A 218,013-nucleotide genomic window follows, 5' to 3' on the forward strand; every position below is an offset into this window, starting at 1 on the left:
CCCGCAGTGCGAGAATCGCTTAGCGGTTGCAGCGACCCTCGGGGGAATTGGGCTCAGGGAACAATGCTCTTGGAACGAATCAGCTTCCGCCACGGCAGGGTGAAGGACAGGCCCGCCACAACCAGAAGCCAGAACAGAAGGTCGCCAAGTCGTCCATAAATCGTCGCGGCGGCGGGTTCCGGCAGGCGCGCGTCGATGACGCCGCTTTCGCCCGCATCCAGCCGCTGACCGTCGATCACCCGGCCCCAGGGATCGATCATGGCCGAGGTCCCCGTCGGCGTGGCGCGCACGACCGGCAGGCCGGTCTCGATGGCGCGATAGCTGGCCAGGTTGAGATGCTGCAGCGGCCCCGAGGTGCGGCCGAACCAGGCGTCATTGGAGATGTTGGCGATCCAGCCGGGCCGCCCTTCGGCGCCGGGGGTGAAGCCTGGATAAAGGCTCTCGTAGCAGATCAGCGGCTGGGCGCGCGGCGCGCCGCGGATGTCGATCGGCGCCGGGCGCGGACCGGGGCTGAAGTCCAGCGGCATATGGGTCAGGGCGCGGATGCCCAGCGCCCCCATCAGGCCGCCCGCCGGCAGGAATTCGCCGAACGGCACCAGCCGGTATTTGTCGTAGGTCGCCGAGACCCGCAGGCCATCACCGCCCTCGTCGGTGAGGACGAACAGGCTGTTGAAATAGCGGCCACCCTCCGGCGTCGAAGGATCGGCCACGCCGCGACCGAGGCCGAGGATCAGGCTCTGGCCCGGCTGGACAGCGCGGGCGATGGCGGCGGCGTCGGGCGAACCGGGCGCGAAGACGTCATTGGCCGAGGCCGGCAGGGCGCCCTCGGGCCACAGGATCAGGTCGGGCGTCACCGCGCCGGGCCGGTCGGTCAGGTTCACATAGCGGTCGACGATCCCCCGATAGGCCTCCGGTGTCCATTTGGACTCCTGGGCGACGTCGGCCTGGACGATGCGGACGACCGTCGGGGTCAGCTCCAGCCGGGCCGAGGACAGGCGCGCGGCGCCGGAGATCAGCAGGACGGCGAAGGCGACAACACCGAGCGCGGCGGTGACGACCCGCGTCTTGCGCGTCCCCGGCCCCAGCAGCGGACCGAAGGCGGCGGCGGCGGCCACGGTGATGAAGCTCAGGCCATAGACCCCGCCGATGGAGGCGAACTGGGAGGCGGCCGACCCGGCCTTCCAACTGGCGCCGGCGGGGTTCCACGGGAAGCCGGTCAGCACATGGCCGCGCAGCCATTCCAGCAGGCAGAACAGGGCGGCGAAGACCAGCACCCGCACCATCCCCGTCGGCGCGAAGCGGCGGTACAGGGCGGTCGCCGTGCCCCAGAACAGGGCCAGACCGATGGGCAGGGCGGAGGCGGCGAAGGGCGCCATCCAGGCCTGGGCCGGATTGACCAGGAAGGCCTCGGCCACCCACCAGCAACTGATGAAGAAGTAGGCGAAGCCCGCCAGCCAGCCCATCCAGAAGGCCCCGCGCGTCTTCGTGGAGCGCTCGGACAGGATCATCAGCACGGCGTAGCCGAGCAGGCCGGGCAGGATGCCGAACGGCGGATGGGCCAGGGCCGCGGCGGCACCCGCCGCCAGCGCCAGACCGATGCGGCCGAACCGCAGGATCAGCCGCCCGCGGGGGCTGTCCGTATCAAGCGTCGCCAGAAGACTGTTCATCCAGCGTGTATGGGTCGGCGACGCCCAGACTGGCAAGGATGGATCGCTCCTCGGCCTCCATCTCCTCGGCCTCGGCGTCGTCCTCATGGTCCCGGCCCAGCAGATGCAGGACGCCATGGACGGTCAGATGCGACAGGTGATCGGCCAGGGTCTTGCCCTGCTCGACCGCCTCACGCGCGCAGACGCCATAGGCCAGGGTCAGGTCGCCCAGATGCGGGAAGGCGCTCTCGGCCGCCGGGAAGGACAGGACGTTGGTCGGCCGGTCCCGGTCGCGGAAGCGGGCGTTGATCTCGCGCACGCTCTCGTCATCGGTCAGCAGGATGACGACGTCGCCCTGAATGGTCCCCAGCGCCGCCTTCGCCGCGCGATCCACCACCGCCTCGACCTCCGGCAGGGCGGCGGTCCAGGCCTCGTCCTCGACCTCGATCTCGATCACCGGCGGGGCTCTTCCAGATCCGGCGACGGCGCGGCCGCGTCGGCGTCATAGGCGCGCACGATCCGCTCGACCATGGCGTGACGCACCACGTCCTGGGCCTCGAACTTCAGCACGCCGACGCCCTTCACCTCCTCGAGGATGCGCAGGGCGTGGGGCAGGCCGGAATCGCGGCGATTCAGCAGGTCGATCTGTGACGGGTCGCCGGTGACCACCATCCGCGCGCCCTCGCCCAGACGGGTCAGGACCATCTTCATCTGCAGCCGCGTCAGATTCTGCGCCTCATCGACGATGATGAAGGCGTGGCTGAGCGTGCGACCGCGCATGAAGGCGATGGGGGCGGCTTCGATCTCTCCCTTGTCGCGGCGACGGCGGACGTCGTCGGGACCGAGGATGTCGTTCAGCGCCTCCCAGATCGGCGCCAGATAGGGATCGACCTTCTCGTTCAGATCGCCGGGCAGGAAGCCCAGCTTCTCCCCCGCCTCGACCGCCGGGCGCGTGATGACCAGCCGGTCCACCTGTCCGCGCCGCAGCAGGGAGGCGCCGTAGGCGGCGGCGAGGAAGGTCTTGCCGGTCCCCGCCGGGCCGACGCCGAAGGTCAGTTCGCAGCGGGACAGCAGCTCCAGATACCGGGCCTGCGCCGCCGTCTTGGGCGCGATGGCGCCGCGACGGCCGACCGGCAGGGCCACGGCGTCGGGCGCGACCGAACCCTGACCCGCGCGCGGCTGGGCCACGGCGGCGCCCAGGGCGGTGCGAACGTCGGCCTCGGTGATCTCCACGCCCTGATCGGCGCGATCGGCGAGGATTTCGATGACCCGCTTGGCCTGCGCCCGATCCCGCGCGGAGCCGTTGATCGAGACCCCGCCTCCCGGCGTCTCGACCAGCACCTTGAAGCGGTCCTCGATCAGGGCGATGTGCCGGCTGTTCGGCCCGATGACCGCCCGCAGGGCCTCATCGCCCAAGGCCAGAAACTCACTCTCTCGCGCCATCAGGCGACTTTCCTTGGGTCGTTACCGCTCGGCTCGCGGAGCCTCGCTGCTTGAGCGAAGGGTTGATCCGTCAGACGACCGCTGAGCGACTTCAGGCCGCCGCTCTCGATCTTCACCGGAACGATCTGGCCGATCAGTTGATCCGCGACGCCGTCGACATAGACCGGCTGCAGCCAGGGCGAGCGGCCGGTGACGTGACCGTCGAACTTGCCGGGGCGCTCGAACAGGACCGGGATGGTCATGCCCGCGCGGGACTCGTTGAAGGCGGTCTGCTGTTCGAACAGCAGGGCCTGCAGCGCCTGCAGCCGCTCGCGCGACACCTCGGCGGGCACCTGCGCCCCCATGGTCGAGGCGGGCGTGCCGGGGCGCGGCGAATACATGAAGGAGAAGGCCGAGGCGTAGGTCACGCGCCGGACCAGATCCATGGTGTCCTCGAAATCCCGGTCGCTCTCGCCCGGGAAGCCGACGATGAAATCGCCGGACATGGCCATGTCGGGCCGGGCCTCGCGGATGCGCTCGATCAGGTCGAAATACTTCTGGCGACCATGCTTGCGGTTCATCAGGCGCAGGATGCGGTCCGAGCCAGACTGCACCGGCAGGTGCAGCCAGGGCATCAGCACGTCCAGATCGCGGTGCGCCTGGATCAGGTCGTCCGACATGTCGTTCGGATGGCTGGTCGTATAGCGGATGCGGTCCAGACCGGGGATCTCGGCCAGCAGATAGGCCAGACGGGCCAGGGTCGACGGCTTTCCATCCAGACCCTCGCCGTCATAGGCGTTGACGTTCTGGCCCAGCAGGGTGACCTCGCGCACGCCCTTGGCGGCCAGCTCACGGGCCTCCTTCAGGATGGCGGCGACCGGGCGCGACCACTCGGCGCCGCGGGTGTAGGGCACCACGCAGAAGGTGCAGAATTTGTCGCAGCCCTCCTGCACGGTCAGGAAGGCGGTGAAGCCGTCCACGCCCCGTTCGGCGGGCAGGGCGTCGAACTTTTCGTCCGGGGCGAAGTCGGCGCCGATCCGCTCGCCGCGCGCGCGGGCGGTGCGGGTCAGCAGTTCGGGCAGCTGGTGATAGGCCTGCGGGCCGACGACCAGATCGACCGCCGGCTGGCGCTTCATGATCTCCTCGCCCTCGGCCTGGGCGACGCAGCCGGCCACGGCGATGGTCATGGCCCCGCCCTTGGCGTCCTTCAGCTCGCGCATCTTGCCGAGCTCGGAATAGACCTTCTCGGCCGCCTTCTCGCGGATGTGGCAGGTGTTCAGGATGACGAAGTCGGCGGTCTCGGCGGTGTCCGTCTGGGCATAGCCCAGCGGGCGCAGCACATCGGCCATGCGCTCCGAGTCATAGACATTCATCTGGCAGCCGTAGGTCTTGATGAACAGGCGCTTGGGCGCGGCCTGTCCCTCCGACGGCGGGGCGAGGGTATCGGTCATGGGGCGGCTATTTAATGCCCCGGGGCCTTTCGCGCCAGTTAGCCGATATCCGCCGGATCGACCCGGGCGGCGTGGCGGGTGAAGATCAGGCCTTCGCGGCCCGACGGCTCGGCGCCCTCGATGGGGGTGCCGTACAGTTCGAGCTTGTGGCCGATCAGCTTGAAGCCGAGGCGTTCGGCGATTTCGGTCTTCAGCCGCTCGATCTCGGCGTCGAAGAATTCGATGACCTCACCCGACTTGGTGTCGATCAGGTGATCGTGGTGATCGTCGCCCGCCTCTTCATAGCGGCTGCGGCCGTCGCCGAAGTCGTGCTTCTCGACCACGCCGGCTTCCTCGAACAGGCGCACGGTGCGGTAGACGGTGGCGATGGAGATATGCGGGTCGATGGCCGAGGCGCGGCGGTACAGCTCCTCGACATCCGGGTGGTCCGCGGCGGCGGAGAGCACCCGCGCGATCACGCGACGTTGCTCGGTCATGCGCATGCCGCGCTCGGCGCAGAGTTTTTCGATCCGGTCCATGGCGCAGGAGAATAGGCGGCGTCGGCGCTCTAGGGAAGCCGCCCCGGCAAGTTCAGCGCGAGAAGAAGGGCGTCCACGCGCGAACCGTCCGGACGCGAATAATAGCGGGGTCGACGACCGGCCTCGGTGAAGCCCGTGCGGACGTAGAGGGCGCGGGCGGCGGCGTTGTCGTCGGCGACCTCAAGGAAGACCCGGTCGGCCCCGGCCAGACTGGCGGCGGCCACGCCGTCGGCGACGAGGGCCGTTCCCTCCCCGCTCCGGCGCGCGTCCGGCCGGACCGCCAGGGTCAGGATCTCGGCCTCGTCGGCGACCGCGCGCATGAGGATGAAGCCGGCCTCGCGCTCGACCGCGAAGACGCCGGGCTGATCCAGCAGGAGGGCGAAGGCCGCTGCGTCCCAAGGCACGTCAAAGGCGGTGGCGTGGAGCTCCGCCAGTCGCTCGGCCTGACCGGGGAGAGCGCCGGTCACGCCGGGGTCGCCGCGCGGGGCTGGCCCGGCAGACGGGTCGGCGGGGTGGCGTCGGGCGCCCGCAGGTAAAGGGGCGAGGGCGGCGCCGCGGCCGGGTCAAGAGATGCGGCCAGTCGGGCGAGGGCCTCGGGCGCGGCGCCGGGCCGGTCGTCGATCACCAGACCGGGCGCGGTCCCGGCCAAAAGGGGCGCGCCGGTTCCGACAAGGGTCGCGCCGGCGCCGAGGGCCGTGACTTGCGCCGCCGCCTGTTCCAGCGAGAGGGCCTCGGGCGGGCCAGCGGCGACGCCGTCGCGCCAGAAGCGGGCGTAGACCTGGCCCCGGCGGGCGTCGATCAGCGCGGCGACGCTCGTCGCCTCCACCGACGCCGCCAGGGCGTCGAGCGTGGAGACTCCGATCACGGGCAGTCCGAGCGCCGCGCCCAGACCCTGGGCGAAGGACAGGCCGACACGCAGGCCGGTGAAGGAGCCCGGCCCCACGGTGACGGCGATCCGGTCAAGGGCGTCGAAGCCGCCGGCTTCCGCCACGGCGTCGCGGGCCAGACCCCCCAGACGCTCGGAATGGCCCTTGGTCATGGCTTCGGAGCGCAGGCCCAGCGGGCGAACGCTTCCGTTCTGCACCTCGAACATCCCGGCGGTGCACAGGCCCAGCGCCGTATCGATGACCAGAACCCTCATGCGGGGCGTCCTTCCGGGGCGTTCAGAGCGCAGTCTTTCAGGGGATGGGCGCCAGCGCGGTCACGATGCGCGCCAGCGCCTGTCGCAACTGTCGGTCCGGGATGCGTGGAAAGGCCATGGCCACCGCGCGTCCGTCGGCGGTGAGACCCAGCGCCCGCAGGCTTTCGGCCTCGCCCGACGCCGGCCCCTCCATCGGCGGAAAGAAGCTTTCCACCGATGTCCCCAACACCACGGCGGCGCGGTGCAGGCGCGAGGCCGAGATGCGGTTCTGGCCCGTCTCGTACTTCTGCACCTGCTGGAAGCTGACCCCGATGCGCTGGGCCAGCGCCGCCTGCGAGAGGCCCAGCGCCGACCGCCTCAGACTGAGGCGCGCGCCGACATAGGCGTCGATGTGATCCGGGGCTGCGGCGCGGGCCATGGCGGTGCTCCTGTTCGGTACGGAACAGTTTCACAGACAGCCCAAGGTTGCAACAAAACAGTTTCATCAGAGGTCCAGCCGCGCGATGACCGCGGCGACCGCGCGGGTGCGGGCGCGCGGGATGCGCTCCTCGGCGGACAGGCCGCCGGGGCCGCCGCGCACCACCAGATCGTCGCCCTCGGCCCGTTCATACAGGCGAACCCGGCGCTCGCCGTCGTCCATGTCGATGATGCAGCCCTGATCCCGGCGGGGCCAGCGGCCGGGCGCATACTCCAGCGTCACCCCCGACGCGGCCCAGGGCGCGAGGTCGTCGTTGACCAGTTGCAGGCGGTGCAGGGCGGCGGCCGGAGCCGGTTCAAAGGCGCGGGCACGGCCTTCGACCCCACTCGCTGGAGCCGGAGTTGGAACCGGAGATGGGGCGGCGGCGCCCTCGGGCAGGTTCAGGGTCAGCGCCTCGGGGGTGGCGTCGACGGCGGCGGTCAGTCGGCGCTGGACGTCGGGGCGGAACAGGCCGGGCCGCTTGCCCACCTCATACAGACCCCAGCCCTGGCTGGTCATCCCGGCCCGGGCGCCCGCCTCGGCCTGGCTCAGTCCCTGCGCGCGACGCAGGGCGGCGAGCGCCTCGCCGAGACGCCGGGCGTCGCTGTCGCTTTCAAACCGGGGCATGGGAGTCTTATGGCGCGCGCCTGACGCCAGCGCGAACGAAATCGTTTCAGGCTCTGTCCGCGCTCAAGCAGCAAGCGACCGCGTCGCGAGCGGTAGCGCCCTTAAATGACCTGCTCGACCGCGGTCACTTCGGGGACGTAGTGCTTCATCATCTGCTCTACGCCCGACTTGAGGGTGGCCGAGGACGAGGGGCAGCCGGCGCAGGCGCCGCGCATGCGCAGGGACAGGACGCCGGTCTCCTCGTTGAAGGCGTCGAACAGGATGTCGCCGCCGTCCTGGGCCACGGCCGGGCGGATGCGGCTGTCGAGCAACTGCTTGATCTCGGCGACGATCTCGCTGTCCTCGCCGTCCGGGTCGGCGCTGTTGAAGACGCCGCCGCGCATCAGGGGCGCGCCCGAGACGAAATGGTCCATGATGGCCGCTAGGATGGGGGCCTTCATCTGGTTCCACTCCAGACCCTGGGCCTCGCGGGTCACCGACACATAGTCGTAGCCGAAGAAGACCGAGGTCACGCCATCCAGCGCGAACAGGGCCTCGGCGAGCGGCGAGGCGGCGGCCTCTTCCGCATTGACGAAGTCCCGCGGGTCCTCGGACACATCCCGTCCCGGCAGGAATTTCAGGACGTTCGGGTTCGGCGTGGGTTCGGTCTGGATGAACATGGGGCGTAAGTGCGCCCTCGAAGGCCGGGGTTCAAGGGTGGGGAGCCAAAGCCGGACGGCGCTCAAGCAGCGAGCGACCGCGTCGCGAGCGTTAGCGCCCCCTCCGGGTCATGCCAGATCCTCGATGTCCTGCTCGGTCAGTTCGCCGGGGACGATGGTGACCGGCAGCTTGCGGCCGGTGAAGGCGGCGCCCTGCTTGACGACGGCGGCGACCAGCGGGCCGGGGCCGCGCCCGCCCTCTCCGGCCGCCAGGACCAGGATCTTGATGTCGGGATCCTCGCCGACGACCTTGCGGATGCTGGCTTGGGCCTCGCCGCGCTCGATCAGCAGGATGGGCGTCGAGCCGGACCGTTCGGCGGCCTCGGCGGCCCAGGTGTTGACCTCGGCCTCGGCCTCGGCGCGGGTCTGGCGCTCGATCTCCTCGCGTACGCCGGCCCAGTGGGCGTCGGAGGCGGCGGGCGGAATCACCCGCAGCAGGACCACATGGCCCCCGGTCGATCGGGCCCGGCGCGACGCATAGCGCAGCGCGGCCTGGAACTCGGGACTGTCGTCGACGACGACGAGAAACTTTCTGGGCATCAGCCGCTCCCTTGGAAGACGACGCTAACAGATCAGCGGGCCGAGCGCGAAGCCCCGAAAACGGTCCGGAGAGTCCGGTGAGTCCGGTGCGGACTCTTCAACCTGTTGAAATTATTCAACCGAACTCAACTGAATGCCGGACTTACCGGACTCCCGGCCCTCCTTCCGCACCTCGCCTGCTGGGCGAGGAACAGGATCATGGCACGCCGGTACGTCAAATCTGGACGTACCGGCGAAGCCTGTGGGCGAAATACGCCTAGCGGGCCGACGAGGCGATCTCGCGGATCGAGGCGTTGGCGATGGTCAGCTTGGCGAAGGTCCAGCCGGAGCCGGAGGCCTCGATCTCGTCCACCGAGGCGCGGACCGCCTCGACCGTGGCCAGACGCGAGCCGATCCAGTCGTCGACGGCCTTCTCGGCCGCCGCCTCGCTGGCGCCGACAGCCACGCTGGAGGCCTTGGCCACCGCGCGGGTCAGGGTCATCTGCTCGAACATTAGATCCTCGATCAGGCGGCGGACCGCCAGACGATCGAAGTGATCCGCCGACGGGACATTGCCGGCGGCCGCGCGCAGGCGGTCGAAGTCGAAGGCCGCGCCGACCTGGTGGTAGAGCATGGCCATGGCCGGTTCCGGCCAGCCCGCCTCGCGCGCCAGATCGCCGATGTCGGCGGTGGCGACCAGCGGACGCAGCATGGCGAAGCCGCGCGCCATGTCCTCGGAGGCGCCCAGGCCCACGAAGCTCTGCACCCGGGCCTCCAGACGGGCCTCCTCGAAGCGGCTGAGCACCGCGCCGCCGGCGGCGCGCAGGGCGTCGGCGGCGGGACGATAGGCGGCGATCAGGCTGTCCACGGTGGCGCCGTCACGCGAGGCGCGCTTGGCCAGCCAGACGGTCTGGCGACGCAGCACGGTCGAGATTTCCGTGTAGAGCGCGGTCTGGGCCTCGGCCGTGATCTTGCCGTCGAGGGCGGAGACCGCATCCCACGCCTCGTCCAGGCGGAAGATCTGGCGGGCCGCCTCGAACGCGATGACCATGGCCCCGGTGTCGCACTGGGCCGACAGACGGAGGCGTTCCGGGAAGGTCGCGCCGCACATGTTGACGATCTCGTTCGACAGGATGGTCGAGATGATCTCGCGCTTCAGGCGGTGGCGCTGCATGTCCGCCTCGAACTTCGCCAGCGGGCCGGGGAAGTAGCGGACGAGGGTCTGTTTGAAGAAGGCGTCATCGGGCGCGCCCGAGGCGACGATCTCGTCAAACAGCTCCAGCTTGGAGTAGGCGGTCAGGACGGCCAGCTCCGGACGGGTCAGGGGCGTGCCCGAAGCCTTCATTTCGGACAGGCGCAGATCGTCCGGCAGACCCTCGACCTTGCGGTCCAGTTTCCCCTTCGACCCCAGCCACTGCATGAACCGCTGCTGGGAATCGAGGGCCTTGGCGCCCTCCGCCTGCTGCAGGGTCAGGGCCAGGGTCTGGTCGTAGTTGTGGACCAGCACCTTCAGGCCGACTTCCTCGGTCATCGAGGCCAGCAGGGCGTTGCGATCCTCCTGTTTCAGCGCGCCCGAGGCGATGGCCGCCCCGGTCAGGATCTTGATGTTGACCTCGTGGTCGGAGCTGTCGACGCCGGCCGAGTTGTCGATGGCGTCGGTGTTGATCCGCCCCCCGTTGCGGGCGAAGGCGATGCGGCCCGCCTGGGTCAGGCCCAGGTTGGCGCCTTCGCCGATGACCTTGGCCCGGACCTCGGCGCCGTCGATGCGGATGGCGTCATTGGCCTTGTCCCCGACCTGGGCGTCGGTCTCGTTCGGCGCCTTGATGTAGGTGCCGATGCCGCCGAAGTAGAGCAGCTCGGCCGGGGCCTTGAGGATGGCCTTCATCAGGCTTGCCGGGTCCAGGACGTCCTCCTGGATGTCCAGAACGGCCTTGATCTCGGGGCTGAGCTGGATCGACTTGGCCGACCGCGAGAAGACGCCGCCGCCCGCCGAAATCTTCGAGACGTCATAGTCCTGCCAGGACGAGCGCGGCAGTTTGAACATCCGGTCGCGCTCGACCCACGACGAGGCGGGATCGGGGGTCGGGTCGATGAAGATGTCGCGGTGGTCGAAGGCGGCCACCAGCCTGATGGCCTTGGACAGCAGCATGCCGTTGCCGAAGACGTCGCCGGACATGTCGCCGACGCCGACGACGGTGAAGGGCTCGGACTGGATGTCCTTGCCTTCCTCGCGGAAGTGCCGCTTCACGGCCTCCCAGGCGCCGCGGGCGGTGATGCCCATGACCTTGTGGTCGTAGCCGACCGAACCGCCCGAGGCGAAGGCGTCATCCAGCCAGAAGCCGTAGGAGGCCGAGACGCCGTTGGCGATGTCGGAGAAGGTCGCCGTGCCCTTGTCGGCGGCCACGACCAGATAGGGATCGTCGCCTTCCCAGCGGGTGACGGCGGCCGGCGGAACCACCGAGCCGTCCTTGGCGATGTTGTCGGTCACGTCGAGCAGGCCGGACAGGAAGGTCTTGTAGGCGCGGATGGCCTCGGCCTGCTGGGCGTCGCGGTCGCCGCCGGCGCGGACGATGTCGGCCAGCTTCTTCGGGAAGAAGCCGCCCTTGGAGCCGACCGGCACGATGACGGCGTTCTTGACCTGCTGGGCCTTCACCAGACCCAGCACCTCGGTGCGGAAGTCGTCACGGCGATCCGACCAGCGCAGGCCGCCGCGGGCGACCGGGCCGAAGCGCAGGTGCACGCCCTCGATGTACGGCGCCCAGACGAAGATCTCGCGGAAGGGCTTGGGCAGGGGCAGGTCGTCCAGTTCGCGCGAGGCGATCTTGATCGAGATGTAAGGCTTGGACTGACCGTCCGCGCCGACCTGATAGTAGTTGGTCCGCTTGATCGCCTGAACCAGCAGCGACAGGCGACGCAGGGCCTTGTCGTGGTCGAGGCTCTTCACGTCCTGCAGCAGGTCGTTGATGTGGGTCGCCAGGTCGGTGACCGTGGCCTCGCGCGCGGCGGCGTCGCCACCGGCGGCCGGGCTGAATTTGGCGTCGAACAGGGCCAGGATGGCGCGGGCCACCGCCGGATAGTCGCGCAGGGCTTCTTCCTGCACCGCCTGCGACGGATCGAGGCCGGTCTGCTGGCGGTAGCGGGCGAGGGTGCGGATCAGGGCGGCTTCACGCCAGTCGACGCCCAGCTCGATCACCAGACGGTTGAAGCCGTCGCTTTCGGTGCGGCCGTTCCAGACGGCGGCGAAGGCGGCTTCGAACGGATCGCGGACGGTGGCGAAGTCCAGATCGCCGCCGCGCGGGTCTTCCATCAGGAATTCGTGGACGTGGATTTCGGCGTCGCCGACCGGCTTCAGGGCGTAGCCCCACTCTTCCAGCGTCTTCAGCCCCATGTCCGCCAGGATCGGCAGGACGTCGGACAGCGGCACGGCTGAGCCGCGACGGTACAGCTTGAAGCGGAAGTTCAGCGACCCGTCGCGGGCGGTGCGGAAGGCGCGGACCGCCACCGGCTCGCCGTGGCCGACCTCGCCCGAGGCGTTCAGGGTGTCGATGGCCTGATAGTCGAGCACCGCCTCGGCGGCGTCGTAACGGTCGCGATAACCGGCGCCGAAGGCGTCGGCCCAGCGGGCGCTGACCGGTCCGACCGAGACTTCCTCGACATCGGCGGCGCGCAGGGCGCTTTCGAAGCGATCGACCCAGCTGCGTCCGGCCTCGGCCACCTCGGCGTCGAGCGCGGCCTGGTCCGGGCACGGATGATCGCCCGGGGTCACGCCGATGATGTAGTGGATGCGCACCAGCGGCTGATCCGACAGCTGCGGATACCAGGCCGAGATGCGGCCGCCCCAGGCGCGGGCCAGGATGGCGCCGATCCGCTCACGGACCGAGGCGTCGAAACGCTCGCGCGGGATGAAGGCCAGGATCGAGACGAAGCGGTCGAACGGATCCTTGCGGGTGAAGGTCTTGATCCGCGGGCGGTCGTGCAGGTGCAGGATGCCCAGCGAGATATCGAGCAGCTCATCCTCGGTGATCTGGAAGAGCTCGTCGCGCGGATAGTTGTCGAGGATGTTCTTCAGCCGCTTGTAGCTGTGCGTCCCCTCCAGCTTGCCGGCGCGCTGCAGGGCGTTGGCGACCTTGCGGCGGATCAGCGGCACCTCGGACGCGGCCTTGTCATAGGCCTCGGCGGTGAACAGGCCGACGAAGCGGGTCTCGCCGGACGGGCGACCGTCGGCGCCGTAACGCTTCACCCCGATGTAATCCATGTAGGACCGGCGATGGACGCGCGAGCGGGCGTTGGCCTTGGCCACGGTGACCGGCTCGGACAGGTCCAGCTGGCGCTTCATCTGCCGGGTCAGGACCGCCGGTTCCGAGGCCCGGCGCAGCACGGTGCGCTCCGGATCGACCAGAACGCCCAGCCCTTCGCCCGATTGGGACAGGGGCGCCTCGGCCTCGTAGCCGCCGTCGCTGGCGCGCGGATAGTCGTAGTCGCGGGCGCCGAGGAAGACGAAATGGTTCGCCGCCAGCCAGCGCAGGAAGGCCAGGTTTTCAGCCAGGATTTCGGGATCGACGCCCGGAGGCGAGCTTTCCAGATGGGCGATCGACTGGCCGATCAGTTCATTCATTGCGCCGTGGGCGGTCACCGCCGCGCGCACATCGGCCAGGGTCTGGGCCAGCGCTTCGCCCAGGGCGTCGCGACGCTCCTGCGGCAGGGCGTCGAGCACCACCAGAATGACCGAGGTCCGGCCCTGCGGGCCTTCGACGATGGGGTGGTACATCGAGCGGACGGTGACCCCGGCCTCGGCCAGTTCGCCCATCACGCTGTCGACGAGGAAGGGTTTGTCGTTCTGGACGATGGTCAGGACGTCATAGCCGGTGCCGACGCCGCGCGCGCCGGTGTGGGGGCCGACGCTGATGCGGGCCGGATCGGCGGGGTCACGCTCGAGCACCGTCTTCCAGACGGCGGCCAGCAGGGCGCCGAGGTCCGCGCCATCCAGCTCCGGCGTCTCGTCGGCGGCGTAATCTTCCAGAACCTGGGCCAGATAGGCCTTCTCCGCCGCGCCGGGCGGATGATCGGCCGCGACGGCATAGTTCGCCTCCAGCGCCTCCAGGGTGATCGCCTGAGGGACGGTGGGGGCGGGGGCGCCGGTCATGGACAGGTCTCGTGTGGCGCGGCTGTGAGGAGCCGCCGGTTTCAGAAGGCAGACTAGACGGCCTGTGCGCTCGGGCAAGGGTCCAGCCTGTCCGGGTCCACTAGGCCAGCCCGATGGCGGCGGGAACCCCCTAAAACGATGACGCCGGCCCCTTTGCAGGAACCGGCGTCGATTATCAGTGATCAGTCAGGAGCCGATCAGAAGCGAACGTTCATACCGATGCGGAAGGCGTGCAGCTCCATCTCGTCACTGCTGCGCGCGATGTCCGTGCCCGCGGTGTTCGGCGCCAGGATGAAGGGGTTGGTCGCCGGGGTCGTGCCGTTGTTGCCGGCCCGGACGACGTAATCGCCGGTGTTGAGCGAGGTGTAGAGGTACTCGCCCGTCACCGACAGGTTCCGCGCCAGGCGCCATTCCAGACCGGCGCCGGCCTGCCAGCCATCGGCGTCGTCTTCATCCGTCATGGTGGTGAAGCTGTTGGCGGTGTTGGTGGTCGAGAAGCTGTTCTTGACGCCGGCATAGGCGGCGCCGCCGGTCGCATAGACCAGGGCCGGCCCCATGGCGTAGCCGACCCGGGCGCGGATGGCGGCCATGTCGTTCACTTCGCGATTGAAGACGTAGTTGGCCGGGGTGCTGCTGAAGCCGGTCGCGGTGTCCGAGAGATTGACCCCGCTCCACTCGGCGACGACGCCGGCCACGATCGAGCCGAACTGCCAGTCATAGCCGCCGCGAATGGAGCCCTCGACGCCGGTGTCATCGCCCAGACAGCCGGTCACGGCCTCATTGCTCTGGGCGCGACCGCCGCAGAAGCCGGGCGCGAAGGCGTCGGCGCCGCCCGAGGTGGTGACCGTCTCGCCGAAGGTTCCGTCCAGGTTCCGGTCGAAGACGAGGGTTTCGCCGTCGTTTTCCTTGTTGTCGACCGCGCCGCCGTAGATGCCGATGTACGGGCCGCTCCAGTCGGGCGCGGACTGGGCGAGGGCGGGGGCGGCGACGCCTGCGGTCAGGAGCGACAGGGCGGCTGCGGGAAGAAGATAATTCATGGGGGCTTTCCGGAATGAGAAGCAGTTTCGGCCCCCGCCGCGCAGACCAAACGGCGGAGCTAGCGTCCTGTTCCAGTGAAGGTTTGCGACGTTTTGGCGCCTGTGGCCAAAAAGGCGCGGTTCTGATCCAGGCCCTGAAACGAACAAGGCCGCCGAACTTGCGTTCGGCGGCCTGCTTCGGATCGGCGCCCAGGAGGGGGGAGGGTTGGCGCCGATCTCTTCAACCGCGGGCTTGGGGGGAGGGGAGGGCCCGCGGCGACAGGGGGGAGATAGGCGCCGGTTGTGGCCAATCAAGGGCGCGGATAAGGCTCAATCCGCCTTTGTCTGCGGCGGGTTGACGCGTCTGCGTTTCGGCTTGGGTGTCAGTTCGGCTTTTTCGTCCTGGGCGTAGGGCTCGCCGTCGCCGGACAGCAGGATCGCCATCCAGCGGGAGCCCTTGAATTCGGCCAGGATCGCCATTGCCATCACCGCCAGCGGGGTGGACAGGAACATGCCCACCACGCCCCAGACCTTGCCCCAGAAGGCCAGGGCCAGCAGCACCACCACCGGATCGATATTCTGGTTGTCGCCCTGCATGCGCGGCTGGATGAAGTTGCCGCTGATGAACAGGATGGCCTGCAGGCCGCCCAACAGGATGGCGGCGGGCCAGTAGCTCTCGAACTGGACGAGGGCGAACAGGGGCGGGGCCAGACCCGCGATGGCGCCGCCCAGCACCGGAATGAACCCGACGATGAAGATGACGAAGGTCCAGAACTCGGCGTTCTGGAGCCCGACGATGCGCATCAGGATCCAGGCCGCGGCGCAGATCATCACCCCGGTGACGGTCTGGACCCACAGATAGCCCTCGACCCCGCCGCGCACGCGCTGGAAGACCTCCAGCGCCTCGGCCCGGGCGGTGCGGTCCGGGAACATATTGACCAGCTTGCGCCGGAAGCCGTTCTGCGAGGCCAGCAGGAAGCCGAGGTAGATCATCACGAAGATGGCGCCGGTGACCACGCCCTGGGCCTGGCCGGCGATGGTCATCAGATAGCCGCGCACGTCGATCTGGTTGATGAGGTCAGTGGTGGTCGGCGGATTGGTCACCCCCACCAGGGCCGAGCCGTCGCGCAGAATCTGGTCCAGACGCGGGCCGATATTGGCCGACACGCCCGAGGCGTCGGTGAAGAAGCCGTAGGCCCCGTTCACGATGAAGGCGATCGAGGCGATGAAGCCCAAGACGACCAGAAGCAGGGCGGCGATGCCCGCCAGGTGGCCGGGCAGGTTGGTGCGGTGCTCGATGGTCCGCTTCACCCCGTCGATCATGATCAGCAGGAAGATCGCCATCGCCAGCGGAGTCAGGATGTCGGCCATCCAGTAGACGGCGGCGCCCACCCCCACGACGGCGAGCGCCACCAGCGCATTGCGGGCCACGGCGGAGGTCGGAACGGCGATCGGCGGTTTCATCGGCATATGGTCAAGGTCTCTCCGAACGGCGTCAATCGCATGGCCGTGAAATCGCGCCCTTGAACGGCGGCGCTGACCGGTGGAGCATGAGCGCGCCCCCCACTGCGGAGTTCCCATGTCCGACACCGGCGTCTTCCTCGGCCAATCGCCCGACAAGCCTGAAGTCCTGCTCTACGGCCGCGCCAACCGGCACGGCGTCGTCGCCGGCGCGACCGGCACCGGCAAGACGGTGACCCTGCAGATCATGGCGCAGGGCTTTTCCGACGCGGGCGTCCCCGTCTTCTGCGCCGACGTAAAGGGCGACCTGTCGGGCATCGCTGTGCCCGGATCGCCGAACGAGAAGCTGCTGGCCCGCGCCCAGTCGATGGGGCTGACGCTCGATCCCAGGGCCGCGCCGGTCGTCTTCTGGGACCTGTACGGCCAGAAGGGCCACCCGATCCGCACCACCGTCAGCGAGATCGGGCCGCTGCTGCTGGCCCGGATGCTGAACCTGAACGACGTGCAGGAAGGCGTGCTGTCGGTGGTCTTCCACGTCGCCGACAAGGAGGGCCTGCTGCTGCTCGACCTCGACGACCTGCGCGCGATGCTGGTCTATGTGGGCGAGAACGCCGAGCGGATCGGGCGCGAGGTGGGCAATGTGGCCCCGGCCAGCATCGCCGCCATCCAGCGCTCGCTGCTGCAGCTGGAGCAACAGGGCGGCGACGCCTTCTTCGGCGAACCGGCCCTGCGGCTGGAGGACATGCTGCGCACCGGTCTGGACGGCCGGGGGCAGGTCAATGTGCTGGACGCGACCAAGCTGATGAACAGCCCGCGCCTGTACGCCGCCTTCCTGCTGTGGCTGCTGTCCGAGCTGTTCGAGCAACTGCCCGAGGTCGGCGATCCCGAGAAGCCGCGACTGGTCTTCTTCTTCGATGAGGCCCACCTGCTGTTCAACGACACCCCGCCCGCCCTGCGCGAGAAGGTGGAGCAGGTGGTGCGTCTGATCCGCTCCAAGGGCGTCGGCGTCTATTTCGTCACCCAGAACCCGGCCGACATTCCCGACAGCGTGCTGGCCCAGCTGGGCAACCGCATCCAGCACGCCCTGCGCGCCTATACGCCGTCGGAACAGAAGGGTCTGAAGGCCGCCTCGCAGAGCTTCCGGCCCAATCCGGCGTTCGATACGGCCGAGTGCATCCAGGGACTGGGCGTGGGCGAGGCCCTGGTCTCGACCCTGGACGAGAAGGGCGCGCCCAATATCGTTGGCCGCACCGCCATCCGCCCGCCCGCCTCGCGACTGGGTCCGGCGACGGACGCCGAGCGGGCGCAGATCATGGCCGCCAGCCCGGTGCGCGGGCTCTACGATACGGTGGTTGATCGGGAGTCCGCCGAGGAGATCCTCGCCGCCCGCCGGGGCGAGGCCGATCAGGCCGCCGCTGACGCCAAGCTTGCGGAGGCCCGGGCCAAGGCGGACGCCGCCGCTGCGAAGGAGGCCGAAAAGGCCGCAGCCGCCCATGCCAAGGAACAGGCGCGCCAGCAGGCCCAGTATGAACGCGAGGCCGCCCGCTCACGGACCCCGGCGCGCGCTCCGGCTCGCCGTTCGACCCGCGAGACGCCGGTGGAGGCCATGACCAAATCCGTGCTGAGGACCGCCGGGTCGACGCTGACGCGCGAACTCCTGCGCGGCCTGCTGGGCGGGCTGAAGCGGCGGTAGACGCCGGATCAGTCCGCTTCGTCCTCGATGTGATGGATCTGGTCGTCGTCGAGGCCGAAGTGGTGGCCGATCTCGTGGATCAGGACGTGGGCGATGATCTCGCTCAGGCCCACGTCGCCGCGCTCGCACCATTCATCGAGGATCGGGCGGCGGTACAGGAAGATGCGCGACGGCTCGGCGGCCGGGCCCATGCTGTCACGCAGGCCGATATCGAGGCCGTGATACAGGCCGGTCAGCTCGAACGGGTCTTCCATGCCGAAGCCCGCGAGCACCTCCTCGCTGGCGAAATCATCAACGCGGATCACCACATCACCCGCCAGCCCCTTGAAGGGCTCGGGCAGGTCGTCGAACGCGGCCTTGGCCAGCCGGGCGAAGTCCTCGAGGGACGGGGCGAGTTGGTCGGACCAGATGGAGGACATGGCCGATTAAGTGAGCAGGCAGCAGGCAGCAGGCAACAGGAAAGGCGATTGTCGCTTTCGTCCAGAGCGTCGCACCCTGCTGCCTGCTGCCTGCTGCCTGCTGCCTGCTGCCTTACGCCCTAGCTCCTCGCCCGCCATGCGTTATGGTTACCGAATCAAGGCGGGAGCTGATCGAACACCATGGCCGAGGCGGATATCGCCTATGTCGCGACCGCGGGCGCCGCGGGTCTCGCCCTGGCGCTCAGCGCCTGGGCCGCGCGGCTGCGCGGGCGTCTGGCCGAGCGCAACACCGCGCTGGAGGCCGCCATGCAGCGGGCCCATGCCGACCTGTCGGCCCGTGACGGCGCGCTTGCGGCCTTCGAGGATGTTCGTGTCGCCCTGACGCCGGGCGGCGGGGCCGATCGGCTGGGCTCGCCGGCGACCTGGGATCTGATTGTCCGTGACCTCACCAAGAGCGCCGAGGGCCTGGCCGACGATCCGGCCTATGTCGTGCTGGACGCCGTTCGCGCCGCCGCCGGACCGCGGCTGGACGGGCTGATCGAACGGGGCGAGGCGTTCGACGCCGTGCTGGAAGGTGAATCCGGCGCCTGGGCCGTCGAGGGCCGCAGTTCTGCCGGGGCCGCCTGGCTGCGGCTGTCGCGGCTCGGCCTGATCGGCACCGCGGCCGAAAGCGGGCTCGGACTGCTGGCGGACTATTACCCCGCCCCGACCTGGGTGGTCGATGCGGGCGGGCGGCTGGCCTGGACCAACCGCGCCTGGCTGGCGGAGATGAAGGTCGAAACGGTCGAGGCCGCGCGCGACAAGGGGCTGACCTTTGACCGGGGCGCCGACGCCATCGTCGCCGAGGCCGGTCGCCTGCATCAGCGTCAGGAAGGCTTCCGCTGGACCACGGGCGGCGGTCGTCGCCGCGCCTGGCGGATCGTGGCCGAGCCGGCGCCCGGCGGCGGCGTGCTGGCCTTCGCCCTGGACATGACCGAGGCCGAGGAGACGCGCGACACCCTGCGTCGTCACGTCGAGGCCCATGACGAGACCCTGAACCACATCGCCGACGCGGTCGCGATCTTCGGCCCGTCCAAGCGGTTGGCCTTCCACAACACTGCCTTCCAGCAGATGTTCAGCGTCGATCCCGGCTATCTGGACGAACGCCCGACCCACGCCGAGCTGCTGGATCGCCTGCGTCAGCGCCGCCTGCTGCCCGAAGTGATCGACTATGCGGGCTGGAAGGCGCGCGAACTGGACTTCTACGGCGCCGCCGCCGCCGCGCCGGATGACAGCTGGTCGCTTCCGGACGGGCGCACCCTGCGCGTCGTGCGCCAGCCGCACCCGCTGGGCGGCGTCCTGCTGCTGTTCTCGGACATCACCGACGAGCTGAAGCTGCGCAGCCGTTTCAACGCCCAGCTCCAGGTCCAGACGGCCACTCTCGACAAGCTGAACGACGCTGTGGCCGTGTTCGGCTCGGACGGCCGCATCCGCCTGCACAACGAGGCGTTCGAGAGCTTCTGGAGCGTGACCGGCGAACAGCTGCGCGCGGCCGGCGATTTCGACGCCGTCGCCGCCCTCTGCCAGAAGACCATGCCGGACCAGAGCCTGTGGCTGGGCCTCAAGGCGCGCGTCGCCGATCCGGACCCGGAAAGCCGTGTGCCGATCTCGGGCGAGGGCCGCACCGCCGACGGCCGCGTCGCCGCCTGGCAGACCCGCCCCCTGCCGGACGGCGCCACCCTGGTCGCCTTCTCGGATGTGACCGCCCGTCGCGAGCTGGAGCAGGCCCTGGCCGCCAAGGCCCAGGCGCTGGAGGAAGCCACGGCCCTGAAGCGGGAATTCGTCGGCAGCGTCTCCTATGAGCTGCGCACCCCGCTGACGACCATCGTCGGCTACTCGGAGCTTCTGGAGCTGCAGGGCGAACTGCCCGAGCGCAGCCGCCAGCACGCCGGCGCCATCCGCGTCGCCGCCAGCCAGCTGGCGACCTCCATCGATGATGTTCTGGACATGGCCCAGATCGACGCCGGGGAGATGGAGCTGACCCTCGGCGATGTTCGCGTCTGCGATCTGCTGGATGCCGCCGCCGACAAGGTGCGCGCCCGGATCGAGGGGCGTGGCGCGACCCTGAGCGTCGCCTGTCCCGCCGGCCTGCGCCCGATCCGCGCCGACGCCCAGCGGGTCGGTCAGGCGCTGGAGCATCTGCTGGACAACGCCGCCCGCGCGGTGGGCGAGGGCGGGTCGGTCAGTCTGGTCGCCGAAGGTTCGCCGTCCGAGGTCCGCATCCGCGTCGAGGACAGCGGTCGGGGCATCCCCTATCACCTGCAGGCCCACGTCTTTGACCGGTTCGTCCGGCGCGAGCGGGGCGGTCCGGGCGTCGGTCTGGCGCTGGTCAAGGCGCTGGTCGAGCTGCACGGCGGCTGGGCCGAGGTGGAAAGCGAGCCCGGCAAGGGCGCCGCCTTCATTCTGCACCTTCCGCTGGAGGCCGCCGGCGCCGCGGTCGCCCCGGAGCTGCATCTGGGGGCCGGCTTCTAGGGATCAGGTTTCAGGGGAGGCTTTGACAGGGGGGCCGCGTTTACCTACGCCCCTAGAACCTGAATCCCCAAAGCCTAGAACCTCCCATGGCCAAGCTGCTCAAGACCGCCCTCATCTATGACTTCGACGGCACCCTCGCCCGGGGGAATATGCAGGAGGTCAGCTTCATCCCGTCGGTGGGCATGGGCATTGGCGACTTCTGGGGGGAGGCCGAGGCCCTGACCCGCGAGGCCGATGGCGACGGCATTCTGATGTACATGCAGCTGATGCTGCAGCACGCCCGTCAGAACGGCGCGCCGATCACCCGCGAGGGGCTGCGCGAGCACGGTCAGGACGTGAAGCTGTTCGACGGCCTGAAGAGCGATCTGACCGGCAAGGGCTGGTTCGAGCGCATCAACGAGAAGGGCCGGGAGTACGGCCTGGATATCGAGCACTACATCGTCTCGGCCGGGCTGGAAGAGATGATCGACGGCTGCCCGATCCGCGACGAGTTCCACCACGTGTTCGCGTCCAAGTTCGTCTACGACAAGGACGGCGTGGCCATCTGGCCGGCGGTGGGCGTCAACTACACGACCAAGACCCAGTATCTGTTCCGCATCAACAAGGGCGTGCTGAACCACTGGGAGCACGACAAGATCAACAAATTCATGCCGGACGACGCCCGTCCGATTCCGTTCGAGCGGATGATCTTCCTGGGCGACGGGGACACCGACGTCCCGACCATGAAGATGATGCACACCAAGGGCGGCTTCTCGATCGCGGTCTATGACCCGCGCAATTCCGAGAAGGACCAGAAGAAGATCTACTCCCTGATCTCCGAGGACCGCGTGAATTTCGTCGCCGCGGCCGACTATCGCGAGGGCTCGCCGCTGGACCTGATCGTGAAGGGTCTGATCGGACGGATCGCCATCAACGCCGGGACCATGCCCGAGGGCGTCTGAACGCCGCATCCAATTCGGTGATCGGTGACGACTACCCTCATGAAGGCGGATGAGCCGCCGGGGGAGACGTCCATGCTGAACCGACTGACCGCCCTGCTGACCCTGATCGCCGCGCTCCTGTTCGCAGGCGCGGTCGCGGCGCAGGAGGTGACCCAACGGCCTGTCGCGGGCTTCCCGCATGCGGTCCTCTACACCGTGGGCGACCAGCCGAAGCCGGTGGTGGTCATCCTTCACGGCGCCGACGGCAATGACGAGGCCGGCGCCCGCTTCGGCCCGATCCTCGCGCGGATGGGCTACGCCGCTGTCGGCCTGCCCTACTATTCGCCGAACTGGGGCGACTACGGTCCGCCGCCGAAATTCCCGGACCTGCCGGGCAGCTTCATCGACATTCGCGTCGACCAGCTCGCCGATCTGCGCGAGGCCCTGCGGGGCATGCCGGGCGCGGATGTCGAGCGCTTCGGCCTGTTCGGCGCCTCCAAGGGGGCCGAGTTCGCCCTGATCGCCGGCAGTCGCTATCCGTGGATCGACAGCATTGTCGCCTATGCGCCGACCGATTTGGTCTGGGAGGGCTGGGGTCTTGAGATGGTCGAGGCCGAGGGCACGCGTTCATCCTTCTCGTTCGATGGCCAGCCCCTGCCCTTCACGCCCTATCGCGGCTTTGTCGAGGGCCTGCTGGCCGGGCCGGCGGCGGACCTGCGCGCCATCCATGAAAACGGCCGGGCCGATCACCCGGAGAAGGCTGCGGCGGCGCGCATCCCCGTCGAAAACTATCCCGGCGCCCTGCTGTTGATCGCCGGTGGTCGCGACGCCCAGTGGAACGCCGCTGACGCCGCGGCGGCGATCGAGGCCCGCCGGTCAGAGGCCGGTCTGCAGACCACGGCCCTGATCTACTTGGAAGCGGGTCACGATCTGGTCGGGGACGGCGGGGTGCGTCAGGTGGAGCGCAGCGGCGGCTCGCCGGAAGCGGATGCGGCGGCGCGTCAGGACGCCTGGCCGAAGGTCGTCGCCTTCATGGCCGAGACGCTGGCGAACTAGCGTCCGCCGGCCCGCAGGTACGCCGCCCGGGCTGCGGCGAGGCGCGAGGGGGTCAGGCCGCGCAGGCTGGCCTGACCCGTCCGCCTGAAGCCGGCTTCCTGTCCCTTCGCCCAGGCGACCTCGGCCTCTATGGCCACGCCCTGGGCGATGTCGACGATCTGCACCTGTTTCGGCAGGGCCAGATTGCGGTCCAGCCGCACCTTCAGCCCCGCGCCCGACACATCCGTGATCAGGCAGGGCATCTCCAGACCGGGCGCAACCACGACACCCCGCGCGTTGGCGGGCGAACGCGGTTCAAAGCGGCGATCCTGAAAACTCATGGGATGATAGTGACCGGCGGACGGTTTCGATCCGGGTGAACGCTGAAGCTGTACCGTTTTGTTCCCGGCGGGAAGGCCTCAGTGCTGGCTTTCCGGCAGGCGGACGATCAGGCCGTCCAGATCGTCGGTCACCCGGATCTGGCAGGACAGCCGGCTGTTCGGCTGGACGTTCTCGGCGAAGTCCAGCATCGACTCCTCCATGGCCGACGGACGACCCGTCTCGGCCGCGAAGGCTTCGTCGACATAGACGTGGCAGGTGGCGCAGGCGCAGGCGCCGCCGCAGTCGGCGTCGATGCCCGGGACATTGTTCCGGATCGCGCCTTCCATGACGCTGAGGCCGTTCTTGACCTCGACCGCATGCTCGCGGCCGTCGTGTTCGATGTAGGTGATCTTCGCCATGGGTGGGCTGCTATCAGACTATGACCGGGCGACATAGACCCAGGCGTCCTGCCCGGATTCCAGCGTCACGCGGATGCGGTGGTAGTCATCGACCTCGTAGTCGTCGGCGGCGCGAAGCTCGGCGTCGGTGATGCGGAAGACCGTGCCGTCGATCCGGCCCGAGCCGTCCGCGGTCGGGCGGACGATCGGGTGGTGGGTCAGGCCGCTTTCGGCCAGCACCTCCGGATCGGTGATCTCGACCAGGGTCTGGGCATAGCCCGGCAGGGCGTCCGCCGAACCCTCCAGCCGACGCCCGAAGTTCGCCTCCTGCACCCGCGGATCCTGGAGGGTGCCGTAGGAGAAGAGGAGAACTTCGGTCATCCGGTTCAGGCCGAGGCCTTTTCCTTCTTGCGGCTCGGCGAGACCATCAGCTTCTTGGTCTCGGCGATCGCCTTGGCCGGGTTCAGCCCCTTCGGGCAGACCTGGGCGCAGTTCATGATCGTGTGGCAGCGATAGAGCTTGAACGGATCCTCGAGGTCGTCGAGGCGCTTGTCCGTCGCGTCATCGCGGCTGTCGGCGATCCAGCGGTACGACTGCAGCAGGGCGGCCGGGCCGATGTACTCTTCCTGGTTCCACCAGTAGCTGGGGCACGAGGTCGAGCAGCAGGCGCACAGGATGCATTCGTACAGGCCGTCCAGTTTGGCGCGGTCTTCCGGCGACTGCAGGCGCTCCGTGGTCGGATCGGGTTCGTCCGACTGCAGATAGGGCTGGATCGAGTCGTACTGGGCGTAGAACAGGCTCAGGTCGGTCACCAGATCCTTGACCACCGGCTGGTGCGGCAGCGGCCCGATCGAGATGGTGTCCGAGGCGCACTCGTCCATGCCCTTGGTGCAGGCTAGGGTGTTGCGCCCGTCGATGGTCATCGAGCAGGAGCCGCAGATGCCCTCTCGGCACGACCGGCGGAAGGCCAGGGTCGGGTCGATCTCGTTCTTGATGTGGATCAGGGCGTCCAGCAGCATCGGGCCGTGTTCGTCGGCCGAGACCTCGAAGGTGTCCCAGCGCGGATCGGCGTCGACCTCGGGGTCGTACCGATAGACCTTGTAGGTCTTGACGTTCTTGGCCCCGGCCGGGGCCTTGTGGACCTTGCCGGTGGTGGGCTTGGAGCCACGGGGGAGAGCAAGCTGGACCATTAGTACACCCGCGCCTTGGGTTCGATGTACGAGACCTCTTCGGACATCGTGTAATTATGCACCGGACGGTAGTCGATCTTCACCGCGTCGCCGGGGGTCTTCCAGGCGAGGGTGTGCTTCATCCAGTTCGTGTCGTCGCGATCCGGATAGTCCTCGCGGGCGTGGGCGCCGCGCGATTCCGTCCGGTTCAGGGCGCCCTCGATGGTGACCAGCGCCTGGTCGATCAGGTTGTCGTACTCGAGGGTCTCGACCAGATCGGTGTTCCAGATCAGGCCGCGATCGGTGGTCTTGATGTCGTCGCCGGCGGCGTGGATGGCGCGCAGCTTCTGGACGCCTTCCTCCAGCGTCTTGCCGGTGCGGAACACCGCGGCGTCCGACTGCATGGCGCGTTGCATCTCGATGCGCAGCTTGGCGGTCGGGGTCGAGCCGTTGGCGAAGCGGAAGCGGTCCAGACGGGCCAGGTGGGCGTCGGTGGTCGAGGCCGGGGCGTCCGGCACCTTCGAGGCCTTGTCGACGACTTCGCCGGTGCGCAGGCCGGCGGCGCGACCGAACACGACCAGGTCGGTCAGCGAGTTTGAGCCCAGACGGTTGGCGCCGTGCACCGAAACGCAGGCGGCCTCGCCCACGGCCATCAGGCCCGGAACCACGCTGTCGGGGTTGCCGTCGCGCAGGGTCAGGACCTCGCCGTGATAGTTCGTCGGGATACCGCCCATGTTGTAGTGGACGGTCGGCAGGACCGGGATCGGCGCCTTGGTGACATCGACGCCGGCGAAGATCTTGGCCGATTCCGAAATGCCCGGCAGGCGCTGGTGCAGGATCGCCGGATCGAGGTGATCCAGGTGCAGGAAGATGTGGTCCTTGTTCGGGCCCACGCCGCGACCTTCGCGGATCTCGATGGTCATGGAGCGGCTGACCATGTCGCGCGGTGCCAGATCCTTCACGGTCGGCGCATAGCGCTCCATGAAGCGCTCGCCTTCCGAGTTGGTCAGATAGCCGCCTTCACCGCGGGCGCCTTCGGTGATCAGGCAGCCGGCGCCGTAGATGCCGGTCGGGTGGAACTGCACGAACTCCATGTCCTGACAGGGCAGGCCGGCGCGCAGCACCATGGCGTTGCCGTCGCCGGTGCAGGTGTGGGCCGAGGTGGCCGAGAAGTAGGCGCGGCCGTAACCGCCGGTGGCCAGGATGACCATCTTGGCGCGGAAGCGGTGCAGGGTGCCGTCGTCCAGCTTCAGCGCCGTCAGGCCGGTGCAGACGCCGTCCTGCATGATCAGGTCCAGGCCGAAATACTCGACGAAGAACTCGACTTCGCGACGGACCGACTGACCATAGAGGGTGTGCAGGATGGCGTGGCCGGTGCGGTCGGCGGCGGCGCAGGTGCGCTGCACCGGGCCTTCGCCGTAGTTGCGGGTCATGCCGCCGAAGGCGCGCTGGTAGATCTTGCCTTCCTCGGTGCGCGAGAAGGGCACGCCCCAGTGTTCCAGCTCGTAGACCGCCTTGGGGGCCTCGCGGACCAGATATTCGATGGCGTCCTGGTCGCCCAGCCAGTCCGACCCCTTCACGGTGTCGTACATGTGCCATTTCCACGAGTCCTCGCCCATGTTGCCGAGCGAGGCGGAGATGCCGCCCTGCGCCGCGACGGTGTGCGAGCGGGTCGGGAAGACCTTGGTCACGCAGGCGACCTTCAGGCCCTGCTGGGCGGCGCCCAAGGCGGCGCGGAGGCCCGAGCCGCCGGCGCCGAGAACGACCACGTCATATTCGTGATCGACGAATTCGTAAGCAGCCACCGATCAGGCTCCGATACCGGCCGGGAGCGGGGCCGAACCCAGCGCCAGACGCACGATGAAGAAGACGCTGGCCGCGGCCAGAGCGAAGAAGACGAGGTTGACCAGCACCAGCGACAGGGTCTTGGCCCCGGCGGTGTGGACGTAGTCCTCGACGATCACCTTCCAGGCCAGGGCGGCGAAGGTGCAGAAGATCACCACGGTGGCGATCAGCAGGCCCGCGTTCAGCGGGTTGGTGAACCAGCCGGCGACGGCGGCGTAGTCGGCGCCGGCCAGGCTGAAGCCGGTCGCGACGACCCACAGGCCCAGCGGCATCAGCAGCAGAAGGCAGACGCGCTCCAGCGCCCACTCGCCCGCGCCGTGACGCTCGGAAATCTTGACGTTGTTCTTGAACTTGGCCGCACCGCTCACAGCGAAACCCTCCCGGTCGCGAACAGGACCACCCAGAACAGCACCGCCAGCGGGATCGGGCCCCACACCGCGATGTTCGACAGCAGGTTGGCCGACTTCAGCGTCAGGCCGTTGCCGGTGTCGTTGATCAGGTGGCGACCGCCGTTGAGGACGAAGGAGAACAGGACCACCGTCAGGCCGAAGCCGATGAACAGGCCGAAGGGCGAGCCGGCGCAGGCCGCGACCTTGGCGTAGGTCTCGGGCCCGGAGGCCACGGCGGCCAGCCAGCCCAGGGCGAACAGGGCGCCGAAGCTGGCCGCGCCGATGGTGACGCGGAACAGGATCGAGGCCGTCATGGTGACGTGCCAGCGCCAGGTCTGCAGGTGGGGCGAGAGCGGCCGGACACGGCCATTGGGCTGACGCACGAACCGGCCGGTGCGGTCGGTCGTCTGGTCGCCCGTCGTTGGGGAGCTCGACATTGCGAATGGTTCTCAAAAAACCTGAGCGAAAACAGTCGCTCGAAGATTGGTGCACAGGCTTTAGTCAGCGCGGGCGGGAGGGTCAACGCGGCCAAGGTCGACAACTGCACTGTGTGGCGCCGTTGCGTCCCCTTCCGGGTCATCACGATTTCGAGCGCGGGCAATCTGTAGTAGCTTTGGAAACCTTCTCACGGCAGCCTTGGGCACATGACAGGCCTCATCGTCTTCGCATTCGCGGGCGCGCTCCTGCCGCAGTCCGCCCCGCATCCCTCGTCGCAGGTTCTCTATTCCGCGCCTGCGATCCGTCCGTTCGAGCCGAATGCGAGCTTCCAGCGCGAGAACGCGCAGGGGGACGGCGAAGACAGCCGGCGTCACGCTCTGGAGATTCCGGTGTCGGTGGACGCCTATGCGCGGTCCTATGAGTTCGTGCCGACCTCGGTCGAACTGGCCTATAATCGCGGCGTCAACAGCGCCGAGCAACGCGTCGATCAGAACGCCGGTCCCCTGGACGGCAGCTGGCAGGTGTCGGATGACCGCGGCCATGTCCTGTTCGGCCTGGTCCTGAGCGATCCGCGCGGCGGCGCCACCGAAGGCGGCTGGCGCAACAGGGAAGGATTCGGCGTGGCGACCGCCAATGGCCGCACCATCACGCTTGAGGACATGGGCGTCCTGACCCTGGACCGTCAGGGCAACGGCTGGCGCGGAACCCTGGCGTCGAACGGCCGCTCCCGCGCGGTGACCGTCACCCGGCCCTGATCCGGCTTACTGTTCCAGCCTGAGGCGCGACACCGCCGCCTGCAGCCCCGACGCGCCATAGGGCGTGGCCGGGCCGCGTCCCCAGACCGGGTCGGGCCACAGCAAATCGTCGTGGCGGCGACCGACGACGTGGACGTGAAGCTGGGCCGTCACATTCCCGATGGCGCCGACGTTCAGCTTCTGGATCGGTCGCCCGGCGGCCTCGCCCAGCATCCGCACCGCGTCGCCGGCCCGCAGGATTTCGTCCATCAGGGTCGCGCGATCGCCGGGCGCCAGATCTTCCAGCTCATGCAGGCCGGTCCGGCGAGGGATGAGGATCAGCCACGGAAAGCGGCTGTCGTCCTGCAATCTCACCTGACAGAGCGGCCAGTCGAGGGCGATGACGGACCCGGCGTCGAAGGCGGGGTCGGCTTTGAAGTCAGCGGACATGACGCCTCGGTCGCGCGGACGGGCCGAGGCGTCAAGCCGTGTCGTCAGTTCAGGGCATAGACCACGCACGCGCGGTCCGTCAGTTCACGCAGCGGCGGCTGCAGCGCCAGTCGGGCGGCCTCGATCTCCACCTCGGTCGGACCGATCACGTCCGGACGCGGCGGAGCGGGTGGCGCAGGGGCGGGCGCGCCTCGCGCCGTCACCCGGCTCCCCGTCACCACGACATCGCTGCTGTCCACCGTGGTCGCGATCTCGCCGCCGCCATAGGACGGCCAGCCGGCCAGCACATCCGTCTCGCAGGCACGGCCGCTAGGGTCGATCACCTGCACCCGGCCCAGGCTGGTCCCGGCGTTGGAGGCGGCCTCGCGGGCCCGTCGGGCGGCATCCTTGATCGCCTCGCCATGCAACCAGGTCTTCAGGGCGTTGTCGGGGTCCAGGTTATAGCGCACGGAACTGACCGAGGTCGGGCTGCTGGCGGTGACGGTGGCGTAGACCCGTTCCAGCACCGAGATGTCCCGGATCATCAGCGACACGGTGGCGTCCGCCTGATAGCGGGCGATCCGGTCTGCGCGGGTGTTGTCGCGCATCACCCCGTTCTCGTCGCGATACTGGTCGTAGATCGGACGGGTCATGATTGTGGTCTCGACGCGCACCACCTCCGGCCCGTAGGCGCCGAGAGTCTGGCTGAGCGCGCGGATCTGGTCGGCGGCCTTTCTCGCGGCCTCGGCGGCGCTGCGGTCGATGGCCTGGAAGCTGGCGGTGAAGGCGGCGCGGTTGGCGGGCACTTCGGTGCGGACCTGCCCGACGGATGCAATGACCGGATCACGCATCCACCAGGGTGCGGGCACATAGCGGTCGCCGATCGAGGCGGGCGGGACCTGGGCGTGGGCGAGGGTCGGCGCGGCGAGGGGCGAAAGGGTCGCCATGGCGACGAGGGCGGCGGTCAGTCGATGCATTCCGGAACTCCCTGTTACCGGCCCAGCCTGTCCGACGACGGGCGCGGGGTAAAGCGAAAGGCCAGCGCCATCAGGTCTCGTCAGGCCTATGAGTGGAATAAGAAAAATCTATAGAAAATGAGTACATCAAACGATTGACTTTGTGCAGCGCAACGGCCATTTCGCGTCTGCGGCGCCGCTCCTCCGGCGCTCCGGATTTCCAAACTTCAAGCTCTATCCAGGAGAACAGCGATGCTGGGCGTCGGTCAAAAACTGCCGGAATTCAAGATCATTGGCGTGAAGCCGGGCTTCAACAGCCACGAAGAAGGCGGCGTCTCGGCCTTCGAGCCGATCAACAACGAGAGCTTTGAAGGCAAGTGGAAGGTCATCTTCTTCTATCCGAAGGACTTCACCTTCGTCTGCCCGACCGAAATCGCCGAATTCGCCAAGCTCGGTAAGGACTTCGAGGACCGCGACACCGTCGTCCTCGGCGGCTCGACCGACAACGAGTTCGTCAAGCTGGCCTGGCGCCGTGACCACGCCGACCTGAACGCCCTGCCGATCTGGCAGTTCGCCGACAACGGCGGCAAGTTCGCCCGCGAACTGGGCGTCCTGAACGAGGAAGAGGGCGTCGCTCTGCGCGCCACCTTCGTGGTCGACCCGCACAACGTCGTCCAGCACGTCTACGTCACCAACCTGAACGTGGGTCGCGCCCCGGCCGACACCCTGCGTGTCGTCGACGCCCTGCAGACCGACGAACTGTGCGCCTGCAACCGCCCGGTGGGCGGCGACACGCTCGCTGCGTAAAGGCGGCGTACCGAGAGGTGGGAGGCGGTGGCGTTTGTATCGCCGCCTTTCCACCGCTCGCTTCTTTTTGGGCGCTATGCTCGGCTCGCGGAGCCTCGCGACTTGAGCGCGGACGCGCCCGGCGATTTCCACAATCCAGACGGTTCAAGCAGCGAGCGACCGCGTCGCGAGCGGTAGCCGTTTCCCGAAGGGAACCTGAACAATGTCCATCGACGCCCTGCGTGACCTGATCCCGGCCTACGCCAAGGACATTTCCCTGAACCTGTCGTCGCTGGCCGGCGAGACCGTTCTGAACGACCAGCAGAAGTGGGGCTGCTTCCTGGCCTCGGCCCACGCCATCGGCGTCGGCCCGGTGGTCAAGGCCATCGAGGCCCAGGCCGCGACCATCCTGTCGCCGGAAGCCCTGAACGCCGCCAAGTCGGCGGCCGCCATCATGGGCATGAACAACATCTACTACCGCGCCCTGCACCTGATGAAGAACCAGGAGTACACGACGCTCCCGGCCAAGCTGCGCATGAACGTCATCGCCAATCCGGGCGTCGACAAGATGGACTTCGAGCTGTGGTCGACCGCCGTCTCGGCCATCAACGGCTGCGGCGCCTGCATGGACGCCCACGAGAGCGAACTGCGCAAGCACGGCGTGCCGAACACCCAGGTCCAGGCCGCCCTGCGCATCGGCGCGGTCGTCCACGCCGCCAGCCGCATCATCGCCTCGGAAACGGCGCTGGCGAACTAACCTTCTGCAAGACTGACGGGGGCGGCCCAGTCCGTCCCCTTCAGGGCGGCGGCGTAGGTGCGGCTGACCGGGGCGACGGCGCCGTCCGACAGGACCAGCTCGCCCCGTCCGGCTTTCCAGCGGGCGGTCTCGACCGCGCCGCGGGCCACCCACCATGAGCGATGGGTCTGGAAGCCGTCGCAATCGACCAGCGCATCCAGCGCATCGCCGAAGCGCATCAGCACCAGATCGGAGCCGGCCTCTGTGCGGACGCGCAGATAGTGGTCCTCGGCCTCGACAGCGATCAGTCGGGAGCGGGCGAGGCGGGGCGGCAATTTCGCCCGGATGGCCTGCGGAGGGGCGACGTCGGGCGTGAGCTTCGCAGGGCGGCGGAAAGCCGTCCGAATGATCCAGGCCAATCCGATCACAGCGATATTGACGGTGATGACGCTGGGCAGGGTCCAGTACAGCCGCTCGACGCGGAAGGGATCGGCCCACAGACACATCGGCAGAATGGCGATCCAGAGCGTGATCGGCGGTGTCATGGCGACCAGCTGCGCCAGGACGAAGAGGCGAGGCCGTCCGGCCGACAGCCGGGCCACCAAGGGCTCGATCAGGGCGGCGATGACGCCCCCGCCGACGAGCGCGGCGATCCAGTAGGCGTAGCGCGGAAGCGCCGGAATTTCTTCGGAGTCGAAGGCCGAGGTGGCGGCCAGAAACAGCCCCAGCAGCAACAGGCCGATCAGTTCGAGCCACCCGGATCGACCGATCCGCAGTCGCTCCCGCCACCGTTCTGCGCGCTTGCCCGTCACGTCCCGCTCCGTTCGCGAAGCAGATCAGGCCGTTCGCGAAACGGAAGCTGCACGGGCCGCGCAGCCGGTTCAAGCGGAGGCTTCCCATTCCCGGAGAAGCCCCTATGGCGCGCATCGCGACGACGACCCTCTTCAGCCTTCTGGCCCTGCTGTGCCTTGCGGTCGCCCTGTTCAGCGCCCGTTTCTTCCTGCCGACACCCTTTATGGCCGAGGGCATGGCGGGGCATCTTCAGGCGCGACCTGCTGTTCTTCTGGCTCACATCGGCGGAGGCGTTGCCGCGCTGGCGCTGGGGACGTTCCAACTGGTGACTTGGCGGGGGCCGCGCCGGACCTGGCATCGGCTCGCGGGCCGGATCTATGTGGCGGCCTGCCTGATCGGCGCGGTCGCGGGTCTGGGGCTGGCGCTGACCAGCCCGGCAGGGCCCGTGGCGAGCATCGCCTTCGCCCTCCTGGCCGTCTGCTGGTTCACGACCACCCTGATGGGCTGGCGCAAGGCGGTGACGGGTGACTTCGCCCAGCATCGTCGCTGGATGCTGCGCAGCCTCTCCCTGACCTTTGCGGCCGTGACCCTGCGGATCATGATTCCGCTGGCGGAGATCTGGCGTCTGGACTTCGCGGTCGCCTATCCGGCCATCGCTGTCCTGTGCTGGGTTCCCAACCTGCTGCTGATGGAGCTCTGGCTCAGGGTGTGGGGCTGGGAGGCGCGTCTGCCGGCGCCTCTCCGTAATGCAGGAAATGGGTGAACCGGCCGTACTGGCCGCGCATGACCCCGTCCACGCCGTCGGCCCAGGCGCCGACGCCCTCGCCGCGCACGACATAGGTGATGACCAGACGCCAACCGCCGCCTCCCGGCGCTCCGGTCCAGCCGATGCTCCAGCGGGCCAGGGTCGTCTTACCCTTCAGCGGTCCCAACGGCGCGTCCAGCAGGACGCCCGTCTCCGGATCGGCCTCCACGACCCGGCCATGCTCGAAGGCGGTCCCGTCGGCCAGCCGCTCGCAGAAGCAGCCGCCGGGCGTGAGCGACAGCGTCATGTTGGACGCGTCGCCGCTGTAGGTGTGGGCGCTGTTCCACCACTGGCCGATCTCGCCCAGCGCGGTCCACATGTCCTCGGGCGGGGATTCCAGATCGATCTCGTAGCGCAGGACGAAATGATCGGCGTCGCGCTCAATCACTTGCGCCGTCGCGGGCAGGGCGATGAGTGAGGCCGCGAAGGCGCAGGCCGCCAGCAGTGATTTCAGCATGAACCTTCCTCCCGACCGCAGTGGCCGCCGATCAGGCGGCCGCGTCAAGTCAGGCGGACTGGAAGCTGAGGGGCGCGCCCCAGAACTGGCTGACGCGGTCCGACTGCGGCCCGGGGGCGCCGGTGGTCAGGAAGTCGCGACGACCCGAACCGCCCAGCGCATACTCCGGGTGACGCTCGAAATAGCGCTCCAGCGCATCCGCCACGGCGGCGGGCTGATGGATGATGGCGGTCTCCGGCGGCAGGGCCGCGGCGAAGATGTCGGCCACGATCTCATAGTGGGTGCAGCCCAGGATGGCCTTGTCGGGATGGCGGCCGATCCGACGGCGCAGGGCGTCGACGTGATCGCGGACGACGACTTCCAGCTCTTCCTGCGGGGCGCCCAGTTCGATCAGGCCCGCCAGACCGGGGCAGGGCTCGGAGAAGACGGCCAGATCCTCGCGACGCTTGTCGATCTCGATCTCATAGACCCGGCTCATGGCCGTGGCGGCGGTGCAGAAGACGCCGTTGACCGCGATGGCCTCGACCTTCTCGCCCTCGTTCCGCTCGGCCTCATAGGTCCAGGGCAGGCCGGTCGCCGCCTCGATGGTCGGGACGATGATGCCCAGCACATTGACCGGACGACCGTGGCGCGCCCGCGCCTCGGGCACCCAGGTCTGCTGCAGGCGACGCAGGGCGATGGCGCTGGCGGTGTTGCAGGCCAGGACGATGACATTGGCTCCGGCCTCGAACAGGCGTTCGCAGCCCGCGCGGGTCAGCTCGACGATCTCCTCGCCGCCGCGCCCGCCGTAGGGGGCGTTGGCCTGATCAGCCAGATAGACGAAATCCCGCTCGGGGAAGCGTCGGGTCAGTTCACGGTGGACGGTCAGCCCGCCCACGCCGGAGTCAAAAACGCCAATGGCCATGGGGCGATTTAGCCGCGCCGCTTCTCGCCGTCCATGGCTGGAGGTTACACGGCGTTCATGTGACAGTCCGCCCGCCCCGGGCCTAGGGTCCGGGGAAACGAAGCGACGCTACGGAGTTCCCATGCACAGACGCCAACTTCTCATCGCCGGAGGCAGCCTCATGGCCCTCACCGCCACTGCAGGCTGCGCCACGACCGGCGGCGCCGGCTCTGCCGGAAGCATGGCGCAAGACGCCCGCATCGCCCGCGCCGTTCTGCCCGTCCAGACCCCTCGCGCCGAGTTGCTGCAGGTCTGGACCGGCCCCTATGAAGGCGTGCCCCCGTGGGACAAGGTCACCGCGCCCAAGCTGCGCGAGGCCATCCTGGAAGGCATCGAACTGCGCCGCGCCGAGATCAATGCGATCGCGAACAACCCCGACGCCCCGACCTTCGCCAACACCTCGGTCGCCATGCAGATGGCGGGTGAGCCGCTGGGTCGCGCCATGGCCCTGTTCGGCGTGATGACCTCCAACATCGGCTCGGCCGACTATCAGGCGCTGGACCGCGAGGTTTCGCCACTGCTGTCGGCCGCCGGTGACGAGATCACCTTCAATGAGACCCTGTTCAACCGCATCAAGACGGTCGCGGACAATGCCGGCGCCGCCGGCCTGACCGCCGAACAGACCCGCATCGTGACCCGCAGCCGCGACGCCTACATCCGAGGCGGCGCCGCGCTGGACGCCACGAAGAAGGCCGAGCTGGGTCGCATCAACACCGCCCTGTCGAACGCCTTCACCAGCTTCGGCCAGAAGGTCGTGGCCGACGAGAACACCTGGACCGTCATCCCGACCGAGGCCGGGGTCGCCGGCCTTCCGGACTCGAACAAGGCCGCCGCCGCCGCCGCCGCGCGCAGCCGCAATGTTCAGGGCTGGGCCATCGTCAACACCCGCTCGAGCGTCGATCCCTTCCTGACCTTCGGCGACGACCGCGCCCAGCGCGAGATCGTCTGGCGGAAGTTCGTGAACCGCGGCGACAACGGCGACGCCAACGATACCAATGCGACCATCGCCGAGATCGTCCGTCTGCGCGATCAGCGCGCCAAGCTGCTGGGCTATCGCAACCACGCTGAACTGCGCATGCAGGACACCATGGCCAAGACCCCGGCGGCGGCCAGCGATCTGATGAACCGCGTCTGGGCTCCGGCCAAGGCCCGGGTGGCCGAGGAAGTGGCGGACATGCGCGCCATCGCCGGCCACGACATCGAGCCGTGGGACTATCTGTACTACGCCGAGAAGGTGAAGAAGCAGAAGTACGACCTCGATCAGAACGAGCTGAAGCCCTACTTCGAACTCGGCGCGGTCAAGCGCGGCGCCTTCTACATGGCCGAGCGTCTGTACGGTCTGGAGTTCAAGGCTCTGCCCAAGGGCACGGTTCCGGGCTTTACCCCGGACGTCGAGGTGTTCGAGGTCACCGACAAGGCGAGCGGCCGCAACGTTGGCCTGTTCTACTCGGACGACTTCGCCCGCGCGGGCAAGCGTTCGGGCGCCTGGGCGACCAGCTACCGCTCGCACTCGACCTACGACGGCCGCAAGAACGTCCTGTCGTCGAACAACAACAACTTCACCAAGCCGGGTGAAGGCGAGCCGCTGCTGATCTCGCTGGACGACGCCGAGACCCTGTTCCACGAGTTCGGCCACGCCCTGCACTCGCTGAACTCGACCGTGAACTACCCGGCGCTGGGCGGCACGCCGCGCGACTTCGTGGAATATCCGTCGCAGGTGCACGAGCACTGGGTGCTGTCGCGCCCGATCCTCGACGGCTTCATGAAGCACTACCAGACCGGCGAGCCCATGCCGCAGGCGCTGGTGGACAAGGTCGAGCGCGCCTCCACCTTCAATCAGGGCTATGCGACGGTCAGCTACCTGTCCTCGGCCCTGGTCGACATGGACCTGCACACGCAAGCCACACCGCCGACCGACATCGACGCCTTCGAGCGCGACAGCCTGGCGCGCTACGGCATGCCGAAGGAGATCGTGATGCGGCACCGCCTGCCGCAGTTCAATCACCTGTTCACGTCCGACGCCTACTCGGCCGGCTACTACAGCTATCTGTGGTCGGAAGTGATGGACGCCGACACCTGGGCCTACTTCGAGGAGTCGGGGGACGTCTTCAATCCGGAGATCGGCCGTCGCTACAAGGAGATCATCCTGGCGCCGGGCAACACCACGGATCGCGCCGACGCCTATCGCGCCTTCCGCGGTCGCGATCCGGACGTCAGCGCCCTGCTGAAGGTCCGGGGCTTCCCGACCAACTGAGGCGCCTGAACGACAAGGCCCCGCGGAGCAATCCGCGGGGCCTTTTTGTTTCCGATCGAGACCTAGTAGGCGACCGCGCCGCGGCTGGCCGCGTAGTCGACCTGGAGGGCGGCGGGCAGCTGGCGGACGGCTTCACGGCGGACAGCGGCTTCGCAGACGGTGCGGTCGCTGATGTTGCTGCCCGGGCGACGGGCGCCCCGGCACAGGCCGCGGGCGGCGCTGTCGACGCGCTGGTCGAAGGCGGCGGCGCCGGTCGAGGTGGCGAGGTTGAGGTCGCCGAAGGCGATGCGCGCTTCCTGGGCGGAGGCGGCGCCGGCGGTGGCGAGAACGAGAATGGCGGTCAGGGAAGCGAGGGTCTTCATGGCGGTCTCCTGAGGAGCGCTGCATCGCTCGGGGGCGGCGACCGTGACCGTATCGTCCCCGGCTGTTTCAGCCGCGTGAGACTTCGGCGGCGAAATCGCGACGCCGCATTAATTCGCCGAAACCTGATCGCCGATCAGCCGCTGTTGCGCAGCCCCGCCGCCACGCCGTTCAGCGCCAGCAGGATGCCCTCGCGGACGCGGGGATCGTCATCCCCCGCCCGACGCCGCCGGATCAGCTCGATCTGCACATGGTTCAGCGGCTCGACATAGGGCATGCGCAGGCGGATCAGCCGGTCCAGTTCGGGCTGGCCCCCCAGCAGGGCGGATTGCCCGGTGATGGCCAGCACAGCCGCCTCCGTCCGGTCCCACTCGGCCCGGATCGCCGAGAAGACCCGATCCGCCAGGGCGGCGTCGGGCACCAGGGTGGCGTAGCGGCGGGCGATGGTCATGTCGGCCTTGGCCATGACCATCTCCATGTTCTGGATCAGGGTGCGGAAGAAGGGCCAGTCGCGATGCATGGCCTGAAGCTCCTCGACCGACACCCCCTCGATGGCCGAACCGAAACCGAACCAGCCCGGCAGCATGACCCGGCTCTGACTCCAGCTGAACACCCAGGGAATGGCGCGCAGATCCTCGATGGCGGTCGAGGTGGTGCGCGAGGCCGGGCGCGAGCCGATCTTCAGATCGGCGATCTCGGCGATCGGGGTGGCGGCGCGGAAATAATCGACGAAGCCCTCCGTCTCATAGACCAGCGCCCGGTAGGCGTTCATCGAGGCCTGCGAGAGTCTGGACAGGGTCGCGCCGTGCTTCGCGGTCAGCGCGGCGTCCGGCGGCGGCGCCAGCGAGGCCAGCAGCACGCCGCAGGTCAGGGCGTCGAGGTTGCGGCGCGCCACCTCGGGCTCGCCGTACTTGTTGGCGATGACCTCGCCCTGCTCCGTCACGCGGATGCGGCCCGCGACCGTGCCCTGCGGCTGGCCCAGCACGGCGGAGAAGCTGGAGCCGCCGCCCCGGCCCACGGCGCCGCCCCGGCCGTGGAACAGCTGCAGACGCAGCCCGGCCTTGTCCGTGACCTCCAGCAGGGCGCGCGACGCCTCGTGCAACTCCCAGGTCGAGGTCAGGTAGGAGCCGTCCTTGTTGGAGTCCGAATAGCCGATCATCACCTCCTGCACCCCGCGCGCCCTGGCGACGGCGAGGGCCGAAGGCTCCCTCAGCAGGCGCTCCAGCGTCGGCTTCGCGGCGCGCAGGTCGCCGATGGTCTCGAACAGGGGCGCGGCCTGAATCGGGCAGGTCTCGGGCGCTTCGGGCCGGAACAGTCCGACTTCCTTGAGCAGCAGATAGACCTCCAGCAGGTCCGAGGCCGCGTCGGTCTTGGAGACGATGTGGGTGCGGATCGCCTGCGGTCCGAACAGGCGCAGGGCCTCGGCCGCCGCCTGCAGGATGCCGCGCTCCTTCAGCGTCTCCTCGGCATAGGTCTCATAGGGGTTGAACAGCAGACGGCCTGACGCCAGCTCGCCGGCCAGAACCGTCAGCCGGGCCTCCTCGTCCAGCGCCGAATAGTCTTCCGCGACCCCGGCGACCTTCAGCAGGTCGGCCACGACCCGCTCATGCACATCGGAGTTCTGACGCAGGTCCAGCGTCGCCATGTGGAAGCCGAAGACGTCGGCGGCGGTGATCAGTCGGGCCAGCCGGTCGTCGGCGAAAACCGCGCCGTGGTTGGCGATGAGACTGTCCTGCAGGACGGCGAGGTCGGCGCGGAAGGCGTCGGGGCCATCATAGGGCTCAGCCTCGAAGGCGGCGGCGCGGGGTGCGGGCTGACCGGTCAGAACCGGATGGGTCGCCGCCAGCCGGGCGTAGATCTGGCTCAGCACCCGGCGATACGGTTCGTCGGCCCGGTGCTGGGAGTGGTCTCCGGACACTCCCGCCAGTTCCGCGAGTTCCGGCGAGATGACGCTCATCGAGCCGGACAGGCTCAGCTCGGCGCCGAGGGCGTTCACCTCCTCCAGATAGAAGCGCAGCACCGCGCGGGCCTGCGTCCGGAAGGCGGCGGTCAGCACCTCGCCGTTGACGTTGGGATTGCCGTCCCGGTCGCCGCCGACCCAGGTGCCGATGCGGATGAAGGGCTCCAGATCGGGCGCGTCCAGCCGCTTGCGCCAGTCGGCCAACTGGGCCGGGGCGACGTGCAGGAAGATGCGTTCGAGGAAGGAGACGACGGTGTCGATCTCGTCCTGCACCACCAGCCCGGCCTGCCGCACCAGTCGCGTGGCCCACAGGATGGTGGTCTGGCGGCGCAGGCCCGCATCGCGCGCTTCGAGATCGCAGGCCGGGCCGTTCTGGTCGCAGGCGTCCAGCAGGTCCGAGACGGCGGCGATGCGGTCGATCACGCTCTTTCGCCGGACCTCCGATGGGTGGGCGGTCAGAACCGGCGAGATCAGGGCCGTCTTCAGCAGCGCCCGCGCGTCTCCGGCGGACTGGCCGGCGGCCTTCAGACGTTCCAGCGCCCCCTCCGGCGTGTCGGGCCGCGCGCCCTCGGCGGTCTGTTCCCGCGCCCGCCGTTTGCCCGCCCGGTCCTCAGCGACATTGGCCAGCAGGGAGAAGACCGCGAAGCCGTGGGCCAGCCCGACCGCCTGATCCAGCGACAGCTCGCCCAGCAGGCTTTCCAGCAGCTGGGCGTCCTTCTCCCCGGCGTCCCGGTGCCAGGCGACCGAGGCCTGACGCACCGTCTCGATGCGGTCGTAGAGTTCGCGCCCGCCCTCGGCGAGGATCACCTCGCCCAGCAGCCCTCCCAGCAGGCGGACTTCATCGCGCAACCGGTCGTCGGCGGCCTGGATCATGGATGTCTCTTTCAGCGGGGAGGCCGCGAGCGTCACCGTATCAGGGGTTTTGGAACTGGCCATGCCAGACCCCAACGCCGAAACCGAAAGTGTGTTCGGCGCGCCGTTTGCACCATCTCCTCGCAAGTCGCGGCCTTACAGCCGCCTCCACAGAGGAAATGTCATGTCCATTTCGTTGGTTAGCGGCTTTCTTGGCAACATCGCCGGCCTGACGGGTACGGATTCGACCCGGCAGAAATCGCCTGTCGAACAGCTTTCGGCCATCGACACGGCCCGTTCCGACTTTGATGCGATCCGCGAGAAGGGCCTCAGCGAATGGGCCCGCGAGCAGAAGATGGAGGCGCTGAAGGCGAAGCTGCGCGACGAGGTTCTGTCCAGCAAGGGCCTGACCGAGGACGGCGTCGCCGCCCTGCCGGAGCAGCAGCGCAACTCCGTCGAGGACGAGATCGCCCGGCTGATCCAGCAGAAGATGGAAGAGACGATGCAGCGCCAGATGCAGGACGCCGTCCGCACCGGAAAGACCGAGGCGGTCCTTCTGGACATCATGGTCTGAGGCCGGTCTCGCCTCCCGAGTCGACAAACGCTCGACTTTCCGCCATAAGCCGCCGCTTCCGACGCAAGTGAACCTCGCGTCTCCACCTGCACGACCCCATCTCCGGATGGACGAGGCAGGCGAGAACCCTCTGCCGACGTGATCGTCGCCAGAGGCCGTTTTCGTATGGAGCCGCGTCACACGTCGCCATGAGGTAGTTGATGTTCGAGGCTCTGAACGAGCGGCTTACAGGCGTATTCGACCGGATCACCGGTCGCGGCGCCCTGTCCGAAAAGGACGTGCAGGAGGCGATGCGCGAAGTGCGCGTGGCCCTGCTCGAGGCCGACGTCGCCCTGCCCGTCGTCAAGGAATTCATCGCCTTCGCCACCGAACGCGCGACGGGCGAAGAGGTCATCCGGTCGGTCAAGCCGGCCGATCAGGTGGTCAAGATCGTCTATGACGGCCTGGTCGAGATGCTGGGCGGCGAAGAGCCGGTTCCGCTGAACCTGAACGCCACCCCGCCCGCCGTCTTCCTGATGGCCGGCCTGCAGGGCTCCGGCAAGACGACGACCTCGGCCAAGCTGGCGCTGCGTCTGACGAAGTTCGACCGCAAGAAGGTCATGATGGCCTCGCTGGACACGCGTCGTCCGGCGGCCATGGAGCAGCTCGAAACCCTCGGCAAGCAGATCGAGGTCGCCACTCTTCCGATCGTGAAGGGCGAGAGCGCGGTTCAGATCACGAAGCGGGCGATGACGTCCGCCAAGCTGCAGGGCTTCGATGTCCTGATCCTCGACACCGCCGGCCGCATCACGCTGGACGAGGCCCTGATGGCCGAGGTGGCGGAAGTCGCCTCCATCGCCAAGCCGGTCGAGACCCTGCTGGTCGCCGACAGCCTGACCGGTCAGGACGCGGTCCGCACCGCCAAGGCCTTCCACGAGCGCCTGCCGCTGACGGGCCTGATCCTGACCCGCGCCGACGGCGACGGTCGCGGCGGCGCCATGCTGTCGATGCGGGCCGTCACCGGCCTGCCGATCAAATATCTGGGCGCCGGCGAAAAGGTCGACCAGCTGGACGCCTTCGACGCCCGCCGCGTCGCCGGCCGCATCCTGGGCCAGGGCGACATTGTCGCCCTCGTCGAGAAGGCGTCGCAGGAACTGGACGCCTCCAAGGCCGAGGCCATGGCCCGCAAGCTGGCCAAGGGGCAGTTCGACCTGAACGACCTCGCCGCCCAGCTGCAGCAGATGAAGAAGATGGGCGGTCTTCAGGGCATCATGGGCATGCTGCCCGGTGTCGCGAAGATGAAGGCCCAGATGGCCGACGCCAACGTCGATGACCGCATGATCGCCCGTCAGGAAGCGATCATCTCATCGATGACCAAGGCCGAGCGCAAGAAGCCGGACCTGCTGAACGCCAGCCGCAAGAAGCGCGTGGCCGCCGGCGCCGGCGTCGAGGTTCAGGACATCAACCGCCTGCTCAAGCAGCACCGGCAGATGGCCGACATGGTCAAGTCGCTGTCGCGCGGCGGGCCGAAGAAGATGCAGCAGATGGCCGCCATGCTGGGCGGCCTCGGCGGTGGCGGCGGACCGGACATGGCCCGCCTCAAGGCGATGGGCGGGGGCAAGATGCCCGAGCCGAGCGCCGACGAACTGAAAGCCATCCAGGACCGCCTCGCGGGCCTGGGCGGCGGACAACTTCCGGGGGGCCTTCCGGGCCTGCCGGGCTTCCCTCCCAAGAAATAGAACGACCCCTGAAAGAGACCTGAAATGCTGAAGATCCGTCTGGCCCGTGGTGGCGCCAAGAAGCGCCCGTACTACTACATCGTCGTCGCTGACTCGCACTCGCCGCGCGACGGCAAGTTCATCGAGCGCGTCGGTTCCTACAACCCGATGCTGCCGCGCGATGGCGAACAGCCCCGCGTCGTCCTGAAGGCCGACCGTATCGCTGAGTGGCTCGGCAAGGGCGCCCAGCCGACCGACCGTGTCGCCCGCTTCCTGTCGCAGAACGAGGAACTGGCCGGCAAGGTGAAGTGGTCGCAGGGCAACAACCCGAACAAGGCCCAGCCGGGCAAGAAGGCGCAGGAACGCGCCGCTGAACGCGCCCAGCGCGAAGCTGACCGCGCCGAAGCCGAAGCTGCCGCCAAGGTGGAAGCTGCTGAAGCCGCCGAGCGCGCCAAGCAGGAAGCCGCTGACGCCGCTGCCGCCGCCGCCGCTGCTCCGGCCGTTGAAGAAGCTCCGGCTGAAGAAGCCCCGGCCGCCGAAGCCGCTGCTGAAGAGGCTCCGGCCGCTGAAGAAGCGACCGAAGAGAAGTCGGAAGGCTGATTTCTTCCGGTTCGCCGGATGGAATTTCGGAGGGGCGGCGTCCGCTGGGCGCCGCCCCTTCTTCTTTTTGGAAGGCGCCTGCCGCGCTTCGCGCTACTTGAGGCGGGAAGAGGCGATGGCCGCAGTGAGGTGAAGATGGCGCAGGACAAGCTCATTCAGGTCGGTCAGGTGTCCGGCGGTTTCGGCGTCCGGGGCGAGGTGCGGGTGACGGCCTATACGGCGGACCCGATGGCCCTTCTGGCCTATCGCGACCTGCTGCGGGCGGACGGATCGCCGGGCCTGACCCTGACCTCGGCGCGTCCGGACAAGGTCGGCATCGTGGGCCGCGCGAAGGAGATCGCCACCAAGGAGGAGGCGGACGCCCTGCGCGGGCTCAAGCTGTTCATCCCGCGCGACCGCCTCCCCGAGCCGGACGAGGACGAGTTCTATCTGACCGATCTGGTCGGGGTTCAGGCGCGTGAGCCTGACGGGACCGTGCTGGGCACGATCAAGTCGGTGCAGAATTTCGGCGCCGACGACATGCTGGAGATCGCCCCGGCCGCCGGTGGCCCGACCTGGTATCTGCCCTTCTCGAAGGACGCCGTGCCGGAACTGCACCTGGCCGACGGCTGGCTGCTGGTGGTGCGGCCCAACGAGGTCGGCGAACGCGAGCCCGACTAGGTATTGTCCTCGGTCGGGGCGTCAGGCCCGTTCTTCTTGATCGAGTCGATGGCGTTCTGGGCCGAGGCCTTGGACGCATAGCCCTCGGTCGAGAAGATCGTTTCCGAGTTGTACTTGAAGCGGACCCGGAACTCTCCGGCCTTGTCCTTGTAGATCTCGAACTTGTGGGCCATGGCGGTCCTCCCTGTGAGATGACGCCACGGTGGGCCTGAACATGGACGGGCGTCAATCGCGTGGGTGTCGGCGACCGGACACAGGCTCGTGAGGTCAGCGCCGCCAGCGCAGGGCGGCGAGGGCGACAAATCCCGCCAGCAGGCCCCAGAAGGCTGAACCGATCCCGAACAGGGCGACGCCCGAGGCCGTGGCCGCGAAGGCGATGACGGCAGCCTCGCGGTGGTCCGGCTGGGCCATGGCGCCCTGCAGGGCTCCGGTCAGGGGGCCGATGAGGGCCAAGCCCGTCAGGACGGCGAGGGCGGCGGGCGGCATGGCGATGAACAGGCCGGCCAGCGGCGCCGCGAACAGGGCCACGACCAGATAGAGGCCGCCGTAAATCACGCCGACGATCCAGCGGCGCTGCGGGTCCGGATGGGCGTCCGGACCGGTGCAGATGGCCGCGACGATGGCCGCCAGATTGACCCCGTAGGCGCCGAAGGGGGCGAGGACGAGTGTGGCGAGACCGGTGGAGAGCAGCAGCGGTCCCGGCGGCGGCTCATACCCTGCGGCCTTCAGCACCACGAGGCCGGGCAGGTTCTGGGACACGAGGGTGACGAGGAACAGCGGCAGGGCCAGGCTGACGGCGGCCTTGAGGTCGAAGGCGGGGACGACCGGCGAGAGCTGACCGAACAGGCCGGTCCCGGGCGGCAGGGTCACCTGACCGCGCAGGGCCAGCACCGCGAAGGCGCCGAGGAGGACGGCGGGCAGGGCCCAGGTCGGGGCCAGCCGCCGCATGATCAGGAAGACCGCGAACAGGCCCGCCGCCAGCGCCAGATCGGTCGGGAAGACGAGGAAGAGCTTGAGGCAGAAGGGCAGGAGGACGCCGGCCAGCATGGCCGAGGCGATGCCGCCGGGGATCTTCGCCGCCAGTCGTCCCAGCGCGGGGACGAGGCCGGTGATGACCATCAGGCCGCCGGCGATGACGAAGGCGCCGACGGCGGTGGGCCAGCCGAGGCCGAGGGTCGAGGCCGCCAGCAGGGCCGCGCCGGGGGTGGACCAGGCCAGGATGACCGGGACCTTCATCCGCCAGCTGAGCAGCAGGCCCGGCAGGCCGATGCCGAGACAGAGCGCCGTCACCATCGACACGATCTGGTCGGGCGAGGCGCCGAGCACATGGCCCGCCTGCACCACCAGCGCGACGGTGCCGCCGAAGCCGATCACGGTTCCGACGGCGGCCGCCGAGAAGGCGGAGACGGGCAGGCGCGAGGCGGTCACCGCCGACGTCCGGGCTTAGCCCTCGATGTCTTCCGGCAGGCCGACGGCGTGGAAGCCGGCGTCGACGTGGACGACTTCACCGGTGGTGGAGCGGCCGAGATCCGAGCAGAGCCACAGGGCGGCGCCGGCGACGCCTTCCATCGAGGTCTCTTCCTTGATCAGCGAGAACTGGGCCGACTTGGAGTGCAGGCCGCGACCGCCCGAGATGCCGGCCAGCGACAGGGTGCGCATGGCGCCCGCCGAGATGGCATTGACGCGGATGTTCTTCGGACCCAGGTCGCGGGCGATGTAGCGGGTCGCGGCTTCCAGAGCGGCCTTGGCCACGCCCATGGTGTTGTAGTTCGGAATGACCCGCTCCGACCCGAGGTAGGTCAGGGTGATCATCGAGCCGCCGTTCGGCATCAGCCGGGCCGAACGCTTGGCCACATCGACGAAGCTGAAGGCCGAGATGTTCATGGCCAGCAGGAAGCTGTCGCGGGTGGTGTTGTCGACGAAGGAGCCCTTCAGCTCGTCCTTGTTGGCGAAGGCCACCGAGTGGACGACGAAGTCGATCGTGCCGAACTCTTTCTCGAGCTCCTCGAAGGCCTTGTCCATCGAGGCGTCGTCGGTGACGTCGGCCTGGATGAGCAGCTTGGCGCCGACGCTTTCGGCCAGCGGGCGCACGCGGCGCTCAAGGCTTTCGCCGAGGTAGGTGAAGGCCAGTTCGGCGCCCTGGGCGGCCAGCTGGGAGGCGATGCCCCAGGCGATGGAGCTGGAGTTCGCGACCCCCATGATCAGGCCCTTCTTGCCCTTCATGAGATCGCCCTTGGGCATGTCCCAGGTGGATTCGGTGGCCATGGGGAAGTCTCTCCTTAGTGGCCTATCGCTCGCGACGCGGTCGCTCGCTGCTTGAGGCCGAATTTTTGTGTCTTAAGCGTCGATCTTGCTGAGGATCAGCGTGCCGTTGGTGCCGCCAAAGCCAAACGAGTTGGACATGACGTGCTTCAGCGGGCCGTCGTGGCGCTGGCGCAGGATCGGCATGCCCTCGAACTCGGGGTCGAGGTTCTCGATGTGGGCGCTTTCGGCGGCGAAATCGTTGTCCATCATCAGCAGGCAGTAGATGGCCTCCTGCACGCCCGCGGCGCCGAGCGAGTGGCCCGTCAGCGACTTGGTCGAGGAGATCATCGGCAGGCTGTCGCCGAAGACGTTGCGAACGGCGCCCATTTCCTTGCTGTCGCCGACCGGCGTCGAGGTGCCGTGCGGGTTCAGGTAGTCGATCTTCGGATTGCCGGCCATTTCGAGCGCGATCTTCATGCAGCGCTCGGCGCCCTCGCCCGACGGGGCGACCATGTCGTAGCCGTCCGAGTTGGCGCCGTAGCCGGTGACTTCGGCGTAGATCCTGGCGCCGCGCGCCACGGCGCGTTCGTACTCTTCCAGCACCACGATGCCCGCGCCGCCGGCGATGACGAAGCCGTCGCGGTCCTTGTCATAGGCGCGGCTGGCCTTGGACGGGGTGTCGTTGAAGTTGGAGGACATGGCGCCCATGGCGTCGAACATGTTCGACATGGACCAGTCGATGTCCTCGCAGCCGCCGGCGAAGACGACGTCCTGCTTGCCCCAGGCGATCTGTTCGGCGGCCGCGCCGATGCAGTGGGCGCTGGTCGCGCAGGCCGAGGAGATCGAATAGTTGATCCCTTTCAGCTCGAACCAGGTGGCCAGAACGGCCGACGGGCCCGAGGCCATGGCTTTCGGCACGGCGAACGGCCCGATGCGCTTGGGCGAGCCCTTTTCGATGGTGGTCTGGGCGGCCTGCAGGATGACCTGGGTCGAGGGGCCGCCTTCACCGACGATCAGGCCGATCCGCGGGTCCTTGATCTCTTCCGGGTCGAGGCCGGAATCCTTCAGCGCCTGTTCGAAGGCGATGTGGCCCCAGGCGGTGCCGTTGGCCAGGAAGCGGGCGGCGCGACGGTCGACGTGCGGGGCCCAGTCCTCGGCGGTGTGGCCTAGCGACGGCGGGGCCCAGACCTGCGAGCGGAAGCCGTGCGCGGCGTGGTCGGCGGCGTGCTGGACGCCCGACTTCGCGTCGCGCAGCGATGCGGTGACTTCATCGGCTCCGGTGCCGATGGAGGAGACGATGCCCAGCCCGGTGACGACAACACGCCGCATGGTGGATTCCTTCCAAGTCTTTTCAGGCGCCGCGTAGGCCGCGGTCTGGAGAATATAGGGGGCTTAGCCGGCCGATGCTTCAGTCGTGGCGCCGAACAGGCCCACGCGCATGTCGTTGCAGGTGTAGATCACCTCGCCATCAGCCTCGAGCACGCCATCGGCGATGCCCATGACCAGCTTGCGATTGATCACCCGCTTCAGGTCGATCTTGTAGACGACCTTCTTGACGGTCGGCAGGACCTGGCCGGTGAACTTCACCTCGCCGACGCCGAGCGCGCGACCCTTGCCCGGGCCGCCGATCCAGCCGAGGTAGAAGCCGACCAGCTGCCACATGGCGTCCAGGCCCAGGCAGCCCGGCATGACCGGATCGCCGATGAAGTGGCACTGGAAGAACCAGAGGTCGGGGTGGATATCCAGCTCGGCCTCGACATAGCCCTTGCCGTGGGCGCCGCCGTCCGCGTTGATCGTGACGATCCGGTCGAACATCAGCATCGGCGGGGCCGGCAGCTGGGCGTTGCCCGGTCCGAACAGTTCGCCCCGGCCGGAGGCCAGCAGGGCCTCGTAATCGAACGACGACGGATATTTCAGCTCGGACAAGGACGTTCTCGTGGTGATGGGCGCAAGGCGCGCCCGGATGTTGCCGTGGGGTTACACGAGCCCGCTTCCGGGCTCAACTTTTTAACGGGGGGCGGTGGCGCCCCTCTCCCTTGGGACAGGGGGAGGGTGTGGGGATGGGGCGGTGGGGTAGGTCTGATGGGTTTGTGATGCGGCAGGCCGTGCTGGTTCACACCAAGGACACCAAGGAGGACACGAAGAACACCAAGGGTGTGGGGGTCTTTCGGACGGCTGCGCCCTTCGCCCTAGCGGATCAAAATTGATCGCGAAGCGATCCTTCAGCTTCGCCGCCCGCCCGCCGACCCTCACCCTTGAGCGCAAGAACGACGGCTGCGCCGCCGTGCGCTCAAGCCCTCTCCCCACGGGAGAGGGGATTACTGGCCGTTCCGCCCCGTGCCCGCCGGGCGGTTGGCGTTGCACAGGGGGCGGTCCTGGGCGCCGAAGACGGCGGTCTGGGGCACCCAGCCGCGCAGGCGGCGGGCGCGGATCTCGCACCACTGGTCAACGCATTCGTCCAGCGAGACCAGGGCGCGGGCGGACAGGCGGGCGCGGACCGGCGAGGTGGAGGAGCGGCCCGCGTGGACGGGGATTTCCTCGCGCGACAGATTGATCACGCTGCGCCGGCTGGAGACGACGCTGCGATGGACCCAGGCGACGGCACCTTCGGCGTCGCAGATCTTGCGCCAGTCGGAGGTCTCGGCGATGACCTGAACCGGCAGGCCGGAGACCTGGTAACTCCACAGGATTCGGTAATCGAGGCCCGGTCCCTGACGGGCGTGGACGCGGTCGGATTTCAGCGACAGCCAGCGCGGCACCGGCTGGCCGCTGGGGGTCGGACGACCGTCCGGCATGGTCTGGGCCGCGCCGGCCAGCAGGCCGCAGCCCAGCACGCCGCCGATCAGGGCGAGGCGCCTGAGCGCGGGCGCCCTGGCGAACGCTTTGCCAGATGTTTTGCCAGACACCGGGAGGACCATTAAAGCCGGGGGTGAAGAACGCGAAGGCTCCGAATGTCCGCTCCCAGGCTTAAGGTCGTATTAACCAGGCGCCTGCCCGACGCCGTGGAAACACGGATGCGGGAGCTGTTCGACGCCGAGCTGAACCTGACCGACAGGCCGATGACGCGGGCCGAGCTCGAAGCGGCGGTCCAGCGGGCCGACGTCCTGTCGCCGACCATCACCGACGTGATCGACGCGGACCTGATTTCGAAGGCCGGGCCGCAGTTGAAGATGATCGCCAATTTCGGCGCGGGCGTGGACCATATCGACATCGACGCGGCGGTCGGGCGCGGCCTGATCGTGACCAACACTCCGGGCGTCCTGACCGAGGACACGGCCGATCTGGCCATGACCCTGATCCTGGCGGCCAGCCGCCGGATCGTCGAAGGCGCGCAGGTGATGCAGGAGGGCCGGTTCGAGGGCTGGACCCCGACCTGGATGACGGGACGCAAGCTGTGGGGCAAGCGGCTGGGCATCGTCGGCATGGGCCGGATCGGTCAGGCGCTGGCTCGCCGGGCGAAGGCCTTCGGGATGCAGGTCCACTACCATAACCGCAAGCCGGTCTCGCCGATGATCGCCGAGGAGCTGGGGGCCACCTACTGGGACGACCTGGACCAGATGCTGGCGCGGATGGACCTGATCTCGCTGAACTGCCCGGCGACGAAGGAGACCCATCACCTGCTGTCGGCGGAGCGGCTGGCGAAGCTGCGGCCCGAGGCGATCCTGGTGAACACCGCGCGCGGCGAACTGATCGACGAGACTGCGCTGGCCGAGGCTGTGGCCCAGCGTCGCATCGCCGGGGTCGGGCTGGATGTGTTCGAGCAGGAGCCGAAGGTGCATCCGGGCCTGCTGGGCCATCCGAACGTGGTGCTGCTGCCGCATCTGGGCTCGGCCACCATTGAGGCGCGGCAGGATATGGGCGACCGGGTGATCGCCAACATCCAGACCTTCGCCAACGGCCATCGCCCGCCGGACCGCGTCATTCCTGCGATGTTCTGATATTCGCGGTTGACGACGCGCCCGCGTTTGGGTTGCTTGCCCCCCGCAAGTATCGGGGGATCATTGTGAAATCGGGATTGAGCAAGGCGGCGCGCGCAGCGTTGTCGCGGCGCGGCGTACTGGTCGGCGCAGGCGCACTGGGAGTCATGACGGCCGTGCCGGCCTTGCCGGCGAGGGCGACGCAGGCCGCGACCGGGCCCTATGGCCTGGAGACCTTCTTCACGCCGAGCCGCACCCGGTCGGCGACCTTGTCGCCCTCGGGGCAGCGCATTGCGGTGCTGGAGCAGCTGGGGACAGAGGACGAGCCGCTCGGCGTCATCGACATCATCGACGCCAACAACCCCGAGGGGCCGCGTCGGCGGATTTCGCTGGGTCAGCTTGAGGTCGAGGCCCTTGAATGGGGAAGCGATGAGCGCCTGCTGGTGCGTGTGGCCATCACGGTCGTCACGGCGTCGCGCGGAAGGACCGGCTCGAACATGCGTCGGCCGGGCGTCGAACTGACCTCGCGGCGGGTGGTCTCGGTCGGGGCGACGGGCGGCGATGTCGTCGTGATGTTCCAGGACCAGCGGCAGCGCATGCGCGCCTCTCTCAACATGGGAACGGTGGTCGACATGCTGCCCGGCGACCCGGACCATGTGCTGATGACCGCCTGGGAGCGGGACGGCGTGCTGGGTCTGCATCGGGTCAACATCAATACCGGGTCGGCCGAGCGGATCGAGCGCGGCGGCTCGGGCACCTTCGCCTGGCAGACCCAGGGCGGCGTCGCCGTCATGCGGCACGACATCAACATGCGCGGCACAGTGGAGACGGTCTATGCCCGGGCTCCGGGCGAGCGGGACTGGAAGCTGGTCCGCCGGACCCGCACCATCGACGCGCCCGACTTCTCCTGGGTCGGCGAGACGGAGCGGCCCGGCGTGGTTCTGGTCTCGGCGCGGAGCGAGGGCGAGGACGTGGAAAGCATCCGCGAGATGAACCTGCACAGTCTGGAGCTCGGCGCGCCGATAAACGGGCGTCAGAACCGGGACGTCCTGTACGGCCTGAAGGATTCCGCCGGGAAATACATGGGTGCGGCCTACTACGGCGAGCGGCTGGAATATGAGTTCCAGGAGCCCGTGATGGCGGTGCACCATCGCGGCCTGAACCGGTTCTTCGAGAACGAGTGCGATGTCCATCTGACGGACGTGGACGTCGCCCGCAATCGCTTCATCGCCTATGTCACCGGGCCGCGAGAGCCGGGCGCCTGGTTCTTCTACGACCGGGACGCACGGGCCATCGTGAACATCGGCGCGCGGGCGACGCTCGACATCGCGCGGCTGGCCCCGTCGGAGCGTCTGATGGTGACGACGCGGGACGGAGCGCAGATCGAGGCCTATCTGACGGCGCCGCCGGGCGGGGCGCCGGGGCCTCTGGTGGTCATGCCGCACGGCGGGCCGAGCTGCGGGACACCCAGGGCTGGGACCGCGAGGTCCAGGCGCTCGCGGCGCAGGGATGGTGGGTTCTGCGTCCCAATTTCCGCGGCTCCGGCGGCTATGGCCTCGGCTTCGCCAGCCAGGGCTGGACCCGCTGGGGTGACCGGATGCAGGAGGACGTCGAGGACGCGGTGGCCCTGGCCATCGAAAGCAAGGGCCTGGACGCGACCCGGGTCGCGATCATCGGCTCCAGCTACGGCGGCTATGCGGCGCTGATGGGCGCGGTGCGTCGCCCGGACCTCTACAAGGCGGCGATCGGCATCTGCGGCGTCTATGACCTGCCGGACATGCTGGCCTGGGAAGAGCGTGAGGACGACCAGCCGGGCAAGCCGGTCTACGACTTCTGGGTCCGGCGGATCGGCGACCCGCGCACCGTGGGACCGGCGCTGCAGGCGGCGTCGCCACGCCGTCGGGTCGCCGAGGTGTCCTGTCCGGTGCTGCTGGTGCACGGCGTTGACGACAAGGTCGTGCCGATCGTCCAGTCGCGCCGCATGAACGACGCCCTGCGCGCCGCCGGCAAGTCGGTGGAGCTGGTGGAGGTCGCTGACGCCGGGCACGCCGACTGGACGGCCAGCGAGGGCGAAGTCCTGATGCGGCGCTACGTGGCCTTGCTGCGGACCGCCTTCGCCTGACCGCAGACCGGGCAGTCCGGATCGGGGGCGACGCGGACGGTCCGCGCCGTCCCCGCCAGTCCGTCGTACAGGAGCAGGCGGCCTGACAGCGGCTCGCCCGCGTCGGCGATCAGCTTGATCGCCTCCAGCGCCGCCATGGCCCCGACGACGCCAGCCAGGGCGCCGATGACGCCGACGCGACTGCAGGTCTCGGCGTCCGGCGGGCTGTCAGGCACCATGCAGCGATAGCAGGGGCGACCTCGGAAGACGCCGACCTGTCCGCTCCAGCGGCCCAGGGCGCCGGAGACCAGCGGGACGCCGTGGGCCACGCAGGCGGCGTTGACGCAAAAGCGGGTTTCAAAATCGTCGGTGCCGTCGATGACGACATCACAGCCCTCGACCAAGGCCGCGGCGTTCTCGGCCGTCAGGTGCTCGGGGCGCAGTTCCAGCGCGACATGGGGATTGAGGGCGGCCAGGGCCTCGGCGCCGGCGACGACCTTGGCGCGGCCGATGTCGGCGCTGTCGAAGACGATCTGGCGCTGGAGATTGGACAGGGCGACCGTGTCGTCGTCGATCAGGCGCAGGGCGCCGATGCCGGCGGCCGCCAGATAGAGGGCCGCGGGGGCGCCGACGCCGCCCAGGCCGATCAGGCCGACGCGCGCGGCCTTGAGCCGCTGCTGGCCGGGACCGCCCACCTCGGACAGCACCAGATGACGGGCGTAGCGTTCGATTTCGTCTTCGGAAAAGGTCACAGGCCTCAGTTAGGCGCTGGCGACGGGAAGGTCACGCCTCTTCAGGCGGCGGCCTTGAAGTCCACGATGGCCTCGGCCTCGTTCGCCGTCAGGCGCGAGATCTCGGCGGCGCCCACGCGCTGGAGCATGGTCGCGGGATCGGGGCAGACGCTGATCGGCTCATGCAGAACGCGGGCGCTGATCGGGGTGTCGACCAGGATGCGCAGGCCGGTGTGGCGGCGGTCGTTCAGCAGGCGACGCATCAACCGGTCGATATCAACCCGGGCGCCTTCGATGACCTGAAGGATCTGGCCATGGTGGAACATGATCGACGCGGTGATGTCGTCGCGACGGTTGTTGGCCTCCGACGCGCCGAGGATGTGGGCGAGCGAAATGGTCGAGACGCCCGTTACTCCGGTCGCTTCACTGGCGTAAATCACTCGATGCAGCACGATCCAACCCCAAATTGGCCGCCCGACGGGCTCAGTTTGTTAATGTAACGGGTTACATTGGTGATATTGTGGCGCTTGCGTATCGTTGAAATCCCACAGGATTCCCTTGCCTCGCCGCATTTCGGTCTCCATCTCAACGGGATGACGAACATCGCATCTTCTTTTCCGGACTGGCACGGCACAACGATCCTTGCCGTGCGTAAGGATGGCCGCACGGTCATCGCCGGCGACGGCCAGGTCTCGATGGGACCGACCATCGTCAAGGGCGCGGCGCGCAAGGTCCGCACCCTGGCGGGCGGCAAGGTGCTGGCGGGTTTCGCCGGCGCGACGGCCGACGCCTTCACCCTGATCGAACGGCTGGAAGCCAAGCTGGAGCAGTATCCGGACCAGCTGGCCCGCGCCTGCGTGGATCTGGCCAAGGACTGGCGCACGGATCGCTACCTGCGACGGCTTGAGGCCATGTTGCTGGTGGCGGACAAGGATTCGATCTTCACCGTGACCGGCGTCGGCGACGTGCTGGAGCCGGAACATGGCGTGGCGGCGGTCGGTTCGGGCGGCAACTACGCCCTGTCGGCGGCCCGCGCCCTGATCGAGAACACCGAGCTGGACGCCGAGACGATCGCGCGCCGATCGATGGCCATCGCGGCGGAGATCTGCGTGTACACCAACGGGAACCTGACGGTGGAGGCGCTGGAGTAGGGGTGCGTCTTATGGTTGTGTTGATGTGGTGAGTTTCCGGGGTTCATCACAACGGGCGCAACGGATGCACAACGAACACGACGGGCGCGAGCCTGTCCCCGAAGCGATAGATCGCATGGGGCGGCGTGTGCTGAACGCCGCATTCGCGGTTCACACGGCGCTCGGGCCAGGATTGTTGGAGAGCGTCTACGAGGCCTGCCTTGCGGAGGAGCTTCGGTTGGCTGGGCTCAGGGTCGAACGGCAAGTCGTGGTTCCTGTCCAGTATGCGATATTCGGCTGGAAACCGGCTACCGGTTGGATTTGCTGGTTGAGGGCTGCGTGGTGGTCGAGGTCAAATCGATCGACGCCCTTGCGTCGATCCATGCGGCCCAGGTGCTGACCTATCTGAGGTTTTCCGGCGTTCGGCTCGGTTACCTGATCAATTTCAACACCGTCATGCTGAAGACAGGCCTTCGTCGGCTCGTTGTGTGAGCCGAGGCTGGTTGTTTCACACCAAGGACACCAAGGAAGACACGAAGAACACCAAGGGATCGTGCTCGGAGCGAGGCGTGAGCGCCTCCGTTGTTCGCGAGGGATGATTGACGCGTTCCGCGTCCTTTGCGGTCGCTCAGGTCTCTTGGTGTCCTTGGTGTCTTCCTTGGTGTCCTTGGTGTGAAACCTGCTGCGGTTGGGCTGAAGCGCGGGCTTTCCGTCGCGCCCCCTCCCGCAGGCGGCGGAAGCGTCCTATCTGCGCTGTATGACCGACCTCTCTCCCCGCGAAATCGTTTCCGAACTCGACCGCTTCATCGTCGGTCAACATGACGCCAAGCGCGCCGTGGCCGTGGCCCTGCGCAATCGCTGGCGGCGCAAGCGTGTGCCGGATGATCTGCGCGACGAGGTGACGCCGAAGAATATCCTGATGATCGGGCCGACGGGCGTCGGGAAGACCGAGATCGCGCGGCGGCTGGCGAAGCTGGCCGGGTCGCCCTTCCTGAAGGTCGAGGCGACGAAGTTCACCGAGGTCGGCTATGTCGGGCGCGACGTGGACCAGATCATGCGCGATCTGGTCGAGGCGGCGCTGGTCATGGTGCGCGACAAGCGCCGGGCGGGCGTGAAGGCCAAGGCCGAGGGCGCCGCCGAGGAACGGATCCTCGACGCCCTGGTCGGGCCGGGCTCGCAGCCGGCGACGCGCGACAGCTTCCGCAAGAAGCTGCGCGCCGGTGAACTGGACGACAAGGAGATCGAGCTGGAGCTGGCTGACACCGCCTCGCCGATGCAGGGCATGGACCTGCCGGGCGGCGGCAATGTCGGGATGATCAACCTGTCGGAGATGCTGGGCAAGCTGGGCGGGGCGCGGACCAAGAAGGTCAAGCTGACGGTCAGGGACGCCGTCGCGCCGCTCACCACCGAGGAAAGCGACAAACTGCTGGATCAGGAGAGCCTGACCGCCGAAGCCCTGTCGCTGGCCGAGAACGAGGGCATCGTCTTCATCGACGAGATCGACAAGGTGGCCGTGCGGTCGGAAGGCCGCGGCGCGGATGTCAGCCGCGAGGGCGTGCAGCGCGACCTGCTGCCGCTGATCGAGGGCACGACCGTCTCGACCAAATACGGGCCGGTGAAGTCCGACCATGTGCTGTTCATCGCCTCGGGCGCCTTCCACGTGGCCAAGCCGTCGGATCTGCTGCCCGAGCTGCAGGGGCGTCTGCCGATCCGGGTGGAGCTGAAGGCGCTGACCCGCGATGACTTCAAGCGGATCCTGACAGAGCCGGAAGCCAATCTGATCCGTCAGAACCAGGCCCTGCTGGCGACGGAAGAGGTGACCCTGGTCTTCACCGACGACGCGGTGGAGGCGCTGGCCGATGCGGCGGTGGCCGCCAATTCGGCGGTCGAGAACATCGGCGCCCGTCGTCTGCAGACGGTGCTGGAGCGGGTGCTGGAGGAGACCAGCTTCAAGGCGTCGGACCTGACCGGCCAGACGATCACCTTCGACGGCGCGCAGGTGCGCGAGCGGATCGGCGAACTGGCGAAGAATGCCGACCTGAGCCGCTACATTCTCTGACGGATTGAAGCAGGTCAGGTCGGGGCGCGTGTCGCCGCGGCCTCGGCCTCCTGACGGGCGCGCTGGTCGGCGGCGTTGGATTTCAGCACCATCGCCCCGATCAGGACGATGACGACCAACGCCAGTCCCGCCAGCACCCACAGTCCCGTGGCGCTGCTCCGATTGCGGCGTGCGACCCGATCCTCGGCCATCGTGTCTCTCCGGAAAGGCCCCCGGAACAGATGGTACTCCATATTGGGCACGATCGACATCCGCTGTCTGGCGGATGCATCCGATCGCGGGTCCGGCGCGTAGACAGACGTCGGGATCAAAGGAGTGCTGCGCCATGATCGCCCGCCTGTCTGTCCTCACCTTCGTCGTCGGCGGGGCCCTGATCGCCACGCCCGCGCTTGCCCAGAGCGTGGATATGGACCGTTTCGACGGTCGCTGGTTCGAGGTCGTGCGCAGCCCCAATGACCTGCAGAAGGACTGCCGACGCGCCCAGATCGACTTCACCCCGCAGAGCCGGGCCGACCGCTACGGGATCGTCGTCACCTGCACCCGCCGTGCGGATGGCGTGGTGGAGACCCTGCGCGCCAATGCGCGGGTGACGGATCCGGGGACCAACCGGAATTTCCGCTTCAGCCTGACCGGGCTGCTGAGCTTCGGCGGGCTGGCGGGCCAGAACTATCGGGTGCAGGCCCACGCCGACGACTACAGCTGGGCCATCCTGTCGTTGCCGAACCGGTCGGACTGGTGGATCTGGCATCGCAGCCAGAGCCCGTCGGCGGCGGTGCGCGCGGATCTGGTCCGACGGGCGGCGGCGCTGGGCCTGCCGACGGCGCAGGTCGTGCAGACCGGGCAGTAACCCCGCACTTGAAACCGGAACGAAGGCGGAACATAACGGGGGCATGGCCGCCGCCGCGCTTCAGATCGACCTTGTCTTCAGCCGACCCGAGACCACCCAGGCGGTGACGCGGGGCGCGGCGCGTCTGATGCTGGACCTCGGCTATGCGCCGCTGCTGGAGGTGTGTCTTCCCAATGGACGGCGGGCCGATGTCATGGCGCTGGGGCCGAGGGGCGACATCGTCATCGTCGAGGTGAAGTCCGGCGTCGAGGACTATCGCGTCGATCGCAAATGGCACGAGTACGGACCGTTCTGCGACGCCTTCTATTTCGCCGTGGCGCCCGAGTTTCCGCAAGGCGTGCTGCCCGACGAGCCGGGGCTGATCGTGGCCGACGGCTTCGGCGGGGCGGTGGTGCGTGACGCCCCCTCCAGCCCCCTGGCGCCCGCGCGGCGCAAGGCCCTGACCATCGCCTTCGGGCGGCTTGGGGCCATGCGGACGCTCAGGGACGCCTGACGGCGGTCAGGAGACGGGGCCGCTTTCGCCCGCGCTCTGGATCGCCGCGGTGGTGGCGGCGCAGCCCATCAGGCTTTCGTCCCCGACCTTGACCATGGCGGTCAGCGGATAGGTGCGGTCGCTCATGCCGTCGCTGCATTCGGTGGCGGTCAGGGTGAGGTCGAAGACAGTGCCCGTCGCCGAGCGGGTCTGCAGGGTGGCCACCGTGCCTTGGACGGTCAGGGCGGGCTGGGGCGCGCGTTGCTCGGGCCGGTCGACGCCCGAATAGACCAGCTCCTGACCGGTCAGCCGGATGCCCCAGAAGGGCTCGGTGCCGACCAGGCTGAGCGGCTGGGTCAGATCTACGCCGGCCAGCACGGCGGCCGGGGCGGGCGGTTCGGCCGGCGCCTCGACGGTCTCTCCACCCTGCGAACAGGCGGCGAGGATGAGGGCTAGGGCGGACGCGGCGGCGAGGACGGTCAGGCGCATGGGGGGAACTCCACCAACGGGGCGGGCAGGAAGACCCGGAAGGCTGTCCGGGGTCAAGTTACAGCCAGCCCTTCCGCTTGAACCACAGCAGGGGAAGGATGGCGGAAATGACCATGGCCACGACGGCCAGCGGATAGCCGGCCATCCAGTGCAGTTCGGGCATGTGGTCGAAATTCATGCCGTAGATCGAGGCGATCAGGGTCGGCGGCAGGAAGGCGACGGCGGCGACCGAGAAGATCTTGATGATCGACGACTGCTCGATGTTGATCAGGCCCAGCGCCGCCGACAGCTGGAAATTGATCGAGGCGGCGACGGACTGGTTGTGGGCGCTCAGGCTTTCGACGTCGCGGCTGAGCGAGCGCAGGTGGGCGCGGGCGTCGCCGCTGTCGATCCGCTCGTCGGCGGTGACGAAGGCGAAGACGCGGGTCAGGCCGGCCAGGCTCTGCTCGATGCGGGCGTTGGCGATCTGGGCGCGGCCCAGCTTGGTGATCAGCTTCTCGAACCCGACCGTCTTGCCGCCCGAGAAGACGTGATTGGCGATGCCCTCCACCCGCACCACGGTCTTGGACAGGATGTCCGACGCGCGGTCGACCACCACCTCCATCAGGTTCAGGAACAGGTCCGCGCCAGAGCCGCACAGGCCCGGCTCGCGCTCCAGCTTCTCCAGCAGCAGGGCGAAGGGCTTGGGCTCGGCGTAGCGGATGGTGATCAGCGGGCCGGCGGTCAGGACGAAGGTGACCGGCTCGATGCCGGGGATTTCCTCGTCGCCCCGGGTGATGATGTCGGCGGTCAGATAGGTGGCCCCGTTCTCGCGATAGACGCGGCTGGAGGCCTCCAGCTCCTTCATCTCCTCGCGGGTGGGCACGGAGACGCCCAGCGCGGCCTCGACCGCGGCGTCCTCGTCGCGTGTGGGATTGAGCATGTCGATCCACAGCACGTCGGGATGCAGCGACAGCTTGCCCGCCTCGATCACGGCGTCCTCGCAGGCGGCGCCTGTCGAGCGATACATGCGGATCACTGGAAGGCCTCCCGAACGGAGGCCCTCAGGTCAGTTCTGGCCGGCGGCCGAGGGAACCGACGCCATCTCGACGCCAGCGGCGACGGGCGCCTGCTGGTAGATGAAGCCGTTGGTCGGATAGACGGTCGTGCCGAGGTCATTGATCGGGTTGTACCAGACCTTCACGGCGGTCCAATCGTTGTCGCCCGAAACATCAACGACGGTGACGTTTTCCTCGACCTTGCCGCGGCTGCCGCCCCAGTTGGCGTGGGTGATGCGGATCACGCGGGGGGTCAGGACTTCGGAGACGACGGCGACGTGCCCGCGGCTCATGCGGCCGCTCGCCTCGAACGAGAGGACCGATCCGGTGCGGGGGGTGTTGCCGGTCTGGAAGCGCCCCTGCGCCTGACGCCACCAGGTCAGGGCGTCGCCGAAGATCTGGATGCCCGAGAACATGCGGGCGAAGGTCACGCACTGCCAGTACGGCTCTCCGGCGTTCGCTGCGGGGGCGGTGGCGCCCAGCACAAACATTCCGAGGGTCGCCGCAACTGCGGCGGCTTTGAGCCGTTTGAACATGCTGAGGCTTTTCCCGACTGCCGTTGAAACAAGCCGTAACCGATAGTGGGCGAGGGTTGAAGACCCCTTTACGCCGTCGGTGTGCGCGCTTCGGTCGCGGCTTGACCTGAGCCGTTGGGCTTGGCGAATCGCCGCAAAGCGGTGCGGGCAGGGCGTTCGACGAGGTGATAGGTCGCCATGGCCGCCACCGGAATGGCCGCGACGACGGCCAACCACACAATCATGTGAAAACGCTTGTCGTCGGCCCCGGTCAGGCGCGCGGCGACATTGGTCATGACCAGCAGGACCGGCGCGCAGACCATGTAGATAGAGTAGGAAATCTCGCCCAGATAGACGCCGAAGGGCGAGGCGAAGAGGCTGGCCTTCTCATTGGCCAGCGAGCCCAGCGACAGGATCAGCCCGCCCGCGAACAGGACGGTGACCGGATCCCACAGGCCCAGCGACGCGCTGATGATGACGCCCGCGCCGCTCAGCAGGGCGACCAGTCCCGCATGGGGGATCGGGGCGCGGCGATAGATAAGATACAGGGCGCAGCCCAGCAGGAAGCAGGGGACGATGCGCAGCGCGCCCCAGCGGAAGGTGGCCTCGGTCAGGGAGAAGCCGGCCAGCGGCTGGAAGGCGGCGTAGATGCCCAGCGCCACGATGGCCGCCAGAACGGTGGCCACGACCGGTCGATCCTTCAGTCGCCAGGCGACGAAGGCGAAGGCCGGGAAGGTCAGATAGGCGAACCATTCCGCCGAGATCGACCAGGACGGATGGTTGAAGGCCGACGACGGCGCCAGACCCCAGGCGTGGGTCATGGTCAGGTGGGCGGGCAGGGCGCGCCAGTCGGTCAGGCTCTCACTGACGGACAGGCCCGCGAACACCGCGCCGATCCCCAGCACGGCCATGCCGGCCAGCGTCACCAGATGCAGCGGATAGACCCGGGCGATCCGCGCCCACAGGAAGCCCTTGTGGGAATAGCGCTTCTCGCCGACCGCCTCGAGATAGACGTGGCTGAGGATGAAGCCGGACAGGACGAAGAAGACCTCGACGCCCAGATAGCCCTTGGTCACCAGCGTGGGCGTGAAGCCGACGTTCAGGTGCGGCCAGGCCGTGTAGAGCACCACCCAGGCGGCCGCGAGGAAGCGCAGCGTCGTCAGGGCGCGAAGATCGGGGGGTGTGGCCACGGGCGTCATGCCCGCGACCGTAACCGACCTGGAGTCTGGAAACCGTTAAGCGGCGCACTCCACCGGCTTGGTCTCGCCCGGTCCATACATGGCGCAGGAGCGGTCGATCTCGTCCTGGATCATCTGGCAGGGATTTGCCGGATTGCAGGGCGGGTGGCTGGCCGGGCTGACGCGGGTGCAGCGGCTGGCCAGGGCGACGGCGGCGGCCTCGCCCTGTTCGGCGGTGCAGGAGGCGGCCTCGGCCGGCGCCTCTTCCTGCGGCGGCGCATCGGCGGGCATGACCGGTTCCGGCGTCGCCGCCGTGGTCGCGGGCGCGGCGGGCTCCGCGCCCGGAGACGCGGGTTGCTGGTCGCAGGCGGCCACCATCAGCAGGGCGGCGGTCAACAGGATCGGCAGGCGCATCGTCATCTCCCCATGACGTGGAGAAACGACGATGCCGCGTTTTGGTTACCGATAAAAGCCCGTAACGCTGTCAGGCGAAATCAGCGACCCAGGGCCGCGCGCTGCAGGGCGAACAGCTCGCCGCAGCCGATCTCGGCCAGTTCGAACAGGCGGTTGAACTCGGCGCGCGAGAAGCCGCGCTTCTCGCCCGTGGCCTGGATCTCGACGATGGTCCCCGAGCCGGTCAGGACGAAATTGCTGTCGGCCTCGGCGGAGGAGTCCTCTTCGTAGTCGAGGTCCAGCACCGGCTGGTCGTTGCAGACGCCGCAAGAGACGGCGGCGACCTGGTCGAGGATCGGATCGGTCTTCATCACGCCCTCGGCGCGCAGGTAGTCGAAGGCCGAGGCCATGGCGACCCAGGCGCCGGTGATGGCGGCGGTGCGGGTGCCGCCATCGGCCTGGATGACGTCGCAGTCCAGGACCACCTGACGCTCGCCCAGCGCCTTCAGGTCCACGACGGCGCGCAAGCTACGGCCGATCAGGCGCTGGATTTCCTGCGTCCGGCCGGTCTGCTTGCCCGCCGCGGCCTCACGACGACCGCGGGTGTGGGTGGCGCGGGGCAGCATGCCGTATTCGGCCGTCACCCAGCCCTGACCCTTGCCGCGCATCCAGCCGGGGACGTTCTCTTCCACCGACGCGGTGACCAGAACCTTCGTATTGCCGAAGGTGACCAGGCAGGAGCCCTCGGCGTAGCGGTTCACGCCGGTTTCCAGCGTCACCTTGCGGAGCTGTTCGGGGGTGCGGTCGGAAGGGCGGGGCGTGGTCATGATCGGGGGTCCGTGGAAGCCGTCTTGGAAGAGGACGGGGCGCTGCTTATCCTGAAACCATGAGCCTGTCCCCCTCCACGCCCGGTCTGGTGCGCCTGCGTCCCGCGACGCCGGCGGATGTGCCCGTGCTGCAGGCCTGGGACCGGGAGCCGCATGTGATCGCCTGCTCCAGCGACCGGCCTGATCTGGAGGTCGCCTTTGACGGCATCGACTGGCCGGAGGAACTGGCCGCGGCCTCGCCTGTGAGTTTCCACCTGATCGCCGAGGCGGACGGTCGGCCCATCGGCGCCATGCAGGTGTGCGACCCGCATCTGGAGCCCAGCCATTACTGGGGCGAGATCGAGCCGGGCCTGCGGGCCATGGACATCTGGATCGGCCCGGCGGATGCGCTCAATCGCGGCTACGGCACGCAAATGATGACGCTGGCGATCGAGGCCGCCTTCGCCGATCCGACGGTGAAGGCGGTCATCATCGACCCCCTGAACACCAATACGGACGCCCATCGCTTCTACCGCCGGCTGGGGTTCGAAGAGGTCGGACGACAGGTCTTCAATGACGAGGATGATTGTCTGGTGATGAGGCTGGATCGGGCGGCGTGGGCGGCGAGAGGCGCGGCATGACCTTTCTGAACCCCTCCCCGACCCTGCCGGCGCTGGACCAGCGCGCGCGCGACATCTTCCGGCGCATCGTCGAAAGCTATCTCCAGACCGGCGAGCCGGTGGGGTCGCGGACGCTGGCGATGAGCGGGGTCAGCCTGTCGCCGGCCTCGATCCGCAACACCATGCAGGACCTGACGCTGGCGGGGCTGCTGGCCTCGCCGCACACCTCGGCGGGGCGGATCCCGACCCATGCGGGCCTGCGGCTGTTCGTCGACGGCCTGCTGGAGATCGGCGACATCTCCACGGAGGAGCGGCGCGAGATTGACGGGCGGCTGGCGGGGCGCGGCCGCAGCTTCGATGAGGCGCTGAACGAGGCCTCGTCCCTGCTGTCGGGTCTGGCGGGCGGCGCCAGCATCGTGGCCAGTCCGGTGCGCGACGCCGGGGTCAAGCATGTGGAGTTCGTGGCGCTGGGCCATGATCAGGCGCTGGCGGTGCTGGTCGGCGACGACGGCTCGGTCGAGAACCGGCTGATGCCGCTGAAGGCCGGGGTGACGCCCTCGACCCTGCAGGAGGCGTCGAACTTCCTGAATGCCCGTCTGCGTGGTCGCCCCCTGCATGAGGCGCGCACCGAGATGCGGACCGAGCTGGATCTGGCGCGGCGCGAGCTGGACGCGACGGCGGCGCGACTGGTCGAGGATGGGCTGGCCGCCTGGTCAGGCGGGGCGGAGCGAGAACGCGCGCTGATCGTGCGGGGCCGGGCCAATCTGCTGCAGGACGCCGGGGCGATGGAGGATCTGGAGAAGGTCCGCGTCCTGTTCGACGATCTGGAGCAGAAGGAACAGCTGATCGGCCTGCTGGACGGGGTGTCCTCGGCCCAGGGCGTCCGCATCTTTATCGGCGCGGAAACGCGCCTGTTCTCACTTTCGGGTTCCGCCGTGATCGCGGCGCCCTATATGAGCGGCCGACAACGGGTTCTGGGCGCCATAGGCGTGATCGGGCCCGCGAGACTGAACTACGCCCGTGTCATCCCGTTGGTGGACTATACCGCCCGGGTGCTGGGCCGGATGCTGGACGGACAAGAGACGTGAACGATACCCCCGACTACGATCCCGAAACCGAACTGGACGCCGACATCGGCGAGGCCGAAGGCTTTGGCGGCGAGGACGACCTGGCCCCGCTGGACGCCGTGATCGCCGAGCGCGACCAGTGGAAGGATCGCGCCCTGCGCGCCGTGGCCGAGGCCGAGAACACCAAGCGCCGGGCCGAAACCCAGAACAATGACGCCCGCGCCTACGCCATCCAGAAGTTCGCGCGCGACCTTCTGGTCGTGGCCGACAATCTGGAGCGCGCCATCCAGGCCGCGCCGAAGGAGGCCGACGGCGCCGCCGCAGGCCTGACCGAAGGGCTGGAGCTGACCCAGAAGGCCCTGTTCTCGGCCTTCGAGGCCAACAATCTGAAGCGCGTCGCGCCGGAGCCGGGCGAGGTCTTCGACCCGCACCTGCATCAGGCGATGATGGAGCAGCCGTCCGACACCGTTCAGGGCGGTCAGGTGATCCAGACCCTGCAGGCCGGCTACGCCCTGTTCGGCCGCACCGTGCGTCCGGCCATGGTGGTGGTCGCCGCCAAGGGCTCCGGCGCCGCGGCGGGCAATGCGGCCTATGCCGCCGCCCAGGCCACCGGCGGGAATTTCGACAGCAAGGCTTAACCCCTTCTCCCCTCCGGGGGAGAAGGTGGCATGCGGAGCATGACGGATGAGGGGGATGCTGGAAGCGGCGTCCCCCTCTCCAATTGCGGTGCGGATAGAGTCCCCCTCATCCCTCCCTTCGGGACACCTTCTCCCCCGAGGGGAGAAGGATTCAGCGCTTCAGCCGCGCCTCGAAGAAGGCCAGCAGCTTCGCCCAGCCGTCTGCGGCGTCGGCCGCGCGGTAGCTGTCGCGGTAGTCGGCGTGGAAGCCGTGCGGGGCGCCCGGATAGACGACGATGTCGCTGGCGGTCTGGCCGGCGCGGGCCAGGGCGCGGCGCATGGCCTCGACGCTGGGGAGGGGGATGCCGGTGTCGTTCTCGCCATAAAGGCCCAGCACCGGGGATTTGAGGTCATCGGCCAGATCGACCGGCCAGGGCTGGCCGCTGGAGATCTGTTCGGGGGTGGCGTTGGCGGCGGGGGCCAGACGGCCGTACCAGGCGACGCCGCCGTCGATGACGGCGAAGCGGGCGCAGGCCTGCCAGGTGACCTTGCCGCCCCAGCACCAGCCGGTGATGCCGACCTTGTCGCCGTCGGCCCAGAGCTGCTGGCTGACCCAGTCCAGCGTGGCCGACACATCGCCCATCACCTGCTCATAACCGGCCGCCGAGACGATCTGCATGATGCGGGTCATGTCGGTCAGGGGCGCCGGATCCTCGACCCGGTTGAAGAAGGCCGGAGCGACCGCCGCATAACCGGCCTTGGCCAGGCGGCGGCAGATGTCGCGGATGTACTCGTGCACACCGAAGATCTCGGACACCACGATCACCACCGGGAAGGGGCCGTCTCCCGCCGGGCGGGCGACATAGGCGGGCAGGTCGAAGCCGTCTGGCGCCGGATAGGTGACATCCGCGGTGACCAGACCCGCGCTGTCCGTGGTCACCGGAGCGGCCTGCGCCGCCAGGGCGGCGGGGGCGTAGCCGGCGAAGAACAGGCCTCCGACCGCGCCGGCGCCCAGCGTGCGGCGGTTCAGGATCATGTCTTCGGCCTGCGGACCTTCGGGGCGGATCAGCGTCATGGGCGGGCTCCGGTTTTTGAGGTGGCCGGACAGTGGGGGCGGCCCCTCGCGCCGTCGAGTCACGATTACCGTGAAGTCTGACGTTCGGCGGGACCGGCGCGGCGCAGGGTCAGGTTGATGCGCCCGCCACCCTCCAGCAACTGTGATGAGCCGGGCAGCAGCCTGTCGATCCCGTGCCGCGCCAGCCGCGCTGGGCCGGTCAGGGCGCAGACATCGCCCGACGCCAGACGGACGGAGCGGGTGGGCCCGCCGCCGGCCGGGCCGATGCGGAAGACGGCGGTGTCACCCAGCGAGACGGACAGCACCGGCGCGGTCAGGTCGGCCTCGTCCTGATCCTGATGCAGGCCCATCTTCGCCTCGTCGCGATACAGATTGACCAGACAGGCGTCCGGCGGCTCGGGCCAGCCGGTCAGGTCGCGCCAGAGGTCCAGCAGGACGGACGGGATCGGCGGCCAGGGCTGTCCGGTGACCGGATGGACCGGCTGATAGCGATAGCCGTCGCGATCTGACACCCAGCCCAGCGGCCCGAGGTTGGTCATCCGCACAGAAAAGGGGCGGCCGCCCGGGGTGACGGGGCGGTAGAAGGGGCTGGCCGCGACCGCCGCGCGGATTTCGGTCAGCAGCGCGGTCTGCTGCCCGGCATTGAGCGCGCCCGGCCACAGGCGGAAGCCTTCCAGTCCGGTGTCGATTTCGCGCGGCGTGGTCATGCGCGCCTGTTCTAGGAAGTCGGGAGGGCGGGCGGAAGGCGGAGGATGACGCGGTCCGGTCCTCCGGCTAAGCCTTGCGGATGATCCGCGCCCTGCTGTCCGCCGTCCTCGTCCTGACCCTGACCGCCTGCGGTTCGGGCGAGCCCGCGGGCGCCGCCGCGCCGCAACCGACGACGCTGGTCGTGCTGGACGCCGGCCAGGAGACCGCCGCCCTGGCGCCGAACAGCTCGATGCGTCTGGTGTCGAAGGGGGATGGCGAAGTCCTGCTGAGCGCGGGCTTCTTCAATCGCAATGAGATGGCGCGGGTCGGTCTGCCGGCGCGCGCGGCCTGGGCGGCGGATTCGCGACGCCTGTTCATCAACGACCCCGGCAATGCGGCGCTGGGCGTGGTGCGGGTGTTCGACGTCGCCTCCAACGGGCTGGGGACCGAGCGGACGGAAGCGCATCGCACCGCCGTGGCCGAACTGGTGCGGATGAACGGCTGCGCCTCCGCGCCCGAGGGCGATGTGGCCACCGCGGGCCTGGCCTGGGCCGGGGACGGGGCGCAGCTGTATGTCCTGGCGGAGGTGCGGCGCCGCACGGGCGACTGCCTGTGGGACAAGGTCTCCAGCATCATTGTCGTGACCGATATCGAGAGCGGGCGCCTTCTGGAGGCCCGCCCGCCGATGAGGCGCGGCGGCGTCATCCCGGGCTTGCGGGGATGTAACGCGGTTTTAAAGCGGCGCGTGCCAGAAGGCGCGCATGGAACGTCGCGCCCTTCTCGGTCTGGCAGCCGTCGCTGCCGCCACCGCCGCCTCTCCCGCCGCCGCCTCGGACGGGGGCGGCGGTTCGTCGGGGAACAGCTATCTCGGCCTGCCGACGGTGACGGGCAATGTCCGTCGCCCCGGCGGCGCGCTGGGCGTGATGACGGTCGAGGTCGGGGTGGATACGCCGGACGCCGCCCTGCGGACGCGGGTGGCCCAGTCGGCTCCGCGTCTGCGCGCCGCCTATGCCCAGGTGGTCCAGCAACATGCCGGAGCCCTGCTGCCGGGCGCGCCGCCGGACATCGAGCGTCTTGTCTCGGCCCTGCAGACCGCCACCAACACCGTCATGGGCCGCGCCGGGGCGCGCCTGCTGATCGGGACGGTGATGGTCGTCTAGGTTTCAGGCCCTAGGTTCCAGGTTCTGGGGGACTGGGCGCCAGACACGCCCTGAAACCTGAAACCTCGCGCCTAAAACCTAGTCCTTCGTCGGACTGACCTGCGACGCGTCGCCGTAGGTGAGGGCCAGGAAGACGTCTTCCAGATCCGGGTCCTCGGTCGAGATGTCGGCGATGGTGACGCCGGCGGCGCGGACGGCGGCGAGGACGTGCTCGACCGACGACTGGCCCTTCTTGTAGCTGATGGCGAAGGCGCCGTTCGGGCGGGGCACCACGTCAAAGCCCGGCACGGTCGGCAGGCCGTCCAGTTCGCCCTCGGGGGTCACCACCACATTGCGGGTGTCCAGACGGCGCAGCAGCTGCGGCGTCGGTTCGCAGGCGACCACCTGCCCGCGGTTCATGATGGCGATGGTGTCGCAGAGCTCCTGCGCTTCCTCGAGGTAGTGGGTGGTCAGCAGGATGGTCACGCCCTCGGCGTTGATCTTGCGGACGTACTCCCAGAGCTGACGGCGCAGCTCGACATCGACCCCGGCGGTCGGCTCGTCGAGGATCAGGATGGGCGGATTGTGGACCAGGGCCTTGGCCACCATCAGGCGGCGCTTCATGCCGCCGGACAGGGCGCGGACGTAGGCGTTGGCCTTGTCCGACAGGCCGAGCGCGGCCAGCAGTTCGTCGGAGCGGCGCTCACTGGCGGGCACGCCGTAGAAGCCCGCCTGCACCTCCAGCGCCTCGCGCGGGGTGAAGAAGACGTCGGCGACGATCTCCTGCGGCACCACGCCCAGCGCGGCGGCGGCGTCGCGCGGGGCCTTGTCGATGTCGCGGCCCCAGATCGAGACCGTGCCGCCGGTCTTGTTGACGATGCCCGAGATGATGTTGATCAGGGTCGACTTGCCCGCCCCGTTCGGGCCCAGAAGGCCGAACATCGAGCCGCGCGGAATGACCAGATCGACGCCGCGCAGGGCGGTCTTGGGCGGGGCCTTCTTGGTCCCGGCATAGGTCTTTTCCAGCCCCCGAACCTCGATGGCGTTGACGGGCAGGGCTTCGGTCTCGGTCATGCAGGCGCTTTCGGGTGTTTCAGGCGTCTCCGTTTGACGGTAAGGAGCGCGCGCGCATACCTATGTGCGCCTGCCCCAATCGCCAAGTCAGAGCCTGCCGAATGTCGTCGCGCCCCACCTCCGTGATCATCCCCCCGCCGGAAGAGATCGTGGTGACGACCAAGCGCGTCGCCTGCGACGGCGGCGGCGGCGCTCTCGGCCACCCGCTGGTCTATATGGACATGGGCGAGGACGACCACGTCGAGTGCGGCTACTGCGACCGCAAATTCGTGCTGGCCACCGCGAAGAAGGCCGGCGGCGACTATCACAGCCCCGCCGCCCGTCCGCCCGAGGCGCACTGACCGCTCGCTATGAGGCGGGCGCGCCGCCGCCCGCGGCGATCCAGGCGTCGACCTGATCGCTCAGCACATCCAGCGGCACCGACCCTGAGCCCAGCACCACCGCGTGGAAGTCGCGGATGTCGAAGCGGTCGCCCAGCACCGTCTGCGCGCGCTGGCGCAGCTCCATGATCCTCAACTCGCCGATCTTGTAGCTGGTCGCCTGACCGGGGCTGGTGATGTAGCGCTCGACCTCCTTCTGGATGTCGCGCTCGGACAGCAGCGAGTTCTGGCGGAAATAGTCCATGGCCTGTTCGCGGGTCCAGCGCTTGGCGTGCAGGCCGGTGTCGGTGACCAGACGCACCGCGCGCCACAGCTCGGTCGAGAGACGGCCGAAGTCCGAATAGGGATCCTGATAGAAGCCCATCTCCTTGCCCAGACGCTCGGCGTACAGGCCCCAGCCCTCGGCATAGGCGCCGTAGCCGCCAAAGCGGCGGAAGGACGGCAGGCCCTGCATCTCCTGGGCGTAGGCGATCTGGAAGTGATGGCCCGGCGCGCCCTCGTGATAGCTGATGCCCTCGATCTGGGGCTTCAGCACCTGGGTCATGTCCGACAGGTTCACATAGTAGATGCCCGGGCGTGAGCCGTCCGGGGCGGGCGAGTTGTAAAAGGCGATGCTGGCGGTGGCCTCGCGCCAGGCCTCGACCGCCCGGACCTCCAGCGCCGCCTCCGGCAGGTCGCTGAACCAGCGCGGCGCGGCCTCCATCACCTGGGCGATGAAGGCGCGGGCGTCGGTCAGATATTGCTCCTTGCCCTCCGGGGTGTTCGGATACTGGAAGCGCGGATCGGTCTTCAGCAGGGTGAACATCTCGGGCAGGGAGCCGGTGAAGCCGACCTGATCCATGATGACCTGCATCTCGCCCTGCAGGCGCGCGACCTCCCGAAGCCCGATCTCGTGGATCTGGTCGGCGGTCAGGTCGGTGGTGGTCGAGAGCTGGAGGCGGGCGTTGTAATAGGCCTCGCCGTCCGGAAGCCGCCACACGCCGCCGTCGCGGTCGGGCATCACGGCCGCCTGCTGCTGCACCTCGGCCAGCGCCGCCAGCACGCCTTCATAGCCGCGCTTCCATTCGCCGGTCAGGGCCGCGCGACCCTCCGCCAGCAGACGGTCCTTCGTCGCCTGATCGGTTTCCAGCGCGCCGATCTTGCGCTGGAAGTCTGCCCAGACCGGGTTGTCGGCGGCGTCATCGAACGGGGCGCCGGTGATGATGTTGCGCGTGTTGGCGATCGAGGGCTCGAACACGAAATTCGGGGAGATGACGCCCTTGGAGGCGCGGTCGCGCAGCTCGGCGGCGATCTCGCCCATCACCCGCTCGGAGGCGCGCAGGCGCGAGACATAGGCCTCGGCGTCCGACACGCTGGAGACGCGGTGGTTGTTGATCAGGAAGACGGGCAGGCTGGTGGTCGGATTGCCGTTGGCGGCGAACTGATAGCCCCAGTCGCGCCATTGGTTCGACAGCCGGGCCTGCTCCACCCCGTACTCGAACAGCCGCATCGACATCCGGCTGTCGGCGCTGAGCGTCGCCGGATCGAATTGCGCCTTCATCTGCGCCAGCTGGCTTTCGGCCAGGGCCAGCGAACGCTCGGCGGCGGCGTCGGTCGTGTCGTCCAGCTTGTCGTAGTCGGTCTTCAGGCCGAGCGAGGTCATCGTCTGCGGCGACAGGGCGATCCGCGCCTGCCAGGCCTGTTCGAAGAAGGCCGCCAGCCGGGCGTCCTCGGTCTGGATCGAGGCGTCGGCTGAAGCCGGAGCGGTGGTCTGGGCCGATGCCGCGACGGGCGCGCCCGCCAGAACGGCGACGGCGCAGACGGTGGAGACGAGCAGACGACGCATGGAAACCCTCCCGGAAACTGAGGGCGCGACCTTCAACGCTCGGGCGGGCCGGCGCAAGCCGTGGAGGATCAGTCCTTGCGGCCCCGGGCGAGCTCGGCGCTCTCGGCCTTCAGCGGCTTGGAGACCGGGCAGACCTCCTGGGCATAGCTGTGCAGCGTATTGGCCAGATGGTCCGGGACCAGGCTGTAGTGGACGTACTGGCCCTTCTTCTCGCTGGTCACCAGGCCGGCGTTCTCCAGCACGGTCAGGTGCTGACTGACTGCGGGCTTGGAGATTTCGAACCGCGCCGCGATCTCGCCCGCCGTCAGGTCGGTATGGGCGAGGTAGGCCAGGATCTTGCGACGGATCTGGGAGGAGAGGGCTTCGAACACACGCTGCATGGCTGCGACATTTAAGCGATTTGCGAACCACTTGCCAGCTTCGGATTTAAGAGATTAAGTGATGTCTTAAATATCTAACCGGTGACGGAGGGCGGCGATGAGGCGAGTGTGGAGCGGCATACGGGTCTTGCTGATCCTGATGGCGACCGGACTGGCGGCTGCGACCGGCTTCCTGCTGTTCATGCTCATCGGCGGGTTCTGGGGGCTGATGATCGGCCTTCTCGCCTTCCCGATCTGGATGCTGGGCGCGATGCTGGCGGCCGCGCCGGTCTGGCGGTTCATGCATGTGCGGGGCGTTCGGAGCCGGCAGGACTTTGTCCTGTCCGGCGGACTGGTCTCCGGGGTCGTCGCTCCGCTTGCGATGTACCTGCCGCTGGCCATGGCGTCGGGGACGTCGATCCATCTGTCGGCCATCTGGAGCCCGGCGACGTTCGTGATCGCGGCGGGGCCGGGGCTTCTGGCCGGCTACGTCCTGTGGAAGCTGGCCTACGGAAACCGCGTCCGGGGAGGGCTCCATGTCGCACACGCATGATGACCCCTGCGCGGTGAACAGCCTCGTCGAGACGCCCGGTTGTTCGCCCGTCGAGGGCCGGGTCGTCTGGGATCCGCTGCACTCGCTCTGGAACGGCGGGATGCTGGTCGGGGTGCTGGTGCTGGGGCCGCTGACGGTCAGTCCTGGCGCGGTGGCGGTGTTCGCCGTGACGACAGGCGGCGCCCTGCTGCTGGGTCATTCGGTCGGGTTTCACCGGCGGCTGATCCACGGCAGCTTCAAATGTCCGCTGTGGCTGGAGCATATGCTGGTCTGGATCGGGACCGCCGTCGGCATGAGCGGGCCGTTCTGGATGATCCGCACCCATGACCTGCGCGACTGGGCCCAGCGTCAGTCGGACTGCCACGACTATCTGGCCCACCGGCGGCCCATGCTGATCGACGCGATCTGGCAGATGCATTGCCGGCTGGAGCTGGCGTATCCGCCCGCGTTCGATCTGGGCAAAATCGGGCGGGACCGCTTCTATCGCTTCCTTGAGCGCACATGGATGCTGCAGCAGGTTCCCATCGCGGGCGGCCTCTATCTGATGGGCGGCTGGGGCTTTGTGGTCTGGGGCGTTTGCGCGCGGGTCTCGGCCTCGGTGGTCGGCCACTGGTTCGTCGGCCATCTGGCGCATCGGCGCGGGCCGCAGAGCTGGCTGGTCGAGGGCGCGGGGGTGCAGGCGCACGACGTGCCCTGGGCGGCGATCCCGACCATGGGCGAGGCCTGGCACAACAACCACCACGCCTTCCCCGGCTCGGCCCGCATCGGCCTGTACCCGGGCCAGAGCGACTGGGGCTACCGCTTCATCCAGTTGCTGGAGAAGGCCGGGCTGGCATGGGACGTGCGCACCCCCGAGACGATGGGCGCGCGCAAGGTGCTGGTGGCGGCGGAGACGGGGCGATGAAACCCGAGTGGAGATCCATCGTCGCTGCGTTTCTCGCCGCTGCTGTCTCGGGGGCCTTTGTGTTCTCGCTCGAGACCGCGGCGTTGGTGGCGTTGGGCGAGTTGAGGCCGGGCGTGTTGGGCGCAGTGAGGGGGCTTGCCCAACTCCTGTTCTCGACCGTAACGGGCGTGCTGCTCGCATCACCGGTCTTTCTGATCGGACTGGTGGTCGTGGGTGGACCAGCTTGGCTGATCGTCAATGCCACATGGGTCCGGTCACGAATTGTGGCGACAATTCTGGGCGCCGGTCTGGCCGGAAGCGTGGCGACAATCATCCTGGCCTTGCTTGGGCTGGTCGCTGGCGGGGCGGCCGCCATCGGCGGAGCGGCGCTGATCCTGCCCGGCGCCGCCGCCGGATGGACCCTCCACCGCGTCGCCTACGGCCGGAACCCCAAGCCCTAGAACTGCCGCCAGCTGTCGCCAGGGTCGCGCTCGCCGGGATCGACGGTCTGCTGGCCCCAGGAGACGATCATCAGCACCTTGTGGCTGCGGATGCGGAAGTCGCCCGTCATCGGCAGGACCGCGCCCAGCGGGGCGCCGGTGCGCGGCTCGTAGAGGAAGCCCGAGAACTCGGCCACGCCGATCCGGTCACGCCGGCTGTAGATCGACAGCTCGGGGATGGAGACGACGTTCAGGCTCTCGTTGATCGGCACCCGCATCTCGGGCAGGCCGACGACGCGGCGCATCTGCTCCAGCGACAGGGCGCCGGCGCGCACCTCCATCACCGCGTCGGCCTCGGCCTTGTTCGGGGCGATGGCGTAACCGGCCTCGGACAGGGCGCCGCGGATGGCGCTGAGGGCGTAGGGCGCGCTCTCGGCCTTGAAATAGGTCTCGTCCACGAAGACCCGCGACCCGGCCGGGATCGGCAGGATCAGACCCTCCACCGCCCGGTCCGCCGCGCGCGAGAGCAGCAGTTGCTCGGTCGCGGTCCGGGACGGATTGGTCTCGGTGGTGGAGGCGCAGGCCGCCAGTCCCAGCAGGGCCAGCGGCAGGACGGAAAGGGCTTTCAAGATCACCAGCTCCCGGTGTTGGGCATCGAGGCCCAGGGTTCGGCGGGCGCCAGCGGCTCGCCTTCCTGCAGCAGCTCGATCGAGATGCCGTCCGGCGACCGTACAAAGGCCATGTGACCATCGCGGGGCGGGCGGCTGATCAGCACGCCGCCGTCGGCCAGACGCTGGCAGGCGGCGTAGATGTCATCGACCTTGTAGGCCAGATGGCCGAAATTCCGGCCGCCGGTATAGGTTTCCGGATCCCAGTTGTACGTCAGCTCGACCTCGGGTGACCGCTCGGCCTCGGACCGCGACAGGTCCTTGGGCGCGGCGAGGAAGACCAGGGTGAAGCGGCCCTTCTCGTTCTCCATCCGGCGCATCTCCTGCAGACCCAGCAGGTCGCACCAGAAGCGCAGGGAGGCGTCGAGGTCGGTCACGCGGACCATGGTGTGCAGGTAGCGCATGGCTTTCCGATCCGGCGGGAGTTGAGCGGAGGCGCGCCTTATAGCGGCGGATCGCCGCGACGGCGACTCAACTGGCGTTTCGGCGGATGCGCGGGGCCTCGGGATCGGCTAGACGCATGGTTTCGGCCTGTCGCCGGAGGACTGATGCTTCGCAAGCTTTATGACTGGGTCTTTTCGCTGGCCCGCAGCAAGCACGCCACCAAGTCGTTGGCGGTCGTGTCCTTCGCCGAGAGCTCCTTCTTCCCCATTCCGCCGGATGTCATGCTGGCCCCGATGGTGCTGGCGCGTCCGGAGCGGGCCTATTTCTACGCCACGGTCTGCACCATCGCCTCGGTTCTGGGCGGCGTCCTAGGCTATGCGATCGGCTACTATCTCGAGCCTGTGGGTCTGGCGATCCTGGCCTTCCTCGGCAAGGCCGACACCTTCGAACAGTCCAAGGCCCTGTTCCAGCAGCACGGCGCCTGGGTGATCCTGGTGAAGGGGCTGACCCCTATCCCGTTCAAGCTGGTGACCATCGCCTCCGGCATCTTCCAATTCAATCTGGCCCTGTTCATCGCCCTGTGCGTCCTCACGCGCGGCGGCCGTTTCTTCCTGGTCGCCTTCGTGCTGAAGAAATGGGGCCCGGCGGTGCTGGCGATGGTCGAGAAGCGGCTGGCGCTGTGGACCGTGATCGGCCTTGTGGTGCTGGTCGGCGCCTTCGCGGCGGTGAAGCTGCTCTGAGCCAATCGACGGACGGCTCCGGCCCCGCTATGAACGTCGTCCGATGAGAGGTTTTTACAGACTTGTGACGCGGTGGTGGACCGCCTTCGCCCTGGTGGCCTCGCTGGCCCTGCTGGGCTTCGCGCATCTGTCCGAAGTGATCTGGGATCTCACCCCCTGCAATCTCTGCCTCAAGGCGCGTGAGGTCTACTGGGGCGCCGCCGCCGTGGCCTTGGTCGCCACCCTCTGGCACCTGCTCAGCCGCGGCAGCCGCGGCACGCCGCGTATCGCCGCCTTCCTGCTGGCCGTGATCTTCGCCACCGGCGCCGTCACCTCCGTCTTCCACATGGGCGGCGAGCTGAAATGGTGGGATCTGCCCGCCACCTGCATGGCCGGCGGCACGGTCGATCTGGCCAGCATGGCCTCGCTGGCCATGGGCACCGGCCCGATCAAGCCGGTCGCCATGTGCGACGCGGTGACGTGGCGCTTCCTGGGGGTCAGCATGGCAGGATGGAACGCCCTGATCGCGGCGGCGCTTGCCGTAATCAGCCTGCTCGCCGCCAAGAGGCCCAAGGATGCCCGCGCCCCACGCTCCTGAACCCGCGACCGACACGGTCCACGACGCCCGCCGCATTCCCCTGCCCCGTCCGGGTCGGGGCGCCAGCCAGCGCCGTCGCGCGGAAATCCTGCGGGTCGATCACGCCGGCGAGTACGCCGCCGTCCACATCTACCGCGCCCAGCAGGCCGTCTTCGCGGGCCGCAAGGGCAAGGAAGCCATCACCGCCGATATGGAGGAGATGGGCCTTCAGGAGCAGGTGCATCTGGCGCGCTTCAACGCCCTGCTGAACGCCGAGGGCGTGCGGCCCACGGTGATGACGCCGATCTGGCGGCTGGCCGCCCTGACGCTGGGCGCCGGCACGGCCCTGATCAGCGAGAAGGCCGCCCACGCCTGCACCGAGGCCGTCGAGGCGGTGATCGAGGAGCACTATGCGGACCAGATCGCCGAGATTCAGGAACAGGATCCGGCGCTGGCCGCCGAACTGACCGTCTTCCGCGAGGAAGAACTGGCCCACCACGACCATGCCGTCGACCACGGCAGCCGCGACGCCCCCGCCTATGAACTGCTCAGCGCGGTGATCAAGGCGGGCTGCAAGGTGGCGATCAAGGTGTCTGAAAGGGTCTGACCTTAAGGAATTAGGGAGTAGGAATTAGGGGTTAGGGAAGGCCGTCCGGGCGCGATCCCACTAATTCCTAAGCCCTAATTCGTACTCCCTGTCCCTGACATCAAACGCCAGCAGCAGCGTCCGCTGGGCCGGGTTCGCGTTGTCGTCGGACAGGATGTAGAGGCGCGTGCCGCCCGCGTGGGCCACGGCGGCGATGCCTTCGAAATTGTCGGTCGTTCCGGGCAGCTTCAGTTCCGCCAGCACCGGGCCGAGCGCTCCGGCGGCGTCCATGCGGCGCACCTGGGCGCGGACGTCCAGCGGCGGGCGATAGGTGCGTTGCACGACGAAATAGCCGCCGCCCGTTGGAGCGCGATCCATGCCGGTGATGCGATAGTCGCTGTCGGCGAGCGGGGTCGTCGGCGGCGCGACAACGGTCCGGCAGGCGGCGGAGACGCAGTCCCAGACCCCGCCGTTCTCGCCGGTCACCCGCCAGCCGCCGTCGTGGGTGTCCGAAATGCCTTCCATGCCGTCATTCAGCGGGAACGCATGGTCCGGATGGCGCACGACCGTCGGCCGGGCATGGGGCGCGTTGACCGGGCCGTAATTCCAGATCCGGTGGTTGCGCTCGAAGCTGATGAACAGGTCGCCGCCGTCCGTGACCAGCAGGCCCTCGGCGTCGCCGTCGAACTTCTCGGTGATCGGCTGGCCGTCGGTCAGGGTCAGGCGGCGATACTGCAGGCCGGACACGCCGGTCAGGCGGCCCTGACTGTTCAGCGTCAGCCGGCCGCGCACCAGATCGCCCGCGTCGGTCACGCTGACGAAGCCGTGCGCGTCATCGACCAGCTTGAAGTCCGACAGGCTGTGCAGGGGCGAGTCTGTCGGCAGCACGATCTCGACCCCGCCCGCGAAGCGGACGCCGTCGGCCAGCCGCGCGCCGCCGGGCAGGCCGAGGCCGACCGTGCGGGTTGTCGCCGCCCCGGCGGTCCAGCCGGCCATCGGGACCGGCGCCGGCGCGACCATGGAGGTGGTGGCGCAGGCGGACACGGCCAGCAGGACAAGGGCGACAAGCCCGCGGCGGATCGGAGTCATGCGGCCCTCTTGCGGCGTCCGGGGGCGGCCTCGGCCTTGGCGTCGAACAGTTCGGCCAGTTTCTCGATCATGGCGCCGCCCAGCTGCTCCACATCCACGATGGTCAGGGCGCGGCGATACCAGCGGGTCACGTCATGGCCGATGCCGATGGCCAGCAGTTCGACGGACGACTTGGTCTCCAGCTGCTCGATCACCTGTCTCAGGTGTTTGTCCAGATAGAGGGCCGCATTGGCCGACTGGGTCGAGTCATCGACGGGCGAGCCGTCCGAGATCACCATCAGGATGCGGCGCTGCTCGGGGCGGGCCATCAGGCGGTCGTGGGCCCACAGCAGGGCCTCGCCGTCGATGTTCTCCTTCAGAAGCCCCTCGCGCATCATCAGGCCGAGGTTCTTCTTGGCCCGGCGCCAGGGCGCATCAGCGGCCTTGTAGATGATGTGGCGCAGGTCGTTCAGACGGCCCGGATTGGCGGGCTTGCCGGCGGTGATCCAGGCTTCGCGCGACAGGCCGCCCTTCCATGCCCGGGTGGTGAAGCCCAGGATCTCGACCTTGACCCCGCAGCGCTCCAGCGTCCGCGCCAGAATGTCGGCGCAGACGGCGGCGACCATGATCGGGCGCCCGCGCATGGAGCCGGAGTTGTCCAGCAGCAGGGTCACGACCGTGTCCCGGAACGGGCTTTCGCTCTCGGCCTTGAAGCTGAGCGGGCTGGTCGGGTCGGTGACGATCCGGGTCAGGCGGGCGGTGTCCAGCACGCCTTCCTCCAAATCGAAATGCCAGCTGCGGTTCTGCTGGGCCATCAGCCGGCGCTGCAGCTTGTTGGCCAGGCGGGCGACGACCGAGGACAGCGCCGTAAGCTGCTGGTCCAGCAGGCCGCGCAGCCGTTCCAGCTCATTGGGGTCGCACAGCTCCGCCGCATCGACGATCTCGTCATAGGCGGTGGTGAAGACGCGATAGGCGTCGACGGCGCGACCGTCGTCCGCCGTCTGCTGACGATTGGGCTGGGCGCCCTCGTTCAGCTCGGGGCCGTCCTCGGTCGCCTCGCCGTTCGGATCGGCGGGCGAGCCGTCGGGGCGGGCGTCGCGCTCGTCGCTGGCGGTCTGGTCGTCTGTGGCGCCGTCCATCGACTGGCCCTCGCCGCCGCCGGCGTCCTCCTCGTCTTCCTGATCTTCCTCGTCGGCGGCGTCCGGATCCTGCGGATCGGGCTCCTCCTCGCCGGGGTCCTCGGAGGTGTCGTCGCCGCGCCCATCGCCGGGATCCATGTCCAGCGCCTTCAGCACCTCCTTCAGCCGCTCGCCGAAGGCCGCCTGATCACCCGCCACCTCGGACAGGGCGTCCAGCGTGCGGCCCGCCTTGTTCTCGAGCTCGGCCCGCACGAGGTCCAGCATGGCGCCCGCCCCATCGGGCGCGCGCTGGCCGGTCAGGCGCTCGCGCACCAGCAGGGCGACGGCCTCGGCCACCGGCACCCGCTCGGCGTCAGTGATGCGGATGGCGCCCGACTTTTCCAGCCGGGTCAGCAGGGCCGAGTTCATATTGGCCCGCACGCCGGCCAGCGCCTGCGAGCCGACCGCCTCAATCCGCGCCTGTTCGACCGCGTCGAACACCTCGGCCGCCTTGCTGTCGAGGGGGCGCTGGCGGGCGCTGACGGCGTCGTCGTGATTGGCAAGCCGCAGGGCCAGCCGGTCCGCCTGTCCGCGCAGGCTGGCGCTTTCGGGCGCGCCCGGACCGCGCGGCGGATGCGGCAGGGTCAGGACGCCGTTCGAGAGCTTCGGCCCGTCCGAGCCGAACACCACTTCCAGCTCCGACTGTTCCGCCAGCGCGCGGGCGGCATGCGCCAGGGCGCGTTTGAACAGCTCTGCGGGGGTCTCGGCGGCGGCCATGAGGGACATCTAGCGGACGGGGCGCTGAGGGGAAGGGGCGTTATGATCCCGGCAACCCTGTCGGGCGGAAAATGAGCGCTGATTCCGCCGGAGCGCCGCCATGAAGTCCACGGTCCTGAAGGGCGCGTTCCTGATCTTCACCATGGTCGGCTGCGAGGCCGAGGCGCCGGCGATCACCCGCGAGGCGCGCGAGGACCTGAAGCGTGTGGCGACGCGGGCCGAACGGGCGATCGAAGAATCGGGCGACGCGGCCGAGGCGCCGGTCTGCCGCCGGGCCGAGCGGGTCATCTATGCCTGCGATTTCGGCGAACGGCGGGTGGCGGTCTGCGCGGCGGAGGATCGGCTCAGCTACCGCTTCGGCACGGACCGGCGCACGGATCTGGAGATCGATTCCCGTCCCGGCCGTCTCAGCGCCCACTCCGGCGGCGTGGTCGGCGGGGGCGGCGGCCGTCAGGAGCACATCCGCTTCAGCAACAACGGCTACCAGTACATCGTGCACAGCATGGTGGCGGGGAACCTGACGGACGTCCCGGGCAAGCGCATCTCCGGCGTCACCGTCGTGCACGGCGAGACCGGCGCTTCGCCCCTCGTGCGGACCCTGAACTGCCCGCAGGCGGGGGTCCATCAGTCCACGGACGCCTTCAACACCCTGCCCGCCAGGACCTTCACGCCTGAAACGGACGAGACCTGGCAGGCCTGGTGGTGAGGCCCGGAAACGCAAAAGGCCCGGACGTTTCCGCCGGGGCCTTCGCAATTCTGTCCTGACGGATCAGGCCGCGTTGGCGGCCTTGGCCTTCAGCTTGTCCTGATGGGCCTTGATGCCCACGGCGATCAGCTCGGCGGCCTCGCCGGCGTCGCCCCAGCCCTTGACCGTGACCGACTTGCCCTTCTCCAGATCCTTGTAGCGGGTGAAGAAGTGCTCGATCTGCTCGACCAGGATGGCGGGCAGCTGACGGTAGCTGGCGATGTCCGTGTAGTACGGGTTCAGCTTGTCGACCGGCACGGCCAGGATCTTTTCGTCGCCGCCGGCTTCGTCGACCATCTTCAGCACGCCGATCGGGCGGCAGCGGATGACGCAGCCCGGCACGACCGGGGTCGGGTTCAGCACGATCACGTCGCAGGGATCGCCGTCGTCCGACAGGGTGTGCGGCACGAAGCCGTAGTTGCCCGGATAGTACATGGCGGTGTGCAGGAAGCGGTCGACGAACAGGGCGCCGGAGGCCTTGTCCATTTCGTACTTCACCGGAAGACCGCCTTGCGGGATCTCGATGACGACGTTGATGTCCCAGGGCGGGTTCGGGCCGACGGGGATGGCGTCGAGGTTCATGACGGACTCGTCTATGTTGCAACTGCGAACGGAGAGGCCCGGGGTGATAAGCCTCCACGGCGCCCGAAGCAAGGCGGCGGCGTCGTTAAGGGCGTCTGTTTTCATGCGCGTGGCTTGAGCCGGACGACGATGCGGGCGACCATGGCGCTTCGGCCTGAGGAGCGAGAATGACCCCCCTGGACTATGTGGCGCTCGGCCTCTTCTTCGTCTGCTGGCTGGGCTACGACCCGCTGCTGAAGCTGCTGGCCCACCGGTCCGGTACGCTGAATGACGACATGGGCGTCGTGCGCCGCGTGTGGATGACGGCCATGACCCATCGCGAGATGCGGCTGGTCGACAGCCAGCTGATGGGTCATTCGATCAACTCCGCCAGCTTCTTCGCCTCCACCAACCTGCTGCTGATCGCGGCGGTGGGCGGCATCCTGTTCGGCGGGCAGGCGGCGCTGGAGGGCTTCGCCTCGGTCGGCGCCGAGGCTGTGTCGATCCGGGTGCTGGAGGCCAAGCTGGCCCTGATCCTGATCTGTCTGGTGCGGGGGCTGCTCGATTTCATCTGGGCCCTGCGCCAGATGAACTACACCTTGGCCCTGATCGGCGCGGCGCCCGAGGCCCATTCGGAATCGGACCGTGTCGCCCTCGGCGAGGCGGCGACCTGCCTGCTCAATCCGGCCCTGGGCGCCTTCAGCCAGGGCGTGCGCGGCTACTACTTCGCCCTGGCAGCGGCGGCCTGGCTGTTCGGGTCTGTCTGGCTCGCCGTCGGCGTGGCCGCGGCCTTCTGTCTGCTGGTCTGGCGCCAGTCCGGTTCGCCCGCCGCCCGGGCCATCCGCAGCGCCCGGCGCCTGCTGGAACCCTGAATCCGGCGGCTGAAGCCACGCTTGTTTGCGGACGCGTTATGCTCAGGGTGAATTTTGCCCCTGAAAGCGGTTACCGGGCAGGAATGCGGCAGAAGGATGCCGTTACATTGCGTGAACGCAGATGCGAAATACCCGCTTGACCATTTGTGCACTGCACACTAGCTTCATTTTCGACGCCGCGAGGCGTCATGCCCTTCCTGGGCGTTTCCTCCCTATAGACTTTTCATGCCGCGCCTTCGGGCGCGGCTTTTTTTATGTCCCGAGGCGGAGCGAACCGAGCGCCGCGATGACCCGGGTCACGCCCTTCTGCGTGCGGGACCAGCCGGGTCCGGGCACGCGGGCCGCCTCATCGAAATACAGGGCGCGGTTCAGTTCGATCTGGATGGCGTGCACGCCCTCTTCCGGGCGGCCCCGGCTCTGGGTGGTCCAGCCGCCGGCGTAGGGATGGTTCAGCGCGACGCGCCAGCCCAGCGCCTCGAACGCCGCCCGCAGCGCCCGCGTCAGCTCCGGCGAACAGGACGACCCGTGCCGGTCGCCCAGCACCACGTCCGGCCCGCGCGGCCCGCCCCGCGCCCGCGTCGCTCGCTCCGGCATGGAGTGCCAGTCGATCAGGATCGCTTCTCCATGCCGCGTCAGCGCCCCGGCGACCGCCGTGTCCAGCGCCGCCTTCCAGGGGCCATGCACCCGCGCCACCCGGTCCCGGGCCTCGTCCAGCGCCAGTCGCCGGGCGTGGATGGTACGGCCGTCTCCGGTCAGCCGCGGAATGACGCCATAGCCCGCCGCCGACCGCGGCGAGGGCGGATGATCAAGACCGTCGACAAGATGGGGGTCCAGATCGGCCGGATCGCGGTTCAGATCGACATAGGCCCGTCCGTACCGGGCCAGCACCAGGGCCGCGCCGTGATCGGGACCGGCGCGGATCAGCCGGTCGACCAGCGCGTCCTCGGCGCTGCGCAGGCTGGAGAGGGGCAGGGCCGGGTCGGCGTCCAGATCGTCTGGGTACAGATCGCCCGAATGGGGCGAGGCGAAGACGAGGCGTCCCGGAGCGATCCCGGGCGCGGCGGGGCGCACGACCGTCACGGCCTCGCCCTCCTCCCGTACCTGCCCTGCGCCCGTCATGGTCATCCAGACCGCATAGCCTGTTTCGTGCGCCCATCCACAGGCCCGGGGTTCGCCCTTACGGCGTTTTTCATGGCGGGTTTACCAGTCCGCGCGTAGCGTCACGGTTCAAGACGACCCGGGGCGGACGACGAAAGACCTATGGCGCGCATCCTTCTGGCTGAAGACGACAATTCGCTTCGCGGCTTCCTGACCCGCGCGCTCGAACGCGCCGGCCATTCGGTGGTCGACTGTGAGAATGGCGACGACGCCATCGACGCCCTCGACCAGGGGCCGTGGGATCTGCTGTTGACCGACATCGTCATGCCCGGCGCCGACGGCATCGAGGTGGCGCGCATCGCCGCCGCCCGCCAGCCCGGCATCCGCATCATGTTCATCACCGGCTTCGCCGCCGTCGCCCTGTCCGCCGCCCAGGCCAGCCCCCAGGCCAAGGTCCTGTCCAAGCCCGTTCACCTGCGCGATCTGGTCGGCGAGGTCGAGCGGATGGTCGCGGCGTAAATTCAGCGGCTTTTGCCCTTGCGGTCCGCGCGGCCCTCGGGTTATAGACCGCGCCTTCCCGCCCCGGGGCATGTCTCCAGGGCCGCAAAGGCGGACGCGTAGCTCAGCGGGAGAGCACTACGTTGACATCGTAGGGGTCACAGGTTCAATCCCTGTCGCGTCCACCATTTCTTTCAAGAGCCTGACGTCCTGACGGGGCTCTCGTCCTTCGGAAATCTCCCGACCTTCACCTGATTTCAGGACCCGGACACCAACCGGCTTGGGCGGCGCTTGCCATGCGATGGCGATGATCGCTGCGCTCACGCCTGGTGCGCCGAGCGGATCGCCCCCGACGGATCGCCCCCGACGGATCGCCCCCGACGGATCACTCCCGCCAGGTGGTCTCGATCCGGTGCACGGCGACCGGGTCGCTGGCGGGGAAGCTCTCGGCCAGCGCGTCGTCCAGCCGCTGCTCCAGCTGGTCGTCCGGCGTGTCGACCGGGGTGGCGTCGGCGGCCGGCGGGAGGTCGGGCATGGGACGGGCTCCGGTGACGTGAGGATCAGCGGCGGATCTGATGTTCGACCGCCCAGTCGAGGGCGTAGTCGGCCACCGCCTCCCAGCCTGCGTCCATGCAGGTCCAGTGCGAGCGGCCCTCGAAGATCTTCAGATCGGTGCGCGACGGCGCCTGCTTCTGCCTGTTGAAGATGCCCCGGGTCATGGCGGCGTCGGCGATCAGGTCCAGTTCGCCGCCGATCAGCAGCAGGGGCGCGCGGTCCGGATTCTTCCAGTCGATCCTGCCGGAGGCGCCGGTGACGCCGTCCCAGTAGACCTTGCCCGGGGTGGGCACGATGTAGGCGTCGTACAGCGCCGTCACCCGGTCGCGCGGGGCGGTCTGGGCGAAGCGTTGGGCGAAGAATTTGCGCGACATCGTCTTCGCCTTCTTCCAGCTGAACAGGTCCAGGAAGACGGGCAGGGCCGAGACGATGGCGTGCGGCCCGAGCGGCACTCCGGGCGTCGGCGCCGGATTGATGGCGACGCCCGCGACACCCAGTCCGCGATCCAGCAGATGCTGCACCACCACCCCGCCCAGCGAGTGGCCGATCAGGATCGGGGTCTCCGGAAGGGCGCGGATCAGCCGGTCATAGTGGTTGAACAGATCCATCTGCCCGACCCTGGCCAGGGCCTGTTCTGGGAAGTCGCGCAGCTCGGCGGGGGTGCGGTCGTCGTGCGGCCAGTCGGGCGCGATGACGGTGTAGCCCCTGGCCTCATAGCGGGCCTTGAAGCCGGCCCAGCTGGCCGAGTTCAGCCAGGCCCCGTGGATCAGCATGATGGTCTTGCTCATGGCCGGTCTCCCTGTCCCGACGTCGCGTGACGTCCCATGGGCGCACAATGATACCGGTGGCCGATCCGGCCTATTCTCCATGGGTTCGACCGCCTCACACCTTGGTATGAGGCCGCGGCCGCCCTGCGCCCGTCCCGGGCGCGTCAGGCGGACCGCTTGCCCGCGGTGTCTCCCGGCCAGAGCGGGCCCGAGAATTTCGTCGCCAGATAGGTCATCAGCGCCGTCACCCGCGCGGGGCGCGGCCCCCCGCCGGGCGCGACCAGATGCAGGTCGATGGGCGGCAGGCTCCAGTCGGTCATCACCGTCTCCAGCTTTCCGGCCGCCAGATCGCGCCAGTAGATGAAGTCCGGCTGCGGCGCGACGCCCAGGCCCGCGCACAGGGCGAAGGTCAGGGCGTCGGCGTTGTTGGCGCGGAATGGCCCGTGCGGCCTGACGGTCGCCTCCTCGCCCGAGGTGCTGACGAACCGCCACAGCTCGGCATTCGGCAGATAGGCGTAGCCGAGACAGGCGTGGCGGACGAGATCGGAGGGATGCTCCGGCCGTCCCCGCTGGGCGAGGTAGTCGGGCGAGGCCACCAGATGGCGCCGGATCGAGCGCAACCGCCGCGCGGTCATGGAGGAGTCCGCCAGCGCCGCGATCCGCAGGGCGCAGTCATAGCCGCCGCCCACCAGATCGACCGTCTCGTCCGACAGGTGCAGGTCCACCGACACATCCGGATGGGTGGCCAGGAACTCGGGCAGGGCGGGCGCGACATAGGCCATGCCGAACGACATGGGCGCCGCCAGCCGCACCAGACCGCGCGGCCGGACCGCCTGATCCAGCATCTCGCCTTCGGCGGCCTCGGCCTCGGACAGCATCTGCGCCGCTCGCGCCGCCAGCGTCCGACCCGCATCGGTCAGCGAGAACCGGCGCGACGTCCGGTGCAGCAGCGTCGTGCCCAGCCGCAGCTCCAGCCGGCTCACCGCCTTGGACACCGTGGCCTTGGACAGGGCCAGCGCCTCCGCCGCGCGCGAGAAGGACTGGGTCTCGGCGACCTTGGAGAAGATGGCCAGGGCCTCGAGATCCGGCAGTTTCGACATGCGCGCTCCGCGAAACGATGAGTTTCAGGTGTTTCTATTTTGGATCCGAAGCCGATCGCTATCTTGTCGTCAAGCAACAGCGGCCCCCGACGGCGGGGGCGCGGAGACAAGACCATGATCGAGCTGCGACCGTTCGAGAGCCTGGGTGGCGCCAACCACGGCTGGCTCAATGCGAAGCACCATTTCTCCTTCGCCAACTACTATGACCCGAAGCGGATGAGCTGGGGCGGACTGCGCGTCTGGAATGACGACGAGATCGCCGCCGGCACGGGCTTCCCGCCCCACCCGCACTCGGACATGGAGATCATCACCTATGTCCGCGAAGGGGCCATCACCCACGAGGACAGCCTGGGCAACAAGGGCCGCACCGAAGCGGGCGATGTGCAGGTCATGAGCGCGGGCACCGGCATCCGTCACGCCGAGTACAACGCCGAGCCGGAACTGACCCGGATCTTCCAGATCTGGATCGAGCCGACCCGTCGCGGCGAGAAGCCGTCCTGGGGCTCGCGGCCCTTCCCGAAGGGTGACCGCGCCGGTCAGTTCGTGGTCCTCGCCTCGGGCTTCGAAGGCGATGGTGACGCCCTGCCGATCCGCACCGAAGGTCGGGTCGTCGCCGCGACCCTGAAGGCCGGCGAAACCGCCGAATACCCGCTGGGCGCGACCCGTCGCGGCTATCTGGTCCCGGCGGTCGGTCAGATCGAGGTCAATGGCGTGAAGGCCAATGCCCGCGACGGCGTGGCCATCGCCGAGGTCGAAACAATCACGGTGACGGCCCTGACCGACGCCGAACTGGTTCTGGTCGACGCAGCGTAAGTGAGTGTCTGACCGGAGCGGGCCCGCGGTTCCCTGTCCTCCCCCCCCGACGCCGCGGGCCCGCACGTCCTCCCCGAAACTGAAAAGGGGCGGTCCCTCCGGACCGCCCCTTCTTTCGTTCCGTCGTCCGGCTTCAGCCCTTGGACGGAATGTTCAGCCCGCGCTGCACCGCCGGGCGGGCCAGACCGCGCTCCAGCCAGCTCGGCACGTTCTTCAGCTCGTCGAACTTCACCAGCTCGCCGGCCTCGTAGAAGCCCACCAGATTGCGAACCCAGCCCAGCGTCGCGACATCGGCGATGGAGTAGTCGCCCATGATCCACTCGCGCCCTTCCAGCCGGTCATCCAGCACCGTCAGCAGGCGGGTCGCCTCGGCGACGTAGCGATCGCGCGGACGCTTGTCCTCGATCTCCTTGCCCGCGAATTTGTGGAAGAAGCCGACCTGCCCGAACATCGGCCCGATGGCGGCCATCTGGAACATGACCCACTGCAGGGTCTCGTAGCGGCCGGCCGCATCGGCCGGGATCAGCTTGCCGGTCTTCTCGGCCAGATAGACGAGGATGGCGCCGGACTCGAACAGGGCCAGCGGCTGTCCGCCCGGACCGTCCGGGTCGATGATCGCGGGGATCTTGCCGTTGGGGTTCAGGGACAGGAATTCCGGGCCCCAGGTCTCGTTCTTGGTGATGTCGACCAGATGCGGCTCATACGGCAGGCCGATCTCCTCCAGCATGATGGAGACCTTCACCCCGTTGGGCGTGTTCAGCGAATAGAGCTGCAGCCGGTCCGGATGCTGCGCCGGCCAGCGTTGCGTGATCGGGAAGGCGGAAAGGTCGGCCATGTCGGTGATCCTGTCTGGAATTCCGGGAGGATGTGGCGGATCGAGGTGAACCGCAACGGCCTGGACGCATACGTCCATTTCTGACGCATCGGTCGTTTAGACTGTGCGTGATCGGGCGGCCCGGCAAGGTCGCGGCGAAACTGGACGATCTGTTCAATCTGGTCAGTCTGGACTGTGTTTTTTCCGAACGGGTTCCAGCCCCGGACTCGACCGGGTGCGCGCAGGGAGGCAATGGAGACGACATGAGCTTCCCGACCCCGTCCCCCGCTGAATGGAAAGCCCTCGCCGAAGCGGCGCTGGACGGCAAGTCATTGGAAAGTCTCGTTCATCTGGATGCGGACAATCTGATCGTGCGCCCGCTTTACGCCGGCGCCACCGGGGTGGAGACCGTCATCGCCCCGCGCCCCGAGCGCACCGATGGTGAGCCCTGGGATCTTCGCGCCCTGGTCGAGGGCGACGACGCCGAGACGGTCAACCGCGCGGTGCTGGAGGATCTGGGCGGGGGCGCGACCTCGGTGGTGCTGGCGGGCGGGGTGCTGGCCGACAGCGACCCGCTACGTGTCGCCCTGCAGGAGGTGGCGCTGGACCGGATCGGGATCGGGCTCGACGCCGGGCTGGATGGGCCCGACGCGGCCAACGCCCTCGCCGTGGCGGCCAAGGGCTGGCCGGCCGCCCGGCTGATGTTCCACATGGACCCGATCTCGGCCTTCGCGGAGACCGGTGCGGCCTCCCGGTCGATCGGTGAGCACCTGACGCTGGCGGCCAACACCGCGGCGCGCCATGCGGGCGCCTATCCGGAGGCGACCTTCTTCCTGGCGTCGGGCCGGGTGGTGCATGAGGCGGGGGGCTCCAGCGCCCAGGAACTGGCCTTCGCCGCCGCCAACGCCGTGGCGCTGATCCGGGCGGGGCTGGACGCGGGCATGACCGCCGCGGCGGCGGTGGAGGGCGTGGTCTTGTCCGTCGCCGTCGATCACGCCCATTTCGACGGCATCGCCAAACTCAGGGCCCTGCGTCTGATGTGGCGCACCCTCTCGCGGGCGTTTGGCCATGAGGTTCCGGCCCGGATCGAGGCGCGGTCGTCCCGTCGCATGCTGGCGGCCCGTGATCCCTGGCCCAATCTGCCGCGCCTGACGGCGGCGGCCTTCGCCGGAGCGGTCGGCGGGGCCGACGCCATCCTGCTGGACGGCTTCACCCGCGCGGCCGGCCTGCCCGACGTCTTCGCCCGACGGCAGGCGGTCGAGGCGCAACGGACCCTCCGGCAGACGGGGCAGGTCGCCGATCCCGCCTTCGGCAGCTGGTATCTGGATCACCGCACCCGCGAGCTGGCCGAGGCCGCCTGGGCCGAGTTCCAGATCATCGAGGCCGAAGGCGGACTGGTCGAGGCCCTGCACGGCGACCTGATCCAGTCCCGCGTCACCCGGGCCCGCGCCCTGCTGGAGCGGGCGGTCCGACTGGGCGCCCAATCGGTCGTCGGCGCGACCGATCTGGTCGATCCTTCGCCGCTGCCCGTCGTCGTGTCGCCGCCGCCGGAACGCGCGCCGTTGGAAGGCGGAGACGCCTGCGCGCCGCTGGCCCCGATCCGGCTGGCCACCCCCGCAGAGAACCGGAAGGTCGCCCGATGAGCCTGCCGAAATTCTCCACCCTGCCGCTCGACCTGTCGCCGCTTCCGGGCGCGGCGCCGTCGTACGATCTGCCGTCCTTCATCCACGGCCTGCCCGGCATCGCGCCCTATCACCGGGGGACGGAGCCGGTGGTCAACGCCGCCCGCCCGTGGATCATCCGCGAGTCCGCCGCGCCCCTGGCCGGTGAAACACTCATCACCCTGTCCGTGGACGACGTCCTTCCCGCCCTCCTGCCCGCGGGCGCGGGGCCGGTGCTGATCAGCGGGGTGGCGCTCCGGGCGGCGGGCGCCTCGCTTGATCTCGAACTGGCCTGGACCCTCTGCGCCGCGCTTGACGCCCTCAAGGCCAGCTCCGGGACGGATCCGGACCGGAGCGCCGCGCGCCTGTCTGTCGTCTGGGCGATCGGGGCCGACTATTTCCCGGAAGTCGCCCGCCTGCGCGCCGCTCGTCTGCTGTGGGCGGAGGCGGTCGCGGCGCTGGGCGCGAAGGATCCGCGATCCCTGGCGCTGAAGGTGCACGGCGTGGCGCCGGCATCCTCCGTCAGTCGGGCCACGCTCGCGGCGATGGCGGCGGGAAGCGGTCAGGTCGGCGCCCTGCACCTTGCGGCATGCACGGACGCGACCGGCCGAATGCCGGCGACCCTGCAACAGATCGCGCAGCGGGAACTGGGCCTGAACCGCGTGCTCGATCCGTGGGGCGGTAGCCGCTACCTCGAAGGCCTGACGGAGGCGCTGATCACGCGCGCGCGGGCGCACATGGCCGAGGTCGCCGCGGCAGGCGGTCTGGCGGAGGCGACGGGGTCAGGCCTGCTCCGCCGCCGCCTCAGAGAAGCGACGGAACAGGACCGGGCGGATCAGGGGCGGTGAGCCTGTGGCAGGGCGGCGATCTGCTCGTCCGTCAGCTGGCGAACGATACGAACGCGGCAGACGTCCGCCGGCGTGGCGGCGTCGGGCACGATGATCCGGGCGCCGTCGTTGGTGCAGAGTCGGGTGCCGCCCACGCCGCCGATGTCCGGCGCGATGCCCAGTCGGATGGCGTAATCGATGTCCCGGCAGCCGCCCGTGGTGGCCAGCTCGAACACATCGTTCCGCCCCACGCGCAGGAAGATCTGACCGGTGTTCCCCTGCCGGAAATTGTTGACCTGCTGGACCAGGAAGCATTGTCGCGGGCTGTCGGCGGAGGCCGACGCCTCGATCCCGGTGGTAGGGGCGCAGGAGGCGGTCAGCAGGGCGGCGGCGAGGCCGAGCGAAGTCACGATGGATGCACGCATTGTCTGTCCTTCTGAGCAACCCCGGTAAGGTGACGGTCGAGCAATCACGTCAACGGTGCAAGTGGTTTCTGCGCCGCAGCCCGGGCGGGATTGACGCGGGCGGCGAGGGCGCCGGCCAGGGGGGAGGGCCTTCCGGTCGCCAGCGCCGCGACATGCTCCGCCAGCAGGGGAGAGGCGCAGAACCCGCGCGAGCCCATCCCGCCGAGGATGTAGAGGCCGCCCCCGATCTCTCCGGCCAGCGGCAGGCGATCCGGCGTCGTCGCCCGCACCGCAACGCGGCTGGCGGATGGCCCGGCTGCCACGATCCGCGCGGCCAGTGCGGGCAGGCGCGCGGCGACGGTCGTCAGGTTCCGCCCGGCGGCTTCGGGCGTCACCTCGGGCGCGGTGACGCCCCGGTCGTGGGTCGCCCCGAAAAGCAGGCCCTCGCCGGTCGGAACCGCATAGCCGCCCCAGGCGGTCGGCCGCGCGTCAACGCCGTCGACCGTCTCCGCCTGTCCCGCGACGGGGGCCAGGGCGATCTCCGGCGACAGGGCCGCATTGCCCCAGCCCGCGGCCAGCACCACCACATCGGTCTCCAGCAGGGTCTGGCCGTCCGACGTGGTCAACCGCCATCCGTCATCCCGTCGCTCCAGTCCGCCCACGGTTCCGCGGATCACCTCGACGCCGTCCAGCCATTGCTCCAGGACCTTGGCGGGCCGGATCGCCATGGCGTCGGCCATCCACAGCCCGCCGGTCTCGACGGGTTCGCCCAGCCGTTCGGCGCAGGCGGCGGCGTCCAGCGGGACCATGGCGCCCTCGGGCCACAGATCCTGCGCCGCGACCTTGGCGTGGCGAGCCGCATCGCGCGGAGCCTGTTCCAGCTGCAGGACGCCCTTCGCCAGCACGGCGCCCGGCGTCGCGCCGTACAGGACGCCGGCTCGCTCCAGCGCCGAGGCATAGAGGGCGGCGATGCCCCGGTCTCCGGCGTCCAGTCGGGGAGTCACCAGGGAGGCGGCGAAGCCCGAGGCGCCCGCGCCGGGCCGATCCGCTTCAATCACCGTCGGCGTTATTCCCAGCGCGGCGAAAGCCCGGGCGAGCGAAGCGCCCGCGATCCCGGCGCCGACGATGGCGACGCGGGGCGGGGCGGGGTCCGGACGCTCTCCCGGCAGGCGCGCCTCGAGCCGTTCCCGCTTGAGCCCGTGGCCCGGCATCTTGGCGACGGTGAAGCCGCGCCCGGACAGGCCGCGCCGAACCACGCCCGCGACGGTGAAGGTGGCGACCCGCGCGCCGGGGGCGGAGCGGGCGGCGATCAGGTCCATCACGGCGTCCGACCACATGCCGGGGTTGGTCGAGGGCGCGAACCCATCCAGGAACCAGGCGTCCGCCTGTCCCGACCACTGCTCCAGCACCTCCTCGACGCCGCCGATCATGAGGTCGAGGGTGGCGTGGAAGCCGGGCAGGTCCATCCGGTGCAGGCCGGGCGTCGGCGCGGGCCATGCGACCAGCAGGGCCTGAACCGCATCCGCGATCTCCGGCCAGGCCGACAGGGCGCGCGCGGCCTCGTCCCGGGTCAGGGGGAAGCCCTCCACCGAGGCGATGTGCAGATGACCGCCGGCGGGACGGGTTCGACGCCAGAGGTCCAGCAGGGCGGCGATGTTCAGCCCGGTTCCGAACCCCAGCTCGGCCACGGTGAAGGACCGTCGGCCCGCCCAGGCTTCCGGCAGGCCGCAACCGGTCAGGAAGACCGCGCGGGTCTCGGCCAGCCCGTCCTCGCGCGAGAAATAGACGTCGCCGAACCGTCCGGACTGCGGCGCGCCGTCATCGGTCCACAGCAGTCTGGGCGAGCGATCGTCGGTCATGCCCCGCACCTACACGGGCAGGCACGGCGGCGGAAGCTAGTGGGCGGGCGCCGCGTGGGCTTCGGGCGCAGCGGGCGCATGGGCGGGATCGGCCGGCGCGTCCGTCGTTGCAGGGGGCGGGGTTGTCTCGCCGGCAGGGGCGGGCGCCGGCTGGGCGTCCGCCGGGATGTCCTGACCGCCGGCCGCAGCGGCGGCTTCGGCGGCGGCTTCTTCCAGGGTCAGGATCGAGGTGTCCGCCTCACCGTGCGGCGTCGCCTCGTGCGCCGGCGCCTCGACGGCCTCCTCCTTCTTGCCGCACGCGGCCAGCGTCAGGGCGGCGAGAGCGGCGACGATCAGGGCGTTCAGGCGCATCGGGCGTCCCTTGTGAAAGGCCGGAGGTCCAAGCCCGACTAGGCTGCTTCGCGCCCATGAAAAAGGGCCGCCCGTCAGGACGGCCCTTCGGATGGCCCGCGACTGCGCCGTGGGCCGGTCGTGTCGCCTTAGTGGGCGGGCGCCGGGGCCGGAGCCGGGGCCGGGGTTTCCGTGGCCGGCGGCGTGGTGGCCTCGGCGGTCGCGGCGGTCGTCGCAGCGGCAGCCTGGTCGGCGGCGGTCTGGGCGTCGGCGGCGGCTTCCGTGGCCGTGTTGGCGGCGTCAGCGGCGGTGCCGGCGGCGGCGGCGGCGTCTTGCGACGCGTCGGCGGCCTTCTCTTCGGCAGCCGGCTGGCAGGCGGCCAGCGCCAGGGCGGCGGCGGAAGCGGCGATCAGAGCAGTGATGCGCATGGTTTCAGTCCTTTCAGAAGGTTCGCGGGGTGTTGAGTCCCCACGACCCCGAGCTAAGGCCAAGCCGAAGCTCGGCGCAAGTCAAAAACTCACGCGTTCGTGACCGTTGGTAACATAGCCGGGAGCGCCGAAAGCTTGGCCTTGGGCGGCGATTACTCGGTCGGGGCGGCCGACAGGGTCTCTTCCATCTCGGCGAAGGACGGCTGGGCCACCGAGGGGACATCACCCCGGCCGATCTCGACCGAGATCTGGGCGGCGTTGCCGTGCAGGTGGGCGACCAGGACCGACTGGATGATCTTGTAGTAGGCCGCTTCCTCGTCGATGATCTCCTTCAGGCGCGCGGCCATCGGGCCGACGAGGCCATAGGCCAGGAACACGCCCAGGAAGGTGCCGACCAGCGCGCCGCCGATCATGCCGCCCAGAACTTCCGGCGGCTCGGTAATGGCGGCCATGGTCTTGATCACGCCCAGCACGGCCGCGACGATGCCCAGCGCCGGCAGGGCGTCGGCCATGTTCTGCATGGCGTGGGCCGGGGCCAGCGCCTCGTGGTGGTGCTTCTCGAGCTGCTTCTCCATGGCGTCCTCGATCTGGTGAGGATCCTCCAGGTTCATCGTCATCATCCGCAGGGTGTCGCAGATGAAGTCGGTGGCGAAGTGGTCCTTCAGGACCTTGGGAAACTTCTGGAAGATGGTGCTCTCGGCCGGCTTTTCGATGTGGCTTTCCAGGGCGATGACGCCCTTGGACTTCATCGTCTTGGTCAGCAGGAACAGCAGGCTGAGCAGATCCTTGTAGTCCTGCTTCTTCCACTTCGGCCCGGCGAAGATGCGGCCGAAACCGCCGGCCACGCCCTTCAGGGTGGCGGCCGAATTGGACATGACCAGCGCCGCGATCGCCGCGCCGCCGATCATCATCATTTCATAGGGCAGGGAGTGGAGGATCACCCCCATCTTGCCGCCGGCGATGGTGTAGCCGCCGAAGACCATGCCGAAGAGCAGCACGATGCCGATGATCTGGAACATGGACGGCGGAAATCCTGGACGCGGGAGAGGGCCGCACCATCGCCGTTAATGATTAACCGGCGATTGCCGAACCGCTCCGCATTTATGCGGTGACAGGATCAGAGACGGGTTTCGCCGTTCAGGATGGCCGCGCGGGCCGCCTGCGTCAGCTTGGTGTAGCCGCTCTTGCCGCCGCGGACGTAGAGGGCGCCCTCGACCTTGTCCGGATCGAAGCCGTCGGCGACCAGATCGACCTTGCGATACTTGAAGGTGCCGGTGGTTTCGGCGGACTTGATCAGGCGCACGAAGGCCGGGCGGGCGTAGGAGGGCAGCTCCTGATCAACCCATTCGGCGAAGGTCTTGGCCGAGAACCGGCCGTCGACGACCAGGGCGACCATGCCGGCCTTCCCTTCCTGACCCGGCACGGGGACGCCGTAGGCCACGACCTCCGAAATGCCCGGCGCCTCGGCCAGCCGCTGCTCGACCTCGGCGGTCGAGACGTTCTCGCCCTTCCAGCGATAGGTGTCGCCGATCCGGTCGATGAAATAGAGGTAGCCCTCCGAGTCCTGCTTCATCAGGTCGCCGGTGCGGAACCAGCGGTCGCCCTTGGTGAAGACGTCGCGCAGGATCTTCTTCTCGGACGCGGCCTTGTCGGCATAGCCGGAGAAGGCGTGGCGGGTGTCGTCGCCGATCTGGCCGATCGCTTCGCCGACCTCGCCCGGTTTCGCCAGCTGGCACAGGCCGTCCGGCCCGCGCACCGGCAGTTCGGTGTCGATGTCGAAGCGGACCAGCTTGCAGTTGATCTGCTTCTTCAGGAAGCTGGGGATGCGGCCGATGGCTCCCGCCTTGCCGTCGAAATTGAACAGCGAGACATTGCCTTCGGTCGAGCCGTAGAACTCCATGATTTTCGGCACGGCGAACCGCTTCTGGAAGTCTTCCCAGACATCGGGACGCAGGCCGTTGCCGAAGGCCAGCCGCAGCTTGTGGTCGCGCTCGTCCGGGCTTTCCGGGCAGTTGACCAGATAGCGGCACAGCTCGCCGATATAGACGAACAGGGTCGCGCCCGAGGCCTTCACGTCCGGCCAGAAGCTGGTGGCCGAGAACCGCTTGCGCAGCACCAGCTTGCCGCCGTTGAGCAGGGCCGGGCCGATGCCCACCAGACCGCCGGTGGAGTGGTAGAGCGGCAGGACGTTGAAGGTGACGTCCTTGTCGGTCCCGGCCGTCGCGCCGGCGAAGGCGCGCATGTAGGTGCGGGCGCGGGCGTGGGTGATCTTGGCCGCCTTGGGCAGGCCGGTGGTGCCCGAGGTGAAGATGTACAGGGCGGTGTCGCGGTTGGTCAGGCCCGAGCGGATCGAGCGGGCCGGGCGCACCGAGGAGCCGCTGCGGACCGGCTTGTCCAGACCGCGGCGCTCGTCGGCCTCGTCGGCCTCGGCCAGGCCCAGGACCCACAGCATCATGTTGCGGTCGACCAGGCCCCGCGCATCCTCGATCTTCTGCCAGCAGTCCTCGTCGGTGACGACCTGCGAGGCGTTGGAGATGGTCAGGCAGTGGGCCAGGGCATGGCCGGTCAGGTTGGTGTTGATCAGCGCCGTGCCGACCCCGACCTTGGCGAAGCCCATCCAGGCGGCGATGTATTCGACGCGGTTCTGCATCACCAGGGCGACGGTGTCGCCACGCTTCAGTCGGCGGCTGACCGCCCAGTGGCCGAAGCGGTTGGCCATGGCGTCGAGGTCGCGATAGCTGATCGCCCGGTGGTCGTCCTGGATGGCGATGTGGTCGGGGAATTTGTCGACGGCCTCTTCCCAGTCGTCACAGACCAGATCGGGGCTGTCCATGGTGATCGGCTTGATGCGTCCGAGCAGCAGGCGCAGGCCCTTAACGAACCGCAAGTCACGTCGGATGTTCGCTACCAGACCCATAGTCACGTCCACTCGTCAGAAGCCTCCAACGGTGATGAACAAGCGCACCCGCCGGGTCAACCGGCGGGGGAATCCTGATCGCGTTTTTGGCTTTCCGAGAAGGATTTGCGAGCGATTTGCGGAGGGGCGTGGCGCCGTTGGCGCGGTGACGCAAGGTCACGTCACGGCCGTGTGACCGCCGCCTTCCGGCGCCGCTTGCGCCTCAACTGTGTCGGGAACGGTGTTTCTTCGGGACATTTGGCCGGTTCGCGGAACCGTGATCGACACGCCGGGTTTTCGACCCCTCGCAAAGGAGGACCAACATGTCCGTGACCTATACCGATGACCGCGCCGAGATGCGCGAAGAGGCCTTCGTTCCCGTCTATGCCCGCTCGAAGACGCGGGCCCGCAAGAAGGGCGGCGTCCGCACCTGGATGATCCTCGCGCCGGTCGGTGTCGTTCTGGTCGGCGGCGCCGCTGCGGCGATGATGCTGGGCGGCGAGGAGCCCGCCGCACCGCTGGCCGAGCCCGCCGCGACCGCGCCGGTGCTGCCGGTCACGCCCGCGCCGCTTGAAGCCGCGCCTCCGGTCGAGACCGCGCCGGCTCCCGTCGTTCGTGAAGCGGCTCCGACCCCCGCCCCGGCGCCCGCGCGCCGCACCGCGCCGCGCGCCGCCGCTCCGGCGGCCGAGCCCGCCCCCGCTCCGGCGGCTCCGCGCGTGACCGTGCCGGAATCGTCGCCGACGACCTCGACGCTGAATACCGCCCCGGCGGCTCCGGTCGTCACGCCCGCGACCCCGGCTCCGGCGACCCCGGCCGCCCCGCCGCCGGTGATCGTGGTCGAGCCGGCGGGCTGATCAACCTGTAACCGTGAAGGCCCCGTCGGCAGCGCCGTCGGGGCTTTCGCACGTCCGGAGGCCAGCGCCCCTTGAGCGATTGCGGCGTTCGCCCATATGTCCGCTTCGGATAGGGGGACCGCATGCAGCCGGCCATTGTCATCGAGGGTCTGACCAAGACCTACAAATCGGGGCTGCAGGCCCTGAAGCCCGTCGATCTGACCATCGGCAAGGGCGAGATCTTCGCCCTGCTGGGGCCGAACGGGGCCGGCAAGACAACCCTGATCTCCATCCTGTGCGGGATCGTCACCGCCAGCGGCGGCACGGCCCTGGCCGACGGCCATGACATCCGCAAGGACTACCGCAAGGCCCGCACGGCCATCGGACTGGTGCCGCAGGAGCTGACGACCGACGCCTTCGAAACCGTGCTGGCGACGGTGACCCTGAGCCGGGGCCTGTTCGGCAAGGCGCCGAACGCGGCCTATATTGAGCAGATCCTTCGCGACCTCAGCCTGTGGGACAAGAAGGACGCCAAGATCATGACCCTGTCCGGCGGCATGAAGCGCCGGGTGATGATCGCCAAGGCCCTGAGCCATGAGCCGGACATCCTGTTCCTCGACGAGCCGACGGCGGGCGTCGATGTCGAACTGCGCAAGGACATGTGGGCCATGGTCCGCAAGCTGCGCGAACAGGGCGTCACTATCATCCTGACCACCCACTACATCGAGGAGGCCGAGGAGATGGCCGATCGGGTGGGGGTGATCCTGAAGGGGCAGTTGATCCTCGTGGAGGAAAAGACCGCCCTGATGAAGAAGCTGGGCAAGAAGACGCTGACCCTGCAGCTGCAGGAGCCGCTGGCGGCGGTTCCGGCTGATCTGGCCGATCTGAAGATCGCGCTGAAGAACGAGGGCGCGGAACTGGAATACGTCTTCGACGCCAACGCCGACGAAACCGGGGTGCCCCAGTTGCTGCGGCGGCTCGAGGCCTCGGGCGTCGGGTTCAAGGACCTGTCGACGCGTCAGAGCTCGCTGGAAGACATCTTCGTGGACTTGGTCCACCAATCGCGGTCGGAGGCGGCGTGATGGCGTTCAACGGTTACGGCGTCTGGGCCATCTATCGCTTCGAGATGGCGCGTGCCCTGCGCACCCTCTGGCAGTCGATCATCACGCCGGTGGTGACGACGGCCCTGTATTTCGTCGTCTTCGGCACGGCCATCGGCGGTCGCATCGAGGAGGTGTTCGGCGTGCCCTACGGCGCCTTCATCGTGCCCGGCCTGATGATGCTGAGCCTGTTCACCAACTCCATCTTCAATGGCTCCTTCGGGATCTATTTCCCCAAATTCACCGGCACCATCTACGAACTGCTGTCGGCGCCGATCTCGCCGTTCGAGACGGTGCTGGCCTATGTCGGCGCGGCGGCGACCAAGTCGGTCATCCTGGGCCTGATCATCCTGGCCACGGCCTCCTTCTTCGTGCCGCTGCAGATCCTGCACCCGGTCTGGATGCTGGCCTTCCTGGTGCTGATCTCGGCGACCTTCAGCCTGTTCGGCTTCATCATCGGCATCTGGGCCCAGAGCTTCGAGCAGCTGAACTTCATTCCGATGCTGATCGTGACGCCGCTGACCTTCCTCGGCGGCGCCTTCTATCCGACGATCTGGCTGCCGGACGGCTGGCGGGCGGTGAGCCTGTTCAATCCCGTGGTCTATCTGATCTCGGGCTTCCGCTGGGCCTTCTTCGGGGTGGGTGACGTATCTATCGGCATCAGCCTTGCGGCGACGGCGGGCTTCTTCCTGACCTGCCTGGCGATCGTCTTCTGGATGTTCCGCACCGGCTATCGCCTCAAGAACTAGGCTGTCACGAAAGCGGCCAGATCGGTCGTCACCTTCGGGCCGAGTTTGCGTTCAGGAGAGGCGCGCCGTCACGGCGCGGGAGGCTGCATGACCGACGAGAAGACCCCGACGGCGAACAACACGCCGGTGAACGGCCAGCCGCAGCCGGAGCCCTTCCGGCGCGCCGCCGTGACCTGGGGCCGTCCGCCGGCGACCGTCTTCCGGGCCGGCGGGCTTCCGTCTTCCGTGGCTCCGACCCGTCCGGCTCCGGCGCCCGCGCCGGCCACGCCCCCGCTCGCGCCCCGGTCATCGGGCATCCTGAGCGGATCGATGATCCCGCGCGCCGCGCCGCAAGCGGCTCCGCAGCGGTCCTTCGCGCCGGTCCAGCCCCAGCCCGCCGCCGATCCGGACGCCCCGCGCCGGGTCGTGCCCGATCCCTCGCTGTTCGCCGATGAGCCGGACCTGACCGTCCGTCCGCTCCCGGAACCGGAGCCGGTCGTGGAGGCGCCGGTCGCCGCCGCCGCAGCGCCGGAGCCGGACGTCACCGTCCTGCCGGATGTGGTGGTCGTCGCACCGCGCCGCGAGGCCGCCGTGGCCCGCTCCGCCGGCTCCGGCCGCCTGCCGCTTTACGCCGGCGCGGCGGTCGCGGTTCTGGCCGTCGCCCTTGGGGGCTGGTGGTTCCTGAGCCGGGAGTCCGCGACGCCCCCGCCTGCGTCCGCCCCCGCGCCCGCCTCTGTGGCTCCAGCGACGCCCGCCACTCTGGCCCTGCCGGTTGACGCTCCCGTCGCCGCGCCGGTCGAGGCGCAGCCCGAAGCGGTTACGGCCCCGGAAACGCCCGCTCCGGCCCCGGCGCCGGTGACCAGCCCGCCGCCCGCCCGTTCCGCATCGCCGGCGTCCGCGACGCCTGCGCCGGTCCAGCCGCGACCGACCCCGGCCCCGGCGACGGCCCAGCCTGCGCCGGTCCAGGCTCCGCCTCCGGTGGTGATCACGGCGCCCCCCATCGCCCAGCAGCCGGCTGCGCCGCCGCCGACGGCGGCCGAGCGTCCTTCGGCCGATCCGGACGCGCCGATCACGACCCGGCCCCAGCCGCTGGATTGACCCGGCCGTTCGGCGTCAGCGCAGGGTGATGTAGCCCCGCTCCACCATCCGGCGCAGACCCTCATAGACCTCGGCCAGTTCTTCGTAGGCATTGCGCGCGGCCGTCAGTCGGGCGACCTGATCCACCGTGGATGGGGCGCCGGATTCCGACTGGCGCAACCCCTCGGACACCCATTTGGCGCGGGCCGTGGCGGTCAGCACCGCGAGCCGCTGGAAGGTCGAGGCGTCCAGCCCGCCGGGCGCCATCTGGGCCAGCACCTCGCGGTTGGCGATGAAGGCGGCATAGTCGATCTGCTCCAGCAGGCCGCGCAGCCGTCGCTGCTCCTGCGGATCGATGTCCTGCGGCTCGAAATGGTCCCGTTGCCGGCGATAGCTGCCGGTCTGCATGGTCGACATCGCGTCTCTCCCAACACGATTTTTGAAAAGCCTGCGCCGCGTCGATTAACGGCGCGTTGCCACGGCGCCCGGCGCCGCTTGCCAGATCGTGGTCGGATTGATACTTAAGTGAATGCTTCAGTATCAGGAACCGCTCGATCTCGCCTTCCAGGCCCTGTCGGATCCGACCCGGCGGCGCATGGTCGAGCGTCTGTCGGCGGGGCCGGTCTCGGTCAGCCAACTGGCCGAACCCCTGCCGATGTCGATGTCGGCGGTGATGCAGCATCTGAAGATTCTGGAGGCGGCGGGGCTGGTTCGCTCGGAGAAGGTCGGCCGCGTCCGCACCTGTCGGGTCGAGCCCGAGGCCCTGACCGCCGCCGAGCGCTGGCTGAACGCACGGCGTCTGTCGGTCGAACGCAGCCTCGACCGGCTGGGCGCCTTTCTGGACGAGACCAAGCCCGAGGAGGAGATGTGATGACCGCCGAGACCCCGATTGTCGCCCACGGGACCTTTGTCCTGAAACGCCGCTATGACGCCGCCGCCGAACGGGTGTTCCGCGCCTGGGCGGACCCGGTCGCCTTCCGCAAATGGTTCGTCGAGGCGCCCGGCGCGACTATCCATGACTGGGTCCACGACTTCCGGGTCGGCGGCGTCGGCGGCGGCCGATATCGCTTTGGCGGACCGGAGAATGACACCGGCTTCAATGACACCCTCTTCCTCGACATCGTGGAGAACCGGCGGATCATCCTCAGCTACGTCATGGGAACCGAGGTCGGGGGCGAGCGGTCGCGGATCTCGGCCTCGCTGGCGACCATCGAACTGGTCCCGGACGGGGCGGGCACGGCCCTGACCTACACCGAGCAGGGCGCCTACTTCGGCGCGGATGGCGCCGCCCACATCCCGCTGCGTGAGGAAGGCTGCGCCGAGATGCTGGAGAACCTCGCCCGCCTGCTGAAGGAAACCGCCTGATGTCCCTGACCGTCTGGTCCCACCCCTATTCCGCCTACGGTCAGAAGACCGCCATCGCCCTGTACGAACTGGACCTGCCATTCGAACTCAAACTGGTCGACGGTTCGCCCGAGGCGATGGAAGGGTTCCTGGCGGTCTCGCCCTTCGCCAAGATGCCGACCCTGATCGATACGACGGCGGCCCGGACGGTGATCGAGTCCAGCATCGTCATCGAATATCTGGACCGGCTGCGGGCGGCGGACGCCTGATCCCCGATGATCCTGAAGCGGCGCTGGAGGCGCGTTTCATCGATCGCGTCCTCGACACCTATGTCGGCGGCAATATGAACCGGATCGTGTTCAACCGGCTGGGCCGGGCGGGCACGCCGAACGAGACGGCCATGGCGCAGGATGCGGCCGAGCTCGCCGTCGCCTGGGATCTGCTGGAAGCCCGGCTGGCGGACGGCCGGACCTGGGGCGCGGGCGAGACCTTCACCCTGGCCGACTGCGCGGCGGCGCCGCTGATGACCTATGCCCGGCGGCTGGTTCCGTTCGGCGACCGGCCCCGGCTGCGGGCCTGGCATGGGCGGCTGATGGCCCGTCCGTCCTTCGTGCGCGCGCTGGAAGACGCGGCGCCCTTCGGCAACCTGATGCCGGCCCCGCTGCCTGAGGACTAGCCGCGCGGCTGCAGCACCATGATCGTCGACTGGCCATGGGCCAGCAGCCGGCCCGTGCTGTCCCTGATCGTCGCCTCGGCGGTGATGATCTGGCGGCCGACATTGATGACCCGGCCCTCGCAGACGACCTTGCCGGTGTCGGCGGTGATCGGGCGGGTGAAATTGGTCTGGGTCGAGATCGAGGTGTAGCCGACGCCCGCGGGCAGGGTGGAATGGGCCGCGCAGCCCGTGGCGCTGTCGATCAGGGTCAGGGCCCAGCCGCCGTGCACCATGCCCTGCGGGTTCAGGATGTGCGGGCCGGTGACGCCCTCGAAGATCGCCACGCCGTCGCCGACCTCGATCAGGCTGAAGGACATGGTCTCGCCGATGGTGGCGGGCGGGATGCGGCCGTCGATGACGGCTTGCAGCAACTCACGGCCGGGCATGCGGCCCATGGCCTCGGCGGTCGATCTGGGGAGGTCGGTCATGGCGTGACTGTGGGGAGTGTCGGGGCCGCTCGCAAGCGCGCGACGGATCGCCGCGCGGGGTTGGCGAGTTCCGCTACGGAACGTAGCTGTGAGGAAACGCGAGGAGTTTCGCATGCCCCTTCTGATGTGCCCCAACGACAACGCCGCCATGCAGACGCTGGAGCGCGGCGGCGTCCAGTTCGACATGTGCCCGACCTGTCGGGGCGTGTGGCTGGACCGCGGCGAACTGGAAAAGCTGATGGACTCGGCGACGGCTGAAGGCCGCGCCTCGGCGCCGCAGGCCGCGCCGCCGCCCCCGCCGCAGCACCAGCCGCAACCCCATTACCCGCCGCAGCAGGCCCAGCCGCCGTGGGGCGGTCAGCCGGGCTACCGCGACGACCGCTACCGTCGCGACGACGAGTACCGGTACAAGAAGAAGAAACGCGACAGCATCTTCGACATCTTCGACTGAGGCCGCGTCGAGTCGAAAGAATGTCTCAGGCGGCCAGCCCGGCCGCCTTCATCAGCGTCCTGAGCGGCGCCAGGGTCTCGGGCGCGGCGGCGAGGGCGGCGCGGGAGTCCGGTGCGCGGAACAGCTTCAGGGCCTCGGCCTTGGCGCGATCCGCCGCCGGCCCCATCGGCGCGGTCTCGCCTGCCGCCATTCGTAACAGGGCCGCCAGTTTCTGCGGCGCGGGCGCGGGGGATCGGGCCAGAAGGGTGACGATCCGGGCCTCGCCTTCCACCGTCGCGCCGACGGCGCCGATGGCGGCGGTGATGTCGCCCTCATCCTTCTCCGACAGGCCGGACGCGCGCGCCGCACGTTGCAGGCCGGCCAGCACGCCCAGCTTCTGCGCCGCCGTCTGGCCGCCGGTCTGGCGCATCTCTGATTCAAACCGCAGCGAACTCACGCAGGCCGAGAGCCAGCGGGCGGCGGAACGCTTGTTGGCCACGCCGGTGACGTTCTCGCACAGCCGGGTCAGGGCTTCGGCTTCGCACAGGACCGTGCGGCAGGACTTCACATAGGTCGCCACGAAGTCCGCCGTGACCAGGGCCTTGGACCGCTCATTGAAGGCGTTCTGGACCTCCTCCAGCGTCAGCAGTCGTCCGGCCGTGGCGGTCAGCCCGGTGGCGAGGGCGCGCAGGATGTCGATCTCTCCAGCGGGGTCGCCGGGCCGAAGACGGCGCGGGCTCATCAGTTCACGCAGGACCATGCGGGCGAGGGCGGCGGACAGCAGGGGAAATTCGCCGGCCTCGATGCGTTCGCCCAGCCGGGCGGCGGGGCCTTCGACCGCCGGGATCTGCAGCGCCAGCCGTGGATCGAGCTGGACCAGCAGCCCCACCTCCTTCGAGGCCACCATGCGCACCACGGCGGCCATCGCGGCGCCCTGATCCAGCGAGGGACCGAGGATGTCGGTGAGGCCGCCGCGCGAGCCCAGCATCTCGCAGAGAATCTGTTCGATCGGCACCAGCACCATCGCACGGGCCTGTCCGTCCAGCGGGGCCCTGTCGGCCAGGTCCATCAGCCGGGCGAGGCGCGACCGCCCGTCCTTCAGCCCGATCAGGGCCCGGGCGATGACGCCGCCCATGATGAAGGCCCGCTCGGACTGTCCGTCCAGCCGATGGGCGAGGTCAGCGAGGGAATGATGCTCCAGGCTGGGGAACCGATCCTTGCGCCCGGCGGTGACCAGACGCTCGATGGTGGCGTCCGCCAGTCGCTGGTAGTGGCGCATCAGGTCATGCAGCGGCACGCCGTCGGCCTGGGATTCGGGCACGGCGACCTTCTGGATCGCGTGCTGAAGCTCGACGCCCGAGGCGTCCAGCCGCTCCGCCAGATCAGGGCGGTGCAGCAGTTCGAAGGCGGTCGCCGACTGTCGCTGCAGCCACTCCTCCAGCACCCGCCCCATCTGTTCGCGCGCCATCGGGGCGTAGAGATCATAGGGGGTGGCGCAGCGCGGTCCCGCGTCTTCCTCGGCCATGACCCGGCGCGTCTTGACCTCGGGAACCCCCTTGGTGAGCAGGGTGAGGCTGTTGAACTCCATGGTGTCGGGGTCCAGCGTCTCCTTGGTCACCCGCACGGCGGCCGCATAGCCGTCCCGCAGCAGATCCTCCGCCGTGTCCATGGCGTGAGCGCGATGCTCGGTCGCGATCTCCAGCGCCCAGGACGATGGCGCCGTCCGGCGGATGTAGACTTCGTAGTGGACGGGGCCGGCCATGGTACGCTCGTGTAATTCCTCCGCATCATGGCCCGCAGGCTTTAAGAGCGGGTTTCATTGCGGATTTGTACGGCGCAGCCCATGTTTTGCGCCGTAATCTAACCGCGATGCCGTAGAACGGTTACGCTTGCCGTGCGTTGATGGCGCGGACGACGAGACTGCAAGGAGACGCCGACTTGGCCAATATCACCCTGGTGGACGACGACGAGAACATCGTGGCGTCGGTTTCGCTGGCGCTCGAGAGCCACGGCCACAAGATCACGGCCTATCACGACGGGGCCTCGGGCCTCGAGGCGCTGGAGAACACGCCGCCGGATCTGGCGATCCTGGACGTGAAGATGCCGCGCATGGACGGGATGGAGGTGCTGCGCCGCCTGCGTCAGACCTCGCAGATCCCGGTTATCATGCTGACCTCGAAGGACGAGGAGATCGACGAGATCCTCGGCTTCAACCTCGGCGCCGACGACTACATCCACAAGCCGTTCAGCCAGCGTCTGCTGATCGAGCGGGTGAAGGCCCTGCTGCGCCGGACCGGCGCGGATGGCGGCGAGCCCGAGCCGAGCGCCGAGAACTCCAACAAGGCCATCAAGCGCGGCAAGCTGACCATGGATCCGGCCCGTCACGAGAGCACCTGGGACGGCCGTCCGGTGAAGCTGACGGTCACCGAGTTCCTGCTGTTGCAGGCCCTGGCCCAGCGCCCGGGCTTCGTGAAGAGCCGCGACAACCTGATGGACGCTGCCTACGACGATCAGGTCTATGTCGATGACCGCACCATCGACAGCCACGTGAAGCGCATGCGCAAGAAGTTCCGGGTCGTCGATCCCGAGTTCGACGCGATCGAGACCTTGTATGGCGTCGGATACCGTTACCGCGAAAGCTGATCCGGCCTCGGCCCGGGATGAGCGTCCCCGTCGGACCAAGCGGTTCGGCGGGTCGCGGCTTGGCGGGCTGATCCTTGCGCTGAACCTGCTCAGTCTTCTGATCCTGTTCGTCGGGGCGCTGGCCCTGAACGAATGGCAGCGGGGGCTGATCGAGGCTCGTCAGGAAACCCTGAAGGCGCAGGCGGAGATGCTGGTGCGCGTGCTGGGCGAGCCCCAGATCGGCGTCACCCGTGGTTCGCCGACCCCCTATCTCGACTCGATCGAGGCCAGCCGCTGGCTTCGCGACAACTTCATCCCGGAAGGCCAGCGGGCCCGCCTGTTCGACGTCGACGGCATTCCCGTCGCCGACAGTTTCGAGGTGACCGAGGCCATTCCCGGCGAGCCCCTGCCCGCGGCCCGTCCGGCGGGCACGCCCGAGATCACGCCAAACCCCAAGGCCATCGCCGGCAAGGCCCGTCAGCTGGAGGACGCCCGTCTGGCCCTCGCCGCCGAGGTCGAGGGCGCGCTGGAAGGCCAGGCCCAGGCCCAGGTCCGCACCAATGAGATGGGCGACCGTGTGGTGTCCGTCTCCCTGCCGGTCCGCCACGTCCAGCAGGTGCTGGGCGTACTGACGCTCGAGGCGGGCGACGTTGACGAGACCGTGGGCGCCCAGCGCCGCGCCCTGATGCCGTTCGCCCTCGTGGCGCTGGCGGTGAACCTGCTGGGTTCGCTGCTGCTGCACCTGTTCGTGGCCCGGCCGGTGATGCGTCTGTCGGCGGCCGCCGACGAGGTGCGCCTGCAACGCGCCCGCGCCATCTCCCTGCCCGATCTGGAAGGCCGCAAGGACGAGATCGGCGATCTGGCCCGGTCGCTGGAATCCATGACCGAAACCCTGTCGGCCCGGATGGACGCCATCGAGGCCTTCGCCGCCGACGTCAGCCACGAGATCAAAAACCCCCTGACCTCCATCCGCTCGGCCCTGGAAACCCTCCCGCTGGTCAAGACCGAGGCGCAGCGCGAGAAGCTGACCGCCCTGCTGCAACAGGATGTGCGCCGTCTGGACCGCCTGATCACCGACATCTCCAACGCCTCGCGTCTGGATGCGGAGCTGAACCGGGATCGCCCGCGCGTGGTCGATCTGACCGTCCTGCTGTCCGATATCGTCAGTGTCTATGAGGCGGGCCGCAAGCCGGGCGAGGCGAAGGTGGTGTTCACGCCCCCGGAAGGCGACCACGCCTTCATCGTTGGTCGCGACGGGCCGCTGGGGCAGGTCTTCCGCAACCTGATCGACAACGCCCGTTCGTTCAGCCCCGCCGACGGCGAGGTCCGCCTGACCCTGCTGCGCGACGAGATCGACGAGCGGTCGATCCACGTCCGGGTCGAGGACGATGGGCCGGGCATTCCGGCCGAGAATCTGGAGACGGTGTTCGAGCGCTTCTACACCTCGCGTCCGCGCGGCACGGCCTTCGGCGCCAACTCGGGTCTGGGCCTGTCCATCGTGCGGCAGATCGTCGAGGCGCACGGCGGCACGGTGCGGGCCGAGAACCGTCCGGGTGAGGATGGCCCCGCCGGCGCCCGCTTCGAGGTGGCCCTGCCCGCCGCGCCGACGAACCGCCGTCCGTGACGAATCCCATCCATGTCACCGTGGTCGCCCGGTGTGGATCGGGCGGTCGCTGGCGCGGTGTCGCGATCTTCGGCCCCTCCGGCGCGGGAAAGAGTGATCTGGCGCTGCGTCTGATCGCCCGCGACTGGCGGCTGGTGGCGGATGACTACGCCTGGCTGTTCGCGTCGGGCGGCCGGCTGTTCGCCCGTGCGCCGGATACGATCCGTGGGCGGATCGAGGCGCGTGGCGTTGGGATTCTAAAAGTTTCATCGGTGGACCTGACGCCGGTGGCGCTGGCGGTCGAGCTGACGACAGACGGGGTCGAGCGCCTGCCGGAACCGGAAAAGCGTGAGGTGTCGGGCGTGTCCCTGCCGCTACTCCGATTGGATCCTCGTGAGGTTTCGGCGGGTGAAAAGGTCGCGGCGGCCCTCGCCCGGCTTTAACCCGGCGCAGAGTTGGGCTATTCCGCGCGGCTTGCGGTCAGCTCAGGGAGCGACCGGAACGCGGGGGCGAAAGTCTTGGTGAAGCCTTCATGATCGGGCTGGTGATCGTCACCCACGGGGGCCTGGCCTCCGAATTCCTGTCGGCGATGGAGCATGTCGTGGGCCCGCAGCGCGGGGTCGCGGCCATCTGCATCGGCCCCGAGGACGACATGGAACGCCGTCGGCGCGACATCGTCGACGCCGCGCGCGCGGTCGATGACGGCGAGGGCGTCATCCTGCTGACCGACATGTTCGGCGGCACGCCATCCAATCTGGCCATCTCGGTGATGGAGGAGACCCACGCCGAGGTCATCGCCGGCCTGAACCTGCCGATGCTGATCAAGCTGGCCAGCGTGCGCGGGCGCGAACCGCTGGACGCCTGCGTGGCTCATGCCCAGGACGCCGGCCGCAAATACATCTCCGTGGCCAGCTGGGTGCTGCAGGGCGAGAAATGACAGACACCGTCGCCGCCACCGTGGGCATCTGCAACCAGCGTGGCCTGCACGCCCGCGCCTCCGCCAAATTCGTCAAGCTGGCCTCCAGCTTCGAGAGCGAGGTGCGCGTCACCCGTGACGGCGTGACCGTCAACGCCCTGTCGATCATGGGCCTGCTGATGCTGGGCGCCGGCAACGGCTGCGACGTCCATATCGAGGCCGAAGGCCCCGACGCCACCGAAGCCATCGAAGCCCTGTCCGATCTGGTGAACCGCAAGTTCGACGAAGACCAGTGAACGCCCCGGCGTTCAAGGTCCGGATTGTTCGCGCGCCCGCAGGCGAGGCGCCGGAGTGGGTGCGCGAGGCCTGGGTGGGTCTGGAACTGCCGCTGGCCTGCCTGACGGAAGTTTCGGTCGAGACCGGGGGCGTGCTGAGCGGACCGACGCATCGCTGGGGCTGGTGGTGGAAGCGGCTCACCGGCCGGACCGAGCGCACGACCGGCTGGGTGGTGGATTCGGCCCGCGCGATCGCGCTGCTGTCCCGCACACGGCCGGACGCGGCGGACTGGTGGCGCACCCACGCGCCGCGCTTCACCCAGTCAGACTCGCAGTTCGTGTTCGATTCTCCGGCGTGCGAACCGTCGCCGGAGCCCATCGCCAACGCGCCTTGGGGCTAGTCCTCGGTCGTTGAGGGTCGTAGCAGGGTCTGGCCCACATGCGCCACGCCGCGGGTCTCCGCGATCTGCATCTGCCGCGCCCGCTCACGGGCCCCGGCCTTCTGGGTCTCCGAACGGGTCTCGTGGCAGCGCTCGCAGCTGACGCCCTCGACATAGTGCGGTGACGCTCGCCCCTCGGGGCTGACCGGCATCCGACAGCCCCGGCACAGGGAGTGGGTCCCTTCGGACAGACCATGGCCGACCGCGACCCGCTCGTCGAAGACGAAACACTCGCCGCGCCACAGGCTTTCGGGCTCGGGCACGGTTTCCAGATACTTCAGGATACCGCCTTCCAGATGGAAGACGTCCTCGATCCCCTCGGCCTTCAGGAAGGCCGTCGACTTCTCGCAGCGGATGCCGCCGGTGCAGTACATGGCGACCCTGGGCGGGTTCGGCCGGTCAAGGAGCGCGCGCCCCTCGGTGCGGAACCACTCCGGGAAGTCGCGGAAGCTGCGGGTGTTGGGCTGGATCGCACCCTCGAAGGCCCCGACGGCGCCTTCGTAGTCATTGCGGGTGTCGATCACGATGGTGTCGGGATCGGCGATCAGGGCGTTCCAGTCTGCCGGCGAAACATAGGTTCCGGCATTGGACGTCGGGTCCAGGTCCGGCTCGCCCATGGTCACGATCTCGGCCTTCAGCCGCACCTTCATCCGGTAGAAGGGCATGGCGTCGGCTTCGGCGAACTTGACCTCCAGCGTCGCGAACCCCGGCAGGGCGCGGATGCCGTCCAACACCCGGTCGATCGCCCTGGGCGGTCCGGCGATGGTGCCGTTCAGACCTTCATGCGCGACCAGCAGGATCCCCCGCACATCCGGCTCGCACAGATCGCGCAGGCGCATCTGTACGGCCTCGCGGTCGTCAATACGCGCGAAGCGGTACAGGGCGGCGATACGGATGGGAGGGGAGGTTGCCGTCATGACCTGATCCGGACCCCGGTCCGTCCTGCCTTTCCTTCCATCCTGCGAAGCGCCTGAGCGCGGGAGGATGGTGGAGCCGAGGGGAGTCGAACCCCTGACCTCGTCATTGCGAACGACGCGCTCTACCAACTGAGCTACGGCCCCCCTAACCCGACGGGATCGTCAGGCGCAGGCGAGCCGGCGACATACGAGCGGCGGGCCGGTGGTGTCAACCGGTCGCACGCCTTCACGGCGCCCCGACGCCGGAAATGTTGGCGGTCGGGCTCCTGTGCCGCTAGAAGCGCGGATCAACTTTCGGCTGGAGCGTCTCGCGGCATGGCGGCGATCATCGAGTTTCTGTTCTTCATCATCGGCTCGCTGCTGAACCTGTTCCTGATCGCCCTGATCGTGAACGCGGTGCTCAGCTGGCTGCTGGCCTTCGACGTGATCAACTACCGCAACCGGTTCGTCGCCTCGCTGGCGGATGCGCTGGACCGGATCGTCGGGCCGGTGCTGGCGCCGCTGCGCCAGGTCATTCCATCGCTGGGCGGCATCGACATCACCCCGATCATCGCCTGGATCATCATCTCGGGCATCCAGCGTTTCCTGCTGCCGGCCTCCAAGGCCGCGCTGCTGAGCATCGTGCCCTACTGACGGCATGACCCGCGGCGAGGCGCGGAGGTCACGCCCGGCTGTCTTGACGGTTTACGGGTCGTTCCGCGCTTGCACCGTTCGGCGACCGTCCTAAGGTGCCCGCCCACGGGGCCGCTGGCCTGAGAGACGACCGGACTACATGACCACGATCAAGACAGTCGCCATCATCGGCGCCGGCCAGATGGGCGCAGGGATCGCCCAGACGGTGGCTGCGGGCGGCTATGACGTGAAACTCCATGACGCCGCGGGCGATCGTGTGCCTCAGGCCCTGGGCGCGATCGCCGCCAGCCTGTCCCGCCAGATCGGGCGCGGCCTGATGACCCAGGCCGAGGCTGACGCGGCCCTGTCGCGCATCTCCGCCGCGACCTCGCTCGCGGAAGCCGCCAAGGCCGATCTCGTCATCGAGGCCGCCGTCGAGGACGAGACGGTCAAGAAGGCCATCCTGCTGGAACTGGTCCCGCATCTGGGCGCGCACACCCTGCTGGCGTCGAACACCTCGTCGATCTCGATCACCCGTCTGGCCTCGACCACGGACCGCCCCGAGCGGTTCATCGGCCTGCATTTCATGAAGCCGGCTCCGGTGATGAAGCTGGTCGAGATCATTCGCGGCATCGCCACCTCGGCCGAGACTTACGAGACCGCCGTCGCCTTCGCCGAGTCGCTGGGCAAGACGACCACCAATTCGGAAGACTTCCCCGCCTTCATCGTGAACCGCATCCTGGTCCCGATGGTCAATGAGGCGATCTACACCCTGTACGAAGGGGTCGGGAACGTCGCCTCGATCGATAAGGCGCTGAAGCTGGGCGCCAACCATCCGATGGGGCCGCTGGAGCTGGCGGACTTCATGGGGCTGGACGTCGTCCTGGCCATCATGAACGTGCTCTACGACGGTCTGGCCGACAGCAAATATCGCCCCTGCCCGCTGCTGGTGAAGTATGTCGAGGCGGGCTGGCTGGGTCGCAAGTCGGGCCGCGGCTTCTATGACTATTCCGGCGAAACCCCGGTGCCGACCCGATGATCTCGCGTCTGGACAAGCCCGAAACCTTCCCCGGACAGCAGCGAGTGGCCTGGCGGCGCGAGCCGCAGCGCGTGGTGCTGGCCGTGCTGGCCGCCGTGCTGTGGCCGCCGCTGTGGATCACCCTGGCGATCTGGCCGCCGCATAACTGGATGCCGGGCCTGGAGATGGACTGGCGTCTGCAGGTGGGCCTTCTGGGCCTGATCGGTATTCCGGCCATCCTGTGGCTGCTGGCGCGCGAGCGGCAGAAGGGCGGTCGTCCGGCGACCCGTCTGGGCGTGGTCTGGCGCTTCATGTTCTACGGCGGCCTGCTGGCCGTCGCGCTCGCCGCCCTGTTCGCCATCTGGCAGGTGGTCCTGCAGTGGATGAACGCCGCCAATTTCGGCGAAGGGATCGGCAGCAGCGAGACGACCCTGCTGATTTACGGCGTCGGCGGCATGCCGCTGGCGGTGGTGATCGGCGTCGGTTACGCCCTGTGGGCCGGTCTGTGCGTGGCCTTCATCCTGTTCACGCCCCAGCCCGAGGTGCGGGATCGACTGGGTGTCATGGGCCGCGACACCGTAGCCTGAAACCTTACCGGAAATTGGTTTGACGCCGCCGGTGCGGGCGGCGACGGTTCGCCCGACCTCGGGGGAGCCAGACCATGACCGCTGCTGACGCCGTACCGACCGCTCGCCCCGGGCCTGTCGCCGTCAAGGACCGGATCTTCACCCTCGACATGCTGCGGGGCTGGGCGATCCTGGGCATCCTCGGCGTCAACGCCATGGCCTTCGCCTGGCCCATGGCGCTGGAGGCGGACCCGACCCTGACCGCGCCCTGGCCCCACGACCACGCCAACGTTGTCGGGGAGTGGGTCAAGGACGTCTTCTTCCAGGACAAGTTCCGCTCGCTCTTTTCCATGCTGTTCGGGGTGTCGATCTTCCTGATCGGCGGCCAGCGCTTCGACGAGGCGCGCAGTCCGTTTCTGCTGCGCCGTCTGATGTGGCTGGGCCTGTTCGGCCTGATCCATGGATTCGCCCTGTGGTTCGGCGATATCCTGCTGCACTACGCCTATACCGGCCTGCTGGTGATGATCGCGCGGTCGTGGTCGGCCAGACGACTGATCTGGACGGGGGCGGCGCTGAACGCCGTCTTCGCCCTGCTGTCGGCGGTGTCCGCGCTGGCCATGGCCTTCATGCCTGCCGAGGCGCAGGCGGGCGGCGACAATCCCTTCGCCACCACCCCCGAACAACTGACGGCGATCATTCAGGCCTATCAGGCCGGCTGGCCGGGCGCCCAGATCGAGAACCTGAAGGCGGCGGTCTTCCTGCAATTGATGAGCCTGACCCTGGTTCCGATCACCGCCGGACTGATGTTGCTCGGGCTGGGGCTGTTCAAGGCGGGCTTTCTGTCCGGGCGGTCGCCGACCTGGGTCTATCTGCTCATGCTGGTGATCGGCGGCGCCAATCTGGCGGCCTTCGCCTGGTACGACTGGCAGCTCTATTCGGCGGCGCCGGGCAGCCCCGATCCGACCAACGGCATGGCCGGCGTCATGGGCAGTTTCGCGCCGCTGATCACCCTGGCCTATGTCAGCCTGCTGATCCTGATGACCCGGTTCGGCCTGAAGGCGGTGACGGGGATCTTCGCGCCGGTGGGGCGGATGGCCTTCACCAACTACCTGACCCAGACCCTGATCATGGCCACCTTGTTCTACATGCCGTGGGGACCGCACTGGTTCGGGACGATGGGGCCGGGCCAGCTGTGGCTGGTCATCGCCGGCGTCTGGGCGGTGCAGTTGATCTGGTCGCCGCTGTGGCTGTCCCGGTTCAGCATGGGGCCGCTGGAGTGGCTGTGGCGCTGTCTGACCTACGGTCGGTGGGTGCCGCTCAGAACCTAGGTTCCAGGTTTCAGGGATCAGGTTCTGGGGAAGGGGGGGCTGGATTTGCCCTGACATCTGGAACCACAAACCCAGTCCCTCTACAGAGCAGGCATGACCGACAATGTTCCCGCCCGCCCCGAAGCCCGCAACCCCCGTGGGTTCGCCGACCGCCGTGGTCGCGATCTCGTCGCCGAGCGCCGTCTCGTGCGGCGGGTGTCGGAGGTCTATGAGCGCTGGGGCTTCGAGCCGCTGGAGACGCCGGCGTTCGAATATGTCGACGCCCTGGGCAAGTTCCTGCCCGACACCGACCGTCCCAACGAGGGCGTGCTGGCGCTGCAGGACGACGACGATCAGTGGATGGCCCTGCGCTATGACCTGACCGCGCCCCTTGCCCGGTTCGCGGCCCAGAACTGGGAGACCCTGCCCAAGCCGTTCCGCCGCTATGCCTTCGGCCCTGTGTGGCGCAACGAGAAGCCGGGGCCGGGCCGCTTCCGCGAGTTCGTCCAGTGCGACGCCGACACCGTGGGTTCGGATCGTCCCGAGGCCGACGCCGAGATCATCGCCATGGCCTGCGAGGGCCTGCAGGCGGCCGGTCTGGCGCCGGGGCAGGCGGTCATCCGCGTCTCGAACCGCAAGCTGTTCGACGGCCTGTTCGAGGCGGGCGGGATCACCGATCCGGGCCAGAAGCTGACCGCCCTGCGCGCCATCGACAAGTTTGATCGCCTCGGCTGGGAGGGCGTCTCGGCCCTGCTGGGCGAGGGCCGTCTGGACGAGTCCGGCGACTACACCAAGGGCGCTCAATTGCCGCTGGGCGTGGCCGCGACCATCGAGGCCTTCCTCGCCTCGGCGGGCGACGCGGCCCTCAGCCGTGCGGAGACGCTGGAAGCCGTGGCCCGCGCGGGCGGGCTCGGCTCCGTAGGTGAAGCCGCGCTGGAAGAACTGGCCGCCATCGACCGGGCGCTGAACGCGATGAAGGTCAGCCAGGACGCCGTCCGCTTCGATCCGACCATCGTGCGCGGGCTGGAGTATTATACCGGCGCCGTGTTCGAGGCCGAACTGCTGCTGGAGACGACAGACGAGAAGGGGCGCGCCGTGCGCTTCGGCTCCATCGGCGGCGGCGGTCGTTACGACGATCTGGTGGCCCGCTTCACCGGCGAACGCCTGCCGGCCACGGGCTTCTCCTTCGGCGTCTCGCGGCTGGCCTCGGCCCTGCGCGCGGCCGGGCGGGGCGATGAGGATTCCGTTCGGGGGCCGGTTGTGGTGATCGTCTTCTCGGAAGCCGACATGCAGCACTACCTCGATGCGGTGTCCGAGCTGCGCAACGCCGGGATCGCCGCGGAACTGTATCTCGGCAAGGCCGGGATGAAGGCCCAGATGAAGTACGCCGACCGCCGCGGCGCGCCCGCCGCCATCATCCTGGGTGGGGACGAAATCGCCGCCGGGACGGTGACGATCAAGGACCTCGACGCCGGTCGCGCGGCCGCCGCCGGGGTGGCCGACAACGAGGCCTGGAAGGCCGAGCGGCCGGGCCAGCAGGTGGTCTCTCGCGGTGAACTTGTGGCCACGGTTCGGGGTATCATTGGTCACTGACGCACAGCTGCGTGAGTTATCGCTGATAACAAAGGAAAAATCCCTGACGTCGGCAGGGTCTTCATTGACTTGCGACGGGAATTGTCGTCTTTCTGACGTACTCGGGAAGCGCAGCGTTTCGACGCAGCTGCAGCCCGGAGGCGTTTCGGGGAGGAAACGTCCGCTCGACAAGAGCGAAAGAAAGCCCGCCGCGATGTATCCCCCGCGGCGGGCTTTTTTATTGTTCATTTTTCTGGCGCTAACGCTCGGCTCGCGGAGCCTCGCTGCTTGAGCGCGGCTTCTGGCGCGGCCATCCGCAGCGGCGCTGGCGGCTTAAGCGCGCTCGCGATCACCGCCGTCTGACGATCAGCCGGCGCAAAGCGCCAGGCCGCGTCGGGTCGACCCGAAGGGCGGCGCGTAGCAGTCAGAAGGCGGAGCCTTCTGATCGCGGCCCACAAAAAAGGGCCGGAGCGTCGCCGCCCCGGCCCTCGTTCATTGCTTGTGCGATCCGCTTACCAGATGCGGACGCGCTCTTCCGGCGCCAGGTAGTATTTGGTCCCCGGCTGGACGCCGAAGGCTTCGTACCAGGCGTCGACGTTGCGCAGCGGGCCGATGACGCGGAACTCCGCCGGGCTGTGCGAGTCGGTGTCGATCTGCTGACGCAGGGCGGCGTCGCGGTATTTCGACTGCCAGACCTGGGCCCAGCCGAAGAAGAAGCGCTGGTCGCCGGTCGTGCCGTCCAGCACCGGAGCGGGCTGGCCGTTTAGCGACAGGTGATAGGCTTCCAGACCCACGGCCACGCCGGCGGCGTCGCCGATGTTCTCGCCCATGGTCAGGCCCGGGCGAACGCGGAAGCCCGGGATCGGCTCGAACTCGCCGTACTGGGCGCCGAGGCGGCCGGTAAGGGCTTCGAAGCGCGCGCGGTCGGCGGTGGTCCACCAGCTGCGCAGCACGCCGTCGCCGTCCGACTTGGAGCCCTGGTCGTCGAAGCCGTGACCGATCTCGTGGCCGATGACGCCGCCGATGCCGCCGTAATTCACGGCGGGGTCCGCGTCCGGATCGAAGAAGGGCGCCTGCAGGATGGCGGCCGGGAAGACGATCTCGTTATTGGCCGAGTTGTAGTAGGCGTTCACGGTCTGCGGGGTCATGCCCCACTCGTCCTTGTCGACCGGATCATTCAGGCGGTTCAGCTGGTACTGCCACTGGAAGAGGCCCGCGCGTTCGGCGTTGCCGAACAGGTCATCGGGACGGATCTCCAGCGCCGAGTAATCGCGCCACTTGTCCGGGTAGCCGATCTTGACGGTGAATTTGCGCAGCTTCTCCTCGGCCGCCGCCTTCGTCTCGGCGCTCATCCAGGTGTAGTTGCGGATGCGGTTGGCCAGGGCGATGCGCAGGTTGGCGACCAGCTCTTCCATCTTCGCCTTGGATTCGGCCGGGAAGTATTCGGCGACGTACTGGCGACCGACGGCCTCACCCAGCATGCCTTCGGCGAAGCTGATGCCACGCTTGTCACGCGGACGCTGGGCCAGTTGGCCCTGCATTTCGCGCGACCGGAACTCCCACTGGGCGTCCGAGAAGCGCTGCGACAGGCGACCGGCGGCGTCATCGACCGTGTGGAAGGCCTGCCAGGCCTGGATCACCTCGATCGGGGTCTCGCGATAGACGCGCACGATCTTCGGCAGGGCGGTGTCCTGACGGACGATCAGACGCGGCACTTCGCCGACGCCGATCGCGTTGTAGTAATCCTGCCAGGGGAAGCCGCGGGCCTCCGATGCGAGGCGACGGATGGTGTACTCGTTGTAGGTTTCGTCGCGGTTCCGGTTCTGCTCGAGCGTCCAGTGCGCTTCGGCGATGCGGGTCTCGAACTCGACCACCTCGGCGGCGGTGCTGAACGGCTTGTCCCAGCCCGCCATCGCCAGCATGCGGCCGACGTAGGTGATGTAGAGCTGCTTCTTCTCGGCCCAGCGGGCTTCCAGATAGTAGTCGCGGTTCGGCAGGCCGAGGCCCGACTGACCGCTGGCGACCACATACCGGGTCGGGTGCTTCTGATCGATCGTGATGCCGGTGCTGAAGATCGAGCCGCCGATCTGTCCCTGCATCCGGCCCATGTAGACCGCCATCTTGTCGTGGGTGTCGGCGCCGCGGATCGCCGTCAGGAAGGGCGCCAGCGGCTGGGCGTCGAGCGCCTCGATCCGGGCGACGTCCATGTAGGAACGGTAGGCGTCGGCGATCTTGCGCTCATCGGATCCGGGGGCCAGGTCGTTGCGGGCCACCAGGGCGTCGATCATCGCCTTGACGCGATTGTCCGACAGTTCGCGCAGCAGGTTGAAGGAGCCGTAGGAGCTGCGATCCGACGGGATCTGCAGGCGGTCGATCGCGGCGCCATTGGCATAGCGGAAGAAGTTGTCGCCCGGGTTCACCGTGGTGTCGCGACCCGCGAGATCGAAGCCCCACGTGCCGTAGCGCGGGGCGACCGTACCCTGATAGCCCTCGACCGCGCCGCCGGCCTGCGGCGGGGTCTGGAACAGTTCGAAGACCGTGCAGGCCTCGTCGATGCAGGCGTGGTCATGGTCGTGGTCCTGCGCCTGGGCGACGGCGGGCAGGAGCAGCGCGCCGAGGGCGGCGCCGATAAGCAGCTTCTTCATTAGCGGGGGTCCGGACTTCTCTTCACCAATCTGGAAGGGTCGGCGCGGACCCTACGCCTGCGGGGAAGGGTGTCGCCTGAATTTTTTGTCATGAAGCGACGGAATCCCGTACAGGGCGGCGTTTCAGCCTGTAGGCTGAACCCTCGGGGGACGGGTGATGGCGACTCACGGCAGCGGCGGTGAATACAAGGATCTGCTGGTCTTCCTGGCGGCGGCCGGGGTGGTCGTGCCGCTGTTCAACCGGCTGAAGATCAGTCCGGTCCTGGGCTTTCTGGCGGCGGGCGTGCTGCTGGGGCCGGACGGGCTGGCGCGGTTCGCTGACGCTGTGCCCTGGCTGGGCGTGCTGACGATCTCGGACGCCAACCAGATCCGCTCCCTGTCCGAGCTGGGCGTCGCCTTCCTGCTGTTCATGATCGGGCTGGAGCTGTCGTGGGAGCGACTGAAGGCCATGCGCCGGATGGTGTTCGGCCTGGGGCTGACCCAGGTCGTGGTCTGCACCGTCGGTCTCGCCTCCGTGTTCATGCTGATGGGCCAGCCGCTGGTGTCTGCGGCGGTGCTGGGGATGGGGCTGGCGCTGTCCTCCACGGCCGTGGTCATGCCGGTGATGGCCGAGCGAGGCCGGCTGGGCGGCGCGGCCGGGCGCACGACCTTCTCTGTCCTGCTGGCCCAGGATCTGGCGGTGGCGCCCATCCTGATCACCGTGACCGTGCTGGCCGCCCTGGCGCAGGGCGAGGCCGCCAACGGCGGCCAGTTCGATCCCGCGGTGCTGGGGCCGGCCCTGTTCACCCTCGTGCCGGCGGCGATCGGGCTGGGGCTTCTGGTGGTGCTGGGGCGGCTGGTCCTGCGTCCACTGTTCCGCTCTGTCGCGAAGACCCAGGCCGAGGGACGGGGGCAGGAGATGTTCGTCGCCGCCTGCCTGCTGGTCGTGGTGGGGGCGGGGCTGGCCGCGCAGGCCGCCGGCCTGTCGATGAGCCTCGGCGCGCTGGTCGCGGGCCTGCTGCTGGCCGAGACCGAGTTCCGGCGCGCCGTCGAGGTGTCTATCGAGCCGTTCAAGGGCCTGCTGCTGGGCGTCTTCTTCGTCGGCGTCGGCATCGGGCTGGATCTCGACGCGGTGGCGGCGGACCCGGTGGCGGTGTTCGGGCTGGCGCTGCTGCTGACCCTGTTCAAGGCCGCGCTGATCTATGGCGTGGCGCGCCTGTGGGGCGTCAGGAACCGGACCGCCATCGAGACTGCCCTTGTACTGGGACCGGCGGGTGAGTTCGCCTTCGTCATTCTGGGGGCGGGTTTGGTCGAGGGGATCGCCTCGCCCGGGTTCACCGGCACAGTCATGCTGGCGGCGACGATAAGTATATTTACTGTTCCGGCGATGGCGATGTTTGCGGATCGACTTGCGAGACGGGTCGAGGCAACTCAACCGGAACTTCCGCCGGAGGCGATGGCGATCCCGTCCATAGACGGGCAGGTGCTGATCGTCGGCTTCGGTCGGGTCGGTCGGCTGGTAGGGGAATTGTTGGCCGAACACGGACAGAAATTCATCGCCGTCGACGCCAACGCCTCGACGGTCTCCATGGGCCGGGCCGAGGGCTCGAATGTCTTCTACGGCGATGCAGGTAACACGGAAATGTTACAGCGTTGTGGGATCGGAAAGGCCCGCGCCATGGTGGTTACAATGGATTCTCCCGCAAAGGTTGACGACGTGGTGTCGGCCGCGCGGTCCCTGCGACCCGACCTGATCCTCATCGCCCGCGCCCGGGATTCGAAACACGCGGAAAGGTTGTATAGGCTGGGTGTAACAGACGCTGTCCCCGAGACGACGGAGGCCAGCCTGCAACTCGCTGAAAACACTCTGGTTGATCTTGGAGTGCCCATGGGACGGGTTCTGGCGTCGATCCACGAGCGCCGGGACCGTTTCAGAAAACTGTTTCAGGAAGCTATGCCGGACAGTAAAGGGGAACGCCTCCCCCGGGCGCTCAGGTCAACGAACCGGCGAGCAGGGACGACGGATCAGAAAAGCTGAGCCGTTAACCCAGCAACTATCGCCGCCATTAACCTGTGCACCCAAATTTGGTCATGGTTGCGTGATGACTGCCCACCTTCGCCGGACCATTGGTCGGGCAAAGGGGCGCGCCTCCCGTGTCCTGCCTCCTGCCTTTGTGGCGTTCCTTTCGTGCCGGCGGTCCTCCCCGCTGCTTAAGTCGAGTAACCGTTCTTCATGCGAGATATCGCCCTGAGCTCCGCCCAGACTGCTTCTGACGTCGAGGCTGAAACCCCCCGCCTGAACCGCCGCCAGGCCGCCAAGGTCCGGACCCGCCAGAAGGTCCTGGACGCCGCCCGCACCCTCTTCGCCGAGCGCGGCTACGAGCCAGCCACCATCCGGGACATCGCCAAGGGCGCCGGAATGTCGACGGGCGCCGTCTTCGCCAACTTCCAGGACAAGGCCGAACTGTTCGAAGCCGTGCTGGCCGAAGACATGGGCCGTCTGGCCGACTCGCTGAAGAGCGCTGTCGCCGCCGAGAATTCGGTTCGTGGCCGTCTGCTGGCCGCCCTGAGCGGCGCCTATGCCGCCCAGCTCGAGCACCTGCCGCTGGTCCAGGCCGTTGTGTCGCGCTCGTGGTTCCAGCCGGTCGCCGCCGAGATGCGCAGCCGCGCCGCCCTGCGCCCGGTCACCGGCATCGTCGCCGACATCCTGCAAACCGCTGTCTCGGAAGGCGAACTGAGCAAGGACGCCGACGCCCAGCTGCTGGGCGAGCTGGTCTATGGCGCCTACGTCTCCAACTATCGCCGCGCGGCCTATGACGGCTGGGGCATCGAGCAGCTGACCGCCCAGATCGGCAAGCAGATCGACGTGATCCTGGCCGGCGCACTGTCGCGCCAGTAAGCGCGGCGTCAGGCTGAAAGATCAAAGGCCGCGGTGCGAACCGCGGCCTTTTCTTTTTTCGATCCCGCTTCGCGCTCAAGCAGAGAGCGACCGCGTCGCGAGCGATAGCGCTCAAAAAGAGCTTCAGCTCTTCCAGCGCAGGGTCGCGGGTTTGACCGGGTTCTGGAACGGGCGACCTTCCGCGCGGCTCTTCGTCCATTCGCGCTTCAGCTGCTGATACCATTTGGCCTGTTTGTCGGCGTCGTCGATCCAGATCAGGGCCGGGTCGTAGCGCAGGCCCTCGTTCTGCAGGTTCACCATGCCGCCGTCCTGCTTGAGGAAGGCGACCACGCCCATCCGCAGGAAGGGTTTGGCGATGGCGAACACCCAGTGGTCGGACCAGAAGATCTGGGTGATCCGCGTCCTGGTCTCGGTCACGGGGGTCAGGCAGGTCAGGGCCAGCACCTGCTTCGGACCGACCTGGATATGCTCCCAGCGATAGCCGGGCAGGCGGAAGGTGATCTCGGTCGCCGGAGCCCCGCCTAGGATCTTGTAGGCGCGGCTGTTGGACGACGGCGCGTGGCGGACCATGGAGAAGCCCAACTCGCGCGGCTCGAAGGCCTTGGCCTTCTCGTGCATCGAATGCTCGGAACGCCACCACCATTGCTGATGGACGAAGGGGCCGTGGGCGGGGTCCATCAGGCCGACGACCGCGTGGTCGATATGGCTGTCGAAATCCATCCACTCGACCAGTTTCGCCTCGCCGTCCGCGCCGGGGAAGAGGGGCGGTTCGTGGTCGGGCTCGCCGCCGAAGCGGGGATCGCTGCTGATCCAGACGAAGACCATCCCCTGGCTCTCGCGCACGGGATAGGCGCGCACCTTGATCCGGTCGGCCTCGAAGGCCTGATCCTCGACCAGCGAGGGGATGTTGGCGCAGACGCCGTCCGGCCGGAACCGCCAGCCGTGATAGGGGCACTCGACCGTCTCGCCCTCGCCCGGCCGGTTGACCACCCGCCCGGCGGACAGGGGCGCGGCGCGGTGGGGGCAGATGTCGCGCATGGCGAAGACCTTGCCCGCCTTCGTCCGGCCGATCAGCACGGGCTCGCCCAGAAGCTCATGGCGCTTCAGCGACTCCGGCTTCACGTCGCGCGACAGGGCGACGAAATACCAGGTGTCCAGCACGAAGCCCTTGCCAAAGGCGGTCGGCGGCGACTTGGCCTCAGGCGTATTGGGGGAAACCGGAGCGGGATCGGCGAGAGTCATGCGCCCTCTTTAGCGCCGCCGGAACGGGAAGTCTTGACCGGCTGCATCCAATCGCGCCTCCTGCGGCGACCAAGGGAAAAGGGCGGGCGATCGGCTCGTCCAAGGGGAACCGCAATGAAGACCATGACCGCCGTCGCCGCCTGCCTGATGCTGGGTCTCGCCGGCCCCGCCTTCGCCCAGTCCCACGGCGCGCATGGCGACCACGCCGCCCATGGACACCAGCATGCGGACTTCGAGTCCGGCCGCTTCCACGTGCGCATCGACGGCCCGGCGGAGCCGGTCGGCGACATCATCCTGATCCCGGGCCTGAGCTCCTCGCCCGAGGTCTGGGATGGCCTGACCGAGCAGCTGAAGGGCCGCTATCGCATCCACCGCATCCATGTGCAGGGCTTCGCCGGCGCGCCGGTCGAGGACAACGCCACCGGCCCGGTGGCCGCCCCTGTCGCCGAGGACATCGCCCGCTACATCGCCGAGCAGAACCTGAACAAGCCGGTCGTGATCGGCCACTCCATGGGCGGCACCATCGGCATGATGCTGGCGGCGCGTCACCCCGACAGCGTGGGCAAGCTGATGGTCGTGGACATGATCCCCTTCATGGGCGCGATGTTCGCCCAGCCCGGCGTGAACCCGACGGTGGAGAGCGTCACCCCGGCGGTCGAGGCCATGTCGGCCCAGACCGCCGCCGCGACCGATGAAGCCTATCGCGCCCAGGCGGCGGCGGCCGTTACCGGCATGATCAAGACCGAGAGCCTGCGCGCCGGACCGCTGGAGGATGCGGCGACCAGCAACCGGACGACGTCCCAGAATGCCTATCGCGAACTTCTGCTGACGGACCTGCGCCCTGAACTGGCTCGCATCACGGCGCCGGTCGAGGTGCTGTATGTCGCCTTCGAGTTCCCCGGCATGACGCCGGAGTTCACGGACGGCATCTACCGGATGTCCTACGCGACCCTGCCGTCGGCGCAGCTGAAGCGGATCGACAACAGCGCCCACTTCATCATGCTGGATCAGCCCGAGGCGTTCGCCGCCGAGGTGAACGCGTTTTTAGAATAGGGCCCGATACGGTCATCCTTTCGGCGGAAATGGACTTCACGGTCCTGTGAAGACAGGTGGGACATTTCCGTGCACCGTTTGATCGGCTAAGGCCGACGGACGGGTTGGATGAGGTTTTAGATGGCCGGCGGCTTCAGCTTCGGACGGGGGAACAGCGGCGGCGAGAAGCCGAAGCGGACTCCGTTGCAGCGCGTGCTCTACTGGGGCGCCGTTCTCGGCGTCTGGGGGGCCATCTTCCTGGTGGTCTTCTTCGCGGTGTTCGCGCGCGATCTGCCGGACACCTCGACCCTCTACAATGTCGATCGCCAGCCCTCGATCACCTACCTGGATCGCAACGGCGCCCTGATCGCGGTGCGCGGCACCCAGCAGGCGCCGCCCGCCGACCTCGATGCCCTGCCGGACTATGTGCCGGCGGCCTTCATCGCCATCGAGGACCGGCGCTTCTATCACCACCCCGGCTTTGACCCGATCGGCATGAGCCGCGCGGCGGTGTCGAACATGCGCGCCGGGCGGGTGGTGCAGGGCGGTTCGACCCTGACCCAGCAGTTGGCCAAGAACCTGTTCCTGAGCCCGGACCAGAACCTTAAGCGCAAGGTTCAGGAGCTGATGCTGGCGGTCTGGCTGGAGATGAAATTCTCCAAGAAGGAGATCCTCGCCCTCTATCTGAACCGGGTCTATTTCGGCGCTGGCGCCTACGGCATCGAGGCCGCGTCGCAGCGCTATTTCGACAAGTCGGCGAGCAATCTGACGGTCGGCGAGGCCGCGCTGCTGGCAGGCCTGCTGAAGGCCCCTTCGCGCTATTCGCCGGTGTCCGAGAGCGAGCGGGCGGCGAACCGCGCTACCGTGGTGCTGAACGAGATGGTCGACGCCGGGGTCATCACGCCCGAGCAGCGCGCCCAGGCGGTGACCGAGCCGGTCCGCGTCTCGCGCACCCTGGCCACCCAGCACGCCCAGTACTTCATCGACTGGCTGGACAAGCAGATCCGCGAACTGGTCGGCGAACCGACCGAGGACATGGTCGTCGAGACCACGCTGGACCTGACCCTGCAGACCCAGGCCGAGCGGTCGGTGCGCCGCATCCTGGACCGCGACAAATCCAAGGGCGTCGAGCAGGCCGCGCTGGTCGCACTGGACGGCGAGGGCCGGGTGCGCGCCATGATCGGCGGTAGCTCCTATGCGGACAGCCAGTTCAACCGCGCCACCGAGGCGCGTCGCCAGGCCGGTTCGGCCTTCAAGCCCTTCGTCTATCTGACGGCGGTCGAGAGCGGTTACACGCCGGAAACCCGGGTCAATGACGCGCCCATCCGCATCGGCAACTGGTCGCCTCGTAACTACTCCGGGACGTTCAATGGCGAGATGAGCCTGGCCAACGCCGTGGCCCAGTCGACCAATACGGTCGCCGCCGGGATCGCGGACCAGATCGGCCGGGACAATGTCGCCCGCACCGCCCGCCGTCTGGGCGTGACCAGCCGCATCGGTCTGGAGCCGGCGATGGCGCTCGGCGCCGTCGAGGTGTCTCCGCTGGAGATGGCCCAGGCCTATGACGCCTTCGCCAACGGCGGCCGCAAGGTCGAGGCCTATGGCATCAGCCGTATCCGCACGCCGGAAGGCCGTGTGATCTACCAGCGCGCCAGTCGCGCCGACGGTCCGATGCAGGCCATCAGCAACCCCTACCTCTACTACATGAACCAGATGCTCCGGGGTGTGGTCACCTCGGGCTCGGGCCGGTCGGCGGCCATCAGCGGGCGTGATCTGGCGGGCAAGACCGGCACCACCTCGGACTACAAGGACGCCTGGTTCGTCGGCTACACCGGCGGCTTCGTGACGGCCGTCTGGGTCGGCAAGGACGACAACACGGCCATGCGCGGCGTGACCGGCGGCTCGTCTCCAGCGGCCATCTGGAAGGGCTTCATGGAGGCGGCCCTGCCGCGCCTGAACGCCCCGGCCATCCCCAACGGTCCGCCCATGCCGGAAGGCTGGACCCCGCCCAGCCCGGTCGAGAGCCTGATCGGCCAGATCGGCGACCTGTATGGCGACAACCCGCCGGGTGACGGCAATGCTGACCCGCTGGACGAGCGGCTGATCGAGCCGCAACCGACGCCACGGCCGATCGCGCCGAACCGTCCGGAGACCCCGGTGGTGCGCCCGACCCAACCCCAGCCGCAACGGGACGAACCGCGCCAGACACCGCCGGCCGGCCAGCCGCCCGAGCGGAAGGCGGACCCGCTGTTCTTCTAACGCCCCACCGCGTGAAGCGCGGGGCCGTGGTCCCGAAGCCATTTGCGGTAGGGGCGGTGGTCGCCGACCAGCCCGTGGACGACCGACCAGTAGGCCGGGCTGTGGTCCGCATGGACCAGATGGGCGACCTCGTGGGCGGCCAGATAGTCGGCCACGGCGGGCGGGGCCAGGATGACGCGCCAGCTGTAGCGGATGGACCGGTTGTGCGGGCTGCACGAGCCCCAGCGCGAGCGGGTGTCGGCGATCGAGACGGTCACCGGGCGCTGGCCGAGGGTCCGCAGGTGATGCTCGGTCCGCTCGGTCAGGACCTGACGGGCCAGCCGCTTGAACAGGTTCTCGACGCGGCGGGAGAAGGCCTCGCCCTCGCCGCCGGACTGGATGACAGGACCGTCGGCGGTGTCGATCAGACGCGCCGCGCCCGCGCCGCCGACGGCGACCAGCCGGGTCGGAAGGCCGTACAGCGGGACGACGGCGCCAGGCTCCAGCGGAGCGCTGTCCGGGCGTTCCGCCAGCCGTTCGCGCATCCACGCTGCCTTGGTGCGGGCGAAGGCCACGACCTCGCCCAGCTTGCGCTCGGACGGGGCGACCAGCACGGCCTCGCCCGCCCGTCCGTCAATGCGGATCGACAGGCGGCGGGCGCGCGGATTGACCGACAGCCGGACCGGGACCCCTAGGGTCTCAGGCGGCAGTCGCTGGCCGTTCCGGTACTGCACAGAGGGCCTCGTTGGCCGCGATGAAGTCGCGGACGCGGGGATAGATCTCGTCGCGGAAGCGGCGACCGTTGAAGACGCCGTAGTGGCCGACTTCCGGCTGGACGTACAGCACCCGGCGCTCGTTCGGCAGGTTGGGGGTCAGGACGTGGGCGGCCTGGGTCTGGCCGACGCCGGAGATGTCGTCCTTCTCGCCCTCGACCGTCATCAGGCCGATGTCCGTGATCTTCGTCAGATCGACCTTGCGCCCGCGGTGCTCCAGCAGGCCGCGCGGCAGCAGGTGCTGCTGGAAGACGATGTCGATGGTCTGGAGGTAGAACTCTTCCGACAGGTCCAGCACCGACAGGTACTCGTCGTAGAACTCCTCGTGTTTCTGGGCCCCGTCGCCGTCGCCGGACACCAGGTCCTCGAAGTAGCGGCGGTGGGCGTCGATGTGCTTGTCCTCGTTCATCGACATGAAGCTGTAGAGCTGGACGAAGCCCGGATAGACCCGCCGGCCGAAGCCCGGATAGGGCCAGGGCACGGTGTGGATCATGTTCGACTGGAACCAGGTGAACGGCTTCTCTTCGGCCAGTTCATTGGTGACGGTCGGGGACAGGCGGGCGTCAATGGGCGAGCCCATGAAGGTCATGGAGGCCGGGCGGTTCGGATCCTCGTCCTCGGCCATCAGGGCGCAGGCGGCCAGCACCGGCGGTCCGGGCTGACAGACGCCGACAACGTGGGCGCGCGGGCCGATCTGGGCCAGCATGGTGCGGACGTGGTCGATGTAGTCGAAGAAGTCGAACCGGCCTTCCAGCATCGGCACCTGACGGGCGTTGGACCAGTCGGTGACGTAGACGTCGTGGTCCTGCAGGAAGCCCTCGACCGTGCCGCGCAGCAGGGTGGCGTAGTGGCCCGACAGGGGGGCGACGATCATCACCGCCGGAGCCACGGTCGGCTTGCCCGCGCGCTTCAGGTCGCCGATGTGGCGGGCGAAGCGGACCAGACGGCACCAGGGCGAGGACCAGACCACCTGCTCGGTCGTGCGGACCGGCTTGCCGTCAATGGTCACGACATCAAGGCCCCAGGCCGGCTTGCCATAGCGGCGGGTGATGCTCTCGAACAGTTCGGCCGAGGCGAAGGCCGTCCGTCCGACAGCGGTGTCGGCGGCCGGATTGAGCGGTGAGGTCCAGAAGTCCCGGGCCATCTGGGCCCCGATCCGGAAGGGAGCGGCCGAGGCGTAGGCCAGCTCGTGAAGCGTATACAGCATGCGTGTCCTGAGACGGCCCCCGCCGAGAGTGCGGCAAGGCATCATAGATCATACCGCACTGCAAAAAGATTATCCGCGATCACTGAAATCGTGAACAGCGGTGCGGGACGGCCTGGATCAGTTCCGGGCCATCTCGCGACGGATGACCTCGGCCGAGTTCTTCGGGCCCATCGCCTCGCCGAGAATGGTGCGGAAGCGCCCGTCCGGGCCGATCAGGAAGATCGTGAGCGAGTGGTTCACGGTGTAGTTCTCGCCCTCGCCGTTGCGGCTGTAGGAGACCCGGTAGGCGTCGGCGGCGGCGCGGACCTGCTCCGGCGTGCCGGTCAGGCCGACCACATCCATCGGATAGGTCGACAGATAGTCCTTCATCGCCTTGGGCGTGTCGCGCTCGGGATCGACCGAGATGAAGACCAGCTGCAGGTTCTCGCCCTGGGCGCCGAGCTCCGCCTTGGTGGCCTCCAGCATGGCCAGGGTCGTGGGGCAGTAGTCCGGGCAGTAGGTGAAGCCGAAGAAGACCAGCGACCACTTGCCGTTCAGCATGGTCTGATCGACCGGCTGGCCCTCCTCGTTGACCAGCTGGAAGGGGCCGCCGATCTTGCTCTGACCGGAAGAGGTGATCTCGCCGGTGGTCGTGGGCTGGCGTCCGACAACGACCATGGTGACGACGGCTAGGGCGGCGGCGATGGCGATGCAGGCGCCGGCGAAGATGAGGATGGAGCGGCGCGGCATCGCGACCCTTTCGTCATGGCCCCAAGCGGGCAGAACCGGTCTATAGAAGAGACGTGAGCGCCACAGAAGATCATCCGACGCCGCAGTTCGCGGCTCCCGCCGAAACGCCCGGTCCTTTCGCGGGCTGGCGCAACCTGCCCAGACGCAACCGTGGCCTGTCGTTGCGGACCCTGATCATCGTGCGCTGGATGACCATCTTCGGTCAGAGCGCGACCATCTTCGTCGCCACGGCCTGGTTCCACTTCGACCTGCCGCTGTGGTTCTGTCTGGCCGCCATCGCTGCCAGCGTGCTGCTGAACCTCGACGCCACGGCGCGGCTGAAGCGCAGCGAGGGTTCTACGACGGACGGCACGCTGACCGCGGCCCACCTCGGCTTCGATATCCTGCAGACATCGGTCCTGCTGGGCCTGACCGGCGGACTGCAGAACCCGTTCTGTCTGCTGCTGGTGGCGCCGGTGACGGTGGCGGCGGCGTCGCTTCCGGCGCGGCAGGCGATCTTCATGGGCCTGATGGTGCTGATCGCCACGGTCTGTCTGTTCTTCGTGTCCATGCCCCTGCCCTGGCAGGCGGGGACCGAGCTGAATCTGCCGCCGCTGTACAAGTTCGGCATCGGCATGGCCCTGACGACGGGGGTGGTGTTCACCGCCACCTACGCCTGGCGGGTGGCGGCGGACGCCGAGAAGCTGGAACTGGCGCTGGCGACCACGCAGGACGTGCTGCAGCGCGAGCAGCGGATGGCGGCGCTGGGCGGCCTGGCCGCCGCCGCCGCGCACGAACTGGGCACGCCGCTGGCGACCATCCAGGTGGTGGCGAAGGAGTTGCTGCGGGGCTCTGAGGAAGGCGGTCCGGCGGCCGAGGACGCGGCCCTGATCCTTCAGCAGGCGGAACGTTGTCGCGAAATCCTGAAGCGCCTGTCGCAGCAGCCGGAGGAGGAGGGCGGCATCGTCTTCGCCGAGGTGGGGTTGAAGGCGCTGCTTGAAGAGGTGGTCGAGCCGCACCGGGGCTTCGACCTGGAGTTCGAGGTGTCGGTCCAGACCGCGTCCGGCGAGAAGCCGCCGCGCGTCCGCCGTCTGCCGGAAGTGATCCATGGCCTGTCGACGCTGGTGGAGAACGCCGCCGACTTCGCCGGCAGCAAGGTCCGGGTGCGGGCGCTGGTGGATGCGGGCTTCATCGTGATCGAGGTGGTCGATGACGGTCCCGGCTTCCCGCCCGATATCCTGCCGCGTCTGGGCGAGCCCTATGTGACCAGCCGTCCGCAGGGCAAGGCGCGCCGGGCCCTGACCGCCCAGATCGCGGCTTCGGTCGCCGGCGCCGCGCCGGGTCGACGGGCGCGCAAGGCGACGGCCCCGTCCGCGCCGGAAGTGATCGCCCCAAGCCAGGGCGGCATGGGTCTGGGCTTCTTCATTTCCCGCACCCTGCTGGAGCGGACGGGCGGAAAGGTCAGCGTCGGGGTCGGCGACGGCGGCAAGGGGCAGCCGCGCGGCGCCCGCGTGGCGGTGCGCTGGGCGCGCCCGGCGCTCGAGGTCGCGACCTGAGATTTGGTGTCGCACCCCCCGTCTGAACCTTGACCGGGGGACCGCCGTTACCGACTTGGACCGAATGGAACTGACGCAAATGCCCGAGATCGAAGACCGCATCGCCGCGCTGACGGACAAGACCCTGCTGCTGCTGGACGATGACAACGCGCTGCGCACCCGTCTGGGGCGCGCTCTGGAGAGCCGTGGCTTCGAGGTGACGACCGCCGGATCGGTGGGCGAGGCGACGGACGCCCTGCGCGCCTCGGCCCCCGCCTTCGCCGTGCTGGACATGCGTCTGGAAGACGGCAACGGCCTGAAGGTGGTGGAGATGATCCGCGACCGTCGCGAGGACAGCCGCATCGTCATGCTGACCGGCTACGGCGCCATCGCCACCGCCGTGGCGGCGGTCAAAGCCGGCGCCGTCGACTATATGCAGAAGCCGGCGGACGCTGACGATGTGGTCAAGGCCCTGCTGATGACCGGGGAGGCCCCGGAGCCGCCGGAAAACCCGATGAGCGCTGACCGGGTGCGCTGGGAGCATATCCAGCGGGTCTATGAGCTGTGCGACCACAACGTTTCCGAGACGGCCCGTCGCCTGGGCATGCACCGCCGGACGCTGCAACGAATTCTCGCCAAGCGCGCGCCGCGCTGACATTGACCGCTCCCCGTGTCTGCGCCACCGTCGGTGCGGCAAGGGGGCAGGCGGATCATGAAGCGCTATCTCGGGGTGTTGATCCCGGCGGTTGGTTTCATCGTGTCGGCCGGCATCGCGGCGTGGCTGATCGGTGTCTATGCGCCTTGGTACAGGCTCCCCTATCTGGTTCAGACCCACGAGATCGTCCTTCGATTGGTGATCGCGTTGATCCTGTGTCTGCTGATCGCCGTGCTGGTGGTTGGCGCACGGGCGCTTGTGGATCGCAGGGGGCGGTTCAATCGTGAGCTTCTCGCGCTGGCGCTCGCGCCAGTTCTGCCAGCGGGGCTGGAAATTTATAACGGCGTCCAAGGGAGTCGGTATTTCCTGATCAACTCCAATATCGTCACCTTCGCGGACCGGGCTCCGCCGCTGATTGAGGCGTCCAGCGTTGCAGCGTTTGCCTTCTTCGTCGCCGCCCTCGCGATGAGCTTCCGATTGCTGGGAGGCCGCGGCCGCTGATCGAACGTGTCCATTCGCGTTTCGTGAGTGAACAGGCGTGGCCATTGGCGAATGGATGGCGTTCGATCCTGCAAACGATGTGGCGGCCGGTGCGGGGTGCCGCCACGGTCTGGCTCAACGAGGCCCGGTCGTCGGGTCTCTCTCAGGAAAGCCCGACATGATCCGCATCGCCACCCTCGCCGCCGCCGCCCTGCTGGGCCTGACCGCCATTCCGGCCCATGCCGAAGGCGACACCCTGACGCTGACCTATGAGACCGGCGTCCGCACCGGCAAAGTCATGATCGCCGTGTTCAACTCCGAAGTCGCCTATAACGGCGGCGAGCCGATCGTCTCGGTGGAAGCCGACGCCTCCGGCGAGACGGCGGTCGCGGTGCTCCGCGACCTGCCCGCCGGCGAGTATGCGGTGCGCGCCTTCCACGATGTGAACGGCGACGGCCGGATGAACACCAATCCGTTCGGCATGCCGAGCGAGCCCTACGCCTTCTCGAACAACGCCGTCGGCATGATGGGCCCGGCCAGCTGGGAGCGGGCGCATTTCACCGTCTCCGGCGACACCGCCCAGACGATCAGCATCCGCTGACGCGGATGTCTCTCTTGGGGCCTAACGCGCTTCGCGCTGCTTGAGTCCCCAAACCCCGGTCCTGCCAATTTTCACGCCCTGCTCCAGATATCCGGAGACCCGCCATGCTCGCTGCCCGCCGCAACTTCCTGATGGGGGCCGCCGCCCTGTCGGCCGCTGTCGTCACGCCCGAGACCGTTCGCGCCATGGCGGCGATGCAGGCCTCGGCCGACTGGTCGCTGGCCACCGTCGACGTCGAGGGGGACATCGCGCGCGGGACGATGCGGCGGGTGCATGGCCGGGCGCCGGTCGATCTGGAGGGGGCGCTGTTCCGTAACGGGCCGGGGAAGTTCCGGCGGCCGGGCGGCTCGGTCACCCACTGGTTCGACGGCGACGGCCTGATGCGCGCCTTCCGCGTTCGCGACGGGCAGGCGACGCTGGAGGCCCGCTTCGCCGACACGCCCAAGCGCCGCTGGGAGAGCGAGATCGACGCCGTGGTCACGCCCGGCTTCGGCACCCCGGGCGATGGCCGGGCAAGGATCGGCTCCCCCGATGACGCCAGCGCCGCCAACACCGCCGTCATGGTCGCGGGCGACGAGGTCTGGGCCCTGTGGGAAGGCGGTTCGCCGCTGGCGATGGATCGCACCGATCTGGCGACGAAGCGGTTCGTCACCCTGCGCGACGATCTGAAGGGCATGCCCTTCCAGGCCCACCCGCGCTATGACCCGGACGGCACGATCTGGAACATCGGACTGAACGGCGACCGGATGATCGTCTGGCGGCTGAACGCCGATCGCGGCCTGCACACGGCGGAGGTCGTGCGCCTGCCGCGCGCCAGCTACATGCACGACTTCACCGCCACGGCCCGGCATCTGGTGATCGTGCTGCAGCCCTGGGTCTTCGACCACCACGGCATGCCCTACGCCAGCCAGTTCGCCTGGCGGCCCGAGATGGGGACGCAGGTGATGGTGGTCGACAAGGCCGACCTGACGCGCACCCGCCTCTTCGAACTGCCGGCCTTCAGCTATTTCCACCTCGGCGACGCCTGGGAGGACGGCTCGGGCGCGATCCGGTTCGACGTGGCGGCAGGCAAGGATGTGGCTTTCGCCGTCGAGGGCGCGCGGGTGCTGGTCGAGGGGCGGGGGACCGTGACGGGGGCGCCGTCGGAACTGTCTCTGGTCACCCTGCACACGGACGGCCGGGCCGAGATGGCGTCCTCGGGCATCGCGGCGGAGTTCCCGAAAAGCGATCCGCGCCGGGCGGGTCTGGCGCGCCGCCGCACCGTCCATGTGGCGGGCGAGCGGGGCGGGCGGCCGCTGCCGAACGGACTGGCGGTGCACGACTGGGAGACGGGCCGTTCGGACGCCTTCTCGTTCGGCGATGACGTGATCATGGAGGAGGCCAACTGGGTGCCCAAGCCGGGCCGCTCCGGCGAGACGGACGCCTGGCTGGTCGCGCCGGCCATCAACCTGCGCGAGGGGGTGACCGAGCTGCATGTCTTCGAAGCCGGGCGGGTGGCGGATGGCCCGGTCGCCAGCTGGCGGGCCGACATCGCCCTGCCCGCGGGCTTCCACGGGATCTGGGCGGGCTGACCGGCCTCAAGTCGCGCGAAGCGCGATAGGCCAACAAAAAAGTCTAATACCAGCCGGCCTCGCGCAGGGCCTTGGCGTAGCGGCGGCTGACCGGAACCTCGACGCCGCCGTCGAGGGTGAAGGTGGCCCGGCCCTCGCTCCGGCTGACATCGCGCACGGCGTCACGGGCGACCCACCAGCTGCGGTGGGTCTGGGCGCCCTCCAGCCCCTCAAGTTCTGACAAGGCGTCGGACAGGCGCATCAGGATCAGATCCGAGCCCCGGTCGGTGTGGACGCGCAGATAGTGGTCCTCGGATTCCACCGCGCGGAGGCTGGCGCCGCGCAGCTTCGGCGGCAGACGGTCGAGGAAGCGGGCGGGGGCGGCTCCGGCCGGGGCGGCCTGGGTCTGCACCGGCTCGCGCTGGAGGAAGATGTTGAGCACGCTCAGCACGCCGGTGACGACGGTGACCGGCAGAAGGAAATAGACCAGCCGCTCCAGCGTCGCATATCGCCCGCCCTCGAAGACCCAGACCGTATAGGCCCAGACGAACAGGGTCAGGGGCAGGGACATGGCCGCGGTCAGGGCCAGGGCGCCCAGCCATGGGCGGCGATCGAAATCGATCCAGCGTTCGACCTGCCGGGCGCAGACATGGCCCCAGGCGGCGCCGATCAGCATCAGCGGCAGCCAGTAGGTCACGCGGTGCGTGAAGCCCATGCCGGTCATGCCGAAGGCGCCGGTGAAGGCCAGCACCACTCCGGCGGCGCCCGAGACGGCCAGACCCTTAACCAGGCCGCGATCCAGCGTCAGGCTGAAGGTCCGGGAGTGTCGCTCGGTTAGGCTCATGCTCTCAGTCCGCGTCGCGGGGCGCGCAGACGGCGCGGAATCCGGCGGCGGCGAAGCGGACCATATAGTCCCCGGCGCTCTCCAGATCGCCCGAGCGGCACAGGCCGCCGGACAGGCGATCGAGGCGGCCGGTCTCGCCCAGCGTCAGGGTCAGGGCGCCGGACAGGTTGTGATAGGCCCAGTAGACATCGACGTCGCGGGCGCCCGGAAGCACCTGCTTGATCAGTTCGATCAGGCGGCGGATGGCCGGGTCGAAATAGCGGGCCATGGTCTCGCCGCCGAAGGCCGGATTGGCGTTGGTCTGGGCGACGAGGGCGGCATAATGTTTCCAGCCTGGTCCGCCCTTCAGCGACCATTCGAACGGCGGCCGCAGGAAGGCTTCCAGCAGGCCCTCCAGCGTCATCGCCTCGCCGTGCTCGCGGGCGTAGCGGTTGATGGCGTCGACGCGGTCGTTGTTCCAGACCTCGGCCCGGCGCAGGAAGACGGCGTCGAACAGGCCCCGCTTGGCGCCGAAATAGTAGTGGACCAGCGCCGTATCGACTCCCGCCTCACGCGAGACCTCGCGGATGGTGACGCCATAGAAGCCGTGCTTGGAGAACAGGTCCTCGGCGGCGTCGAGGATCGATTCGCGGGTGTCCCCGGCGCCGGTGGCGCGCGCCTTGGGCGGCCGGCCGCGGCGGGCGGGACGGGGCTCGTCTGTGGAAGTCGGGACGTCTTTGTCGCTCATGGCGGCAAGCTAGGCTTGTGTCCCCCGACTGTGCAACGGCGCCACAGCGTCAGGGCCCTGTTTCCGCCGCGGAAGCGCCACCGTTTGACAGGGGGCCGAAAACCGGTACGTTCCGCGAAAATCATTGAACGCTGAATAAAAGCGTCTGGATCGGAAACATCAGGGACTAGGGCCAATGAACAGACTCGTGAAATCCGCCTTGCTCGCCGGCGCCGCCTGGGGTGCGCTCTCGACCATGGCCGTGGCGCAGGACGCCGCGCCGCAGGAAGAGGCAGCCGGTCTGGATGACGTCATCGTCACCGCCCGCCGTACCTCGGAATCGCTGCAGCGCACGCCGCTTGCCGTCACCGCCTTCTCGGGTGAGACGCTGGAACAGCGCGGCGCGATGCAGACGACCGACCTGCAGGGCGCGGTGCCGAACCTGAACATCGTCCAGGGCCGGGGGTCGTCCAACTCGACCAACATCTACATCCGCGGCGTCGGCCAGCCGGACGCCCTGCAGACCTTCGATCCGGCCGTCGGCGTCTATGTCGATGACGTCTATTACAGCCGCATCCGCGGCACCCAGTTCGACCTGCTGGACCTGGAGCGCATCGAGATCCTGCGCGGTCCGCAGGGCACGCTGTACGGCAAGAACACCATCGGCGGCGCCATGAAGCTGGTGTCGCGTCGTCCGGGGCAGGAGTTCCGCGCCCGCGGCTCGGTCGCCTATGGCGACTATGACCTGATGGAGTTCCAGGGCGCGGTTTCGGGCCCGATCACCGATTCGCTGGCGTTCGGTCTGTCGGCCATCCACTCCGAGCGCGGCGGCTATGTCACCGACCCGGCGACCGGCGCCGAGTACAATGACAAGAACTCGACCGCCTTCCGCGCCGCCCTGGCCTGGGATCCGACCTCGAACATCAGCGTCGACCTGAGCGCCGACTATTCGAACGACGACGCCGGCATGAACGTCGGCCAGGCGACCAACAGCCTGACCTACCTGGGCGCCTATGCGGTGGCCTATCCGGTCCCGGCCGTCCTTCCCGAGTACAATTTCCAGACCCGCACCACGCCCGGCCTGCCGAATGAAACCCGGCTCGAGAGCTGGGGCACGGCGCTGCGCGTCAACTGGCAGCTGTCGGACAGCCTGAGCCTGAAGTCGATCACCTCGTACCGCGAGCTGAGCACCGACGACTACATCGACTTCGACGCGACCGAGCTCGAGATCGCCGACGCTCTCGTGGCTGTGGACCAGAACCAGGCCAGCCAGGAACTGCAGCTGACCTATGAGAGCGGTCCGTTCACCGCGGTCGGCGGCCTGTACTATCTGAAGGAAGAGGTCTCCTCGCATCAGGAGAGCTACAACGACGCCCTGCTGGGGCCGCTGTACGGCAACCCGACCTTCCTGCGCCTGATCGACGACTCGCTGGAGACCACCTCCAAGGCGGCCTACGCCAACCTGACCTGGCAGGCCACCGACGCCCTGCGTCTGTCGGCGGGCGTTCGCTACACGGACGAGACCAAGGACTACGCCCGTACGACTTCGGTCATCAGCAGCTACTCGCTGGTGGTCGGCGGCGTGCCGATCTTCCCGCTGAACACCACCTATGCCTTCAGCCCGCCGGAAGGCTCGTATGACGACACCTCCGTCATGCTGTCGGCCGACTATCAGCTGTCGCCGGACGTCATGGCCTATGCCCGGTTCTCGCAGGGCTTCAAGTCGGGCGGCTTCAACGGTCGCGCCAACAGCGCCACGGAAGCGACCGAGTACCAGCCCGAAACGGCCGACAGCTATGAGGTCGGCGTCAAGGTGCAGGGTTGGGACAACCGCTTCCGCATGAACGTCGCGGCCTTCTCGATGACCTATGACAACTTCCAGGCCCGCGTCTCGGGCGTGGAGACGCCTCCGGGCGGCGGCGTGCCGACCCCGGTGCTGTCGGTGCTGAACGCCGGTGGTCTGGATCTGATGGGCTTCGAGATCGAAACGACCCTCAACCCGATCCACAACCTGACCCTGGACGCCCAGATCGGTCGACTGGACGCCAAATATTCCGAGTTCGCGGACGCCCGCTTCCCGGCCGGCAGCCGCGCCTTCCAGGATCCGGCCTTCTCGCCGGAGTGGACCGCGCGCTACGGCGCCCAGTACGTCTTCGATCTGGACGGCGGCTCGAACATCACCTTCGGCGGCGCGGCCCGCTTCCGCAGCCGCATGGCCCTGGCGGTGGACAACACCCTGATCACGCCCGCCGGCGTCGGCACCGCGACCGAGCTGCCGGGCATGTACCAGGACAGCTACTGGCTCTACGACGCGCGCGTCGTCTGGAACGACGCCTCGGGTCGCTTCTCGATCGGCGCCTACGGCCAGAACCTGTCGGACGAGGTCTACAAGACCGACGCCCAGGAGTTCTCGTCGATCGGCAGCATCCGGACCGCCTACTACGGCGCGCCGCAAACCTGGATGGTCAAGCTGACCGCCCGCTACTAGGGCTCGGCCGAGACCTGATCGGTCCTGATCAAGGGCGGCGGTTCTGACGAGCCGCCGCCCTTTTCTTCTGGCGCTGCACGGCAGCGTCGCTACGGTTCGTTCAACGAAAAAGTACAGTCGAGGGAAACGCCATGACCGCCACGGACGCTCCGGTCCCCGGACAGCCGGCCGATCGACCCGGGTATCGCTTCTACGTCCTGGCGATCCTGATCCTGATCTACATGCTGAACTTCCTGGACCGGCAGATCATCGGCATCCTCGCCGCGCCGCTGAAGGAACATTTCGGCATGTCGGACACCCAGTTCGGCCTGCTGGGCGGCATCGCCTTCGCGTCCGTCTATTCCACGCTGGCCATTCCCCTGGCCTGGTTGGCGGATCGCTACAGCCGGGTCTGGATCATGACCGGCGCGCTGGCGGTCTGGTCCGGCTTCACCGCCCTGTGCGGCGTGGCGGGCTCCTTCACCCAGCTGTTCCTGTTCCGCATGGGGGTCGGCGTCGGTGAAGCGGGCGGCGTGGCCCCGGCCTATTCGCTGGTGGCCGATTACTTCCCGCCGCATCAGCGCGCCCGCGCGCTGGCGGCCTTCGCCTTCGGCATTCCGTTGGGCACGGCGGCGGGCACGCTCGTCGGTGGTCTGCTGGCCGCGACCTGGGGCTGGCAAACGGCCTTCATCGTGGTCGGCGTGCTGGGCCTGCTGGTCGCGCCCCTTCTGCGCCTCACGGTCAAGGATCCGGTGCGGGGCGGAACGGATGCCGCCAGGGCCACGCCCGTGGTCGCCACGCCTGTCGCGGCGGCGCCGGTCGTCGCGGCGCCCGCCAATGACGGTCGTGCCGGCAAGCGCGCGGCGCAGGGCCTGCTGGGCCTTGCCGCCGGCCTTCTGGTCCTGGCCGCTCTGGCCCAGTTCGGCGTCATCGGCGCCAATGCGCTGGTGCTGGTCTTCGCCGGTCTGCTGGCCGGGGTCATCGGCGGCTCGCTGATGGTCGCCCGCGTCACGGCCACCGCCGTCATGCCCAAGCCCAGCTTCTGGCTGCTGGCCTTCGGTGCGGCCTCGTCCTCGGTGTGCGGCTACGGCGTGGCCGGCTGGCTGCCGCTGTTCTTCATGCGCAGCTTCGACCTGACCCTGACGCAGGTCAGCTGGTACTATTCCGGCATCGCCCTGATCGGCGGCATTCTCGGCATCTGGGGCGGCGGTGCCATCGCCGACAAGCTGGCGAAGCGCGGCAAGGGCGCCTATCCGCTGACGCCGGCCATCGCCTTCCTGATCTCGGCGCCATGTTTCATACTGGCGATGAACTCACCCTGGCTGATCGGCCTGATCTTCCCCGGCGGCGGCACCCAGTTCCAGCAACTGACGGTGGCCTTCCTCATCTTCCTGATCCCCACTGGCCTGAACCTGGCCTGGCTTGGTCCGGTGACGGCGGCGGTCCAGCATCTGGTCCCGGCCCCCATGCGCTCGACCGCCTCGGCCCTGTTCCTGTTGATCAACAACCTGCTCGGCATCGCCGTCGGCTTCTTCTACTTCGGCTGGATGAGCGACCTGCTGGCGCCGCGCTTCGGCGACGAGAGCCTGCGCTGGGCGATCTACACCGGCATGGGCTTCTACATGCTGGCCTCGATCCTGCTGATCGGCGCCTCGCGGACCCTAAAGAAGGACTGGGTGGACTAAGTCCCTGAAATTGCCGGGTCGGACCTGTTCCGGCCCGGCGCAGTCGCGACTCACGCGGCGTGACGGTTGCACCTGCGAAGGCGAGGGGCCTATAAGCCCCGCAACTTCTCCCCAGCAGCGTTCCGGCGGTCCTCCCATGAACATTCACGAATATCAGGCCAAGCAGGTTCTCAAGGGCTTCGGCGCCCCGGTCGCGGCCGGCGTCGCCGTCACCTCGGTCGATCAGGTCGAAGCCGCCGCCAAGTCGCTGCCGGGCCCGCTCTATGTCGTGAAGTCGCAGATCCACGCCGGCGGCCGCGGCAAGGGCAAGTTCAAGGAACTGCCGGCTGACGCCAAGGGTGGTGTGCGCCTGGCCTTCTCGGTCGAGGAAGCCGTCGCCCACGCCAAGGAAATGCTGGGCAACACCCTGGTCACCGCCCAGACCGGCGACGCCGGCAAGCAGGTGAACCGCCTGTACATCGAGGACGGCGCCGACATCGAGCGCGAGCTGTATTGCTCGCTGCTGGTCGACCGCGCCTTCGGCCGCATCTCCTTCGTCGTCTCGACCGAAGGCGGCATGGACATCGAGGCGGTCGCCCACGACACCCCCGAGAAGATCCAGACCATCGTCATCGACCCGGAAGCGGGCGTGACCGACGCCGACATCGCCGCCATCAACGCCGCCTACGGCCTGACGGGCGATGCCGCTGAAGACGGCAAGTCGCTGTTCCCGGCGCTGTACAAGGCCTTCGTCGAGAAGGACATGGACATGCTGGAAGTGAACCCGCTGATCGTCATGAAAAACGGTCACCTGCGCGTTCTGGACGCCAAGATCTCGTTCGACGGCAACGCCCTGTTCCGCCACGAGGACATCAAGGAACTGCGCGACGAGACCGAGGAAGACGCCAAGGAGATCGAGGCCTCGAAGTGGGACCTCGCCTACGTCGCCCTGGACGGCAACATCGGCTGCATGGTCAACGGCGCCGGTCTGGCCATGGCCACGATGGACATCATCAAGCTGTACGGCAAGGAGCCCGCCAATTTCTGTGACGTCGGCGGTGGCGCTGGCAAGGACAAGGTCGCGGCGGCCTTCAAGATCATCACCGCCGACCCGAAGGTCGAAGGCATCCTGGTCAACATCTTCGGCGGCATCATGCGCTGTGACGTCATCGCCGAGGGCGTGGTCGCCGCGGTGAAGGAAGTCGGCCTGCAGGTTCCGCTGGTCGTGCGTCTGGAAGGCACCAATGCCGAGCTGGGCAAGAAGATCCTGAACGAGTCGGGCCTGACCATCCAGGCCGCCGACGATCTGGACGACGCCGCCCAGAAGATCGTCGCCGCCGTCGCCTGACACCCTGACGGACGCTGACGCCGTGGCGATGACGGATTTCGAAGTCGTCGCCATGGCCCTGGCGCCGGACCGGCATGTCGCCGCCTTCGTCGATCACTACCGGTCGGAGGGTGCGGCGCGCGTCCGGGTCTATTTCGACGCCGCCGAGGGGCCTGCCCCGGCGTCGGTCGGCCTGGATCCGGCCGATCTGATTGTCTGCGATCCGGCCTTCTGGACCGCCCGGGGTGGACGGCCCGAGGCGGTCGAGGACCGCCAGCGCGTCGTCTATGCCGACGCCTATTCCACCCTTTCCGCCGACTGGTTGCTGGTGGTCGATATCGATGAGTTCATGCTCGGGGATGTCGACATGGTCGCCGTGCTCGCCGCTGTGCCGCCAGAGCGCGAGTCCGTCATCTTCCCCAGCGTCGAGGCCGTCTGGCGGGCGGGCGATGACCTGAACCGCGAGTATGGATCGGTGCTGGCGCGCAGGCCCTACCACGGCCCCTTCTCCGACCAGTTCGCCGATCTGCTGTACCCGAAGCGGGGAACCTTCTTCGTCCGCGGGCTGCTGGCGCACCACATGGGCAAGCACGCCGTGCGGCGGGGACGGCCCGGCCTGATGGTCTGCATTCATGAATCCAAGCGGGACGGGCAACCGCTGAAGGCCGCGCGCGCCCGTGACCCGCGAACCGGCAAGACCGCCTGGCTGTTGCATCATGACGCCATCAGCCTGGAGGCCTGGCGAGCCAAATGGGATCGACGGCTGGCGTCGGGGGACACGGCCGAGATGGGCCGCCGCCGCCGCCGCCAGCAGGCGGCCTATGCGACGGCGCGCACCGAAGGCCGGGAAGCGGCGCTGTTCGCGGACCTCTATGCCTTGCGACCCTGGCAGGCGCGGGTGCTGGGCGCACTGGGCATGCTGGCACCGATCCGGCTGTCTAGCGACTGATCGGACTTGTGACGCAGCGGTCCACGGCCTATGTGCTCCACATAACCCGTGTGACGCAGCCCTTCGCAGCATGACCCGCAACCTGACCCTCGCCATCGAAGACGCCTTGCTCGACAAGGTGCGTGTGCTGGCCGCCATGAAGCGGACCAGCGTCAATGAGATGGTGCGTGGCTTCCTGACCCGGTTGGTGGAGGAAGAGACGGAACACGACGAAGCGACCGAAGCCCTGTTGAAGCTGGCCCGTGAAAGCGAAGGCCGGATGGGCGACTGGCGTCCCACGCGGGAAGAAACTTACAGCGGCGAGCCTCGTTTTGATCGCTGGCGCTGAAGTCTTTCTGGACACCAACATCCTGATTTACGCCGCGCTCGGTTCCGCCGACGAACCGGCGAAGTATGAACGCGCGGTCGAGCTGTTAACGACCCGCTTCGGCACCTCTGGGCAGGTCCTGGCCGAGTTCTATGTGAACGCCCAGCGCAAAGGCATCCGGCCTCTGACCGCCGAGGAGGCTCAGGAATGGGTATCCCGCCTGTCGAAAAAGCCGTTTCAACCGGTCGATTACAAGGTCGTGCGAACGGGCATTGAACATGCCCGTCGTTACCAGATCTCCTATTGGGACGGCGCGATCATCGCCGCCGCCGAGCGCCTGGGCGCCAAGGTTCTCTATTCCGAAGACCTTCCCCACGGGCAGACCTACGGGTCGGTCAGCGTCGAAAACCCTTTCCTTCCCGCCTAACCAACCCAGCGAGACTCCATGTCCATCCTCGTCAACAAGAACACCAAGATCCTGGTCCAGGGCCTGACCGGCAAGACCGGCAGCTTCCACACCGAACAGGCGCTGGCCTACTACGGCACCCAGATGGTCGGCGGCATCCACCCCAAGAAGGGCGGCGAGACCTGGACCGGCGCCAACGGTGAAAGCCTGCCGATCTTCGCCTCGGTCGCCGAAGGCAAGGAGCGCACCGGCGCCGACGCCTCGGTCATCTACGTGCCGCCGGCAGGCGCCGCCGACGCCATCATCGAGGCCATCGACGCCGAGATCCCCTTCATCACCTGCATCACCGAAGGCATCCCGGTGCTGGACATGGTGCGCGTGAAGGCCCGTCTGGACCGTTCGAAGTCGCGTCTGCTGGGCCCGAACTGCCCGGGCATCCTGACCCCGGAAGAGTGCAAGATCGGCATCATGCCGGGCTCGATCTTCAAGAAGGGCAACGTCGGCATCGTGTCGCGTTCGGGCACCCTGACCTATGAAGCCGTGTTCCAGACCTCGAACGAAGGCCTGGGCCAGACGACGGCCGTCGGCATCGGCGGCGACCCGGTCAAGGGCACCGAGTTCATCGACGTGCTGGAGATGTTCCTGGCCGACGAAGAGACCACCTCGATCATCATGATCGGCGAAATCGGCGGCGGCGCGGAAGAAGACGCCGCCCAGTTCCTGATCGACGAAGCGAAGAAGGGCCGCAAGAAGCCGATGGCCGGCTTCATCGCGGGCCGCACCGCGCCGAAGGGTCGCACCATGGGCCACGCCGGCGCGGTCGTGTCGGGCGGCAAGGGCGACGCGGAGTCGAAGATCGCCGCCATGGAGGCCGCGGGCATCAAGATGTCGCCGTCGCCGGCGCGTCTGGGCAAGACCCTGGTCGAAGTCCTGAAGGGCTGATCTGCCTGACGAATAGTCTGCTCAAGGGGCTCCCTCGCGGGGGCCCCTTTTTGCTGTCGGCGCGAGGCCGGTCATGTTCGGGCTGATCCGACCCGGGCGGTCGCACAAGTCTCGCGGTTGGGACAAATCGAGGGCGAAAAATTCGGAATTCGGGCGAATTTCGACCCCAGCGCCGCTATTCGGTCATGACCCATAAGGAAACAGCGCCTATATGAGCGCCGTCGCCTCCGTGCAGACGGGCGCGCGCGACCCAAAGGGATAGTGACGAGAACAATGGCGGACGATGCCGGTCGGCTGAACCAGGTCTTTGCCGAGACCAGCTTCCTGTATGGCTCCAATGCCTCGTTTATCGAGGATCTGCACGAGAAGTGGGCCGACAATCCCGCGAACGTGTCCGCCGAATGGCGCGCCTTCTTCGACCAGTTGCGTGACAACGCCGAGCAGGTGAAGGCTTCGGGCGCCGCCGGCGGCTGGGGCCGTTCGGTCACGACCGAGCCGACCGAAGCGACCGGCGTCTTTGACGGCCGTTGGCCCGCGCCGAAGCCTGATCCCAAGGCCGCCGGCAAGCCGGGCGCCGCGCCCGCCGCCGCCGCTCCCGCCGCCTCGGCCGACGAAATCCGCGCCGCCGCCCACGACTCCATCCGCGCCCTGATGCTGATCCGCAGCTACCGCGTGCGCGGTCATCTGCAGGCGACGCTGGACCCGCTGGGCATCGAGCAGCCGACCAACAACCCGGAACTGACCCCGGAATTCTACGGCTTCTCGGAAGCCGACCTGGATCGCCCGATCTTCCTGGACGGCGTGCTGGGCCTGCAGACCGGCAGCATCCGTCAGGTCCTCGAGATTCTGAAGCGCACCTACTGCGGCCACATCGGCATCCAGTTCATGCACATCGCCGAGCCGGAGGAGAAATCCTGGCTCCAGCAGCGCTTCGAAGGGCCGGACAAGTTCGAGCAGAACGCCTTCTCCAAGGAAGGCAAGCTGGCGATCCTGAACAAGCTGATCGAGGCCGAGGGCTTCGAGCGCTTCCTGCACAAGCGTTTCCCCGGCACCAAGCGCTTCGGCCTGGACGGCGGCGAGGCCATGGTTCCGGCGCTGGAGCAGGTCATCAAGCGCGGCGGCAACCTCGGCGTCGACGAAATCGTCTTCGGCATGGCCCACCGCGGCCGCCTGAACACGCTCGCCGCCGTGATGGGCAAGCCCTATCGCGCCATCTTCCACGAGTTCCAGGGCGGTTCGACCGTCCCGTCGGACATCGAGGGTTCGGGCGACGTCAAATACCACATGGGCGCCTCGTCGGACCGTGAGTTCGACGGCAACACCGTCCACCTGTCGCTGACCGCCAACCCGTCGCACCTCGAGATCGTCAACCCGGTGGTGCTGGGCAAGTCGCGCGCCAAGCAGGCCTTCGACATCCGCGAGGCCAACGCCGGCAAGCCGGAAGAAGAGTGGGCGCTGGACCGGTCCAAGGTCATCCCGCTGCTGATCCACGGTGACGCCGCCTTCGCCGGTCAGGGCGTCGTGGCCGAATGCTTCGCCCTGATGGGACTGAAGGGCTACCGCACCGGCGGCACCCTGCATTTCGTCATCAACAACCAGATCGGCTTCACCACCAGCCCGCGCAACTCGCGCTCGTCGCCCTATCCGTCGGATGTGGCCCTGATGGTCCAGGCGCCGATCTTCCACGTGAACGGCGATGATCCCGAAGCGGTCGTCTTCGCCGCCAAGGTGGCCACCGAGTTCCGGCAGAAGTTCCACAAGGACGTGGTGGTGGACATGTTCTGCTACCGCCGCTTCGGCCACAACGAAGGCGACGATCCGACCTTCACCCAGCCGCTGATGTACTCGAAGATTCGCGCCCTGCCGTCGACGCGCGAGATCTACGCCGCCCGTCTGGTGGCCGAGGGCGTGGTGTCGCAGGCCGAGGTGGACGCCGAGGTCGCCCGCTTCGAGGCCTTCCTCGACGCCGAGTTCGACGCCGGCAAGGCGTTCGAGGCCAAGAAGGCGGACTGGCTGGATGGCCAGTGGACCGGCATCGGTCTGGCCGAGGGCGAAGAGCGCCGCGGCGAGACCGCCGTGCCGGCCGCCAGGCTGACCGATCTGGGCCACCGCCTGACGACCATCCCGAACGCCGTGGACATCCACAAGACGCTCAAGCGCGTCATCGACGGCCGCCGCGAGATGATCACGACCGGCCAGAACCTCGACTGGGCCACGGCCGAGAGCCTCGCCTTCGGTTCGCTGCTGGAAGAGGGCTTCCCGGTCCGCCTGTCGGGGCAGGACTCGGTGCGCGGCACCTTCTCGCAGCGCCACTCGGGCATCGTCGATCAGACGACCGAGAAGCGCTACACCCCGCTGAACAACCTGTCGGACAAGCAGTCCCACTTCGAGGTCATCGACTCGGCCCTGTCGGAAGAGGCGGTGCTCGGCTTCGAGTACGGCTACTCGCTGGCCGATCCTAACACCCTCGTCATGTGGGAAGGCCAGTTCGGCGACTTCGTGAACGGCGCCCAGGTGGTGATCGACCAGTTCATCACCTCGGGTGAACGCAAGTGGCTGCGCATGAGCGGCCTGACCATGCTGCTGCCGCACGGCTACGAAGGTCAGGGCCCCGAGCACTCGTCGGCCCGTCTGGAGCGCTTCCTGCAGGCCTGCGCCGAGGACAACATCCAGGTCGCCAACTGCACGACCCCGGCCAACTATTTCCACATCCTGCGTCGCCAGATGCACCGGCCGTTCCGCAAGCCGCTGATCATCATGACGCCGAAGTCGCTGCTGCGTCACAAGAAGGCGGTGTCCAGCATCGCCGACCTGGCCGAGGGCAGCTCCTTCCACCGCGTACTGCACGACGACGCCCAGACCCGTCCGGAGGTCGCCGGCATCAAGATCAAGGCGGACAAGGACATCCGCCGCGTGATCCTGTGCTCGGGCAAGGTCTACTATGACCTGCTGGAGCGCCGCGAGAAGGACGCCCAGGACGGCAAGCCGGTGGATGACGTCTACATCCTGCGTCTGGAACAATTCTATCCGTGGCCGATGAAGTCGCTGCTGACCGAGCTGGCGCGCTTCCCGAACGCCGAACTGGTCTGGTGCCAGGAAGAGCCGAAGAACATGGGCGGCTGGACCTTCGTCGATCCGTGGATCGAGCTGACGCTCGAGAAGCTGGACGTGAAGGCCAAGCGCGCGCGCTATGTCGGCCGTCCGGCGTCCGCCTCGACGGCGGCGGGTCTGATGAGCCGCCACCTGAAGGAACTCGACGCCTTCCTGACTGACGCCTTCGCCTGAGACCAAAGTCCCGGTCGGCGGTTTCCCCGCCGCCGGGATAATGACTAGATAACTGACCGCACAGATAGAGAACCGGACCCGACCATGGCCGACATCCTCACCCCCGCCCTCGGCGAATCCGTCACCGAAGCCACCATCGGCAAGTGGACGAAGAAGGCCGGCGATCCGGTGAAGAAGGACGAAGTCCTGGTCGAGCTGGAGACCGACAAGGTCTCGCTCGAGGTCGTCTCGCCGTCGGACGGCGTGCTGGCCGAGATCAAGTTCGCCGAAGGCGACACCGTCACTCCGAACGCCGTGCTCGGCGTCGTGTCGGAAGGCGGCGCCGCCGCGGCTCCGACCGCTCCGAAGGCTGACGCCGCTCCGGCCGCCGCTGCTCCGGCCCCGGCTGCTGCGCCCGCCGCCTCGGGCGGTGAAGCCGTCTCGATCAACGTCCCGACCATGGGCGAAAGCGTCGCCGAGGGCTCGGTCGGAACCTGGCTGAAGAAGTCGGGCGACACCGTCGCCAAGGATGAACTGCTGGTCGAGATCGAGACCGACAAGGTCGCCGTGGAAGTCTCGGCTCCGGCCGCGGGCGTCCTGACCATCACCGCCGACGCCGGTGCGACGGTCACCCCGGGCCAGCAACTGGGCAGCATCGCCGCCTCGGGCGCCGCCCCGGCCGCCGCTGCTCCGGCTCCGGCTGCTTCCGCCAACGCCGGTTCGGCCCAGATCAGCCCGGATGCGCCGCACCTGTCGCCGGCCGTCCAGCGCGTGGTCACTGAGAACAACCTCGATCCGAAGGCCATCGCCGCCACCGGTCCGAAGGGCAACATCACCAAGGGTGACGCGCTCGCCGCCATCGGCTCGGCCGCCCCGGCCGCCGCTCCGGCGCCCGCCGCCGCTCCGGCCGCCCCGCGCGCCGACCAGCCGCGCGAGGAGCGGGTGAAGATGACGCGCCTGCGTCAGACCATCGCCCGTCGCCTCAAGGAATCGCAGAACACCGCCGCCCAGCTGACCACCTTCAACGAGGTGGACATGACCAACGTCATGGCCCTGCGCGCCCAGTACAAGGACGTGTTCGAGAAGCGCCACGGCGTGAAGCTGGGCTTCATGTCCTTCTTCACCAAGGCGGTGGTGCAGGCCCTGCACGAAATACCGGCGGTCAACGCCGAGATCGACGGCACCGACATCATCTACAAGAACCACTACGACATCGGCGTCGCCGTCGGCACCGACAAGGGTCTGGTGGTTCCGGTCCTGCGCGATGCGGATGCGCTGACGCTGGCCGGTATCGAAAAGGGCATCGGCGCGCTGGGCAAGGCGGCTCGTGACGGCAGCCTGACCCTGGACCAGCTGCAGGGCGGCACCTTCACCATCACCAACGGCGGCACCTACGGCTCGCTGATGTCGACGCCGATCCTGAACGCGCCGCAGTCGGGCATTCTGGGCATGCACAACATCGTGCAGCGCCCGATGGCCATCAACGGCGAGGTGAAGATCCGCCCGATGATGTACATCGCCCTCAGCTACGACCACCGCATCGTCGACGGTAAGGAAGCCGTGACCTTCCTGGTCCGCGTCAAGGAACTGCTGGAAGACCCGGCGCGGGCCCTGCTGGACCTGTAAGGCCGGTCTTTCGGACTGACACTGGAGCGGCGGTCGTCGAAGGGCGACCGCCGTTTTCAATTCGGGTGGGCGAGACTGGTCTGGGCTACAAGCGTCACCATCTGAAGGTGATGAGCATCACCGAGATCGCCCGTTTCGCCGACGTCTACGAAGCCGAGATCGCGGCCGCCCGGCTTCGATCCGAGGGCTTCGATCCGGTGCTGGGCGGGGCGGAGCACGCCAAGACCAACACCCTGGCGCTGCTTGCGCTCGGTGGCGTGAACCTGTCCGTGCCGGACAAGCAGGTCGAGGCGGCCCGCGCCCTGCTCGACCGGCTTCGCGCCGGCGAGGAGGGGATTGAAGATGAGGCGGCGGAAGCCCAGGACGTTCGTTCGGCCCGGCCGCGTGGATTGGGACCGGTGCTTTTCGCCGTCGCCGTGGGGCTGGGTATCCTGTTGACCCTGACGGGTTGGGAGCGCGCGCCGATGCCCTACGACGACTGGGTCTGCATGTAGCCCGGCGGCTATCCCTTCAGCGCACCCAGCACCTCGTCCGTATCCGCTCCCAGCGCCGGCGGGGCGCGGTCGTAGGCGACGGGGGTTTTCGACATGCGGATCGGCGAGGCGATCGTGCGGACCGGGCCGTCGAGGTCTTCGCGGGTCTGCTGCACCTCCAGCCCGCGATGCACGGCCTGCGGCTCCTCGAACACCTGATCGATCGTGTTGACCGGTCCGCAGGGCACGCCCGCGGCTTCCAGCATGGCCATCAGGGCCTTCATGCTGTGCTTGCCGGTCAGTGCAGAGAGGGCGGGGGTCAGCTCATCGCGGTGCGCGACCCGCTGGGCGTTGGTGGCGAAGCGGGCGTCGGTCCCGAGGCTTTCCACGCCAAGCGCCAGACACAGGGCGCGATACTGGCCGTCGTTGCCGACCGCGATCACCACCATGCCGTCGCTGCACGGGAAGGGCTGGTAGGGGGCCAGGTTGGGGTGGGCGTTGCCCATCCGCGTCGGCGCCTTGCCGGAAACGAAGTAGTTGGCCGCCTGATTGGCCAGCATGGCCGCCTGAACATCAAACAAGGCGATGTCGATGTGCTGGCCCTCGCCGGTCGCGCGGGCGTGCAGCAGGGCGGCCATGATGGCGTTGGAGGCGTAGAGGCCCGTGAACAGGTCCACGACCGCCACCCCGACCTTCATCGGCTCGGCCCCCGGCGCGCCGTCCGGCTGGCCGGTGATGGACATGAGGCCGCCCATGGCCTGGATCATGTAGTCATAGCCGGCGCGGTGGGCGTCCGGCCCGTCCTGACCGAAGCCGGTGATGGAGCAGTAGACCAGCTTCGGATTAACCGCCGACAGGCCTGCGTAGTCGAGGCCGTACTTCCGCAGGCCGCCGGTCTTGAAATTCTCGACCACCACGTCGCAGGTCTTGGCCAGTTCGCGCACGGCGGCGGCGCCCTCGGGCGAGGCGATGTCCAGTTCGACCGACTTCTTCCCGCGGTTGGCGCACAGGAAATAGGCGGCGTCGCCTTTCGATCCGTCGGCCTTCGTCGTGAAGGGCGGGCCCCACTGGCGGGTGTCGTCGCCGACGCCGGGCCGCTCGATCTTGATCACCTCGGCGCCGAGGTCCGCCAGCGTCTGTGTCGCCCAAGGGCCGGCCAGCACGCGGCTGAGATCAAGGACGCGGATGCCGGAGAGAGGGCCGGGTCGAGGGTCGAGGGTCGAGGGGCGAGGGGGCGCAGCATCGGTCATGGGATCAGGTCGTACGACAGTCGGGCGCGGTGATCACCGTCTTTCGACCCTCGACCCTCGACCCTCTTCCCTCGAACCTCAGAGACCCACGTCCCACACGCCTGCATCGCGCATCCGACACTCCCGCGCTTCATCCGCGCGGCCGCCCATCTCGCGGGCCATGCGCTTGATCTCGTCGGATACGGTCGTCTTGTGCACGCCGGGCACGACGGCGTGGGCCAGGGCGCAGCCGGACAGGCGCGCCAGCTTCAGGCAGAAGCCCAGAGCCTGCCCCATGTGCTCGAAATAGCTCTCGCCCACTTCACGGGGGTGATCGGCGAACAGGCGTTTCAGCGTGCGCATCGTGGATGTGACCTGACTTGCCGCGGGCGCTCCCTCTACCCGCGACCGCCATTCTGGCCTAAACCGCGCAATAGAACAGGGGGCTGATCGTCACGGATGCTCACGATCGCCTGAACCCCGCACCGACAGGAAACACCACCATGGCCGACGGCTCGAACGCTCCCCAGAAGACCTTCCGCTGGGAAGACCCGCTGGATCTGGACGGCCGCCTGACCGACGACGAGCGGATGATCCAGGAGGCGGCGCGCGCCTATGCCCGCGAGAAACTGCTGCCGCGCGTGGTTGCCGCCTTCCGGGACGAGACCTTCGACCGCTCGATCATGACCGAGATGGGTGAGATGGGCTTCCTCGGCGCCACCCTGCCCGAGCAGTACGGCGGCGCGGGCGCCAGCCATGTCGCCTACGGCCTGATCGCGCGCGAGATCGAGGCGGTCGATTCGGGCTATCGCTCGGCCATGTCGGTGCAGTCGTCGCTGGCCATGTACCCGATCTACGCCTTCGGCTCGGAAGAGCAGAAGATGAAGTTCCTGCCGCGCATGGCGGCGGGCGAACTGATCGGCTGCTTCGGCCTGACCGAGGCCGATGGCGGTTCGGACCCGGCCTCGATGAAGACCAAGGCGGTCAAGGTCGAGGGCGGCTACCGCCTGAACGGCGCCAAATACTGGATCACCAACAGCCCGATCAGCGATCTGGCCGTGGTCTGGGCCAAGCTGGATGACGTCATCCGCGGCTTCATCGTCGAGCGTGGCATGGACGGTTTCACCACCGACAAGATCGGCGACAAGCTGTCCCTGCGCGCCTCGATCACCGGCGACATCGGCCTGAACGACGTCTTCGTGCCGGAAGAGAACCTGCTGCCGAACGTGAAGGGCCTGCGCGGGCCGTTCTCCTGCCTGAACAAGGCGCGTTACGGCATTTCGTGGGGCGCCATGGGCGCCGCCGAGTTCTGCTTCCACGCCACCCGCGACTATGTCGCCGAGCGCATGCTGTTCGGTCGCCCGCTGTCCTCGCGCCAGCTGGTGCAGAAGAAGCTGGCCGACATGCAGACCGAGATCTTCCTCGGCTTCGAGGGCGCGCTGGCGCTGGGCCGTCGTCTGGACAACGGCGACTGGTGTCCGGAAGCCATCTCGATGATGAAGCGCAACAACTGCGGCAAGGCCCTGGCCATCGCCCGCGAGGCTCGCGACATGCACGGCGGCGCCGGCATCACCGGCGAGCTGCACGTCATGCGCCACGCCATGAACCTGGAAACGGTCAACACCTACGAAGGCGCCCACGACGTCCACGCCCTGATCCTGGGTCGGGCGATCACGGGCGAGAGCGCTTTTTAGAAAGGGCGCTTCGCGCCGCGCTAACGCTCGGCTCGCGGAGCCTCGCTGCTTGAGCGCATTCGTGGCGCTATCGCTTGCCGCGCGGCGGCATTCTGCTTGAGCGCGTCACCGCGCGCGCGTCGCTGCGTCCAGCGCCTCGCAGCCGGTGGTGCGCTGGTTCCAGGTCAGGCTGGTGATCTTCCAGACGCCGCCCTGCCGGACCAGATTGAAGTGATCGACGCCGCAGTGGCTCAGTCGTCCGTCGATGCGAAAGACATACTGGCCCCAGACCATGGCCACATCGCCGTCGATGGCGACGGTCGGGTTCGGCATCACCTCCTCCAGCGCCTCGGGCCCGGGCTCCAGCCCGCCGGCGAACTGCTGCAGGGTGATGTGGGTGACGCGGCTTTCAGAGCCGGCTTGCTCATGCACGACCGTCAGCCGGGCGTCCGGGTCGAAGTGCGCGTCCAGACCCGCCGCATTGCGGGCGGCGAGGGCGTCGAACACGGCGTTGACCGGCGCCAGCACCGCCTGATGTTCCGCTGAACCGGGGATGACGGCGCCGGATGGCGTAGTGGCCTGAAGCGTGAGCGCGAGGGCGGCGGCAATGATCATCGTGGAGCTCCTGTCCGCCCGGGACGGTAGCATCCGCCCGTCATTCCGCAATCAGTGTTCGGTCAGGAAGAATCAGCCCCTCACGCGCTCGCGCGAGGGCAGGGTGCCGATCGGGGACGTGAAGCATTGCCATTGCGGTTCAACGTCCTATCGTTCGAGCGACGGGAGGCGACCCATGGATGGTGAAGCGACGACCGCGGGGGATGAGTCCTTCGCCCGACTGCGCGAGGTGTTCGCGGGCCGCACGGCCCTGCTGCTGGAGGACGATCCGGACCTGTCCGCCCATGTCGCCGAACGCTTGCTGCGCGCCGGGTTCGCGGCGGTGGACCGGGTGGACCGGGGCGAGGCCGCGCTGGAGGCTGCGGCGGCGCAATCCTATGACGTGCTGATCCTCGACCGAATGACCAACGGCTTGGACGGGCTGGAGACCCTGAAGCGCCTGCGCGCCTCCAGCGGCCCCTCCGCCGACGCCCCCGCCCTGATGCTGACCGCGCTGGGTGGCGAGCGGCAGAAGGTCGAGGGCCTTCTGGAGGGCGCCGACGACTATCTGGCCAAGCCCGTCGGGGACGAGGAACTGCTGGCCCGCATCGCCGCCCAGCTGCGCCGCGCCGCCCGGAGCGCGAAGCCGGTCAACGCCGATCTGGTCAACGGCCCCTTCCGCCTGTCCTTCGGCGCCCGGACGGTGAAGCTGGAGCTGCCGGAGGAGACGCGGGTCATCGACCTGTCGCCGCTGGAGTTCGCCATCGTCTGCGAGCTGCTGAGCGCGCGGGGCCAGCCGGTGACCAAGACCATGCTGTGGGACCGATGCTGGGTGGAGTGGAACTTCCTGCCCGACAATTTCGTCAACATCATCGACGCGCGCATCAGCGCCCTGCGCCGCCGTCTGAAGGAACAGGCGCCCGAGCTGGGCGAGGATCTGCACCCCCTGATCGTCTCCGCGCGCAGCCAGAGCCTGGTGTTCCGCGACCTGTCCGACCGGGCGGGCTGAGCCGCGCATGGGCGGGCCGCTGCGGCGAATCCGGGGCTGGCTGGGACGCCGCACCACGACGCAGCTGGCGGCGGGGATCGCCGTCCTGTCGGCTCTGGCGCTGACCGGTTCTCTGGCCATCACCGGCGCCGCCGTGCGGATGGACCAGCGCGAGAAGGCGGCGCTGGCGGCGCTGGACGACTACGGCGCCATGGCCTCCAAGCTGGGGGTCGAGGGGATGACCGGCGACAACCTGTCCCCCGCCGACGCGGTCTATCTGTCCAACTGGCTGACCGCCTTCCAGAACGGTCCGGCGCGGGAGAATGAGGCCCGCTCGCTGGAGGAGACCTGCCAGACCGGCCGCGGCGGGGCGGGGGTGCGCTTCATCCGCGCCCCGGTCGGCAAGCCGGCGGGCCTGTCGGAACTGGAGACCCTGCGCGGCGAGCGCTCCCCCCGGCTGGGCGATGACGTCTATGTGGTGCGGTTGGGGCAGGGCGTGCTGTGCCCGTCACGGCCCGTCGAGGTGGTGGTGGTGCGCCGGTCGCTGGGGGCGCTGGACATCGCCGTCGGTCGGGTCGTGGACGCGTCGGGCGACGCCTGGGGCTGGGCGGTCGCGGCGGTGATCGGGGCCGGGGTGCTGCTGCTGGCCATCGGTCTGGCCGCGGCCACCTTCGCCCGCCGTCGTCTGACCAGCGCCGTAGCCAAGGTCAGCGTGGCGCTGGACCGCGCCGCCGTCGGCGACTTCTCCGAGCGCGCGCCGGAGACCGAGGTGGCGCCCGAGCTGACCGAGCTGTCGGGCCATGTGAACCGGACGCTGGATCGTCTGGAGGAGTTGCTGGCCTGGCTGAGGGATTCCGCCGACCAGCTGGCCCATGATTTCCGCACCCCCATCGCCCGCGCCAGCGCGCGGCTGGAGCAGCTGGGCGAGACGGCCGCGACGCCGGAGATGAAGCGACTGGTCGCCGAGGCGCGGGCGGATCTGCGGGAACTGACCCGCGCCATGAATGAGGCCATGGCCCTGCGCGACGGCGAGGCCTGGGCCTTTGAACCTGTCCGTCTGGACGTGCTGGCCCGCCAGTGCGCCGAACTGTACGAGCCGCTGGCCGAGGAGCGTGGTGTCTCCTTCCACATTGCGGCCGAGCCGGTCGAGGTGCTGGGGGTCCGGACGCTGCTGCAGCGGGCGACCGCCAATCTGGTGGACAATGCGGTCAAATATTCCCCCGACGGCGGCGTGGTGACCCTCACAGTCTCGACGCACGATGGACAGCCCCGTCTATCGGTGGCCGATCAGGGGCCGGGCTTCCGGGGCGAGGGCGATGACGCCGCGGCCCTCGTCGCGGCCTCGACCGCCGAGGGGCGCGAAAGCCACGGCATGGGGCTGGCCTTCGTCCGCGCCATCCTGAAACGGCACGGCGCGGCCATGACGATTGATGACGCCGGTCCGGGGGCTGTCGTCACGGCGCAATTCTCGCGCTAGGGTCGGGATCAGACTGAAGGGATACGAGCATGCGGCGCACCATCTTCCGGGTCGGCGGGGTTTCCGTCCTCGCCATCGTGATGGCTGCTCCCCTGCTGATCGCCGCTCCAGCCGCCGCCCAGACGGCCCAGACGGCCCAGACGGCCCTGCCGATCCCCTATGACGCCGAGCGCGGGGTCTTCACCTTCGCCACCGATCTGGAGCGCGCCCTGCCGGCGGTGGTCCAGGTGACGACGCTGGGATCGTCCTCCGGCCCCAGCTCCGGCGACAACGAGCCCCGCCCGACGTCCAGCGGCTCCGGCGCGGTGATCGATGCGGCCCAGGGCATCGTCGTGACCAACAACCACGTCGTCGAGGGCGGCCAGAAATTCACGGTCGACCTGACCGACGGACGGATCTTCGACGCCGTGCTGATCGGCGCGGACAAGGCGACCGACATCGCGGTGCTGCAGATCACCGCCCCCGACCTGTCGCAGATCGAGGTGGCCAGTTCGGACAACCTGCGCACCGGCGATCTGGCCTTCGCGGTCGGCTATCCGCTGGGCCTGGACCAGACCCTGACCATGGGCGTCATCTCGGGCCTGGGCCGCTCGGGCATGGGTGACCGGATCGAGGACTACATCCAGACCGACGCGGCCGTGAACTCCGGCAACTCGGGCGGCCCGCTGCTGGACAGCCGGGGCCGGCTGATCGGCATCAACACCTCCATCCTGTCGGGCGGCGGCGGCGGCAACGACGGCATCGCCTTCGCCGTGCCCAGCCGGATCATGATGTACGTCGTGGAACAGCTGCGCGCCCATGGCGAGGTGAAGCGCGGCGTGACCGGCGCCATCCTGGGCTCGCTGAATGCCGAGCGGTCGCGTGAGTTCGGCTTGGGCATTGTCCGGGGCGCCATCGTCGAGGACGTGGCGCCGGGCTCGTCGGCCGAGCGGGCCGGTCTGCGTCGCGGCGACGTCATCACCCGCATCGGCGCCCGTCCGGTGTCCAACGCCGGCACCGTTCAGGCGACCATCGGCGTGGCCGAGCCGGGCGCCCGGCTTGAGCTGGTCTATCTGCGCGACGGCCATGAGAGCCGCGCCACCCTGACCGTCGAGGCCGCCGGCGAGCGTCAGGTCAGCATCGGCGCCGAGGTGGTCATGGCGCGCGGCGCTTCCATCCGCCAGGGCGAGGACGGGCTTCAGGTCTTCGCGGTCGAGGGCGGGTCGTCCGCCGCGGCGGGCGGTCTGGTGGCGGGAGACATCATCCGCTCGGTCAACAACCGTTCGGTGTCGACCCTGTCGGCTCTGGGACAGGCCATGGACGGCTCCGGCGAACGTCGCCTGTCGGTCCAGCGCGGCGGCTCGACCGAGCGTCTGACCCTTCAGTGATGCGATGAGGCCCGGGCTCCGGCCCGGGTCACGTCCGGACGCCGGACAGCAAAACGCCCGCTCGGCCGATTGGGGGGAGTGGCTGAACGGGCGTCTCGCTTTGGAGGAAGCATCGGCCCGCCGAAGCCCTTGAATGGAACAATTCCAGGGGGCTGGGGGGGCTGTTCAGGATCCGGAACCGTTCCGAACTCCGACGAGCCGATGTGACCGGTGTCGCCTGCCAAGGGGGCGGGCGATGGGCGGAACGGAGGCGTTTTCGTGTTCGGTGCGATTTCTTCGGATTGCGGCGTTACGGACACGATCTTCCCCGGTCCGGCCGGGGACTGGCGCCCGGCGTGCAACGGCCTAGATTAAAGGCATGAGCGATGCCGCCGACGCCCAGCCGCAGGCCGGTCCGGTCTTCTTCGACCGCCGGGAACTGGACCAGATCCTGAGGGTCTACGGCCGCATGGTCGCTCAGGGCGAATGGCGCGACTACGCCATGATCGGCCACAAGGACGTCGCCGAGTTCGCCGTCTTCCGTCGCTCGGGGGACGCCCCCGTCTACCGGATCGAGAAGCGCCCCGCCCTGCGTCTGAAGCAGGGCGAGTGGGCCGTCATCGGCGAGGGCGGCATGGTCCTGAAGCGGGGGCGGGAACTGCCCCAGGTCCTTCGGGTGTTCGACAGCCGCAAGTTCACCGTCGTGGAATAGAAAAAGGCCCCGGATCGCTCCGGGGCCTTCTCTTTTAGTGGCCTAACGCTTCCCGCGCGGCGGCTCGCTGCTTGAGGCCTTAGTTCCGGTTACCGCCGAAAATACGCAGCAGGAACAGGAACAGGTTCACGAAGTCGATGAACAGGCTCAGGGCGCCGTAGCTGGTCGCCACGCCCAGAGCGTTCTGGTCGCCGCCAATGGCGTAGTAGGTCATCTTCAGGCGCTGGGTGTCATAGGCGATCAGACCCGAGAAGATCAGGACGCCTGCGTAGGTGATGATCCAGTAGAGCATGCTCGAACCCAGGAACAGGTTCACAACCGAGGCGATGATCAGGCCGATCACGGCCATGATCAGGAACGAACCGATGCCGCTGAGGTCCTTCTTGGTGGTGTAGCCGAACAGGCTAAGGCCGCCGAACGCCGCTGCGGTGATGAAGAAGGTCGAGGCGACGCTCTCACCCGTGTAGCGCAGGAAGATCCAGCCCAGCGAGGCGCCCATGGAGACCACGACCGCCCAATAGAGCAGGTTGGTGCCGGCGGCGGTCGGGTTCTTCATGAAGAACATCGAACCGAAGATCAGCACGAGCGGCAGGAACTGGATGCCCATGCCCAGCAGGGTCATGCTGAAGCCGGTGGCTGTCTGCACGTAGAACAGTTGCTGCACGGCCGGCACATTGCCGACCACCCACGCCAAGGCGCCGGCCAGCACCAGGCCGATGGCCAGCTTGTTGTAGACGCCCAGCATGAACTTGCGCAGGCCCGCATCCACCGACATGTCGGCGGTCTGCGGAAGGGAATAGCCGTTTCTGAAATCGCTCATCGCGGTTTCGATCCTCCGTTAAACCGGGCGGACGCCCGGCCTTTGTAGCAAATATCGGGCGCGACCGGCCCTTCCGCAAGGAAAACCGGACTTGGGGCTCGGGTTCAGACCCGCTACCAACGGTCGCATGATCAGGCTGTTCACCGCCCTTTCCGTCCCTGACGATGTGGCTGAGACGCTGAAGCGTCGCCAGACCGGCCTGCCCGGCGCCAAATGGCGCGGCGAGGACCACCTGCACATCACCCTGGCCTTCTACGGCGAGATCGACGAGCGCAGGGCCGATGATCTGGCCGCCGAACTGGAGCGGGCGGCGAGCGGCGGAGCCTTCGAGATCGAACTGACTGGCGTCGGCGCCTTTGGTGACGCGCACCGCAGCCACACGATCTGGGCTGGAGTCGCCCCCAGCGAACGGCTGAACGTGCTGGCGGGGCGCTGTCGGACGGCGGCGGAACGGGCGCGGATCGAGATCGAGCGCCGCGAATACCGGCCCCACCTGACACTGGCCTATCTGAAGCCCCAGACCGATCCGGCCCGTGTCGGCGCCTGGATCACCAACCACAACCTGCTGCATTCGCCGCCGATCCGCATCGACCGCTTCGGCCTGTACTCCAGTGTCCTGACCTCGGACGGCAGCCAGTATCAGCTCGAACGGGAGTATCTGCTTTGACCGGACCGGTGCTCCAGACCGAACGTCTGACCCTGAGGCCTATCGCGCTGGAGGATTTCCCGCGCTGGGCCGAGATGATGGCTGACCCGGAGGCGTCGCGCTTCCTCGGCGGGGTGACGCCTCCGGCGGCGGCCTGGCGCGGCTTCATGACCATGGCCGGGGCGTGGAGCCTGACCGGCGTCTCGATGTTTTCGGTCATCGAGCGGGATACCGGCCTTTGGCTGGGCCGGATCGGCCCGTGGAAGCCCGAGGGCTGGCCGGGCACAGAGGTCGGCTGGGGCCTGCATCCGGACGCCCAAGGCAGGGGCTATGGTCTGGAGGCCGCCACTGCGGCGCTGGACTATGCCTTCGACGTGCTGGGCTGGGACGATGTGATCCACTGCATCGACCCGGACAACACCCCCTCCCAGCGGCTGGCGGAGGGTCTCGGAGCGAAAAACCGGGGTCGTACACAGCTGCCCGCGCCCCTGTCGGAGTTCATGGTGGACGCCTGGGGGCAGAGTCGAGCCGACTGGAAAGCCCGCCCGCGCCGTTGAACCTGCGGTAAGGCGCCGCTTTTACGGCTCGCCGCGTTCCGGTAGGCAGGGCGTCACGCAACGACGAGGATGACTATGCGCGTACTGGTTCTGGGCGGCGACGGCTTCTGCGGCTGGCCGACCGCGCTTCATCTGTCGGCGCGTGGCTGGGACGTCTGCATCGTCGACAACCTCAGCCGTCGAAACATCGACAATGAGCTGGAGGTGCAGTCCCTGACCCCGATCCGCACCATGGGCGAGCGCATCGCCGCGTGGCAGGAGGTCTCGGGCAGGACCATCGAGTTCGTCAACATGACGGTCGGCAAGGAGTTCGACCGGCTCGTCGCCCTTATCAGGGATTGGGCGCCCGACAGCGTCGTCCACTTCGCCGAGCAGCGCGCCGCGCCCTATTCGATGAAGTCGGCCCGGCACAAGCTGTACACGGTCGATAACAATCTGAACGCCACCAACCACCTGCTCGCCGCCATCGTCGAGAGCGGGCGGGACGTGCATCTGGCGCACCTGGGCACCATGGGCGTCTATGGCTACACGACCGCCGGCCTGCGCATCCCCGAGGGCTATCTGAAGGTCACGGTGGACACCGACTTCGGCCCGACCGAACAGGAGATCCTGTTCCCGCCGAACCCGGGCTCGATCTACCATATGACCAAGACCCAGGACGCCCTGCTGTTCCAGTTCTACGCCAAGAACGACGGAGTCCGGATCACCGACCTGCACCAGGGCATCGTCTGGGGCGCCCAGACCGAGGAGACCCGCAAGGACGAGCGGCTGATCAACCGCTTCGACTATGACGGCGACTACGGCACGGTGCTGAACCGCTTCCTGATGCAGGGCGCACTGGGCTATCCGCTGACGGTGCACGGAACGGGTGGCCAGACGCGGGCCTTCATCCACATTCAGGACACGGTCCGCTGCGTCGAGCTGGCCCTGAAGAACCCGCCGAAGTCAGGTGAGCGAGTGAAGATCCTCAACCAGATGACCGAGAGCCGCCGCGTCCGCGATCTGGCGGCCATGGTGGCGGGCATGACCGGCGCCGAGGTCCATAACGTCCCCAACCCGCGTCAGGAAGCCGACGAGAACGAGCTGGTCGTGGCCAATGACCAGTTCAGGGAATTGGGCCTGAAGCCGATCACCCTCGCCGAGGGGCTGATGGCCGATGTCACCGAGGTCGCGCGCCGCTATGCCGACCGGGCGGATGTTTCCAAGATTCCCTGCGTCTCCAGCTGGAACGGGAAGCGCGCCGAAGCGCTGAAGAACGAAAGCGTCACGGTTTCCCCCGTAAGCTCTAAAAGCCAAGCCCCCACGCCCGCCCTGTCCGCCTGAGGTCTGATGTCTGACGCCGCTCCGCCGCCTGTTTCGCTGCTGGTCTTCGGCGGCGGCTGGCTGGGCCGGGCGGCGGCGCTGGAGGCCATCCGGCGTGGCGGCAGCGCGGCCGCGACCTCGCGAGACCCCGATACCCGCAAGGCGCTGGACGCCCAGGGCATCGTGGCGGTCGATCCGTCCGATGAGGCGGCGCTGGCCGCCGCTGTCGGCGCTGCGACGGCCCTTCTGATCACCGCGCCGCCCGACGCCGACGGCTGTCCCGGCCTGAAGGCCCTGATCCCCGCCATCACCGCCTCGGGCGCCTGGCCGGACTGGATCGGCTATGTTTCCTCCACCGCCGTCTATGGCGACCGCGCGGGTGGCTGGGCCTTCGAGGACGACGCCCTGAACGCCGCCAGTCTGGAAGGCGCGCGCCGGGTTCGGGCCGAGCGGGACTGGCTGGACGCCGGACGGGGCATGGGGCTGACGGTCCAGCTGTTCCGCCTGCCCGCCCTGTATGGCCCGGGACGCTCGCCGCTGGACAAGCTGCGCGACGGCACCGCCCGGATCGTCCGCAAGCCGGGGCAGGTGTTCAACCGGATCCATGTGGACGACGCCGTCGCCGGCCTGTTCGCCTCCATGGCGCGGCCACATCCCGGCGCGGCCTATACGCTGTGCGACGACGAGCCGTCGCCGGCCCATGTGATCATCGAAGGCGCCGCGCGCCGGCTGGGCCTGCCCCTGCCGCCCGAGGTCGATCTGGATGATCCCTCCGTCTCGGACGCCATGCGCCGCTTCTACCGTGACTCAAAGCGACTCTCGAACGCCAAGGCCAAGGCGGAGTTGGGCTGGCGGCCCCGGTATCAGGGCTGGCGCGAGGGCCTTGAGGCGATGATCGCGGCGGGCCGCTAGGACAACGAAAAACCCCGTCCGATCGCTCGGACGGGGCTGTTTCTCAGGTGCGCTCAAGCCGCTCGCAACCGCGTCGCGAGCGGTCGCCCCCTTACAGAGGCAGAATGTTCCGCTGGCGGCTGTAGGCCATGGTGCCGACGTTGGCGCCGAGGCGCAGGCCGACGCCGGTGCGGATCGGGGCCAGAACGATGCCGTCGGCGCGCTGGTAGTTCACGCCCAGACCGCCCACGAGGTAGGCCGAGCCTTCCACGCCGGGGTAGCGGCGATAGATCATGTCGGGGTGATACAGGCCGTAGACCAGGGTGAAGACCCGGCTGCCGTTGCCGCCGACATCCCAGCCGATCGAAATGCCCTGCCAGAACACTTCCTGCGACGCCGACAGGTCCTTCATATGCAGGGCGCCGCGCCCGTAGCGCAGGCCCACGCCAATGGCGCCGGCGGCTTCCTCGCCCGCGATATAGGCGGTCGGGCGGTCGCCCTGGTCGGCGAAGATGCGCTCGATGGCGCCGCCGATGGCCTCGGCGGCGATGCCCAGCTCACGCGAGCCGGCGGCGATCAGTTCGTCCGAGGTGTAGGCTGGCGCCGTCTGGTCCGAGCGGATCGGATAGTTGGGGTCGCTCGGTCCGGTGCTGGCGCAGGCGCCGAGCGCGGAGCTCGCGCCGAGGGCGAGGCCGGACTGGATCAGGTGGCGGCGGTGCATGGTCTGGCTCCGAAGTCTGTTCGCCCGGATCACACGGGCGCTGAACCCAGCGTCACCGGGCTTTGCGTCAGCCTTGGGGCGGTAAAGTTAACCGAACCTTGCCGAGGGCCGTTCGGCCCTCAGTGTTTGTCGGTCTTGGAGGTCAGCCAGTCCATCAGGGCCAGCAGGACGCCCGAGATCACGAAGGTCAGGTGGATGATCACGCCCCACATGGCTTCCTGGGTGTCGATGGGGGCGCCGTCCTTGCCGATGTTCATGAAGAACTTCAGCAACTGGATCCCCGAGATCGCCACGATGGAGGCGATCAGCTTCATCTTCAGGCCCGAGAAGTCGACGGTGCCCATCCACGGCGGCCGGTCCTGCTCGCCTTCAAGGTCCAGCTTGGACACGAAGTTTTCGTAGCCCGAGAACATGACGATCAGCAGCAGATTGCCCGCCAGCGACAGGTCTACCAGCGTCAGCACCGCCAGGATGGCGTCATTCGAGCTGAGCGCCGCCCCCGGGACCATCATGAAGGCCTTGGGGACGTAGTAGAACAGGTCGCGCAGGAAGACGACGAGCAGCATGAGCAGGGCCAGAGCCAGCCCTGCATAGAAGGGCGCCATCAGCCAGCGCGACTGGAACAGCAGGCGTTCGAACCCGGTCTCGATTTTCGGCTTCAGTCCCATGATGTCCCCCTTCAGCCCCGCAGGACCGCGCCCTGCTTCGACGCCGCGGCGACGATCTTCGACGACACCGCCTCGATCTCGGCGTCGGTCAGGGTCGCCTCGACGGGCTGGAGCTCGACCTCCAGCGCCACTGACTTGAAGCCGTCCTCCACGCCCTTGCCGCGATAGACGTCGAACACCCGCACGTCGCTGATCAGGGCCTTGTCGGCTCCGGTCACGGCGCGGACCAGATCACCGGTCGCCTTCGCGTCCTCGACCACGAAGGCGAAGTCGCGGGTCAGGGGCTGCAGGCTGGACAGGTTGGCCGCGCCCTTGGTCTTGCTCTTCGCGCCGCGCGGTTCGGGGACCGAATCCAGCACGATCTCGAAGGCCAGCATCGGGGCGTCGGCGTCCAGAGCCTTCAGCACCCGCGGATGCAGGGCGCCGAACTCGACCATGACGTTCTTCGGACCCAGTTGCAGACGGGCCGAGCGGCCCGGGTGCCACCAGTCGCGGTTCTGACCCTGCACCAGCTGCAGCGAGGCCGTCGGCGCGCCCAGATGGTCCAGCAGGGCGATCAGGTCGCCCTTGAGGCCGAACAGGGCGTCCTCCGGGGCGCCGCCCCAGTGACGGGCCGAGCGCGGGGCGATCAGGCCGGCGATGACGGTGCGCTGGCCGTTCGGCTGGTCGTCCAGATAGATCGGGCCAATCTCGAACAGGGCGGCGTCGGCATGGCCGCGCGCGGCGTTGCGCGCCGCCGCCTGGATCAGGTTCGGCAGGGCCGAGGGCCGCATGCAGTCCAGATCGGCTGCGATGGGGTTCTCCAGCACCAGCTTCTGGTCGCCGCCACCGAACAGGGCCGCGATCGACTGTTTGGTGAAAGACCAGGTGACGGCCTCGGCATAGCCCATGGCGGCCAGCGCCCGGCGGGCCAGACGCACGCGCGCCTGACGCGGGTTGAGCACGCCCTTCGACGGTGCGCCCTGATCGGGCAGGGGCGTGGTCGGCAGTTGGTCGAAGCCCTCGATGCGGGCGACTTCTTCCACCAGATCGGCGGGGCCTTCCACGTCCCGGCGCCACGATGGCGGGGTCACCGACCAAGGTGAGCCTCGCTCCACGGCGAAGCCGAGGGCGATCAGGATGTCGGCGGTGCGGTCGTCCGTCAGCGACAGGCCGGTCAGCGAGCCGACGCGGGCCGGGTCGAAGGCGAAGGCGGTCGGGACGGCCGGGGCCTGACCGGTCACCGTGACCTCCGACGGCTCGCCGCCGCACAGGTCGAGGATCAGCTGCGTCGCCAACTCGATGCCCGGGACGACCGAGGCCGTGTCCACGCCGCGCGCGAACCGGTACTGGGCGTCCGAGGTCAGCGACAGGCTGCGGCCGGTCTGGGCGATCAGGATCGGGTCGAACCAGGCGCATTCGACGAAGACGTCCACCGTCTCGTCGGAGCAGCCGGTGCTCTCGCCGCCCATCACGCCGCCCAGACCGATGGGGCGTTCGCCGGAGGCGTCCGAGATGACGCACATCGACGGATCGACCGGGTAGGTCTTGCCGTCCAGCGCGATCAGATGCTCGTGCTCGCCGGTTTCTTTCGACACCTGTCCGGCGCGGACGATGATCTCGGTCCCCGACAGCTTGGCGATGTCATAGACGTGCAGGGGGCGGGCGCGGTCGTAGGAGATCAGGTTGGTCACATCGACCAGCCGGTTGATCGAGCGCAGGCCGATGGCCTCCAGACGACGCTTCAGCCACTCGGGCGACGGGCCGTTCTTCACGCCGCGAATGGTGCGACCGGCGAAGACCGGACACATCTCCGGCGCATCGAGGCGCACGGTGATCGGCGAGGCGAAGGCTCCGGCGACCGGTTCGATGGCCGGGGTCTTCAGCGCGCCCAGACCGGTTGCGGCCAGATCACGGGCGATGCCCGACACGCCCAGCCAGTCGGGACGGTTCGGGGTCACTTCAAAGTCGATGACCGGCTCGGCGCCGAACACGCCGGCGGCGGGCGTACCCACCTGCAGGTCGTCGCTCAGCTCAAGGATGCCGTCGCTCTCGCCCGGCTGCTCCAGCTCGGCGGCCGAGCACAGCATGCCGTTCGACACCACGCCGCGCACCGGCTTCTCGACCAGGGTCACGCCCAGGCCCGGCACATAGGCGCCGATGGGGGCGTAGATGGTGGTCAGGCCCGCGCGCGCGTTCGGGGCGCCGCAGACGATTTCCTTCATCCCGTCGACGGTTTCGACCTGACAGACCTGCAGGCGGTCGGCGTTGGGATGACGCTCGGCCGAGATGATCTTCGCCACGGTGAAGGGGGCGAGGGCCGCGATGGGATCGTGGACGTCCTCGACCTCCAGACCGGCCATGGTCATGGCGTCGGCCACGGCGTTGACGTCAGCCTCGGTGTCGAGGTGATCCTTCAGCCAGGAGAGGGTGAATTTCATGGATCAGGCCTTCCCTTCCGGGAGAGAGACGACCTGGTTGAACTGCTTGAGGAAGTTCGTCGAACCGGTGAAACCGACCATGTAGAAGGCGCAGTCGCGGAAGACGCAGTTGCGCATCGGGATCACGCCGACGACCTTCTCGGCGCCGACCGGCGCCAGCAGCAGGTTGCGAATGTCGCCGCCCGACTCGCCCATGTTGCAGTTGTCGAAGGTGGTGCCGCCGAGGGCCAGCAGCACGGCCGGACCTTCGAAACGGCAACGTTCGAACGTCTTGCCGTCCAGGACCGGCTGGCCGGCCTGCGAATGCTCGGCGAAGAGCTGCGGCAGCCAGATGTGCTGGTCGGCGTAGGCGGGCACGACCCCGAGGGGTTGCAGGGAGAACAGCGAAGGGGACTGGGTCATGAGTTCAGCTCAGGCCGCTGGCCGGGTTCGGCGCGGCGAAGGGGGAGAAGCCGTAGTGCGCCAGCCAGCGCGTGTCGGCGTCGAACATGGGGCGCAGGTCGGAAATGCCGTACTTCAGCATCGCCAGACGATCGACGCCCATGCCGAAGGCGAAGCCCTGATACTCGTCCGGGTCGATGCCGCAGGCGCGCAGGACATTCGGATGCACCATCCCGCAGCCCAGGATCTCCATCCAGCTGTCGCCGGTGTTCAGCTTCAGCTCGCCGCCCGAACGGTCGCAGCGGATGTCCATCTCGGCCGACGGCTCGGTGAAGGGGAAGTGGTGCGGGCGGAAGCGGGCGTCGACGCCGTCCAGCTCGAAGAAGCGGGCGACGAAGGTCTCCAGCGTCCACTTCAGGTGGCCCATGTGGATGCCCTTGTCGATCACCAGCCCCTCGACCTGATGGAACATCGGGGTGTGGGTGGCGTCCGAGTCCTTCCGGAAGGTCCGGCCCGGCGCGATGATCCGGATCGGCGGCGTCTGGCTCATCATGGTCCGCACCTGCACCGGGCTGGTGTGGGTGCGCAGGACCTTGCGCTCGCCCGTTTCCGGGTCAGGCTTCAGGAAGAAGGTGTCGTGCATCTCCCGCGCCGGGTGCTTGGGCGGGAAGTTCAGGGCCGTGAAGTTGTGGAAGTCATCCTCGACGTCCGGACCTTCCGCGACGGCGAAGCCCATGTCGGCGAAGATGGCGACCATCTCGTCCATCACCTGCATGGTCGGGTGGACGCTGCCGGTCCGGCGCGGGCGCGGCGGCAGGGTCAGGTCGACGTGCTCGGCCTTCAGCCGGGCGTCCAGTTCGGCGGCTTCCAGTTCGCTCTTGCGGGCGGCCAGGGCGGACTGAACGCGGTCGCGCAGGCCGTTGATCTTCGGGCCCTGTTCGCGGCGCTCGTCGGGGCTCATCGCGCCCATGCCTTTCAGCAGGCCGGAGATGGAGCCGGATTTGCCGAGGGCGGCGACGCGGATGTCCTCGACAGCGGCGGCGGTCTCCGCCGAGCCGATGGCGTTGATCAGGTCGAGTTCGAGTTGGGCGAGGTCGGTCATGTCGGCCCAGCATCTAGCGGGCGCGGACGCATTCGTCACGTCCGGCATGCATGCGGAAGCCCCGCGATGCATCGCGCGCACGAAAACGCCCGCCCCGGCGGACCGGAGCGGGCGTGTTTCAGTCGTTCGACCGGAAAGCCTTAGGCGGCCTTCAGAGCGTCACGGACCTTGTCGGCGATGGCCTTGAAGGCGGCTTCGTCGGCGGCCATGGCAGCGAGAACCTTGCGGTCCAGTTCGATGCCGGCTTCGCCGAGACCGTGGATGAACTGCGAGTAGGTGAAGCCTTCGATGCGGGCCGCGGCGTTGATGCGCTGGATCCACAGGGCGCGGAAGTTGCGCTTCTTGGTGCGGCGGTCGCGGTAGGCGTACTGGCCGGCGCGATCAACGGCGGCCTTGGCGGTGCGGATGGTGTTCTTGCGGCGGCCGTAGAAGCCCTTGGCCTGCTTCAGAACCTTCTTGTGCTTGGCGTGGGACGTAACGCCCCGGGTAACGCGAGCCATGATGTTTTCTCTTTATCGGTGGCCCCTATCGCGCGCCGCGCGGCGGCTTGCTGCTTGAGGGGCTCAGTTCAAATTCGTGCGGGGAAGTTCAGGTCTTGCCGGTGCGCCTTAGGCGTACGGCATGTAGGACTTGATCTTCTTGGCGTCGGCGTCGGCCATGACCGAAGTGCCGCGGTTCTGGCGGATGTACTTCGAGTTGTGGCTGATCAGGCGGTGGCGCTTACCGGCGACGCCGGCCTTGACCTTGCCCGTGGCGGTGAATTTGAAGCGCTTCTTGGCGCCCGACTTCGTCTTCAGCTTCGGCATTTTCACTCTCTCATTTTGAGTGGGCTACCGCCTATCGGCTACTTGAGCCCATGGACGCCAACCCTGATTAAGAACCGCCCAGGCATGCCTGTTCGCCCGGCGGTTCGGTACGCGAAGGCGCGGCTTCTAGTCGAAGCGGGCGCGCAAGGCAAGCAAATGAGTCAGGCGAGGGCCTCTTTCGCCCGCTTCCCGGCCCGTCCGGCGTTGATCGCCATGACCGCCGCCGGGAGGGTCAGGGCCGCACCGACGAGGAAGGGCCAGTCGTGGCCGAGGCCCGAGAACAGGGCGCCGGCGATGATCGGGCCGAAGATGCGGGCGATGGAGCTGGAGGCCATGTTCAGGCCCAGCATGGCGCCTTGCCGGTCCGGCGGGGACGCCCGGCTGATCATGGCCGAGATGTTGGGCATGGCCATCGACATGCCGCAGGCGCCCAGCGCCATGACCACGGGGATGATCCAGCCGTCCGGCACGGGAAGGCTGAAGACGCCGAGATCCAGCACGCCGCCCGGGAACCACGCCCTCGGCGCGACCACCTGCAGCACCAGAGAGGCGCCGAACAGCAGCATGCCGCTGGCCAGCACTCGCGCCTCGCCGAACCTGCGCGCCAGCCGGCCGGCGAAAACGCCCTGGTTCAGCGTCGAGACCAGACCCACGACCATGAAGCTCAGCCCCACCTCGCGCGGACCCCAGCTGTACCGGTCCTCCGCCCACAGACCGAAGACCGCCTCCATCGCCGAAAAGCCGGCCATGTAGATCAGGGTCACCACGAGGACGCGGGAGATGACCGGCTGGCTGCGGGCGAACTGCAGGCCGGCGAGGAAGGCGGGACGGGGCGCGGCGGGGTCGGCCTTGGCCCGGCTCTCGCGCAAAAAGACGACGACGCCCACGGCCGCCAGCGCCGCCAGCGCGGCGGCGAGGAAGATGGGCAGTTGATAGCCGATATGGCCCAGTTGCGGCTGGGTCAGCAGGCCGCCCAGACCGGGGCCCACGATGAAGCCCAGCCCGAAAGCGGCGCCGATCAGCCCCATCCGCCCGGCGCGCTGCTCCGGCGGGGTGACGTCGGCGACATAGCCCTGCACCGTCGAGATGTTCCCGGCGCCGAGGCCGGTGAACAGGCGGATGGCGATGGCCAGCCAGATGTTCGGGGCGAAGGCCAGCATCAGATAGCCCAGCGCATTGGCGATCAGGGTGATCAGCAGCACCGGCTTGCGGCCGATCCGGTCGGACAGCCGGCCCCAGAAGGGCTCGGCGAAGAACTGGCCCAGCGAATAGGCCGAGAACATCAGGGTGATCTGCCAGGCCTCGGCCTTCAGGCTCTGGGCGAAGAAGGGCAGCAGGGGCACCACCAGGCCGAAACCGACCAGATTGATGAACACCACCGTGAACAGCACGGCCAGCGCCGGGGCGTGAACCTTGGGCGGAGCGGAGGGTGCGGCAGGGTGCGTCATGCCGCCACGCTTAGCCTGTCCGGGCGCATACGAAAACGCCCCGGCCTTTCGACCGGGGCGTCTGTGATCTCGGTGATCGATCCGTCAGCGCGGCGCCAGGATCATGATCATCTGACGGCCTTCCATGCGCGGCGCGTACTCGACCTTGGCCACTTCGTCGAAGTCGGCCTGCACCTTGTTGAGCAGCTTCATGCCCAGCTCCGGGTGCGCCATTTCACGACCGCGGAAGCGCAGGGTGACCTTCACCTTGTCGCCTTCGTCGAAGAAGCGGTGCATGGCCTTGGCCTTCACCTCATAGTCGTGGGTGTCGATGTTCGGACGGAGCTTGATCTCTTTCAGCTCGACGATCTTCTGGCGCTTGCGCGCCTCCGCCTTCTTCTTCTGCTCCTGGAAGCGATGCTTGCCGTAATCCAGGATCTTGCAGACCGGGGCGTCGGCGTTGGCGACGATCTGGACCAGATCCAGACCCGCCTCCTCGGCGGCCTCCAGCGCGGCCGACAGCGGCATCACGCCCTGCTTTTCGCCGTTCTGGTCAATGAGCAGAACGCGGGTGGCGCGGATTTCCTGGTTGATAGGCGGCCCGTCTTTCACGGGCGGCGTTTGCATCGGACGGCGAATGGGCGTCGTTTCCTTGTGTGGTCGAAGACGTTTGATATTCTGACGAGAAGAAGCGCGCGATAAATCGCGGCGTTCCCCTCGGGTGGCCTATATGAGCCTCAAACCCCGTATTTTCAAGGCGTGACGGGCTTGGCCGCCGCGATGAAGTCGGCGTGTAGCGCCAGCACCGCAGCATAGACATGCTCGACCGTCAGGTCCTCGATGGGGGCGAACTGGCCGCGCGTCTCGTTCGAGGCCACGGTGCGGGTCTTCGGACCCCAGGGGCCGTACAGCCACCACTCGGTCGGGCCGAACAGGCCCAGCGTCGGTCCGCCCAGCGCCGCCGACACGTGCATCAGCCCGGAATCGTTGCCGACGAACAGGTCGGCCCGGTCGATGGCTGCGGCCGAGGCCAGGATGTCGCCCTTGCCGACGAAGTCGATGCCGCGCTCGCCCGCCGCTTCCAGCGCCGGGGTGGCGGGCGGCCGGTCTCCAGGCCCGCCCACGGGCATGAAGCGCCAGCCGTCGAAGCGCGGGTCGGCCTTCAGCTTCTCGACCAGCGCGCCCCAGCGGTCGGCGGGCCAGCTCTTGCCCGGCTGGTGCGCGATGGGCGCCAAGGCGATGATCGGGCCGGGGCCTGCGCCGCCGGCCAGCTGCGGATCGATGACGGCGGCGGCCTCGGCGCGGGCCTGATCATCCAGCCAGATTTCCGGGTCCAGCGGCGTCTCCGAGCCCATCAGGCGCGACACCATCTCGACCTTGCGCAGGCCGGTCTCCCACGACCGGTTGTAGACCACCCGCCGCTTGGCCGGGATCAGGTAGGACAGGGCTGAGCCGCGGATGTCGATGACCATGTCCCAGCGGGTCCCGACCACCTGCTTCCACAGGTCGATCCAGTGTCCGGCCATCTTCTTCTTGTCGAGGATGATGGTCCGCTCCACCCCCGGCGCATTGCGGAAGAAGGGCGCGGGCGGGCGACCGCAGGCCACGGTGATCCGGGCACCCGGAATCTGGCGCCCGATCTCGCGGATCACGCCCGACGAGATGACGCAGTCGCCGATGCGGTTGGAGGTGACGAACAGGACTTTGGACATGACGCGTTATCGGCCGCCCCGGAAGAAGATCAAGCCGCTATTGCCGGGTCCGCTTGAACTCGCCCGTGGCTTTGGAGGTGGGGCGATCCAGTTCCTTCTGCATCTGCTCCCGGATTTCGCTCAGGGCCGATGCGGCGTCCGGCTCCATGCCGTTGCTGACCAACGCATCGGTAACATGGCGCGCCATGTCCGCCAGCATGATGCCCCAGGCCTTCGCCTCCCGGATGCCGGTATTGCGATACGTGCCGACGTTCAGCACGCAATGCAGGCCTTGCTGCGCAACCCAGACCCGGGCCATCTCCACGGCTTTCTCGTCCTCGAGCGCCGCGGGCGGAATTCCGATTGATTTCATCGACAGCTCTCCCGACACCGGGAAGCAGCAGAGACAGCTGGCGAACCGACATGCAACACCTCCTCCGCCCCGACGGCGAAACCCTCGCCCTGAAGCGCGTATCCGGCGCCGGTCCGACCGTCATCTGGATCGGCGGCTTCCGCTCAGACATGGAAGGGACCAAGGCGCTGGCGCTGGACGCCGCCGCGCGCGAGCGGGGCTGGAACTATGTCCGCTACGACCATTTCGCCCACGGCGCCTCGTCCGGCGACTGGCGGCAGGCCACCATCGGCCGCTGGCGCGAGGACGCCATCGCCCTGATCGACAGCCTCGAGGGGCCCGCGATCCCGGTCGGTTCGTCCATGGGCGGCTGGGTGGCCCTTCTGGCCGCCCTCGCGCGCCCGGAGCGGGTCGGGGGACTGGTGCTGGTCAATCCGGCGCAGGACTTCACCGAGCGACTGATGTGGCCGGGACTGGCCGATCACATCCGTCAGGCCATCGTCCGCGACGGCGAGGCCCTGATCACCGAGGAAGGGCTGGGCGAGTATGTCCTGACCCGCCACATGTTCGAGGAGGCCCGCCAGTGGCTGCTGCTGGACGGCGTGATCGACATCGGCGCGCCGGTGCACATCCTTCAGGGGCGTAAGGACGATGTCGTCCCGTGGCGTCATCAGGTCGAGCTTACCGAACGCCTGCAGGGCGGCGATATCACGCTGGACCTTGTGGCCGAGGGGGATCATCGTCTGTCCACGCCCGCCGATCTGGATCGGTTGGTCGCGGCGGTCGAACGGAACCGGGGGCAGGCTGCGGCGCTGTCCTGACTATCTCGGAGAAGACATCATGCGTACCGCACTCATTCTGGCCCCCATCGCCCTCGGTCTGGCCCTCTCGGCCTGCGCGACCAGCCCGGGTTCTGAAACGAGCACCGAACAGCGCCTCGCCGAGGAATGCAGCGCCCGCGGCGGCATTCTGGTCCGCACCACCGGCGCGCCGACCGGACGCCCGGAACAGGACAATGCCTGTCAGATCCGGGGCGTCCCTTCCAGCATTCGCTGATCGTCAGAGCAGGGCGGAGATCGCCGCGCGGGCGGCTTCGCCCAGATCGGCCCGTTTCAGCGCCAGCGCGACGTTGGCGCGCAGCAGGCCGATCTTGTCGCCGCAGTCGTGGGTCACGCCCGCATATTCGACGGCGGTGAAGGTCTGTTCGATCATCAGCCGGGCCATGCCGTCCGTCAGCTGGATTTCGCCGCCGGCCCCGCGTTCCTGGGTTTCCAGGATGTCGAAGATTTCCGGCTGCAGGATGTAGCGGCCCGAGATCGACAGGTTCGACGGCGCCGTGCCCTTGGCGGGCTTCTCGACCATGCCTCGCATGTGGATGCGGTTGCCCTGACGCCCGTCCGGATCGACGATGCCGTATTTGTGGGTCTCGCTCTCCGGCACCTGTTCGACGCCGATGACGTTGCCGCCGACCTCGGCATAGACCTCGGCCAGTTGCTTCAGGGCGCCCGGCTGACCGTCCACGATCACGTCCGGCAGGATCACCGCGAACGGCTCGTCGCCGATGATGTCGCGCGCGCACCAGACGGCGTGACCGAGGCCCTTGGGCTGCATCTGGCGGGTGAAGCTCATCTCGCCGGCGCTGGCCAGTTCGGCGTTCATCATCGCCAGGATCTCGGTCTTGCCCTTGGCGGCCAGCTGGGCCTCCAGCTCGATCTGGTGATCGAAATAGTCCTCGATGGCGCCCTTGGAGCGGCCGGTGACGAAGACGATGTGCTCGATCCCGGCCTCGCGGGCCTCTTCCACGATGTAGCTCAGGATCGGCCGGTCGACGACGTTCAGCAGTTCCTTGGGCGTGGTCTTGGTGCCGGGCAGGACGCGGGTGCCGAGGCCAGCGACGGGCAGCACGGCCTTGCGCAGGCGGCGGGTCTGGGTGGTCATACGGTATCCTGATCAGAAGGGTCGGCGACCCTAACGCATTTCGGGAAGGAAGCGATCACTCGACCGTGACGGACTTGGCCAGATTGCGCGGCTGGTCCACGTCGGTGCCCTTCTGGACGGCCGTGTAATAGGCCAGCAGCTGCACTGGGATGGCGTAGACCAGCGGGGCGATCAGCGAATGGCAGTCCGGCGCGTCGACCCGGCGGATGCCGGCGCCGTGCGGATCGGGCGCGGCCTTCGGCGCGATCATGATCACCGGCCCGCCGCGCGCGGCGACTTCCTGCAGGTTGGAGGCGGTCTTCTCGAACACCTCGTCCAGCGGAGCCAGGGCCACGATGGGGGTCTTCTCGTCCACCAGGGCGATCGGGCCGTGCTTCAGCTCGCCGGCGGCATAGCCCTCGGCGTGGATGTAGCTGATCTCCTTCAGCTTCAGCGCGCCTTCCATGGCCAGCGGGAACATCGAGCCCCGGCCCAGGAACAGCACGTCCGTCGCCTTGGACAGGTCGTGGGCGACCGCCTTCAGGTCGGCCTCCATGCCCATCGATTCGGCGATCAGGCGCGGCGCCTCGAACAGGGCCTTGACCAGTTCGGCCTCGGTGGCCGGATCGATGCGGCCGCGCTGCACGCCCGCCGAAACGGCCAGCGCCAGCAGGGCGGCGACCTGGGCGGTGAAGGCCTTGGTCGAGGCGACGCCGATTTCCGGTCCCGCGTGCGTCGGCCACAGGGTCTCGGCCTCGCGCGCCATCGACGAGGAATGGACATTCACCAGCGCGGCGGTCTTCAGCCCCTGCGTCTTGCACCAGGTCAGGCTGGCCAGGGTGTCGGCGGTCTCGCCAGACTGGCTGACGGCCACCGCCAGCGTGCCCTTGGTCAGGGCCGGGTGGCGATAGCGGAACTCCGAGGCGATCTCGACGTCGCACGGCAGGCCCGCCAGCTTCTCGAACGCATAGCGGCCGATCTGCCCGGCGTAGAAGGCGGTGCCGCAGGCCACGATCTGGATGCGATCCACGGCGGCGAAGTCGACCTCATTGGTCTTGGCCTTGCCGTTCACGAAGTCGAGGTAGTGGCTCAGGGTGTGCTGGACGCTGTCCGGCTGCTCATGGATTTCCTTCTCCATGAAGTGCCGGTACTCCCCCTTCTCGACCAGGGCCGAGGAGGCGGAGACCTGCACGATCGCGCGGTCCACCGCGACGCCCGAGGCGTCGAACATGCGCGCGCCGCTGCGGTCGATGGCGACGAAATCGCCTTCTTCCAGATAGCTGATGCGGGTGGTGAACGGACCGACGGCCAGCGCGTCCGAACCCAGATACATCTCGCCGTCGCCCCAGCCGACGACCAGCGGGCTGCCCTTGCGGGCGCCCAGGATCAGGCCGTCCTCGCCCTCGATCAGCACCGCCAGCGCATAGGCGCCGGTCAGGCGGTCCAGCACGGTCTTGAAGGCGGCCAGCGGGTCATTGCTCTTGGCCAGTTCGCTGTCCAGCAGGTGGGCGACCACCTCGGTGTCGGTCTGGCTCTCGAAGGCGTGACCCTCCGAGATCAACTCGGCCTTCAGCTCGGCGAAATTCTCGATGATGCCGTTGTGGACCAGCGTCACCCGTCCCGCCTTGTGCGGGTGGGCGTTGGCGGTGGTCGGCGCGCCGTGGGTGGCCCAGCGGGTGTGGCCGATGCCGATGGTGGCGTTCAGCGGCTCGGACGCCAGCACGGCCTCCAGCTCCCGGATCTTGCCCTTGGCGCGGCGGCGTTCGATCTTGCCGTCCACCAGCGCGGCCACACCGGCGGAGTCATAGCCCCGGTATTCCAGCCGCTTCAGGCTGTCGATCAGACGGGGAACCGCCGGACCGGTTCCGGTCACGCCAATGATGCCGCACATGGGAGAAGTCCTCAGCTCAATCAGAAGGCCGCGCTTTGCACCTCGGCGCGGGAGGGTCTAAGCCGACCCTGAATGTCAGCGCCGATGTAGGCGACGACGCCCTGGATTTGCACCTGAAAAGCGGTTTCGCAAGGTTACGCGCGCCGCCGAGCATGGAAGACTGGATTTGGCTGAACGACGCTATTTCGGCACCGACGGCATTCGCGGGCGCGCCAACACCCATCCGATGACGCCTGAAGTGGCGCTGCGCGTGGGTCTGGCGGCCGGGCGGATGTTCATGTCGTCGGACGACCGCCGCCATCTGGTGGTCATCGGCAAGGACACCCGCCTGTCGGGCTATATGATCGAGCCGGCGCTGGTCGCGGGCTTCTCGGCCGCGGGCATGGACGTCCGCACCTTCGGCCCCCTGCCGACGCCGGGCGTGGCCATGATGACCCGCTCCATGCGCGCCGACATCGGGGTGATGATCTCGGCCTCGCACAACGCCTACCTCGACAACGGCATCAAGCTGTTCGGCCCGGACGGCTACAAGCTGTCCGATCAGGTCGAGCTGAAGATCGAGTCGATGATGGACGAGGCGCTGGGCGATGGTCTCGCCGACGCCGACCGCATCGGTCGCGTGAAGCGCATCGACGACAGCCAGGCCCGCTATGTCGAGATCGCCAAGGCCAGCTTCCCCAAAGGACTCAGCCTGCAGGGCCTGCGCATCGCCGTCGATTGCGCCAACGGCGCCGGCTACAAGGTCGCCCCGACCACCCTGTATGAACTGGGCGCCGAGGTGATCGCCGTGGGCGTCGAGCCCAATGGCCTGAACATCAACGAGAACTGCGGTTCGACCCACCCCCAGACCCTGGTCGAGGCGGTGAAGGCGCACGGCGCCGACATCGGCATCGCGCTGGATGGGGACGCCGACCGCCTGATCATCTGCGACGAGAAGGGCCAGATCGTCGACGGCGACCAGATCATGGCGCTGGTCGCGCTGGACTGGGCCCGCCGAGGCCTGCTGACCGGCGGCGGTCTGGTCGCCACCGTCATGTCCAACCTGGGCCTCGAGCGCGCGCTGGTGGCCGAGGGGCTGACGCTGGAGCGCACCAAGGTCGGCGACCGCTACGTCATGGAGCGGATGCGCGAAGGCGGCTTCAACGTCGGCGGCGAGCAGTCGGGCCACATCATCCTGCACGACCACGCCACCACCGGCGACGGCCTGATGTCGGCGCTTCAGGTGCTGGCCGTCCTGGTCGAGAGCGGCCGACCGATGAGCGAGCTGGCCCGCCAGTTCGAGCCGGTGCCGCAACTGCTGGAGAACGTCCGCTTCACCGCCGGCAAGCCGCTGGAGGACGCCACGGTCAAGGCCGCCATCGCCGACGCCGAGGCCCGCCTCGCCGGTCAGGGTCGCCTTCTGGTCCGCCCTTCGGGCACCGAGAAATTGATCCGCGTCATGGCCGAGGGCGACGACGAAGCTCTGGTCAAGGCGGTGGTCGCCGATGTCTCGGCGGCGGTGAAGGCGGCGGGCTGAACTCAGCCCGGTTGGCTCCAGTCGTCCACCGGTCGCGGCTCCTGTGACGCCGCGCTCGGCGCCCCGTAGCGGTTGGCCCCCGGCGTGCCCTTCAGCGCCAGCAGGACGATCAGGGTGATCAGGGCGACCCAATAGGCCAGGTTGTTGATCGCCAGCAGGCCGAAGAGGCCGAAGTTCGGCGTTTCCGAACCACTGATCTTCCGCATCATCATGGCGAACCCCGCGATCCCGAACAGAAGGAAGGGAACGGGCGCCAGTCCCACCCAGCCGGGCAGATTCCGGTCATGCAGGCGCCGCGCGACCGCCGCCGCCAGCAGGCTCATGGCCAGGATCGCAACCACGCCCTGAACCTGGAAGAACGGCTCCATGTCCGGCATCGGCGGCATGACCGCAGGCGGTGCGTCCACGACCTCCAGCAGATCCGGGTCATAGGAAACGGCGGCCGCGTTGGGGGCGGCGAGCTGTGACGCGGCGGCATAGGGAGCCATGTCCTCGACGATCTGGACCATGACCACGCCGCCGGCCACGGCGCCGAACAGCATCATCAGCGCGAACACGGTCCCGGCATAGGGCCAGAATTCACCCCGCGTATCGCGTCCGCTGAACTGCGCCAGCTTGCTGAACCCGCGCGTGACCGGATTGGCCATTTCCGTCTCTCCTTGCTGGCGGTTCAGCGTATCGGTCGCCCGTAAGCGGCGCCAATCAGCCCCGCATTGGCTCGACCGTCAGCACCGTCGCGTCCGGCGCTCCCACCTCGCCGCCGGGGCAGGGGCGGGGCTTGAACGACAGGTCGTTGCAGATGCGCACCTCGCGCAGGCGGATCCGGTCGGTGGTGGCGATATAGACGCTGTCGCGCGGCAGGCCCGGATTGGCGGCTGCGAAGGCGTCGCGCAGCTGGCCGGCGGTCATCCCCTCGCGCGGCGTCGGGCGGGACAGGCTGTCGTACATCTGCGCCGACTGGGCGAAATAGGCTTCCGGCGTCTCCCAGCCGCAGGTGCCGTGCGCGGCCCACTCATGCTGGACCAGATCGACCGACGGCGTCCGGCACAGTTCGGCGCGGATGGTGGCGTCCGACACCCGCGTCGCCGCCCGGCAGTAGCGCGGATAGGGCCGCCCGTCCGAGTTCGGCCACAGGCCGTGCAGGGTCCAGCCGAACTTATTGGGGCCGGAGCACGCCATGTCCCCCTGACCGTCCCCGCCGTTGCGGCAGGTCTCGGGCATCCAGGTCACGGCCAGCATGTGGAACAGGATCGGCCGGTCGGCGACCACCTCCTCCGGCGTCACCGCCTCCATGTGCGGCGCGGGCAGGCTGGACGGCAGGATGCAGCTCTCGACCGCCATGGTCGTCGCCGTCGGCGCCGTCGCCACCGGCAGGTCGCAGCCGGTCAGGGCCAGCAGGGGCAGAAGGGAGAGGAGGCGTTTCATGCGGGTGCGTCCACTGAGATTTCCGAGGTCGGCTTCGGCTCCAAAGCGTGAAACAGCAGGGCGGCGAGAACGCCTGCAAGCATCCCGGCCAGAAGACCGGGCATGTCGCTTCGTTCGAAGCCTTCTGGGATGACGATTGAACCTAACCATCCGATCAGACTTCCGAAAATGGCCCCGGCAACCAGCAAAGCTAGGCCGCCCTTCTGTTTCTCGAGCCACGGTCCTGCCAGCCGCGCCACAAGAAAACCGGCCAACCAGAAGGGAATGCCGATCAGGACTGATAGACCGGTATAGCCCACCGCGAGGCCTTCAACGAGAACATGACCTACAATGCTGATCAGTGGTTCATCCGATGCGTCCGGCGATGACAGCATCAGGTACGGGATCCAGAATTTGAAGAAAGCGAGGTAGCCTGCGGTCGCGCTCCAGAACGCGCGCATGGTGTCGCCCATCAGCTCACCCCTCCCAGCGTCTTCACCACATCCTCGATCCGCTTGCGGATATCGGGCACGGCGATGGTTTCCCAGAAGGCGGCGCGGGCGGGCGGGCCCAGCACCAGCAGGCGTGCGTCAGGCGTCCCGTCGGCGGCCAGCACATGGCCTTGGGCGTCGAGGTCCAGTCCCAGCCTCAGCGCATCCAGCCGCGCCCGGCCCGAGGCCAGCAGCGGCCCGGTCAGGGCGTCCTTACCCGGGTCATGCCCCGGTCCCGTGCAGTCAATCAGCCAGCGGGCCGTCAGCGGCGGCTGGGCCGGGCCGCTGCGGGGCCTGTATGTCAGGGTCACGCCCCCGGCGTCCTGCTCGATCCGCGACACCCGTCCGGCGGTGACCGTCAGTCGGCCTGCTGTCTCCAGCGCGGCCAGGGCGGCGGCGATGCTGTCTGCGATGCGGTGGCGATGCACGTCCCACCAGGGGCGCAGATGGCGCACCAGCCGGGCGCGGGTGGCGGTGTCTGCCTCGCGCCACAGCTCGGCGGTGATCGGCCGCAGCCCGTCCATCACCCCGCGCCAGCTCTCCTGCTTCGACAGCCGCCGGGCCTCATGCAGCCGCTGCGACGGCGCCGCTTGCAGCAGGGCTTCGGTCGGCGGGACAGCCACATCCGGCCTCGCCTCATGCCCCCGCGGCGTCAGGCCCCGGCGCGACAGGGTCTTCGCGACCCCACGCCAGCCGCGCGCCTCCAGCCACAGCACCATGTCCACCATGGTCAGGCCGGTGCCGACCACGATCACATCATCGGTCTCCCCAATCCTGTCCAGCGCGCCGGGCGCCCAGCCGTCGGAGATGACCCGGCTGCCCGCCTCGTCCGCCGCCGTCTTCGGCGCCGGATTGCCGGTGGCCAGCACCACGGCGTCGCCCGTGATCACCTGACCGTCCGCCAGCCGCACCGTGGTCCCTTCGACCGCCGCCGCCTCGCCTTTGACGCGGGTGATCAGGCCCGGATGGGCCGCATCCACGACCGCCAGCCGGTCCTGCACATAGAGGCCATACAGCCGCCGGGGGGCGAAGCTCTCGGGATCGGCGCGGTCCGGGTGGTTCGCCTTCAGCCAGTCGACGAAGTCGTCCGGCCGCCCCTCCACCGCCGTCATCCGGTTGGCCCGCACGTTCAGCAGGTGGCCGTCGAACGGCGTGGAGTAGGCGACGCCCAGTCCGAAATCGCCCGTCCGGTCGATGACCGTCGAGGCGATCCCCGTTTCGGCCAGCCGCGCGGCCAGCATCGCGCCGGAGAAGCCGCCCCCGACGATCACCACGCTTGAAATGGACTGGGTCACGACGCCTCCCGAACTCGAACCCTTCAGAGAGCGACGGCCTCAGATTTCCTGATTGTACGCGCCGATCTCTTCGTATTTCGCCAGCCGCGGCTTCACTTCCTCGCGGAACAGGGCGCGCATGTCGTCTTCCGACCGCATGCTCTCGACCACCACCACCAGCTCCGGCTTGTTGGACGAGGCCCGGACCAGAACCCAGCTGCCGTCCTCAAGGTGCACGCGCACGCCGTTGACGGTGATGGCTTCCACGATCTTGCGACCCAGGATTTCCCCGCCCGCATCGGCCAGGGCCTGATACTCGGCCACGATCCGCTTCAGCACCTCGTACTTCAGCTCGTCGTCGCAGTGGGGCGACATGGTCAGGCTGGTCCAGGCGTCCGGCAGGGCCATCTTCAGCTCGCTCAGGCTCTTGCCCGGATTGCGATCCAGCATGGCCAGAACGGCGCCCGCGGCCACGATGCCGTCGTCATAGCCGTGGCCCAGCGGGGCGTTGAAGAAGAAGTGGCCCGACTTCTCGAAGCCCGCCAGCGCCCCAAGTTCGGCCGTCTTGCGCTTGATGTAGCTATGACCGGTCTTCCAATAGACGGTCTCGGCGCCGTTGGCCTTCAGCACCGCGTCGGTCTTGTAGAGACCCGTCGACTTCACATCGACGACGAAGGTCGCGTTCGGGTGCAGAGCCGACAGGTCGCGGCCCAGCATCAATCCAATTTTGTCGGCGAAGATTTCCTCGCCGGTGTTGTCCACCACGCCGCAGCGGTCGCCATCGCCGTCGAAGCCCAGGGCCAGATCGGCGCCCGTCTCCTTCACCCGCTGCGCCATCTGCACCAGCATGGCGTGGTCTTCGGGGTTCGGATTGTATTTGGGGAAGGTGTAGTCGAGGTCCGTGTCCATCTCGATCACCTCGGCGCCCATCCGGCGCAGGGCCTCGGGGGCGAAGGCGCCCGCCGTGCCGTTGCCGCAGGCCGCCACCACCTTGATCGGACGGGTCAGCTTCACCTTCGAGACGATGTCGGCGATGTATTTCTCGCGGAAGCCGTCGATGCGGGTCAGGGTCCCGCCGGCGCGCGCCACGCCCTGATTTTCGAGGACGATCTCCTTCAGGCGGCCGATCTCGTCGGGGCCGAAGGTCAGGGGCGGGTTGGCGCCCATCTTCACGCCGGTCCAGCCGTTCTCGTTATGGCTGGCGGTGACCATGGCCACGCATGGGGCGCCCAGCTCGAACTGCGCGAAATAGGCCATCGGCGACAGGGCCAGGCCGATGTCCAGCACCTCCATCCCGCCTTCCAGCAGACCCAGCGTCAGCGCCTGCTTCACCGAGATCGAATAGGAGCGGAAGTCGTGACCGACGACGATCTTCGGCGTCTGGCCGATTTCATGGATGTAGGTCGCCAGACCCAGGCCCAGCGCCTGGATGCCCAGCAGGTTGATTTCCTTCTCCAGCACCCAGCGCGCGTCGTACTCGCGGAAGCCGGTCGCCTTGACCAGCGGGGTGGTCTCGTACTCGGCGGTGTTGGGACGAAGGTCGGCGCGGGGCTTCAGCATGAACTATCCTTGGGGGCCGGACCGCGAGGGTTCCGGCGAAGATGGCGCCTTGATAGCCTCTGGCGCTCGGGAGCCGCAACAACGCGCGAACGGCGTCATGGGTGCGGAACTCCGGACACGGCCCAAAGCTTGACCCTTCGAGACCCCCGGCCTACCCCCGATACATCTTATCCGGAGACCTGCATGCCCCGCCTGATCCTGCTGCGCCATGGCCAGAGCCAGTGGAACCTCGAGAACCGCTTCACCGGCTGGGTCGATGTCGACCTGACCGCCGAGGGCGAGGCCCAGGCGCGCAAGGGCGGCGAACTGATCGCCGGCGCCGACTTCCATCCGGCCGTCATGTTCACCTCGGTGCTGAAGCGGGCGAAGCGCACCGGCGCCCTGGCGCTGGATTCGGCGGGCCTGAAGGATGTGCCGGTGGTCGAGGACTGGCGTCTGAACGAGCGCCACTACGGCGGCCTGACCGGGCTGGACAAGGCCGAGACGGCGGCGAAGCATGGCGAGGATCAGGTGAAGATCTGGCGCCGCAGTTACGACATCCCGCCGCCCCCGCTGGCCCCGGGCGGCGAATGGGACTTCACCGCCGACGCCCGCTATGTCGGCAAGGACATTCCGGACGCCGAAAGTCTCAAGACCACGCTGGATCGCGTCCTGCCCTACTGGAACGACGCCATCGCCCCCCGCCTGCAGGCCGGCGAGGATGTGCTGATCGCCGCCCACGGCAATTCGCTGCGCGCCATCGTCAAACACCTGTTCAACGTGCCGGACGACCAGATCGTCGGCGTCGAGATTCCGACCGGCAATCCGCTGGAGATCGATCTGGACGCGTCCCTGACCCCGATCGCCGCCCGCTACCTCGACGACAGCCGCGCCACCGCCCTGCCGCCGATCGCCGGAGCCTGAGCCATGACCACCGCGCAGCAGGCCTCCGACGACATCCGCTTCATGGGCCGGGCCATCGCCCTGGCCAAGGCGCGGATGGGCCAGACCTGGCCCAACCCGGCGGTCGGTTGCGTGATCGTCAAGGACGGCGAGGTGGTCTCCGAGGCCGCCACCGCCCCCGGCGGCCGACCCCATGCAGAGGAACAGGCCGTGCCCGCCGCTGGCGACAAGGCCAGGGGCGCGACCGCCTATGTGACCATGGAGCCCTGCGGCGCCCGATCGTCGGGCCGCACCTCCTGCTCCCACTTCCTGATGGATGCAGGGGTGAACCGGGTGGTCGTCGCCGCCGTCGATCCGTCGCCCTTCGCCTCGGGCCGGGGCGTCGAGCGGCTGAAGAAGGCCGGGCTGGACGTCGAGACGGGTCTGCTCTCGCAGGAGGCCGCGGTCCTGTACGAAGGCTACCTCCACCGGGTCGAGACGGGTCGTCCGATGGTCCGTATCAGCGAGACCGGCGAGGGCTTCGACGCCCGCTTCGCCGCCTCGTCCCGCGCGGACCTGCCGACCGAGCTGAAACGGCTGGGCGAGGCCGGCTACACCCGCCTCTGGGTCGGGCCCGGCGAACTGGCCGAGGCGCTGAAGGAACAGGGCCTTCTCACCCTCTAGCCGCCTAGAAACACACGTTTTTTTAAGCGGCAGTGTGCCATTCCGGGTCAATGCCGGGGAGCAATGCCCAGACCCCTGCCGCAAGACGGCGGATCACCCAACAGGAGCTGGACGCCATCTGCGCCCGGCACGACCGCCTGTGGCAGGCCAAGCCCGGCGGCGCCCGCGCTGTCTTCGCCTGGATGGACCTGACCGGCCTGTCGCTGGCCTGCCGCAACCTCGCCGACGCCGATTTCGCCGCCGCCTGCCTGATCGACTGCGACATGACGGGCGCGCGGCTCGACAACGCCACCTTCTTCGGCGCCGACATGCAGGATGTGATCCTGCGCGACGCCAGCCTGCGTCGGGCCGATCTGCGCGGCGCCTGCCTGCGCGGCGCCGACCTGACCGGCGCCGACCTGTTCGAGGCTGATCTGCGCGAAGGCGCCATCGCCTCCGCCGACTCCCGCCTCGGCTACCGGGTGATCGAGGCCCGGTCGGTGCGCGACACCACCGCACAGGGCGCCTGTCTGGCCGGCGCCAATCTGGAGCGGTCCAAGCTGACCGGCATCGTCGCCGTCGCCGCCGACTTCACCGACGCCGTGATGAAGGACTGCAAGCTGGTCCGGGCCAACCTCAAACAGGCCAGCTTCAAGGGCGCCAACCTCGCCGGGGCCGACCTGTCGGGCGCGGACCTGACCGGGGCCGATCTGCGCGACGCCGTGCTGGTCGGGGTCAAGGCGACCATGTGGCGGACGGACGGGGCCGACATGGCCGGCGCCCTGACCGACGACAAGTCGGCCGGCGAGCCGGTCGGCCAGATGCCCGCCGCCGAAATGCTGTCCGAACACGCCCAGTGGTGCGAAACCGGCGGCGCCTCGGGTCAGCCCTCCGTCTTCGACGGCGTCGATCTGCGGGCGCTGAAATCCATCCGGGGCTACAATCTCACCGCCCTGTCGGCGAAGAAGGCCGTCTTCTACGGGCTCGACATGGGCGGGGTGCAGCTTCAGGGCGCCCATCTGGAAGAGGCGGACCTGCGCTCGGTCAACCTGCGCGGCGCCGACCTGCGCGGCGCCCGTCTGGCCCGCGCCCGTCTCGACGGTTCGGACCTGCGCGAGGCCCAGCTCGGGCCCTTGATGATCGCCGCCGACCGCCTGATGCCGGCCGATCTGACCGGCGCCAGCCTCAAGGGAGCGGACCTGTCCGGCGCCGACCTGAAACGCGCCAATCTGACCGAGGCGGCCCTGAACCGCGCGGTCCTGCACGGCGCCAGTCTGAAGCAGGCCGAGATGTCGGGAGCGACCGTCATCGGCGCCCGGGGCCTCGAGGTTGCGCTCCAGACATAGAATAAAGGGGCGACGCACCGCGCCGCCCCTTCTCTTTTCCCTGGCCTGTCGCCTGTCGGTTACTTGAGGCCGGGGCCGGCCAACCGTCAGGCGATAGTGCTTCTGTTCGCGGCGCTTAGGCCGCCTTCGCCTTCTTGCCTTCGATCAGCTTCGAGCCGCTGCCGATCTCGATGCGGCGGGGCTTGAGGGCTTCCGGCAGTTCGCGGGCCAGTTCGATCGACAGCAGGCCGTTCGACAGGTCCGCGGTCTTCACGACCACATAGTCGGCCAGCTGGAAGCGGCGCTCGAAGTCGCGCTCGGCCAGTCCGCGGTGCAGGAAGTTGCGCTCGACGGTCACGCCGTCGCCCGGCAGATCATTGGCGGCCTTGCGACCGGTCACGGTGAGCAGGTTTTCCTTCACCTCGATGTTCAGCTCATCGGGCTTGAAGCCGGCGACGGCGATCTCGATGCGATAGGCGTTCTCGCCCGTGGTCTCGATGTTGTAGGGCGGCCAGCCGTTTTCCTGGCTGGTGCGCGCGGCGCTTTCCAGCAGATTGGCCAGACGGTCGAAGCCGACGGCCGAACGGTACAGCGGCGAGAAATCATAGGTACGCATGGGTCATCCTCCTGAGGATCAGCAAGGTTGGCCGGTCCCGCGGTTTGTGCCCGGACCGACGATGGGAGTTCGGCTCGTGCGGCCCGTGATCGGCCCCGCGCGCTCCGGAGGCCCCGGGATCGGCGGCCTCGAGAGCTCAGATGGGAAGCCGCGATCCGTCGTCAAGACCGCGTGATCCTGTCGCGTTCAGCGCCTTGCGTCTTGCCCCCGCCGTCCCGCCCCTTCAGGGTCGCCGCCTCTTCTGAAGCTTCCGGAACCTCCGATGCGCCTCACCGCCCTGTCCGCCGCCGCGGCCCTGCTCCTTCCCGCCGCCGCCTTCGCCCAGGCCCTGCCGCCGCTGCCGTCTCTGGACGAAAGCCCGGCCCAGCGTTCGGCCCGCCGCGCCGCCATGGCGCCGCCCGTGCTTCAGGAAGATACCGCCCTGCAGTCGGCCATCGCCGCCCCGACCCGGCCCGAGGCCGACCGCGCCCGCGACGCCGCCCGCCATCCGTTCGAGACCCTGACCTTCTGGGGCCTGCGTCCCAACCTCACCGTGGTGGAGATCGAGCCGGGCCGCGCCGGCTGGTGGCGCAATATCCTCGAGCCCTATGCCGCCGCGACTGGCGGCCGCTACGTCGGCGTCAACCGTCCGCTGGAAGGCATGGGCGTCGAGGACGGCTCGGCGGACATGATCGTGGTCGCCCGGGCCCTGCACAACTGGCACCGCGGCGGTCGCACCGCCCCCTATATGCAGGCCTTCTTCAAGGCCCTGAAGCCGGGCGGCGTCCTGGCCATCGAACAGCATCGCGGCGAGGAAGGCCTCAACGCCGACCAGACCGCGCCGACGGGCTATGTCTCCGAAAGCTATGTCATTCACGCCGCCCAGGCCGCGGGCTTCGTGCTGGAGGCGCGCAGCGAGCTGAACGCCAATCCGGCCGATGATCACGATCACCCCTATGGCGTCTGGACCCTGCCGCCGACCCGGGTCAGCACCCCGCGCGAGGGCAACGCCAATGACCGCCCGACGCCGCTGACCGCCGAGGAGCGCGCCGCCTTCGACGCCATTGGCGAAAGCGACCGCATGACCCTGCGATTCCGCAAGCCGGAGTAAGGCGGTGCGGGTTTTGACCATCCGGGTGAACAAGGTTAAGCCCAGCCATCCGGTGGCGGTTCGACCGTCCCGTGGGGGCCGTGCATGACTGTTTTGACCGAGGGTAGGCGACCATATCTGTCGCGCCGGGGCGTTCTGTCCGGCGTCGCGGTTTCGGCGCTCGTCGGTCTGGCGGCCTGCGGCAAGAAGGAAGAGACCGCCGAGCCGCCCGCCACGCCGGACGGCCCGCCCAAGGGCTCGCTGGAATGGGCCGTGGCTGGTCCCTGGCGCGCCCAGGATCGCTGGCGCGACGGCGCCCGTCATCCGATGGAGACCCTGCGTTTCTTCGGGCTGCAGCCGCGCATGACGGTGGTCGAGTTCTGGCCCGGCAGCGGCTGGTACACCGAAATCCTCGCCCCCTACCTCGCCGAGGGGAACGGCCATTACATCGCCGCCGGCTATCAGACCGGCGCGGGTGCCGATCCGGCCCAGGTCCAGCTTATGGGCGCCTTCCAGCAGCGTTTCGCCAATGACCGCAAACTCTATGGCGAGATCGAACTGACCGCTTTCGGCCCGACCTCGGGCCCGGTCGCTCCGGTCGGGACCGCCGATCTGGTGCTGTTCATGCGCACCATCCACGCCTGGATGGCCGCCGGCATCGCCGAGAAGGCCTTCGCCGACGCCTGGGCCGCCCTGCGCCCCGGCGGCATCCTCGGGATCGAGCAGCACCGCCTCGGACCGGAGGATGACCAGGATCCGGTGGCGGCGAACGGCTACGTCCAGGACGCGTTCGTCAAACAACTCGCGGCCGAGGCCGGCTTCGCCTTCGTCGCCGAGTCCGAAATCAACGCGAATGAAACCGATACGAAGGATCATCCCTTCGGAGTGGATACCCTGCCGCCGGTGCGCCTGACCGCGCCCCGCGGTTCTCCGCCGGATCCGGGCTTCGACCGTACCAAGTACGAGGAGATCGGGGAAAGCGACCGCATGACCTTGAAGTTCAGGAAGCCTGAGTGAACCGAGCCGCCGCCTATGCCGCCAACGCGCCCCTGATGGGCGTGCCGGGCGCCTCCTCGCCCCCCGGCGGTGCGGGGGAGTGGTTCCGTGGCGCGGGCGGCCTGCGCCTGCGCGCCGCCTTCTGGACCCCTTCGGCCCTGGTGGCGAAGAAGCCCCGCGGCACCGTCGTGCTCAGCCCCGGCCGCACCGAGCCGATCGAGAAATATTTCGAGGTCATCGGCAATTTCCTGGCGCGCGGATGGTGTGTTCTGGCCCATGACTGGCGCGGTCAGGGTCTGTCGGCCCGCCTGCTGCCCGACCGCCTGAAGGGCCATGCCCGCGCGGCGGAGGAGTTCCTCGACGACTACGCCCGCCTGCTCGACGCCTTCGAGGCGCGTGCGCCCAAGCCGTGGATCATGGTCGGCCATTCGATGGGCGGCGCCCTGAACCTGATGACGCTGGAGAACGGCGAGGAGCGGTTCGCGGGTGCGATCCTGTCCAGCCCCATGCTGCGCATCAAGACCGGCAAGCGGTCGATGTGGTCGGTCAAGCTGGCCGTCCGCTGGAACCTGCGCCACGGCAAGGCCGGCGACTATGTGCTGGACGATGCGGACGATCCCTTCGACCACACCTTCGAGAAGGACGCCCTGACCACGGACGAGAGCCGCTACGAGCAGTGGCGCCAGCAACTGTTCGCCTGCCCCCACCTGGCCGTCGGCGGCCCGACCTGGGGCTGGCTGGCCTTCGGGCTGGACGTCGGTGAACGCGCGCTCAAGCCCAAGGCCCTGAAGGCCGTTCGCGTCCCTGTGGCCATCGTCCAGTCGGGCGAGGACGACCGCGTCTGGAAACAGACCAACAAATGGGCCGCCAAGCGGCTCGGTCGGGGCCGCTATGTCGAGATCCCCGGCGCGAAGCACGAGCCGATCATGGAGACCGACGACAAGCGCGCGGTCTTCCTCGAGGAGTTCGACGCCATGGCGGCCTACGTCTCGCCGATCGAGGATCTGACGCCGAGCGCCGCCCCCGTAACGCCCTTCGAGGCGACGTCCCCGGCGGCCTGATCAGGCCGCCGCGCTCTCCACGGCCCTCAGTACCGGGCCGGCGTTGCGCCGGTTCAGGAAGGCGATGAACGCCTCCGCGGGCAGGGGTTTCGAATAGAGCCAGCCCTGGGTGAAACCGACGCCGGCCTCGCGGACATAGGCTTCCTGTTCGCGGGTCTCGACGCCTTCGGCCACCACGTGCAGACCCAGTCCGCGCGCCATCTCGATGATATGGGGCGTCACCACGCTGGCGGCGGCGTCGCGTCCGATCGCGTCGATGAAGGCCTTGTCGATCTTCAGGGTGTCCAGGGGCAGCTGTTGCAGCATCGCCAGACTGGAATACCCGGTGCCGAAGTCGTCGATCGCCACCCGGTGTCCGGCCGCCCGCGCCCGTTCCAGCGTCGCCCGCGCCGCCTCGGGCGCCATGAAGCCGCGCTCGGTGCATTCCAGCCAGATCTGGTCGGGCGCGATGTCCGCCGTCTCAAGCATCCGGTCCAGAACCGGCAGGAACCGTCCGGTCTCGATATCCTTCGGGGCGATGTTGATGGCGACATGGATCGAGCGGTCTGAGACCAGCAGGCCGGTCAGATCCTCGGCGACGCGCTGGATCACCAGATCGGTCAGCGGTTCGATCAGTCCGCTCGCCTCCGCCAGCGGGATGAACAGGTCCGGGGGGATCCACGACCCGTCGGGCCGCCGCCAGCGCACCAGCGCTTCCGCCCCGACGCAGCGCCCCGTCGCGAGCTCGATGATCGGCTGGTAGTGGGCGACGAACTCCTTTTTGCGGATGGCGATCTCCAGCTCGCCCCGGGGCGACAGCCGTTGCCGCGACATCCAGATCACCAGCCCGACCATCAGGGCCGAGGCCAGCAGTCCCAGCGGGATCAGCAGCATCCGCTCCCGCGCCAGCTGATCCTGCAGGGCGTGGCGATCGGACAGGGCGAAGGCGGTGAAGCCGGGGATGCGGGCCGAGGCGTAGAGCTCGGCTTCCGTCCCGCCGACATCGCGACCACTGATGACGGCGCCGAGCAGGTCGGGCTCGATCGCATGGCTGGCGGCGATCAGGTCCCCGTCGCTGGTGGCCAGGCCCAGGGTCATGCGGGTGTCCGTCAGGACGTCGACCAACCGCCGCCGGTCGATCAGCACATTGTAGTCGCCCTTGCGCAGGGCGATCATTCGGGCAGATCCGCCAAACACCGGACGCACGTCGAATGAAATGCCCATCCCGTCCGGAAGCGTTCGGTCCGACGGCTTCTCCGCGAGCGGCCGGTCGAGCGGGCCCCAGCTGCTGCACCGCAGCGCGCCGTTCTCGAAATAGCCGACCTCATCCACCGATTTGCTGTCGACGGTGATGCGCCGCATCCAGGCGATGTGGTCCGGCGAGCAGGGCGCGACGTTCGGGTGCGCGGCGGCGGCGTCGAGCGCCCTTCGGCCTTCTTCCAGCGCGATCGAGGCCCGGGCCAGGGTCCAGCGGGCGTACTCGTCCAGATGCTGCTGCTCCGCCTCGACCGCCTTGTCCCGCGAAAGCCAGTAGGCCGCAATCGGAGGGGCGACGCCTGCGACCACCGCCAGAATGACGGCCAGCAGCAGGATCGTACGTCTCGGCATGGGCGGGTCCGATGAAAACGGTGGTTTTCCCACCTTCGCCGGGCGGCCTCTCCAAAGTCCTAAGCTGCACCGTTAAGACGGAACGGCGCTCCGCGACCTTTCGTCCGCGAGGCGATCAGGCCGCCGCGCGCTTCAGCGTCACCAGCGCCTGGTCGATCAGGCGTTCATCGCCGACGGCGAGGATCTGGCCGTTGTCGTCCGGTGCGCCGCCGCGCCAGTTGACCACCTTGCCGCCCGCCGCCTCGATCACCGGCACGAGGGCGGACCAGTCCCAGGTCTTCAGGCTGGTCTCGGCGACCAGGTCCATCCGCCCGGCCGCGACCATGGCGTAGGCATAGGCGTCGCAGCCCAGCCGGGCCAGCCGCGCCGCCGCCCGCACCTGCGTCCAGGCGCCCAGCTCCGCTCCGTTGAAGATGTTCGGGTCGGTGGTCGAGATCGTCGCCTCGGTCAGCTTTTCGCAGGCCCGCACCTTCAGCGGGGTCTCGCCGCCGCTTCGGATCAGCCGCGCGCCCGAAGGCCCGCCGAGGAAGATCTCATCCAGATAGGGCTGGGCGATCACGCCCACGCTGGCCTCGCCGCGCACCCGCAGCGCGATCAGCGTCGTCCACAGCGGCAGGCCCGAGATGAAGGCGCGCGTACCGTCCACGGGGTCCAGCACCCAGACGAACTCGGCGTCGGGCCGGTCCTCGCCATACTCCTCGCCGATCACGCCGTGCTCGGGATAGCGTTCGGCGATCAGCTTGCGGATCGCGGCCTCGGCCTGTTTGTCAGCCTCGGTGACCGGGTCGAACCCGGCCTTGCCGCCCTTGTCGACGTGCCCGATGTCCGAGCGGAAGAAGGGCAGGGTGACGGCCGCCGCGGCGTTCGCCAGTTCGACGATGAAGCGCTCATGTTCGGTCATGACAGGCGGCATACCCACGCGCCGCCCGCCTGTCACCGAAAGATCGCCGTCCACCCGCGGTGCAACGCGTGGCGGACGGCCTCCCGAACGCTGTGCAACGCATCCGGGGAAACGCCTGCCCTCAAGCAGCCCATGACCGCGTCGTGGGCGTTAGGGTCAGAACAATGCCGCCCTCAAGCAGCCCACGACCGCGTCGCGTGCGCTAGGGCCAGAACAATGCCGCCCTCAAGCAGCACGCGACCGCGTCGCGTGCGCTAGGGCAAGACACAAGCGGCCGTCAGGCCGTCGCCGGCTCGTCCGTATGCAGCGCCTTGGCCAGGTCGAGCAGGCGGCGGCGCGGCTTCTCGTCCAGCTGGTAGTAGGCCTGGATCAGGTCGAGCGTTTCCTTGCGGGAAAACATCTCGCCGCCCTGGCTGGCGGCCTCGCGACGTTCCATGGCCTCTTCCAGCCCGTCGTAGAAATAGCTGACCGGCGATTCCAGCGCCTCGGCCAGTTGCCACAGGCGGGCGGCCGAGATGCGGTTGGCGCCGCATTCGTATTTCTGGATCTGCTGGAAGCGGATGCCGACCTGCATCGCCAGCTGCTGCTGGGTCAGGCCGAGGAGGCGACGACGGCGGCGCAGGCGGCGGCCGAGGTGAAGATCGATGTCCGAAGCCATGGCCCGGGTCCCTTGATGATCCGCCTGTCCCGATGCGGGACGGCTCGCCCTCCACGCGGCAAGGGACGTGCCGCGCTCGCGTCCCGGGGGATTACGGGTGAGCGGCGTTCTTCATCATGAAGGCAACCCTAACCGTATGCGGGCGTTTGGCCGCCGAGCGTTGCTTTTTGGAGGATATGAAATGGGCTTGGGTATTCTGGGCTGGATCGTCATTGGTATCGCCGCCGGCTGGCTGGCGGAGCAGGTCATGGGCCGCAACCACGGTCTGCTGACCAATCTGATCGTCGGCGTCGTCGGCGCCCTGCTGGGCGGCTTCATCGCTGGCAACCTGCTGGGCATTCCGGTCGGAGGCTTCAACCTGATCACGCTGCTGGTCGCCTTCCTCGGCGCCTGCCTGCTGCTGTTCCTGGTGGGACTGGTCAAGCGCCGGGGCTGATCCCTCGGGTCACGGCCAGCAAAAAGGGCGGCTCCGGATGGAGCCGCCCTTTCCGTTTGGGTCAGACGCCGATCAGTTCGGCACGGTCTCGCCCGGGGTGGGTTCCGGAGCCGGGGTCGGCTCGGCCGCGTTACCCGGCTCAGCCGGCTCGGCGGTGGTCGGCGGCGTGGCTTCCGGCGGGGTGGTCGGCTCGGCCGGGGCCGGGGTCGGAGCCGGAGTGGCTTCACCGCCCTCGATGGCCGGAGCCGACGAGAACTGGCTGGCGCTCCAGCCCACCTTCACGCCGTTCGGATCGGCTTCCACACCGCCCGAGGTCGGAACGCCACGCAGGGCGCCGTCCGGACCGCGCACGGTCAGTTCCTGGCCCGAGGCGCCGTCGCGCACGCCTTCAAGGGTGCCGAGGGTCGAGCCATCCGAACCGATCACGTTCGATCCGGGAGAAAGTTGCAGCGACTGGGGCTGTTCAGCCGGGGCCGGAGCCGGGGTGGTCTGCGGAGCCGTGCTGTCCTGCGCGAACGCCGGAGCGGTCATGAGGAGCAGGCCGGCGACGCCAGTGAGGAGCGCGGTCTTACGCATGATGTCAGCCTTGTTCTACGCGGGTCCGATCGCCCGCTGGGGGAAAAACACCGCATGTTTCTGTTTGTTTCACCCGCCTTGAAATGACCTTGGACTTGCCGTGGTTGGCCGGTTTCGGGTCTATCTGGGTCATGTTCAAGGTAAACGGCGCGCAGGCGAACAGACTGATCGGCAGGGCGGCGGCCCTGCTGTTCGAGGTTTCGCCCCATATCTTCGCGGCCCTGTGCGTCGCGGCGGGCACCGTCCTGCTGACCTCCGGCGTGACCCCGGCCTATGAGGACCGGCTGGACGAGGTGCGGGCCATCCTGCCGCCGATCCTGATCGAGCTGTCCCACTTCGGGGCCAGCATCTCCGGCTTCCTGCTGCTGCTGCTGTCCGCCGGTCTGTGGCGGCGGCGGCGGGGCGCCTGGCTGGCGGCGTTGATCGTCCTGCTGGCCGCGGCGGTCTTCTCGCTGCTCAAGGGGCTGGACTGGGAAGAGGCGGCGCAGGTTCTGGTCCTGGCCGCGGCCATGGCGCCCTGCCGGGCCGCCTTCAACCGGCGGTCCCGCGTCTTCGAGGCCCTGTCGCCGTCCTGGGTCATGCTGGTCCTGACCGTGGTGGCGGGCATGCTCTGGCTGGGCTTCTTCGCCTATCGCGACGTGGCCTATACCGATGACCTGTGGTGGAGCCTGCTGATCGACCGCGAGGTGTCCGGCTTCCTGCGTGTCGGCGCCGTTCTGGCCCTGCTGGCGGTGGTGATCGCCGGCCGCTCCCTCGTCTCGGCTCCCGGCGCCCGCAGCCACGGTCCCGCGACCGAGCCCGACATCCAGCGCGCTCTGACGGTGCTTCAGGCCGGTGACGGCGTCATGCCGGACGGCTGGCTGGCCATGCTGCGCGACAAGGCCCTGAAGTTCAGTCCCTCGGGCCGCACTTTTCTGGCCTATCGCGTCATCGGGCGGCGCTGGATCACCATGGGCGAGCCGATCGGACCGCAGGAGGAGCATCTGGCCCTGTTGTGGGCCTTCGCCGAACTGGCTGACAGCTATGGCGGCGTGGCCGTCTTCTATGCGGTCGAGGAAACGGCCTTGGCCGATCTGGCCACCATGGGGCTCGCCGTCCGCAAGATCGGCGAGGAGGCGCTGGTCGACGTCCACGCCTTCACCCTGCAGGGCAAGTCGCGCCAGAACCTGCGCACCGCCATCAATCGCTGCGAGCGCGAGGGCGCGACCTTCGAAATGCTGCCGACCGGCGCCGCCGTCACCGACATGGAGCAGCTGAAGGCCGTCTCCGATGTCTGGCTGACCCACCACATCGGGGTCGAGAAGGGCTTCTCGCTGGGCCGGTTCGATCCGGACTATCTGACCCTGACGCCCGTCGCCGTGGTCCGTCAGGAAGGCCGCATCGTCGCCTTCGCCAATCTGATGCCGGGCGGAGACCGGCTGGCGGTCGATCTGATGCGCTTCACCCCGGACGCGCCTCCGGGGGTGATGGACTACCTCTTCATCCGCGCCATCGAATGGGCCAGGGAGAATGGCTACCGCTGGCTGGATCTGGGCCGCGCCCCGCTGGCCGGGCTGGAGAACCGTCGTCTGGCGCCGGTCTTCGCCCGCGTCGGCGCGCTCGTGTTCGAGGAAGGCGGCGCCCTGTATGGCTTCGCGGGCCTGCGCGCCTGGAAGGCCAAGTTTGCGCCGGAATGGCGGCCCTGCTTCATCGCCGCCCCGACCTCGACCCCCCTCGCTCTCGCCCTGCTCGACGTGGCCCTGCTCACCAGCGGCGGCTGGCGCGGAATGCTGGGGCTGAATGCAAAAAGGGCGAGCCCTGCGGCTCGCCCTTCTGAAGTTCCGGCGGTGACCGAAGACTAGTCTTCCTTCACGCGACGCTTGCGGAAGCTGGGGTTCAGCACCGCCTTGCGCAGGCGGATCGACTTCGGCGTCACTTCCACCAGTTCGTCGCTCTCGATGTAGGCGATGGCCTGTTCCAGCGACGGACGGCGCGGCGGGGTCAGGCGCACGGCCTCGTCCTTGCCGGCGGCGCGGACGTTGGTCAGCTGCTTGCCCTTGATCGGGTTGACGTCCAGGTCGTCCGAACGCGAGTTCTCGCCGATGATCATGCCCTGGTAGGTCTTTTCGCCGGCGCCGACGAACATCACGCCGCGGTCTTCCAGGTTCCACAGGGCGAAGGCCGCCGTGTCGCCGTCCGAGTTCGAGACCAGCACGCCCTTCAGACGGCCTTCGATGGCGCCCTTGTGCGGCTCATAGTGGCTGAACACGCGGTTCAGCACGCCCGAACCGCGCGTGTCGGTCAGGAACTCGCCCTGATAGCCGATCAGCGAACGCGACGGGCAGGCCAGCTGGATGCGGGTCTTGCCGGCGCCCGACGGGCCCATGTCCTTCAGCTCGGCCTTGCGGGTCGACAGCTTCTCGATGACCACGCCGGTGAACTCGTCGTCCACGTCGATCACCACGTCCTCGATGGGCTCCAGACGCTCGCCGTTCTCGCCGGTCTGATAGACCACGCGCGGACGGCTGATCGACAGCTCGAAGCCTTCGCGGCGCATGTTCTCGACCAGAACGCCCAGCTGCAGTTCGCCACGGCCGGCGACTTCATAGGCGTCGGCGCCCGGGGTCTCGGTCACGCGGATGGCGACGTTGGCCTCGGCTTCCTTCAGCAGGCGGTCACGGATGACGCGCGACTGGACCTTGTCGCCTTCGCGACCGGCCAGCGGGCTGTCGTTCACGCCCACGGTCATCGAGATGGTCGGCGGGTCGATCGGCTGGGCGTCCAGCGCCTCGGTCACTTCCAGGGCGCACAGGGTGTCGGCCACGGTCGCCTTGGACATGCCGGCGATGGCGACGATGTCGCCCGCTTCCGAACCTTCGTCCAGCGGCTGGCGCTTCAGGCCGCGGAAGGCCAGCACCTTGGTGATGCGACCCTGTTCGATCTGCTTGCCGTCACGGTCCAGCGCCTTGATGGCCATGCCGGGAACGGCTTTGCCGCTCTCGATGCGGCCGGTCAGGATGCGGCCCAGGAACGGGTCGGACTCGATCAGCACGTTCAGGATGCGGAACGGCTTGTCCTTGTTGGCGGCGACGGCCGGCGGCGGCACGTGGTCGACGATCAGGTCGAACAGCGGGGCCAGGGTGTCCGACGGCTCGTTCAGGTCCATCGTCGCCCAGCCGTTGCGGCCCGAGGCGTAGATGTGCGGGAAGTCCAGCTGCTCCGGCGAGGCGCCGATGGCCTCGAACAGCTCGATGGTCTCCAGGTGCACGCGGTCCGGGTCGGCGTGGGCGCGATCGACCTTGTTGATGCAGAGGATGGGACGCAGGCCCATCTTCAGCGCCTTGGTCAGCACGAATTTGGTCTGGGGCATGACGCCCTCTTCGGCGTCCACCAGGATGACGCAGCCGTCCACCATGCCCAGGATGCGCTCGACCTCGCCGCCGAAGTCGGCGTGGCCGGGGGTGTCGATGATGTTGATGCGGGTTTCACCGGCCTTGCCGTTCCACAGCACCGAGGTGGCCTTGGCCAGAATGGTGATGCCGCGCTCTTTTTCCTGGTCGTTCGAGTCCATCGCGCGCTCGGTCGTCGCTTCGTTGGCTCGGAACACGCCCGATTGAGCGAGCAGTTGGTCAACCAGGGTCGTCTTGCCGTGGTCAACGTGGGCGATGATGGCGACGTTGCGCAGATTCATATGGGTATCGCGAATGGGCGGCCGGAACGGTTCGGGCCGCTGGACAGGGCATAATTGCGGGAAGGCGCGCGCCTCATACAGGCAAGCGCGCCGAAACGCCAGCGCGACGGGTATCAGGCTTCGGGAGCGGGCGCGGGTTCGGCAGGCTTCCGAAGCAGAAGTCGCAGGATCGGCCAGCACATAAGCGCGCCGATTACGATCAGTGCGGCGGACAGGCCTATCGCAAGGGGAAACGCGTCGGGCGCGACGTCCGGCAGGGCTGTTGTCACAAAGGCCCCGCTAATCCCGAGCCCCAGAATGCATAGGCCAACCAAGGCCAGCAGCCCCAAAGGCGCATAGACGCTCCAGAACCTGCGAGGCGAGGGGAGCGGACCTGCCCTTCCCAGAGCCTGTGAGTTCAGCCACAGCCGCCAGATCAGCAGACCACAGAACAGAATGCTCCCTGTCGCCATCGGCCAGCTCCGGGGTGATGCCGGATCGATGAACAGGGAGATGGTCCAGCCTGCTGCCGCGAGCAGGGCCAGCGGCAGGACAAGCCAGTAGATAACCACGACCGATCCGCGGAAGGTCTTCAGAACCTTCCGCGGACGCGGCCCCGGCGTCATGTCGTCGATGTTGCTCACACCTTCGCCGACTGGCGTTTGATCCAGTTGTACAGGGCGAAGGCGATCAGGCCGAAGACCAGCACCCCGGTCAACATGCCGCCGCCTTCCGGCCAGCCCTCGCCGATGCCGAAGACGGCGAACGGGGCCTCGTTCTCGGTGCCGCCGATGACACCGGCGTTCAGCACGCCGAACAGGCTTTCACCGACAATCAGGCCGGATGCCATCAGGATGCCCATCCGCTTGCCGACCTCCTCGAACGACCGGCCCTTCAGCGCCTTCTCGTACAGCCAGCCGGCGGTCGCGCCGATGACCAGCATCGTAGTGATGGCGGCGGGCAGGTAGAAGCCGATGCCGACGGCCAGCGGCGGCAGCTTGACCTTGCCCTTGGTCGTCGCGTTCAGCACCGCGTCCAGGATGATCACGCCCACGCCGATCAGGGCGCCGACGCCGATCAGATCCCAGCGCAGGTCGCCGCTGATCACGCCGCGAGCCAGCGCCGAGATCAGGGTCGCCTGCGGCGCCGCCAGCGGCTCCGAGGCGATGCCGACCGGGCCGCCCTCGAAGCCGAAGGCGCGGTTCATGGCGTTCAGCACGAAGGGGATGACGATGGCGCCGGCGATTACGCCGACGATCAGGGCCGTCTGCTGACGCCACGGCGTCGCGGCCACCAGCTGACCGGTCTTCAGGTCCTGAAGGTTGTCATTGGCGATGACGGCGACCGCGAACACGATGGCGGTGACGATCAGGGCGTAGGTGATGAAGGCCGGATCGGCGGGCACGCCCGCGACAGCGATGACGGCCAGCATCATCAGCGAGGCCACGACGATGGCCAGAATGCCGACACCCGACACCGGGCTGTTCGACGAGCCGATCAGACCGGCCATGTAGCCGCAGATGGCGGCCACGGCGAAACCGATGATGACCACATAGATGACGCCGCCCGCGATCAGCATCGGGGCGGTGGCGGCCAGGGCCGGCTGGGTGTTGGCGACATAGGCCAGCAGACCGGCGATGCCGATCACGCAGGCCACCGAGACGCTGCCGACCCAGTTGATCGGAATATCCTGCTCGGTGCGGTCCAGCGCCTCGCCGCCCTTGCGCTTGGCCTGGCTGGCCAGCGCCGAGGTCAGGCCGCCGACCAGCGGGCCGGCCAGCTTGATCAGGGTCCAGATGGCGGCCACGCCGATGACGCCCGCGCCCATGAAGCGGACCTCGTTGCGCCACACGGTGTTGGCCAGTTCGGCGGCGGGTGCGCCCGCCGCCACCCCGGCGGCCAGCGATTCCAGACCCATGCTCGCGGTCCAGGTCACATAGTCGGGCGAGGTCATGATCGGCACGATGATGAACCAGGCGACCAGCAGGCCGAACAACTGGGCCAGACCCACGGTCAGGCCGATCAGGTGGCCGGCGCCCAGCAGGGCGAACTGCATCCCGGCGCCCAGGCCGGTCGCGCCGCCGCCCAGCGCCGCGGGCAGCTTGATGAAGCGGGCGGCCTCGCCGGCGAAGACGCGCGCCGCCTGCAGGAAGGCGAAGCCCGCCGAGGCCACCGCCGACCAGACCACGACCCACAGGCCGATCCGGTTCTCGCGCACCGCGCTTTCGGTCTGGTCCGCGCCGCGCGAGCCGACCTTCAGCACCTCGGCCGCGGCCACGCCTTCGGGGTAGGGCAGGCCGCCGTTGACGACCAGCGCCCGGCGCAGCGGGATCGAGAAGGTCACCCCCAGAATGCCGCCCAGCAGGCAGATGGTGATCGACTCCCAGATCGGGAACTCGCGCCAGGCGCCGACCATGATCAGACCGGGAAGGACGAAGATGATGGCGCTCATCGCCCCGCCGACCGAGGCGACGGTCTGCACCGTCATGTTTTCCCAGATGGTCGAGGTGCGGAAGGTCCGCATCACCGCCATGGCGATGACCGCCGCCGGAATGGCCGAGGCGAAGGTCAGCCCGACCCTCAGCCCCAGATAGACGTTGGCGGCGGTGAAGATCACCGCCAGCACACAGCCCAGCAACAGGGCGCGTAGCGTCAGTTCAATGCGTTTTCCGCCTGTCGTTGCAGGCGTGCTTGTGGCGTCCGTCATGCGGCCCTCTCCCGATGTTGCGCGGACCTAAGCCCGAAATGTCGCAGGCGTCGAGTAGGTAAGGGATTAGGGACTAGGGATTGGGGATTAGGTTTTCTGCGCCTGTCCTGTGCGGGTGCGTCCGGATGCGCTACCTCCCTAATCCCTAATCCCTAGTCCCTAATCCCTCCCCATGCCCGAACTTCCCGAGGTCGAAACCGTCCGACGCGGCCTGCAGCCTGTGCTGGAGGGCGCACGCCTCAGCCGAACGCGCCAGAACCGCCCCGACCTGCGCTTCCCCTTCCCCGACCGCTTCCCCGAGCGGCTGGACGGCGCCGTGGTCGAGCGGATCGACCGGCGGGCCAAATATCTGCTGATGCGGCTCTCCACCGGCGAGACCTGGGTCACCCACCTCGGCATGACCGGTCGCTTCACCCTCGACGGCCGCCAGCTGGGCGAGTTCGAGGAGCCCGCCCCCATCGCCGGCAAGCACGAGCACATGAGCTTCTGCGCCACGAAAGATGGCGCCACCCACCGCGTGGGCTTCGCCGACGCCCGCCGCTTCGGCTTCATGGGCCTGATCCCCACCGATCAGGTCGAACAGCATCCGTGGTTCGCGGGCATGGGCCCCGAGCCGCTCGGCAACGCCTTCTCCGGCGCCCACCTCGCCGAGGTGTTCGCGGGCCGCAAGCAGAACATCAAGGTCAGCCTGCTCGACCAGCGGCTGATCGCCGGTCTGGGCAACATCTACGTCTGCGAGGCCCTCTACCGCGCCCGCATCTCGCCCCTGATCGCGGCGGGCAAGGTCTCCAAACCCCGCCTCGAAATCCTCGCGGCGAAGATCCGCGACGTCCTCAACGACGCCATCGAGGCCGGCGGCTCAACGCTCCGCGACTTCGCCAACGCCGAAGGCGGGCAGGGCTATTTCCAGCACCGTTTCGACGTCTACGGCCGCGAAGGCGAGCCCTGCCGCGGCGAAGACTGCACCGGCGTGGTCAAGCGTATCGTCCAGTCCGGCCGGTCCACTTTCTACTGCCCGTCCTGCCAGAAGCGGTGAGGGAAAGTGGTTAGTGGCTAGTGACTAGTGGATCGCTGGATCAGCCAACCTGCGTGATCGTTTCGCACCGGCGCTTGCAGCCGCCACCCACTAATCACTAACCACTAACCACTTCCCATCCGCTCTGCCCGAACCCTTCCCGCTACCGCCAGAGGCAACCTCCTCCACATGCGCAAGACCCACCTCTGGATCAGCCTGATCGTCGGCGTCCTCGTCTGGGGCGCCTATTTCGTCCACTTCATCCAGTCGCTCCGGGGCGAGGCGACGGGTGGGCTGGTCTGGTGGTTCCTCGGCGCCCTCGCGATCACCGTCATCGCCGAGACCGTCGCGACGGGTCTGATCGGTTGGCTCTTCCGCCGTCGAACCCGCGCGCTGGATGAAGGCCCGACCCTGCAGGCGGCGCTCAAGGCCAGCCATGTCGCTCTTATGCTGCTGATCGCCATGATCCTCGGCGCGGCCCTCCTGCTGTCGGTCTCGTCCCTTTTCGGCTGGACGCTGATCAGCCTGTCAGAGTCCACGCCGGTCATCGCCGCCAATATCTTGCTGGCCATGGTGGTGATCGCGGAACTGGCCCGTGCGGCCCTTACGCTCGCACTCCTTCCCAGACGCTGAGGTCCGGCGGCGCCAGTTGTCAGAACGCCTTCCAGACCAGCACCCGGCGCCATTTCGCGTCCGCCTCGGCCAGAGCCCGTGACAACTCCGGATCAGCCGGACCGGAGGCCTGCCCCGCCTCACCGGTCGTCGCCCAAGCGGGGCTGAACGCGGCCACCAGAGCTTCCAGCCGATGGGCGTTGGGTCCGCGATCCGTCGGGACGTGAAGACGCTCGAACAGCTCGCCGACCGGCATTCCGACCGTCATCCAGTCCTTCGCGGCGCAGATGCGGATGACGTCCCCGTCGCGCACCACCTCGAACGGCGAGAAGCCGTACCGTACGATCTCCTGAACGAGCATCCCGACCAGTTCGGCCGTGTTGGCGACGCTGCCCGGGAACAGTAGGTGGGCCAGCTTGCGAACCCTCGACAGGTCATTGGTGACGATCTCAAGGTCTTCCGGGCCGTACATCGCGTCACCGTGGCTATCGTTCTCGTGGCCGGGTTTGTAAGACAGCCGCGAACACCGGAGAGTGAACCATGTCCGACACCTACGCCAACCTCCTGATCGAGCGTCATGACGACGGCTATGCGGTGGTCACCCTGAACCGGCCCGAGGCGCTGAACGCCCTCAACTCGGCCCTGTTCAAGGACCTCGCCGACTTCCTCGATGCGGTCGAGCATGACGACAGCGTCCGCTGCCTGATCCTGACCGGTTCGGGCGACAAGGCCTTCGCCGCCGGCGCCGACATCAAGGAGATGTCGGACCAGTCCTACGCCCAGATGTACAAGGGCAATTTCTTCGCCCTGGGCCACGACCGCGTCACCCGCTTCCGCAAGCCGATCATCGCCGCGGTCAACGGCTTCGCGCTCGGCGGCGGCTGCGAGCTGGCCATGCTGTGCGACTTCATCATCGCCAGCGACAAGGCGAAATTCGGCCAGCCCGAGATCAACCTCGGCGTCGCCCCGGGCATCGGCGGCTCCCAGCGCCTGACCCGTCTGGTCGGCAAGTCCAAGGCCATGGACATGGTCCTGACCGCCCGCATGATGGACGCCGCCGAGGCCGAGCGCGCCGGCCTGGCGTCGCGCGTCTTCCCCCACGACGACCTGCTGGCCGAGACCCGCAAGATCGCCGCGAAGATCGCCTCGCAGAGCCCGCTGGCCGTCATGGCCAACAAGGAAATGGTCAACGCCGCGCTGGAGACGACCCTGACCCAGGGCGTCCAGTTCGAGCGCCGCCTGTTCCACAGCCTCTTCGCCTTCGACGACCAGAAGGAAGGCATGGCGGCGTTTGTCGAGAAGCGGAAACCCAACTTCACGGGGCAGTAGCCGCGCGGGCTTCTGGACCGCTCCAGGCAGAGGAGGCCATCGATGCTCCGTCATCTTGCCGCCATCGTCGCCGCCGTTCTCGGCGCCGGTTGTGCGCCCGCTGAGCCTGGCGGCGTCACGCCGCGCCCGGAGGTCCTGACCGGCGCCTTCACGGAGGGCTTCGTCGGGCAGGCGGAGGGTGAGCGTTACCCGGTCCGCACCCTTCGGATCGGGGAGGTCGCGATCCCCAGCGGTCAGGTGATCGTCGCCGATCCCTTCCTGATGTCGACGCGGGACGCGCCCCTGACCGTCGCCGTCCCGCCCGGTCGCTATCCGGTCGATGTGGCGGTGGCGGATACTGGCGCGGGCGGCCAACGGGTCGCCCTCGCACGCTTGGTGATCTCCAGTGAACCGGTGACGCGCTGGTCTATGGGCGTCACCGCCGGGCAGGATGTGTCGACGCTGAAGGGTGACGAGACCTTCGGCTATGGCGTCGATGCAGGCACGGGCGCCTTCGTTGACGCCGGCCTGCCCGCTTGGCTGGAACGGCGCTATCCACCGGATCAGGTCGATTTCTACGAGGTGGTGTCGCAGGGCTGGCAGGATCGGGGTGAAGCGCTGGGACCCGAGTTGGGCATCCCCTACGGCTTCATCCTGATCGAGGAGTATGAGGGGCGCGGCGCCGCCATGTTCTCGTCCGGCTGGGGGGACGGCTTCTACACAACCTGGATCGGTTATGACGCCGCGGGGAGGCCTGCCGCCCTGGTCACGGATTTCGCGGTGATTGAGGCGGTGGCTCTGCCGCCCCCTGCGAAGTAGCGGAATCCCTCTTCGGCCCTTTTTCCACCTTTTTTCGGAACCCTCCGGCCAAAGCGACGCTTGGGGGCCATGTTCAAAGCCAAGATGAACCCCCGCGTCTTCTGGGGGGCGAGCCTGATTATCGGGCTGCTCCTCATTCTTGCCCTGCTCGCGCCGGGCGCGTCCGACAGGGTGTTCCAGGCCGCCCAGTCCTGGGTGATCGACACCTTCGGCTGGTTCTATATCGCCGCCGTCGCGGGCTTCCTGGGGCTGGTCCTGATCCTCGCCATCGGACCGACCGGATCGCTCAAGCTGGGGCCGGACGACGCCGAGCCGGACTTTCCCTACATCTCCTGGCTGGCCATGCTGTTCGCGGCGGGCATGGGCATCGGCCTGATGTATTTCGGGGTCGCCGAGCCGATCCAGCATTTCATCAGCCCGCCCGCTGAACAGGGCGGCACCTTCGCCGCCGCCCGCGAGGCCATGGGCATCACCTTCTTCCACTACGGCGTCCACGCCTGGGCCATCTATGGCCTGGTCGGGCTCAGCCTGGCCTTCTTCGCCCACCGCAAGGGCCTGCCCCTGACCCTGCGCTCGGGCCTGTCGCCCCTGCTGGGCAAGCGGGTGAACGGGCCAATCGGCGACGCCGTCGACATCTTCACCATCTGGGGCACCGCCTTCGGCATCGCCACCTCGCTCGGCTTCGGCGTGTCCCAGATGAACAGCGGCCTGTCCTATCTGCTGGGCATTCCCAACAACGCCTGGGTCCAGGTCGGGCTGATCGCCGTGGTCATGGCCGCCGCCACCGTCTCGGTGCTCAGCGGGGTGGGCAAGGGGGTGCGCCGCCTCTCCGAACTGAACCTGACGCTCGCCGTCCTGCTGATGATCTTCGTGCTGGCGGTCGGGCCGACCGGCTTCCTGTTCAAGGCCCTGGTCCAGAATTTCGGCTTCTACCTCGACCACTTCTTCGAGCGCAGCTTCCTGATGTACGCCTATGAGCCGCGGGCGTGGATGGCGGACTGGACCCTCTTCTACTGGGCCTGGTGGATCGCCTGGTCGCCCTTCGTCGGCATGTTCATCGCCCGCATCTCGCGCGGCCGGACGGTGCGCGAGTTCATCCTCAATGTGCTGCTGGTCCCGGCCGGCTTCACCTTCCTCTGGATGACGGTCTTCGGGAACACGGCCATCAGCCTCGACATGGGCGCCGCCGCAGGCGCGATCTCGCAGGCGGTCACCGCCGACCTGTCGACCGCCCTGTTCCACTTCCTTGAGCACCTGCCGGGCGCCGCCATCACCTCGACCCTGGCCATCATGCTGGTCGCCGTCTTCTTCGTGACCTCGGCGGACTCCGGGGCGCTGGTCATCGACACCATTGCGTCGGGCGGTGCGGATGAGACGCCGAAATGGCAGAGGCTCTACTGGTGCCTGATGCTGGGGCTGGTCGCGGCCCTGCTTCTGCTCGCCGGCGGTCTGGGCGCCCTGCAGGCGGCCACCCTGGTCGCGGCCCTGCCGTTCACCGTCATCATGATCCTGATCTCGGTCGGTCTGGTGCGGCAGATGAACGCCGACCTGTCGGGGCGGACGCTGGAGACCGAGGCGCCGCCCCTGTCCGAACAGCTGAAGCGGATCTTTTCCCCCGCCTCCCGCAAGGAGATTGATCGCCAGCTGGCCCGCGCGGGCGTGCCGGCTCTGGAGAGCGTGCGGGACGGCCTTCAGGCCGAGGGGCTGGCCGCCGAGGTCGCCGTCGATGAGGACGGCGCCTCCCTGACCGTTGACGTCACCGAGGGGCAGGCCTTCCATTACCGCCTGTCCGCCATTCGCCGTCCGCGTCCGGCCCTCAGCGCTCTGGACGCGCCCGAGGGGCGTCGCGCTATGGAGTGGCGCCTGTCGGCGCGCTCGGACGACGCCGGCCGCGCCCGGGACGTCACCGGCTTCACCCGCGACCAGCTGGTCGAGGATGTTCTGGATCATCTGCAACGCTGGCGGCGGGGATGAGGGGACACGCAAAACGAGTCGGAGTCTGCTTGCTCCTCCGATCCCTTTCCGCTATAGCCGCGCGCTCTTGAGATTTCCGCACGCCGTGGACGTGAGCTCCGCGGCGTTTTCCGTTCGATAGGTTTTTGACTGATGGCCAATAACGCCGGCGCCAAGAAGGCGATCCGCAAGATCGCTGCCCGCACCGAAGTGAACAAGGCGCGCCGCACGCGCGTCCGCACCTTCCTGCGCAAGTTCCAGGAAGCTGTCACCGGCGGCGACGCTGGCGCTGCGAAGACCGCGTTCGTTGAGGCTCAATCGGAGCTGATGCGCGCCGTGTCGAAGGGCGTCGTTCACAAGAACACCGGCTCGCGCAAGGTGTCGCGCCTGGCCGCGCAGCTGAAGAAGATGTCGGCCGCCTGATCTTTCGGGCTCCGGACGGCCTTTTATAGGCCTGTCATAGTAAATATCAGTGTTTTCAACGGCGAGGGCGCGCAAGCTCCCTCGCCGTTTGCGCGTGTGCTGTTAACTGCCCTGACGCGAATTGGCGCTCGCCTCAGTGGCGAAATCAGGATTTCCCAAGGCGGAGACGGCACTTGCGGGAGTCAACAATTTTAACTGCAAAATGAGTCTCGAATCAGCGTTGACCCGCCCTTCGCCGGGCGTAAGTTCAAGGGGCTGACGCACTTCCATCCCCACACGGATGAAGACGGCGCGGAACCCTGTTCTGCACCGGCGTGAGCCGTCTGATCGAGAGAACGACCCCATTCCGGGCGGCGGCATCGCTGCACCGGGCAGGAGAAGTCGTCCCTGCATCAGCCGGTTCAGAAGGGCGTCGCGTGATGGATTTTTGCGGCGGGTGGCTGACCGATGATGGGGAGCGCGAGAATGGCGGGGATGACGGATCCGGATCATATCTGGACCGAGGCGGCCGGACGGCTGCGCGGTGAGATCGGCGAGGGGGCGTTCAGCTCCTATATCGCGCCGTCGGCCGTGCGGGTGGACGGCTCGGGCCAGCTGATCCTCGTCACCCCGACCGCCTATGCCCGCGACTGGGTGCGCAAGAACGCGCTGCGCCGCATGAACGAGCTGTGGCTGGGCCTCGACCCGCAGGCCCGTCGCCTGGACGTCCGCTGCCGCGCCGAGATGGGCTCGGTCGCTCCGGCCTCGCAGGTCGCCGCCGGTCGCGCCCCGACCGCCGCCGGCAATGTGGTGCAGATGCCGATGGCCACCGTCGCCCCGGTCGCCGACGGCGCCCGCGCCGTCCGCGCCGCCGGCCTGCAGGACCGCCTGACCTTCGACAGCTTCGTGGAAGGGCAGGGCAACGCCTTCGCCCTGGCCATCGCCCGCCAGGCCGCCGCCTGGGCCGACGGCCACTTCAACCCGATCTTCTTCTGCGGCCCCTACGGCTACGGCAAGACCCACCTGCTGAACGCCATCGCCTGGGAAGCCCAGCGCCTGCGTCCGGACGCCAAGGTGGTCTATCTGACCGCCGAACGCTTCCTGTCGACCTTCGTGCGCGCCATGCAGGACCGCTCGACCGCCGCCTTCAAGGACAGCCTGCGCTCGGCCGACATGCTGCTGATCGACGACGTCCAGTTTGTCGGCGGCAAGGCCTCGACCCAGGAAGAGCTGCTCTCGACGCTCACCGCCCTGATCGAGGACGGCAAGAAGATCATCCTCTCGGCCGACAAGCCGCCGATGGCTCTGACCGAGGTCGAGCCGCGCCTGCGCAGCCACCTGGCCTCGGGCCTGACCTGCCCGGTCGAGCCGGCCGACCGCTCGCTCAAGCTGGCCGTGGCCCGCAACCGCATCGAGGCCCTGTCCAAACTGGGCGTCGTCTCGGGCGAGGTCCGTCCCGACGTGCTGGAGCACCTGGTGGACCGCACCCCCGGCTCGATGCGTGAGCTGGAAGGCGCTGTGAACACCCTGGCGGCCGTCGCCGCCACCCGCCTGTCGGCCCTGACCGTCGACGAGGCGCAAGGCCTGCTCGGCTCGGCCCTGCGCGGCGGTCCGGAGCGTCGCATCACCGTCGACGAGATCCAGAAGACCGTCGCTGAACATTTCACCCTCAAGCAGGCCGACCTGCTGTCGGAGCGCCGCACCCGTTCGGTCGCCCGCCCACGCCAGATCGCCATGTATCTGTGCAAGCAGCACACGACCCGCTCCTATCCGGACATCGGCCGCCGCTTCGGCGGGCGCGACCACACCACGGTCCTGCACGGCGTGCGCAAGATCGAGGAGCTGATCGCCCAGGACGAACAGATCGCCCGCGACGTCGAGGCCCTGACGCGGAAGCTGCGCGGCTGACTGTGGACAGCGGGGAGGGTTTCAGCCTCCCCCGTTGCTCCAGCGGCCCAATCCGCTAGTGTCCCTGTCCCATAGTTTACCGGCGGCTCTCGGTGAGTCGCCGCGGGGCGAGACGACATGCAACTGACCATCGAACGATCCGCGCTTCTGAAGGCCCTCGGGCACGTCCAGAGCGTCGTCGAGCGGCGGAACACCATTCCGATCCTGTCCAACGTTCTGCTGTCGGCGGGCCGCGACAAGCTCAGCTTCGCCGCCACCGACCTCGACATGGAGATGGTCGACGAGGCCGAGGCCGTGGTGAACGTCGAGGGCCAGATCACCGCCCCTGCCCACACCCTGTACGAAATCGTTCGCAAGCTGCCGGACGGCGCCGAGGTGTCCCTGTCCTATTCGGGCGACGACCCCCGCCTGCTGGTCCAGGCCGGCCGCTCGAAATTCAACCTGCCGGTTCTGCCGGCCGGCGACTTCCCGGTCATGTCGACCGAGACCTCGGGCTCGCGCTACACCCTGGCCAAGGAAGACCTGGCCCGGCTGATCGACAAGACCCGCTTCGCCGTCTCGACCGAAGAGACCCGCTACTATCTGAACGGCCTGTACCTGCACACGGTGGCCGAGGGCGGCATTCCGCTGCTGCGCGCCGTGGCCACCGACGGCCACCGCCTGGCCCTGGCCGAGACCCCGGCCCCCGAGGGCGCCGCCGGCGGCCCGGGCGTCATCGTCCCGCGCAAGACCGTCGATCAGGTCCGTCGCCTGCTGGATGACGGCGCCGGCATGGTCGAGGTCATGGTCAGCCCGCAGAAGATCCGCTTCGAGTTCGGCGAGGCCTCCCTGACCTCCAAGGTCATCGACGGCGCCTTCCCCGACTACATGCGCGTCATTCCCAAGGGCAATGACAAGCAGGCCGACATCGACAACGCCCTGTTCTCCAAGGCCGTCGACCGCGTCGCCACCATCTCGGCCGAGAAGAGCCGTTCGGTGAAGCTGGCCTTCGAACTGGACCGCGTCACCCTGACCGTCCGCAACATGGAAGCCGGCCAGGGCGTCGAGGAAGTCGAGATCGGCTATTCGGAAGAGCCCTTCGAGATCGGCTTCAACGCCCGCTATCTGCTGGACGTCGCCGGCCAGATCACCGGCGAGACCGCCCACTTCAAATTCGCCGACCCGGCCAGCCCGACCCTCGTCCTCGATCCGGGCGACCCGGGCGTCCAGTACGTGCTGATGCCGCTGCGGGTGTAGGGGTTGCACACTGCGGCCATGGCGGCGCTCACCTTCGGCGTTCTTGGAGGCTCGGCAGCCGCTCAAGATCCGGCGCCTGTTTCCGCTACAGCGGTCAGAGGCGAATGCATTTCACTGGCCATTGCAGGTCAGGACATCACCGCCGACTGCGGTGATGGAGTCCTTCTGGGCCACGACGCGACAGGCGGCCGGAGTGTCGGTTTCACCGTCACGAAGGGGTTTGGAGCGATCCGCTTCTCCGGACATGAGGAGACTGGCGACGGGGGTCAGCTCCTGCGGCTCGACCGCCTCACTCTGGTTAGCCCGGGTGGCGACAACGACACCGTGCTTGACGGTACGGGAGAGTGTCGCTGGAGCTATTCGATCAATCCGGCCAGGGTCACCTGCCAGTTCACGAGCGAGGACGGTACGCCCGCAACAGGTGCATTTGGAGCCTACGGGGTTCTGCCCCCGGACCACTACTAGGGAGGCTCTTCAGGATTTGCGGGGCGGGAGCAGCCGCAGTCTTGAACCGCCTGATCGGAGGCCAGATGACATCCCGTGAAACCCTGACCCTCACCACTCCGCGCCGGAACATCCTTCTGGCCATGGTCGGTTGCGGCGTGGGGCTCGCCCTCGGCCTCTGGTTCGTCGATCAGCCTGAAAACGCCGACCTCAAGGTCTGGAGCACCCTCGGCATCGCCGTGCTCGGGCTCGGTCTGATCCTGCTGGCGCTTCAGCTGCGCTTCCCGCCGCGCCTGATCCTGACGCCGGAGGGTTTCCGCCTCACAGGCCTGATCGGCGTCTCCATCCCGTGGAGCGAGGTCGAGCGCTTCTTCGTCTACGGCGAGGACCGCGACCTTGACGGCCACGGCGGCGTCGCGCCCCACGCCGCCTGGCGACTGAAGGACGACGCCCCCTCCGCTGTCGGCATGGTGGCGGCCCTCAACCGCAAGGGCGGCGTCCCCCTCGACGGCAACCTGCCCCGCAACCTCGGCATGGCCCCCGAACCTCTCGCGGCCCTGATGGAGGCGTGGCGGTTGCGTTACAGTAAAGCTGGCGCGGCCGCGAGCGCGATGGTGTAACGGTGTTCCCGCTCATCCCGGCGAGGGTCGGCAAGCCTGTATCTTAAAGGACGAAGTCCGGATGACTGCTCCTGACACCTTCATCCTGCGCCAGGACCCCGCGAAGCTTTTCCGGCTTTTTGTGGTTTCGCTCGTCTTTGCGCTGATCGGGGCGTGGATGTTCCTCCATCCTGAAGGCTCCAGACGCCATTCCGCTGAGTTCAATGGCATGATCGGCCTTTTGACAATGGTGGGCTTTGGTCTTGGCGCCGCGTTCAGCTTCTGGGCGATGCTGAATCCCGTTCAGCTAGTCCTTTCCTCCGAAGGTTTCGAGGTGAAGGGCTGGTGGTCCCGCGCCTTGATTCCATGGTCCGAGGTTGAAGAGTTTTCCGTGGTTAAGGTCTGGAGCAGCACCATGGTGTCCTGCATGCTGACGACCGCAGGCGAAGAGCGGGCTCGAAGGGGCGGGTCTTGGCCAAGCCTCGTCAGCGAAACCAACATTGTTCCGCCTTACCTTGAGCAGCGTCCCGACTACGTTTCCCGGATTCTCGAAGACTGGCGCAGGGCGCATAGCTGATCGGACAATGCGCCGCTGTCCGGCTCGCGCATTGACTCGCCACTCGCTACTCGCCACTCGCCACTGGTGATCACCGCCCTCACCCTCACCGACTTCCGCTCCTATGCGAGCGCGACCCTGCCCATCGCGGCCGGGTCGGTGGTGCTGCACGGGCCGAACGGGGCGGGGAAGACCAATCTGCTGGAGGCGCTCAGCCTCTTCACCCCCGGCAAGGGTCTGCGCGGGGCGACCGCGCCCGAGATGGGCCGTCGCGAGCCCGGCGAGGCGACCGGCCGCGCCTGGGCCGTCGCCGCCGTTCTCACCCATGACGGCGACGAGACCAAGCTTGGCACCGGCGTCCAGACGCCCGGCGCCGCCCGCCGCATCGTCCGCATCGACGGCGAAACGGCCCAGCCCGGCCGTCTGCTCGACCATCTGCGCCCCGTCTGGGCCACGCCCGAACAGGACCGCCTCTTCTCCGACGCCCGCGCCGCCCGGCTGAAATTCTTCGACCGTCTGGTCTTCGCTGACCGGCCTGACCACGCCGCCGCTGTCTCGGCCTATGAAAAGGCCCTGCGCGAGCGGCTGCGTCTGCTCACCGACGGCGCCGAGGGGCGTCCCGCCGATCCGCTCTGGCTGGACGCGCTGGAGGTCCGTCTGGGTGAGGCGGGCGCCGCCGCCGCCACGGCCCGCGCCGCCGCCCTGAAGACGCTTCAGACCGCCATCGACGCCCGCAACGACCGCCCCTTCCCCCAGGCCGACCTCGGCCTGACCGGCGAGGCCGAGACCCTGGCCGCCGAGGGCGCCGACGCCGACGCCATCGCCGCCGTCATCCGCGACGGCATGGTCCGCTCCCGCGCCCGCGACGCCGCCGCCGGCCGGTCCCTCTACGGCCCCCACCGCTCCGACCTGACGGCCCTGCACCGCGAGAAGAACCGCCCCGCCGCCGAGGGCTCCTCGGGCGAGCAGAAGGCGCTGGTCCTCAACCTCATCCTCGCCCAGATCACCCGCCTGTCGGGTCAGGCCGCGGCCCCCATCCTCCTCCTCGACGAAGCCCCCGCCCACCTCGACACGGCCCGCCGCGCCGCCCTCTTCGACGAGATCGAGGCCCTGGGCCTGCAGGCCTTCATGACCGGCACCGAAGCGGACCTGTTCGCCCCGCTGCAAGGCCGTGCGCAATTCGTGCGGGTGGCCGACGGCGGCTTCGGCTAATCCGATCCCCTCTCCCGATGGGAGAGGGCTTGAGCGCACGGCGGCGCAGCCGTCGTTCTTGCGCTCAAGGGTGAGGGTCGGCGGGCGGGCGGCGTGAACCGGCTGGCAGCCAAGGTTCACACAAGGGCCACCAAGGAAGGAAAAGTCACCAAGGACACGAAGGGGCCGGTGCATAGCCGGCTTGTGATGACGCTGTGTCTTCAAGGCCGAAGGATCGCTTCGCGATCAATTTTGATCTGCCAAGGCGAAGAGCGCCGCCGCCCGAAAGACCCTCCGCACCCTTGGTGTCCTTCGTGGCTTCCTTCCTTGGTGGCCTTTGTGTGAACCCGCACTCCCCGCGGCTTCACCGGCCCATCAGACCTGGCCCCCGGGATCCGTCCTCCAGAAATACGCGAGAGTTCATGTTGAACCCGCGCTTTCTCCGGGCCCAACCCTCTGAACTCGCTCGTCCTTTCAGAAATCGATCGACCTGAGCCCGCCTGAGGTAGCCCCACCCCCACACTATGCGCATCCCGTCGATGGGGAGGGCGTCGGATCCACGCTTCTCGACGACGGCGGGCTGTGGCCGAGCGATGAAGCCTGCGCGATGGAGAGTGCAGGGGGCCTTGAGGACGGGGATGGATCCTGTCCGCCTGCTCGCCGCGCGTTCTGAGGCGCGGGCCGATGACGATCCGTTCGTTACGTCCGCCCCGCGTCGGCGTCAGCAATGGCGTCGGCGGATGATCCGGCAAGGCCCTAAGCAAAAGGCCGCCAGCCGGAGGGACGTGTGGAAAACGGCGACGCGGGATGTCGATCTCGTCGAAACGGTAAAACTAAATCACACACCGGGCGAGGCCCGGCGTCCCGCGCCCTTCCCATCACCGCTTCGGTGCGAAGCGGCGAAGAGTCGTGCCTGAAGGTCGGGAGTGGAGGTTCATCACCAAGGACACCAAGGGAGGCACAAAGGACACCAAGAGGCCGGTGCGCGATGGTCGGCCAGCCCACCACCGTCAGCGAAGCCGAAGGATCGCTTCGCGATCAATTTTGATCCGCCAGAACGAAAGGCGGCGCCACCCGAAAGACCCTCCACACCCTTGGTGTCCTTCGTGGCTATTCCTTCCTTGGTGTCCTTGGTGATGAACCAACACTGCCTGCCGCATCACAAGCCCATCAGACCTACCCCAACCGTCGTCCCACGCCCCCTCCCAAGGGAGAGGGATAACCAAAAAGGAACCCCCGCCCATGATCCCCCGTCACCCCTCCCGCCTCCGCCGTCGCAACGCCATGCTCATGGCCGTCCAGCGGCTCCGCCTCGAAGGCATCGCGCGCGGCGAATACGAGCCGCGCAGTCTGCGCGAGGCCTGTTTTCAGGGCATGATCCTGGACGGCGGACGCCTTCCGATGCGGGACTTCATCGTCTCCCCAGCCCTGTTTCTGCTCGAGGATCAGGAGGCGGGCTTCGACCTCGTCGACACCCCCTGAAGCCCCCCACCGGAATCGCCCCTGAAAGCTCGCAATTCCCGTCATAATTCCTATATTCTGAGCCTTCCGGCGCGGGCCAGATTCGCGCCGTTTTCCGGGCCCTTCGCGGGGCCGCTTCACCGACCGATTTGATGACCGATCAGACCCCCGACGACGCTGTCGCCCCGGCCGAATACGGCGCCGACTCCATCAAGGTTCTCAAGGGCCTGGATGCCGTCCGCAAACGCCCCGGCATGTACATCGGCGACACCGACGACGGCTCGGGTCTGCACCACATGGTCTATGAAGTCGTCGACAACGCGATCGACGAGGCCCTGGCCGGTCACGCCGATCTGGTCGAGGTCATCCTGAACGCCGACGGTTCGGTCACCGTGACCGACAACGGCCGCGGCATCCCCACCGCCATCCACGCCGAGGAAGGCGTCTCGGCGGCCGAGGTCATCATGACCCAGCTGCATGCGGGCGGTAAGTTCGACCAGAACTCCTACAAGGTCTCCGGCGGTCTGCACGGCGTCGGCGTCTCGGTCGTGAATGCCCTGTCGGACTGGCTGAAACTGGTCATCTTCCGCGACGGCAAACGCCACGAGATGCGCTTCGAGCGCGGCGACGCCGTCGTCAGCCTGGCCGTCACCGGCGACGCCCCGGTCCGCACCGAGGGCTCCAAGAAGGGCGAACTGCTGACCGGCACCCAGGTCACCTTCTTCCCCTCGCTGACCACCTTCAGCCACATCGACTTCGACCTGAAGACGCTGGAGCATCGCCTGCGCGAGCTGGCCTTCCTGAACTCGGGCGTGGTCATCAAGCTGCGCGACGACCGTCACGCCGAGCCGTTCGAGGAAATCCTCCACTACGAGGGCGGCGTCGAAGCCTTCGTGCGTCACCTCGACAAGTCCAAGTCGCCCCTGCTGAAGGACGTCATCACCGTCCGTGGAAGGAAGGACGGCATCGAGCTGGACCTCGCCCTGTGGTGGAACGACAGCTACCACGAGACCATGCTGTGCTTCACCAACAACATCCCGCAGCGGGATGGGGGCACCCACCTGTCGGCCTTCCGCGCGGCCCTGACCCGCGTCATGGGCGGCTATATCGAAAGCGCCGGCGCCGCCAAGAAGGAGAAGGTCTCCGTCTCGGGCGAGGACGCCCGCGAAGGCCTGACCTGCGTCCTGTCGGTCAAGGTGCCGGATCCGAAATTCAGCTCGCAGACCAAGGACAAGCTGGTCTCGTCCGAAGTCCGGCCGGCGGTCGAAAACCTCTGTCAGGAAGGCCTCGCCACCTGGTTCGAGGAGCATCCGGTCGAGGCGAAGATGATCGTCGCCAAGATCATCGAGGCCGCCGCCGCCCGTGAGGCCGCGCGCAAGGCCCGCGACCTGACGCGCCGCAAGACGGCCATGGAAATCTCGTCCCTGCCCGGCAAGCTGGCCGACTGTCAGGAACGCGATCCGGCCAAGTCCGAACTGTTCATCGTCGAGGGTGACTCCGCAGGCGGCTCGGCCAAACAGGCCCGCAACCGCGAGAACCAGGCCGTCCTGCCCCTGCGCGGCAAGATCCTGAACGTCGAGCGCGCCCGCTTCGACCGCATGCTCTCGTCGGACCTGATCGGCACCCTGATCCTGGCGCTCGGCACCGGCATCGGCCGCGACGACTTCAACGCCGACAAGCTGCGCTACCACAAGATCATTCTCATGGCCGACGCCGACGTCGACGGCGCCCACATCCGCACCCTGCTGCTGACCTTCTTCTATCGTCAGATGCCGGAGCTGATCGAGCGCGGCCACGTCTACATCGCCCAGCCGCCGCTCTACAAAGTCTCCAAGGGCAAGCAGTCGCGCTACCTCAAGGATCAGGCGGACATGGACGCCTATCTCATCGAGGAAGGCTCGTCCGAAGCTGAACTGGACCTGCCGTCCGGCGAGCGCCGCACCGGTCTGGACCTGCAGGCGCTGGTGCGCGAGGCCAAGGCCTTCAAGGCGGGCGTCGACCGCCTGTCGCAACGCGCCCCCGCCTTCGCCATCGAGCAGGCCGCGCTGGCCGGCGTCTTCAACGAGGACGGCGGCGACCTGTCGAAGGCCGCCGAACGCCTCAACCTCTTCGCCGAGGAAGGGGACGGCTCATGGTCCGGCGCACCGGGCGCCCAGGGCGCCATCGCCTTCGAGCGTGTGCGTCGCGCGGTCTCCGAGAAAATCGTGCTGGAAGAGACCCTGATCCGTTCGCAGGACGCCCGTCGTCTGGCCGAGCGCGCCGCCGCCTTCGAAGGCCTGTTCGATGTGCCCGCCGTCTTCCGCCGCAAGGACAAGTCGGTGACCATCCGCGGTCCGCTCGACCTGCTCGAGGCCGTCCTCGACGCGGGCAAGAAGGGCCTGGCCATCCAGCGGTACAAGGGTCTGGGCGAGATGAACCCCGAGCAACTGTGGGAGACGACGCTGGACGTCAACGCCCGCACTCTGCTGCAGGTGAACGTCGAGCATGAGGAGGACGCCTCCGACCTGTTCGCCAAGCTGATGGGCGATGTGGTCGAACCCCGCCGCGAGTTCATCCAGGAAAACGCCCTGGACGCCGCCGTCGACGCGTAACGACAAAGGCCCGGATGGATCGCTCCATCCGGGCCTTCCCTTGTCTGGCGCCGTCCCGTGTCAGGGGCGACCGGCCTCGATGAAGGCGCGGATGGTGGGATAGGTCGCTGAGGTGGAGCGAGACCCGTCGCACGCCTGCTGTTTCAGGTAGTCCGGCAAGGTGCTCGGCCGCAGGGGCTCCCACGCGCCGTCCTCTTCCGGATAGGCTCCATCCTCGGCGCCTTCGGCGTTGTACTCCGTCGATCCGGCGGTCCGCCACTTCCGGCCCGCGCAGTCGAACTGGTAGGTCTCCCGCGTATGGCTCAGATCGCCCGCCGGCGTACCGGTCGGCACCGAGGCCAGGCGGATCGTGGTGATCGCCCCGCTGGTCGAAATACTGTCCGTGTCCGCCAGATAGATCCGCGCCGTGCTGCGGGAAAACGGGTTCCAGGTCTCCGCCGCGGCGGGCGTCGTCACGACCATCAGAGCGGTCGCGGTCAAAAGCAGGAATTTCATCAGAGCACCTCCCCAGGTTCTGCCCCCGAAGATGAAACCCGAACAGAGGATTTGGCAAGCGGTCGGACCGCTCAGGCGGCTTCCGACGTCCGGATCGCCGTCGCCGCCAGCGGCTCGAACAGCCACTTCGCCAGATGCCGCACCACCGGCGCCGCGACGCCGTCGCCGGTCAGCTTGCACGCGGCGCTGTACGACCCCGGCAGGCGATAGGCGTCCGGCAGCCCCATCAGCCGGGCCGTCTCCCGCGCCGTCATCAGCCGCGACCGCACCCGCCCATGCTCGACCACCACCAGCGTCTGGCGGCTCGAGCCTCCGCCCGGCGTCCGCAGACAGCCCGCCCGGTCGAAACGCACCTCGGCCCGCTGCATCTTGCGACCTTCCGCATCCGTTCGCGTCCGTCGGAACAGCGCCCCGACCTGCCGCGTCCCCGACGCCCTCGCCGCCTCGACCTTGGCCCGATTGATCGGCGACATCAGCTCCAGCAGCCGCGCCGTCTGCGCCTGATTGTGCCACTCCAGATGCGGCCCGTCCGCCTCGGTCACCGAGGCCAGGTCGACGGGTTCCGCGTCCGGCTCGGGCAGTCGCCACCACAGCATCCGCCGGCGCAGATCCTCCGGCAGCCGCTCCACCGCCCGTCGCAGATTGGCCGGATGGAAGGCCGCCTCGGGCCCGCTCGCCAGAAGGCCCGGATCGATCTCGACATCGCCGCGAACCCCGACCACGAACAGCCGCGGCCGGGACTGCGGCACGAACCGGTCGGCGTTGATCACCAGCGCCCCGACGGCGTACCCGGCCTCGTCCCACGTCCGGCACAGAATCTCGAAGTCCCGCCCGCCGCGCGAGGTCAGGGCCCCGCAGACATTCTCGATGGCCACGATCCGGGGCGCGCGCCCTTCCCGGGCCAGCCCTCGCGCCAGATCCCAGAAGACGTGGAACATGCCGGACCGGGCGCCGCCCAGTCCCTTGCCGTTCCCCGCCAGCGACAGGTCCTGACACGGGAAGGAGCCCCACATCAGATCGGCCTGCCCGGGCAGGTCGGCGGGCGTCAGGGCGCCGATGTCGCCGACCGCCAGTTCCTCACCGCCCCAGTTGGCGCGATAGAAGGCGGCCTTCTGCGGATCGATGTCATTGGCGAAGGTGCAGGTCCAGCCATCGCCCAGCCCCGCCCGCAGCATGCCGCCGCCGGCGAAGAACTCATACGCCTCGAAGGGGGACGATTCGACCATCGCCGCCGAGCATGGAGCCTTGGAGGCGCCCGGTCCATGGGTCAGCCCACCAGCGCCTGCCGGTCCCGCTCGAGGAAGGCCACGACGTCGCTGATCTGCGTCCTCGGATTGCGCGTGTGCGGATAGGCATGGGCCGTCCGGGGCTTCCGGTCGAACCAGATCTGGTCGACCACCTCTGTCGGCCGGGTCGCCGCCAGCCAGTCGATCGTGTCGGCGCCTTCGTCATCGTTGCGCAGGATGGGAGCCAGGATCTTGCGGAATTTGGGCAGGGAGGTCTTCACCCCCGCCGTGTCGGCCCAGCCCGGATGCACCGCATAGGTCTTCGCCCCAACGTCCGCGAAGGTCTCCCGCCAGTGCTCGGCCAGCGCCAGCTGCGCCCGCTTGTGCGCGGCGTAGGCGGCGAAGCCGTTGAACTTTTCCTCGGGGATATTCAGCATCGATTTGGTCAGCGGCAGGTTGTAGAGCCCGCCCGAGACGACATTGATCACCGCCGCGCCGGGCGCCAGCCGCCCCTCCGAATGGAGCTGCTCCGTCAGGATGTAGTGGCCCAGCAGGTTGGTGGCGTAGGAGGTCTCAAGACCCTCAGCCGTCGGCTCGTATGACCGCATCAGCAGGCCGACATTGTTGACCAGAACGTCGAAGGTCTGGCCGGCGATCTCGGGCCGTCGGGTCAGGTCGGAGACCATCCGCATCGAGGACAGGTCGCAGATCACCGGCACGATCCGCCCCGGCAGATTGGCGGCGGCGCTCTGCAGCGAGTCGAGTGCGGTCGGGTTGCGGCCGACGGCGTAAACCGTCGCGCCCTTGCGCACGCCTCGCAGGGCGGCAGCGCGGCCCAGGCCGCCGGTCGCGCCGGTGATCAACCAGGTCTGTCCGGAATAGTCCGCGCGCACCGGCCTGAACGGCAGGCCGCGGGCGATATAGCCGACGCGCGTAAACGACGGCGCAAAGCGGCCGTAGAAATTCATAGATTTCATAAGAGCTTGCAGGAACGGAGGTTCAGCCATCGGTTAGTCTCCCCGACGCTCCAAGCGTCACTTTCATAAACATACTAAATAACTCGCGGCGCTTGGCAACCGGCTTGCGTTTCTGGACTAACGGCGTATCGGTTCGATATCGAAAGTCACGGAAGCCGCCCTTATGACCAGACCGATCCGCGTGATCCAGTGGGCGACCGGCTCGATGGGCAAGACCTGTCTGCGGGCCGTGATTGACGATCCCCGCTTCGAACTGGTCGGCCTGTTCGTCTACGGCGCGGCCAAGGCGGGGAAGGATGCGGGCGAGATCGCGCGGCGGGACCCGACGGGTGTTCTGGCGACCCGCAGCCTTGACGACATCCTGGCGCTGGAGGCGGACGTGGTCCTGCACTGCCCCATGCTGTCAGACCCCTACGACGGTCACGACGCCGACGTCCGACGGTTGCTGGAGTCGGGCAAGAACGTCATCTCGATCAACAACTACTTCGAGCCCCGGGCGCTCGGCGTGGAGCACGCCGCGACGCTGGAAGGCAGCGCCCTGAAGGGCGGTGCGACCCTGGCCGGAACCGGGGTCAATCCTGGCTGGGTGGCCGAACGGATGGCGGCCAATGCGGTGGCCCTGTGCCTGTCGCACAGCAATGTCGCGACCCGCGAAATCATTGACTGCACGACGGTTCCGAACCCCGATTATGTGTTCGGCGCCCTCGGCTTCGGCGCCGATCCGGCGACGGTTGATCTGGTCGCCGGACCGCTGGCGCGCACCTTCGACAGCATGTTCGCCCAAAGCGTTGAGGGTCTGGCGCGGAGGATCGGTCTGCCGCTGGACGGCTATGAATCCGACCACCAACTGCGGCTGGCTGACCGTGATCTGAGCGTCGCCGCCGGAACCATCCCGCAAGGCACGGTCGCGGCCACCACCTGGCGGGTGCACGGGATTGCGGACGGCGTGCGGCGCATCACCCATGAGGTCAACTGGATCATGGACCCGACAGACGCGGCCTTCGCCGGCAAACCGCACTGGCAGATTGAGGTCGAGGGCCTTCCGGGGCTGACCATCGCCATGGATCTGGTCGATACGGCGCCCGAAGGCGTACGGACCAAACCGGAGCAGTTCGCGGTCGCCGCCATGGTGCTGGACGCCATTCCGAAGGTGGTTGCGGCGCCCCCGGGCCTGCTCCGCCTGTGACCTGACCGGGTTGCCCGCTAACAAAAGTCATGTCACTTTCAATCAGAGACTAAAAATAACAAACCGAGGAAACGACCATGGCTGACCGCGATCCCGAGGTGCAGGCGCTTCTGGACAAGAAGGCGATCGAGGAGGTGCTGCTGCTCTTCCTCCGGGGCTGTGATCGCGGTGATGAGGCGCTGGTCGAGCGCGCCTACTGGCCGGACGGCTGGGAGGATCACGGAGGCACCTTCAACGGCCCGGCCAGCGAGTGGGTCGCCGTCGTCAAGGAACGTCTGCCCAAGGCCGGGCTGATGAACCACCTGGCCATGAACATGGTCATTGAGCTGAAGGGCCCAACCTCGGCCCTGGCCGAATGCTACATCCTCACCGCCTCGCGCCTGAAGGTGAAGGGCGAGTGGTTCGACACCCGCACCCTGGCCCGCTGCGTCGACCAGATGGAAAAGCGCGGCGACGAGTGGCGCATCCTTCGCCGCACCATGTGCTGGGAGTGGAACGAGGAACACGAGATTTCGGAGACCTGGGCGCGGGGGGCGATCACCAACGATCCGACCCAACTGCGTCGCGGGGCCAAGAAGCCCGACGACATCCTCTACACCGCCGCCGCCTGAGGCCCGGTCATGGAGATTCAGGGCTGCGTCGCCATCGTCACCGGCGCCAATCGCGGGATCGGCGAGGCTTTTGTTCGCGTGCTGATGCAGGAGGGGGCGGCCAAGGTCTACGCCGGCGCCCGCGATCCGGTGTCCGCGAAGCATCTTGAGGATGAGTTCCCCGGCAAGGTCCAGGCGATTGCGCTGGACGTGACCGACCACGGCCAGATCGCCGCCGCGGCGGCCGCCTGCCCGGACGTGTCGGTCGTGATCAACAACGCCGGCGCCTTCAACAACCAGCTGCTGATCGGGGCGGACGACATGTCGGCCGCGCGTCAGGAGATGGAGGTCAACTACTTCGGCCCCCTCGCCATGGCCCGGGCCTTCGCTCCTGTGCTGAGGGCGAACGGGGGCGGCGCGATCCTGAATGTCCTGTCGGTCGGCGGCATTCTCGCGGCGCCGAACATGGGCGGTTACAGCCCGTCGAAATTCGCCATGCGCGCCGCCGGAACCTGCATTCGCGCCGAGCTGGCGGGGCAGGGGACCAGCGTCACCTCGCTGATCGTCGGTTCGGTCGACACCCGCATGGCCTCGCATGTGAAGGGGGCCAAGGAGGCGCCCGAGGACATCGCCCGCGCCGCCATGCGCGGCATCACGCGTGGCACCGATGAGATCGACACCGACCGCTTCGCCATCGAGATGCGCGCCGCCATGGCCCGCGATCCGAAGGGGCTGGAGCGGCAGATGGCCAAGGCCGTCCACGTGAAGGAACCGACGACCGGCCGTTAGCCGGCGCACACAAGGGGGAGGGAGCCCAATGCCGCCAGTTCAGGAGATCATCACGATCCTCGGGATCAACCTCGGGATCTGTATCGCGTCCTTCGTCATCCTCTGGGCCATCGGATGCGCCCTGAAGGACGTCACCTTCGTCGACGCATGGTGGGCGCTGGGGCTGGCCTTCATGGCCGTGACCACCTTCCTGCAGGCGGACGGCTCGCCCGCCCGGATGCAGCTCCTCCTGGTGCTGGCCGGGCTGTGGGGGCTGCGGCTGGGCCTCTACATCCTGTGGCGCTGGCGTTCGCATGGGCCCGACAGGCGCTATGTGAAGATGCTGAGCCGCGCGCAGGAGACCAAGGGCTGGAGCTTCCCGGTCGCCTCCTGGCGTCTGGTCTTCATGTTCCAGGCGCCGATCCTGTGGGCGGTCAGCCTGCCGGTCCAGCTGGGCCAGATGTCACCCACGCCCGCCGTCATCGGCACGCTGGGCTGGATCGGCGCCGGTCTGGTGATCTTCGGCATCCTGTTTGAGAGCACCGCCGACTTCCAGCTGGTCCGCTTCAAGGCGAACAAGGCCAATGAAGGCAAGGTGCTGTCCAGCGGCCTCTGGAAATACACCCGGCACCCGAACTATTTCGGCGACCTGTGCGTCTGGTTCGGCCTCTGGCTGGTCGCGGCGGAGAGCGGCCTGCTGGGCATCGTCTCCATCGCCGGACCGCTGCTTCTGCTGCTGATGTTCGTCAAATACAGCGGCGGACCGTCCTACGAGAAGCGCCTGACCTATCAGCGCCCCGGCTATGCGGACTACATCGCCCGCACCAGTTCACTGATCCCCTGGCCGCCGAAGAAAGCCGGATCGGAGGCCGCGTGAAGAGGCCCGCTACCCCCCGCGTCATGTCCACCCCCGGGATCGGCGAGATGACGCCCCGGGGGATGGGGGCCTTGTTGGACATTCACGCCGCGCGCGACCCGGACGCTCCGGCCCTGTCGTTCGAGGGAACGACCCTGACCCGCGCGGCGCTCGCCTCGCGGGTCAACCGCCGTGCGCGGACACTGGAACGGTTGGGCGTGCAGGCGGGAGACTTCGTCGCCATCGCCCTGCCGAACAGCCCGGCCTTCCTCGAGCTGGCGTTCGCCATCTGGGCGCTGGGCGCGACGCCTGCGCCGCTGTCGCACAAGCTGCCGGCCGCCGAACTGGCGGGCATTCTCGACCTGCTGAAGCCTCGGCTGGTGGTCATAAACGATGCAGCCAAGGCGGGCGACTGGCCCGCGCATGCGGAGGTCGACACCTTCGACGCTACGGCCGATGACAGCCCGCTACCCGAGAAGATCGCGCCGCACCTGAAGGCCATCGCCTCGGGCGGCAGCACGGGACGTCCCAAGGTCATCGTCGACATGTCGCCGGGCGTGGCCGATCCGGACAAGCCCCTGCTGGGCATGTTGCCGGACAAGGACGTGCTGATGAACCCGGGGCCGCTGTATCACGCAGCCCCGTTCGGCATGACCTGCTTCGCCATGGGCTGGGGCCTGCACGTCATCCTGATGCCCCGCTTCGACGCCGAGGAAGCCCTGCGACTGATCGAGCGGCACAAGGTCCGCTGGCTGTTCCAGGTGCCGACGATGATGCACCGCATCTGGGCCCTGCCGGACGAGGTGAAGGCGAAGTACGACATCAGCTCGCTCGACGCCGTCATGCACATCGCCGCTCCCTGTCCGCCCTGGCTCAAGCAGGCGTGGATCGACTGGGTCGGGGCCGAGACGGTGTGGGAGCTCTACACCGGCACCGAGGCCATGGGCGGCACCGGCATCAACGGCCTGCAGTGGCTGAACAAGCCCGGCTCGGTCGGTCGCATCCTGCCCGGCTACGAGATGCAGGTGCTGCGCCCGGACGGCTCGCCCTGCGATGTCGACGAGGTCGGCGAGATATTCTTCCGCCCGCTGCGGGGGCAGGGGACCACCTATCGCTATCTCGGCGCCGAGCCGAAGGCGGTGGGCGAGTTCGAGACCCTGGGTGATCTGGGGCGGCTGGATGCAGACGGCTATCTGTTCCTGGCAGACCGGCGCGTGGACATGATCCTGTCGGGCGGCGCCAACGTCTATCCGGCCGAGGTCGAAGCGGCGATCGACGCCTTCCCGGGCGTCCAGTGCAGCGTGGTGTTCGGCCTGCCTGATGACGATCTGGGCCAGCGCGTCCACGCCATCGTAGAGACGGTGGACGGCCAGCTGGATCAGGCCGCGCTGGCCGCCTTCCTCGCCGACCGCATCGCCCGCTACAAACAGCCGCGCAGTTTCGAGGCGACCGCCGAACGCCTGCGCGACGATGCGGGGAAGGTCCGGCGGAGCCAGCTTCGGGCGGAGCGGGTTGAAGCCTGAGCTTCAACCCGTCGCGGCCGGGTCCTTCATCTGGAAATAGTCGCGCCAGGCGATGATCTTGCCGGCATCGTTGAACTCGATGATGCCCATATAGGGGTGGGACACCTTCACGCCGTCGGCGTTGACATAGTCCTCGCGGCCTTCGGTCAGCACCTTGTTGCCGTTCTGGGCCCAGTTATCGAGCACCCATTCGGTCTGCGAGTGGTTGGCCCAGTAGCGGCTGATGAATTTGTCGACCCATTCGATTCCGATCAGGGGGCGAGTGCCGACGTGATAGTGGTACTCGATGGCCGGGTCGAAGGCGTCCAGGAACGCCGCCTTGTCGCGACGTCCCGAGACCTCCATCAGCGCCCGCAGGCGGTCGATCGGCGCCGTCACGCCGAGGCCTTCTCGGGCTTGGCCGGAGCATGCACCTGCGAGGTGTCATAATAGTCGCGCATGCGGTGGATCAGGCCGTCGCGGATCTCGAAGATCTGGACAAAGGGGTTGTCCATCTTCACCCCGGTGGAGCGGTCGACCAGGACCTCCATGCCCTCGACGAACAGCACGTCGCCGTTCTCGGCCGTGTGCACGATCCGCCATTCCTGCTGATCGAAGCCCTGCTCGTAGTTGGCGAGGAATTTCCGCATCTTGTCCTTGCCCACGGCGGCCCGCTTGGTGGGGTGCCAGTGGTACTCGATGTCGTCGGACAGGGTGGCGATGAAGCCCTCGACGTCGCG

At 68.4% G+C, this 218,013-nt stretch carries 228 protein-coding genes and 2 tRNA genes (1 of these 230 running past the window's edge); 117 read left to right on the top strand and 113 right to left on the bottom strand.

Annotation, left to right across the window (positions count from 1 at the left end; translation table 11 throughout):
- Positions 1-53 precede the first annotated feature (53 nt).
- The 14 genes from lnt to ACFQQC_RS04520 form a co-directional block, all read right to left on the bottom strand.
- Positions 54-1,667, bottom strand: coding sequence for an apolipoprotein N-acyltransferase (gene lnt / locus ACFQQC_RS04455; protein ID WP_376860079.1), 1,614 nt, complete (start codon positions 1,665-1,667; stop codon positions 54-56).
- On the bottom strand, positions 1,642-2,103 hold the full coding sequence (ybeY, locus tag ACFQQC_RS04460; RefSeq protein WP_376860081.1) for an rRNA maturation RNase YbeY: 462 nt from the start codon (positions 2,101-2,103) through the stop codon (positions 1,642-1,644). The genes lnt and ybeY overlap by 26 nt, the downstream gene beginning before the upstream one ends.
- Positions 2,100-3,089, bottom strand: coding sequence for a PhoH family protein (locus ACFQQC_RS04465; protein WP_376860083.1), 990 nt, complete (start codon positions 3,087-3,089; stop codon positions 2,100-2,102). Before ACFQQC_RS04465 ends, ybeY begins: the two co-directional genes overlap by 4 nt.
- Complete coding sequence (gene miaB, locus ACFQQC_RS04470) at positions 3,089-4,519, bottom strand: tRNA (N6-isopentenyl adenosine(37)-C2)-methylthiotransferase MiaB (RefSeq protein WP_376860085.1); 1,431 nt, start codon at positions 4,517-4,519, stop codon at positions 3,089-3,091. Before miaB ends, ACFQQC_RS04465 begins: the two co-directional genes overlap by 1 nt.
- 38 nt (positions 4,520-4,557) lie before the next feature.
- Positions 4,558-5,037 (bottom strand): Fur family transcriptional regulator, encoded by a 480-nt coding sequence (locus ACFQQC_RS04475; protein WP_376860087.1) that lies wholly within the window; start codon positions 5,035-5,037, stop codon positions 4,558-4,560.
- Between the two features lie 29 nt (positions 5,038-5,066).
- Positions 5,067-5,504 (bottom strand): GNAT family N-acetyltransferase, encoded by a 438-nt coding sequence (locus tag ACFQQC_RS04480; RefSeq protein WP_376860089.1) that lies wholly within the window; start codon positions 5,502-5,504, stop codon positions 5,067-5,069.
- Entirely contained in the window at positions 5,501-6,178 is a 678-nt protein-coding gene (gene tsaB / locus ACFQQC_RS04485) for a tRNA (adenosine(37)-N6)-threonylcarbamoyltransferase complex dimerization subunit type 1 TsaB (RefSeq protein WP_376860091.1), read from the bottom strand. Before tsaB ends, ACFQQC_RS04480 begins: the two co-directional genes overlap by 4 nt.
- Before the next feature lie 37 nt (positions 6,179-6,215).
- On the bottom strand, positions 6,216-6,596 hold the full coding sequence (locus ACFQQC_RS04490) for a helix-turn-helix domain-containing protein (protein ID WP_376860093.1): 381 nt from the start codon (positions 6,594-6,596) through the stop codon (positions 6,216-6,218).
- 66 nt (positions 6,597-6,662) lie between these two features.
- Positions 6,663-7,262 (bottom strand): helix-turn-helix domain-containing protein, encoded by a 600-nt coding sequence (locus tag ACFQQC_RS04495; RefSeq protein ID WP_376860094.1) that lies wholly within the window; start codon positions 7,260-7,262, stop codon positions 6,663-6,665.
- A gap of 101 nt (positions 7,263-7,363) precedes the next feature.
- Positions 7,364-7,921, bottom strand: a complete 558-nt coding sequence (locus ACFQQC_RS04500) for a NifU family protein (protein WP_376860095.1) — start codon at positions 7,919-7,921, stop codon at positions 7,364-7,366.
- 108 nt (positions 7,922-8,029) lie between these two features.
- On the bottom strand, positions 8,030-8,500 hold the full coding sequence (locus tag ACFQQC_RS04505) for a universal stress protein (protein ID WP_376860096.1): 471 nt from the start codon (positions 8,498-8,500) through the stop codon (positions 8,030-8,032).
- A gap of 256 nt (positions 8,501-8,756) precedes the next feature.
- Positions 8,757-13,622, bottom strand: a complete 4,866-nt coding sequence (locus ACFQQC_RS04510; protein ID WP_376860097.1) for an NAD-glutamate dehydrogenase — start codon at positions 13,620-13,622, stop codon at positions 8,757-8,759.
- A gap of 197 nt (positions 13,623-13,819) precedes the next feature.
- On the bottom strand, positions 13,820-14,659 hold the full coding sequence (locus tag ACFQQC_RS04515) for an outer membrane protein (RefSeq protein ID WP_376860099.1): 840 nt from the start codon (positions 14,657-14,659) through the stop codon (positions 13,820-13,822).
- Between the two features lie 309 nt (positions 14,660-14,968).
- Positions 14,969-16,108 carry an AI-2E family transporter gene (locus ACFQQC_RS04520; RefSeq protein ID WP_376860100.1) on the bottom strand — a complete coding sequence of 380 codons (1,140 nt, stop codon included), beginning with the start codon at positions 16,106-16,108 and terminating at the stop codon, positions 14,969-14,971.
- A gap of 109 nt (positions 16,109-16,217) precedes the next feature.
- Between ACFQQC_RS04520 and ACFQQC_RS04525 the strand changes: the two genes are divergently transcribed.
- Entirely contained in the window at positions 16,218-17,792 is a 1,575-nt protein-coding gene (locus ACFQQC_RS04525) for a helicase HerA-like domain-containing protein (RefSeq protein ID WP_376860101.1), read from the top strand.
- A gap of 8 nt (positions 17,793-17,800) precedes the next feature.
- Here ACFQQC_RS04525 and ACFQQC_RS04530 read toward each other — a convergent pair whose 3' ends face one another.
- Positions 17,801-18,211, bottom strand: a complete 411-nt coding sequence (locus tag ACFQQC_RS04530; protein ID WP_376860103.1) for a metallopeptidase family protein — start codon at positions 18,209-18,211, stop codon at positions 17,801-17,803.
- Positions 18,212-18,391: 180 nt separating this feature from the next.
- Between ACFQQC_RS04530 and ACFQQC_RS04535 the strand changes: the two genes are divergently transcribed.
- From ACFQQC_RS04535 to ACFQQC_RS04545, 3 genes are all read left to right on the top strand, one after another.
- Positions 18,392-20,722, top strand: a complete 2,331-nt coding sequence (locus ACFQQC_RS04535) for an ATP-binding protein (protein ID WP_376860105.1) — start codon at positions 18,392-18,394, stop codon at positions 20,720-20,722.
- A gap of 86 nt (positions 20,723-20,808) precedes the next feature.
- The gene (locus ACFQQC_RS04540; protein WP_376860107.1) at positions 20,809-21,663 is read left to right on the top strand and encodes an HAD family hydrolase; all 855 of its coding nucleotides are present in this window, start codon (positions 20,809-20,811) and stop codon (positions 21,661-21,663) included.
- Positions 21,664-21,735: 72 nt separating this feature from the next.
- Complete coding sequence (locus tag ACFQQC_RS04545) at positions 21,736-22,698, top strand: acyl-CoA thioester hydrolase/BAAT C-terminal domain-containing protein (protein ID WP_376860109.1); 963 nt, start codon at positions 21,736-21,738, stop codon at positions 22,696-22,698.
- On the opposite strand, the gene ACFQQC_RS04550 is transcribed toward ACFQQC_RS04545, so the two are convergent.
- From ACFQQC_RS04550 to sdhC, 7 genes are all read right to left on the bottom strand, one after another.
- On the bottom strand, positions 22,695-23,018 hold the full coding sequence (locus tag ACFQQC_RS04550; RefSeq protein ID WP_376860111.1) for a PilZ domain-containing protein: 324 nt from the start codon (positions 23,016-23,018) through the stop codon (positions 22,695-22,697). The genes ACFQQC_RS04545 and ACFQQC_RS04550 overlap by 4 nt on opposite strands.
- A 78-nt stretch (positions 23,019-23,096) precedes the next feature.
- On the bottom strand, positions 23,097-23,417 hold the full coding sequence (locus ACFQQC_RS04555) for a 2Fe-2S iron-sulfur cluster-binding protein (RefSeq protein WP_376860113.1): 321 nt from the start codon (positions 23,415-23,417) through the stop codon (positions 23,097-23,099).
- 18 nt (positions 23,418-23,435) lie between these two features.
- The gene (locus ACFQQC_RS04560; RefSeq protein WP_376860115.1) at positions 23,436-23,777 is read right to left on the bottom strand and encodes a gamma-glutamylcyclotransferase family protein; all 342 of its coding nucleotides are present in this window, start codon (positions 23,775-23,777) and stop codon (positions 23,436-23,438) included.
- 5 nt (positions 23,778-23,782) lie between these two features.
- Entirely contained in the window at positions 23,783-24,586 is an 804-nt protein-coding gene (locus ACFQQC_RS04565; protein ID WP_376860117.1) for a succinate dehydrogenase iron-sulfur subunit, read from the bottom strand.
- Positions 24,586-26,370, bottom strand: coding sequence for a succinate dehydrogenase flavoprotein subunit (sdhA, locus tag ACFQQC_RS04570; protein WP_376860119.1), 1,785 nt, complete (start codon positions 26,368-26,370; stop codon positions 24,586-24,588). The genes ACFQQC_RS04565 and sdhA overlap by 1 nt, the downstream gene beginning before the upstream one ends.
- Before the next feature lie 3 nt (positions 26,371-26,373).
- Complete coding sequence (gene sdhD, locus ACFQQC_RS04575) at positions 26,374-26,778, bottom strand: succinate dehydrogenase, hydrophobic membrane anchor protein (protein WP_376860120.1); 405 nt, start codon at positions 26,776-26,778, stop codon at positions 26,374-26,376.
- The gene (sdhC, locus tag ACFQQC_RS04580) at positions 26,775-27,236 is read right to left on the bottom strand and encodes a succinate dehydrogenase, cytochrome b556 subunit (protein WP_376860122.1); all 462 of its coding nucleotides are present in this window, start codon (positions 27,234-27,236) and stop codon (positions 26,775-26,777) included. Before sdhC ends, sdhD begins: the two co-directional genes overlap by 4 nt.
- A gap of 207 nt (positions 27,237-27,443) precedes the next feature.
- Here sdhC and ACFQQC_RS04585 point away from each other — a divergent pair, with 207 nt between their 5' ends.
- On the top strand, positions 27,444-27,992 hold the full coding sequence (locus ACFQQC_RS04585) for a hypothetical protein (RefSeq protein WP_376860124.1): 549 nt from the start codon (positions 27,444-27,446) through the stop codon (positions 27,990-27,992).
- Between the two features lie 6 nt (positions 27,993-27,998).
- On the opposite strand, the gene ACFQQC_RS04590 is transcribed toward ACFQQC_RS04585, so the two are convergent.
- Both ACFQQC_RS04590 and ACFQQC_RS04595 read right to left on the bottom strand, forming a co-directional pair.
- On the bottom strand, positions 27,999-28,421 hold the full coding sequence (locus tag ACFQQC_RS04590; protein WP_376860126.1) for an HIT domain-containing protein: 423 nt from the start codon (positions 28,419-28,421) through the stop codon (positions 27,999-28,001).
- 44 nt (positions 28,422-28,465) lie between these two features.
- Positions 28,466-29,377 (bottom strand): SIMPL domain-containing protein, encoded by a 912-nt coding sequence (locus tag ACFQQC_RS04595; protein WP_376860128.1) that lies wholly within the window; start codon positions 29,375-29,377, stop codon positions 28,466-28,468.
- A 231-nt stretch (positions 29,378-29,608) separates the two neighbouring features.
- Between ACFQQC_RS04595 and ACFQQC_RS04600 the strand changes: the two genes are divergently transcribed.
- Both ACFQQC_RS04600 and ACFQQC_RS04605 read left to right on the top strand, forming a co-directional pair.
- Positions 29,609-30,163 carry a peroxiredoxin gene (locus tag ACFQQC_RS04600; protein ID WP_376860130.1) on the top strand — a complete coding sequence of 185 codons (555 nt, stop codon included), beginning with the start codon at positions 29,609-29,611 and terminating at the stop codon, positions 30,161-30,163.
- Between the two features lie 202 nt (positions 30,164-30,365).
- Complete coding sequence (locus ACFQQC_RS04605) at positions 30,366-30,899, top strand: carboxymuconolactone decarboxylase family protein (RefSeq protein WP_376860132.1); 534 nt, start codon at positions 30,366-30,368, stop codon at positions 30,897-30,899.
- Here the strand turns inward: ACFQQC_RS04605 and ACFQQC_RS04610 are convergent.
- Entirely contained in the window at positions 30,896-31,690 is a 795-nt protein-coding gene (locus ACFQQC_RS04610; RefSeq protein WP_376860134.1) for a LytTR family DNA-binding domain-containing protein, read from the bottom strand. The genes ACFQQC_RS04605 and ACFQQC_RS04610 overlap by 4 nt on opposite strands.
- Before the next feature lie 104 nt (positions 31,691-31,794).
- Here ACFQQC_RS04610 and ACFQQC_RS04615 point away from each other — a divergent pair, with 104 nt between their 5' ends.
- On the top strand, positions 31,795-32,433 hold the full coding sequence (locus tag ACFQQC_RS04615) for a DUF2306 domain-containing protein (RefSeq protein WP_376860136.1): 639 nt from the start codon (positions 31,795-31,797) through the stop codon (positions 32,431-32,433).
- On the opposite strand, the gene ACFQQC_RS04620 is transcribed toward ACFQQC_RS04615, so the two are convergent.
- Positions 32,372-32,932, bottom strand: a complete 561-nt coding sequence (locus tag ACFQQC_RS04620; protein ID WP_376860138.1) for an SRPBCC domain-containing protein — start codon at positions 32,930-32,932, stop codon at positions 32,372-32,374. The genes ACFQQC_RS04615 and ACFQQC_RS04620 overlap by 62 nt on opposite strands.
- A 49-nt stretch (positions 32,933-32,981) precedes the next feature.
- The gene (locus ACFQQC_RS04625; RefSeq protein ID WP_376860140.1) at positions 32,982-33,836 is read right to left on the bottom strand and encodes a glutamate racemase; all 855 of its coding nucleotides are present in this window, start codon (positions 33,834-33,836) and stop codon (positions 32,982-32,984) included.
- A 121-nt stretch (positions 33,837-33,957) separates the two neighbouring features.
- Between ACFQQC_RS04625 and ACFQQC_RS04630 the strand changes: the two genes are divergently transcribed.
- Positions 33,958-36,129: a M3 family metallopeptidase gene (locus ACFQQC_RS04630; protein WP_376860142.1), complete on the top strand. Its 2,172-nt coding sequence runs from the start codon at positions 33,958-33,960 to the stop codon at positions 36,127-36,129.
- Positions 36,130-36,191: 62 nt separating this feature from the next.
- On the opposite strand, the gene ACFQQC_RS04635 is transcribed toward ACFQQC_RS04630, so the two are convergent.
- Together ACFQQC_RS04635 and ppc are read right to left on the bottom strand one after the other, a co-directional pair.
- Positions 36,192-36,491, bottom strand: coding sequence for a UrcA family protein (locus ACFQQC_RS04635; RefSeq protein ID WP_376860144.1), 300 nt, complete (start codon positions 36,489-36,491; stop codon positions 36,192-36,194).
- 134 nt (positions 36,492-36,625) lie between these two features.
- Positions 36,626-39,322, bottom strand: a complete 2,697-nt coding sequence (gene ppc, locus ACFQQC_RS04640) for a phosphoenolpyruvate carboxylase (protein ID WP_376860146.1) — start codon at positions 39,320-39,322, stop codon at positions 36,626-36,628.
- A gap of 163 nt (positions 39,323-39,485) precedes the next feature.
- Between ppc and ACFQQC_RS04645 the strand changes: the two genes are divergently transcribed.
- From ACFQQC_RS04645 to rimM, 4 genes are all read left to right on the top strand, one after another.
- Positions 39,486-39,875 (top strand): hypothetical protein, encoded by a 390-nt coding sequence (locus ACFQQC_RS04645; protein WP_376860148.1) that lies wholly within the window; start codon positions 39,486-39,488, stop codon positions 39,873-39,875.
- A 200-nt stretch (positions 39,876-40,075) separates the two neighbouring features.
- Positions 40,076-41,593 (top strand): signal recognition particle protein, encoded by a 1,518-nt coding sequence (gene ffh, locus ACFQQC_RS04650; RefSeq protein ID WP_376860150.1) that lies wholly within the window; start codon positions 40,076-40,078, stop codon positions 41,591-41,593.
- Between the two features lie 24 nt (positions 41,594-41,617).
- Positions 41,618-42,172, top strand: a complete 555-nt coding sequence (rpsP, locus tag ACFQQC_RS04655) for a 30S ribosomal protein S16 (protein ID WP_376860152.1) — start codon at positions 41,618-41,620, stop codon at positions 42,170-42,172.
- A gap of 135 nt (positions 42,173-42,307) precedes the next feature.
- Positions 42,308-42,832 carry a ribosome maturation factor RimM gene (gene rimM / locus ACFQQC_RS04660; protein ID WP_376860154.1) on the top strand — a complete coding sequence of 175 codons (525 nt, stop codon included), beginning with the start codon at positions 42,308-42,310 and terminating at the stop codon, positions 42,830-42,832.
- On the opposite strand, the gene ACFQQC_RS04665 is transcribed toward rimM, so the two are convergent.
- The 6 genes from ACFQQC_RS04665 to ACFQQC_RS04690 all read right to left on the bottom strand — a co-directional run bounded on the left by ACFQQC_RS04665 (position 42,829) and on the right by ACFQQC_RS04690 (position 47,910).
- Positions 42,829-43,005 (bottom strand): YegP family protein, encoded by a 177-nt coding sequence (locus ACFQQC_RS04665; protein WP_376860156.1) that lies wholly within the window; start codon positions 43,003-43,005, stop codon positions 42,829-42,831. The genes rimM and ACFQQC_RS04665 overlap by 4 nt on opposite strands.
- Before the next feature lie 94 nt (positions 43,006-43,099).
- Positions 43,100-44,260, bottom strand: coding sequence for a benzoate/H(+) symporter BenE family transporter (locus ACFQQC_RS04670; RefSeq protein WP_376860158.1), 1,161 nt, complete (start codon positions 44,258-44,260; stop codon positions 43,100-43,102).
- Between the two features lie 15 nt (positions 44,261-44,275).
- Entirely contained in the window at positions 44,276-45,073 is a 798-nt protein-coding gene (locus ACFQQC_RS04675) for an enoyl-ACP reductase (protein ID WP_376860852.1), read from the bottom strand.
- Positions 45,074-45,169: 96 nt separating this feature from the next.
- Positions 45,170-46,405, bottom strand: a complete 1,236-nt coding sequence (fabB, locus tag ACFQQC_RS04680; RefSeq protein WP_376860160.1) for a beta-ketoacyl-ACP synthase I — start codon at positions 46,403-46,405, stop codon at positions 45,170-45,172.
- A 63-nt stretch (positions 46,406-46,468) separates the two neighbouring features.
- Positions 46,469-46,993 carry a 3-hydroxyacyl-[acyl-carrier-protein] dehydratase FabA gene (fabA, locus tag ACFQQC_RS04685; protein WP_376860854.1) on the bottom strand — a complete coding sequence of 175 codons (525 nt, stop codon included), beginning with the start codon at positions 46,991-46,993 and terminating at the stop codon, positions 46,469-46,471.
- Positions 46,994-47,394: 401 nt separating this feature from the next.
- Positions 47,395-47,910, bottom strand: coding sequence for an SH3 domain-containing protein (locus ACFQQC_RS04690; RefSeq protein WP_376860162.1), 516 nt, complete (start codon positions 47,908-47,910; stop codon positions 47,395-47,397).
- A gap of 117 nt (positions 47,911-48,027) precedes the next feature.
- Here ACFQQC_RS04690 and ACFQQC_RS04695 point away from each other — a divergent pair, with 117 nt between their 5' ends.
- Together ACFQQC_RS04695 and ACFQQC_RS04700 are read left to right on the top strand one after the other, a co-directional pair.
- Positions 48,028-49,014, top strand: a complete 987-nt coding sequence (locus ACFQQC_RS04695) for a 2-hydroxyacid dehydrogenase (protein ID WP_376860164.1) — start codon at positions 48,028-48,030, stop codon at positions 49,012-49,014.
- Positions 49,015-50,173: 1,159 nt separating this feature from the next.
- Positions 50,174-51,115 (top strand): alpha/beta hydrolase family protein, encoded by a 942-nt coding sequence (locus tag ACFQQC_RS04700; RefSeq protein WP_376860166.1) that lies wholly within the window; start codon positions 50,174-50,176, stop codon positions 51,113-51,115.
- Here the strand turns inward: ACFQQC_RS04700 and ACFQQC_RS04705 are convergent.
- Together ACFQQC_RS04705 and ACFQQC_RS04710 are read right to left on the bottom strand one after the other, a co-directional pair.
- A complete protein-coding gene (locus ACFQQC_RS04705) occupies positions 51,082-51,846 on the bottom strand; it encodes a HesA/MoeB/ThiF family protein (protein WP_376860168.1) in 765 nt (254 codons plus the stop codon). The two genes, ACFQQC_RS04700 and ACFQQC_RS04705, sit on opposite strands and share 34 nt — an antisense overlap.
- A gap of 41 nt (positions 51,847-51,887) precedes the next feature.
- Entirely contained in the window at positions 51,888-52,265 is a 378-nt protein-coding gene (locus ACFQQC_RS04710) for a BLUF domain-containing protein (RefSeq protein WP_376860170.1), read from the bottom strand.
- A gap of 153 nt (positions 52,266-52,418) precedes the next feature.
- Between ACFQQC_RS04710 and hslV the strand changes: the two genes are divergently transcribed.
- The 4 genes from hslV (at position 52,419) to hslU (ending at position 55,014) form a co-directional block, all read left to right on the top strand.
- Complete coding sequence (gene hslV / locus ACFQQC_RS04715) at positions 52,419-52,976, top strand: ATP-dependent protease subunit HslV (protein ID WP_376860172.1); 558 nt, start codon at positions 52,419-52,421, stop codon at positions 52,974-52,976.
- Positions 52,977-53,091: 115 nt separating this feature from the next.
- On the top strand, positions 53,092-53,355 hold the full coding sequence (locus ACFQQC_RS04720) for a GxxExxY protein (protein ID WP_376860856.1): 264 nt from the start codon (positions 53,092-53,094) through the stop codon (positions 53,353-53,355).
- Positions 53,271-53,447, top strand: a complete 177-nt coding sequence (locus tag ACFQQC_RS04725) for a GxxExxY protein (protein ID WP_376860174.1) — start codon at positions 53,271-53,273, stop codon at positions 53,445-53,447. Before ACFQQC_RS04720 ends, ACFQQC_RS04725 begins: the two co-directional genes overlap by 85 nt.
- Positions 53,448-53,712: 265 nt before the next feature.
- Entirely contained in the window at positions 53,713-55,014 is a 1,302-nt protein-coding gene (gene hslU / locus ACFQQC_RS04730) for an ATP-dependent protease ATPase subunit HslU (protein ID WP_376860175.1), read from the top strand.
- A 14-nt stretch (positions 55,015-55,028) separates the two neighbouring features.
- Here hslU and ACFQQC_RS04735 read toward each other — a convergent pair whose 3' ends face one another.
- Positions 55,029-55,205, bottom strand: a complete 177-nt coding sequence (locus ACFQQC_RS04735; RefSeq protein WP_376860177.1) for a hypothetical protein — start codon at positions 55,203-55,205, stop codon at positions 55,029-55,031.
- A 134-nt stretch (positions 55,206-55,339) separates the two neighbouring features.
- Between ACFQQC_RS04735 and ACFQQC_RS04740 the strand changes: the two genes are divergently transcribed.
- On the top strand, positions 55,340-55,861 hold the full coding sequence (locus ACFQQC_RS04740; protein ID WP_376860179.1) for a lipocalin family protein: 522 nt from the start codon (positions 55,340-55,342) through the stop codon (positions 55,859-55,861).
- 43 nt (positions 55,862-55,904) lie between these two features.
- Positions 55,905-56,354 (top strand): DNA repair putative endonuclease MmcB, encoded by a 450-nt coding sequence (gene mmcB / locus ACFQQC_RS04745; RefSeq protein ID WP_376860181.1) that lies wholly within the window; start codon positions 55,905-55,907, stop codon positions 56,352-56,354.
- Between the two features lie 6 nt (positions 56,355-56,360).
- Here the strand turns inward: mmcB and ACFQQC_RS04750 are convergent, their stop codons facing one another.
- The 6 genes from ACFQQC_RS04750 to rph form a co-directional block, all read right to left on the bottom strand.
- Positions 56,361-56,822, bottom strand: coding sequence for a hypothetical protein (locus ACFQQC_RS04750; protein ID WP_376860183.1), 462 nt, complete (start codon positions 56,820-56,822; stop codon positions 56,361-56,363).
- A 58-nt stretch (positions 56,823-56,880) separates the two neighbouring features.
- Positions 56,881-57,831 (bottom strand): magnesium transporter CorA family protein, encoded by a 951-nt coding sequence (locus ACFQQC_RS04755; RefSeq protein ID WP_376860858.1) that lies wholly within the window; start codon positions 57,829-57,831, stop codon positions 56,881-56,883.
- A 39-nt stretch (positions 57,832-57,870) separates the two neighbouring features.
- A complete protein-coding gene (locus ACFQQC_RS04760) occupies positions 57,871-58,395 on the bottom strand; it encodes a CHAP domain-containing protein (protein WP_376860185.1) in 525 nt (174 codons plus the stop codon).
- 68 nt (positions 58,396-58,463) lie between these two features.
- Positions 58,464-59,573 (bottom strand): acyltransferase family protein, encoded by a 1,110-nt coding sequence (locus ACFQQC_RS04765; RefSeq protein ID WP_376860187.1) that lies wholly within the window; start codon positions 59,571-59,573, stop codon positions 58,464-58,466.
- 36 nt (positions 59,574-59,609) lie between these two features.
- Positions 59,610-59,966: a hypothetical protein gene (locus ACFQQC_RS04770; RefSeq protein WP_376860189.1), complete on the bottom strand. Its 357-nt coding sequence runs from the start codon at positions 59,964-59,966 to the stop codon at positions 59,610-59,612.
- A gap of 80 nt (positions 59,967-60,046) precedes the next feature.
- Complete coding sequence (gene rph / locus ACFQQC_RS04775) at positions 60,047-60,772, bottom strand: ribonuclease PH (RefSeq protein ID WP_376860190.1); 726 nt, start codon at positions 60,770-60,772, stop codon at positions 60,047-60,049.
- A 59-nt stretch (positions 60,773-60,831) separates the two neighbouring features.
- Between rph and ACFQQC_RS04780 the strand changes: the two genes are divergently transcribed.
- Genes ACFQQC_RS04780 through grpE form a run of 3 tightly spaced genes read left to right on the top strand, consistent with a single transcriptional unit; the run spans position 60,832 to position 63,076 of the window.
- Positions 60,832-61,392 carry a GNAT family N-acetyltransferase gene (locus tag ACFQQC_RS04780; protein ID WP_376860192.1) on the top strand — a complete coding sequence of 187 codons (561 nt, stop codon included), beginning with the start codon at positions 60,832-60,834 and terminating at the stop codon, positions 61,390-61,392.
- A complete protein-coding gene (gene hrcA / locus ACFQQC_RS04785; protein WP_376860194.1) occupies positions 61,389-62,459 on the top strand; it encodes a heat-inducible transcriptional repressor HrcA in 1,071 nt (356 codons plus the stop codon). The genes ACFQQC_RS04780 and hrcA overlap by 4 nt, the downstream gene beginning before the upstream one ends.
- A 32-nt stretch (positions 62,460-62,491) precedes the next feature.
- Positions 62,492-63,076: a nucleotide exchange factor GrpE gene (grpE, locus tag ACFQQC_RS04790; RefSeq protein WP_376860859.1), complete on the top strand. Its 585-nt coding sequence runs from the start codon at positions 62,492-62,494 to the stop codon at positions 63,074-63,076.
- Positions 63,077-63,227: 151 nt separating this feature from the next.
- On the opposite strand, the gene ACFQQC_RS04795 is transcribed toward grpE, so the two are convergent.
- Positions 63,228-64,130, bottom strand: a complete 903-nt coding sequence (locus tag ACFQQC_RS04795; RefSeq protein WP_376860196.1) for a dienelactone hydrolase family protein — start codon at positions 64,128-64,130, stop codon at positions 63,228-63,230.
- 65 nt (positions 64,131-64,195) lie between these two features.
- On the bottom strand, positions 64,196-64,837 hold the full coding sequence (locus ACFQQC_RS04800) for an alpha-ketoglutarate-dependent dioxygenase AlkB (RefSeq protein ID WP_376860197.1): 642 nt from the start codon (positions 64,835-64,837) through the stop codon (positions 64,196-64,198).
- Positions 64,838-65,578: 741 nt separating this feature from the next.
- On the opposite strand from ACFQQC_RS04800, the gene ACFQQC_RS04805 reads away from it, so the two are divergent.
- Complete coding sequence (locus tag ACFQQC_RS04805) at positions 65,579-65,977, top strand: Tat pathway signal protein (protein WP_376860198.1); 399 nt, start codon at positions 65,579-65,581, stop codon at positions 65,975-65,977.
- Positions 65,978-66,055: 78 nt separating this feature from the next.
- Here the strand turns inward: ACFQQC_RS04805 and ACFQQC_RS04810 are convergent, their stop codons facing one another.
- The gene (locus tag ACFQQC_RS04810; protein ID WP_376860200.1) at positions 66,056-67,030 is read right to left on the bottom strand and encodes an ABC transporter ATP-binding protein; all 975 of its coding nucleotides are present in this window, start codon (positions 67,028-67,030) and stop codon (positions 66,056-66,058) included.
- A 101-nt stretch (positions 67,031-67,131) separates the two neighbouring features.
- Here ACFQQC_RS04810 and ACFQQC_RS04815 point away from each other — a divergent pair, with 101 nt between their 5' ends.
- A complete protein-coding gene (locus ACFQQC_RS04815; RefSeq protein ID WP_376860202.1) occupies positions 67,132-67,371 on the top strand; it encodes a zinc-finger domain-containing protein in 240 nt (79 codons plus the stop codon).
- Positions 67,372-67,378: 7 nt separating this feature from the next.
- Here ACFQQC_RS04815 and ACFQQC_RS04820 read toward each other — a convergent pair whose 3' ends face one another.
- Both ACFQQC_RS04820 and ACFQQC_RS04825 read right to left on the bottom strand, forming a co-directional pair.
- Positions 67,379-69,235, bottom strand: coding sequence for a DUF885 domain-containing protein (locus ACFQQC_RS04820; RefSeq protein WP_376860204.1), 1,857 nt, complete (start codon positions 69,233-69,235; stop codon positions 67,379-67,381).
- A 68-nt stretch (positions 69,236-69,303) separates the two neighbouring features.
- Positions 69,304-69,615 (bottom strand): metalloregulator ArsR/SmtB family transcription factor, encoded by a 312-nt coding sequence (locus ACFQQC_RS04825; RefSeq protein WP_376860206.1) that lies wholly within the window; start codon positions 69,613-69,615, stop codon positions 69,304-69,306.
- A gap of 97 nt (positions 69,616-69,712) precedes the next feature.
- On the opposite strand from ACFQQC_RS04825, the gene ACFQQC_RS04830 reads away from it, so the two are divergent.
- From ACFQQC_RS04830 to ACFQQC_RS04840, 3 genes are read left to right on the top strand one after another with little or no spacing between them, the layout of a single operon-like run.
- Positions 69,713-70,147: a hypothetical protein gene (locus ACFQQC_RS04830; protein ID WP_376860207.1), complete on the top strand. Its 435-nt coding sequence runs from the start codon at positions 69,713-69,715 to the stop codon at positions 70,145-70,147.
- Positions 70,131-71,051 carry an acyl-CoA desaturase gene (locus ACFQQC_RS04835; RefSeq protein WP_376860209.1) on the top strand — a complete coding sequence of 307 codons (921 nt, stop codon included), beginning with the start codon at positions 70,131-70,133 and terminating at the stop codon, positions 71,049-71,051. The genes ACFQQC_RS04830 and ACFQQC_RS04835 overlap by 17 nt, the downstream gene beginning before the upstream one ends.
- Positions 71,048-71,491 (top strand): hypothetical protein, encoded by a 444-nt coding sequence (locus tag ACFQQC_RS04840; RefSeq protein ID WP_376860211.1) that lies wholly within the window; start codon positions 71,048-71,050, stop codon positions 71,489-71,491. Before ACFQQC_RS04835 ends, ACFQQC_RS04840 begins: the two co-directional genes overlap by 4 nt.
- Here the strand turns inward: ACFQQC_RS04840 and ACFQQC_RS04845 are convergent.
- Both ACFQQC_RS04845 and ACFQQC_RS04850 read right to left on the bottom strand, forming a co-directional pair.
- Complete coding sequence (locus ACFQQC_RS04845) at positions 71,488-72,099, bottom strand: DUF6655 family protein (protein ID WP_376860213.1); 612 nt, start codon at positions 72,097-72,099, stop codon at positions 71,488-71,490. The two genes, ACFQQC_RS04840 and ACFQQC_RS04845, sit on opposite strands and share 4 nt — an antisense overlap.
- 2 nt (positions 72,100-72,101) lie before the next feature.
- Entirely contained in the window at positions 72,102-72,542 is a 441-nt protein-coding gene (locus ACFQQC_RS04850) for a VOC family protein (RefSeq protein ID WP_376860215.1), read from the bottom strand.
- A gap of 144 nt (positions 72,543-72,686) precedes the next feature.
- Here ACFQQC_RS04850 and ACFQQC_RS04855 point away from each other — a divergent pair, with 144 nt between their 5' ends.
- The 3 genes from ACFQQC_RS04855 to ACFQQC_RS04865 all read left to right on the top strand — a co-directional run bounded on the left by ACFQQC_RS04855 (position 72,687) and on the right by ACFQQC_RS04865 (position 74,425).
- Entirely contained in the window at positions 72,687-73,262 is a 576-nt protein-coding gene (locus ACFQQC_RS04855) for a YqaA family protein (protein WP_376860217.1), read from the top strand.
- Between the two features lie 64 nt (positions 73,263-73,326).
- The gene (locus ACFQQC_RS04860) at positions 73,327-73,839 is read left to right on the top strand and encodes a disulfide bond formation protein B (protein WP_376860219.1); all 513 of its coding nucleotides are present in this window, start codon (positions 73,327-73,329) and stop codon (positions 73,837-73,839) included.
- Positions 73,817-74,425 carry a demethoxyubiquinone hydroxylase family protein gene (locus ACFQQC_RS04865; RefSeq protein ID WP_376860220.1) on the top strand — a complete coding sequence of 203 codons (609 nt, stop codon included), beginning with the start codon at positions 73,817-73,819 and terminating at the stop codon, positions 74,423-74,425. Before ACFQQC_RS04860 ends, ACFQQC_RS04865 begins: the two co-directional genes overlap by 23 nt.
- Positions 74,426-74,485: 60 nt before the next feature.
- On the opposite strand, the gene ACFQQC_RS04870 is transcribed toward ACFQQC_RS04865, so the two are convergent.
- Positions 74,486-75,493 carry an esterase-like activity of phytase family protein gene (locus ACFQQC_RS04870; RefSeq protein ID WP_376860222.1) on the bottom strand — a complete coding sequence of 336 codons (1,008 nt, stop codon included), beginning with the start codon at positions 75,491-75,493 and terminating at the stop codon, positions 74,486-74,488.
- Positions 75,490-77,367, bottom strand: a complete 1,878-nt coding sequence (gene cobT / locus ACFQQC_RS04875) for a cobaltochelatase subunit CobT (protein ID WP_376860224.1) — start codon at positions 77,365-77,367, stop codon at positions 75,490-75,492. The genes ACFQQC_RS04870 and cobT overlap by 4 nt, the downstream gene beginning before the upstream one ends.
- 100 nt (positions 77,368-77,467) lie before the next feature.
- Between cobT and ACFQQC_RS04880 the strand changes: the two genes are divergently transcribed.
- Entirely contained in the window at positions 77,468-78,073 is a 606-nt protein-coding gene (locus ACFQQC_RS04880; RefSeq protein WP_376860226.1) for a hypothetical protein, read from the top strand.
- A 63-nt stretch (positions 78,074-78,136) separates the two neighbouring features.
- Here ACFQQC_RS04880 and ppa read toward each other — a convergent pair whose 3' ends face one another.
- A complete protein-coding gene (ppa, locus tag ACFQQC_RS04885; RefSeq protein ID WP_376860228.1) occupies positions 78,137-78,694 on the bottom strand; it encodes an inorganic diphosphatase in 558 nt (185 codons plus the stop codon).
- A gap of 167 nt (positions 78,695-78,861) precedes the next feature.
- Between ppa and ACFQQC_RS04890 the strand changes: the two genes are divergently transcribed.
- Positions 78,862-79,545 (top strand): DUF599 domain-containing protein, encoded by a 684-nt coding sequence (locus ACFQQC_RS04890; protein WP_376860230.1) that lies wholly within the window; start codon positions 78,862-78,864, stop codon positions 79,543-79,545.
- A gap of 252 nt (positions 79,546-79,797) precedes the next feature.
- On the opposite strand, the gene ACFQQC_RS04895 is transcribed toward ACFQQC_RS04890, so the two are convergent.
- Entirely contained in the window at positions 79,798-80,670 is an 873-nt protein-coding gene (locus tag ACFQQC_RS04895) for an N-formylglutamate amidohydrolase (protein ID WP_376860231.1), read from the bottom strand.
- 135 nt (positions 80,671-80,805) lie between these two features.
- Here ACFQQC_RS04895 and cpdR point away from each other — a divergent pair, with 135 nt between their 5' ends.
- Together cpdR and ACFQQC_RS04905 are read left to right on the top strand one after the other, a co-directional pair.
- Positions 80,806-81,162, top strand: coding sequence for a cell cycle two-component system response regulator CpdR (gene cpdR, locus ACFQQC_RS04900; RefSeq protein WP_376860233.1), 357 nt, complete (start codon positions 80,806-80,808; stop codon positions 81,160-81,162).
- Between the two features lie 92 nt (positions 81,163-81,254).
- Positions 81,255-81,329 (top strand) — tRNA-Val (locus ACFQQC_RS04905).
- A gap of 197 nt (positions 81,330-81,526) precedes the next feature.
- On the opposite strand, the gene ACFQQC_RS04910 is transcribed toward ACFQQC_RS04905, so the two are convergent.
- The 3 genes from ACFQQC_RS04910 to ACFQQC_RS04920 form a co-directional block, all read right to left on the bottom strand.
- Complete coding sequence (locus ACFQQC_RS04910) at positions 81,527-81,676, bottom strand: hypothetical protein (RefSeq protein ID WP_376860235.1); 150 nt, start codon at positions 81,674-81,676, stop codon at positions 81,527-81,529.
- Between the two features lie 25 nt (positions 81,677-81,701).
- Positions 81,702-82,484 (bottom strand): alpha/beta hydrolase, encoded by a 783-nt coding sequence (locus ACFQQC_RS04915; RefSeq protein ID WP_376860237.1) that lies wholly within the window; start codon positions 82,482-82,484, stop codon positions 81,702-81,704.
- A 143-nt stretch (positions 82,485-82,627) separates the two neighbouring features.
- The gene (locus ACFQQC_RS04920; protein ID WP_376860239.1) at positions 82,628-83,563 is read right to left on the bottom strand and encodes a LysR substrate-binding domain-containing protein; all 936 of its coding nucleotides are present in this window, start codon (positions 83,561-83,563) and stop codon (positions 82,628-82,630) included.
- 114 nt (positions 83,564-83,677) lie between these two features.
- Between ACFQQC_RS04920 and ACFQQC_RS04925 the strand changes: the two genes are divergently transcribed.
- The gene (locus ACFQQC_RS04925) at positions 83,678-84,376 is read left to right on the top strand and encodes a pirin family protein (protein ID WP_376860241.1); all 699 of its coding nucleotides are present in this window, start codon (positions 83,678-83,680) and stop codon (positions 84,374-84,376) included.
- A gap of 133 nt (positions 84,377-84,509) precedes the next feature.
- Here the strand turns inward: ACFQQC_RS04925 and ACFQQC_RS04930 are convergent, their stop codons facing one another.
- Positions 84,510-85,211, bottom strand: coding sequence for a glutathione S-transferase N-terminal domain-containing protein (locus ACFQQC_RS04930; protein ID WP_376860243.1), 702 nt, complete (start codon positions 85,209-85,211; stop codon positions 84,510-84,512).
- A gap of 242 nt (positions 85,212-85,453) precedes the next feature.
- On the opposite strand from ACFQQC_RS04930, the gene ACFQQC_RS04935 reads away from it, so the two are divergent.
- Together ACFQQC_RS04935 and ACFQQC_RS04940 are read left to right on the top strand one after the other, a co-directional pair.
- On the top strand, positions 85,454-86,833 hold the full coding sequence (locus ACFQQC_RS04935; protein WP_376860245.1) for a methylmalonyl-CoA mutase family protein: 1,380 nt from the start codon (positions 85,454-85,456) through the stop codon (positions 86,831-86,833).
- Positions 86,830-87,699 (top strand): methylmalonyl-CoA mutase family protein, encoded by an 870-nt coding sequence (locus ACFQQC_RS04940; protein WP_376860247.1) that lies wholly within the window; start codon positions 86,830-86,832, stop codon positions 87,697-87,699. Before ACFQQC_RS04935 ends, ACFQQC_RS04940 begins: the two co-directional genes overlap by 4 nt.
- Here ACFQQC_RS04940 and ACFQQC_RS04945 read toward each other — a convergent pair.
- From ACFQQC_RS04945 to ACFQQC_RS04970, 6 genes are all read right to left on the bottom strand, one after another.
- Positions 87,687-88,103 carry a DUF6491 family protein gene (locus ACFQQC_RS04945; RefSeq protein ID WP_376860249.1) on the bottom strand — a complete coding sequence of 139 codons (417 nt, stop codon included), beginning with the start codon at positions 88,101-88,103 and terminating at the stop codon, positions 87,687-87,689. The two genes, ACFQQC_RS04940 and ACFQQC_RS04945, sit on opposite strands and share 13 nt — an antisense overlap.
- 44 nt (positions 88,104-88,147) lie before the next feature.
- A complete protein-coding gene (gene mnmD / locus ACFQQC_RS04950) occupies positions 88,148-89,941 on the bottom strand; it encodes a tRNA (5-methylaminomethyl-2-thiouridine)(34)-methyltransferase MnmD (RefSeq protein WP_376860251.1) in 1,794 nt (597 codons plus the stop codon).
- A gap of 36 nt (positions 89,942-89,977) precedes the next feature.
- On the bottom strand, positions 89,978-90,292 hold the full coding sequence (locus ACFQQC_RS04955; RefSeq protein ID WP_376860253.1) for a hypothetical protein: 315 nt from the start codon (positions 90,290-90,292) through the stop codon (positions 89,978-89,980).
- Between the two features lie 128 nt (positions 90,293-90,420).
- Positions 90,421-90,699 carry a hypothetical protein gene (locus tag ACFQQC_RS04960; protein ID WP_376860255.1) on the bottom strand — a complete coding sequence of 93 codons (279 nt, stop codon included), beginning with the start codon at positions 90,697-90,699 and terminating at the stop codon, positions 90,421-90,423.
- A 152-nt stretch (positions 90,700-90,851) separates the two neighbouring features.
- On the bottom strand, positions 90,852-91,718 hold the full coding sequence (gene motA / locus ACFQQC_RS04965) for a flagellar motor stator protein MotA (protein ID WP_376860257.1): 867 nt from the start codon (positions 91,716-91,718) through the stop codon (positions 90,852-90,854).
- 98 nt (positions 91,719-91,816) lie between these two features.
- Positions 91,817-93,616: a long-chain-acyl-CoA synthetase gene (locus ACFQQC_RS04970; RefSeq protein WP_376860861.1), complete on the bottom strand. Its 1,800-nt coding sequence runs from the start codon at positions 93,614-93,616 to the stop codon at positions 91,817-91,819.
- Positions 93,617-93,918: 302 nt separating this feature from the next.
- On the opposite strand from ACFQQC_RS04970, the gene ACFQQC_RS04975 reads away from it, so the two are divergent.
- The 4 genes from ACFQQC_RS04975 (at position 93,919) to ACFQQC_RS04990 (ending at position 97,354) form a co-directional block, all read left to right on the top strand.
- Positions 93,919-94,449 carry a hypothetical protein gene (locus ACFQQC_RS04975; RefSeq protein ID WP_376860258.1) on the top strand — a complete coding sequence of 177 codons (531 nt, stop codon included), beginning with the start codon at positions 93,919-93,921 and terminating at the stop codon, positions 94,447-94,449.
- Positions 94,450-94,571: 122 nt separating this feature from the next.
- Positions 94,572-95,510 carry an ABC transporter ATP-binding protein gene (locus ACFQQC_RS04980; protein WP_376860260.1) on the top strand — a complete coding sequence of 313 codons (939 nt, stop codon included), beginning with the start codon at positions 94,572-94,574 and terminating at the stop codon, positions 95,508-95,510.
- The gene (locus ACFQQC_RS04985; protein ID WP_376860262.1) at positions 95,510-96,277 is read left to right on the top strand and encodes an ABC transporter permease; all 768 of its coding nucleotides are present in this window, start codon (positions 95,510-95,512) and stop codon (positions 96,275-96,277) included. Before ACFQQC_RS04980 ends, ACFQQC_RS04985 begins: the two co-directional genes overlap by 1 nt.
- An 87-nt stretch (positions 96,278-96,364) precedes the next feature.
- Positions 96,365-97,354: a hypothetical protein gene (locus ACFQQC_RS04990; RefSeq protein ID WP_376860264.1), complete on the top strand. Its 990-nt coding sequence runs from the start codon at positions 96,365-96,367 to the stop codon at positions 97,352-97,354.
- A 15-nt stretch (positions 97,355-97,369) separates the two neighbouring features.
- On the opposite strand, the gene ACFQQC_RS04995 is transcribed toward ACFQQC_RS04990, so the two are convergent.
- Positions 97,370-97,750: a hypothetical protein gene (locus ACFQQC_RS04995; RefSeq protein WP_376860266.1), complete on the bottom strand. Its 381-nt coding sequence runs from the start codon at positions 97,748-97,750 to the stop codon at positions 97,370-97,372.
- A 112-nt stretch (positions 97,751-97,862) separates the two neighbouring features.
- Here ACFQQC_RS04995 and ACFQQC_RS05000 point away from each other — a divergent pair, with 112 nt between their 5' ends.
- The 4 genes from ACFQQC_RS05000 (at position 97,863) to ACFQQC_RS05015 (ending at position 99,353) form a co-directional block, all read left to right on the top strand.
- A complete protein-coding gene (locus ACFQQC_RS05000) occupies positions 97,863-98,204 on the top strand; it encodes an ArsR/SmtB family transcription factor (RefSeq protein ID WP_376860268.1) in 342 nt (113 codons plus the stop codon).
- The gene (locus tag ACFQQC_RS05005) at positions 98,204-98,698 is read left to right on the top strand and encodes an SRPBCC domain-containing protein (RefSeq protein WP_376860270.1); all 495 of its coding nucleotides are present in this window, start codon (positions 98,204-98,206) and stop codon (positions 98,696-98,698) included. The genes ACFQQC_RS05000 and ACFQQC_RS05005 overlap by 1 nt, the downstream gene beginning before the upstream one ends.
- On the top strand, positions 98,698-98,946 hold the full coding sequence (locus ACFQQC_RS05010; protein WP_376860272.1) for a glutathione S-transferase family protein: 249 nt from the start codon (positions 98,698-98,700) through the stop codon (positions 98,944-98,946). The genes ACFQQC_RS05005 and ACFQQC_RS05010 overlap by 1 nt, the downstream gene beginning before the upstream one ends.
- Positions 98,947-99,020: 74 nt before the next feature.
- Positions 99,021-99,353 carry a glutathione S-transferase family protein gene (locus tag ACFQQC_RS05015; RefSeq protein ID WP_376860274.1) on the top strand — a complete coding sequence of 111 codons (333 nt, stop codon included), beginning with the start codon at positions 99,021-99,023 and terminating at the stop codon, positions 99,351-99,353.
- Here ACFQQC_RS05015 and ACFQQC_RS05020 read toward each other — a convergent pair.
- On the bottom strand, positions 99,350-99,820 hold the full coding sequence (locus tag ACFQQC_RS05020; protein ID WP_376860276.1) for a PaaI family thioesterase: 471 nt from the start codon (positions 99,818-99,820) through the stop codon (positions 99,350-99,352). The genes ACFQQC_RS05015 and ACFQQC_RS05020 overlap by 4 nt on opposite strands.
- Before the next feature lie 112 nt (positions 99,821-99,932).
- Between ACFQQC_RS05020 and ACFQQC_RS05025 the strand changes: the two genes are divergently transcribed.
- Entirely contained in the window at positions 99,933-100,271 is a 339-nt protein-coding gene (locus tag ACFQQC_RS05025; protein ID WP_376860278.1) for a zf-TFIIB domain-containing protein, read from the top strand.
- Between the two features lie 25 nt (positions 100,272-100,296).
- Here ACFQQC_RS05025 and ACFQQC_RS05030 read toward each other — a convergent pair whose 3' ends face one another.
- On the bottom strand, positions 100,297-102,012 hold the full coding sequence (locus ACFQQC_RS05030) for a hypothetical protein (RefSeq protein WP_376860280.1): 1,716 nt from the start codon (positions 102,010-102,012) through the stop codon (positions 100,297-100,299).
- Between the two features lie 176 nt (positions 102,013-102,188).
- Between ACFQQC_RS05030 and ACFQQC_RS05035 the strand changes: the two genes are divergently transcribed.
- The 6 genes from ACFQQC_RS05035 (at position 102,189) to ACFQQC_RS05060 (ending at position 106,067) form a co-directional block, all read left to right on the top strand.
- Positions 102,189-102,893 carry a response regulator transcription factor gene (locus ACFQQC_RS05035; protein WP_331045618.1) on the top strand — a complete coding sequence of 235 codons (705 nt, stop codon included), beginning with the start codon at positions 102,189-102,191 and terminating at the stop codon, positions 102,891-102,893.
- Complete coding sequence (locus ACFQQC_RS05040) at positions 102,862-104,496, top strand: sensor histidine kinase (protein ID WP_376860283.1); 1,635 nt, start codon at positions 102,862-102,864, stop codon at positions 104,494-104,496. Before ACFQQC_RS05035 ends, ACFQQC_RS05040 begins: the two co-directional genes overlap by 32 nt.
- Positions 104,493-104,918 (top strand): HPr kinase/phosphorylase, encoded by a 426-nt coding sequence (locus tag ACFQQC_RS05045; RefSeq protein ID WP_376860285.1) that lies wholly within the window; start codon positions 104,493-104,495, stop codon positions 104,916-104,918. The genes ACFQQC_RS05040 and ACFQQC_RS05045 overlap by 4 nt, the downstream gene beginning before the upstream one ends.
- Positions 104,919-105,007: 89 nt before the next feature.
- Complete coding sequence (locus tag ACFQQC_RS05050) at positions 105,008-105,412, top strand: PTS sugar transporter subunit IIA (RefSeq protein WP_376860287.1); 405 nt, start codon at positions 105,008-105,010, stop codon at positions 105,410-105,412.
- Positions 105,409-105,687, top strand: a complete 279-nt coding sequence (locus ACFQQC_RS05055; protein ID WP_376860289.1) for an HPr family phosphocarrier protein — start codon at positions 105,409-105,411, stop codon at positions 105,685-105,687. Before ACFQQC_RS05050 ends, ACFQQC_RS05055 begins: the two co-directional genes overlap by 4 nt.
- Entirely contained in the window at positions 105,684-106,067 is a 384-nt protein-coding gene (locus ACFQQC_RS05060; protein ID WP_376860291.1) for a hypothetical protein, read from the top strand. The genes ACFQQC_RS05055 and ACFQQC_RS05060 overlap by 4 nt, the downstream gene beginning before the upstream one ends.
- On the opposite strand, the gene ACFQQC_RS05065 is transcribed toward ACFQQC_RS05060, so the two are convergent.
- Positions 106,064-107,023, bottom strand: coding sequence for a rhodanese-related sulfurtransferase (locus ACFQQC_RS05065; protein ID WP_376860293.1), 960 nt, complete (start codon positions 107,021-107,023; stop codon positions 106,064-106,066). The genes ACFQQC_RS05060 and ACFQQC_RS05065 overlap by 4 nt on opposite strands.
- 68 nt (positions 107,024-107,091) lie before the next feature.
- Positions 107,092-107,167 (bottom strand) — tRNA-Ala (locus ACFQQC_RS05070).
- Positions 107,168-107,338: 171 nt separating this feature from the next.
- On the opposite strand from ACFQQC_RS05070, the gene ACFQQC_RS05075 reads away from it, so the two are divergent.
- The 5 genes from ACFQQC_RS05075 to hisS all read left to right on the top strand — a co-directional run bounded on the left by ACFQQC_RS05075 (position 107,339) and on the right by hisS (position 112,119).
- Positions 107,339-107,656, top strand: coding sequence for a YggT family protein (locus ACFQQC_RS05075; protein ID WP_376860295.1), 318 nt, complete (start codon positions 107,339-107,341; stop codon positions 107,654-107,656).
- Between the two features lie 139 nt (positions 107,657-107,795).
- On the top strand, positions 107,796-108,674 hold the full coding sequence (locus ACFQQC_RS05080) for a 3-hydroxybutyryl-CoA dehydrogenase (RefSeq protein ID WP_376860297.1): 879 nt from the start codon (positions 107,796-107,798) through the stop codon (positions 108,672-108,674).
- Positions 108,671-109,240, top strand: a complete 570-nt coding sequence (locus ACFQQC_RS05085; protein WP_376860299.1) for a phthalate transporter — start codon at positions 108,671-108,673, stop codon at positions 109,238-109,240. The genes ACFQQC_RS05080 and ACFQQC_RS05085 overlap by 4 nt, the downstream gene beginning before the upstream one ends.
- 74 nt (positions 109,241-109,314) lie before the next feature.
- Positions 109,315-110,547: a DUF418 domain-containing protein gene (locus tag ACFQQC_RS05090; RefSeq protein WP_376860301.1), complete on the top strand. Its 1,233-nt coding sequence runs from the start codon at positions 109,315-109,317 to the stop codon at positions 110,545-110,547.
- A gap of 93 nt (positions 110,548-110,640) precedes the next feature.
- The gene (gene hisS / locus ACFQQC_RS05095) at positions 110,641-112,119 is read left to right on the top strand and encodes a histidine--tRNA ligase (RefSeq protein WP_376860303.1); all 1,479 of its coding nucleotides are present in this window, start codon (positions 110,641-110,643) and stop codon (positions 112,117-112,119) included.
- A 491-nt stretch (positions 112,120-112,610) separates the two neighbouring features.
- Here the strand turns inward: hisS and ACFQQC_RS05100 are convergent, their stop codons facing one another.
- The gene (locus tag ACFQQC_RS05100) at positions 112,611-114,743 is read right to left on the bottom strand and encodes a M13 family metallopeptidase (protein ID WP_376860305.1); all 2,133 of its coding nucleotides are present in this window, start codon (positions 114,741-114,743) and stop codon (positions 112,611-112,613) included.
- Positions 114,744-114,900: 157 nt separating this feature from the next.
- On the opposite strand from ACFQQC_RS05100, the gene ACFQQC_RS05105 reads away from it, so the two are divergent.
- Positions 114,901-116,760, top strand: a complete 1,860-nt coding sequence (locus tag ACFQQC_RS05105; RefSeq protein WP_376860307.1) for a cation:proton antiporter — start codon at positions 114,901-114,903, stop codon at positions 116,758-116,760.
- A gap of 195 nt (positions 116,761-116,955) precedes the next feature.
- The gene (locus ACFQQC_RS05110; protein WP_376860309.1) at positions 116,956-117,621 is read left to right on the top strand and encodes a TetR family transcriptional regulator; all 666 of its coding nucleotides are present in this window, start codon (positions 116,956-116,958) and stop codon (positions 117,619-117,621) included.
- Positions 117,622-117,744: 123 nt separating this feature from the next.
- On the opposite strand, the gene ACFQQC_RS05115 is transcribed toward ACFQQC_RS05110, so the two are convergent.
- Positions 117,745-118,863: a Rieske 2Fe-2S domain-containing protein gene (locus ACFQQC_RS05115; protein WP_376860311.1), complete on the bottom strand. Its 1,119-nt coding sequence runs from the start codon at positions 118,861-118,863 to the stop codon at positions 117,745-117,747.
- Positions 118,864-118,977: 114 nt separating this feature from the next.
- Between ACFQQC_RS05115 and ACFQQC_RS05120 the strand changes: the two genes are divergently transcribed.
- The gene (locus tag ACFQQC_RS05120; protein WP_376860313.1) at positions 118,978-119,916 is read left to right on the top strand and encodes an alpha/beta fold hydrolase; all 939 of its coding nucleotides are present in this window, start codon (positions 118,978-118,980) and stop codon (positions 119,914-119,916) included.
- Between the two features lie 120 nt (positions 119,917-120,036).
- Positions 120,037-122,154 (top strand): PBP1A family penicillin-binding protein, encoded by a 2,118-nt coding sequence (locus ACFQQC_RS05125; protein WP_376860315.1) that lies wholly within the window; start codon positions 120,037-120,039, stop codon positions 122,152-122,154.
- Here ACFQQC_RS05125 and ACFQQC_RS05130 read toward each other — a convergent pair.
- From ACFQQC_RS05130 to ACFQQC_RS05140, 3 genes are all read right to left on the bottom strand, one after another.
- On the bottom strand, positions 122,151-122,867 hold the full coding sequence (locus ACFQQC_RS05130; protein ID WP_376860317.1) for a M48 family metallopeptidase: 717 nt from the start codon (positions 122,865-122,867) through the stop codon (positions 122,151-122,153). The genes ACFQQC_RS05125 and ACFQQC_RS05130 overlap by 4 nt on opposite strands.
- A complete protein-coding gene (locus ACFQQC_RS05135; protein WP_376860319.1) occupies positions 122,833-124,113 on the bottom strand; it encodes a polyhydroxyalkanoate depolymerase in 1,281 nt (426 codons plus the stop codon). Before ACFQQC_RS05135 ends, ACFQQC_RS05130 begins: the two co-directional genes overlap by 35 nt.
- A gap of 117 nt (positions 124,114-124,230) precedes the next feature.
- On the bottom strand, positions 124,231-124,842 hold the full coding sequence (locus tag ACFQQC_RS05140) for an SCO family protein (protein ID WP_376860321.1): 612 nt from the start codon (positions 124,840-124,842) through the stop codon (positions 124,231-124,233).
- 53 nt (positions 124,843-124,895) lie between these two features.
- Between ACFQQC_RS05140 and ACFQQC_RS05145 the strand changes: the two genes are divergently transcribed.
- The 5 genes from ACFQQC_RS05145 (at position 124,896) to ACFQQC_RS05165 (ending at position 129,663) form a co-directional block, all read left to right on the top strand.
- Positions 124,896-126,377 (top strand): ActS/PrrB/RegB family redox-sensitive histidine kinase, encoded by a 1,482-nt coding sequence (locus tag ACFQQC_RS05145; protein ID WP_376860323.1) that lies wholly within the window; start codon positions 124,896-124,898, stop codon positions 126,375-126,377.
- Between the two features lie 79 nt (positions 126,378-126,456).
- Positions 126,457-127,011 (top strand): ActR/PrrA/RegA family redox response regulator transcription factor, encoded by a 555-nt coding sequence (locus tag ACFQQC_RS05150; RefSeq protein ID WP_376860325.1) that lies wholly within the window; start codon positions 126,457-126,459, stop codon positions 127,009-127,011.
- A 57-nt stretch (positions 127,012-127,068) separates the two neighbouring features.
- Positions 127,069-127,512 (top strand): hypothetical protein, encoded by a 444-nt coding sequence (locus ACFQQC_RS05155; protein WP_376860327.1) that lies wholly within the window; start codon positions 127,069-127,071, stop codon positions 127,510-127,512.
- A gap of 157 nt (positions 127,513-127,669) precedes the next feature.
- Positions 127,670-128,092 (top strand): DUF2141 domain-containing protein, encoded by a 423-nt coding sequence (locus ACFQQC_RS05160; protein WP_376860329.1) that lies wholly within the window; start codon positions 127,670-127,672, stop codon positions 128,090-128,092.
- Positions 128,093-128,196: 104 nt separating this feature from the next.
- Entirely contained in the window at positions 128,197-129,663 is a 1,467-nt protein-coding gene (locus ACFQQC_RS05165) for a carotenoid oxygenase family protein (protein ID WP_376860331.1), read from the top strand.
- A gap of 43 nt (positions 129,664-129,706) precedes the next feature.
- Here ACFQQC_RS05165 and ACFQQC_RS05170 read toward each other — a convergent pair whose 3' ends face one another.
- Entirely contained in the window at positions 129,707-130,486 is a 780-nt protein-coding gene (locus tag ACFQQC_RS05170; RefSeq protein WP_376860333.1) for a LytTR family DNA-binding domain-containing protein, read from the bottom strand.
- A gap of 4 nt (positions 130,487-130,490) precedes the next feature.
- Positions 130,491-131,213 (bottom strand): TetR/AcrR family transcriptional regulator, encoded by a 723-nt coding sequence (locus ACFQQC_RS05175; RefSeq protein ID WP_376860335.1) that lies wholly within the window; start codon positions 131,211-131,213, stop codon positions 130,491-130,493.
- A gap of 175 nt (positions 131,214-131,388) precedes the next feature.
- Here ACFQQC_RS05175 and ACFQQC_RS05180 point away from each other — a divergent pair, with 175 nt between their 5' ends.
- The 10 genes from ACFQQC_RS05180 to ACFQQC_RS05225 all read left to right on the top strand — a co-directional run bounded on the left by ACFQQC_RS05180 (position 131,389) and on the right by ACFQQC_RS05225 (position 144,638).
- Complete coding sequence (locus tag ACFQQC_RS05180) at positions 131,389-133,680, top strand: TonB-dependent receptor (protein WP_376860337.1); 2,292 nt, start codon at positions 131,389-131,391, stop codon at positions 133,678-133,680.
- A 131-nt stretch (positions 133,681-133,811) separates the two neighbouring features.
- Positions 133,812-135,344 (top strand): spinster family MFS transporter, encoded by a 1,533-nt coding sequence (locus ACFQQC_RS05185; protein WP_376860339.1) that lies wholly within the window; start codon positions 133,812-133,814, stop codon positions 135,342-135,344.
- A gap of 136 nt (positions 135,345-135,480) precedes the next feature.
- On the top strand, positions 135,481-136,671 hold the full coding sequence (sucC, locus tag ACFQQC_RS05190) for an ADP-forming succinate--CoA ligase subunit beta (RefSeq protein ID WP_376860341.1): 1,191 nt from the start codon (positions 135,481-135,483) through the stop codon (positions 136,669-136,671).
- 28 nt (positions 136,672-136,699) lie between these two features.
- Positions 136,700-137,599: a hypothetical protein gene (locus ACFQQC_RS05195; RefSeq protein WP_376860343.1), complete on the top strand. Its 900-nt coding sequence runs from the start codon at positions 136,700-136,702 to the stop codon at positions 137,597-137,599.
- A gap of 70 nt (positions 137,600-137,669) precedes the next feature.
- The gene (locus ACFQQC_RS05200; protein WP_376860345.1) at positions 137,670-137,927 is read left to right on the top strand and encodes a hypothetical protein; all 258 of its coding nucleotides are present in this window, start codon (positions 137,670-137,672) and stop codon (positions 137,925-137,927) included.
- Entirely contained in the window at positions 137,911-138,333 is a 423-nt protein-coding gene (locus ACFQQC_RS05205; protein ID WP_376860347.1) for a PIN domain-containing protein, read from the top strand. The genes ACFQQC_RS05200 and ACFQQC_RS05205 overlap by 17 nt, the downstream gene beginning before the upstream one ends.
- Positions 138,334-138,351: 18 nt before the next feature.
- Positions 138,352-139,254 carry a succinate--CoA ligase subunit alpha gene (gene sucD, locus ACFQQC_RS05210; RefSeq protein WP_376860348.1) on the top strand — a complete coding sequence of 301 codons (903 nt, stop codon included), beginning with the start codon at positions 138,352-138,354 and terminating at the stop codon, positions 139,252-139,254.
- Positions 139,255-139,527: 273 nt separating this feature from the next.
- Entirely contained in the window at positions 139,528-142,539 is a 3,012-nt protein-coding gene (locus ACFQQC_RS05215) for a 2-oxoglutarate dehydrogenase E1 component (protein WP_376860350.1), read from the top strand.
- Positions 142,540-142,623: 84 nt separating this feature from the next.
- The gene (odhB, locus tag ACFQQC_RS05220; protein WP_376860352.1) at positions 142,624-144,144 is read left to right on the top strand and encodes a 2-oxoglutarate dehydrogenase complex dihydrolipoyllysine-residue succinyltransferase; all 1,521 of its coding nucleotides are present in this window, start codon (positions 142,624-142,626) and stop codon (positions 144,142-144,144) included.
- Between the two features lie 65 nt (positions 144,145-144,209).
- Positions 144,210-144,638 carry a putative signal transducing protein gene (locus ACFQQC_RS05225; protein WP_376860354.1) on the top strand — a complete coding sequence of 143 codons (429 nt, stop codon included), beginning with the start codon at positions 144,210-144,212 and terminating at the stop codon, positions 144,636-144,638.
- 8 nt (positions 144,639-144,646) lie between these two features.
- Here the strand turns inward: ACFQQC_RS05225 and ACFQQC_RS05230 are convergent, their stop codons facing one another.
- Both ACFQQC_RS05230 and ACFQQC_RS05235 read right to left on the bottom strand, forming a co-directional pair.
- Positions 144,647-145,867 carry a CaiB/BaiF CoA transferase family protein gene (locus ACFQQC_RS05230; RefSeq protein ID WP_376860356.1) on the bottom strand — a complete coding sequence of 407 codons (1,221 nt, stop codon included), beginning with the start codon at positions 145,865-145,867 and terminating at the stop codon, positions 144,647-144,649.
- Between the two features lie 78 nt (positions 145,868-145,945).
- A complete protein-coding gene (locus ACFQQC_RS05235) occupies positions 145,946-146,209 on the bottom strand; it encodes a DUF6356 family protein (RefSeq protein WP_376860358.1) in 264 nt (87 codons plus the stop codon).
- A 140-nt stretch (positions 146,210-146,349) separates the two neighbouring features.
- Between ACFQQC_RS05235 and ACFQQC_RS05240 the strand changes: the two genes are divergently transcribed.
- Positions 146,350-147,540, top strand: a complete 1,191-nt coding sequence (locus tag ACFQQC_RS05240; RefSeq protein WP_376860359.1) for an acyl-CoA dehydrogenase — start codon at positions 146,350-146,352, stop codon at positions 147,538-147,540.
- Positions 147,541-147,645: 105 nt separating this feature from the next.
- Here ACFQQC_RS05240 and ACFQQC_RS05245 read toward each other — a convergent pair whose 3' ends face one another.
- Positions 147,646-148,134 carry a nuclear transport factor 2 family protein gene (locus ACFQQC_RS05245; RefSeq protein WP_376860361.1) on the bottom strand — a complete coding sequence of 163 codons (489 nt, stop codon included), beginning with the start codon at positions 148,132-148,134 and terminating at the stop codon, positions 147,646-147,648.
- Between the two features lie 175 nt (positions 148,135-148,309).
- Between ACFQQC_RS05245 and ACFQQC_RS05250 the strand changes: the two genes are divergently transcribed.
- The 4 genes from ACFQQC_RS05250 to ACFQQC_RS05265 all read left to right on the top strand — a co-directional run bounded on the left by ACFQQC_RS05250 (position 148,310) and on the right by ACFQQC_RS05265 (position 152,636).
- Positions 148,310-149,122 (top strand): response regulator transcription factor, encoded by an 813-nt coding sequence (locus ACFQQC_RS05250; protein WP_376860363.1) that lies wholly within the window; start codon positions 148,310-148,312, stop codon positions 149,120-149,122.
- Between the two features lie 7 nt (positions 149,123-149,129).
- On the top strand, positions 149,130-150,578 hold the full coding sequence (locus tag ACFQQC_RS05255; RefSeq protein ID WP_376860365.1) for an ATP-binding protein: 1,449 nt from the start codon (positions 149,130-149,132) through the stop codon (positions 150,576-150,578).
- A gap of 29 nt (positions 150,579-150,607) precedes the next feature.
- The gene (locus tag ACFQQC_RS05260) at positions 150,608-151,945 is read left to right on the top strand and encodes a trypsin-like peptidase domain-containing protein (protein ID WP_376860367.1); all 1,338 of its coding nucleotides are present in this window, start codon (positions 150,608-150,610) and stop codon (positions 151,943-151,945) included.
- 358 nt (positions 151,946-152,303) lie between these two features.
- Entirely contained in the window at positions 152,304-152,636 is a 333-nt protein-coding gene (locus tag ACFQQC_RS05265) for a DUF2794 domain-containing protein (protein WP_376860369.1), read from the top strand.
- Positions 152,637-152,715: 79 nt separating this feature from the next.
- On the opposite strand, the gene ACFQQC_RS05270 is transcribed toward ACFQQC_RS05265, so the two are convergent.
- On the bottom strand, positions 152,716-153,456 hold the full coding sequence (locus ACFQQC_RS05270; protein ID WP_376860371.1) for a Bax inhibitor-1/YccA family protein: 741 nt from the start codon (positions 153,454-153,456) through the stop codon (positions 152,716-152,718).
- Between the two features lie 127 nt (positions 153,457-153,583).
- On the opposite strand from ACFQQC_RS05270, the gene thpR reads away from it, so the two are divergent.
- The 4 genes from thpR (at position 153,584) to ACFQQC_RS05290 (ending at position 156,873) form a co-directional block, all read left to right on the top strand.
- On the top strand, positions 153,584-154,123 hold the full coding sequence (thpR, locus tag ACFQQC_RS05275; RefSeq protein ID WP_376860373.1) for an RNA 2',3'-cyclic phosphodiesterase: 540 nt from the start codon (positions 153,584-153,586) through the stop codon (positions 154,121-154,123).
- Positions 154,120-154,659 carry a GNAT family N-acetyltransferase gene (locus ACFQQC_RS05280; protein WP_376860375.1) on the top strand — a complete coding sequence of 180 codons (540 nt, stop codon included), beginning with the start codon at positions 154,120-154,122 and terminating at the stop codon, positions 154,657-154,659. Before thpR ends, ACFQQC_RS05280 begins: the two co-directional genes overlap by 4 nt.
- A gap of 75 nt (positions 154,660-154,734) precedes the next feature.
- The gene (locus ACFQQC_RS05285; protein ID WP_376860377.1) at positions 154,735-155,982 is read left to right on the top strand and encodes an NAD-dependent epimerase/dehydratase family protein; all 1,248 of its coding nucleotides are present in this window, start codon (positions 154,735-154,737) and stop codon (positions 155,980-155,982) included.
- A gap of 6 nt (positions 155,983-155,988) precedes the next feature.
- A complete protein-coding gene (locus ACFQQC_RS05290; RefSeq protein WP_376860379.1) occupies positions 155,989-156,873 on the top strand; it encodes an SDR family NAD(P)-dependent oxidoreductase in 885 nt (294 codons plus the stop codon).
- A 91-nt stretch (positions 156,874-156,964) separates the two neighbouring features.
- Here the strand turns inward: ACFQQC_RS05290 and ACFQQC_RS05295 are convergent, their stop codons facing one another.
- The 11 genes from ACFQQC_RS05295 to ACFQQC_RS05345 all read right to left on the bottom strand — a co-directional run bounded on the left by ACFQQC_RS05295 (position 156,965) and on the right by ACFQQC_RS05345 (position 166,441).
- Positions 156,965-157,573, bottom strand: coding sequence for a DUF1134 domain-containing protein (locus ACFQQC_RS05295; protein WP_376860381.1), 609 nt, complete (start codon positions 157,571-157,573; stop codon positions 156,965-156,967).
- Between the two features lie 119 nt (positions 157,574-157,692).
- Entirely contained in the window at positions 157,693-158,241 is a 549-nt protein-coding gene (locus tag ACFQQC_RS05300) for a TIGR00645 family protein (RefSeq protein ID WP_376860383.1), read from the bottom strand.
- Positions 158,242-158,252: 11 nt separating this feature from the next.
- Entirely contained in the window at positions 158,253-160,661 is a 2,409-nt protein-coding gene (gene pheT / locus ACFQQC_RS05305) for a phenylalanine--tRNA ligase subunit beta (RefSeq protein WP_376860385.1), read from the bottom strand.
- Between the two features lie 3 nt (positions 160,662-160,664).
- Entirely contained in the window at positions 160,665-161,063 is a 399-nt protein-coding gene (locus ACFQQC_RS05310; protein WP_376860387.1) for a hypothetical protein, read from the bottom strand.
- Positions 161,064-161,067: 4 nt separating this feature from the next.
- Complete coding sequence (gene pheS / locus ACFQQC_RS05315) at positions 161,068-162,144, bottom strand: phenylalanine--tRNA ligase subunit alpha (RefSeq protein WP_376860389.1); 1,077 nt, start codon at positions 162,142-162,144, stop codon at positions 161,068-161,070.
- A gap of 140 nt (positions 162,145-162,284) precedes the next feature.
- Positions 162,285-162,644, bottom strand: a complete 360-nt coding sequence (gene rplT / locus ACFQQC_RS05320; protein ID WP_141625602.1) for a 50S ribosomal protein L20 — start codon at positions 162,642-162,644, stop codon at positions 162,285-162,287.
- A gap of 108 nt (positions 162,645-162,752) precedes the next feature.
- The gene (gene rpmI, locus ACFQQC_RS05325) at positions 162,753-162,950 is read right to left on the bottom strand and encodes a 50S ribosomal protein L35 (RefSeq protein ID WP_003166435.1); all 198 of its coding nucleotides are present in this window, start codon (positions 162,948-162,950) and stop codon (positions 162,753-162,755) included.
- 161 nt (positions 162,951-163,111) lie between these two features.
- On the bottom strand, positions 163,112-164,398 hold the full coding sequence (locus ACFQQC_RS05330) for an MFS transporter (RefSeq protein WP_376860392.1): 1,287 nt from the start codon (positions 164,396-164,398) through the stop codon (positions 163,112-163,114).
- Between the two features lie 84 nt (positions 164,399-164,482).
- Complete coding sequence (gene infC, locus ACFQQC_RS05335) at positions 164,483-165,004, bottom strand: translation initiation factor IF-3 (RefSeq protein WP_376860394.1); 522 nt, start codon at positions 165,002-165,004, stop codon at positions 164,483-164,485.
- Between the two features lie 125 nt (positions 165,005-165,129).
- Positions 165,130-166,089: a glycosyltransferase family 9 protein gene (locus tag ACFQQC_RS05340; RefSeq protein WP_376860396.1), complete on the bottom strand. Its 960-nt coding sequence runs from the start codon at positions 166,087-166,089 to the stop codon at positions 165,130-165,132.
- Between the two features lie 37 nt (positions 166,090-166,126).
- On the bottom strand, positions 166,127-166,441 hold the full coding sequence (locus tag ACFQQC_RS05345) for a DUF5076 domain-containing protein (RefSeq protein ID WP_376860398.1): 315 nt from the start codon (positions 166,439-166,441) through the stop codon (positions 166,127-166,129).
- Positions 166,442-166,491: 50 nt separating this feature from the next.
- On the opposite strand from ACFQQC_RS05345, the gene ACFQQC_RS05350 reads away from it, so the two are divergent.
- Both ACFQQC_RS05350 and ACFQQC_RS05355 read left to right on the top strand, forming a co-directional pair.
- A complete protein-coding gene (locus ACFQQC_RS05350; RefSeq protein WP_376860399.1) occupies positions 166,492-167,241 on the top strand; it encodes an alpha/beta fold hydrolase in 750 nt (249 codons plus the stop codon).
- A 19-nt stretch (positions 167,242-167,260) separates the two neighbouring features.
- A complete protein-coding gene (locus ACFQQC_RS05355) occupies positions 167,261-167,476 on the top strand; it encodes a hypothetical protein (RefSeq protein WP_376860401.1) in 216 nt (71 codons plus the stop codon).
- A gap of 3 nt (positions 167,477-167,479) precedes the next feature.
- Here ACFQQC_RS05355 and galU read toward each other — a convergent pair whose 3' ends face one another.
- On the bottom strand, positions 167,480-168,358 hold the full coding sequence (gene galU, locus ACFQQC_RS05360; RefSeq protein WP_376860403.1) for a UTP--glucose-1-phosphate uridylyltransferase GalU: 879 nt from the start codon (positions 168,356-168,358) through the stop codon (positions 167,480-167,482).
- A 55-nt stretch (positions 168,359-168,413) separates the two neighbouring features.
- Positions 168,414-170,228 carry a glutamine--fructose-6-phosphate transaminase (isomerizing) gene (gene glmS, locus ACFQQC_RS05365; RefSeq protein ID WP_376860405.1) on the bottom strand — a complete coding sequence of 605 codons (1,815 nt, stop codon included), beginning with the start codon at positions 170,226-170,228 and terminating at the stop codon, positions 168,414-168,416.
- A gap of 166 nt (positions 170,229-170,394) precedes the next feature.
- Here glmS and glmM point away from each other — a divergent pair, with 166 nt between their 5' ends.
- Positions 170,395-171,744, top strand: a complete 1,350-nt coding sequence (gene glmM, locus ACFQQC_RS05370) for a phosphoglucosamine mutase (protein WP_376860407.1) — start codon at positions 170,395-170,397, stop codon at positions 171,742-171,744.
- Positions 171,745-171,746: 2 nt separating this feature from the next.
- Here the strand turns inward: glmM and ACFQQC_RS05375 are convergent, their stop codons facing one another.
- The 5 genes from ACFQQC_RS05375 to ACFQQC_RS05395 are packed head-to-tail and all read right to left on the bottom strand — an operon-like array spanning position 171,747 to position 176,473.
- The gene (locus tag ACFQQC_RS05375; protein WP_376860409.1) at positions 171,747-172,391 is read right to left on the bottom strand and encodes a DUF805 domain-containing protein; all 645 of its coding nucleotides are present in this window, start codon (positions 172,389-172,391) and stop codon (positions 171,747-171,749) included.
- A gap of 55 nt (positions 172,392-172,446) precedes the next feature.
- The gene (locus ACFQQC_RS05380; RefSeq protein WP_376860411.1) at positions 172,447-173,169 is read right to left on the bottom strand and encodes a ribonuclease; all 723 of its coding nucleotides are present in this window, start codon (positions 173,167-173,169) and stop codon (positions 172,447-172,449) included.
- Positions 173,166-173,621 carry a hypothetical protein gene (locus tag ACFQQC_RS05385; RefSeq protein ID WP_376860413.1) on the bottom strand — a complete coding sequence of 152 codons (456 nt, stop codon included), beginning with the start codon at positions 173,619-173,621 and terminating at the stop codon, positions 173,166-173,168. Before ACFQQC_RS05385 ends, ACFQQC_RS05380 begins: the two co-directional genes overlap by 4 nt.
- Entirely contained in the window at positions 173,621-174,934 is a 1,314-nt protein-coding gene (locus ACFQQC_RS05390) for an FAD/NAD(P)-binding protein (protein WP_376860415.1), read from the bottom strand. Before ACFQQC_RS05390 ends, ACFQQC_RS05385 begins: the two co-directional genes overlap by 1 nt.
- A 39-nt stretch (positions 174,935-174,973) precedes the next feature.
- Entirely contained in the window at positions 174,974-176,473 is a 1,500-nt protein-coding gene (locus tag ACFQQC_RS05395; protein ID WP_376860417.1) for a phosphomannomutase/phosphoglucomutase, read from the bottom strand.
- 183 nt (positions 176,474-176,656) lie between these two features.
- Here ACFQQC_RS05395 and gpmA point away from each other — a divergent pair, with 183 nt between their 5' ends.
- From gpmA to ACFQQC_RS05410, 3 genes are read left to right on the top strand one after another with little or no spacing between them, the layout of a single operon-like run.
- Entirely contained in the window at positions 176,657-177,376 is a 720-nt protein-coding gene (gpmA, locus tag ACFQQC_RS05400; protein ID WP_376860419.1) for a 2,3-diphosphoglycerate-dependent phosphoglycerate mutase, read from the top strand.
- Positions 177,377-177,379: 3 nt separating this feature from the next.
- A complete protein-coding gene (gene ribD, locus ACFQQC_RS05405) occupies positions 177,380-178,018 on the top strand; it encodes a bifunctional diaminohydroxyphosphoribosylaminopyrimidine deaminase/5-amino-6-(5-phosphoribosylamino)uracil reductase RibD (protein ID WP_376860420.1) in 639 nt (212 codons plus the stop codon).
- A 50-nt stretch (positions 178,019-178,068) separates the two neighbouring features.
- Complete coding sequence (locus tag ACFQQC_RS05410) at positions 178,069-179,343, top strand: pentapeptide repeat-containing protein (protein WP_376860422.1); 1,275 nt, start codon at positions 178,069-178,071, stop codon at positions 179,341-179,343.
- A gap of 115 nt (positions 179,344-179,458) precedes the next feature.
- Here ACFQQC_RS05410 and ACFQQC_RS05415 read toward each other — a convergent pair whose 3' ends face one another.
- The gene (locus ACFQQC_RS05415; protein ID WP_376860424.1) at positions 179,459-179,938 is read right to left on the bottom strand and encodes an Hsp20 family protein; all 480 of its coding nucleotides are present in this window, start codon (positions 179,936-179,938) and stop codon (positions 179,459-179,461) included.
- Positions 179,939-180,200: 262 nt separating this feature from the next.
- Between ACFQQC_RS05415 and ACFQQC_RS05420 the strand changes: the two genes are divergently transcribed.
- The 3 genes from ACFQQC_RS05420 to ACFQQC_RS05430 all read left to right on the top strand — a co-directional run bounded on the left by ACFQQC_RS05420 (position 180,201) and on the right by ACFQQC_RS05430 (position 183,064).
- A complete protein-coding gene (locus ACFQQC_RS05420; RefSeq protein WP_376860426.1) occupies positions 180,201-181,028 on the top strand; it encodes a class I SAM-dependent methyltransferase in 828 nt (275 codons plus the stop codon).
- Between the two features lie 84 nt (positions 181,029-181,112).
- Positions 181,113-182,024 carry a class I SAM-dependent methyltransferase gene (locus ACFQQC_RS05425; RefSeq protein ID WP_376860428.1) on the top strand — a complete coding sequence of 304 codons (912 nt, stop codon included), beginning with the start codon at positions 181,113-181,115 and terminating at the stop codon, positions 182,022-182,024.
- Positions 182,021-183,064, top strand: a complete 1,044-nt coding sequence (locus tag ACFQQC_RS05430) for an alpha/beta fold hydrolase (RefSeq protein WP_376860430.1) — start codon at positions 182,021-182,023, stop codon at positions 183,062-183,064. The genes ACFQQC_RS05425 and ACFQQC_RS05430 overlap by 4 nt, the downstream gene beginning before the upstream one ends.
- On the opposite strand, the gene ACFQQC_RS05435 is transcribed toward ACFQQC_RS05430, so the two are convergent.
- The 3 genes from ACFQQC_RS05435 to ACFQQC_RS05445 form a co-directional block, all read right to left on the bottom strand.
- A complete protein-coding gene (locus ACFQQC_RS05435) occupies positions 183,065-184,651 on the bottom strand; it encodes an EAL domain-containing protein (RefSeq protein WP_376860432.1) in 1,587 nt (528 codons plus the stop codon).
- Between the two features lie 115 nt (positions 184,652-184,766).
- Entirely contained in the window at positions 184,767-185,552 is a 786-nt protein-coding gene (hisN, locus tag ACFQQC_RS05440; protein WP_376860433.1) for a histidinol-phosphatase, read from the bottom strand.
- 277 nt (positions 185,553-185,829) lie between these two features.
- Positions 185,830-186,210: a helix-turn-helix domain-containing protein gene (locus ACFQQC_RS05445; RefSeq protein ID WP_376860435.1), complete on the bottom strand. Its 381-nt coding sequence runs from the start codon at positions 186,208-186,210 to the stop codon at positions 185,830-185,832.
- Between the two features lie 181 nt (positions 186,211-186,391).
- On the opposite strand from ACFQQC_RS05445, the gene ACFQQC_RS05450 reads away from it, so the two are divergent.
- Complete coding sequence (locus ACFQQC_RS05450) at positions 186,392-186,646, top strand: GlsB/YeaQ/YmgE family stress response membrane protein (RefSeq protein WP_376860437.1); 255 nt, start codon at positions 186,392-186,394, stop codon at positions 186,644-186,646.
- Positions 186,647-186,718: 72 nt separating this feature from the next.
- On the opposite strand, the gene ACFQQC_RS05455 is transcribed toward ACFQQC_RS05450, so the two are convergent.
- On the bottom strand, positions 186,719-187,222 hold the full coding sequence (locus tag ACFQQC_RS05455) for a superoxide dismutase (protein ID WP_376860439.1): 504 nt from the start codon (positions 187,220-187,222) through the stop codon (positions 186,719-186,721).
- Between the two features lie 131 nt (positions 187,223-187,353).
- Here ACFQQC_RS05455 and ACFQQC_RS05460 point away from each other — a divergent pair, with 131 nt between their 5' ends.
- On the top strand, positions 187,354-189,063 hold the full coding sequence (locus ACFQQC_RS05460; protein ID WP_376860441.1) for a GNAT family N-acetyltransferase: 1,710 nt from the start codon (positions 187,354-187,356) through the stop codon (positions 189,061-189,063).
- Here the strand turns inward: ACFQQC_RS05460 and typA are convergent.
- The 3 genes from typA to ACFQQC_RS05475 all read right to left on the bottom strand — a co-directional run bounded on the left by typA (position 189,060) and on the right by ACFQQC_RS05475 (position 193,578).
- A complete protein-coding gene (gene typA / locus ACFQQC_RS05465; RefSeq protein ID WP_376860443.1) occupies positions 189,060-190,892 on the bottom strand; it encodes a translational GTPase TypA in 1,833 nt (610 codons plus the stop codon). The genes ACFQQC_RS05460 and typA overlap by 4 nt on opposite strands.
- A gap of 113 nt (positions 190,893-191,005) precedes the next feature.
- Complete coding sequence (locus ACFQQC_RS05470; protein ID WP_376860444.1) at positions 191,006-191,515, bottom strand: hypothetical protein; 510 nt, start codon at positions 191,513-191,515, stop codon at positions 191,006-191,008.
- Positions 191,512-193,578, bottom strand: coding sequence for an OPT family oligopeptide transporter (locus tag ACFQQC_RS05475; RefSeq protein ID WP_376860445.1), 2,067 nt, complete (start codon positions 193,576-193,578; stop codon positions 191,512-191,514). Before ACFQQC_RS05475 ends, ACFQQC_RS05470 begins: the two co-directional genes overlap by 4 nt.
- Positions 193,579-193,750: 172 nt before the next feature.
- On the opposite strand from ACFQQC_RS05475, the gene mutM reads away from it, so the two are divergent.
- Positions 193,751-194,614, top strand: coding sequence for a bifunctional DNA-formamidopyrimidine glycosylase/DNA-(apurinic or apyrimidinic site) lyase (gene mutM / locus ACFQQC_RS05480; RefSeq protein ID WP_376860447.1), 864 nt, complete (start codon positions 193,751-193,753; stop codon positions 194,612-194,614).
- A 168-nt stretch (positions 194,615-194,782) separates the two neighbouring features.
- Positions 194,783-195,226: a hypothetical protein gene (locus tag ACFQQC_RS05485; protein WP_376860449.1), complete on the top strand. Its 444-nt coding sequence runs from the start codon at positions 194,783-194,785 to the stop codon at positions 195,224-195,226.
- Positions 195,227-195,245: 19 nt separating this feature from the next.
- Here the strand turns inward: ACFQQC_RS05485 and ACFQQC_RS05490 are convergent, their stop codons facing one another.
- On the bottom strand, positions 195,246-195,677 hold the full coding sequence (locus ACFQQC_RS05490; protein WP_376860451.1) for a hypothetical protein: 432 nt from the start codon (positions 195,675-195,677) through the stop codon (positions 195,246-195,248).
- 68 nt (positions 195,678-195,745) lie between these two features.
- On the opposite strand from ACFQQC_RS05490, the gene ACFQQC_RS05495 reads away from it, so the two are divergent.
- From ACFQQC_RS05495 to gyrB, 12 genes are all read left to right on the top strand, one after another.
- Positions 195,746-196,534: an enoyl-CoA hydratase-related protein gene (locus ACFQQC_RS05495; protein ID WP_376860453.1), complete on the top strand. Its 789-nt coding sequence runs from the start codon at positions 195,746-195,748 to the stop codon at positions 196,532-196,534.
- 42 nt (positions 196,535-196,576) lie between these two features.
- Complete coding sequence (locus ACFQQC_RS05500; protein WP_376860455.1) at positions 196,577-197,332, top strand: DUF4241 domain-containing protein; 756 nt, start codon at positions 196,577-196,579, stop codon at positions 197,330-197,332.
- A 69-nt stretch (positions 197,333-197,401) separates the two neighbouring features.
- Complete coding sequence (locus ACFQQC_RS05505; RefSeq protein WP_376860457.1) at positions 197,402-199,306, top strand: BCCT family transporter; 1,905 nt, start codon at positions 197,402-197,404, stop codon at positions 199,304-199,306.
- 132 nt (positions 199,307-199,438) lie between these two features.
- Complete coding sequence (rpsT, locus tag ACFQQC_RS05510) at positions 199,439-199,708, top strand: 30S ribosomal protein S20 (protein WP_376860459.1); 270 nt, start codon at positions 199,439-199,441, stop codon at positions 199,706-199,708.
- Positions 199,709-200,155: 447 nt separating this feature from the next.
- Complete coding sequence (gene dnaA / locus ACFQQC_RS05515; RefSeq protein ID WP_376860461.1) at positions 200,156-201,595, top strand: chromosomal replication initiator protein DnaA; 1,440 nt, start codon at positions 200,156-200,158, stop codon at positions 201,593-201,595.
- Positions 201,596-201,712: 117 nt separating this feature from the next.
- On the top strand, positions 201,713-202,831 hold the full coding sequence (gene dnaN, locus ACFQQC_RS05520) for a DNA polymerase III subunit beta (protein ID WP_376860462.1): 1,119 nt from the start codon (positions 201,713-201,715) through the stop codon (positions 202,829-202,831).
- Positions 202,832-202,849: 18 nt separating this feature from the next.
- Positions 202,850-203,296 (top strand): hypothetical protein, encoded by a 447-nt coding sequence (locus ACFQQC_RS05525; RefSeq protein WP_376860464.1) that lies wholly within the window; start codon positions 202,850-202,852, stop codon positions 203,294-203,296.
- Positions 203,297-203,361: 65 nt separating this feature from the next.
- On the top strand, positions 203,362-203,895 hold the full coding sequence (locus ACFQQC_RS05530; RefSeq protein WP_376860466.1) for a hypothetical protein: 534 nt from the start codon (positions 203,362-203,364) through the stop codon (positions 203,893-203,895).
- Positions 203,896-203,956: 61 nt separating this feature from the next.
- Complete coding sequence (locus tag ACFQQC_RS05535; protein ID WP_376860467.1) at positions 203,957-204,451, top strand: STM3941 family protein; 495 nt, start codon at positions 203,957-203,959, stop codon at positions 204,449-204,451.
- A gap of 66 nt (positions 204,452-204,517) precedes the next feature.
- A complete protein-coding gene (gene recF / locus ACFQQC_RS05540) occupies positions 204,518-205,642 on the top strand; it encodes a DNA replication/repair protein RecF (protein WP_376860469.1) in 1,125 nt (374 codons plus the stop codon).
- Between the two features lie 1,221 nt (positions 205,643-206,863).
- Positions 206,864-207,103 carry a hypothetical protein gene (locus tag ACFQQC_RS05545; RefSeq protein WP_376860470.1) on the top strand — a complete coding sequence of 80 codons (240 nt, stop codon included), beginning with the start codon at positions 206,864-206,866 and terminating at the stop codon, positions 207,101-207,103.
- 131 nt (positions 207,104-207,234) lie between these two features.
- Complete coding sequence (gene gyrB / locus ACFQQC_RS05550) at positions 207,235-209,673, top strand: DNA topoisomerase (ATP-hydrolyzing) subunit B (RefSeq protein ID WP_376860472.1); 2,439 nt, start codon at positions 207,235-207,237, stop codon at positions 209,671-209,673.
- A gap of 60 nt (positions 209,674-209,733) precedes the next feature.
- Here gyrB and ACFQQC_RS05555 read toward each other — a convergent pair whose 3' ends face one another.
- The 3 genes from ACFQQC_RS05555 to ACFQQC_RS05565 all read right to left on the bottom strand — a co-directional run bounded on the left by ACFQQC_RS05555 (position 209,734) and on the right by ACFQQC_RS05565 (position 212,401).
- A complete protein-coding gene (locus tag ACFQQC_RS05555; protein ID WP_376860474.1) occupies positions 209,734-210,168 on the bottom strand; it encodes a surface-adhesin E family protein in 435 nt (144 codons plus the stop codon).
- 71 nt (positions 210,169-210,239) lie between these two features.
- Positions 210,240-211,394 (bottom strand): DNA cytosine methyltransferase, encoded by a 1,155-nt coding sequence (locus ACFQQC_RS05560; RefSeq protein WP_376860476.1) that lies wholly within the window; start codon positions 211,392-211,394, stop codon positions 210,240-210,242.
- Positions 211,395-211,435: 41 nt separating this feature from the next.
- Entirely contained in the window at positions 211,436-212,401 is a 966-nt protein-coding gene (locus tag ACFQQC_RS05565; RefSeq protein ID WP_376860478.1) for an SDR family NAD(P)-dependent oxidoreductase, read from the bottom strand.
- Positions 212,402-212,534: 133 nt separating this feature from the next.
- On the opposite strand from ACFQQC_RS05565, the gene ACFQQC_RS05570 reads away from it, so the two are divergent.
- From ACFQQC_RS05570 to ACFQQC_RS05590, 5 genes are all read left to right on the top strand, one after another.
- Entirely contained in the window at positions 212,535-213,557 is a 1,023-nt protein-coding gene (locus ACFQQC_RS05570) for a hypothetical protein (protein WP_376860480.1), read from the top strand.
- 77 nt (positions 213,558-213,634) lie between these two features.
- The gene (locus ACFQQC_RS05575) at positions 213,635-214,168 is read left to right on the top strand and encodes a nuclear transport factor 2 family protein (RefSeq protein WP_376860482.1); all 534 of its coding nucleotides are present in this window, start codon (positions 213,635-213,637) and stop codon (positions 214,166-214,168) included.
- A 9-nt stretch (positions 214,169-214,177) separates the two neighbouring features.
- On the top strand, positions 214,178-214,936 hold the full coding sequence (locus ACFQQC_RS05580; protein ID WP_376860483.1) for an SDR family oxidoreductase: 759 nt from the start codon (positions 214,178-214,180) through the stop codon (positions 214,934-214,936).
- A gap of 28 nt (positions 214,937-214,964) precedes the next feature.
- Positions 214,965-215,792: a DUF1295 domain-containing protein gene (locus tag ACFQQC_RS05585; protein ID WP_376860485.1), complete on the top strand. Its 828-nt coding sequence runs from the start codon at positions 214,965-214,967 to the stop codon at positions 215,790-215,792.
- A 62-nt stretch (positions 215,793-215,854) separates the two neighbouring features.
- Positions 215,855-217,294, top strand: a complete 1,440-nt coding sequence (locus ACFQQC_RS05590) for an AMP-binding protein (protein WP_376860863.1) — start codon at positions 215,855-215,857, stop codon at positions 217,292-217,294.
- 3 nt (positions 217,295-217,297) lie between these two features.
- Here the strand turns inward: ACFQQC_RS05590 and ACFQQC_RS05595 are convergent, their stop codons facing one another.
- A complete protein-coding gene (locus tag ACFQQC_RS05595; RefSeq protein ID WP_376860486.1) occupies positions 217,298-217,672 on the bottom strand; it encodes a nuclear transport factor 2 family protein in 375 nt (124 codons plus the stop codon).
- Positions 217,669-218,013: the 3' portion of a nuclear transport factor 2 family protein gene (locus tag ACFQQC_RS05600; RefSeq protein WP_376860488.1), read on the bottom strand. It continues 51 nt past the right edge of the window; 345 of the gene's 396 nt are visible here — the last part of the coding sequence; the start codon falls outside the window, past its right edge; its stop codon occupies positions 217,669-217,671. The genes ACFQQC_RS05595 and ACFQQC_RS05600 overlap by 4 nt, the downstream gene beginning before the upstream one ends.

It is taken from the genome of Brevundimonas sp. GCM10030266 (genome assembly GCF_042666595.1).
Taxonomy (GTDB): domain Bacteria; phylum Pseudomonadota; class Alphaproteobacteria; order Caulobacterales; family Caulobacteraceae; genus Brevundimonas.

Excerpts from the sequence above, each read along its gene's own strand:
- ACFQQC_RS05445 (WP_376860435.1), bottom strand. The coding sequence starts at position 186,210 with ATGGCTTCGGACATCGATCTTCACCTCGGCCGCCGCCTGCGCCGCCGT.
- ACFQQC_RS04630 (WP_376860142.1), top strand. The coding sequence starts at position 33,958 with ATGCACAGACGCCAACTTCTCATCGCCGGAGGCAGCCTCATGGCCCTC.
- dnaA (WP_376860461.1), top strand. The coding sequence starts at position 200,156 with ATGATGGGGAGCGCGAGAATGGCGGGGATGACGGATCCGGATCATATC.
- ACFQQC_RS05505 (WP_376860457.1), top strand. The coding sequence starts at position 197,402 with ATGTTCAAAGCCAAGATGAACCCCCGCGTCTTCTGGGGGGCGAGCCTG.
- ACFQQC_RS05000 (WP_376860268.1), top strand. The coding sequence starts at position 97,863 with ATGCTTCAGTATCAGGAACCGCTCGATCTCGCCTTCCAGGCCCTGTCG.
- ACFQQC_RS05260 (WP_376860367.1), top strand. The coding sequence starts at position 150,608 with ATGCGGCGCACCATCTTCCGGGTCGGCGGGGTTTCCGTCCTCGCCATC.
- miaB (WP_376860085.1), bottom strand. The coding sequence starts at position 4,519 with ATGACCGATACCCTCGCCCCGCCGTCGGAGGGACAGGCCGCGCCCAAG.
- ACFQQC_RS04645 (WP_376860148.1), top strand. The coding sequence starts at position 39,486 with ATGTCCATTTCGTTGGTTAGCGGCTTTCTTGGCAACATCGCCGGCCTG.
- ACFQQC_RS04805 (WP_376860198.1), top strand. The coding sequence starts at position 65,579 with ATGGAACGTCGCGCCCTTCTCGGTCTGGCAGCCGTCGCTGCCGCCACC.
- ACFQQC_RS05120 (WP_376860313.1), top strand. The coding sequence starts at position 118,978 with ATGAAGACCATGACCGCCGTCGCCGCCTGCCTGATGCTGGGTCTCGCC.
- ACFQQC_RS05490 (WP_376860451.1), bottom strand. The coding sequence starts at position 195,677 with ATGTACGGCCCGGAAGACCTTGAGATCGTCACCAATGACCTGTCGAGG.
- cobT (WP_376860224.1), bottom strand. The coding sequence starts at position 77,367 with ATGGCCGCCGCCGAGACCCCCGCAGAGCTGTTCAAACGCGCCCTGGCG.
- ACFQQC_RS05310 (WP_376860387.1), bottom strand. The coding sequence starts at position 161,063 with ATGACCCAGTCCCCTTCGCTGTTCTCCCTGCAACCCCTCGGGGTCGTG.
- ACFQQC_RS05575 (WP_376860482.1), top strand. The coding sequence starts at position 213,635 with ATGGCTGACCGCGATCCCGAGGTGCAGGCGCTTCTGGACAAGAAGGCG.
- ACFQQC_RS05010 (WP_376860272.1), top strand. The coding sequence starts at position 98,698 with ATGTCCCTGACCGTCTGGTCCCACCCCTATTCCGCCTACGGTCAGAAG.
- ACFQQC_RS05525 (WP_376860464.1), top strand. The coding sequence starts at position 202,850 with ATGGCGGCGCTCACCTTCGGCGTTCTTGGAGGCTCGGCAGCCGCTCAA.
- ACFQQC_RS04750 (WP_376860183.1), bottom strand. The coding sequence starts at position 56,822 with ATGCGCCTGACCGTCCTCGCCGCCGCGTCCGCCCTAGCCCTCATCCTC.
- dnaN (WP_376860462.1), top strand. The coding sequence starts at position 201,713 with ATGCAACTGACCATCGAACGATCCGCGCTTCTGAAGGCCCTCGGGCAC.
- lnt (WP_376860079.1), bottom strand. The coding sequence starts at position 1,667 with ATGAACAGTCTTCTGGCGACGCTTGATACGGACAGCCCCCGCGGGCGG.
- tsaB (WP_376860091.1), bottom strand. The coding sequence starts at position 6,178 with ATGAGGGTTCTGGTCATCGATACGGCGCTGGGCCTGTGCACCGCCGGG.
- ACFQQC_RS05165 (WP_376860331.1), top strand. The coding sequence starts at position 128,197 with ATGCTCGCTGCCCGCCGCAACTTCCTGATGGGGGCCGCCGCCCTGTCG.
- ACFQQC_RS04970 (WP_376860861.1), bottom strand. The coding sequence starts at position 93,616 with ATGGGTCTGGTAGCGAACATCCGACGTGACTTGCGGTTCGTTAAGGGC.
- sdhC (WP_376860122.1), bottom strand. The coding sequence starts at position 27,236 with ATGTCGAGCTCCCCAACGACGGGCGACCAGACGACCGACCGCACCGGC.
- ACFQQC_RS04565 (WP_376860117.1), bottom strand. The coding sequence starts at position 24,586 with ATGGTCCAGCTTGCTCTCCCCCGTGGCTCCAAGCCCACCACCGGCAAG.
- ACFQQC_RS05285 (WP_376860377.1), top strand. The coding sequence starts at position 154,735 with ATGCGCGTACTGGTTCTGGGCGGCGACGGCTTCTGCGGCTGGCCGACC.
- odhB (WP_376860352.1), top strand. The coding sequence starts at position 142,624 with ATGGCCGACATCCTCACCCCCGCCCTCGGCGAATCCGTCACCGAAGCC.
- ACFQQC_RS05245 (WP_376860361.1), bottom strand. The coding sequence starts at position 148,134 with ATGATCATTGCCGCCGCCCTCGCGCTCACGCTTCAGGCCACTACGCCA.
- ACFQQC_RS05290 (WP_376860379.1), top strand. The coding sequence starts at position 155,989 with ATGTCTGACGCCGCTCCGCCGCCTGTTTCGCTGCTGGTCTTCGGCGGC.
- ACFQQC_RS04810 (WP_376860200.1), bottom strand. The coding sequence starts at position 67,030 with ATGACCGAGACCGAAGCCCTGCCCGTCAACGCCATCGAGGTTCGGGGG.
- ACFQQC_RS04525 (WP_376860101.1), top strand. The coding sequence starts at position 16,218 with ATGTCCGACACCGGCGTCTTCCTCGGCCAATCGCCCGACAAGCCTGAA.
- ACFQQC_RS04890 (WP_376860230.1), top strand. The coding sequence starts at position 78,862 with ATGACCCCCCTGGACTATGTGGCGCTCGGCCTCTTCTTCGTCTGCTGG.
- hisN (WP_376860433.1), bottom strand. The coding sequence starts at position 185,552 with ATGACCGAACATGAGCGCTTCATCGTCGAACTGGCGAACGCCGCGGCG.
- ACFQQC_RS05300 (WP_376860383.1), bottom strand. The coding sequence starts at position 158,241 with ATGGGACTGAAGCCGAAAATCGAGACCGGGTTCGAACGCCTGCTGTTC.
- ACFQQC_RS04585 (WP_376860124.1), top strand. The coding sequence starts at position 27,444 with ATGACAGGCCTCATCGTCTTCGCATTCGCGGGCGCGCTCCTGCCGCAG.
- ACFQQC_RS05105 (WP_376860307.1), top strand. The coding sequence starts at position 114,901 with ATGGCGACTCACGGCAGCGGCGGTGAATACAAGGATCTGCTGGTCTTC.
- ACFQQC_RS04465 (WP_376860083.1), bottom strand. The coding sequence starts at position 3,089 with ATGGCGCGAGAGAGTGAGTTTCTGGCCTTGGGCGATGAGGCCCTGCGG.
- ACFQQC_RS04825 (WP_376860206.1), bottom strand. The coding sequence starts at position 69,615 with ATGCAGCGTGTGTTCGAAGCCCTCTCCTCCCAGATCCGTCGCAAGATC.
- ribD (WP_376860420.1), top strand. The coding sequence starts at position 177,380 with ATGACCACCGCGCAGCAGGCCTCCGACGACATCCGCTTCATGGGCCGG.
- ACFQQC_RS04880 (WP_376860226.1), top strand. The coding sequence starts at position 77,468 with ATGAAGTCCACGGTCCTGAAGGGCGCGTTCCTGATCTTCACCATGGTC.
- ACFQQC_RS04870 (WP_376860222.1), bottom strand. The coding sequence starts at position 75,493 with ATGACTCCGATCCGCCGCGGGCTTGTCGCCCTTGTCCTGCTGGCCGTG.
- ACFQQC_RS05110 (WP_376860309.1), top strand. The coding sequence starts at position 116,956 with ATGCGAGATATCGCCCTGAGCTCCGCCCAGACTGCTTCTGACGTCGAG.
- ACFQQC_RS05570 (WP_376860480.1), top strand. The coding sequence starts at position 212,535 with ATGACCAGACCGATCCGCGTGATCCAGTGGGCGACCGGCTCGATGGGC.
- ACFQQC_RS05085 (WP_376860299.1), top strand. The coding sequence starts at position 108,671 with ATGATCTCGCGTCTGGACAAGCCCGAAACCTTCCCCGGACAGCAGCGA.
- ACFQQC_RS04550 (WP_376860111.1), bottom strand. The coding sequence starts at position 23,018 with ATGAGTTTTCAGGATCGCCGCTTTGAACCGCGTTCGCCCGCCAACGCG.
- ACFQQC_RS04955 (WP_376860253.1), bottom strand. The coding sequence starts at position 90,292 with ATGCGCCTGAACGCCCTGATCGTCGCCGCTCTCGCCGCCCTGACGCTG.
- ACFQQC_RS04505 (WP_376860096.1), bottom strand. The coding sequence starts at position 8,500 with ATGCCCAGAAAGTTTCTCGTCGTCGTCGACGACAGTCCCGAGTTCCAG.
- hisS (WP_376860303.1), top strand. The coding sequence starts at position 110,641 with ATGACCGACAATGTTCCCGCCCGCCCCGAAGCCCGCAACCCCCGTGGG.
- ACFQQC_RS05345 (WP_376860398.1), bottom strand. The coding sequence starts at position 166,441 with ATGAAATCAATCGGAATTCCGCCCGCGGCGCTCGAGGACGAGAAAGCC.
- ACFQQC_RS04985 (WP_376860262.1), top strand. The coding sequence starts at position 95,510 with ATGGCGTTCAACGGTTACGGCGTCTGGGCCATCTATCGCTTCGAGATG.
- ACFQQC_RS04495 (WP_376860094.1), bottom strand. The coding sequence starts at position 7,262 with ATGCCCCGGTTTGAAAGCGACAGCGACGCCCGGCGTCTCGGCGAGGCG.
- ACFQQC_RS04520 (WP_376860100.1), bottom strand. The coding sequence starts at position 16,108 with ATGCCGATGAAACCGCCGATCGCCGTTCCGACCTCCGCCGTGGCCCGC.
- ACFQQC_RS04695 (WP_376860164.1), top strand. The coding sequence starts at position 48,028 with ATGTCCGCTCCCAGGCTTAAGGTCGTATTAACCAGGCGCCTGCCCGAC.
- ACFQQC_RS04770 (WP_376860189.1), bottom strand. The coding sequence starts at position 59,966 with ATGCGCCTGCCGATCCTGTTGACCGCCGCCCTGCTGATGGTGGCCGCC.
- ACFQQC_RS04605 (WP_376860132.1), top strand. The coding sequence starts at position 30,366 with ATGTCCATCGACGCCCTGCGTGACCTGATCCCGGCCTACGCCAAGGAC.
- sucC (WP_376860341.1), top strand. The coding sequence starts at position 135,481 with ATGAACATTCACGAATATCAGGCCAAGCAGGTTCTCAAGGGCTTCGGC.
- typA (WP_376860443.1), bottom strand. The coding sequence starts at position 190,892 with ATGAATCTGCGCAACGTCGCCATCATCGCCCACGTTGACCACGGCAAG.
- ppc (WP_376860146.1), bottom strand. The coding sequence starts at position 39,322 with ATGATCCAGGCCGCCGACGACCGGTTGCGCGATGAAGTCCGCCTGCTG.
- ACFQQC_RS05350 (WP_376860399.1), top strand. The coding sequence starts at position 166,492 with ATGCAACACCTCCTCCGCCCCGACGGCGAAACCCTCGCCCTGAAGCGC.
- ACFQQC_RS04945 (WP_376860249.1), bottom strand. The coding sequence starts at position 88,103 with ATGCGTGCATCCATCGTGACTTCGCTCGGCCTCGCCGCCGCCCTGCTG.
- ACFQQC_RS05385 (WP_376860413.1), bottom strand. The coding sequence starts at position 173,621 with ATGGGCGACACCATGCGCGCGTTCTGGAGCGCGACCGCAGGCTACCTC.
- ACFQQC_RS04975 (WP_376860258.1), top strand. The coding sequence starts at position 93,919 with ATGTCCGTGACCTATACCGATGACCGCGCCGAGATGCGCGAAGAGGCC.
- ACFQQC_RS05215 (WP_376860350.1), top strand. The coding sequence starts at position 139,528 with ATGGCGGACGATGCCGGTCGGCTGAACCAGGTCTTTGCCGAGACCAGC.
- ACFQQC_RS04935 (WP_376860245.1), top strand. The coding sequence starts at position 85,454 with ATGAGCTTCCCGACCCCGTCCCCCGCTGAATGGAAAGCCCTCGCCGAA.
- ACFQQC_RS05295 (WP_376860381.1), bottom strand. The coding sequence starts at position 157,573 with ATGCACCGCCGCCACCTGATCCAGTCCGGCCTCGCCCTCGGCGCGAGC.
- ppa (WP_376860228.1), bottom strand. The coding sequence starts at position 78,694 with ATGAACCTCGACGCCATCCCCGTCGGCCCGAACCCGCCCTGGGACATC.
- ACFQQC_RS04915 (WP_376860237.1), bottom strand. The coding sequence starts at position 82,484 with ATGAGCAAGACCATCATGCTGATCCACGGGGCCTGGCTGAACTCGGCC.
- ACFQQC_RS04545 (WP_376860109.1), top strand. The coding sequence starts at position 21,736 with ATGCTGAACCGACTGACCGCCCTGCTGACCCTGATCGCCGCGCTCCTG.
- ACFQQC_RS05155 (WP_376860327.1), top strand. The coding sequence starts at position 127,069 with ATGAAGCGCTATCTCGGGGTGTTGATCCCGGCGGTTGGTTTCATCGTG.
- ACFQQC_RS04595 (WP_376860128.1), bottom strand. The coding sequence starts at position 29,377 with ATGCATCGACTGACCGCCGCCCTCGTCGCCATGGCGACCCTTTCGCCC.
- ACFQQC_RS04800 (WP_376860197.1), bottom strand. The coding sequence starts at position 64,837 with ATGACCACGCCGCGCGAAATCGACACCGGACTGGAAGGCTTCCGCCTG.
- ACFQQC_RS04995 (WP_376860266.1), bottom strand. The coding sequence starts at position 97,750 with ATGTCGACCATGCAGACCGGCAGCTATCGCCGGCAACGGGACCATTTC.
- ACFQQC_RS05435 (WP_376860432.1), bottom strand. The coding sequence starts at position 184,651 with ATGCCGAGACGTACGATCCTGCTGCTGGCCGTCATTCTGGCGGTGGTC.
- ACFQQC_RS05065 (WP_376860293.1), bottom strand. The coding sequence starts at position 107,023 with ATGACGGCAACCTCCCCTCCCATCCGTATCGCCGCCCTGTACCGCTTC.
- ACFQQC_RS04930 (WP_376860243.1), bottom strand. The coding sequence starts at position 85,211 with ATGGCCGACCTTTCCGCCTTCCCGATCACGCAACGCTGGCCGGCGCAG.
- ACFQQC_RS05545 (WP_376860470.1), top strand. The coding sequence starts at position 206,864 with ATGATCCCCCGTCACCCCTCCCGCCTCCGCCGTCGCAACGCCATGCTC.
- ACFQQC_RS04535 (WP_376860105.1), top strand. The coding sequence starts at position 18,392 with ATGGCCGAGGCGGATATCGCCTATGTCGCGACCGCGGGCGCCGCGGGT.
- ACFQQC_RS04615 (WP_376860136.1), top strand. The coding sequence starts at position 31,795 with ATGGCGCGCATCGCGACGACGACCCTCTTCAGCCTTCTGGCCCTGCTG.
- ACFQQC_RS04780 (WP_376860192.1), top strand. The coding sequence starts at position 60,832 with ATGAGCCTGTCCCCCTCCACGCCCGGTCTGGTGCGCCTGCGTCCCGCG.
- ACFQQC_RS04910 (WP_376860235.1), bottom strand. The coding sequence starts at position 81,676 with ATGCCCGACCTCCCGCCGGCCGCCGACGCCACCCCGGTCGACACGCCG.
- ACFQQC_RS05330 (WP_376860392.1), bottom strand. The coding sequence starts at position 164,398 with ATGACGCACCCTGCCGCACCCTCCGCTCCGCCCAAGGTTCACGCCCCG.
- rpsP (WP_376860152.1), top strand. The coding sequence starts at position 41,618 with ATGCTGAAGATCCGTCTGGCCCGTGGTGGCGCCAAGAAGCGCCCGTAC.
- ACFQQC_RS05530 (WP_376860466.1), top strand. The coding sequence starts at position 203,362 with ATGACATCCCGTGAAACCCTGACCCTCACCACTCCGCGCCGGAACATC.
- ACFQQC_RS05410 (WP_376860422.1), top strand. The coding sequence starts at position 178,069 with ATGCCGGGGAGCAATGCCCAGACCCCTGCCGCAAGACGGCGGATCACC.
- fabB (WP_376860160.1), bottom strand. The coding sequence starts at position 46,405 with ATGCGGCGTGTTGTCGTCACCGGGCTGGGCATCGTCTCCTCCATCGGC.
- mnmD (WP_376860251.1), bottom strand. The coding sequence starts at position 89,941 with ATGACCGACGATCGCTCGCCCAGACTGCTGTGGACCGATGACGGCGCG.
- ACFQQC_RS04560 (WP_376860115.1), bottom strand. The coding sequence starts at position 23,777 with ATGACCGAAGTTCTCCTCTTCTCCTACGGCACCCTCCAGGATCCGCGG.
- ACFQQC_RS05455 (WP_376860439.1), bottom strand. The coding sequence starts at position 187,222 with ATGCGTAAGACCGCGCTCCTCACTGGCGTCGCCGGCCTGCTCCTCATG.
- ACFQQC_RS05375 (WP_376860409.1), bottom strand. The coding sequence starts at position 172,391 with ATGGCCAATCCGGTCACGCGCGGGTTCAGCAAGCTGGCGCAGTTCAGC.
- ACFQQC_RS04735 (WP_376860177.1), bottom strand. The coding sequence starts at position 55,205 with ATGGCCGAGGATCGGGTCGCACGCCGCAATCGGAGCAGCGCCACGGGA.
- ACFQQC_RS05135 (WP_376860319.1), bottom strand. The coding sequence starts at position 124,113 with ATGCTGTATACGCTTCACGAGCTGGCCTACGCCTCGGCCGCTCCCTTC.
- ACFQQC_RS05160 (WP_376860329.1), top strand. The coding sequence starts at position 127,670 with ATGATCCGCATCGCCACCCTCGCCGCCGCCGCCCTGCTGGGCCTGACC.
- ACFQQC_RS05030 (WP_376860280.1), bottom strand. The coding sequence starts at position 102,012 with ATGGCCGGCCCCGTCCACTACGAAGTCTACATCCGCCGGACGGCGCCA.
- ACFQQC_RS04920 (WP_376860239.1), bottom strand. The coding sequence starts at position 83,563 with ATGTCGAAACTGCCGGATCTCGAGGCCCTGGCCATCTTCTCCAAGGTC.
- galU (WP_376860403.1), bottom strand. The coding sequence starts at position 168,358 with ATGACCACCCAGACCCGCCGCCTGCGCAAGGCCGTGCTGCCCGTCGCT.
- ACFQQC_RS05235 (WP_376860358.1), bottom strand. The coding sequence starts at position 146,209 with ATGCGCACGCTGAAACGCCTGTTCGCCGATCACCCCCGTGAAGTGGGC.
- ACFQQC_RS05020 (WP_376860276.1), bottom strand. The coding sequence starts at position 99,820 with ATGACCGACCTCCCCAGATCGACCGCCGAGGCCATGGGCCGCATGCCC.
- ffh (WP_376860150.1), top strand. The coding sequence starts at position 40,076 with ATGTTCGAGGCTCTGAACGAGCGGCTTACAGGCGTATTCGACCGGATC.
- ACFQQC_RS04665 (WP_376860156.1), bottom strand. The coding sequence starts at position 43,005 with ATGGCCCACAAGTTCGAGATCTACAAGGACAAGGCCGGAGAGTTCCGG.
- ACFQQC_RS04830 (WP_376860207.1), top strand. The coding sequence starts at position 69,713 with ATGAGGCGAGTGTGGAGCGGCATACGGGTCTTGCTGATCCTGATGGCG.
- ACFQQC_RS05125 (WP_376860315.1), top strand. The coding sequence starts at position 120,037 with ATGGCCGGCGGCTTCAGCTTCGGACGGGGGAACAGCGGCGGCGAGAAG.
- rpmI (WP_003166435.1), bottom strand. The coding sequence starts at position 162,950 with ATGCCGAAGCTGAAGACGAAGTCGGGCGCCAAGAAGCGCTTCAAATTC.
- ACFQQC_RS04720 (WP_376860856.1), top strand. The coding sequence starts at position 53,092 with ATGGGGCGGCGTGTGCTGAACGCCGCATTCGCGGTTCACACGGCGCTC.
- ACFQQC_RS04755 (WP_376860858.1), bottom strand. The coding sequence starts at position 57,831 with ATGTATCGCTCGACAGGCGCCGCCTGCGAGGACGCCGTGATCGAGGCG.
- ACFQQC_RS05175 (WP_376860335.1), bottom strand. The coding sequence starts at position 131,213 with ATGAGCGACAAAGACGTCCCGACTTCCACAGACGAGCCCCGTCCCGCC.
- ACFQQC_RS05395 (WP_376860417.1), bottom strand. The coding sequence starts at position 176,473 with ATGCTGAAGCCCCGCGCCGACCTTCGTCCCAACACCGCCGAGTACGAG.
- hslV (WP_376860172.1), top strand. The coding sequence starts at position 52,419 with ATGACGAACATCGCATCTTCTTTTCCGGACTGGCACGGCACAACGATC.
- ACFQQC_RS05535 (WP_376860467.1), top strand. The coding sequence starts at position 203,957 with ATGACTGCTCCTGACACCTTCATCCTGCGCCAGGACCCCGCGAAGCTT.
- rimM (WP_376860154.1), top strand. The coding sequence starts at position 42,308 with ATGGCGCAGGACAAGCTCATTCAGGTCGGTCAGGTGTCCGGCGGTTTC.
- ACFQQC_RS04840 (WP_376860211.1), top strand. The coding sequence starts at position 71,048 with ATGAAACCCGAGTGGAGATCCATCGTCGCTGCGTTTCTCGCCGCTGCT.
- gyrB (WP_376860472.1), top strand. The coding sequence starts at position 207,235 with ATGACCGATCAGACCCCCGACGACGCTGTCGCCCCGGCCGAATACGGC.
- pheS (WP_376860389.1), bottom strand. The coding sequence starts at position 162,144 with ATGACCGACCTCGCCCAACTCGAACTCGACCTGATCAACGCCATCGGC.
- ACFQQC_RS04490 (WP_376860093.1), bottom strand. The coding sequence starts at position 6,596 with ATGGCCCGCGCCGCAGCCCCGGATCACATCGACGCCTATGTCGGCGCG.
- ACFQQC_RS05170 (WP_376860333.1), bottom strand. The coding sequence starts at position 130,486 with ATGAGCCTAACCGAGCGACACTCCCGGACCTTCAGCCTGACGCTGGAT.
- ACFQQC_RS05230 (WP_376860356.1), bottom strand. The coding sequence starts at position 145,867 with ATGACCGATGCTGCGCCCCCTCGCCCCTCGACCCTCGACCCTCGACCC.
- ACFQQC_RS05055 (WP_376860289.1), top strand. The coding sequence starts at position 105,409 with ATGACAGACACCGTCGCCGCCACCGTGGGCATCTGCAACCAGCGTGGC.
- gpmA (WP_376860419.1), top strand. The coding sequence starts at position 176,657 with ATGCCCCGCCTGATCCTGCTGCGCCATGGCCAGAGCCAGTGGAACCTC.
- ACFQQC_RS05050 (WP_376860287.1), top strand. The coding sequence starts at position 105,008 with ATGATCGGGCTGGTGATCGTCACCCACGGGGGCCTGGCCTCCGAATTC.
- ACFQQC_RS04510 (WP_376860097.1), bottom strand. The coding sequence starts at position 13,622 with ATGACCGGCGCCCCCGCCCCCACCGTCCCTCAGGCGATCACCCTGGAG.
- ACFQQC_RS04635 (WP_376860144.1), bottom strand. The coding sequence starts at position 36,491 with ATGAAGACCCTCGCTTCCCTGACCGCCATTCTCGTTCTCGCCACCGCC.
- hrcA (WP_376860194.1), top strand. The coding sequence starts at position 61,389 with ATGACCTTTCTGAACCCCTCCCCGACCCTGCCGGCGCTGGACCAGCGC.
- ACFQQC_RS04760 (WP_376860185.1), bottom strand. The coding sequence starts at position 58,395 with ATGTTCAAACGGCTCAAAGCCGCCGCAGTTGCGGCGACCCTCGGAATG.
- ACFQQC_RS05250 (WP_376860363.1), top strand. The coding sequence starts at position 148,310 with ATGGATGGTGAAGCGACGACCGCGGGGGATGAGTCCTTCGCCCGACTG.
- ACFQQC_RS04530 (WP_376860103.1), bottom strand. The coding sequence starts at position 18,211 with ATGTCCTCCATCTGGTCCGACCAACTCGCCCCGTCCCTCGAGGACTTC.
- ACFQQC_RS05420 (WP_376860426.1), top strand. The coding sequence starts at position 180,201 with ATGCGCCTCACCGCCCTGTCCGCCGCCGCGGCCCTGCTCCTTCCCGCC.
- ACFQQC_RS04500 (WP_376860095.1), bottom strand. The coding sequence starts at position 7,921 with ATGTTCATCCAGACCGAACCCACGCCGAACCCGAACGTCCTGAAATTC.
- ACFQQC_RS05075 (WP_376860295.1), top strand. The coding sequence starts at position 107,339 with ATGGCGGCGATCATCGAGTTTCTGTTCTTCATCATCGGCTCGCTGCTG.
- hslU (WP_376860175.1), top strand. The coding sequence starts at position 53,713 with ATGACCGACCTCTCTCCCCGCGAAATCGTTTCCGAACTCGACCGCTTC.
- ACFQQC_RS04765 (WP_376860187.1), bottom strand. The coding sequence starts at position 59,573 with ATGACGCCCGTGGCCACACCCCCCGATCTTCGCGCCCTGACGACGCTG.
- ACFQQC_RS04940 (WP_376860247.1), top strand. The coding sequence starts at position 86,830 with ATGAGCCTGCCGAAATTCTCCACCCTGCCGCTCGACCTGTCGCCGCTT.
- mutM (WP_376860447.1), top strand. The coding sequence starts at position 193,751 with ATGCCCGAACTTCCCGAGGTCGAAACCGTCCGACGCGGCCTGCAGCCT.
- ACFQQC_RS04620 (WP_376860138.1), bottom strand. The coding sequence starts at position 32,932 with ATGCTGAAATCACTGCTGGCGGCCTGCGCCTTCGCGGCCTCACTCATC.
- ACFQQC_RS05150 (WP_376860325.1), top strand. The coding sequence starts at position 126,457 with ATGCCCGAGATCGAAGACCGCATCGCCGCGCTGACGGACAAGACCCTG.
- ACFQQC_RS05580 (WP_376860483.1), top strand. The coding sequence starts at position 214,178 with ATGGAGATTCAGGGCTGCGTCGCCATCGTCACCGGCGCCAATCGCGGG.
- ACFQQC_RS04795 (WP_376860196.1), bottom strand. The coding sequence starts at position 64,130 with ATGACGCTGATCCGCCCCGAAGGTCCGCAGGCCGAAGACATGATCCTG.
- ACFQQC_RS05040 (WP_376860283.1), top strand. The coding sequence starts at position 102,862 with ATGGCGTCGGATACCGTTACCGCGAAAGCTGATCCGGCCTCGGCCCGG.
- rplT (WP_141625602.1), bottom strand. The coding sequence starts at position 162,644 with ATGGCTCGCGTTACCCGGGGCGTTACGTCCCACGCCAAGCACAAGAAG.
- ACFQQC_RS05270 (WP_376860371.1), bottom strand. The coding sequence starts at position 153,456 with ATGAGCGATTTCAGAAACGGCTATTCCCTTCCGCAGACCGCCGACATG.
- ACFQQC_RS05565 (WP_376860478.1), bottom strand. The coding sequence starts at position 212,401 with ATGGCTGAACCTCCGTTCCTGCAAGCTCTTATGAAATCTATGAATTTC.
- ACFQQC_RS04590 (WP_376860126.1), bottom strand. The coding sequence starts at position 28,421 with ATGTCCGCTGACTTCAAAGCCGACCCCGCCTTCGACGCCGGGTCCGTC.
- ACFQQC_RS05185 (WP_376860339.1), top strand. The coding sequence starts at position 133,812 with ATGACCGCCACGGACGCTCCGGTCCCCGGACAGCCGGCCGATCGACCC.
- ACFQQC_RS04820 (WP_376860204.1), bottom strand. The coding sequence starts at position 69,235 with ATGCGTCGTCTGCTCGTCTCCACCGTCTGCGCCGTCGCCGTTCTGGCG.
- ACFQQC_RS04555 (WP_376860113.1), bottom strand. The coding sequence starts at position 23,417 with ATGGCGAAGATCACCTACATCGAACACGACGGCCGCGAGCATGCGGTC.
- infC (WP_376860394.1), bottom strand. The coding sequence starts at position 165,004 with ATGCAAACGCCGCCCGTGAAAGACGGGCCGCCTATCAACCAGGAAATC.
- ACFQQC_RS04835 (WP_376860209.1), top strand. The coding sequence starts at position 70,131 with ATGTCGCACACGCATGATGACCCCTGCGCGGTGAACAGCCTCGTCGAG.
- ACFQQC_RS05025 (WP_376860278.1), top strand. The coding sequence starts at position 99,933 with ATGCCCCTTCTGATGTGCCCCAACGACAACGCCGCCATGCAGACGCTG.
- ACFQQC_RS05355 (WP_376860401.1), top strand. The coding sequence starts at position 167,261 with ATGCGTACCGCACTCATTCTGGCCCCCATCGCCCTCGGTCTGGCCCTC.
- ACFQQC_RS04850 (WP_376860215.1), bottom strand. The coding sequence starts at position 72,542 with ATGCGCTACCTGCACACCATGGTCCGCGTGACCGACCTCGACGCCTCC.
- ACFQQC_RS04740 (WP_376860179.1), top strand. The coding sequence starts at position 55,340 with ATGATCGCCCGCCTGTCTGTCCTCACCTTCGTCGTCGGCGGGGCCCTG.
- ACFQQC_RS05450 (WP_376860437.1), top strand. The coding sequence starts at position 186,392 with ATGGGCTTGGGTATTCTGGGCTGGATCGTCATTGGTATCGCCGCCGGC.
- pheT (WP_376860385.1), bottom strand. The coding sequence starts at position 160,661 with ATGAAATTCACCCTCTCCTGGCTGAAGGATCACCTCGACACCGAGGCT.
- ACFQQC_RS04925 (WP_376860241.1), top strand. The coding sequence starts at position 83,678 with ATGATCGAGCTGCGACCGTTCGAGAGCCTGGGTGGCGCCAACCACGGC.
- ACFQQC_RS05015 (WP_376860274.1), top strand. The coding sequence starts at position 99,021 with ATGAACCGGATCGTGTTCAACCGGCTGGGCCGGGCGGGCACGCCGAAC.
- ACFQQC_RS05200 (WP_376860345.1), top strand. The coding sequence starts at position 137,670 with ATGACCCGCAACCTGACCCTCGCCATCGAAGACGCCTTGCTCGACAAG.
- ACFQQC_RS05195 (WP_376860343.1), top strand. The coding sequence starts at position 136,700 with ATGACGGATTTCGAAGTCGTCGCCATGGCCCTGGCGCCGGACCGGCAT.
- cpdR (WP_376860233.1), top strand. The coding sequence starts at position 80,806 with ATGGCGCGCATCCTTCTGGCTGAAGACGACAATTCGCTTCGCGGCTTC.
- ACFQQC_RS05500 (WP_376860455.1), top strand. The coding sequence starts at position 196,577 with ATGCTCCGTCATCTTGCCGCCATCGTCGCCGCCGTTCTCGGCGCCGGT.
- ACFQQC_RS05265 (WP_376860369.1), top strand. The coding sequence starts at position 152,304 with ATGAGCGATGCCGCCGACGCCCAGCCGCAGGCCGGTCCGGTCTTCTTC.
- ACFQQC_RS05115 (WP_376860311.1), bottom strand. The coding sequence starts at position 118,863 with ATGACTCTCGCCGATCCCGCTCCGGTTTCCCCCAATACGCCTGAGGCC.
- ACFQQC_RS04895 (WP_376860231.1), bottom strand. The coding sequence starts at position 80,670 with ATGACCATGACGGGCGCAGGGCAGGTACGGGAGGAGGGCGAGGCCGTG.
- ACFQQC_RS05380 (WP_376860411.1), bottom strand. The coding sequence starts at position 173,169 with ATGAAACGCCTCCTCTCCCTTCTGCCCCTGCTGGCCCTGACCGGCTGC.
- ACFQQC_RS04960 (WP_376860255.1), bottom strand. The coding sequence starts at position 90,699 with ATGCGCATCACTGCTCTGATCGCCGCTTCCGCCGCCGCCCTGGCGCTG.
- ACFQQC_RS05100 (WP_376860305.1), bottom strand. The coding sequence starts at position 114,743 with ATGAAGAAGCTGCTTATCGGCGCCGCCCTCGGCGCGCTGCTCCTGCCC.
- ACFQQC_RS05090 (WP_376860301.1), top strand. The coding sequence starts at position 109,315 with ATGACCGCTGCTGACGCCGTACCGACCGCTCGCCCCGGGCCTGTCGCC.
- sucD (WP_376860348.1), top strand. The coding sequence starts at position 138,352 with ATGTCCATCCTCGTCAACAAGAACACCAAGATCCTGGTCCAGGGCCTG.
- ACFQQC_RS05240 (WP_376860359.1), top strand. The coding sequence starts at position 146,350 with ATGGCCGACGGCTCGAACGCTCCCCAGAAGACCTTCCGCTGGGAAGAC.
- ACFQQC_RS04865 (WP_376860220.1), top strand. The coding sequence starts at position 73,817 with ATGCCCGCGCCCCACGCTCCTGAACCCGCGACCGACACGGTCCACGAC.
- ACFQQC_RS05180 (WP_376860337.1), top strand. The coding sequence starts at position 131,389 with ATGAACAGACTCGTGAAATCCGCCTTGCTCGCCGGCGCCGCCTGGGGT.
- ACFQQC_RS04855 (WP_376860217.1), top strand. The coding sequence starts at position 72,687 with ATGCTTCGCAAGCTTTATGACTGGGTCTTTTCGCTGGCCCGCAGCAAG.
- motA (WP_376860257.1), bottom strand. The coding sequence starts at position 91,718 with ATGTTCCAGATCATCGGCATCGTGCTGCTCTTCGGCATGGTCTTCGGC.
- mmcB (WP_376860181.1), top strand. The coding sequence starts at position 55,905 with ATGGCCGCCGCCGCGCTTCAGATCGACCTTGTCTTCAGCCGACCCGAG.
- ACFQQC_RS05415 (WP_376860424.1), bottom strand. The coding sequence starts at position 179,938 with ATGCGTACCTATGATTTCTCGCCGCTGTACCGTTCGGCCGTCGGCTTC.
- ACFQQC_RS04625 (WP_376860140.1), bottom strand. The coding sequence starts at position 33,836 with ATGGCCATTGGCGTTTTTGACTCCGGCGTGGGCGGGCTGACCGTCCAC.
- ACFQQC_RS04540 (WP_376860107.1), top strand. The coding sequence starts at position 20,809 with ATGGCCAAGCTGCTCAAGACCGCCCTCATCTATGACTTCGACGGCACC.
- ACFQQC_RS04990 (WP_376860264.1), top strand. The coding sequence starts at position 96,365 with ATGACCGACGAGAAGACCCCGACGGCGAACAACACGCCGGTGAACGGC.
- ACFQQC_RS05495 (WP_376860453.1), top strand. The coding sequence starts at position 195,746 with ATGTCCGACACCTACGCCAACCTCCTGATCGAGCGTCATGACGACGGC.
- rpsT (WP_376860459.1), top strand. The coding sequence starts at position 199,439 with ATGGCCAATAACGCCGGCGCCAAGAAGGCGATCCGCAAGATCGCTGCC.
- ACFQQC_RS05080 (WP_376860297.1), top strand. The coding sequence starts at position 107,796 with ATGACCACGATCAAGACAGTCGCCATCATCGGCGCCGGCCAGATGGGC.
- ACFQQC_RS04980 (WP_376860260.1), top strand. The coding sequence starts at position 94,572 with ATGCAGCCGGCCATTGTCATCGAGGGTCTGACCAAGACCTACAAATCG.
- ACFQQC_RS04600 (WP_376860130.1), top strand. The coding sequence starts at position 29,609 with ATGCTGGGCGTCGGTCAAAAACTGCCGGAATTCAAGATCATTGGCGTG.
- ACFQQC_RS05475 (WP_376860445.1), bottom strand. The coding sequence starts at position 193,578 with ATGACGGACGCCACAAGCACGCCTGCAACGACAGGCGGAAAACGCATT.
- ACFQQC_RS04675 (WP_376860852.1), bottom strand. The coding sequence starts at position 45,073 with ATGCCCAAGGGCGATCTCATGAAGGGCAAGAAGGGCCTGATCATGGGG.
- ACFQQC_RS05585 (WP_376860485.1), top strand. The coding sequence starts at position 214,965 with ATGCCGCCAGTTCAGGAGATCATCACGATCCTCGGGATCAACCTCGGG.
- ACFQQC_RS04475 (WP_376860087.1), bottom strand. The coding sequence starts at position 5,037 with ATGGACCGGATCGAAAAACTCTGCGCCGAGCGCGGCATGCGCATGACC.
- ACFQQC_RS05140 (WP_376860321.1), bottom strand. The coding sequence starts at position 124,842 with ATGCCGCGCCGCTCCATCCTCATCTTCGCCGGCGCCTGCATCGCCATC.
- ACFQQC_RS05555 (WP_376860474.1), bottom strand. The coding sequence starts at position 210,168 with ATGAAATTCCTGCTTTTGACCGCGACCGCTCTGATGGTCGTGACGACG.
- ACFQQC_RS05560 (WP_376860476.1), bottom strand. The coding sequence starts at position 211,394 with ATGGTCGAATCGTCCCCCTTCGAGGCGTATGAGTTCTTCGCCGGCGGC.
- rph (WP_376860190.1), bottom strand. The coding sequence starts at position 60,772 with ATGACCACGCCCCGCCCTTCCGACCGCACCCCCGAACAGCTCCGCAAG.
- ACFQQC_RS05340 (WP_376860396.1), bottom strand. The coding sequence starts at position 166,089 with ATGTCCAAAGTCCTGTTCGTCACCTCCAACCGCATCGGCGACTGCGTC.
- ACFQQC_RS04815 (WP_376860202.1), top strand. The coding sequence starts at position 67,132 with ATGTCGTCGCGCCCCACCTCCGTGATCATCCCCCCGCCGGAAGAGATC.
- thpR (WP_376860373.1), top strand. The coding sequence starts at position 153,584 with ATGATCAGGCTGTTCACCGCCCTTTCCGTCCCTGACGATGTGGCTGAG.
- ACFQQC_RS05255 (WP_376860365.1), top strand. The coding sequence starts at position 149,130 with ATGGGCGGGCCGCTGCGGCGAATCCGGGGCTGGCTGGGACGCCGCACC.
- ACFQQC_RS05425 (WP_376860428.1), top strand. The coding sequence starts at position 181,113 with ATGACTGTTTTGACCGAGGGTAGGCGACCATATCTGTCGCGCCGGGGC.
- ACFQQC_RS05590 (WP_376860863.1), top strand. The coding sequence starts at position 215,855 with ATGGGGGCCTTGTTGGACATTCACGCCGCGCGCGACCCGGACGCTCCG.
- ACFQQC_RS05485 (WP_376860449.1), top strand. The coding sequence starts at position 194,783 with ATGCGCAAGACCCACCTCTGGATCAGCCTGATCGTCGGCGTCCTCGTC.
- ACFQQC_RS05005 (WP_376860270.1), top strand. The coding sequence starts at position 98,204 with ATGACCGCCGAGACCCCGATTGTCGCCCACGGGACCTTTGTCCTGAAA.
- glmS (WP_376860405.1), bottom strand. The coding sequence starts at position 170,228 with ATGTGCGGCATCATTGGCGTGACCGGAACCGGTCCGGCGGTTCCCCGT.
- ACFQQC_RS05460 (WP_376860441.1), top strand. The coding sequence starts at position 187,354 with ATGTTCAAGGTAAACGGCGCGCAGGCGAACAGACTGATCGGCAGGGCG.
- ACFQQC_RS04515 (WP_376860099.1), bottom strand. The coding sequence starts at position 14,659 with ATGAATTATCTTCTTCCCGCAGCCGCCCTGTCGCTCCTGACCGCAGGC.